210 protein-coding genes, 3 tRNA genes and 1 pseudogene (2 of these 214 cut by a window edge) are annotated in these 228,523 nt (G+C 66.4%); 102 read left to right on the plus strand and 112 right to left on the minus strand.

Translation table 11 applies throughout. The annotated features are described in order from the left end of the window. From cysS to J2W22_RS16000, 7 genes are all read left to right on the plus strand, one after another. Positions 1-523, plus strand: the 3' portion of a protein-coding gene (cysS, locus tag J2W22_RS15970) for a cysteine--tRNA ligase (protein WP_307119223.1). Its footprint begins 917 nt before the window's first position; only the last 523 of its 1,440 coding nucleotides appear in the window; its start codon lies off the left edge, out of view; its stop codon occupies positions 521-523. A gap of 71 nt (positions 524-594) precedes the next feature. Continuing rightward, entirely contained in the window at positions 595-1,317 is a 723-nt protein-coding gene (locus J2W22_RS15975; RefSeq protein ID WP_307119224.1) for a hypothetical protein, read from the plus strand. Positions 1,318-1,388: 71 nt separating this feature from the next. Beyond that, a complete protein-coding gene (locus J2W22_RS15980; RefSeq protein WP_307119225.1) occupies positions 1,389-2,324 on the plus strand; it encodes a D-2-hydroxyacid dehydrogenase in 936 nt (311 codons plus the stop codon). 181 nt (positions 2,325-2,505) lie between these two features. Then, positions 2,506-2,832 carry an ArsR/SmtB family transcription factor gene (locus J2W22_RS15985; protein ID WP_307119226.1) on the plus strand — a complete coding sequence of 109 codons (327 nt, stop codon included), beginning with the start codon at positions 2,506-2,508 and terminating at the stop codon, positions 2,830-2,832. Positions 2,833-2,834: 2 nt separating this feature from the next. Then, entirely contained in the window at positions 2,835-3,290 is a 456-nt protein-coding gene (locus J2W22_RS15990) for an SRPBCC family protein (RefSeq protein WP_307119227.1), read from the plus strand. Between the two features lie 287 nt (positions 3,291-3,577). Continuing rightward, on the plus strand, positions 3,578-4,951 hold the full coding sequence (locus J2W22_RS15995) for a class II 3-deoxy-7-phosphoheptulonate synthase (RefSeq protein ID WP_307119601.1): 1,374 nt from the start codon (positions 3,578-3,580) through the stop codon (positions 4,949-4,951). Positions 4,952-5,038: 87 nt separating this feature from the next. Then, the gene (locus J2W22_RS16000; protein WP_307119228.1) at positions 5,039-7,801 is read left to right on the plus strand and encodes a PAS domain S-box protein; all 2,763 of its coding nucleotides are present in this window, start codon (positions 5,039-5,041) and stop codon (positions 7,799-7,801) included. A 140-nt stretch (positions 7,802-7,941) separates the two neighbouring features. Here the strand turns inward: J2W22_RS16000 and J2W22_RS16005 are convergent, their stop codons facing one another. Together J2W22_RS16005 and J2W22_RS16010 are read right to left on the minus strand one after the other, a co-directional pair. Next, the gene (locus J2W22_RS16005) at positions 7,942-8,373 is read right to left on the minus strand and encodes a DUF488 domain-containing protein (RefSeq protein WP_307119229.1); all 432 of its coding nucleotides are present in this window, start codon (positions 8,371-8,373) and stop codon (positions 7,942-7,944) included. Next, positions 8,370-9,014, minus strand: a complete 645-nt coding sequence (locus J2W22_RS16010; protein ID WP_307119230.1) for a lysoplasmalogenase family protein — start codon at positions 9,012-9,014, stop codon at positions 8,370-8,372. Before J2W22_RS16010 ends, J2W22_RS16005 begins: the two co-directional genes overlap by 4 nt. 56 nt (positions 9,015-9,070) lie before the next feature. On the opposite strand from J2W22_RS16010, the gene trmFO reads away from it, so the two are divergent. Further along, a complete protein-coding gene (trmFO, locus tag J2W22_RS16015; protein ID WP_307119231.1) occupies positions 9,071-10,420 on the plus strand; it encodes a methylenetetrahydrofolate--tRNA-(uracil(54)-C(5))-methyltransferase (FADH(2)-oxidizing) TrmFO in 1,350 nt (449 codons plus the stop codon). On the opposite strand, the gene J2W22_RS16020 is transcribed toward trmFO, so the two are convergent. Next, positions 10,387-10,893 (minus strand): histidine kinase, encoded by a 507-nt coding sequence (locus J2W22_RS16020; RefSeq protein WP_307119232.1) that lies wholly within the window; start codon positions 10,891-10,893, stop codon positions 10,387-10,389. The two genes, trmFO and J2W22_RS16020, sit on opposite strands and share 34 nt — an antisense overlap. Before the next feature lie 46 nt (positions 10,894-10,939). Then, entirely contained in the window at positions 10,940-11,599 is a 660-nt protein-coding gene (locus J2W22_RS16025) for a squalene/phytoene synthase family protein (RefSeq protein ID WP_307119233.1), read from the minus strand. A gap of 108 nt (positions 11,600-11,707) precedes the next feature. Between J2W22_RS16025 and J2W22_RS16030 the strand changes: the two genes are divergently transcribed. From J2W22_RS16030 to J2W22_RS16040, 3 genes are read left to right on the plus strand one after another with little or no spacing between them, the layout of a single operon-like run. Then, positions 11,708-13,729: a TadE/TadG family type IV pilus assembly protein gene (locus J2W22_RS16030; protein ID WP_307119234.1), complete on the plus strand. Its 2,022-nt coding sequence runs from the start codon at positions 11,708-11,710 to the stop codon at positions 13,727-13,729. Continuing rightward, a complete protein-coding gene (locus J2W22_RS16035; protein WP_307119235.1) occupies positions 13,726-14,346 on the plus strand; it encodes a TadE family protein in 621 nt (206 codons plus the stop codon). Before J2W22_RS16030 ends, J2W22_RS16035 begins: the two co-directional genes overlap by 4 nt. Further along, complete coding sequence (locus J2W22_RS16040) at positions 14,343-15,059, plus strand: TadE/TadG family type IV pilus assembly protein (RefSeq protein ID WP_307119236.1); 717 nt, start codon at positions 14,343-14,345, stop codon at positions 15,057-15,059. Before J2W22_RS16035 ends, J2W22_RS16040 begins: the two co-directional genes overlap by 4 nt. Positions 15,060-15,134: 75 nt before the next feature. Here J2W22_RS16040 and J2W22_RS16045 read toward each other — a convergent pair whose 3' ends face one another. The 3 genes from J2W22_RS16045 to J2W22_RS16055 all read right to left on the minus strand — a co-directional run bounded on the left by J2W22_RS16045 (position 15,135) and on the right by J2W22_RS16055 (position 18,666). Then, complete coding sequence (locus J2W22_RS16045) at positions 15,135-16,547, minus strand: pyruvate dehydrogenase complex E1 component subunit beta (protein ID WP_307119237.1); 1,413 nt, start codon at positions 16,545-16,547, stop codon at positions 15,135-15,137. A 1-nt stretch (position 16,548) separates the two neighbouring features. Then, a complete protein-coding gene (gene pdhA / locus J2W22_RS16050; protein ID WP_307119238.1) occupies positions 16,549-17,595 on the minus strand; it encodes a pyruvate dehydrogenase (acetyl-transferring) E1 component subunit alpha in 1,047 nt (348 codons plus the stop codon). 165 nt (positions 17,596-17,760) lie between these two features. Next, a complete protein-coding gene (locus J2W22_RS16055) occupies positions 17,761-18,666 on the minus strand; it encodes a LysR family transcriptional regulator (RefSeq protein WP_307119239.1) in 906 nt (301 codons plus the stop codon). Between the two features lie 100 nt (positions 18,667-18,766). Here J2W22_RS16055 and J2W22_RS16060 point away from each other — a divergent pair, with 100 nt between their 5' ends. Then, positions 18,767-19,642, plus strand: a complete 876-nt coding sequence (locus J2W22_RS16060) for an NAD(P)H-binding protein (protein WP_307119240.1) — start codon at positions 18,767-18,769, stop codon at positions 19,640-19,642. Here J2W22_RS16060 and J2W22_RS16065 read toward each other — a convergent pair. Beyond that, positions 19,599-21,371 (minus strand): septum formation initiator family protein, encoded by a 1,773-nt coding sequence (locus J2W22_RS16065; protein ID WP_307119241.1) that lies wholly within the window; start codon positions 21,369-21,371, stop codon positions 19,599-19,601. The two genes, J2W22_RS16060 and J2W22_RS16065, sit on opposite strands and share 44 nt — an antisense overlap. Before the next feature lie 239 nt (positions 21,372-21,610). Beyond that, positions 21,611-22,888: a phosphopyruvate hydratase gene (eno, locus tag J2W22_RS16070; protein WP_307119242.1), complete on the minus strand. Its 1,278-nt coding sequence runs from the start codon at positions 22,886-22,888 to the stop codon at positions 21,611-21,613. Between the two features lie 116 nt (positions 22,889-23,004). Between eno and J2W22_RS16075 the strand changes: the two genes are divergently transcribed. From J2W22_RS16075 to J2W22_RS16095, 5 genes are read left to right on the plus strand one after another with little or no spacing between them, the layout of a single operon-like run. Beyond that, complete coding sequence (locus J2W22_RS16075) at positions 23,005-23,466, plus strand: hypothetical protein (protein WP_307119243.1); 462 nt, start codon at positions 23,005-23,007, stop codon at positions 23,464-23,466. Between the two features lie 15 nt (positions 23,467-23,481). After that, positions 23,482-23,823: a phage holin family protein gene (locus J2W22_RS16080; RefSeq protein WP_307119244.1), complete on the plus strand. Its 342-nt coding sequence runs from the start codon at positions 23,482-23,484 to the stop codon at positions 23,821-23,823. After that, a complete protein-coding gene (locus tag J2W22_RS16085) occupies positions 23,820-24,152 on the plus strand; it encodes a DUF3618 domain-containing protein (protein WP_307119245.1) in 333 nt (110 codons plus the stop codon). Before J2W22_RS16080 ends, J2W22_RS16085 begins: the two co-directional genes overlap by 4 nt. After that, entirely contained in the window at positions 24,152-24,475 is a 324-nt protein-coding gene (locus tag J2W22_RS16090; RefSeq protein WP_307119246.1) for a hypothetical protein, read from the plus strand. The genes J2W22_RS16085 and J2W22_RS16090 overlap by 1 nt, the downstream gene beginning before the upstream one ends. A 60-nt stretch (positions 24,476-24,535) precedes the next feature. Continuing rightward, positions 24,536-24,751 (plus strand): DUF4170 domain-containing protein, encoded by a 216-nt coding sequence (locus J2W22_RS16095; protein ID WP_307119247.1) that lies wholly within the window; start codon positions 24,536-24,538, stop codon positions 24,749-24,751. A 58-nt stretch (positions 24,752-24,809) separates the two neighbouring features. Here the strand turns inward: J2W22_RS16095 and J2W22_RS16100 are convergent, their stop codons facing one another. The 5 genes from J2W22_RS16100 to carA form a co-directional block, all read right to left on the minus strand. Then, positions 24,810-25,466, minus strand: coding sequence for a rhomboid family intramembrane serine protease (locus J2W22_RS16100; protein WP_307119248.1), 657 nt, complete (start codon positions 25,464-25,466; stop codon positions 24,810-24,812). Positions 25,467-25,468: 2 nt separating this feature from the next. Continuing rightward, positions 25,469-25,945 (minus strand): transcription elongation factor GreA, encoded by a 477-nt coding sequence (greA, locus tag J2W22_RS16105; RefSeq protein ID WP_307119249.1) that lies wholly within the window; start codon positions 25,943-25,945, stop codon positions 25,469-25,471. A gap of 191 nt (positions 25,946-26,136) precedes the next feature. Then, positions 26,137-29,466 carry a carbamoyl-phosphate synthase large subunit gene (carB, locus tag J2W22_RS16110; protein WP_307119250.1) on the minus strand — a complete coding sequence of 1,110 codons (3,330 nt, stop codon included), beginning with the start codon at positions 29,464-29,466 and terminating at the stop codon, positions 26,137-26,139. Continuing rightward, the gene (locus J2W22_RS16115; protein WP_307119251.1) at positions 29,466-29,858 is read right to left on the minus strand and encodes a hypothetical protein; all 393 of its coding nucleotides are present in this window, start codon (positions 29,856-29,858) and stop codon (positions 29,466-29,468) included. Before J2W22_RS16115 ends, carB begins: the two co-directional genes overlap by 1 nt. Further along, on the minus strand, positions 29,855-31,021 hold the full coding sequence (carA, locus tag J2W22_RS16120; protein ID WP_307119252.1) for a glutamine-hydrolyzing carbamoyl-phosphate synthase small subunit: 1,167 nt from the start codon (positions 31,019-31,021) through the stop codon (positions 29,855-29,857). The genes J2W22_RS16115 and carA overlap by 4 nt, the downstream gene beginning before the upstream one ends. A 127-nt stretch (positions 31,022-31,148) precedes the next feature. Between carA and J2W22_RS16125 the strand changes: the two genes are divergently transcribed. The 10 genes from J2W22_RS16125 (at position 31,149) to J2W22_RS16170 (ending at position 41,856) form a co-directional block, all read left to right on the plus strand. Then, positions 31,149-31,601, plus strand: a complete 453-nt coding sequence (locus tag J2W22_RS16125; protein ID WP_307119253.1) for a GatB/YqeY domain-containing protein — start codon at positions 31,149-31,151, stop codon at positions 31,599-31,601. A 133-nt stretch (positions 31,602-31,734) separates the two neighbouring features. After that, on the plus strand, positions 31,735-32,112 hold the full coding sequence (locus J2W22_RS16130; RefSeq protein WP_307119254.1) for an endonuclease domain-containing protein: 378 nt from the start codon (positions 31,735-31,737) through the stop codon (positions 32,110-32,112). Between the two features lie 112 nt (positions 32,113-32,224). Further along, complete coding sequence (gene dnaG, locus J2W22_RS16135) at positions 32,225-34,108, plus strand: DNA primase (protein ID WP_307119255.1); 1,884 nt, start codon at positions 32,225-32,227, stop codon at positions 34,106-34,108. Positions 34,109-34,149: 41 nt separating this feature from the next. After that, complete coding sequence (gene rpoD, locus J2W22_RS16140; RefSeq protein ID WP_307119256.1) at positions 34,150-36,180, plus strand: RNA polymerase sigma factor RpoD; 2,031 nt, start codon at positions 34,150-34,152, stop codon at positions 36,178-36,180. A 252-nt stretch (positions 36,181-36,432) separates the two neighbouring features. Then, entirely contained in the window at positions 36,433-37,047 is a 615-nt protein-coding gene (locus J2W22_RS16145) for a DUF6975 family protein (RefSeq protein ID WP_307119257.1), read from the plus strand. Positions 37,048-37,211: 164 nt separating this feature from the next. After that, on the plus strand, positions 37,212-38,063 hold the full coding sequence (locus tag J2W22_RS16150; protein WP_307119258.1) for an AAA family ATPase: 852 nt from the start codon (positions 37,212-37,214) through the stop codon (positions 38,061-38,063). Next, the gene (locus J2W22_RS16155) at positions 38,063-38,485 is read left to right on the plus strand and encodes a GFA family protein (protein ID WP_307119259.1); all 423 of its coding nucleotides are present in this window, start codon (positions 38,063-38,065) and stop codon (positions 38,483-38,485) included. The genes J2W22_RS16150 and J2W22_RS16155 overlap by 1 nt, the downstream gene beginning before the upstream one ends. Before the next feature lie 169 nt (positions 38,486-38,654). Beyond that, positions 38,655-39,233 (plus strand): CHAP domain-containing protein, encoded by a 579-nt coding sequence (locus J2W22_RS16160; RefSeq protein WP_307119260.1) that lies wholly within the window; start codon positions 38,655-38,657, stop codon positions 39,231-39,233. Positions 39,234-39,270: 37 nt separating this feature from the next. After that, positions 39,271-40,668, plus strand: a complete 1,398-nt coding sequence (locus tag J2W22_RS16165) for a hypothetical protein (RefSeq protein WP_307119261.1) — start codon at positions 39,271-39,273, stop codon at positions 40,666-40,668. A 9-nt stretch (positions 40,669-40,677) separates the two neighbouring features. Beyond that, entirely contained in the window at positions 40,678-41,856 is a 1,179-nt protein-coding gene (locus J2W22_RS16170) for a vWA domain-containing protein (protein WP_307119262.1), read from the plus strand. Between the two features lie 43 nt (positions 41,857-41,899). Here J2W22_RS16170 and J2W22_RS16175 read toward each other — a convergent pair whose 3' ends face one another. Both J2W22_RS16175 and J2W22_RS16180 read right to left on the minus strand, forming a co-directional pair. Continuing rightward, positions 41,900-42,763 (minus strand): hypothetical protein, encoded by an 864-nt coding sequence (locus tag J2W22_RS16175; protein WP_307119263.1) that lies wholly within the window; start codon positions 42,761-42,763, stop codon positions 41,900-41,902. 48 nt (positions 42,764-42,811) lie between these two features. Then, positions 42,812-43,105: an Hpt domain-containing protein gene (locus tag J2W22_RS16180; RefSeq protein WP_307119264.1), complete on the minus strand. Its 294-nt coding sequence runs from the start codon at positions 43,103-43,105 to the stop codon at positions 42,812-42,814. Positions 43,106-43,199: 94 nt separating this feature from the next. Here J2W22_RS16180 and J2W22_RS16185 point away from each other — a divergent pair, with 94 nt between their 5' ends. Both J2W22_RS16185 and J2W22_RS16190 read left to right on the plus strand, forming a co-directional pair. Then, positions 43,200-45,497 (plus strand): hypothetical protein, encoded by a 2,298-nt coding sequence (locus J2W22_RS16185; protein WP_307119265.1) that lies wholly within the window; start codon positions 43,200-43,202, stop codon positions 45,495-45,497. Positions 45,498-45,631: 134 nt separating this feature from the next. Then, a complete protein-coding gene (locus J2W22_RS16190) occupies positions 45,632-45,793 on the plus strand; it encodes a hypothetical protein (protein ID WP_307119266.1) in 162 nt (53 codons plus the stop codon). A gap of 285 nt (positions 45,794-46,078) precedes the next feature. Here J2W22_RS16190 and J2W22_RS16195 read toward each other — a convergent pair whose 3' ends face one another. The 26 genes from J2W22_RS16195 to thiE all read right to left on the minus strand — a co-directional run bounded on the left by J2W22_RS16195 (position 46,079) and on the right by thiE (position 70,080). Beyond that, on the minus strand, positions 46,079-46,363 hold the full coding sequence (locus tag J2W22_RS16195) for a DUF1467 family protein (protein WP_307119267.1): 285 nt from the start codon (positions 46,361-46,363) through the stop codon (positions 46,079-46,081). Positions 46,364-46,467: 104 nt separating this feature from the next. Beyond that, positions 46,468-48,105, minus strand: a complete 1,638-nt coding sequence (locus J2W22_RS16200; RefSeq protein ID WP_307119268.1) for a ribonuclease J — start codon at positions 48,103-48,105, stop codon at positions 46,468-46,470. Between the two features lie 13 nt (positions 48,106-48,118). Then, a complete protein-coding gene (locus tag J2W22_RS16205; protein WP_307119269.1) occupies positions 48,119-48,892 on the minus strand; it encodes a type III pantothenate kinase in 774 nt (257 codons plus the stop codon). 11 nt (positions 48,893-48,903) lie between these two features. Next, the gene (locus tag J2W22_RS16210; RefSeq protein ID WP_307119270.1) at positions 48,904-49,623 is read right to left on the minus strand and encodes a biotin--[acetyl-CoA-carboxylase] ligase; all 720 of its coding nucleotides are present in this window, start codon (positions 49,621-49,623) and stop codon (positions 48,904-48,906) included. 47 nt (positions 49,624-49,670) lie between these two features. Next, on the minus strand, positions 49,671-51,119 hold the full coding sequence (gene nuoN, locus J2W22_RS16215; RefSeq protein ID WP_307119271.1) for an NADH-quinone oxidoreductase subunit NuoN: 1,449 nt from the start codon (positions 51,117-51,119) through the stop codon (positions 49,671-49,673). Further along, positions 51,119-52,681 carry an NADH-quinone oxidoreductase subunit M gene (locus J2W22_RS16220; protein ID WP_307119272.1) on the minus strand — a complete coding sequence of 521 codons (1,563 nt, stop codon included), beginning with the start codon at positions 52,679-52,681 and terminating at the stop codon, positions 51,119-51,121. The genes nuoN and J2W22_RS16220 overlap by 1 nt, the downstream gene beginning before the upstream one ends. Further along, a complete protein-coding gene (gene nuoL / locus J2W22_RS16225; RefSeq protein WP_307119273.1) occupies positions 52,678-54,771 on the minus strand; it encodes an NADH-quinone oxidoreductase subunit L in 2,094 nt (697 codons plus the stop codon). The genes J2W22_RS16220 and nuoL overlap by 4 nt, the downstream gene beginning before the upstream one ends. A gap of 109 nt (positions 54,772-54,880) precedes the next feature. Further along, positions 54,881-55,186, minus strand: a complete 306-nt coding sequence (gene nuoK / locus J2W22_RS16230) for an NADH-quinone oxidoreductase subunit NuoK (protein ID WP_307119274.1) — start codon at positions 55,184-55,186, stop codon at positions 54,881-54,883. Beyond that, positions 55,183-55,794 (minus strand): NADH-quinone oxidoreductase subunit J, encoded by a 612-nt coding sequence (locus J2W22_RS16235; protein WP_307119275.1) that lies wholly within the window; start codon positions 55,792-55,794, stop codon positions 55,183-55,185. Before J2W22_RS16235 ends, nuoK begins: the two co-directional genes overlap by 4 nt. A 33-nt stretch (positions 55,795-55,827) precedes the next feature. Continuing rightward, positions 55,828-56,316 carry an NADH-quinone oxidoreductase subunit NuoI gene (gene nuoI, locus J2W22_RS16240; RefSeq protein WP_307119276.1) on the minus strand — a complete coding sequence of 163 codons (489 nt, stop codon included), beginning with the start codon at positions 56,314-56,316 and terminating at the stop codon, positions 55,828-55,830. Then, a complete protein-coding gene (nuoH, locus tag J2W22_RS16245) occupies positions 56,313-57,368 on the minus strand; it encodes an NADH-quinone oxidoreductase subunit NuoH (protein ID WP_307119277.1) in 1,056 nt (351 codons plus the stop codon). Before nuoH ends, nuoI begins: the two co-directional genes overlap by 4 nt. Continuing rightward, positions 57,365-59,365, minus strand: coding sequence for an NADH-quinone oxidoreductase subunit NuoG (gene nuoG, locus J2W22_RS16250; RefSeq protein ID WP_307119278.1), 2,001 nt, complete (start codon positions 59,363-59,365; stop codon positions 57,365-57,367). Before nuoG ends, nuoH begins: the two co-directional genes overlap by 4 nt. Continuing rightward, positions 59,365-60,663, minus strand: coding sequence for an NADH-quinone oxidoreductase subunit NuoF (gene nuoF / locus J2W22_RS16255; RefSeq protein ID WP_307119279.1), 1,299 nt, complete (start codon positions 60,661-60,663; stop codon positions 59,365-59,367). Before nuoF ends, nuoG begins: the two co-directional genes overlap by 1 nt. Next, positions 60,663-60,836 carry a hypothetical protein gene (locus J2W22_RS16260; RefSeq protein ID WP_307119280.1) on the minus strand — a complete coding sequence of 58 codons (174 nt, stop codon included), beginning with the start codon at positions 60,834-60,836 and terminating at the stop codon, positions 60,663-60,665. The genes nuoF and J2W22_RS16260 overlap by 1 nt, the downstream gene beginning before the upstream one ends. Beyond that, entirely contained in the window at positions 60,836-61,504 is a 669-nt protein-coding gene (locus tag J2W22_RS16265; protein ID WP_307119281.1) for a complex I 24 kDa subunit family protein, read from the minus strand. The genes J2W22_RS16260 and J2W22_RS16265 overlap by 1 nt, the downstream gene beginning before the upstream one ends. After that, positions 61,504-61,842, minus strand: coding sequence for a nuclear transport factor 2 family protein (locus tag J2W22_RS16270; RefSeq protein ID WP_307119282.1), 339 nt, complete (start codon positions 61,840-61,842; stop codon positions 61,504-61,506). The genes J2W22_RS16265 and J2W22_RS16270 overlap by 1 nt, the downstream gene beginning before the upstream one ends. Further along, positions 61,839-63,074 carry an NADH-quinone oxidoreductase subunit D gene (locus J2W22_RS16275; RefSeq protein ID WP_307119283.1) on the minus strand — a complete coding sequence of 412 codons (1,236 nt, stop codon included), beginning with the start codon at positions 63,072-63,074 and terminating at the stop codon, positions 61,839-61,841. Before J2W22_RS16275 ends, J2W22_RS16270 begins: the two co-directional genes overlap by 4 nt. After that, entirely contained in the window at positions 63,074-63,976 is a 903-nt protein-coding gene (locus J2W22_RS16280) for an NADH-quinone oxidoreductase subunit C (protein ID WP_307119602.1), read from the minus strand. Before J2W22_RS16280 ends, J2W22_RS16275 begins: the two co-directional genes overlap by 1 nt. A 5-nt stretch (positions 63,977-63,981) precedes the next feature. Continuing rightward, the gene (locus tag J2W22_RS16285) at positions 63,982-64,554 is read right to left on the minus strand and encodes a NuoB/complex I 20 kDa subunit family protein (protein WP_183995643.1); all 573 of its coding nucleotides are present in this window, start codon (positions 64,552-64,554) and stop codon (positions 63,982-63,984) included. Then, complete coding sequence (gene ndhC, locus J2W22_RS16290; protein WP_307119284.1) at positions 64,545-64,934, minus strand: NADH-quinone oxidoreductase subunit A; 390 nt, start codon at positions 64,932-64,934, stop codon at positions 64,545-64,547. Before ndhC ends, J2W22_RS16285 begins: the two co-directional genes overlap by 10 nt. Before the next feature lie 106 nt (positions 64,935-65,040). Continuing rightward, on the minus strand, positions 65,041-65,943 hold the full coding sequence (locus J2W22_RS16295) for a hypothetical protein (RefSeq protein ID WP_307119285.1): 903 nt from the start codon (positions 65,941-65,943) through the stop codon (positions 65,041-65,043). Beyond that, positions 65,940-66,755 carry an inositol monophosphatase family protein gene (locus J2W22_RS16300; RefSeq protein WP_307119286.1) on the minus strand — a complete coding sequence of 272 codons (816 nt, stop codon included), beginning with the start codon at positions 66,753-66,755 and terminating at the stop codon, positions 65,940-65,942. Before J2W22_RS16300 ends, J2W22_RS16295 begins: the two co-directional genes overlap by 4 nt. Positions 66,756-66,883: 128 nt before the next feature. Further along, positions 66,884-67,447: an elongation factor P gene (gene efp / locus J2W22_RS16305; RefSeq protein WP_307119287.1), complete on the minus strand. Its 564-nt coding sequence runs from the start codon at positions 67,445-67,447 to the stop codon at positions 66,884-66,886. Between the two features lie 156 nt (positions 67,448-67,603). Further along, positions 67,604-68,203 carry a M23 family metallopeptidase gene (locus J2W22_RS16310; protein ID WP_307119288.1) on the minus strand — a complete coding sequence of 200 codons (600 nt, stop codon included), beginning with the start codon at positions 68,201-68,203 and terminating at the stop codon, positions 67,604-67,606. Between the two features lie 5 nt (positions 68,204-68,208). Next, the gene (locus J2W22_RS16315) at positions 68,209-69,216 is read right to left on the minus strand and encodes a L,D-transpeptidase family protein (protein ID WP_373422984.1); all 1,008 of its coding nucleotides are present in this window, start codon (positions 69,214-69,216) and stop codon (positions 68,209-68,211) included. Positions 69,217-69,390: 174 nt separating this feature from the next. Next, positions 69,391-70,080, minus strand: a complete 690-nt coding sequence (gene thiE, locus J2W22_RS16320) for a thiamine phosphate synthase (protein ID WP_307119289.1) — start codon at positions 70,078-70,080, stop codon at positions 69,391-69,393. Between the two features lie 117 nt (positions 70,081-70,197). Between thiE and J2W22_RS16325 the strand changes: the two genes are divergently transcribed. Continuing rightward, a complete protein-coding gene (locus J2W22_RS16325; RefSeq protein ID WP_307119290.1) occupies positions 70,198-70,686 on the plus strand; it encodes a DUF805 domain-containing protein in 489 nt (162 codons plus the stop codon). Here J2W22_RS16325 and J2W22_RS16330 read toward each other — a convergent pair. The 6 genes from J2W22_RS16330 to tkt form a co-directional block, all read right to left on the minus strand. Further along, a complete protein-coding gene (locus J2W22_RS16330; protein ID WP_307119291.1) occupies positions 70,683-71,351 on the minus strand; it encodes an O-methyltransferase in 669 nt (222 codons plus the stop codon). The two genes, J2W22_RS16325 and J2W22_RS16330, sit on opposite strands and share 4 nt — an antisense overlap. Further along, on the minus strand, positions 71,348-71,737 hold the full coding sequence (locus tag J2W22_RS16335; protein WP_307119292.1) for a putative quinol monooxygenase: 390 nt from the start codon (positions 71,735-71,737) through the stop codon (positions 71,348-71,350). The genes J2W22_RS16330 and J2W22_RS16335 overlap by 4 nt, the downstream gene beginning before the upstream one ends. After that, the gene (locus J2W22_RS16340) at positions 71,734-72,648 is read right to left on the minus strand and encodes a class I fructose-bisphosphate aldolase (RefSeq protein WP_307119293.1); all 915 of its coding nucleotides are present in this window, start codon (positions 72,646-72,648) and stop codon (positions 71,734-71,736) included. Before J2W22_RS16340 ends, J2W22_RS16335 begins: the two co-directional genes overlap by 4 nt. 183 nt (positions 72,649-72,831) lie before the next feature. Continuing rightward, positions 72,832-74,025: a phosphoglycerate kinase gene (locus J2W22_RS16345; protein WP_307119294.1), complete on the minus strand. Its 1,194-nt coding sequence runs from the start codon at positions 74,023-74,025 to the stop codon at positions 72,832-72,834. Positions 74,026-74,143: 118 nt separating this feature from the next. Then, positions 74,144-75,154: a type I glyceraldehyde-3-phosphate dehydrogenase gene (gap, locus tag J2W22_RS16350; RefSeq protein ID WP_307119295.1), complete on the minus strand. Its 1,011-nt coding sequence runs from the start codon at positions 75,152-75,154 to the stop codon at positions 74,144-74,146. Beyond that, the gene (gene tkt, locus J2W22_RS16355) at positions 75,151-77,127 is read right to left on the minus strand and encodes a transketolase (RefSeq protein WP_307119296.1); all 1,977 of its coding nucleotides are present in this window, start codon (positions 77,125-77,127) and stop codon (positions 75,151-75,153) included. Before tkt ends, gap begins: the two co-directional genes overlap by 4 nt. A gap of 174 nt (positions 77,128-77,301) precedes the next feature. Here tkt and J2W22_RS16360 point away from each other — a divergent pair, with 174 nt between their 5' ends. The 4 genes from J2W22_RS16360 (at position 77,302) to J2W22_RS16375 (ending at position 78,886) form a co-directional block, all read left to right on the plus strand. Beyond that, positions 77,302-77,487: a hypothetical protein gene (locus J2W22_RS16360; RefSeq protein ID WP_307119297.1), complete on the plus strand. Its 186-nt coding sequence runs from the start codon at positions 77,302-77,304 to the stop codon at positions 77,485-77,487. After that, positions 77,487-77,789 (plus strand): cell division protein ZapA, encoded by a 303-nt coding sequence (locus J2W22_RS16365; protein WP_307119298.1) that lies wholly within the window; start codon positions 77,487-77,489, stop codon positions 77,787-77,789. The genes J2W22_RS16360 and J2W22_RS16365 overlap by 1 nt, the downstream gene beginning before the upstream one ends. Positions 77,790-78,125: 336 nt before the next feature. Further along, complete coding sequence (locus J2W22_RS16370) at positions 78,126-78,677, plus strand: 5-formyltetrahydrofolate cyclo-ligase (protein ID WP_307119299.1); 552 nt, start codon at positions 78,126-78,128, stop codon at positions 78,675-78,677. Next, positions 78,659-78,886, plus strand: a complete 228-nt coding sequence (locus tag J2W22_RS16375; RefSeq protein ID WP_307119300.1) for a DUF2842 domain-containing protein — start codon at positions 78,659-78,661, stop codon at positions 78,884-78,886. Before J2W22_RS16370 ends, J2W22_RS16375 begins: the two co-directional genes overlap by 19 nt. A 10-nt stretch (positions 78,887-78,896) precedes the next feature. Here the strand turns inward: J2W22_RS16375 and J2W22_RS16380 are convergent, their stop codons facing one another. From J2W22_RS16380 to J2W22_RS16395, 4 genes are all read right to left on the minus strand, one after another. Continuing rightward, positions 78,897-79,259, minus strand: coding sequence for a PRC-barrel domain-containing protein (locus J2W22_RS16380; RefSeq protein ID WP_373422985.1), 363 nt, complete (start codon positions 79,257-79,259; stop codon positions 78,897-78,899). Positions 79,260-79,528: 269 nt separating this feature from the next. Then, positions 79,529-79,605, minus strand: a tRNA-Asp gene (locus J2W22_RS16385). Between the two features lie 89 nt (positions 79,606-79,694). Beyond that, positions 79,695-79,771 (minus strand) — tRNA-Asp (locus J2W22_RS16390). 46 nt (positions 79,772-79,817) lie between these two features. Beyond that, a complete protein-coding gene (locus J2W22_RS16395; protein WP_373422995.1) occupies positions 79,818-81,011 on the minus strand; it encodes an AI-2E family transporter in 1,194 nt (397 codons plus the stop codon). A 110-nt stretch (positions 81,012-81,121) separates the two neighbouring features. Between J2W22_RS16395 and J2W22_RS16400 the strand changes: the two genes are divergently transcribed. Together J2W22_RS16400 and J2W22_RS16405 are read left to right on the plus strand one after the other, a co-directional pair. After that, positions 81,122-82,612: a glycerol kinase gene (locus tag J2W22_RS16400; protein WP_307119302.1), complete on the plus strand. Its 1,491-nt coding sequence runs from the start codon at positions 81,122-81,124 to the stop codon at positions 82,610-82,612. Positions 82,613-82,632: 20 nt separating this feature from the next. Beyond that, positions 82,633-82,920 (plus strand): GIY-YIG nuclease family protein, encoded by a 288-nt coding sequence (locus tag J2W22_RS16405; protein ID WP_307119303.1) that lies wholly within the window; start codon positions 82,633-82,635, stop codon positions 82,918-82,920. Between the two features lie 147 nt (positions 82,921-83,067). On the opposite strand, the gene J2W22_RS16410 is transcribed toward J2W22_RS16405, so the two are convergent. Together J2W22_RS16410 and J2W22_RS16415 are read right to left on the minus strand one after the other, a co-directional pair. Then, positions 83,068-84,195, minus strand: a complete 1,128-nt coding sequence (locus J2W22_RS16410; RefSeq protein WP_307119304.1) for a threonine aldolase family protein — start codon at positions 84,193-84,195, stop codon at positions 83,068-83,070. Positions 84,196-84,260: 65 nt separating this feature from the next. Beyond that, the gene (locus J2W22_RS16415) at positions 84,261-85,964 is read right to left on the minus strand and encodes a class I adenylate-forming enzyme family protein (RefSeq protein WP_307119605.1); all 1,704 of its coding nucleotides are present in this window, start codon (positions 85,962-85,964) and stop codon (positions 84,261-84,263) included. Positions 85,965-86,181: 217 nt separating this feature from the next. On the opposite strand from J2W22_RS16415, the gene J2W22_RS16420 reads away from it, so the two are divergent. The 5 genes from J2W22_RS16420 to J2W22_RS16440 all read left to right on the plus strand — a co-directional run bounded on the left by J2W22_RS16420 (position 86,182) and on the right by J2W22_RS16440 (position 93,589). Beyond that, positions 86,182-87,405 carry a serine hydrolase domain-containing protein gene (locus J2W22_RS16420; RefSeq protein WP_307119305.1) on the plus strand — a complete coding sequence of 408 codons (1,224 nt, stop codon included), beginning with the start codon at positions 86,182-86,184 and terminating at the stop codon, positions 87,403-87,405. A gap of 260 nt (positions 87,406-87,665) precedes the next feature. Next, positions 87,666-89,693: a 3-hydroxyacyl-CoA dehydrogenase NAD-binding domain-containing protein gene (locus J2W22_RS16425; RefSeq protein WP_307119306.1), complete on the plus strand. Its 2,028-nt coding sequence runs from the start codon at positions 87,666-87,668 to the stop codon at positions 89,691-89,693. A gap of 451 nt (positions 89,694-90,144) precedes the next feature. Further along, positions 90,145-91,302 carry an acyl-CoA dehydrogenase family protein gene (locus J2W22_RS16430; protein ID WP_307119307.1) on the plus strand — a complete coding sequence of 386 codons (1,158 nt, stop codon included), beginning with the start codon at positions 90,145-90,147 and terminating at the stop codon, positions 91,300-91,302. 142 nt (positions 91,303-91,444) lie between these two features. Next, entirely contained in the window at positions 91,445-92,551 is a 1,107-nt protein-coding gene (locus tag J2W22_RS16435) for an acyl-CoA dehydrogenase family protein (protein WP_307119308.1), read from the plus strand. A 147-nt stretch (positions 92,552-92,698) separates the two neighbouring features. Next, positions 92,699-93,589 carry an acyl-CoA thioesterase gene (locus J2W22_RS16440; RefSeq protein ID WP_307119309.1) on the plus strand — a complete coding sequence of 297 codons (891 nt, stop codon included), beginning with the start codon at positions 92,699-92,701 and terminating at the stop codon, positions 93,587-93,589. Here J2W22_RS16440 and J2W22_RS16445 read toward each other — a convergent pair. From J2W22_RS16445 to J2W22_RS16475, 7 genes are all read right to left on the minus strand, one after another. Further along, positions 93,586-94,302 (minus strand): TonB-dependent receptor, encoded by a 717-nt coding sequence (locus tag J2W22_RS16445; protein WP_307119310.1) that lies wholly within the window; start codon positions 94,300-94,302, stop codon positions 93,586-93,588. The genes J2W22_RS16440 and J2W22_RS16445 overlap by 4 nt on opposite strands. A gap of 15 nt (positions 94,303-94,317) precedes the next feature. Further along, the gene (locus J2W22_RS16450; RefSeq protein ID WP_307119311.1) at positions 94,318-95,076 is read right to left on the minus strand and encodes a TonB-dependent receptor; all 759 of its coding nucleotides are present in this window, start codon (positions 95,074-95,076) and stop codon (positions 94,318-94,320) included. A 92-nt stretch (positions 95,077-95,168) separates the two neighbouring features. Then, positions 95,169-95,954, minus strand: a complete 786-nt coding sequence (locus J2W22_RS16455; protein WP_307119312.1) for an SDR family NAD(P)-dependent oxidoreductase — start codon at positions 95,952-95,954, stop codon at positions 95,169-95,171. A gap of 100 nt (positions 95,955-96,054) precedes the next feature. Then, positions 96,055-96,825, minus strand: a complete 771-nt coding sequence (locus tag J2W22_RS16460) for an SDR family oxidoreductase (RefSeq protein ID WP_307119313.1) — start codon at positions 96,823-96,825, stop codon at positions 96,055-96,057. A 137-nt stretch (positions 96,826-96,962) separates the two neighbouring features. Beyond that, entirely contained in the window at positions 96,963-97,979 is a 1,017-nt protein-coding gene (locus J2W22_RS16465) for a phosphotransferase family protein (RefSeq protein WP_307119314.1), read from the minus strand. Next, the gene (locus J2W22_RS16470; protein WP_307119315.1) at positions 97,976-99,061 is read right to left on the minus strand and encodes a Zn-dependent alcohol dehydrogenase; all 1,086 of its coding nucleotides are present in this window, start codon (positions 99,059-99,061) and stop codon (positions 97,976-97,978) included. The genes J2W22_RS16465 and J2W22_RS16470 overlap by 4 nt, the downstream gene beginning before the upstream one ends. Before the next feature lie 139 nt (positions 99,062-99,200). Then, positions 99,201-100,484 (minus strand): acyl-CoA dehydrogenase family protein, encoded by a 1,284-nt coding sequence (locus J2W22_RS16475; RefSeq protein WP_307119316.1) that lies wholly within the window; start codon positions 100,482-100,484, stop codon positions 99,201-99,203. 143 nt (positions 100,485-100,627) lie between these two features. On the opposite strand from J2W22_RS16475, the gene J2W22_RS16480 reads away from it, so the two are divergent. Further along, positions 100,628-101,866, plus strand: coding sequence for a TetR/AcrR family transcriptional regulator (locus J2W22_RS16480; RefSeq protein WP_307119317.1), 1,239 nt, complete (start codon positions 100,628-100,630; stop codon positions 101,864-101,866). Here the strand turns inward: J2W22_RS16480 and J2W22_RS16485 are convergent. Then, positions 101,863-102,759 carry an AraC family transcriptional regulator gene (locus J2W22_RS16485; RefSeq protein WP_307119318.1) on the minus strand — a complete coding sequence of 299 codons (897 nt, stop codon included), beginning with the start codon at positions 102,757-102,759 and terminating at the stop codon, positions 101,863-101,865. The two genes, J2W22_RS16480 and J2W22_RS16485, sit on opposite strands and share 4 nt — an antisense overlap. Positions 102,760-102,909: 150 nt before the next feature. On the opposite strand from J2W22_RS16485, the gene J2W22_RS16490 reads away from it, so the two are divergent. From J2W22_RS16490 to prfH, 3 genes are all read left to right on the plus strand, one after another. After that, the gene (locus J2W22_RS16490; RefSeq protein WP_307119319.1) at positions 102,910-103,635 is read left to right on the plus strand and encodes an SDR family oxidoreductase; all 726 of its coding nucleotides are present in this window, start codon (positions 102,910-102,912) and stop codon (positions 103,633-103,635) included. A 301-nt stretch (positions 103,636-103,936) separates the two neighbouring features. Continuing rightward, positions 103,937-105,043, plus strand: a complete 1,107-nt coding sequence (locus J2W22_RS16495; RefSeq protein ID WP_307119320.1) for an RNA ligase RtcB family protein — start codon at positions 103,937-103,939, stop codon at positions 105,041-105,043. Next, complete coding sequence (gene prfH, locus J2W22_RS16500) at positions 105,040-105,657, plus strand: peptide chain release factor H (RefSeq protein ID WP_307119321.1); 618 nt, start codon at positions 105,040-105,042, stop codon at positions 105,655-105,657. The genes J2W22_RS16495 and prfH overlap by 4 nt, the downstream gene beginning before the upstream one ends. Here prfH and J2W22_RS16505 read toward each other — a convergent pair. The 8 genes from J2W22_RS16505 to J2W22_RS16540 all read right to left on the minus strand — a co-directional run bounded on the left by J2W22_RS16505 (position 105,654) and on the right by J2W22_RS16540 (position 116,530). Beyond that, a complete protein-coding gene (locus tag J2W22_RS16505; protein ID WP_307119606.1) occupies positions 105,654-106,733 on the minus strand; it encodes a PepSY-associated TM helix domain-containing protein in 1,080 nt (359 codons plus the stop codon). The two genes, prfH and J2W22_RS16505, sit on opposite strands and share 4 nt — an antisense overlap. A 14-nt stretch (positions 106,734-106,747) precedes the next feature. After that, positions 106,748-108,979, minus strand: a complete 2,232-nt coding sequence (locus tag J2W22_RS16510) for a TonB-dependent receptor (RefSeq protein WP_307119322.1) — start codon at positions 108,977-108,979, stop codon at positions 106,748-106,750. Between the two features lie 104 nt (positions 108,980-109,083). Beyond that, the gene (locus J2W22_RS16515; protein ID WP_307119323.1) at positions 109,084-110,172 is read right to left on the minus strand and encodes a DUF5694 domain-containing protein; all 1,089 of its coding nucleotides are present in this window, start codon (positions 110,170-110,172) and stop codon (positions 109,084-109,086) included. Between the two features lie 167 nt (positions 110,173-110,339). Further along, positions 110,340-110,708 carry a hypothetical protein gene (locus J2W22_RS16520; RefSeq protein ID WP_307119324.1) on the minus strand — a complete coding sequence of 123 codons (369 nt, stop codon included), beginning with the start codon at positions 110,706-110,708 and terminating at the stop codon, positions 110,340-110,342. A gap of 115 nt (positions 110,709-110,823) precedes the next feature. Next, positions 110,824-113,580 carry a TonB-dependent receptor gene (locus J2W22_RS16525; RefSeq protein ID WP_373422986.1) on the minus strand — a complete coding sequence of 919 codons (2,757 nt, stop codon included), beginning with the start codon at positions 113,578-113,580 and terminating at the stop codon, positions 110,824-110,826. A 168-nt stretch (positions 113,581-113,748) separates the two neighbouring features. Continuing rightward, positions 113,749-113,922 (minus strand): hypothetical protein, encoded by a 174-nt coding sequence (locus J2W22_RS16530; RefSeq protein WP_307119326.1) that lies wholly within the window; start codon positions 113,920-113,922, stop codon positions 113,749-113,751. Positions 113,923-114,072: 150 nt separating this feature from the next. Beyond that, a complete protein-coding gene (locus J2W22_RS16535) occupies positions 114,073-115,143 on the minus strand; it encodes an acyl-CoA dehydrogenase family protein (protein ID WP_307119327.1) in 1,071 nt (356 codons plus the stop codon). A gap of 166 nt (positions 115,144-115,309) precedes the next feature. Next, positions 115,310-116,530 carry an acyl-CoA dehydrogenase family protein gene (locus J2W22_RS16540; RefSeq protein WP_307119328.1) on the minus strand — a complete coding sequence of 407 codons (1,221 nt, stop codon included), beginning with the start codon at positions 116,528-116,530 and terminating at the stop codon, positions 115,310-115,312. A 253-nt stretch (positions 116,531-116,783) separates the two neighbouring features. Between J2W22_RS16540 and J2W22_RS16545 the strand changes: the two genes are divergently transcribed. The 6 genes from J2W22_RS16545 to J2W22_RS16570 all read left to right on the plus strand — a co-directional run bounded on the left by J2W22_RS16545 (position 116,784) and on the right by J2W22_RS16570 (position 123,281). Beyond that, positions 116,784-118,001, plus strand: a complete 1,218-nt coding sequence (locus J2W22_RS16545; protein ID WP_307119329.1) for a TCR/Tet family MFS transporter — start codon at positions 116,784-116,786, stop codon at positions 117,999-118,001. A gap of 67 nt (positions 118,002-118,068) precedes the next feature. Further along, positions 118,069-119,574, plus strand: coding sequence for a class I adenylate-forming enzyme family protein (locus J2W22_RS16550; RefSeq protein ID WP_307119330.1), 1,506 nt, complete (start codon positions 118,069-118,071; stop codon positions 119,572-119,574). Continuing rightward, the gene (locus J2W22_RS16555) at positions 119,571-120,344 is read left to right on the plus strand and encodes a thioesterase family protein (RefSeq protein ID WP_307119331.1); all 774 of its coding nucleotides are present in this window, start codon (positions 119,571-119,573) and stop codon (positions 120,342-120,344) included. Before J2W22_RS16550 ends, J2W22_RS16555 begins: the two co-directional genes overlap by 4 nt. A gap of 113 nt (positions 120,345-120,457) precedes the next feature. Beyond that, positions 120,458-120,874, plus strand: coding sequence for an EF-hand domain-containing protein (locus tag J2W22_RS16560; protein WP_307119332.1), 417 nt, complete (start codon positions 120,458-120,460; stop codon positions 120,872-120,874). Positions 120,875-120,970: 96 nt separating this feature from the next. Then, positions 120,971-121,690 carry a response regulator gene (locus J2W22_RS16565; protein WP_183996815.1) on the plus strand — a complete coding sequence of 240 codons (720 nt, stop codon included), beginning with the start codon at positions 120,971-120,973 and terminating at the stop codon, positions 121,688-121,690. A 181-nt stretch (positions 121,691-121,871) separates the two neighbouring features. Next, entirely contained in the window at positions 121,872-123,281 is a 1,410-nt protein-coding gene (locus J2W22_RS16570; protein WP_307119333.1) for a sensor histidine kinase, read from the plus strand. Between the two features lie 226 nt (positions 123,282-123,507). Here J2W22_RS16570 and J2W22_RS16575 read toward each other — a convergent pair whose 3' ends face one another. From J2W22_RS16575 to J2W22_RS16585, 3 genes are all read right to left on the minus strand, one after another. Next, positions 123,508-124,230: a DUF6683 family protein gene (locus J2W22_RS16575; RefSeq protein ID WP_307119334.1), complete on the minus strand. Its 723-nt coding sequence runs from the start codon at positions 124,228-124,230 to the stop codon at positions 123,508-123,510. Between the two features lie 176 nt (positions 124,231-124,406). Beyond that, positions 124,407-124,829: a nucleoside-diphosphate kinase gene (gene ndk / locus J2W22_RS16580; RefSeq protein WP_183995534.1), complete on the minus strand. Its 423-nt coding sequence runs from the start codon at positions 124,827-124,829 to the stop codon at positions 124,407-124,409. A 404-nt stretch (positions 124,830-125,233) separates the two neighbouring features. Continuing rightward, positions 125,234-125,680 carry a DNA polymerase III subunit chi gene (locus J2W22_RS16585; protein WP_307119335.1) on the minus strand — a complete coding sequence of 149 codons (447 nt, stop codon included), beginning with the start codon at positions 125,678-125,680 and terminating at the stop codon, positions 125,234-125,236. A gap of 121 nt (positions 125,681-125,801) precedes the next feature. Between J2W22_RS16585 and J2W22_RS16590 the strand changes: the two genes are divergently transcribed. The 4 genes from J2W22_RS16590 to rsmA all read left to right on the plus strand — a co-directional run bounded on the left by J2W22_RS16590 (position 125,802) and on the right by rsmA (position 131,413). After that, complete coding sequence (locus J2W22_RS16590; protein WP_307119336.1) at positions 125,802-128,102, plus strand: LPS-assembly protein LptD; 2,301 nt, start codon at positions 125,802-125,804, stop codon at positions 128,100-128,102. Positions 128,103-128,197: 95 nt separating this feature from the next. Continuing rightward, positions 128,198-129,604, plus strand: a complete 1,407-nt coding sequence (locus J2W22_RS16595; protein ID WP_307119337.1) for a peptidylprolyl isomerase — start codon at positions 128,198-128,200, stop codon at positions 129,602-129,604. A 1-nt stretch (position 129,605) separates the two neighbouring features. Beyond that, entirely contained in the window at positions 129,606-130,601 is a 996-nt protein-coding gene (gene pdxA, locus J2W22_RS16600) for a 4-hydroxythreonine-4-phosphate dehydrogenase PdxA (RefSeq protein ID WP_307119338.1), read from the plus strand. Further along, positions 130,598-131,413, plus strand: coding sequence for a 16S rRNA (adenine(1518)-N(6)/adenine(1519)-N(6))-dimethyltransferase RsmA (rsmA, locus tag J2W22_RS16605; RefSeq protein WP_307119339.1), 816 nt, complete (start codon positions 130,598-130,600; stop codon positions 131,411-131,413). Before pdxA ends, rsmA begins: the two co-directional genes overlap by 4 nt. A 124-nt stretch (positions 131,414-131,537) precedes the next feature. Here the strand turns inward: rsmA and J2W22_RS16610 are convergent, their stop codons facing one another. Beyond that, complete coding sequence (locus tag J2W22_RS16610; RefSeq protein ID WP_307119340.1) at positions 131,538-132,086, minus strand: tetratricopeptide repeat protein; 549 nt, start codon at positions 132,084-132,086, stop codon at positions 131,538-131,540. Further along, complete coding sequence (locus tag J2W22_RS16615; RefSeq protein ID WP_307119341.1) at positions 132,083-133,267, minus strand: RsmB/NOP family class I SAM-dependent RNA methyltransferase; 1,185 nt, start codon at positions 133,265-133,267, stop codon at positions 132,083-132,085. Before J2W22_RS16615 ends, J2W22_RS16610 begins: the two co-directional genes overlap by 4 nt. 323 nt (positions 133,268-133,590) lie before the next feature. On the opposite strand from J2W22_RS16615, the gene purT reads away from it, so the two are divergent. Further along, entirely contained in the window at positions 133,591-134,760 is a 1,170-nt protein-coding gene (purT, locus tag J2W22_RS16620) for a formate-dependent phosphoribosylglycinamide formyltransferase (protein WP_307119342.1), read from the plus strand. A gap of 91 nt (positions 134,761-134,851) precedes the next feature. Then, a complete protein-coding gene (locus tag J2W22_RS16625) occupies positions 134,852-136,174 on the plus strand; it encodes an SAM-dependent methyltransferase (protein WP_307119343.1) in 1,323 nt (440 codons plus the stop codon). A 4-nt stretch (positions 136,175-136,178) separates the two neighbouring features. Here J2W22_RS16625 and J2W22_RS16630 read toward each other — a convergent pair whose 3' ends face one another. The 5 genes from J2W22_RS16630 to J2W22_RS16650 form a co-directional block, all read right to left on the minus strand. Further along, positions 136,179-136,601, minus strand: coding sequence for a hypothetical protein (locus tag J2W22_RS16630; protein ID WP_307119344.1), 423 nt, complete (start codon positions 136,599-136,601; stop codon positions 136,179-136,181). A 43-nt stretch (positions 136,602-136,644) separates the two neighbouring features. Further along, on the minus strand, positions 136,645-137,667 hold the full coding sequence (locus J2W22_RS16635; protein ID WP_307119345.1) for a phosphatase PAP2 family protein: 1,023 nt from the start codon (positions 137,665-137,667) through the stop codon (positions 136,645-136,647). Positions 137,668-137,755: 88 nt separating this feature from the next. Beyond that, the gene (gene guaB / locus J2W22_RS16640; RefSeq protein WP_307119346.1) at positions 137,756-139,213 is read right to left on the minus strand and encodes an IMP dehydrogenase; all 1,458 of its coding nucleotides are present in this window, start codon (positions 139,211-139,213) and stop codon (positions 137,756-137,758) included. Then, complete coding sequence (locus tag J2W22_RS16645) at positions 139,182-139,679, minus strand: hypothetical protein (protein WP_307119347.1); 498 nt, start codon at positions 139,677-139,679, stop codon at positions 139,182-139,184. The genes guaB and J2W22_RS16645 overlap by 32 nt, the downstream gene beginning before the upstream one ends. 39 nt (positions 139,680-139,718) lie before the next feature. After that, complete coding sequence (locus J2W22_RS16650; protein ID WP_307119348.1) at positions 139,719-140,558, minus strand: HpcH/HpaI aldolase/citrate lyase family protein; 840 nt, start codon at positions 140,556-140,558, stop codon at positions 139,719-139,721. A 48-nt stretch (positions 140,559-140,606) separates the two neighbouring features. Between J2W22_RS16650 and J2W22_RS16655 the strand changes: the two genes are divergently transcribed. The 5 genes from J2W22_RS16655 (at position 140,607) to J2W22_RS16675 (ending at position 144,654) form a co-directional block, all read left to right on the plus strand. Beyond that, positions 140,607-141,590, plus strand: a complete 984-nt coding sequence (locus J2W22_RS16655; RefSeq protein WP_307119349.1) for an SPFH domain-containing protein — start codon at positions 140,607-140,609, stop codon at positions 141,588-141,590. 1 nt (position 141,591) lies between these two features. Then, positions 141,592-142,041 (plus strand): NfeD family protein, encoded by a 450-nt coding sequence (locus tag J2W22_RS16660; RefSeq protein WP_307119350.1) that lies wholly within the window; start codon positions 141,592-141,594, stop codon positions 142,039-142,041. 113 nt (positions 142,042-142,154) lie between these two features. Next, positions 142,155-143,975: a DUF885 domain-containing protein gene (locus J2W22_RS16665; protein ID WP_307119351.1), complete on the plus strand. Its 1,821-nt coding sequence runs from the start codon at positions 142,155-142,157 to the stop codon at positions 143,973-143,975. Next, positions 143,972-144,295, plus strand: a complete 324-nt coding sequence (locus tag J2W22_RS16670) for a hypothetical protein (protein ID WP_307119352.1) — start codon at positions 143,972-143,974, stop codon at positions 144,293-144,295. Before J2W22_RS16665 ends, J2W22_RS16670 begins: the two co-directional genes overlap by 4 nt. After that, positions 144,292-144,654 (plus strand): ribosomal maturation YjgA family protein, encoded by a 363-nt coding sequence (locus J2W22_RS16675; RefSeq protein WP_307119353.1) that lies wholly within the window; start codon positions 144,292-144,294, stop codon positions 144,652-144,654. Before J2W22_RS16670 ends, J2W22_RS16675 begins: the two co-directional genes overlap by 4 nt. Before the next feature lie 92 nt (positions 144,655-144,746). On the opposite strand, the gene J2W22_RS16680 is transcribed toward J2W22_RS16675, so the two are convergent. The 3 genes from J2W22_RS16680 to J2W22_RS16690 are packed head-to-tail and all read right to left on the minus strand — an operon-like array spanning position 144,747 to position 147,216. Beyond that, entirely contained in the window at positions 144,747-145,067 is a 321-nt protein-coding gene (locus tag J2W22_RS16680) for a hypothetical protein (protein WP_307119354.1), read from the minus strand. A 59-nt stretch (positions 145,068-145,126) separates the two neighbouring features. Continuing rightward, positions 145,127-145,576 carry a hypothetical protein gene (locus J2W22_RS16685; protein ID WP_307119355.1) on the minus strand — a complete coding sequence of 150 codons (450 nt, stop codon included), beginning with the start codon at positions 145,574-145,576 and terminating at the stop codon, positions 145,127-145,129. Positions 145,577-145,614: 38 nt separating this feature from the next. After that, entirely contained in the window at positions 145,615-147,216 is a 1,602-nt protein-coding gene (locus J2W22_RS16690) for a phosphoenolpyruvate carboxykinase (RefSeq protein ID WP_373422996.1), read from the minus strand. A gap of 202 nt (positions 147,217-147,418) precedes the next feature. On the opposite strand from J2W22_RS16690, the gene J2W22_RS16695 reads away from it, so the two are divergent. The 8 genes from J2W22_RS16695 to J2W22_RS16730 all read left to right on the plus strand — a co-directional run bounded on the left by J2W22_RS16695 (position 147,419) and on the right by J2W22_RS16730 (position 153,399). After that, positions 147,419-148,126: a response regulator transcription factor gene (locus tag J2W22_RS16695; protein ID WP_307119357.1), complete on the plus strand. Its 708-nt coding sequence runs from the start codon at positions 147,419-147,421 to the stop codon at positions 148,124-148,126. Further along, complete coding sequence (locus J2W22_RS16700) at positions 148,095-149,675, plus strand: sensor histidine kinase (protein WP_307119358.1); 1,581 nt, start codon at positions 148,095-148,097, stop codon at positions 149,673-149,675. Before J2W22_RS16695 ends, J2W22_RS16700 begins: the two co-directional genes overlap by 32 nt. Next, a complete protein-coding gene (locus J2W22_RS16705; protein ID WP_307119359.1) occupies positions 149,676-150,104 on the plus strand; it encodes an aldolase in 429 nt (142 codons plus the stop codon). Next, complete coding sequence (gene rapZ, locus J2W22_RS16710; protein ID WP_307119360.1) at positions 150,101-151,039, plus strand: RNase adapter RapZ; 939 nt, start codon at positions 150,101-150,103, stop codon at positions 151,037-151,039. Before J2W22_RS16705 ends, rapZ begins: the two co-directional genes overlap by 4 nt. A 1-nt stretch (position 151,040) precedes the next feature. Continuing rightward, positions 151,041-151,448 carry a PTS sugar transporter subunit IIA gene (locus J2W22_RS16715; RefSeq protein ID WP_180140673.1) on the plus strand — a complete coding sequence of 136 codons (408 nt, stop codon included), beginning with the start codon at positions 151,041-151,043 and terminating at the stop codon, positions 151,446-151,448. Continuing rightward, positions 151,445-151,717, plus strand: a complete 273-nt coding sequence (locus J2W22_RS16720) for an HPr family phosphocarrier protein (protein WP_183995472.1) — start codon at positions 151,445-151,447, stop codon at positions 151,715-151,717. The genes J2W22_RS16715 and J2W22_RS16720 overlap by 4 nt, the downstream gene beginning before the upstream one ends. A gap of 103 nt (positions 151,718-151,820) precedes the next feature. Further along, positions 151,821-152,621, plus strand: coding sequence for a TrmH family RNA methyltransferase (locus J2W22_RS16725; RefSeq protein ID WP_307119361.1), 801 nt, complete (start codon positions 151,821-151,823; stop codon positions 152,619-152,621). A 76-nt stretch (positions 152,622-152,697) separates the two neighbouring features. Further along, positions 152,698-153,399, plus strand: a complete 702-nt coding sequence (locus J2W22_RS16730; protein ID WP_307119362.1) for an META domain-containing protein — start codon at positions 152,698-152,700, stop codon at positions 153,397-153,399. Positions 153,400-153,861: 462 nt separating this feature from the next. On the opposite strand, the gene J2W22_RS16735 is transcribed toward J2W22_RS16730, so the two are convergent. Both J2W22_RS16735 and rmuC read right to left on the minus strand, forming a co-directional pair. Then, positions 153,862-154,530, minus strand: a complete 669-nt coding sequence (locus tag J2W22_RS16735; protein WP_307119363.1) for a tetratricopeptide repeat protein — start codon at positions 154,528-154,530, stop codon at positions 153,862-153,864. Between the two features lie 67 nt (positions 154,531-154,597). Then, positions 154,598-155,914: a DNA recombination protein RmuC gene (gene rmuC, locus J2W22_RS16740; RefSeq protein ID WP_307119607.1), complete on the minus strand. Its 1,317-nt coding sequence runs from the start codon at positions 155,912-155,914 to the stop codon at positions 154,598-154,600. Between the two features lie 331 nt (positions 155,915-156,245). Between rmuC and J2W22_RS16745 the strand changes: the two genes are divergently transcribed. Continuing rightward, positions 156,246-156,611, plus strand: coding sequence for a hypothetical protein (locus J2W22_RS16745; protein WP_307119364.1), 366 nt, complete (start codon positions 156,246-156,248; stop codon positions 156,609-156,611). 30 nt (positions 156,612-156,641) lie between these two features. Here J2W22_RS16745 and def read toward each other — a convergent pair whose 3' ends face one another. Together def and recR are read right to left on the minus strand one after the other, a co-directional pair. Beyond that, on the minus strand, positions 156,642-157,169 hold the full coding sequence (gene def, locus J2W22_RS16750; RefSeq protein ID WP_307119365.1) for a peptide deformylase: 528 nt from the start codon (positions 157,167-157,169) through the stop codon (positions 156,642-156,644). A gap of 255 nt (positions 157,170-157,424) precedes the next feature. Further along, a complete protein-coding gene (recR, locus tag J2W22_RS16755; protein ID WP_307119366.1) occupies positions 157,425-158,021 on the minus strand; it encodes a recombination mediator RecR in 597 nt (198 codons plus the stop codon). A gap of 111 nt (positions 158,022-158,132) precedes the next feature. Here recR and fmt point away from each other — a divergent pair, with 111 nt between their 5' ends. Further along, complete coding sequence (gene fmt / locus J2W22_RS16760; protein WP_307119367.1) at positions 158,133-159,071, plus strand: methionyl-tRNA formyltransferase; 939 nt, start codon at positions 158,133-158,135, stop codon at positions 159,069-159,071. Beyond that, a complete protein-coding gene (gene truA, locus J2W22_RS16765; protein WP_307119368.1) occupies positions 159,068-159,808 on the plus strand; it encodes a tRNA pseudouridine(38-40) synthase TruA in 741 nt (246 codons plus the stop codon). Before fmt ends, truA begins: the two co-directional genes overlap by 4 nt. A gap of 132 nt (positions 159,809-159,940) precedes the next feature. Here truA and J2W22_RS16770 read toward each other — a convergent pair whose 3' ends face one another. From J2W22_RS16770 to J2W22_RS16810, 9 genes are all read right to left on the minus strand, one after another. After that, entirely contained in the window at positions 159,941-161,131 is a 1,191-nt protein-coding gene (locus tag J2W22_RS16770; protein WP_307119369.1) for a class I SAM-dependent RNA methyltransferase, read from the minus strand. Continuing rightward, positions 161,122-162,516 carry an NAD(P)H-hydrate dehydratase gene (locus J2W22_RS16775; protein WP_307119370.1) on the minus strand — a complete coding sequence of 465 codons (1,395 nt, stop codon included), beginning with the start codon at positions 162,514-162,516 and terminating at the stop codon, positions 161,122-161,124. Before J2W22_RS16775 ends, J2W22_RS16770 begins: the two co-directional genes overlap by 10 nt. Further along, positions 162,513-162,806: a hypothetical protein gene (locus J2W22_RS16780; protein WP_307119371.1), complete on the minus strand. Its 294-nt coding sequence runs from the start codon at positions 162,804-162,806 to the stop codon at positions 162,513-162,515. The genes J2W22_RS16775 and J2W22_RS16780 overlap by 4 nt, the downstream gene beginning before the upstream one ends. 151 nt (positions 162,807-162,957) lie before the next feature. Then, positions 162,958-164,679, minus strand: coding sequence for a dihydroxy-acid dehydratase (ilvD, locus tag J2W22_RS16785; RefSeq protein ID WP_307119372.1), 1,722 nt, complete (start codon positions 164,677-164,679; stop codon positions 162,958-162,960). A 193-nt stretch (positions 164,680-164,872) separates the two neighbouring features. Further along, entirely contained in the window at positions 164,873-165,574 is a 702-nt protein-coding gene (locus J2W22_RS16790) for an N-formylglutamate amidohydrolase (protein WP_307119373.1), read from the minus strand. After that, a complete protein-coding gene (locus J2W22_RS16795; RefSeq protein ID WP_307119374.1) occupies positions 165,571-166,293 on the minus strand; it encodes an enoyl-CoA hydratase/isomerase family protein in 723 nt (240 codons plus the stop codon). Before J2W22_RS16795 ends, J2W22_RS16790 begins: the two co-directional genes overlap by 4 nt. A gap of 290 nt (positions 166,294-166,583) precedes the next feature. Continuing rightward, positions 166,584-167,384 carry a 4-(cytidine 5'-diphospho)-2-C-methyl-D-erythritol kinase gene (locus tag J2W22_RS16800; RefSeq protein ID WP_307119375.1) on the minus strand — a complete coding sequence of 267 codons (801 nt, stop codon included), beginning with the start codon at positions 167,382-167,384 and terminating at the stop codon, positions 166,584-166,586. Beyond that, positions 167,384-168,961 carry a tetratricopeptide repeat protein gene (locus tag J2W22_RS16805; protein ID WP_307119376.1) on the minus strand — a complete coding sequence of 526 codons (1,578 nt, stop codon included), beginning with the start codon at positions 168,959-168,961 and terminating at the stop codon, positions 167,384-167,386. The genes J2W22_RS16800 and J2W22_RS16805 overlap by 1 nt, the downstream gene beginning before the upstream one ends. A 1-nt stretch (position 168,962) precedes the next feature. After that, complete coding sequence (locus J2W22_RS16810) at positions 168,963-170,615, minus strand: electron transfer flavoprotein-ubiquinone oxidoreductase (protein ID WP_307119377.1); 1,653 nt, start codon at positions 170,613-170,615, stop codon at positions 168,963-168,965. Between the two features lie 124 nt (positions 170,616-170,739). Between J2W22_RS16810 and J2W22_RS16815 the strand changes: the two genes are divergently transcribed. The 3 genes from J2W22_RS16815 to moaB are packed head-to-tail and all read left to right on the plus strand — an operon-like array spanning position 170,740 to position 173,778. Further along, positions 170,740-171,459 (plus strand): uracil-DNA glycosylase family protein, encoded by a 720-nt coding sequence (locus J2W22_RS16815; protein WP_307119378.1) that lies wholly within the window; start codon positions 170,740-170,742, stop codon positions 171,457-171,459. A 2-nt stretch (positions 171,460-171,461) separates the two neighbouring features. Further along, positions 171,462-173,264 carry a lytic transglycosylase domain-containing protein gene (locus tag J2W22_RS16820; protein WP_307119608.1) on the plus strand — a complete coding sequence of 601 codons (1,803 nt, stop codon included), beginning with the start codon at positions 171,462-171,464 and terminating at the stop codon, positions 173,262-173,264. Beyond that, positions 173,251-173,778, plus strand: coding sequence for a molybdenum cofactor biosynthesis protein B (gene moaB, locus J2W22_RS16825; RefSeq protein ID WP_307119379.1), 528 nt, complete (start codon positions 173,251-173,253; stop codon positions 173,776-173,778). The genes J2W22_RS16820 and moaB overlap by 14 nt, the downstream gene beginning before the upstream one ends. 152 nt (positions 173,779-173,930) lie before the next feature. Here the strand turns inward: moaB and J2W22_RS16830 are convergent, their stop codons facing one another. Then, the gene (locus J2W22_RS16830) at positions 173,931-174,446 is read right to left on the minus strand and encodes a YbjN domain-containing protein (RefSeq protein ID WP_307119380.1); all 516 of its coding nucleotides are present in this window, start codon (positions 174,444-174,446) and stop codon (positions 173,931-173,933) included. Positions 174,447-174,545: 99 nt separating this feature from the next. After that, the gene (locus J2W22_RS16835) at positions 174,546-174,887 is read right to left on the minus strand and encodes a VOC family protein (RefSeq protein WP_307119381.1); all 342 of its coding nucleotides are present in this window, start codon (positions 174,885-174,887) and stop codon (positions 174,546-174,548) included. A 52-nt stretch (positions 174,888-174,939) separates the two neighbouring features. Between J2W22_RS16835 and J2W22_RS16840 the strand changes: the two genes are divergently transcribed. Further along, entirely contained in the window at positions 174,940-176,010 is a 1,071-nt protein-coding gene (locus J2W22_RS16840) for a PA0069 family radical SAM protein (RefSeq protein ID WP_307119382.1), read from the plus strand. A gap of 108 nt (positions 176,011-176,118) precedes the next feature. Here J2W22_RS16840 and J2W22_RS16845 read toward each other — a convergent pair whose 3' ends face one another. Beyond that, positions 176,119-178,218 (minus strand): GDSL-type esterase/lipase family protein, encoded by a 2,100-nt coding sequence (locus J2W22_RS16845; protein ID WP_307119383.1) that lies wholly within the window; start codon positions 178,216-178,218, stop codon positions 176,119-176,121. A gap of 305 nt (positions 178,219-178,523) precedes the next feature. Here J2W22_RS16845 and J2W22_RS16850 point away from each other — a divergent pair, with 305 nt between their 5' ends. Beyond that, positions 178,524-181,133: a M1 family metallopeptidase gene (locus tag J2W22_RS16850; RefSeq protein ID WP_307119384.1), complete on the plus strand. Its 2,610-nt coding sequence runs from the start codon at positions 178,524-178,526 to the stop codon at positions 181,131-181,133. A gap of 163 nt (positions 181,134-181,296) precedes the next feature. Here J2W22_RS16850 and J2W22_RS16855 read toward each other — a convergent pair whose 3' ends face one another. Together J2W22_RS16855 and dnaE are read right to left on the minus strand one after the other, a co-directional pair. Further along, positions 181,297-182,889: a long-chain fatty acid--CoA ligase gene (locus J2W22_RS16855; RefSeq protein ID WP_307119385.1), complete on the minus strand. Its 1,593-nt coding sequence runs from the start codon at positions 182,887-182,889 to the stop codon at positions 181,297-181,299. Positions 182,890-183,124: 235 nt separating this feature from the next. Further along, complete coding sequence (gene dnaE / locus J2W22_RS16860) at positions 183,125-186,598, minus strand: DNA polymerase III subunit alpha (protein WP_307119386.1); 3,474 nt, start codon at positions 186,596-186,598, stop codon at positions 183,125-183,127. A 309-nt stretch (positions 186,599-186,907) separates the two neighbouring features. On the opposite strand from dnaE, the gene J2W22_RS16865 reads away from it, so the two are divergent. From J2W22_RS16865 to J2W22_RS16900, 8 genes are all read left to right on the plus strand, one after another. Next, positions 186,908-187,396 carry a hypothetical protein gene (locus tag J2W22_RS16865; protein ID WP_307119387.1) on the plus strand — a complete coding sequence of 163 codons (489 nt, stop codon included), beginning with the start codon at positions 186,908-186,910 and terminating at the stop codon, positions 187,394-187,396. Between the two features lies 1 nt (position 187,397). After that, entirely contained in the window at positions 187,398-187,826 is a 429-nt protein-coding gene (locus J2W22_RS16870; RefSeq protein ID WP_307119388.1) for a hypothetical protein, read from the plus strand. 144 nt (positions 187,827-187,970) lie between these two features. Further along, a complete protein-coding gene (locus tag J2W22_RS16875) occupies positions 187,971-188,582 on the plus strand; it encodes a hypothetical protein (RefSeq protein ID WP_307119389.1) in 612 nt (203 codons plus the stop codon). 112 nt (positions 188,583-188,694) lie between these two features. Next, positions 188,695-191,457 carry a DNA gyrase subunit A gene (gyrA, locus tag J2W22_RS16880; RefSeq protein WP_307119609.1) on the plus strand — a complete coding sequence of 921 codons (2,763 nt, stop codon included), beginning with the start codon at positions 188,695-188,697 and terminating at the stop codon, positions 191,455-191,457. 169 nt (positions 191,458-191,626) lie between these two features. Next, positions 191,627-191,974, plus strand: a complete 348-nt coding sequence (locus J2W22_RS16885; protein ID WP_307119390.1) for a DUF952 domain-containing protein — start codon at positions 191,627-191,629, stop codon at positions 191,972-191,974. An 89-nt stretch (positions 191,975-192,063) separates the two neighbouring features. Further along, positions 192,064-192,138, plus strand: a tRNA-Glu gene (locus J2W22_RS16890). Between the two features lie 424 nt (positions 192,139-192,562). Further along, the gene (locus tag J2W22_RS16895) at positions 192,563-194,476 is read left to right on the plus strand and encodes an ATP-dependent nuclease (RefSeq protein ID WP_307119391.1); all 1,914 of its coding nucleotides are present in this window, start codon (positions 192,563-192,565) and stop codon (positions 194,474-194,476) included. Further along, positions 194,473-196,380, plus strand: a complete 1,908-nt coding sequence (locus J2W22_RS16900; protein ID WP_307119392.1) for an ATP-dependent helicase — start codon at positions 194,473-194,475, stop codon at positions 196,378-196,380. The genes J2W22_RS16895 and J2W22_RS16900 overlap by 4 nt, the downstream gene beginning before the upstream one ends. 231 nt (positions 196,381-196,611) lie before the next feature. Here the strand turns inward: J2W22_RS16900 and J2W22_RS16905 are convergent, their stop codons facing one another. Continuing rightward, positions 196,612-197,541 carry a LysR substrate-binding domain-containing protein gene (locus J2W22_RS16905; protein WP_183995141.1) on the minus strand — a complete coding sequence of 310 codons (930 nt, stop codon included), beginning with the start codon at positions 197,539-197,541 and terminating at the stop codon, positions 196,612-196,614. A gap of 101 nt (positions 197,542-197,642) precedes the next feature. Between J2W22_RS16905 and fdxA the strand changes: the two genes are divergently transcribed. Then, entirely contained in the window at positions 197,643-197,981 is a 339-nt protein-coding gene (gene fdxA / locus J2W22_RS16910) for a ferredoxin FdxA (RefSeq protein WP_307119393.1), read from the plus strand. Between the two features lie 172 nt (positions 197,982-198,153). On the opposite strand, the gene traA is transcribed toward fdxA, so the two are convergent. Then, positions 198,154-200,967 (minus strand): Ti-type conjugative transfer relaxase TraA, encoded by a 2,814-nt coding sequence (gene traA / locus J2W22_RS16915; RefSeq protein WP_307119394.1) that lies wholly within the window; start codon positions 200,965-200,967, stop codon positions 198,154-198,156. 172 nt (positions 200,968-201,139) lie between these two features. Between traA and J2W22_RS16920 the strand changes: the two genes are divergently transcribed. The 4 genes from J2W22_RS16920 to J2W22_RS16935 all read left to right on the plus strand — a co-directional run bounded on the left by J2W22_RS16920 (position 201,140) and on the right by J2W22_RS16935 (position 203,019). Then, on the plus strand, positions 201,140-201,469 hold the full coding sequence (locus J2W22_RS16920; protein WP_307119395.1) for a conjugal transfer protein TraD: 330 nt from the start codon (positions 201,140-201,142) through the stop codon (positions 201,467-201,469). A gap of 13 nt (positions 201,470-201,482) precedes the next feature. Further along, complete coding sequence (locus J2W22_RS16925; protein ID WP_307119396.1) at positions 201,483-201,695, plus strand: conjugal transfer protein TraD; 213 nt, start codon at positions 201,483-201,485, stop codon at positions 201,693-201,695. Positions 201,696-201,817: 122 nt separating this feature from the next. Next, positions 201,818-202,309: a MucR family transcriptional regulator gene (locus J2W22_RS16930; RefSeq protein ID WP_307119397.1), complete on the plus strand. Its 492-nt coding sequence runs from the start codon at positions 201,818-201,820 to the stop codon at positions 202,307-202,309. 149 nt (positions 202,310-202,458) lie between these two features. Beyond that, a complete protein-coding gene (locus J2W22_RS16935; RefSeq protein WP_307119398.1) occupies positions 202,459-203,019 on the plus strand; it encodes a thermonuclease family protein in 561 nt (186 codons plus the stop codon). 41 nt (positions 203,020-203,060) lie between these two features. Here J2W22_RS16935 and J2W22_RS16940 read toward each other — a convergent pair whose 3' ends face one another. Together J2W22_RS16940 and J2W22_RS16945 are read right to left on the minus strand one after the other, a co-directional pair. After that, the gene (locus tag J2W22_RS16940; RefSeq protein WP_307119399.1) at positions 203,061-203,954 is read right to left on the minus strand and encodes a HEPN domain-containing protein; all 894 of its coding nucleotides are present in this window, start codon (positions 203,952-203,954) and stop codon (positions 203,061-203,063) included. Positions 203,955-204,067: 113 nt separating this feature from the next. Beyond that, positions 204,068-205,804 carry a ParB/RepB/Spo0J family partition protein gene (locus J2W22_RS16945; RefSeq protein WP_307119400.1) on the minus strand — a complete coding sequence of 579 codons (1,737 nt, stop codon included), beginning with the start codon at positions 205,802-205,804 and terminating at the stop codon, positions 204,068-204,070. A 769-nt stretch (positions 205,805-206,573) separates the two neighbouring features. Here J2W22_RS16945 and J2W22_RS16950 point away from each other — a divergent pair. From J2W22_RS16950 to J2W22_RS16970, 5 genes are all read left to right on the plus strand, one after another. Further along, positions 206,574-206,783 carry a helix-turn-helix transcriptional regulator gene (locus tag J2W22_RS16950; RefSeq protein WP_307119401.1) on the plus strand — a complete coding sequence of 70 codons (210 nt, stop codon included), beginning with the start codon at positions 206,574-206,576 and terminating at the stop codon, positions 206,781-206,783. Positions 206,784-207,003: 220 nt separating this feature from the next. After that, entirely contained in the window at positions 207,004-207,153 is a 150-nt protein-coding gene (locus J2W22_RS16955; protein WP_307119402.1) for a hypothetical protein, read from the plus strand. 217 nt (positions 207,154-207,370) lie between these two features. Beyond that, positions 207,371-209,359 carry a hypothetical protein gene (locus tag J2W22_RS16960; RefSeq protein WP_307119403.1) on the plus strand — a complete coding sequence of 663 codons (1,989 nt, stop codon included), beginning with the start codon at positions 207,371-207,373 and terminating at the stop codon, positions 209,357-209,359. Positions 209,360-209,370: 11 nt separating this feature from the next. Further along, positions 209,371-212,016, plus strand: coding sequence for an RHS repeat-associated core domain-containing protein (locus tag J2W22_RS16965; RefSeq protein WP_307119404.1), 2,646 nt, complete (start codon positions 209,371-209,373; stop codon positions 212,014-212,016). A gap of 13 nt (positions 212,017-212,029) precedes the next feature. Continuing rightward, positions 212,030-212,521 carry a hypothetical protein gene (locus tag J2W22_RS16970; RefSeq protein WP_307119405.1) on the plus strand — a complete coding sequence of 164 codons (492 nt, stop codon included), beginning with the start codon at positions 212,030-212,032 and terminating at the stop codon, positions 212,519-212,521. A 547-nt stretch (positions 212,522-213,068) separates the two neighbouring features. Here the strand turns inward: J2W22_RS16970 and J2W22_RS16975 are convergent. The 7 genes and pseudogenes from J2W22_RS16975 to J2W22_RS17005 all read right to left on the minus strand — a co-directional run bounded on the left by J2W22_RS16975 (position 213,069) and on the right by J2W22_RS17005 (position 223,838). After that, positions 213,069-214,232 carry a tyrosine-type recombinase/integrase gene (locus J2W22_RS16975; RefSeq protein ID WP_307119406.1) on the minus strand — a complete coding sequence of 388 codons (1,164 nt, stop codon included), beginning with the start codon at positions 214,230-214,232 and terminating at the stop codon, positions 213,069-213,071. Positions 214,233-214,794: 562 nt separating this feature from the next. Beyond that, positions 214,795-219,456, minus strand: coding sequence for an autotransporter domain-containing protein (locus J2W22_RS16980; RefSeq protein ID WP_307119407.1), 4,662 nt, complete (start codon positions 219,454-219,456; stop codon positions 214,795-214,797). A gap of 313 nt (positions 219,457-219,769) precedes the next feature. After that, positions 219,770-220,693, minus strand: coding sequence for an AraC family transcriptional regulator (locus J2W22_RS16985; protein ID WP_307119408.1), 924 nt, complete (start codon positions 220,691-220,693; stop codon positions 219,770-219,772). A 91-nt stretch (positions 220,694-220,784) separates the two neighbouring features. Continuing rightward, positions 220,785-221,018 (minus strand): annotated as a pseudogene (locus J2W22_RS16990) (FCD domain-containing protein); the annotation flags it as partial. 59 nt (positions 221,019-221,077) lie between these two features. Continuing rightward, positions 221,078-222,676 (minus strand): alpha-N-arabinofuranosidase, encoded by a 1,599-nt coding sequence (locus J2W22_RS16995; protein WP_307119409.1) that lies wholly within the window; start codon positions 222,674-222,676, stop codon positions 221,078-221,080. A gap of 372 nt (positions 222,677-223,048) precedes the next feature. Next, entirely contained in the window at positions 223,049-223,501 is a 453-nt protein-coding gene (locus tag J2W22_RS17000; protein ID WP_307119410.1) for a DoxX family protein, read from the minus strand. A gap of 58 nt (positions 223,502-223,559) precedes the next feature. After that, on the minus strand, positions 223,560-223,838 hold the full coding sequence (locus J2W22_RS17005; protein WP_307119411.1) for a BufA1 family periplasmic bufferin-type metallophore: 279 nt from the start codon (positions 223,836-223,838) through the stop codon (positions 223,560-223,562). A gap of 211 nt (positions 223,839-224,049) precedes the next feature. Here J2W22_RS17005 and J2W22_RS17010 point away from each other — a divergent pair, with 211 nt between their 5' ends. The 6 genes from J2W22_RS17010 to J2W22_RS17035 form a co-directional block, all read left to right on the plus strand. Further along, the gene (locus tag J2W22_RS17010; RefSeq protein WP_307119412.1) at positions 224,050-224,589 is read left to right on the plus strand and encodes a sigma-70 family RNA polymerase sigma factor; all 540 of its coding nucleotides are present in this window, start codon (positions 224,050-224,052) and stop codon (positions 224,587-224,589) included. Beyond that, positions 224,586-225,227 (plus strand): DUF1109 domain-containing protein, encoded by a 642-nt coding sequence (locus J2W22_RS17015; RefSeq protein ID WP_307119413.1) that lies wholly within the window; start codon positions 224,586-224,588, stop codon positions 225,225-225,227. Before J2W22_RS17010 ends, J2W22_RS17015 begins: the two co-directional genes overlap by 4 nt. An 84-nt stretch (positions 225,228-225,311) precedes the next feature. Further along, complete coding sequence (bufA2, locus tag J2W22_RS17020; protein ID WP_307119414.1) at positions 225,312-225,590, plus strand: BufA2 family periplasmic bufferin-type metallophore; 279 nt, start codon at positions 225,312-225,314, stop codon at positions 225,588-225,590. A gap of 64 nt (positions 225,591-225,654) precedes the next feature. Further along, positions 225,655-226,485 (plus strand): MNIO family bufferin maturase, encoded by an 831-nt coding sequence (bufB, locus tag J2W22_RS17025; RefSeq protein WP_307119415.1) that lies wholly within the window; start codon positions 225,655-225,657, stop codon positions 226,483-226,485. Then, positions 226,482-227,285, plus strand: coding sequence for an HvfC/BufC N-terminal domain-containing protein (locus tag J2W22_RS17030; RefSeq protein WP_307119416.1), 804 nt, complete (start codon positions 226,482-226,484; stop codon positions 227,283-227,285). Before bufB ends, J2W22_RS17030 begins: the two co-directional genes overlap by 4 nt. Positions 227,286-227,717: 432 nt before the next feature. Continuing rightward, positions 227,718-228,523, plus strand: partial view of a TonB-dependent receptor domain-containing protein gene (locus tag J2W22_RS17035; protein ID WP_307119417.1) — the start only. The gene runs 2,215 nt beyond the window's last position; 806 of the gene's 3,021 nt are visible here — the first part of the coding sequence; it begins with the start codon at positions 227,718-227,720; its stop codon lies beyond the right edge, outside the window.

The raw sequence follows: 228,523 nt of genomic DNA on the forward strand, positions 1-228,523 counted from the left end.
CCTGCTCTGCCTGCAGGCGCAGTATCGCAGCGAACTGGAATTCTCGGCCGAGAACCTGGCGGCCGCGCTGACCCGGCTCAAGCGGCTGGTGATGACGGTGACGGCGCTCAAGGCGAAGGACGAAGTCGACAACCAGTCGCTGATCGGGGCTGCCTATATCGAGCGCCTTGACCAAGCGGCTTCCGACGATCTCAACACGCCCAAGGTGCTGCCGGTGCTGGACGAGATGCTCGCCGACAAGCGACTGACCGCCTACGAACGTGTTGATCTGCTTCGCCAGTTCGACGCGGTGCTGGGCCTCAGACTGCTGGAGCTCAGTCGCGAGGACCTGCGCGTGCGCCCGGCCGCCGCGACGATCACCGCGCAGGAGATCGAGGACCGGCTGGTCGAGCGCAAGGAAGCGCGGCTGGTGAAGGACTTCCAGCGCTCGGACACGATCCGCGACGAACTCGCCGCCGCCGGCGTCGAGGTGATGGATGGCGATCCGATGGGCTGGGACTGGAAGCCGCTGCTCGGCGGATAATCACGGCCGCCAGGGCGTTGCACTCCGTGCTGCGCCTCTCGGGAAGAGGGGCGACAACGGAGTATCTGCGTATGCTGAAGTCCCTGCCCCTCACCGCCCTGGTCGCCGCGCTGGCGCTGGGTGCCTGCAACCAGGCGCCCAGGACCACCGACAATGCCGTGGTCGATGTCGACAATGCGGTCGCCCCCAATGATGCGACGCTGAACGATGTTCCGGTGGTCGAGGATTCCGACGATGCGACGGCGGTGACGGTCGCCGCGGTGCCCAAGGCGGCCGCCGGCACCAGCGCCGCCGATGCCGCGCCGCTCCACGACGCCGGCACGATCGAGGACGAGATCCGCGCGGGCAGGAACGTCCAGCGCATCCGCTATGGCGAGGGCTGGGCCTGGACCCGCGGCGGCAGGATCGTCCGCACCTCGGACCGCGACGGCAAGGAAGTCGCCTATTTCCGCTCCGGCGAGAGCAAGCCCTTCTTCGTCCAGCGCGGCGAGCGCAGCTATGCTTTCCGCGAGGGCAAGCCCGTCCGCGAGTTCGACGACGACGGCAAGGCCCGCGCGCCCGAGGCGAACCGTATCCGCGAAGCCGACGAAGCAGCAAAGGCGGCGCTTGATCGCCGCGAACAGGCCGAAAAGGCGCGCGACCATGCCCGCGACAACCCGCGCGGGGATCGCGATCGCGGCGATCGTCGTCCGGACGGCTCGCCCTCGCCTACGCCTTCGCCTTCGCCGACCGCTACCTCCGATCATGGCCGCGACCGGGATCGGGATCGCAACCCCGAGCATCACCAGAACTGAACGGATCCCCGGCGAAAGCCGGGGAACCGAATGGGCTTGAACCGCCCTGAACCCGCGCTAGCCTCCCGCCCATGAAGGCCGTGCTCCCCGCCCTTGCCCGCCCGCTCGTGGAGCCGCAGCTCCCCGCCGGGCTCGACGTCCACTGGTTCGCCTCCGCCGACGAAGCCGTCGCGCTCGTCGGCGATGCGGACATCGGCTGGCTCGACAACAACAACCCGCGCGAATGGGCGCGCACCGTCGCCGCGGCGGGCAGGCTGCAATGGCTCTCGACCATCTATGCCGGGCTCGACGCGCTCGACACCGGGTTGCTGCGCGAGCGCGGTACGCGGGTGACCAATGGCTGCGGCGTCAATGCGCACACGGTGGCGGAATATGCGGTGATGGGGGCACTGGTCGCCGCCAAGCGCTTCGACCAGGTCGTCCGCGCCGCCGACCGTCACGAATGGCCGGTCGACGCGCCGGGCAAGCTCGAGCTGTTCGAGAGCAAGGCGCTGGTGATCGGCTATGGCACGATCGGCAGGCTGATCGGCGAGCGGCTGAAGGGCTTCGGCGTGGAGGTGACCGGCGTCACCCGCTCCGGCGCCGAGGGCACGGTTGGGCCGGACGCATGGCGCGCCCTGCTGCCCGAGACCGACTGGGTGTTCCTCGCCGCCCCCTCGACGGACGAAAGCCGCGCGATGATCGGCGCCGAGGAGTTGGCGGCGATGAAGCCCAGTGCCTGGATCGTCAATGTCGGCCGCGGCGAGCTGATCGACCAGGACGCGCTGATCGAGGCCTGCACAAGGCGGCGCATCGCCGGGGCGTTCCTCGACACGGTCACCCCCGAGCCGCTGCCGCCCGAGCATACGCTCTGGACTACCCCGAACGTGATCCACTCGATGCACCTCTCCGGCCGCAGCCAGACCCGCATGTTCCTGCGCGCGGCGGCACTGTTCGTGGAGAACATCAACGCGTTCGTGGAGGGGCGGCCACTGAAGAATGAGGTCGATCTGGCCGCAGGGTACTAGCCCCCTCCTTTGTCACCCCGGCCTTGTGCCGCGGTCCACCGGGAGGCAGGCGCAGGGCTAGGGACTCATGCGACGAAGCGTGAGGCATGGTGGACCCCGACACAAGGCCGGGGTGACGGTTTGTTTTGCAAAAACCTAAGTTTCCCTTGCATCTTGCCGGCAAAGGATATTACTTAGCCTCATGCCTAACCAAATCGACGCCGCCTTCGCTGCGCTTGCCGATCCCACCCGTCGCGCGGTGATCGAGCGGCTGGGCGACGGTCCCGCCAGCGTCAGCGCGCTGGCCGGTGGCTTCAGCATGGCGATGCCCAGCTTCCTCCAGCACATCCGGCTGCTCGAGGGCGCCGGGCTGGTGCGGACCGAGAAGCAGGGCCGCGTGCGTACCTGCACGCTCGAGCCGCTGGCGCTAGCCGCGGTGGAGCAATGGATCGCCGAGCGCCGCCGCGCGACCGAGGCGCGCTACGACCGCCTCGCCAAATTCCTCGACGCCCAAGATCAGGAGAATTGAACATGGCCGAGGCCGTCCACGACAAGTTCGTCATCGATCGCCGCTTCCGGCAGAGCCCTGCCAGGGTCTTCGCCGCCTTCGCCACCGAGGAAGGCAAGGCCCGCTGGTTCTCCGGCCCGAACGAGACCTGGGACATGGTTGACCGGCATTTCGACTTCCGCGTCGGCGGGACCGAGCATCTCGAAGGCAAGTGGAAGAGCGGCACGGTGACCCGCTTCGACTGCTCCTATCACGACATCGTGCCTGACAGCCGCATCGTCTACGCTTATCGGATGAAGCTCAACGGCAAGCCGATCTCGGTGAACCTCTGCTCGATCGAGCTGCTGCCCGATGGCGAAGGCACAAGGCTGCTCCACACCGAGCACGGCATCTATCTCGACGGTTATGAGGATAACGGCTCCCGCCTCCACGGGATCGGCCTGCAATATGACAAGCTGGCCGAGACGCTGCCGGATTAGCGATTTACCCCAGCAGGGAAATTTTTCACTTGCACGATTTTACCCAGCAAGGGTAAGTCGCTCCCATCATGACGACACTAGCAGGCACCAAGATCCGTCGCTTCCGCGAGGAACGCTCCCTCACCCGCGCCGCATTCGGTGCGTGGTTCGACATTCCTGGCTCCACCGTCCAGGGCTGGGAGAAGGACGGCAAGCGCGCGAACGCCAAGGTGATGAACCTGATTGCTGCGCACGGCATCGCCGGTGCCGCCGACTGGAACGTCACCGTGCGCGATGCGGAGAACGACATGCATGCAAGCTGGAGCCCCTCGAGCTGGAAGGCCGCCGAGGCGCGCCAGCTGCCCAATTACCCCGATCAGGGCGCACTCGACGCCGCGACGACCCAGCTGACCTCCTTCCCGCCCCTCGTCTTCGCCGGCGAGGCCCGCGAGCTGACCAGCGAGCTGGCCAAGGTGTCGCGCGGCGAGGCGTTCCTGCTCCAGGGCGGCGACTGCGCCGAGAGTTTCGCCGAGTTCCACCCGAACAACATCCGCGACACCTTCCGCGTGCTGCTCCAGATGGCGGTGGTGCTCACCTTCGCCTCGAAGCTGCCGACGGTGAAGCTTGGCCGCATGGCCGGCCAGTTCGCCAAGCCGCGCTCGGCCGATACCGAGACGATCAACGGCGTCGAGCTGCCCAGCTACCGCGGCGACAATGTCAACGACATCGCCTTCACCCCCGAGGCGCGCATTCCCGATCCGCAGCGCATGCTGCAGGGCTATTCGCAGTCGGCGGCGACGCTCAACCTGCTCCGCGCCTTCGCGCAGGGCGGCTATGCCAACCTGCACCAGGTCCATAAATGGACGCACGACTTCATGGGCCGCAGCCCTTGGGCGAAGAAATACGCGGACGTCGCCGACCGGATCGGCGAGGCGCTCGACTTCATGGCCGCCTGCGGCATCGATGCGGACAGCGTGCCGCAATTGAAGGCGACCAGCTTCTACACCAGCCACGAGGCGCTGCTGCTTCCCTATGAGGAAGCGATGACCCGCCAGGATTCGCTGACCGGCGACTGGTACGACACCTCGGCGCACTTCCTGTGGATCGGAGACCGCACGCGTTTCGAGGGTTCGGCGCATGTCGAGTTCCTGCGCGGCATCGGCAATCCGATCGGCATGAAGTGCGGGCCGAGCCTCGAGCCGGACGCCCTGCTGCGTCTGCTCGACACGCTCAACCCCAGCCGCACGCCGGGCCGGATGACGCTGATCACCCGCTATGGGCACGACAAGATCGAGGCCGGCCTGCCCAAGCTCGTCCGCGCGGTGAAGCGCGAGGGGCATCCGGTGGTGTGGAGCTGCGACCCGATGCACGGAAACGTCATCAAGGCAGCAAATGGCTACAAGACGCGTCCGTTCGACCGCATTCTCGCCGAGGTGCGCGGCTTCTTCGCCGTGCACCGCGCCGAAGGCACCTTTGCGGGCGGCATCCACGCCGAGATGACCGGGCAGAACGTCACCGAATGCACCGGCGGCGCCATCGACATCACCGAGCAGGGGCTGGCCGATCGCTACCACACGCATTGCGACCCGCGCCTTAATGCAGGACAGAGCCTGGAACTCGCATTCCTGCTCGCTGAAATGCTCAACGAGGAAATGGCGGAACGTAGAAAAGCCGCAGCTTGATAAATTATTGCGCAACCATTCCGTAAATTAGCGGATTTACATCGCTGTCAGTATTTCCGATGGGCTTCCCCCGAGAACGGAGATCGGATGGCAACGGTGAGGGAGCGTCTGCCGGAAGACTGGGTTGCGGCGGTGCGTCCGGCGCTGATGTTGTTCGTCGGTGCTCTGGCCGGCTGCATCGCCTGGGCCTATTGGTACCAGTTCACCGGCCATAATCCCCCGCTGGGCCTTGCCATCGGCGTCTCGGTGGGCGGGCTGATGTTGACCAGCACGCGGCTCTGGCCGCTGCTCGCACTGGCGGTGCTGGTCACTTACTGGCTGTTCCAATCCGCCTTCCCGCTGGTCGAGCAGGGCTTCCGCGCGGTGGGGCTGGCGCTTGGCGCGCTGCTCACCGCGACACTGATCCAGCGCCGCGGCATCGACGCGAACGAACTGCTCGATCCGCGTTCGGTCCTATGGATCTTTATAGCCGCGGTGGCCGGATCGCTCGTCGCCGCCGGGATCGTCGCGCTCGGCGGGATCACGGCGGGGCACCCGTTCAGCTTTGTCGACAAGTTCGCCCAGCAAGGGATCGGCATGATCCTGGTGGCGCCGCTGGTGCTCGTCTGGGCGACGCCCCCGCGCGAGCGCTGGTCGCCATTGCGCTGGATTGGCTTCATCGCCGTCATGCTGTTCTGCGGCGCCATCGCCGCTCATGCCTTCCTGACGACCACCGGCAGCCCGATGAGCTGGGCGATCTTCCCGCCGCTGGTGCTCGCCGCGCTCGGCTGGCACCTTCGCGGCGCCACGACCTCGGTAGCGATCAGCGCGGTGATCGTGCTGTGGAGCACCGAGATCGACACCGGCCCCTTCTCCACTGCGGAGGCGGTGCATCGCCAGCTCCTGGCGCAGATCTTCGTCGCCGTGACCTGCGTGACGATATTCCTGCTCGCCGCCTATGCCGATGAACGCCATGCGGAAGACAAGCTAAGCCTCGCCGCACGCCGTCTCGAGATGGCGCGGCGCAACCTGACCAACATGGCACGCGATGCGACATCGGCCGTGGCGATCCTCGATCGGGACCTCCACTTCGTCGCCGCGTCGAAGCGCTTCCTCACGGATTTCCGCCTGCCCGAGGATGTTTCGGTGGAAGGGCGCAGCCATTTCGAGGTCTTCCCGGTCTGCGCGCCCGAGCGCCGTGACCAATATGCCCGCGTGCTGGCGGGCGAGGCGCTTTCGGGCAACGCCGATGCCCTGCGCCATCCGGACGGCACCGTCGACTATGTCCGCTGGAGTTTCCGCCCCTGGCGCGACGAGGACGACCAGGTCGCCGGCGTGGTGATCACCAGCGAATTCGTCACTGCCGAGATGGAAGACCGGCGCAGGCTCGAGGAAGCCGAGCGCCGCTATCGCGCGGTGTTCGAGCAGGCCGGCGTCGGCGTCGGCCGCCTGTCCACCGACGGCGTGTTCCTCGAGGTGAACGACCGGATCTGCGAGCTGACCGGCTATCCGCGCGAGGCGCTGATCGGGGCGAGCTGCCGGATGATCAGCTCTCCGGAAGAATGGCAGTCGAGCCTCGACGGGATCCAGGCGCTCGCGAGCGGCGAAGTCCCCTTCTATTCCGACGATCGCATCATCGTACTGCCCGATGGCAGCCGGCGCCCGGTGCATTGCACCGCCAATCTCGTCCGTTCGGGCGACGGCACGGGGGATTATCTCGCGATTGTCATCCTCGACATCTCGCGGCGCGTCGATGCACAGCGCGCGATGGAGGAGAGCGAGAAGCTTCTTCGCCTGGCCCAGGAAGCTGCGGGCGTCGGCGTCTGGGAGATCAACCTGATCCGTGGCGGCTCGCGCCATTCGCCGCAGAGCGCGCGCCTGTTCGGCCTCGAATGGCACGAAGGCGAATATCGCATGGCCGATGTCGCCGACCGGCTCGGCGTCGATCAGGTCATCGAGCTGCGCAAGGCGATCGTGCATGCCCGGAAGACCCAAGGGCCGCTCGACATGACGCTGCAGCTTACCATGCCCGACGGCGAGAGCCGCTGGGTGACGCTGCAGGGCCGCTATGACCCGCATGACGGCCAGCCGCGCCTGCTTGGGCTGGTGATCGATATCACCCGCGACATGGAAGCCGACGCCCAGCTGCGCGAGGTGCACGAGAAGCTGCTCCGCCTAGCCCGGCTGAACGCCATGGGTGCGATGGCCTCGACCCTGGCGCACGAGCTCAACCAGCCGCTTGCCGCGATCACCAATTATCTCGAAGCCTGCCGCTACCTCACCCGCTCGCGCGGCGATCCCGATCACGACATCCTCGACGCACTCGATCGCGCCCGGGTTCAGGCGTTGCGGGCCGGGGATATCATCCGCAAGATCCGCTCCTTCACGGTGAGCGGCGAGATCACCCAGGTGAACCTCGATCTCAACGCGGTCATCAAATCGGCCTGCACCGCGGTACGCCAGCTCAAGGGATCGCGCGAGGCCAAGATCGAATGCGAGTTCGATTTCCTTCCCGCCAATCTGATCGGAGACACGCTCCAGATCGAGCAGGTGCTGACCAACCTGATCCGCAACGGCGTGGAGGCCACTGCCGGGCGCGAGCGGCGCGAAGTGACGGTGACCACGCGAATCGAGCCTGAGGAAGTGGTGGTCAGCATCGCCGATACCGGTCCGGGCTTGAGCGAGGCGATGCTCGACAATCTCTTCGAGCCGTTCCGCACCACCAAGGAGAGCGGCACCGGGCTCGGGCTGCCGATCTGCCGGACCATCGTCGAGGCGCATGGCGGGCGGCTCTGGGCGGAAAATGGCCCCGACGGCGGTGCGATCTTCAGCTTCGCGCTGCCGATCGTGCGGGCCGGCGAGACGGTCTGACCGATCACGCAACAATCTGAAACACCACAGCAAGACCTGACCGCCAGAGCGTTCTGGGCCGGCGCCTTGCCCCTCTGTGTCGCCGGCCCCCCAAACCTACGGGGCGGCCGAATTCCTTATTCCGGCCGCCCCGGCCTTTATCAGGGGTAGAGGTCCACCACTTCGGCACCCTCGCCTTCCGCGGCGAGCAGCAGCGTGCGGTGGCAATGTTCGGGATTGCGCTCGAAGCACAGCAGCGCGCTCGGCTTCTCTTCCGCCAGCGCGCGCATCTGCGCCGCCTCGGCCTGGGCCTCGGGCAGATGGAGCTGCCCGTCATAGACGGCGCGCAGCGTCTTCACGTCGCCCTTCTTGGCGGCATCGCGCCCCAGCTTGGGCGTGCCGAGATTCTTCAGCAGCACATAATCGATCCCCGCCTCCTTAAGGCTGGCGGCGAGGATGTTCTTGGAAAAGCCCGGGCGCCGAGACAGCGGCACCGCGCGCACGTCGATCACGCGCTCCACCCCGGCCTTGCGCAGCGCCGCGATGAACTCGTCCATCGTCGTCGCCTCATAGCCGATGGTGAAGATCTTCATGCCGCCGCCTTTTCTCCGCGAAGCGCATGGACCGCGCCCCAGGCGATCAACGCCTGACCGATGAAATAGGTCGGCCACACCAGCAGCTGCGCGATCTGCGGCGCGATCATGCGCCCCTCGCGCAGGAAGATCAGCCAGTCGGAGACGAAGAACAGCAGCGCGCCGGCGGCGACCAGTGTGCCCAGCCGGCTGAGCATCGCCGATGCGGTCATCAGCGAGAGGCCGAACACGTAGAAGGCGAGCAGCTCGACCTGATAGCCGCCCTTGAACACCCACCAGGCGAGCAGCGCCACGCCCATCGCGACCGGCGGCGCGATCCACTGCGCGGCGGGGACGCGCTTGTTGCGCAGATAGAGATAGCTGGCGAGGAAATGCCCCGCGAGGAAGGCAAGCCCGCCCGCCGCCATGCCCTGCAGCTCGAGCAGCACGTCGCCCAGCGCGCCGAGCGCCAGCACCGCGCCGATCATCCGCCCGTCGCCATTCACCGCCTTGTTGCGCGCCCAGAGCGCGAGCAGGCCGACGCCCGCCCCCTTCCACACCACAGCGGCAGTGCCGCCCGCCTCGAGCCAGTAATTGGCGAAATAGCTGGCGCCGGCGATCAGCGCGGCGGTGAAGAGCGGTTCGGTACGGAGACGGTCCATTTCCCCTTGATGCCGCGTGACTGGCGCAATGCCAAGCATCGCTCTATCGGGGGCGCATGCACGACATTCATATCATCGGCGGCGGCCTGGCCGGCTCAGAAGCCGCGTGGCAGCTCGCGAACAAGGGTTTCAAGGTCCGCCTCTCCGAAATGCGCGGCAGCGGCACCATGACGCCGGCGCACCAGACCGAGGGGCTGGCCGAGCTGGTCTGCTCGAACAGCTTCCGCTCGGACGACGCTCAGAACAATGCCGTCGGCCTGCTCCACCAGGAGATGCGCGACCTCGGCTCGCTGATCATGGCCCAGGGCGACCTGCACAAGGTGCCCGCCGGCTCGGCGCTGGCGGTGGATCGCGACCGTTTCTCCGACGGGGTGACCGCGGCGCTGATGGCGCATCCCAACATCGAGATCGTCCGCGAGCGGGTGGACAGGCTGCCCGAGAGCGGACTCACCATCGTCGCCACCGGCCCGCTGACCGCGCCAGGCCTGGCCGAAAGCATCGGCACCGCCACCGGCAAGGACCAGCTCGCCTTCTTCGACGCGATCGCCCCGATCGTGCACCGCGAGAGCATCGACATGGACGTCGCCTGGTTCCAGTCGCGCTGGAACAAGGTCGGCCCCGGCGGCACGGGCAAGGATTACATCAACTGCCCGATGACCAAGGAGCAATATTACGCCTTCCACGCCGCATTGCTCGCCGGCGAGAAGACCGAGTTCCGCGAATGGGAAGACGTTCCGTACTTCGAAGGGTGCATGCCGATCGAAGTGATGGCGGAGCGCGGGGTCGAGACGCTCCGCTTCGGGCCGATGAAGGGCGTCGGCCTCGACGATCCGAAGACCGGGCGCTGGCCCTATGCCGTGGTCCAGCTGCGCCAGGACAACGCCTCGGCGACCTTGTGGAACATGGTCGGCTTCCAGACCAAGCTCAAATATGCCGAGCAAGTCGCTCTTTTCCGGACGATTCCTGGGCTGGAGAATGCCGAGTTCGCGCGGCTGGGCGGTTTGCACCGCAACACCTTCATCAAGTCGCCCGAACTACTCGACGCTCAACTTCGGCTCCGCAACGCTCCACATATCCGTTTCGCCGGGCAGATCACCGGCTGCGAGGGTTATGTCGAAAGCTCGGCCATCGGCCTCCTGGCAGGCCGCTTCGCCGCGGCCGAGCTGGCGGGCGAGACGCTGTCGTCCCCGCCCCGCGAAATGGCCCTGGGGGCGCTACTTTCGCACATAACCGGGGAGGCAGAGGCCGAGACCTATCAGCCGATGAACGTCAATTTCGGCCTGTTCCCGCCGATCCCGGGCAAGACCAAGAAAGCCGATCGCAAGCTGATGTACACCGATCGCGCCCGCAAGGCGAAGCAGGGCTGGATGGCTCAGTCCTCGCTGTCGTCGGCCGACGCTTCCTGAGCCGTTGCCGGCGCCTTCGCCGCAGTCGCGGCGGGGGCGCAGGCACAGCGCGGCTTGGCCGGCTTGCGCTTGACCGCGGTGGTGGCGAACTCGGCGCGGCTGAGCGTGCCCGACTTGTCCTTGTCGGCACCGGCAAAGCGTTCCACCGCCTTCACCGACCATTCCTCGAAGCCCAGCTTGCCGTCATGATCGGTATCGAGCCGGGCGAACAGCTTGCGGCGCAGCGCGAAGAATTCCTCCTTGGCGATGCTGTCGTTCTTGTCCTTGTCGATCCGGTCGAAGCGCTTCTGCTCGCGCGTCTTCGCGGCAGCGCTGGGCGGCTCGGCGGGAAGATCCTGCTCCGTTTCGGACGCAACTCCCGCCGCGGGGGCCGCAGGCAGCCTGGTTTCGGTGCTCGCGGCGCCGCGGAACAGGAATAATCCGGCAACGACCAGCAGCAGAGTCGCTCCCGCACCCACCAGATAGCGCCACATTCGCCCCTCTCCCCCTTGCATGGGCGAGGCTAACCCGGCCGCGCGGTCAGCGTCCAGTGAGGCGGTGCCAGAGCAGCCGCCCGACCCGGGAGGGCGCACCGGCCGCCTTGGGCGCCTCGGCAAGGTCGAGCCGCGCGCGATGGGCGAGCGCCCCCAATGCGCGTGCTGGCCTGCTCCAGCGCATCCCGGCCGCGCCCTCCAGCAGCGGGCGCGCGAGATCGCGGGCGATCACCCGCTCCTCCTCGGCTTCCAGATTGCCCGCTAGGTCGGCCAGCGCCCAGCCCTGCCCGGCAAGGGCGAGCGGGTCGCCCTTGCTGCCGAGCAGCGCGCCGGCGGCGGTGAACAGCTGCCCCCGCCCCTCGCCGAAGCGGCGCATGGCATCGGCGTCGAGCCGCTCTTCTTCGATCAGCACTTCCCAGCCATGGACGATCGGCACCAGTGCGGCACCCGTGATGCCGTGGCGCAGCACCTCGGCCTCCAGCGCCTTGAGCACCGGTTCGGCAGGCGCCGGCGCATGATCGAGCTTCTCCAGCGCTTCGCGCCACCACGCCAGCCGCATCTGGCCGAGCGCCGGCTCGCGCGTGGTCCGCAACAGCTTGGCCAGCGCATCGTCGAGCGCCAGCAGCGCCACCAGCCCGGGCCGGCGGTCGGCGCGCGCATAGGTGAGGACGAGATCTCGTTCCGGATCCTCCACGAGCCCCGTCACGCCGCGAGTCCCAACAGTCTTAAGGCCGGCGTTAACCATCCGGATTTATACGTATTTAGCGACAATGGATCCAAAGAACCTCGTTGAACGGGGATTAGGGGCCCTTCTATGATCGAAGGACGGGGGAATACAGCGTCGGCGCGCGCCTTTCTGGGTGCGCTCGGGGGCGATACGCGCGCCAACACGCTGGCCATCATGGCGATAGCGCTGATCCCCCTTGCGGGCATGGTGGGCGGCGGCGTCGACATCAGCCGCATGTACATCGTCAAGACGCGTCTGCAACATGCATGCGACGCCGCGGCGCTCGCGGGCCGCAAGACGATGGGCGGCGGCACCTGGGGCGACACGCCGCGCCAGACGGCCGAGAAGTATTTCGACGCCAATTACGACAAGAATGCCTATGGCATCGATCCGGCGACCGTGGCGAAGACCTTCACCGAGAAGGCAGGCAAGGTCTCCGGCACCGCCTCCGCGACCGTGCCCATGACGCTGATGCGCATCTTCGGCAAAACCAATGAGCAGCTCTCGGTCGCCTGCGACGCCGAAATGCGCCTGCCGAACACCGACGTGATGTTCGTCCTCGATACCACCGGCTCGATGAATTACTGCCCGAACGGCGATTCGAGCTGCAACGGCAATTCCAATTCGCGCATCGCGGCGCTTCGCAAGGCAGTGAAGTGCTTCTACCAGATCGTCGCGCGGACCGACATTCCCGACGTCGATTGCGACGGCGACGAGCCCAGCGGCGGCACCGGCGATCAGGTGCAGATCCGCTTCGGCTTCGTGCCCTATTCGACCAACGTCAACGTCGGCAAGCTGCTGCCCAACGACTATATCGCCGACAAATGGTTCTATCAGACGCGCCAGGCCAATATGGCGGTGCCGCCCCAGAGCACGACCACCTATTGGGAAAGCTATGGCGGCGGCTCGATCAGCCAGGCCAATTGCCTGAAGTTCATGGGCAATACGAGCTTCGGCAGCTTCACGCCCTCCCCCACCACCTCCGGCGGCCCGCCGCCGACGGCTACCGTTGCGACGAGCTTCCCCAGCGACGGCTTCGCGAACGATGGCGGCAACAGTGGCGAATGGGGATGGAACGGCGCGCCCGATACCCAGGGCAGCGACAAGAGCTGCCGGCGCAAGCGCACCGACACGACGACCTTCTATCAGGAGAAGTTCGCCAGCTGGACCTACAACAGCATCGAAGTGGATGTCAGCGGGCTCAAGGCCGGCGGCAGCAACTGGAACAGCTCCTTCACCGCGCTCGTCGGCGACACGACGCCCGGTAACGACGTCACCCCGGCCACCATCACCTGGTCGGGCTGCATCGAGGAGCGCGCCACCGACAAGACCACCGATTACGATCCGATCCCGTCCGAGGCGACGGACCTCGACATCGATATGGTGCCGACCAATGACGAAACGCGCTGGAAGCCCGCGCTCCCCCGCCTGATCTTCACGCGCAGGTCCGGGAACGGCGTGAACTACAACGCCACCAGCTGGCCCAGCAGCGGCTGGGACCCCACCAGCGGGTGGAATGCCGATCCGGCACCGAACACGACCGCCGACTACAACAACAACGCGACCTTCTATTGCCCGACCGAGGCGCGGAAGCTGCAGACCTGGACCGACGCGACTGTCTTCCAGAACTATGTCAACTCGCTCACCCCCAACGGCAACACCTATCACGATATCGGCATGATCTGGGGGGCGCGGTTCATGTCGCCCACCGGCATCTTCAAGACCGAGAATGCCTATACTCCCAAGGGTGGCGAGATCGAGCGGCACATGATCTTCATGACCGACGGCGATACCAACGCGCAGACCTATGACTATGCCGCTTATGGCCTGCCCTTCTTCGATAGCCGCCAGACCGACGAGAGTCCGACCAAGGCGCAGCTCGACGAGCAGGTGAACCTGCGGTTCCTGGCGATCTGCGACTGGGTGAAGAAGAAGAACATCACCCTGTGGGTGATCAACTTCGGCGAGGGTCAGAGCCAGGACACCAAGGATCGCCTGAAGAAATGCGCGACTTCGGAGCGCTTCTTCGACGCGACCGATGCGGCTGCGCTGCAGAAGACCTTCAAGTCGATCGCCGACCAGATTTCGCAGCTGAGGCTGACCAAGTGACCCGCCGGGCGCTGCGCCGCCTCGCCCGCGACGATCGCGGCGCGACGATCGTCGAATTCGCGATCGTCTCGCCGGTGATGGCCATGCTGCTGCTCGGCGCCTTCGACATCGCGCACACGCTCTACATGCGCGCGGTGCTGCAGGGCGTGGTGCAAAAGGTCGGGCGCGATGCGACGCTGGAAAGCGGGCTCGCCGCCAATACCCAGAGCGGCCTCGATGCCAAGGTGTCGCAGCAGGCCAAGCTGCTGGCGAACAACGCCACGGTGGCGATCACGCGGAAGTGGTACCGCACCTTCGCCAACGCCGCCGCGGCGAAGTTCGAGCCGTTCACCGATACCAATGGCAACGGCACCTGCGACGGCCCGGTGGGCGGCACTCCGGGCGAGCCCTATGAGGACAATAACGGCAACCAGAAATGGGATTCCACCGGCGGCAACGAGGGCCAGGGCGGCGCCAAGGACGCCGTGGTCTACACCGTGACCGTCAGCTATCCGCGCTTCTTCCCGATCTACCGGATCATCGGCGGGTCGAACACCACCACGGTGAGCGCGTCGACGATATTGCGCAACCAGCCCTATGGCGACCAGGGGGCCCCGACCGTGAGGAACTGCCCGTGACGCGCGCCCGACGCTATCTGCCCCGGTTGATCGACCGCCTGCGCCGGAACGAGAGCGGCGTGGCGCTGCTCGAATTCTCCTTCTCGCTGCCCATCGTGCTCACGCTCAGCCTCGCCGGTGCGGAGCTGACCAACTATGTGATCACCAAGATGCGGATCGGCCAGATCGCGCTGCACCTGGCCGACAACGCTGCGCGCATCGGCTCCGGCAGCCAGCTCCAGGCCAAGACGATCTCGGAGGCCGACATCAGCGACCTGCTGGTCGGCGCCGACCTGCAATCGGGCGAGCTCAAGCTGCTCACCAACGGCCGCGTGATCCTCTCGAGCGTCGAGCCGGACCCTACCAATTCGGGCAAGTCGCGGATCCGCTGGCAGCGCTGCAAGGGTGCGAAGACAGCACTCAATTCGACCTATGGCGCACAGGGTGACAAGAATCTGGCTGGTATCGGCCCCACCAATCGCCAGGTGGCGGCGCCGGACAGCGGCGTCACCATGTTCGTCCAGGTGCGCTACCAATATACCCCGCTGATCCAGACCTCGCTGTCGCCGAGCACCGAGTTCAACGAGGTCGCCTCGATGATGGTCCGCGACCGGCGTGACACCAGCGACGACAGCGCGCTCGGCAACACCAACGCGAAGCACCCCAGGGGAATCTACCGGGTGACCGGCGTCACGCCTTCGCTATGCCCCGGACAGCAGGAACTGGAGACCTAAGCGTCTCCCTGGCCGGCAAAAGAAAAAGGCCGGGGTCTCCCCCGGCCTTTTCCGTGTTCGGTATCCGGCCGAAGATCAGGCCTTGTAGGTGACCTTCTTCACCGCTGCTACCACCTTGTCCGCGGTGATCAGCGCCAGCTTCTCGAGGTTCGCCGCATAAGGCAGCGGAACGTCCTCATTGGTCACGCGCAGCACCGGCGCGTCGAGATCATCGAAGCCCTGCTCCATCACAACCGCCGCGATCTCCGACGCGATCGAGCAGGTCGGCCAGCCTTCCTCGACCACGACCAGGCGGTTGGTCTTCTTCAGGCTCTCCAGTACGGTAGCCGTGTCGAGCGGGCGCAGCGTGCGCAGATCGACCACCTCGGCATCCACGCCCTCGGCAGCCAGCTTGTCGGCTGCTTCGAGCGCCACGCCCACGCCGATCGAGTAGCTGACGATCGTGACGTCCTTGCCCTCGCGGACGATGCGCGCCTTGCCGATCGGCAGGACATAATCGTCGAGCTTGGGGATCTCGAAGTGACGACCGTACATCAGCTCGTTCTCGAGGAACACGACCGGGTCTTCCGAGCGGATCGCCGCCTTGAGCAGGCCCTTGGCGTCCTGCGCATCATAGGGTGCGATCACGATCAGGCCGGGAACGCTGGCGTACCACGGGCCATAGTTCTGCGAGTGCTGCGCACCGACGCGCGAAGCCGCGCCGTTGGGGCCGCGGAACACGATCGGGCAGCGCATCTGGCCGCCGGACATGTAGTTGGTCTTGGCCGCCGAGTTCACGATGTGGTCGATCGCCTGCATCGCGAAGTTGAAGGTCATGAACTCGACGATCGGCTTGAGGCCGCCCATCGCCGCGCCCGAGCCGAGGCCGGCAAAGCCATACTCGGTGATCGGCGTGTCGATCACGCGCTTCGGGCCGAACTCCTCGAGCAGGCCCTGGGTCACCTTGTAGGCGCCCTGATACTCGGCAACTTCCTCGCCCATCACGAAGACGCGCGGATCCTTGCGCATCTCCTCGGCCATCGCGTCGCGCAGCGCCTCGCGGACGGTCACCTTGACCATCTCGGTGCCCTCGGGGATCGCGGGATCCTTGACCGTGGCGGCCTTCTCGCTGGCGAGCTGCTTGGTGCCACTGTCGGCCTTCTTCGGACCACCGTCCTCGCCGGCAGCCGGCTCGGCCGCAGCGGGAGCAGGTGTCGGTGCCGGAGCCGCGGCAGGTGCCGGGGCCGGAGCCGCGGTGGCATCCTCACCCTCACCCGCGATCGTCGCGATCACAGTGCCGACCTTCACATTATCGGTACCCTCGGCGACCAGGATCTTCGAGATCGTGCCCTCGTCGACCGCCTCGAACTCCATCGTCGCCTTGTCGGTCTCGATCTCAGCCAGGATGTCGCCCGACTTGACCGTGTCGCCTTCCTTGACGAGCCACTTGGCGAGCGTGCCCTCTTCCATGGTGGGCGAGAGCGCCGGCATCTTCAGTTCGATCGCCATCTCAGTAGGACTCCACCAGCACGTCGGTATACAGTTCGGAAGGATCGGGTTCGGGGGTCTGCTCGGCGAAGTCGGCGGACTCGTTCACGATCTTGCGGATCTCGGCCTCGATCGCCTTCAGATCTGCCTCGGAGACCTTCATCTCCTCAAGCTCGCGCTTGACCTGCTCGATCGGATCCGACTTGTCGCGGACCGACTGGACTTCCTCGCGCGAACGATACTTTGCCGGGTCGGACATCGAGTGGCCACGGTAGCGATAGGTCTTCATCTCGAGGATGATCGGACCCTTGCCCGAGCGGACCCAGGCCAGCGCCTCCTCTGCGGCACCGCGGCAGGCGAGCACGTCCATGCCGTCCACCTGGATGCCGGGGATGCGGAAGCTCTCGCCGCGCTTGTAGAGCTGGTCTTCGGCCGACGATCGGTTGACCGAGGTGCCCATGGCATACTGGTTGTTCTCGATCACATAGATGATCGGGAGCTTCCACAGCTCGGCCATGTTGAAGCTCTCATACACCTGGCCCTGGTTCGCGGCGCCGTCGCCGAAATAGGCCATGGCGACGCCGCCATCCTCGTTATACTTGTGGGCGAAGGCGAGACCCGTGCCGAGCGCGACCTGCGCGCCGACGATGCCGTGGCCGCCGTAGAACTTCTTCTCGGTCGAGAACATGTGCATCGAGCCGCCCTTGCCGCGGCTGATGCCAGCAGCGCGACCGGTCAGCTCGGCCATGATCACCTTGGGATCGATGCCATAGGCGAGCATGTGGCCATGGTCGCGATAGCCGGTGATCACCGAGTCCTTCTCGCCGTCGAGCGCGGACTGCAGGCCGACCGCAACGGCTTCCTGGCCGATATACAGGTGGCAGAAGCCGCCGATGAAGCCGAGGCCATAGAGCTGGCCGGCCTTCTCCTCGAAGCGGCGGATCAGCAGCATCTGCTTGTAGAATTCGAGCAGCTGCTCCTTGGAAGCCTCATACCGCTTCGGCTCGTCGGGCCGCTCGCGGTTGGTCTTTGCGGGTTCAGTCGTTTTGCGTGCCGGTGCTTTGGCCACAGGAAATCCTCGTCCGGGGAGGGGGAAGGCGGGTGCCTATAAGCGCGTTTTCGCCCGCCGCGCAACTAACGCGGGAATGCGCGTGCCGTTCACGTGCCGCTACGGCAATTGCAGTCTCTGCAACCAGAAATGCGGTTTCCGCACGTTGCATTGCAACAAACGCAATCAGACCGGGCGTGCGAGCAATCCCGTGCAGAAATCGAGGAAAGCCCGCACCTTGGCAGGCACGTGGCGGCCCGACGGATAGAGCGCGTGCAGGGGGAAGCGCTCGTCGGGCCAATCGGGAAACAACTCGACCAGCGCACCGCTGGCGAGGAGCGGCGCCACCCCGATCGCGAGCGTCTGCGCGACCCCGGCACCGGCGACGCAGGCGGCGATCATCGTGGCGCCGTCGGCGGTGATCAGCCCCCTGCCCGCCGCGACTTCGACCAATTCGCCGCCGCGGCGGAACTCCCAGTCGAAGGGACGCCCCGTGCGCGGGTCGTTGAAGTGGATGCAGCGATGCGCCGCAAGCTCCCCGGGATGGCCAAGCCGGCCATGGCGCGCGATCCAGGCCGGCGCGGCGACGGTCAGCACGCGAGTCTCGGCGAGCGTGCGCGTCACCAGCGAGCGGGATTCGGGCGGCCCGAAGCGAATCGCCACGTCGATCCCCTCGCGCACCAGGTCGTCGGGCCGGCCCCGTGCGAGCAGTTCGAGTTCAAGTTCGGGATGCGCGTCGAGGAATTCGGGCAGGCGCGGCGCGAGCACGGTGCTGGCGAAATGGGAATCGACATCGGCGCGCAACCGCCCCGTGATCCGGCGCGTGCTGCCGCCAAGCGCCTCGGCCGCCTCGGCGATCCCGTCGAGCAGCGGCGCGACCGAGGCGTGGAACCGGGCACCGGCCTCGGTCAGCCGGAGCGACCGGGTGGTCCGATCGAACAGCCGCGCCCCGACCCGTGTCTCGAGCCGGCCGATCGCCCGCGACACCGCCGAGTCGGTCAGTCCCAGCATGGGGGCGGCACCAGTGAAGCTCCCCGCCTCCACCACCGCCACCAGCACGCGGACGCCTGCGAGCAATCGATCGTCGAACACTGCGGAACCCCTGCATTGCCGTCATGAATGATCTGACAGATCGGCGTTACAGTCAAAGAGCGCCCGCGCCTATCTCGCTCGCGAGACAAGGAGATCGACAATGTACGCAATGACGGGACTGACCGGACAGGTGGGCGGCGCGCTCGCCGAAGCGCTGATGGCAGAGGATGTGGAACTGCGCGCCCTGGTACGCGATCCTGCGCGCGCGACGCGCTGGCAAGGGAAGGTCGAACTGGTGACGGGCGAGATCGCTGATGTCGCCGCGCTCACCCAGACGATGCGCGGTGTCGAGGCCGTGTTCGTGATGCTGCCCCCGGCCTTCGATCCGCGCCCGGGCTTCCCCGATGCCCGCGCGATGATCGAGTCGGTGCGAGAGGCGCTGCTGGCAGCTAGGCCGGCGCGCGTCGTGGCGCTGTCCACGATCGGTGCCCGGGCGGTGCAACCGAACCTGCTCAACCAGCTCGGCCTGTTCGAGGACGCGCTGCGCGACCTGCCGATGCCCGTCACCTTCCTGCGCGCCGCCTGGTTCATGGAGAATGCCGCCTGGGACGTGGCGCCGGCACGCGAGGGACGGATCACCTCCTTCCTGCAGCCGGTCAGCCACGCGATCCCGATGGTCTCGGCGGGCGATGTCGGGCGCGCCGCGGCGTCGCTGATGCGACAGAACTGGCGCGGCCTGCGCATGGTCGAGCTCGAAGGGCCGGCCCCGGTCTCGCCCGAGGCGATCGCCGGCACCTTCGCGGCGCTGATCGGCCACCCGGTCGATGTGCAGCCGGTACCCCGCGACAGCTGGGAGACGCTGTTCCGCGATCAGGGCATGGCCAATCCCCTGCCCCGCATCCAGATGCTCGACGGGTTCAACCAGGGCTGGATCGCGTTCGGCGATCCTTCGGCGGAAAGGATGAAGGGGGCGACGACGCTCGCCCAGGCACTTAGCGCCCTGTTGGCGCGGGACCGTGCTTCTGCAGCGGAATGACCACTTCGTCCGGGCGGACGACGTTGAGCTGCTTGCGCGCCAGCTCGTCCGCCAGGTCGGGATCGACGCCGCGCTTCTGGTCGAGCAGGTCGACGCGGTTCTTCAGCGCCGCGCGCTGCTTGTCGAGCGCGGCATAATCGGACTGCTTCTGCTGGTACTCGGCCTTGATCAGCTTGGTCTGCATCACACCGGTGGGCCCGAGCACGGCATTATAGGCGAAAAAGCCGATGGCGATCAGCGTCACCGCGGGCAGCCCGGCCCGGCGCAAAAGGGTCTGGAAGGGAGAAGCAGTACGCGATCGCATATGGTGTTTTTCGCTTAACCACGCCTCGCGCGCAAGGCCCGTATTGGTGCGGAGGGGCCTGGGAGGGCTGCGTCGCGCGCGCATCCGTGAAAGGATTGCGCTGGGATCATAGGTTCGCATGGAAACGATATCGGCACGCCCCGCGGCATCGGCGTAGGCTATCGGGCCTTCCCTGATGAATTGACCGCTGTCGACCTCGTCATCGTCGGCCAGGACGACGATGTCGATTCCCTTCTCGCGCGCAGCCTTGTCGCTTGCGATGTGCCAGCCAAACAGCCCCAGTTCCGTCCAGCCGCTCGCGCCGCTCGCAACGACGATCACCGCGTTGCACTGAGAAGCAATAAAATCCAATTCCCTTCCGAGGACATTATCATTCTTGCCCAGCCGAGGGTTGGCCATGCCTCGCGCCTGCCCGAACACGACGTCGAAACCGTCGCTGAGGAGCAGGTCGCCGATCCTTGTGCAGAGTGCAGCGCCTGGTACAGGCGGATCCAACGCCGGCGGGCCACAAAGCAGGATGGTAAACGGCCTCTGCTCGGCGGCTTCGATCAACGATTTTCTGTGGGCGTCCATACGCGAGCCGATCCCGCGCTGGCGGCGTTGCGTTCTTTCGGCTGGATCCCTGCCCAGGCTGACTGGATCTTGAAGCACCGGCGAAAGACTATCCGACAAAGCATCCTTAACCGCATCGAGGATGACCTTGTAGATCTCGCTATCGCGGCTCGATGGCTTGCTGATCCGGATATGCGTCGAATCGATCGGGATTGGGACTACGCTCGATAGTCCCGGATCGGAACTTGACGGCGACACAATGGTAACGCCACCAGTGCGCTGCGCCTCCACCAGAACCAGATGCTTAGCCGCCTCCGGAGCATTTGAGCGATACCATTGATTCAAATCTCGAAGCGTCGTGGAATCTGCGTCCAGTTCCCGAACAAGTTTGGTGTAGCGAAGCCCAGCTTGTACGAGACCAGGAAGCGATCTTTGAGCCCGAGACCCAGCATGCGGGGTGCCGAGAAATATCACCAACCTTATGTTGTTGAGTAATATTCTATATTTCTCGTTCACTGACTGATGGTCGCTAAGGTGCCGAATCAATGCTTTAATGATATTCCCGCCAAGACTGTGGCCAACCAAGGCCAGCGGCATATCAAGCATGCCTTCCGACGCCAGCTGCGCAGCAATATTTGCAGCCCGATCCGCGATCGGCATTCCAGCCGAAAACCAATGACTTGGGGATGCATCATATTGCACCGTCGTCACTCGCGTGCCGGGGGCATCTTCAAGAAGCCAATCGGGCCAAAAGACCCCGCCCCGGCCGAAGCTCGTCCAAGTCTTGGTATAGTGGCCGTTCAAGCCATGAAAAAAGATGATGCGGAGACGCTCTTCGCCACTGCCGCCTTCCGAATTATGCAAAGTCGACATTTGCTTGTGGGCCGCTCCGGCAAGATAACGTGGCTGGCCGGCTAGCAAGTGCGATGGCCAAGTTCACATAACGATATCTTGGCCCGCGGGACAATGCCCAGACGGCGGCACAAATAGTGTCCGCGCACATCATTTGCACAATATCGGCGGCATTGCCCGGGGCAGGAGGTCCCACCCCTGGCGCCACCACCAATTCGCCCTGCCCCTCCCGCATCAGCAGGAGGGGCAGTGCCCAAACCTTACTTCTTCAGCACACTCCGCCCGGCATAAACCGCCGCATCCCCCAGCTCTTCCTCGATGCGGATCAGCTGGTTGTACTTGGCAAGCCGGTCAGACCGCGCCAGCGAGCCCGTCTTGATCTGGCCGCAGTTGGTGGCGACCGCCAGATCGGCGATCGTCGCGTCCTCGGTCTCGCCCGAGCGGTGCGACATCACCGCGGTGTAGGACGAGCGCTGCGCCAGGCTCACCGCTTCCAGCGTCTCGGTCAGCGTGCCGATCTGGTTGACCTTCACGAGCAGCGAGTTGGCATAGCCGCCCTCGATGCCGCGCAGCAGGCGCTTCGGATTGGTCACGAACAGGTCGTCGCCGACCAGCTGGACCTTGCCGCCCAGCTTCTCGGTCAGCGCCTTCCAGCCTTCCCAGTCGTCCTCGGCCATGCCGTCCTCGATCGAGAAGATCGGATACTTGGCGGCCAGCTCGGCGAGGAAGTCCGCGTTCTCTTGGCTCGAGAAGGTCTTGCCCTCGCCCACCATCTTGTAGGCGCCGTCCTTGTAGTACTCGGTGGCGGCGCAGTCGAGCGCGAGCATCACGTCGTCGCCCGGCTTGTAGCCGGCGGCCTCGATCGAGCTCATGATGAAGTCCAGCGCCTCGGTGGTGCTGGCGATGTTCGGCGCGAAGCCGCCCTCGTCGCCCACGCCGGTGGCCAGGCCCTTCTCGTGCAGCTTCTTCTTGAGCGTGTGGAAGATCTCCGAGCCGCAGCGCACCGCCTCGACGATGTTCTCCGCGCCGACCGGCACGATCATGAATTCCTGGAAGTCGATCGGGTTGTCGGCATGCTCGCCGCCATTGATGATGTTCATCATCGGCACCGGCAGGACATGCGCGTTGACGCCGCCGACATAGCGATAGAGCGGCAGGCCGCGCGCGTCGGCAGCGGCCTTGGCGGCGGCGAGGCTCACGCCCAGGATGGCGTTGGCGCCCAGGCGGCCCTTGTTCTCGGTGCCGTCGAGTTCGATCATCGCGGTGTCGAGATCGGCCTGGTCCTCGGCTTCCATGCCGACGACTTCCTCGAAGATCTCGCTGTTGACGGCCTCGACCGCCTTGTCGACACCCTTGCCGAGCCAGCGCGACTTGTCGCCGTCGCGCATTTCCACGGCCTCATGCGCGCCGGTCGAGGCGCCCGAGGGCACCGCGGCGCGGCCGAAGCTGCCGTCCTCGAGCATCACGTCGACCTCGACGGTGGGGTTGCCCCGGCTGTCGAGGATTTGGCGAGCATGGACGTCGATGATTGCGGTCACGAAACGGTCTCCCTAGATATGGGGTATTGAGGGCGCGACGCGGCCTCTAACGGCTCCGGATGGAACTCGCAAACGTGGCCGTTGTTGTTTCGCGAAAGGCATGGAGGGTTTTTGGCATGGCTGACGAAACGACGGGCGAAACGATCGACGGGGCGGCGGAGACCACTGCCGAGACCACGAAGCGTTCCGCGGCGGACACGATCCGCGAAAAGGCCGGCGAGATCGGCAGCGACGCGGCGGACCGCGCCCGCGCCTTTGCCAGCGAAGGCAAGGAGAAGGCGACCGGCGCGCTCGATGAGGTCGCCAAGATGATGCAGTCGGCGGCGCTCGACGTCGATGCGCGGCTGGGCGAGCAGTACGGCAAATATGCCCGCTCCGCAGCGGACGGCATCGCCAATTTCTCGGAGAGCCTGCGCGGCAAGGAAGTCGACGACCTGCTCGAGGACGTCACGGCGTTCGTCCGCAAGAGCCCCGCGATCGCGGTCGGCGTCGCGGCGGGCCTGGGCTTCGTGCTCGCGCGGCTGATCAAGTCGGGCATCGATGCCGCCTCGGATGCGGCGGACACCGACAAGTCGTAAGCGGCGAAACGGGGGGTGGACGCGCCGCAGCCTGAAGAGAAGTCCATCGGCGACCTGCTCCAGCAGCTCGTCGAGGATGGCAGGGCCTATGCCGATGCCGAGATCGGCTATTACCGCACGCTGCTGCGCTCGAAGCTGCGCGATGCCCGGGCGATGCTCTGGATGGGCGCGGTGGCGCTCGTCCTCGCCCAGGCCGCCGCGGTGGCGCTGGTCATCGGGCTGGTGTTCACCCTCTCCCCGCTCGTCGGGCCCGGCTTCGCCACCCTGATTGTCGTGCTGGCGTTCCTCGCCATCGCCGGACTGATGGGCTGGCTCGCCTGGACGCACGTAAAGCGTATCTTCAAGGAAAAGCCATGAGCGACAATCCACACGACGTGGATGCTGCCAGGGCAAGGATCGATGCGGCCAGGACACGGCTGTTCGGCACGCTGGGCCAGGTGCAGGAGCGGCTCAGCCCTTCCAACCTCGCGCAGGACGCGGTCGAGACCGCCGCCCACGGCGTCGCCACCGTCGCGCGCAAGGGTGCCGAGGCGGTGCGCAGCCGTCCCCTCGCCGCTGCCGGCATCGCCGCCACGGTGGGCCTGGTCATGGCCCGGGGCTGGATCGGCGACATCCTCGGCAAGCGGCATGAAACTCGCGACCCGGCCACGGGTTTGAAGCGTAAAGGCAAGAAAGGATTCTCGTGATGAGCACCAATCCCTCGAACGGCCCCGCGACCGCGCAGGGCGAGAGCCTGACCGAGAACCCCTATGTGCTGGTCGCCGGCGGCGTCGCACTGGGCGTGCTGATCGGCATGCTGATCCCGCGCAGCCAGAAGGAGCGCGAGCTGCTCGACGCGACGGGGCGCCAGATCGCCGACAAGGTCACCGGCACCGTCCAGGCGGTGAAGGATGCCGGCAAGGCGGAGTTCGACGCGCTGCTCCCCAGCCGCGACGATGCCAAGGAGCGCGTGGGCGCGCTGTTCGGCAATCTGGTCGATGCGGCGAAGGGTGCGACGCAAAAGGCTTGAGGCCGGCGCGCCTGCTTCCTAGAGGCCTCTATAAAACCAGAAAGTGTTTTCGGAGGCCCAATGAGCAAACTGCACCTCGTCTTCGGCGGTCGCGTGACCGATCCGCAGACGCTCGACTTTGTTGACCCGTCCAAGCTCGACGTCGTCGGCATCTTCCCGGACTATGCCAGCGCGGAGAATGCGTGGCGCGGCGCTGCCCAGCGCACCGTGGACGATGCCGAGATGCGCTATGTGGTGGTGCACCTGCACCGCCTGCTCGAGCCCGACCTGGCCTGAGCGACGCGGAACTGATCCCCGGCCCAGCGGCCGGGGGGCAGTCAGGCAGGACCGGCCTTCAGGCCTTCCGCCAGTGCCACATGAAGAGCGGCCGGGCGACGCCCAGGCCCGCGAGGAATCCCCCGATCGGGGCAGCAGCGCCCCAGGCCAGCACCATAGTGCGCGAAACGCCCTCCGGGGGCGTCTGCAGCAGCGCCGTCACCAGGCTGATCGCCGCCCAGGCAGCGGCTAGCCAAAACACGTGCACGGTCCGCGCCGAAAAGGGACCGATAGGCGGATTGCGCGGCTGGCCATAGAGCAGCGAATAGGCGCCGATCACCGCCGACAGCGCACCGCTCATGCCGAGCATCGGCCACATTGCCATGGGCGCGATCAGCGCATAGGCGGCGGACGCCGCGAAGGCGCCGATCACATAGAGCAGCACGAATTGCGGCCAGCCGATCGCCTGCTCGGTCCTCTGCCCGGTGATCACCAACATCAGCACGTTGAAGAAGATCTGCAGCGCGCTGGCATGGATGAACAGCGTGGTGAGTGGCGTCAGCCATGCCGGCACCGCCCAGATATCGGGCGCGAGCAACTCCTGCTGCAGGCGCGCCGGAATGAAGCCGGCGAGCACTGCGGCGGTGGGAAGCTGGTTGGCGATCAGGATCAGGGCGCTGACCAGCGCCGTGACCGCCGAGATCGTGATCGTCGCCGGGAAGTCGCGGAACCTCACGCTCAGATGAATTCGATCTGCGACACCAGATAATAGCGGTCACCGGCGGGCACCGAGACCTCGACCTCTTCGTCCACCTTGCGCCCGATCAGCGCGCGGCCGATCGGCGAGTTGTACGAGATGCGGCCACGGCTGACGTCCGCCTCGGTCTCGCCGACGATCTGGTACTTGATCGGCTTGTCGTCCTCGTCGAGCAGCGTCACCGTCGCGCCGAACACGACCCGATCACCCGAAAGCTCGCGCGGGTCGATGATCTGGGCGCGGCTGAGCTTGCCCTCGATATCGGCGATCGTCGCCTCGTTCTGGCCCTGCTGCTCCTTGGCGGCGTGATATTCGGCATTTTCCGAAAGGTCGCCATGCGCGCGCGCCTCTTCGATCGCATCCACGATCAGCGGGCGCTCGATTTTCAGGCGCTTCAGCTCCGCAACGAGCTTGTCATAGCCTTCCTGAAGCATCGGCATCTTATCGACCGTAGCCATCCACCAAGTCCTTCAAAACGCCCCGTCCCACAAGCGCCCCCAGGGGGAACGCCCGCACATGGATACTGATGGGGGAGATCAATTGTGCGAACGCGAATAATAAGCCCGCGGCGTCCGCTCCGCAAGGCTAGGAAAGTTATGGTGCGGGACAAGCCGCTCTTACCCCCTCCCGCGTGCGGGAGGGGAGAAGCTCACCCCCGGCTCGCGTAGAATTCCTGCAGCGGCCGCACGTCCAGGCTGTGCTTCGACAGCGCCTCGATCGCCCGCGCCGCCGCGACGCTTGCCTGCGCCGTGGTGAAGTACGGGATCTTGAGGTTGAGCGCCGAACGGCGGATGTCCGACGAGTCCTTGAGCGACTGCCAGCCTTCCGTCGTGTTGAAGATCAGCGCGATGTCGCCGTCCAGGATACGATCGACGATGTGCGGGCGGCCCTGGGCCACCTTGTTCACCCGCTCGACCTCGATGCCCTCGGCCTCGAGGTAATCGGCGGTGCCACCGGTCGCCACGATCGAGAAGCCCAGCTCGGTGAGCAGGCGCACGCCCGGCAGGATCACCGGCTTGTCGGTGTCCTTGACGCTGACGAACAGGCGGCCCGAACTCGGCAAGGTCGTCCCCGCCCCCAGCTGCGCCTTGGCGAAGCTGGTCGCGAAGTCCAGGTCGATGCCCATCACTTCGCCCGTCGACTTCATCTCGGGGCTCAGCACCGGATCGACGCCCGGGAACTTGTTGAACGGGAACACCGCTTCCTTGACCGCGATATAGTCGATGTCGCGGTCGATCTTAGGCAGGTCGGCCAGCTTCTCGCCCGCCATCACGCGGCTGGCGATCTTCGCCACCGGAATGCCGATCGCCTTGGCCACGAACGGCACGGTGCGCGAGGCACGCGGATTCACCTCGATCAGGTAGACCTCGCCGTCCTTCACCGCGAACTGGATGTTCATCAAGCCCTTGACCTTGAGCGCGCGCGCCAGGGCTTCGGTTTGCCGCTCGATCTCGGCGATGATCTCGGCAGGCAGGCTGTAGGGCGGGATCGAGCAGGCGCTGTCGCCCGAATGGACGCCGGCTTCCTCGATATGCTGGAGCACACCCGCGACCACCACATCGGTGCCGTCGGAAATGGCGTCCACGTCCACCTCTACGGCGTCGCGCAGATACTGGTCGATCAGCACGGGGCTGTCGCCGGACACCTGCACCGCGGTCTGGATATAGTCGTCGAGCTGCTGGGTGGAGTCGACGATCTCCATCGCGCGGCCGCCAAGAACGTAGGACGGGCGCATCAGCACCGGATAGCCGATCCGCTCGGCGATCTTCACCGCCTCGTCGCGAGTACGCGCCAGGCCATTGGCCGGCTGCTTGAGACCCAGCTTCTCGACCAGGTCGGCGAAGCGCTCGCGGTCCTCGGCCAGGTCGATCGCGTCCGGCGAGGTGCCCAGGATCGGGATCCCGGCATCCTCCAGCGCCTTGGCGAGGTTGAGCGGGGTCTGGCCGCCGAACTGGACGATCACGCCGACCAGCTCGCCCTTTTGCTGCTCGACGTGCAGGATCTCCAGCACGTCCTCGGCGGTCAGCGGCTCGAAATAGAGGCGGTCCGACGTGTCATAGTCGGTGCTCACCGTCTCCGGGTTGCAATTGACCATGATCGTCTCATAGCCCGCATCCGCCAGCGCGAAGCAGGCATGACAGCAGCAATAGTCGAACTCGATGCCCTGGCCGATGCGGTTGGGACCGCCGCCCAGGATCACGATCTTCTTGCGATCGCTCGGGGCCGCCTCGTTCTCGGGCTCGCCGAAGCTCGGCGCTTCGTAGGTCGAGTACATGTACGGCGTCTTCGCCTCGAACTCGGCGGCGCAGGTGTCGATCCGCTTGAACACCGGGCGCACGCCCAGCTTGTGGCGGTGCGCGCGCACGTCATTCTCGGTCACGCCGCCGGTCATCGCCTTGACGACTTCGCCGATCAGGCCCGACGACTTGGCCATCGCATCGCTGCCCTCGCGCAGGTTCGCCGACTTGAGCGCGAGGAAGGCCAGGCGCTTGTCGCTGAAGCCCATCGCCTTGAGGCGGCGCATGCCGGCAGCATCCTGGGGCAGCCCCTTGCTGGCGACTTCGTTCTCGGCCGCGATGATCTCGGCCAGGCGCTCCATGAACCAGGGGTCATACTGACCGATCGCGCAGACCTCGCGCACGGTGAAGCCCTCACGCAGCGCCTGGGCGGCGATCAGCAGCCGGTCGGGCGAGCGCACGGCCAGCGCCGCCTCGATCTCGTCGCGCGGCGCGCCGGCGAGCTTGTCGACATTGTTGAAGCCCGAGAGGCCGGTTTCGAGACCGCGCAGCGCCTTCTGCATCGATTCGTGGATGTTCCGGCCGATCGCCATCACTTCGCCGACCGACTTCATCGCAGTGCCGAGGGTCGCTTCGGCGCCCTTGAACTTCTCGAAGGCGAAGCGCGGGATCTTGGTGACCACGTAATCGATGGTCGGCTCGAACGACGCCGGCGTAGCGCCGGTGATGTCGTTGTCGATCTCGTCGAGCGTGTAGCCGACCGCCAGCTTGGCCGCGACCTTGGCGATCGGGAAGCCGGTCGCCTTCGAAGCCAGCGCCGACGAACGCGACACGCGCGGGTTCATCTCGATGACGATCAGGCGGCCGTCCTTCGGATTTACTGCGAACTGCACGTTCGAACCGCCGGTTTCCACGCCGATTTCCCGGAGCACCGCGATCGATGCATTGCGCATGATCTGGTATTCCTTGTCGGTCAGCGTCAGCGCCGGGGCGACGGTGATCGAGTCACCGGTGTGGGTGCCCATCGCATCGACATTCTCGATGCTGCACACGATGATGGCGTTGTCCTTGCGATCGCGGACAACCTCCATCTCATATTCCTTCCAACCGAGGAGCGACTCCTCGATCAGCACCTCGGTCGTCGGCGACAGGTCGAGGCCCGTCCGCACGATGGCGATGAATTCCTCGCGGTTATAGGCGATGCCGCCGCCCGAGCCGCCCATGGTGAAGCTGGGGCGGATGATCGCCGGCAGGCCGACATGCTCGAGCCCGGCCAGCGCCTCTGCCTCGGTATGCGCAATCGCCGAGCGGGCGCTTTCGAGCCCGATCTTGGTCATCGCGTCCTTGAACTTCAGCCGATCCTCGGCCTTGTCGATCGCCTCAGCGTCGGCGCCGATCATGATGCAGCCGAACTTCTCCAGCGTGCCGTCATTGGCGAGCGCCAGCGCGGTGTTGAGCGCGGTCTGTCCGCCCATCGTCGGCAGCACCGCATCGGGGCGCTCCTTCTCGATGATCTTGGCGACGATCGCCGGCGTGATCGGCTCGACATAGGTCGCATCGGCCAACTCAGGATCGGTCATGATCGTCGCCGGGTTCGAATTGACCAGGACGATGCGATAGCCCTCTTCCTTGAGCGCCTTGATCGCCTGCGTGCCCGAATAGTCGAACTCGCAAGCCTGGCCGATCACGATCGGACCGGCGCCAATGACGAGGATGGAGGAGATGTCGGTGCGTTTTGGCATTATCTTTTCGTCGCCTCAACTAGGCTTTTGATTTCTACAGGACCTTCGATTTTTGCCTCCGGCGGCAATCGGTCCTTCACACACGCCAGAACTTCTTTGCGGGTGCTTGCGGGTAATAACAGCACAACCGTCGCGCCGTGAATGTTGCCCGGATCGAGAGTTAAGACACGAACATCGGATATTGTGCAGATGGCCGCATCTTCCACGGCGTTACCGTGCAAATCTTGGTCCGGCTTCTCACCGCTCGCCATGCGAAGATATGATCCACCGAGTGAAAATTGCTCATATCTCACAACAAAAGCGCGTTCCGGCAGGGCGGAAAGCGGGGGCGCTGAAGCCTGACAACCGGCGAGGGGCATCCCAAAGAGTGCAATTAAGGCTTTCGCCATCACTTGCCCATCATCCCCACGAACCGTTCGAACAGATACAGGCTGTCCTGCGGGCCCGGGCTGGCCTCGGGATGATACTGGACCGAGAACGCCGAGCGATCGGTCAGCTCGATGCCGGCGTTCGAGCCGTCGAATAGCGACACATGCGTCTCGCGGGCATTCTCGGGGAGCGTCTCGCGCTCGACCGCGAAGCCGTGGTTCATGCTGGTGATCTCCACCGCGCCGTCTTCCAGCCGCTTGACCGGATGGTTGGCGCCGCGATGGCCCTGGAACATCTTGGTGGTCTCGGCGCCCACGGCGAGGCCCAGCAGCTGGTGGCCGAGGCAGATGCCGAACAGCGGCTTGCCGGTCTCGAGCAGCTGGCGGATCACCGGCACGGCATATTCGCCGGTCGCCGCGGGATCGCCCGGGCCGTTCGACAGGAAAAAGCCGTCCGGGTTGAACGCCATGATCTGCTCGAACGTCGCCTGTGCCGGCAGCACGGTCACCTTGGCGCCGGCCTGGACCAGGTTGCGGAAGATGTTGCGCTTCGAGCCGTAGTCGAGAGCGACGACATGCGGGCGCGAGTCCTCCTGGCCGCCATCATCATAGCCGAAGCCCAGGCGCCAGACACCGCCTTCCCAGCCATAGTGCGTCTCGGCGGTCACGGTGATCGCCAGGTCCATGCCCTCCAGGCCCGGCCAGGCGCGCGCCATCTCAAGCAGCAGCGGGATGTCGAACTTGCCCTCGGCCGAATGCGCGATCACGCCATTGGGCGCGCCGGCAAGGCGGATGCGGCGGGTCAACGCGCGCGTGTCGATGCCCGACAGGCCGATACGCGCATGCTTCTTCATCCAGGCATCGAGAGGCTCGGTCGAACGGAAGTTGCTCGGCTCGGTCACGTCCTCGCGCACGATCATGCCCAGCGCATGGGGATCGTCCGCCTCGATATCGTCGGGATTGGCCCCGACGTTACCAATGTGCGGGAAGGTGAAATTGATGATCTGCCCGGCGAAGCTCGGGTCGGTCATGATTTCCTGGTAGCCGGTCATCGCGGTGTGGAAGCACACCTCGCCGACTGCCTGGCCTTCGGCACCGAAGCCACGGCCCCAAATCACGTCCCCCGACGCCAAAACCAGAACACCGGTAGCTCCGGCAGGCATGGGCGTAGGCGTGGCGTCGGCCATTGAGGGGTGGCTCTCCATTTGAGGTGCAGCAATGTCGCTAAGTGCCGCCCGCTAGACCCCTACCCCCCTCGCGTCAACCGGTTCGCGGGTCTATTGCGGGGTCAATTCCCGATTCACGAGAGACGAAATGATCCGAGACGATATCAAGGCCGCCCAGATCACCGCCATGAAAGCCGGCGACAAGGAGGCCCGCGGCGCCATCAGCCTGATCCAGAGCGCGATCAAGAACCGCGACATCGAGGAGCGCACCAAGTCGGTCCAGATGGACGACGACGCGCTGGTGATCGAGGTGCTGCAGAAGATGGTCAAGCAGCGCCGCGAATCGATCGAGATGTTCGAAAAGGGCGGCCGCCAGGAACTCGCCGACGCCGAGAAGGCCGAGGTCGCGGTGATCGAGCGCTTCCTGCCCGCTCAGATGAGCGACGCGGAGACCATGGCAGCGATCGAGGCGATCAAGGCCGAGCTGGGCGCAAGCGGCATGAAGGACATGGGCCGCGTGATGGCTGAGCTGAAGGCCCGCCACGCGACCACGCTCGACATGAGCAAGGCCAGCGGACTGGTGAAGGCGGCGCTTTTGTGAATTTCCCCTCCTTCTTGCCTCCCTTCCCGCTCGCGGGAGGGGAATGATTGATCCAAAGCGGAGCAGCTAACGCTCCCCTTCCGTTTACGGGAGGGGTCGGGGGAGGGCATGAAAATCCACGGGAGGAGAACCCGTGGAAGATGCCACTCGCGCCCGCCAGCTTCGCAACAATCCAACCGACGCGGAAACCGCACTCTGGCAGGCCCTGAGCGCCCGCAAGATCGCAGGCGTCCGCTTCAACCGCCAGGTCCGGATCAAGCCATATTTCTGCGACCTCGTCGCCCGGACGCCCAGGCTGGTCATCGAGATCGACGGCGGCCAGCATGCCGAATCCGAGCGGGATGCCGTCCGAACCCGCTATCTACAGACCAGAGGCTACCGGGTAATCCGCTTCTGGAACAACGAAGTGCTGGGCAATCTCGACGGGGTGGTGGCGGAAATCGAGCGCGTCCTAGCAACCATCCCCTCCCCTAGCCCCTCCCGCAAGCGGAAGGGGAACGAGCCGGGATAGCGCCAGCCACAATCGCTCCCCTTCCGCTTGCGGGAGGGGTCGGGGGAGGGCCTGAAACCAATGCCTCAACCCAAAGCTTGCTGACTCACCCCGGCGAGCGCATGGAAACCAAGTGTCCCTCACCCCCGCCTTCCTCGACGAACTCCGCGCCCGCACCCTGCTGTCCGGGCTGATCGCCAAGACGACCAAGCTCCAGAAGGCCGGCCGCGAGTTCCGCGCCTGCTGCCCCTTCCACAACGAGAAGACACCAAGCTTCTACGTCAACGACGACAAGGGCTTCTACCATTGCTTCGGCTGCGGTGCGCATGGCGATGCGATCCGCTGGATGACCGACCAGCGCGGCCTGCCCTTCATCGATGCGGTGAAGGAGCTGGTCCAGGCCGCCGGCATGGAGATGCCCGAGCAGGACCGCCGCAGCGCCGAGAAGGCCGAGCGCGCCAAGGGCCTGCACGAGGCGATGGAGGACGCCGCCAAGTTCTTCGTCGACAAGCTGAACGGCATCGAAGGCGCCGAGGCGCGTGCCGTGCTCAAGAAGCGCGGCATCTCCGAGGAGACCGCCCGGGCCTTCGGCATGGGCTATTCCCCCGATTCGCGCGGCAAGCTCAAGGACGCCCTCAAAAGCTACGGCGACCCGATGCTGGTCGAGGCAGGCCTGCTGATCTCGGTGGAGAAGAAGGACCCCTACGACCGCTTCCGCGGCCGGCTGATGATCCCGATCCGCGACGTCCGCGGCCGCGCCATTGCCTTTGGCGGGCGCATCATCGGCGAGGGCGAGCCCAAATATCTCAACTCCCCCGAGACCCCGCTCTTCGACAAGGGCCGCACCCTCTACAATCTCGATCGCGCCCAGGCCGCCGCCCGCAAGTCCGGCCGGATCATCGCGGTCGAGGGCTATATGGACGTGATCGCGCTCGCCCAGGCCGGCTTTGCCGAAGCGGTCGCCCCGCTGGGCACCGCGATGACCGAGCATCAGCTCGAGCGGCTGTGGCGAATCGCCGACGTCCCCCTGCTCTGCTTCGACGGCGACTCGGCCGGGCAGAAGGCCGCGATCCGCGCCGCCCATCGCGCCATGCCTATGCTCGAGCCGGGCCGCAGCCTCGCCTTCGTCACCCTGCCCGACGGGCTCGACCCGGACGACCTCGTCCGCGCCCAGGGGCCCGCCGCCTTCGAGGCCCTGCTCGCCAAGGCCCAGCCGCTGGTCGACCGGTTGTGGGAAAGCGAGATCGCCGCAGAGCCGCTCGACACGCCCGAGCAGCGCGCCGGCCTCAAGCGCCGCCTCGCCGCGCTTGCCGACAGCATCGGCGACTCGAACGTGAAGCACGAATATCTCGCCGAGTTCCGCGCCCGCGCCGACCAGCATTTCGGCCGAGGCCCTCGCAATTTCGAGCGCGGTCCCCAGCGCAGCGCCGGCCCTGCCCCGGCCCGGGGAAAGCGCGACAAGCGCGGCAACTGGCTCCCGCCCGAGCCGCCGCTCACCCAGCAGACCCGCTCGCTCCAGGCTGGCGGGCTCGATCCGATCCTCGCCAAGGCCGTGCTTTCCGGCCTGATCCGCCACCCCGCAGAAATCGCCCGCCACATGGAAGTCCTCGGCAGTCTTCGCGGCGCCTCCGGCGCGCTCGGCAAATTGTTCGAAGCGGTGGTCGATGTCGCGCTGGAGGATCGGCAGCTTGATCGAACCAAGGTACTCACCATATTGGCGAAGTCCGGTTTCGATCAGATGGCGAGCGAGCTGCTCCGGGCCGATACCCTGCCCTTCTCCTTTACCCGGCCCGAAGCCGAGGAAAAGAAGGCGCGCGAAGACCTGAACGAGGCGATCGCAGTGATGGTGGCGCGCCCCGCGGTGGACGCGGCGCTGGCAGAGGCAACGGCTGTGATGCTCGAGCGTTTCGACGACGAGGCGTTCGCCCGGCAAACGGCCCTGCTCAGGCAGCGCCAGGAGCTGGAAACGCGCCTCGCGAATCTGATGCTTGCGGACGACGAGAATTTCGAGGATTAGGGCGGCGTATAATTGCCGCCATCCAAGTTTCGAGGATTTGAATGGCCAAGGCGAACATGGCGGACGTCACCGAGGGCAATGAGGCGGGTGACGCGCCGCTGATCGATCTGAACGAAGGTTCGATCAAGAAGCTCGTCGCGCGGGCGAAGAAGCGCGGCTACATCACTGTCGACCAGCTCAACGAGATGCTTCCGCAGGACCAGATGTCCTCGGAGCAGATCGAGGACGTGATGGCGGCGCTCAACGACATGGGCGTCAACGTGGTCGAGAATGAGGAAGCCGGCGAGGACGCCGAGCCCGAGGACGACAGCCAGGACGAAGCCGAGTCGAGCGACAGCGGCGACGATTCGGCGCCTGCCTTCGAGACCAAGAAGAAGGAAACCGTCGATCGTACCGACGATCCGGTGCGCATGTACCTGCGCGAGATGGGCGCCGTTGAGCTGCTCAGCCGCGAAGGCGAGATCGCGATCGCGAAGCGCATCGAGGCCGGCCGTGACACGATGATCCTCGGCCTGTGCGAATCGCCGATCACCTTCAACGCGATCATCGGCTGGTCGAATGCCCTCAACGAAGGCACGATGCAGCTGCGCGAGATCCTTGATCTCGACGCCATGCTCTCCAAGGGTCCGTCGGCCGAGCAGGTCGAAGGCGCCGAGGAAGACGATAACGGCGAGATCAGCGAGAAGACCGCCGGCGCCTCCTACAAGGAGGAAGAGGAAGTCGAGGAAGTCCAGGACGACGAGGACGAGGACTCGATGACCGAGCGCCGCACCCCGCGGCCGTCGGACGACGAGGAGGAGGACAACACCCTCAGCCTCGCCCAGATGGAGGAGACGCTCAAGCCGCAGGCGCTCGAGAAGTTCGCCAACATCACGTCGATCTACAAGAAATTCTCCAAGATGCAGCTCCAGCGCCTCGATGCGATGGCTGCTGGCGGCGAGCTCGTCGCTTCGGAGGAGAAGAAGTATCAGAAGCTGCGCGAGGAGCTGACGGCCGAGGTCGAATCGGTCCAGTTCCACCAGCAGAAGATCGAATATCTCGTCGACCAGCTCTACAGCTTCAACCGGCGCCTCACCGCGCTGGGTGGCCAGATGCTGCGCCTTGCCGAGCGCCACAAGGTCAGCCGCAAGGACTTCCTCGATCGCTATGTCGATCACGAGCTTGACGAGCAGTGGCTGCAGTCGGTCCAGGGCCTCGACAAGAAGTGGGCGGCGTTTGCCGCGAACGAGGCCGCCGCTGTCGATCGCATCCGCATCGAGATCTCCGAGATCTCGCAGTCGACGGGCATGGCGCTGGCCGAGTTCCGCCGCATCGTCAACATGGTGCAGAAGGGCGAGCGCGAGGCGCGCATCGCGAAGAAGGAGATGGTCGAGGCCAATCTCCGCCTCGTGATCTCGATCGCCAAGAAATACACCAATCGCGGCCTGCAGTTCCTGGATCTCATCCAGGAGGGCAATATCGGCCTGATGAAGGCGGTCGATAAGTTCGAATATCGCCGCGGCTACAAGTTCTCGACCTACGCCACCTGGTGGATCCGCCAGGCGATCACCCGCTCGATCGCCGATCAGGCGCGCACGATCCGTATCCCGGTCCACATGATCGAGACGATCAACAAGCTGGTCCGCACCAGCCGTCAGTTCCTCCACGAGCAGGGCCGCGAGCCCACGCCGGAGGAAATGGCCGAGCGCCTGAGCATGCCGCTCGAGAAGGTGCGCAAGGTGATGAAGATCGCCAAGGAGCCGATCTCCCTCGAAACGCCGATCGGCGACGAGGAGGATTCGCACCTGGGCGACTTCATCGAGGACAAGAACGCCGTCATCCCGGTGGACGCCGCGATCCAGGCGAACCTCAAGGAAACGGTCACCCGCGTCCTTGCCTCGCTCACCCCGCGCGAGGAGCGCGTGCTGCGCATGCGCTTCGGCATCGGCATGAACACCGATCACACGCTCGAGGAAGTCGGCCAGCAGTTCTCGGTCACCCGCGAGCGCATCCGCCAGATCGAGGCGAAGGCGCTGCGCAAGCTCAAGCATCCCTCGCGCAGCCGGAAGATGCGGTCGTTCCTCGACCAGTAACTTCGGAAATCTTCGCGGATACTATCGGAACGCCTCGGAACTTGTTTCCGGGGCGTTTTCGTTTTCTCCCCGGAACGGCGCGGGAACACGTGGTTTATCCACAGTAAATTCCGCATTCACCGCGTCTTTACGTGCTTCGGTATATCCCCGGGTTGCAGAACCTGCCCGCCGGCATGGGGCCGCAGGAGGACGTAGGGGCTTATGCCGTTTGATTCCGTACAAGTTGCGCGATTGGGCGGTGCCTGGGGCTCGATGGGGGCGCTCATCGCCTCCGATGGCAGCGCCAATCATCCCTATCTCCAGCGCCTCGCCCGCAACGAGGAGCCGCTGCGCGACCTGTCGGACGCGGTCCACCATATCTGCCTGCTCCACGGCCGCCATCCCGGCGTGATCGATCATGCGCTGGGCCACGCCCGGCTCGGCATCGAGCGCGACTGGCTGGAGGCTGCAGCCGACGCCTTCGTGATCGAGCGTGCCTATCTGGTCCGCATCGTCGCGGCCGCCGGCCCGCTGCCCAGCACGCCCGGCCATGCCGAGAGCGAAGCGGCCACCGCCGCGCAGCGCCATGCCATCGACATGCTCGCCCAGTCGGACCGCGCAGGCTGCGCCACCGGCGCGGCGATCGCGCTGGCGATGGACTGGGCAGTGATCCGCGAGACGCTCGACGCCGCCGCCGAACGGCTGGGCCTGGCGCCCCCGCCCTCGCAGCTGCCGCTCGCCGAGGAGACGGTGACGGTGGTCGACACTTTGGTCCGCGAGGGCATGCTTGAGCGCGCCATGCTGTTCGGCGCGCAGCAGCTCTTCGCCCAGCACCGCGGCCTCTGGGACCTGCTGGAAGCCCGCGCCTCGGCCCGCGACAAGCAGTAGCCTCCTTCTACTCCCCTTCCGCTTGCGGGAGGGGCCGGGGGAGGGCCTGAACTGGCCGCGAGCACCCATTTAGAGATTTACACCCCCTCCCCTAACCCCTCCCGCAAGCGGAAGGGGGAACATAGTGGTTGCCTCCCCGCCCCGCCGCCCTTTACGAATACGTCATGCGTTTCGAAGGCACCCAAAGCTATGTCGCGACCGAGGACCTGAAGGTCGCGGTCAATGCCGCCGTCACTCTGCGGCGCCCCCTGCTCGTCAAGGGCGAGCCCGGCACCGGCAAGACCGTGCTGGCCTATGAGATCGCCAAGGCCGTCGGTGCGCCGCTGATCGAGTGGAACGTCAAGTCGACCACCAAGGCGCAGCAGGGCCTGTACGAATATGACGCGGTCGCCCGTCTCCGCGACGGCCAGCTCGGCGATCCGCGCGTCCACGAGATCTCCAACTATATCCGCAAGGGCAAGCTGTGGGAGGCGTTCACCGCACCGCAGCTCCCCGTCCTGCTGATCGACGAGATCGACAAGGCCGATATCGAATTCCCCAACGATCTCCTCCAGGAGCTCGATCGGATGGAATTCCATGTCTACGAGACCCACGAGACCGTCCGCGCCGCCGAGCGCCCGATCGTGGTGATCACCTCGAACAACGAGAAGGAACTGCCCGACGCCTTCCTGCGCCGCTGCTTCTTCCATTACATCAAGTTCCCGGACCGCGAGACGATGCAGGCGATCGTCGACGTCCATTTCCCCGGCATCCAGAAGATCCTGGTCTCCAGGGCGATGGACATCTTCTACGAGATCCGCGAGGTCCCCGGGCTCAAGAAGAAGCCGTCGACCTCCGAGCTGCTCGACTGGCTCAAACTGCTCCTCCACGAGGAAATGCCGCTCGAGGTGCTGCAGAACAAGGACCCGACCAAGGCGATCCCGCCGCTCCACGGCGCGCTGCTCAAGAACGAGCAGGACGTGATGTTGTTCGAACGCCTCGCCTTCATGGCCCGCCGCCAGCAGGGCAAGGCCTGATGTCCTATACCGGCAGCTGCGCCTGCGGCGGGGTCACCGCCACGATTGCCGGCGAGCCCGTCGCGGTCCGCCAGTGCTGGTGCCGCCAGTGCCAGCGCCTGGCCGCCGGCTCGCCGACCACCAACGCGATCTTCGCCACCGACGACCTCGAGCTGAGCGGCACGCTGACCACCACCAGCTATGTCGCCGACAGCGGCAACACGCTGACCCAGAGCTTCTGCGGCCTGTGCGGCACGCCGGTGATGGCGCAGAGCTCGGCCCGCCCGCAATTCCGCACCATGCGCCTCGGCTTCCTCGATGCGCCGCACGGCCTGGCGCCGCAGGTCGCGATCTGGACCGACGACGCCCCCGCCTGGGCGCATATCGATCCGGCGCTGGAGACCTTCTCCCGCCAGCCCCCGGCGCCGGTGGTGAAAGCCTGACAAACAGATCGTCATCCCGGCGAAAGCCGGGATCTCGTGCGGCTCCTTCCCCGCGCCTTCGCCTGAGATCCCGGCTTTCGCCGGGATGACGTGGGGAATCGCAGTTAACCCCTTTTAAACCACCCCCGGATACCGTCTGCTTGGGGGGGACCTCATATGGGTCCCGAGTATGCGTAAGCGTGTTGCGTTCTCCGTGCTGCTTGCCGCCGCGTTGTCCGCCGCGGCGCCTGCCGGTGCACAATCCCTTCTCGAATATGTCGGCGAGTGCGTGCCCTTCGCGAGGGCTGCCTCTGGCATCCAGATCTATGGCGATGCCTGGACTTGGTGGGACCAGGCCAGGGACCGCTACCAGCGCGGCCAGACGCCGAAGGTCGGCGCCGTCCTTGCCTTCTCCAAGAGCGCCCGCCTGCCGCTTGGCCATGTCGCGGTGGTCAGCCGCATCGTCGAGAAGCGCGTGCTGATGATCACCCATGCCAACTGGTCGCGCGTGGATGGCCAGCGCGGCCATGCCGAGCAGGACGTCACTCTGTTCGACGTGTCCGAGCGCGGCGACTGGAGCCTGGTCAAGGTCTGGTACCGCGACCGGAACGGCCTAGGCAGCTCGATCTACCCCGCGCACGGCTTCATCTACGGCACGCCGGACCGCAACGCCCCCGGCACCGTGCGCAAGGCCCGCCCCTCGGCCGAGCTGACCGCGCGTCAGCCCGATTATGTCGGCTCGCTGATCGACGCCTACGTCACCCGCTGAGCTTGCCGCCGATCCTGCGCTGCCGCATGAAGGCCGCATGGGGGAAGATATCGCACGGCGCCGCGCCCAATGGCTGTTTGCCGCCATCATCCTGCTCGGCCTGGCCCTGCGCGTCGCCGCCGCCAGGGGCGCGCTATGGCTCGACGAGGCCTGGTCCGCGGTCCTCGCGCACGAGGCCGGCACGCCGATCGGCGTGTTCGTCCAGATCAACCACGACAACAACCACCATCTCAACTCGCTCTGGCTCCAGCTGGTCGGGCTGGGCGCCGATCCGCTGCTCGCCCGCGCCCCGGCGATCCTAGCCGGCACCGCCACCATTTATGTGGCCGGGCTGATCGGCTGGCGGCGCAGCGCGCTGTTTGGCCTGGTGACCGCCGCGCTGTTCGCCGTCTCGCCGATGCTGGTGACCTTGGGATCGGAGGCGCGCGGCTATGCGCCGATGGCCCTGGCCTTCCTCGTCGCGATCCTGCTGACCGATCGCTGGCTCGCCGGCGAGGCCGAGCGCAGCCCGGCGACCGCGCTGGCGCTCTGCTTCTTCCTCGGCGCGCTGTCGCAGCTCACCATCGTCTTCGGCTTCTGCGCACTGGCCGGCTGGATCGGTTTCGCGCTGTGGCAGCGTGAGGGTTTCGCGAAGGCGCTCAAGCAGAGCCTCGCCCTGCTCTGGCCCTCGATCCTGGCGCTGGTGCTGGTCGTCGCGATCGTGCTGGGCGCGGCGGCGGCGAGCCGCACCGGCTTCCAGTTCGGCCGCTATGATCCCTTTGCCTGGCTGCCCTTCCTCCACGCACTCGTCCTCGGCTTCGGCAGCACGCTCGGCTGGCCGGTGATCACCCCCTGGTGGCTCGCGCTGGTGCCGACGCTGGTCCTGCTTGCCCCGGGCATGGGCGTGCGGCGCACCGCGTTCAGCCGGCTCGCCATCCTCGCCTTCCCGCTTGCTCTGGCGCTGCTCCACGCCGGCAATACCGGCTTCCCGCGCTATTATCTCGTCGCCTGCCTCGCGCTGCTGCTGATGCTCGGCGAGATGATCGCGATCGCGCTGCCCCTGCCGGGCTGGCGGCGCTGGCTGGCCGGTGCCGGACTGGCCGCGATCCTGATCGGCAGCCTGGTCGAGGATGCCCGGATCATCCATGCCCGGCGCGGCGATCCCGGCGGCGCGATCCGGGCGATGGCGGCGCGCGCCCCCGCCGGCACCCGGGTGATCCTCGACCGCCCCACCGGCAAGGCGATCCTCCAGGTCGCCTCGGCCGAGCAGGGCTACCCGCTCGTCATCGTCGAGAAGCCCTGCGGCCCCGCGCCTTTCCTGTTCCTCGACCGGCCCGATGGCGAGGCCTTCCCCGCCGCCTCGCGGCGCTGCGGGCGCCTCTACCGCCCGATCGCCCGCGCCCAGTCCCACGGCCTGTCCGGCAGCCACTGGACGCTGTATGCGCTCCAGCCCTAGAAGAAGGCCATGTTCCTCTCCTTCCTCGACGAGCTGCGCGCCGCGGGCATTCCCGCCAGCCTCAAGGAGCATCTCATCCTGCTCGAGGCGCTCGACCGCGGCGTGATCGAGCAGACACCCGAGGCCTTCTACTATCTCGCCCGCGCCACCTATGTGAAGGACGAGGGCCTGCTCGACCGGTTCGACCAGGTCTTCGCCAAGGTGTTTCGCGGCATCACCACCAGCTACGGCGTCGCTCCCGCCGAGATTCCCGAGGAATGGCTGCGCGCCATCGCCGAGAAATATCTGACGCCTGAGGAAATGGCCCAGATCCAGTCGCTCGGCTCCTGGGAAGAGATCATGGAGACGCTCAAGAAGCGGCTCGAGGAGCAGCATGCGCGCCACCAGGGCGGCAGCAAGTGGATCGGCACCGGCGGCACCTCTCCCTACGGCAATAGCGGCTATAACCCCGAGGGTGTCCGCATCGGCGGCGAGAGCAAGCACAAGCGCGCGCTCAAGGTCTGGGACCAGCGCGAGTTCCGCAACCTCGATTCCACCCGCGAGCTCGGCACCCGCAACATCAAGGTCGCGCTCCGCCGCCTGCGCCGCTTCGCCCGCGAAGGCGCCGCCGACGAGCTCGACATCGACGCGACGATCGAGGGTACCGCCAAGCAGGGCTGGCTAGACGTCCATATGCGCCCCGAGCGGCACAACGCCGTGAAGCTGCTGCTCTTCCTCGATGTCGGCGGATCGATGGACCCGTTCATCAAGCTCTGCGAGGAGCTGTTCTCCGCCGCGACCAGCGAGTTCAAGAACCTCGAATTCTTCTATTTCCACAACTGCCTGTACGAAGGCGTATGGAAGGACAATCGCCGCCGCTTCCAGGAGCGCACGCCGACCTGGGACATCCTCCACAAATACGGCCACGACTATAAGCTGGTCTTCGTCGGCGACGCCTCGATGAGCGCATACGAGATCACCCATCCCGGCGGCTCGGTCGAGCATTTCAACGAGGAAGCCGGCGCCGTCTGGATGCAGCGTGCCCTCAACACCTATCCCGCTGCCGTCTGGCTCAACCCGATCCCGCGCGAGCAATGGGGCTATACCCAGTCGGTGAAGATCCTGCGCGAGCTGCTGGGCGACCGCATGTACCCGCTCACTTTGGCCGGCCTCGACGAAGCGATGCGCGAGCTCAGCCGCAAGCGCTGAACACCCTATTCAATCCTCCCCCTCTGGTGGAGGATTTCCGTCCCTACCGCTGCTTCCCCGAAACCATGCCCCGCGAGATCCGCCAGGCCTGGTCCCCTCCCTGCTCATAGGGATTGCGCAGCTTGTAGAGCCCGGCGAGCAGCCCGATGTCCATGTCGGTGATCTCGCCCGGCACCGGCGTCACGGCGGGATCGAACAGTGACAGGATCGAAGGCGCCGCGATCGATCCCTTCGCCGGCGGCCGCGCCCCCACCAGGGTGCGCATCACCACATAATCGGCAAGCTGACGCACCGATTTGCCCAGCGCCACCTTGCGATCCATCACCACCACCGCATTGATCGTGATCGCCTGGGTATCGCCTTCCATCACCGGCATGTTGTCCGGATCCATGTCGGTGCTCGAATTGGTCACATTGCCCGCCTCGTCGCGCGTCACGACCAGGCGCCAGGCATGAATCGGCCCCGCCTTGAACGCATCGGCCAGCGCCCCGTCGTCCAGATTGGCGAACACCGGATTGCGCCGCTTGCGCATCGTCGCGATCAGCGCATCGGCATTGTCGGCGAAGACGATCATCAGGTTCGACTTGCACGGGTCCGGCGCGAGGCGAACCGAGGCGGCCCCGGCGACGATGCGGAAACGGTTCTCGATCGGCGCCTTGAACCGATCGGGCAGGCCGATCACCTCGGGACAGACCGGCTCGATGAAGCGCGCCAGCTGGCCATCATCGACGTCCAGCACCTGGCGGATATAGCGCTGGGCACGCTTGATCGGCTTGGGCCCCTGCCCCGTGACGACGATGCTGCCGTCCTGCGCGGGCACGGGCTTGCCCGCCTCCTGCGCATGCGCGCCCGAAGCGGTCAGGACGGAAAACAGGAAAAGGCCGGTCAGGCCAAGGCGCGTGCGCATGCGTGTTCGATCCCTTGTTGGATCGGGACTCCGCATGCGCCGGTTTCTTTAGAGCCGGTCGACTGCCCGATGGAGACGACGGAGTATCGCACCGTCATGCGCCTGTCCATTGGCGGCTTCATTGGCCAGCGCCATCAGCCGGACCGCGCCAAAGCTGGCGGAAAGGCCCTTGAGGCGCAGCGCCGCGGCGGCCCAGCCATCGGGATTGTCGGCGGACTTCATCGTCTCGATGCAGCGTTGCACGCTTTCAAGAAACGCCTCGCGCAGCTCGGCGATCAGCGCGGGTTCGTCACCCACCGCCGCCGCCAGCGTCGCATCGATTGCACCCGGATCGTACGCCATTCGCATAGCCTAACGCGCCCACCGTTAACGCCGCGTTTCCATCCGTAAGTCGCGCAAATGTTGGAGCCACGGCGAAATGTGGTAAATGCATCCCATGATTGGGGGAAAACCTGCCGAGCCGCTGGCCGCGAACGAAGACGCGGAAGAGCTGGCCCTGTCCGAAACCAGCGCCCCCGTGGCGGTGGAGCCGCTGGCCTATGACGATGCCGAGGAAGCGGAGGAAGCGCCGCGCCGCAGCGCCGGCTGGATCCTCCCTGCCCTCGCCATCCTCGCCGTGCTGGGCTGGTTCGGTGCGATGGGCTGGCTGCTGCGCGCCAGCTTCGGTGCCGCGATCGAGCCGATCCGGCTGGTCGAGCTGATCGCCGCGCTCTGCGTCCCGCCCGCCCTGATCGGCATCCTCTACCTCCTCGCACTCCGCACGAGCCGCGCCGAGGCGCAGCGTTTCGGCGCCACCGCCCGGGCGATGCGCGCCGAGGCGGCGAGCCTGGAGCGCGTCGTCGCCACCCTCTCGCGCAAGATCGAGGAGAATCGCGCCTCGCTCGCCGAGCAGACCAACATCCTGATCGCGATGGGTGAGCGCGCCTCGGAGCGGCTCGAAAGCGCCTCGAACAGCGCCGCCCAGCACGCCCGCTCGATCGACGCCAGCACCCGCCATTTCAGCGAAGCCACCGCCGATGCCGAGCATCGCGTCTCGGTCGTCCTCTCTTCGCTGCCCAAGGCGCATGAGGAGATGCGCGGCCTGTCCGACCGGGTTGACGCCGCCGGGCTTCTCGCCAGCGAGCGCGCCGCCGCGCTCGACACCCAGCTTTCCGCGCTTTCCGAGCGTGGGCGCGAAGCCGACCAGATCGCCGGCGGCGCCGCCGACCGGCTCGCCGCGCATATCGCCCGGATGGAGGCCACCAGCGAGACCGCCAGCGCCCGGCTTGAACGGGTCACCGGCGAGATGTCGACCGAAGTCGATGCCGTGCTCGATCGCGCCGCCCATGCCGTGGACGAGGCGCGCAAGGGCATCACCACCCAGGGCGAGGCGATCCTCGCCATGCTTTCCGCCAACCAGGCCGCGCTCGACCGCGCCGGGCGCGACAGCATCGAGGCGATGGGCACGCGCATGGCCGCGATCGAGGAAGCGATCGGCCGCATCGGCAGCCGCATCGCCGAGGAGCAGGGCCGCGGCGACGCGCTGTTCGAAGGGTTGGCGACCGGCGTCGACCGGCTCGACCGCGCGATGGACGACCTCCATGTCGCCGGCACCGAGCGCACCCGCAACCTCGCCGCCTCGATGAGCGCGCTGCACGGCTCGGTCGAGGCGATGACGATCGCCCTCACCGTCGGCGACGAGACGGCGCAGAAGGTGATCGGCACCTCCGAGGAGCTGCTGACGGCGCTCGACGCCTCGGCCCGCGAGATCGACGAGACGCTGCCGGAGGCGCTGGCCCGGCTCGACGCGCGGATCAATGCGAGCCGCCAGGTCGTCGCCGCCTCCAAGCCCGAGCTGCTCGCTTTGGTCACTGCCGCCGAGAGCACCCACGACGCGATCGAGGCGATCGCCGACGTGGTCGGCCAGCAGCGCGACACGCTCGCCAAGACCCAGGCCTCGCTGCTCGAGACGTTGGCGACCGGCGGCGAGCAGGCCCAGCAGCTCGGCGCGATCGTCGACGAGACCATCGCCACCACCCGCCGCTTCGCCGAGAGCGCCGCCCCGCAGCTGGTCGAGGCGCTGCTCAGCGTCCGCGAGACCTCCAGCGCCGCCGCCAACCATGCCCGCGAGACGCTGGCCGGCATCGTCCCCCATGCCGAGCGCGCGATCGAGGAAGCCGCCGGCGACGCGCTGCGCCGCGCAGTCGATGCCTCGATCCGCCGCCAGCTCACCGATCTCGCCGAGACGACCGAGGCCGCAGTCAACGCCGCGACTCGCGCCTCCGAGCGGCTCACCCAGCAGATGGTCTCGCTCGCCGACACCACCGCCCAGGTCGAGGCCCGGATCGCGGAAGGCCGCAAGGAGCGCGAGGAGTCGGACAGCGACAATTTCGCCCGCAAGGTCTCGCTGCTGATCGAAGCGCTCAACTCGGCCTCGATCGACATCACCAAGGCCTTTTCGGCGGACGTGACCGACAGCGCCTGGGCCGCCTATCTCAAGGGCGACCGCGGCGTCTTCACGCGCCGCGCGGTGCGCCTGCTCGATCCCTCGGACACGCGCGAAATCCACCGTCTCTACGAGAACGACGACGATTTCCGCGACAATGTGAACCGCTACATCCACGATTTCGAGGCGATGCTGCGGCAGATCCTGGCATTGCGCGACGGCTCGCCGATGGGCGTGACCCTGCTCTCCTCGGACATGGGCAAGCTCTACGTCGCCCTCGCCCAGGCAATCGAACGCCTGCGGACCTAGGTTCCCGTGCTGGCGCTCGACGATCCCGGCTGGGGAAGCCTCCGGCATGCCTATGGCGCAGCCAGCGACATCCCCGCGCTGCTGCGCGCGCTGGCGGCAGCGCCGGAGCCGCAGGAGGCCCCGGAGGCCGAGCCTTGGTGGGTCCGCTGGGCTACAGCTTCCTGCTGCTGCCCACCGCGATCGAAGTAGCCCGCGGGACCGGGCGCGGCCCCGAGCTTCCGACGGCGTTCGCCGATGCGCTGATGAACCTCGACGAATATTGGATCGACCGGATCACCCACGGTGAGGCCGAGTAGGCCATCAAGCTCCCCTCCCTTCCAAGGAGGGGAACGGACGGCTTGGGCGCCGACACCTTGCAAAATAGGATTCCCCCTGTTTCCCTGTCGCGGCCCGGCACCTGTCCGGCCGCTCTTTGACCCGTAGGAAAAATAGGACTCCACCGGCGCAACGATATTGCGCGGCATCGATGCCACGAACCGCCCTGTGCACGATGTTCGCAATCCTGGCGCCGCGAAAACCCGGCTTTGGCATGTACTTCGTGTACTTTGCCGAGTCGGCGCAGAACCCCCACGTAGGAAGCGCTACGCAGCGTTCCCCGGCTGCACCTGCGACCACCAGTCGAGCATGTCGCTGGTCACCCAGCCATTGACGTAGTTGAGGTAGAAGAGCGCGAACAGGATCGTCGCCACGATCGTGGTGCGCCTGGCGATCCGCCCGGCGTTGAATTCGTGCGGCGCGCTCGGCGCCTGGCCCGGCACCAGCGCCACGCCCGCCTCCTCGCTCGTCCGCACGCCGAACGGCAGGACGAGGAACACCGAGAAGGCCCAGAACAGGAAATAGATGGCGAGCGCGGACTTCCAGGGCATGACGCGGTGATAGAGCGGGTTCGAGCCGCACGCCAGCCTTCCGTCATCCCGGTGAAACTCCCGTCATCCCTACGAAAGTCGGGATGACGATGTTGGCTCGACGGCTATTGCTCGATGATCAGCACGTCCACCACGGGCTTCTTGCCCGTGTAGCGCACTGCGGCCCGGCGCACCGCCAGGCGGATCGACTCGCGCAGCCGCTCGATATCGCCCTTGCCGTCCTTCTTCACGGCTTCGCGCGCGGCGTCGGACGCCTCGGCGATGAAGTCCTCGCGGTCCTCCTCGACGGGAATGCCCTGCAGGCGGATCTGCGGCTCGCCGGCGAGCTTGCCATTGCGGATCACCACCGCCGCACTGATCTGGCCGTAGAGCGCCACGCGCCGCCGCTCGGTGATCGTCGTGCCGTCGGCCGGCAAGATGATGTCACCGTCGAGCACGAGCCGCCCCACCGGCGCCTCGCCGATCTTGGACGGGCCGTCGGGCGCGAGACGGATGATGTCGCCATTCACCTGGCGGATCGCCCTCGGCACGCCCTGCTCCAGTGCGAAGCGGGCCTGCTCGTACATGTGGCGGACCTCGCCGTGCACCGGCACGACGATCTCGGGCCGGATCCACTTGTACATCTCGGCCAGCTCGGGGCGGCCCGGATGGCCGGAGACATGGATGAAGGCCTGGCGGTCGGTGATCAACTCGACGCCCTTGCTCGCCAGCGTGTTCATGATCCGCCCGATCGCGATCTCGTTGCCCGGGATCTGGCGCGAGGAGAACACCACCGTGTCGCCCTCATGCACCTTGAGGACGTGGCTGCCTTCGGCGATGCGGTTGAGCGCGGCGCGCGGCTCGCCCTGGCCGCCGGTGGCGACGATCAGCACCTTGTTCGCCGGCAGCGCCATCGCCGCCTCGAAGTCCACCGTCTCGGGGAAGTCGCGCAGATAGCCGGTCTGCTTGGCGACGCGGATGATCCGGTCGAGCGAGCGCCCGGCGACGCACAGCTCGCGCCCGGTGTCGCGGGCAACCTCGCCCAAAGTCTGCAGCCGCGCGGCGTTGGACGCGAAGGTGGTGACCAGCACACGCCCCCTGGCGGCGCCGATGACCTGGTCGAGCCCCTCACGGACCGCCGCCTCCGATCCCGAGGCCTCGGGGTTGAAGACATTGGTCGAGTCGCAGACCAAAGCGAGCACGCCCTTGTCGCCGATCGCGGTCAGCTCCTCGGCCGTCGAGGCGCCGCCCAGCGCCGGGGCGTCGTCGAGCTTCCAGTCGCCGGTGTGGAAGACGCTGCCGTACGGCGTCTCGATCAGCACGGCATTGCCCTCGGGGATCGAATGGGCGAGCGGCGTATAGGTGATGCGGAACGGCCCGAGGTTGAACGGCCCCTCCTCATCGACCACGTTGAGCTCGACCTTCTCCTCAAGGCCCTCTTCCTCGAGCTTGCCGCGGATCAGGCCGGCGGTGAACGGAGTGGCATAGAGCGGCACGTCGAGCTCGCCCGCCAGATAGGGCAGCGCGCCGATATGGTCTTCATGGCCGTGGGTCAGCACGATGCCGAGCAGGTCGTCGATCCGCTCCTCGATGAACTGCAGGTCGGGCAGGATCACGTCGATGCCCGGATATTCCGGGGTGCCGAAGGTGATGCCGCAATCGACCATCAGCCACTTGCCCTGGCAGCCATAGAGATTGACGTTCATGCCGATCTCGCCCGAGCCGCCGAGCGCGAGGAACAGGAGTTCTTTTTCAGGGGTCACTTGGTTTCCTCGGTCAACGGCTGCGTTCCCACAGCATCGCCAACCCTTGAATGGTCAGATCGGGTTCGATCACGTCGAATATGGGGGTGCGCTTCTCGAAAAGCACGGCCAGGCCGCCGGTGGCGATGACTTTGACCGGACGGCCGATCTCCGCCTTCATCCGAGCGACCAGCCCCTCGATCATCGCGACATAGCCCCAATAGATGCCGATATGCATCTGGTCGACGGTGTTGCGGCCCACCACGCTGGTCGTGGCCGGCGCAGTGATCGCTATGCGTGGCAGCTTGGCGGCGGCAGTCACCAGCGCGTCGAGGGAGAGGTTGATGCCCGGTGCGATGATCCCGCCCTTGTAGGCGCCGCGATAGTCGACCACCTCGAAGGTGGTGGCGGTGCCGAAATCGATGATGATCAGGTCGCCCGGATGCCGGAAATGGCCGGCGATCATGTTCAGCGCCCGGTCGGCGCCAAGCCCCTGCGGCTCCTCGACGTCGAGCGGGAAGCCCCATTCGGCCTTGCCCTGCCCGGCGATCACCGCCTCGGTCTTGAAATACTTGCTGGCGAGCACCTGCAGGTTGTGCAGCGCCCGCGGCACCACCGTGCCGATGATCACGCCGGTCACATCGGCGCGGTCATAGCCTTCAAGGTTGAGCAGCTGGCTCAGCCACACCGCATATTCGTCCGCAGTGCGCCGGGGATCGGTGGCGATCCGCCAGCGCGCGCGGACTTCCTGCCCCTCCAGCAGGGCGAAGACGACATTGGTGTTGCCGGCATCGATGGCGAGCAGCATTTCCGGGCCTCTCAGAGCAGGAACACGTCTGCGGCGTGAATGACACGGCTGGTGCCGTCGGCCAAGCGCAGGATGAGCGCACCTTCGCTGTCGAGCCCGCCGAACAACCCGTCGATGCTGCTCCCATCGGCCAGGCGAGCGGTGAGCGCAGTGCCGATCGGGTGAGCCCGGACAAGCCAGCGCTCGCGCACCGGCGCGATCCCGTCCCGCCAGCGCGACACCCAGCGGGCAAAGCTCTCGGCAAGCGTCTCGGCGAAAAGCTGCGGATCGGGCGTGACGCCGTGGGTCGCTAGGCTCGTCGCCTTGCGATCCAGGTCTTCGGGGTGATGGGCCAGATTGACGCCAAAGCCGAGGATGACGGCATCCCCTACCCGCTCGAGCAGGATACCTGAGAGCTTCGCACCGTCGATGAGAACATCGTTCGGCCATTTCAGCATGGGTTCTCCCCGGCGAAGGCCGGGGCCCAGACTTGCAGTCTGGAATGCTGAGACTGGGCCCCGGCCTTCGCCGGGGAAAAGGAAGGTCGAGACAGTCTCTTCAAGCGCCACTGCAGCCACGAGCGCGAGCGTCGCTGGCGATGGTTCACCCTGGCGCGTCCGCACCAGCGTCGAGACATAGAGATTGCCGAGCGGCGACTGCCAGGCACGGCCCTGTCGGCCCTTGCCCGCGGTCTGCCGCTCGGCTCTCAGCCACAGACCCTCGCCCGCCCCGTTCCGGGCGAGCTCGGCCATGTCGGCATTGGTCGATCCCGTCTCGGCGACGGTCCGAACGGTCGCGGTCAGAACAGCGCCTTCGCGGCTGCGCCGGTCCAGACTTCGAGGAAGCCCAGCAGCGGCCAGCCCAGCGGCGAGATCACCACCGCGGAGATCACCAGCAACAGGCCCTCGACGGGATCCGTGCGGCCACCAAAGGCAGGCGCCGGCTCGTCGAAGTACATCACCTTGACGATCTTGAGGTAGTAGTAGGCACCAATCGTCGAGGCGGCCGCAGCCACTGCGGCGAAGACGAACAGGCCCGCATGGACCGCCGCCAGGAACACCTGCAACTTCGAGAAGAAGCCGAGCAGCGGCGGGATGCCGGCGAGGCTGAACATGAAGATCGCCATCGCCACCGCGAGCCCCGGGCGGGTACGCGACATGCCGGCCAGGCTCGCGATCGTCTCGACCGGGCGGCCCTCCGCATCGCGCATCTGCAGCACGACCAGGAAGCTGCCCAGCGTCATCACGACGTAGATCGCGACATAGTAGAGCACGCTCGACACGCCCGCTTCGCCGCCTGCGGCCAGGCCGACCAGCGCGAAGCCGACATTGGCGATCGAGGAGTAGGCAAGCAGGCGCTTGATGTTGTCCTGACGGATCGCCGCAACCGAGCCGAAGATGATCGAAGCCAGCGAGGCGAAGATCACGATCTGGCGCCAGTCGGCGATCGCCGGGCCCATCGCATCGATGGCGACGCGGGTCGCGAGCGCGATCGCGGCGACCTTCGGGGCCGAGGCGAAGAACGCCGTCACCGGGGTCGGCGCGCCTTCGTACACGTCGGGCGTCCACATGTGGAACGGCACGGCCGACATCTTGAAGGCAAGACCCGAGAAGACGAACACCAGGCCGAACAGCAGCCCGGTCTTCTGCTCGCCAGAGGCATAGGCGTCGGCGATGCCCGAGAAGAGCGTGGTGCCCGAGAAGCCGTAGACCAGCGAGATGCCGTAGAGCAGGATGCCCGAGGCCAGCGCGCCGAGGACGAAATACTTCAGGCCCGCTTCGGCCGAGCGCGTGTCGCGACGCATGAAGCTGGCGAGGATGTAGGCCGAGAGGCTCTGCAGCTCGAGGCCGACATAGAGGCTCATCAGGTCGCCCGCCGAGACCATCATACCCATGCCGGCTGCCGAGAGCAGGATCAGCACCGGATATTCAGGCCGCAGGTCGTCGCCCGAGGTTTCCGCAAAGAAGCGCGGCGCGATCAGGATCGAGACGCCGGCAGCGAGGAAGATCAGCGCCTTGGCGAAGGCGGCGAACATGTCAGGGCGATAGAGCCCGCCAAAGGCCTCGCCACCCGCCGAAGCGGGGCCGGCGAGCGAGATGCCAGCGCCGATCAGCACGGCGATTGCAGTCCAGCTTACCAGCCTGGTCGATTGGGCACCGCCCCAAGCGGCGACGAGCATGAGGAGGATGGCGCCCACAGCGAGCACCAGCTCGGGCAGCGCCATCATCAATTGCAGCGAATAGTTCATCAGTGCGCCTCCCCGTGCGCAGCAGGGGCAGCTTCGTGATGGGCGGCAGGCGCAGGCTTGCCGACGGTCGGGGCCGAGTCACCGGCAGGCGCGGCACGCTCGAGGCGGGCGACCAGCTTCTCCACGTCGCCGCGCATCGGCTTCATGAAGCTCTCCGGATAGACGCCCATCCAGAGGGTAACCGCAGCCAGCGCGCCGAGCATGGCGAACTCGCGCAGGTCGAGATCCGGCATCGCCTTCACATCGTCCTTGGTCAGGTCGCCAAAGGCGACGCGACGGTAGAGGTACAGCATGTATGCCGCGCCCAGGATGATGCCGGTGGTGCCGAGCAGCGCGTAGAGCGTCGAGACCTGGTACAGGCCGGCAAGGCTCAGGAACTCGCCGATGAAGTTGCTGGTGCCCGGCAGGCCGACAGAGGCCATGGTGAACAGCAGGAACAGCACGGCATAGCGCGGCATGTTGATCGCAAGGCCGCCGTAGCGGTCGATCTCGCGGGTGTGCAGGCGATCATAGATCACGCCGACGCAGAGGAAGAGCGCGCCCGAGACCACGCCGTGGCCGAGCATCACCATCATCGCGCCCTCGATGCCCTGCGCATTGAGCGCGAACAGGCCGAAGGTCACGATCGCCATGTGGGCGACCGACGAATAGGCGATCAGCTTCTTCATGTCGCTCTGCACCAGGGCGACGAGCGAGGTGTAGACCACCGCTACGGCCGAGAGCAGGAACACGAGCCAGATGAACTGAGCCGAGGCTTCCGGGAACATCGGCAGCGAGAAGCGCAGGAAGCCATAGCCGCCCAGCTTCAGCAGCACGCCCGCCAGGATGACCGAACCGGCGGTCGGCGCCTGCACGTGCGCGTCGGGAAGCCAGGTGTGGACCGGCCACATCGGCATCTTCACCGCGAACGAGGCGAAGAAGGCCAGCCACAGCCATGTCTGCACATGCGCCGGGAAGTCGTGCTGCATCAGCACCGGGATCGAGGTCGTGCCGGTGGTCAGGATCATGTAGATGATCGCGATCAGCATCAGCAGCGAGCCGAGCAGCGTGTACAGGAAGAACTTGTACGACGCGTAGATGCGGTTGGCGCCGCCCCAGATGCCGATGATCAGGAACATCGGGATCAGTCCGCCTTCGAAGAAGACGTAGAACAGCATCAGGTCCTGCGCGGCGAAGGTGCCGATCATCAGCACTTCGGTGGCGAGGAACGCAGCCATGTATTCCGGCACGCGCTTCTCGATCGAGAGCCAGCTCGCCCCGATGCAGATCGGCATCAGGAAGACCGACAGGGCGATCAGCAGCAGCGCGAAACCGTCGATGCCCAGCGCCCAGGCGAACTCGGCGCCGCCGATGCCGAACAGGCGGACATGCTCGACGAACTGCCATTGGGCAGCGCCGTCGCCGGTCTGGAAGTTCGCCCAGAGCAGGATGCCGAGCGCCAGATCGACGAAGGTGGCGGCGAGCGCGAGCCAGCGCGCGCCCTGCGCGTTGAGGAACAGGCAGGCGACCGCGGCAATCGCGGGCACCGCCAGCATGACGGTGAGGATCGGGAAGCCGCTCATCGCGCGATCACCCAGGTCAGCGCGGCAGTGAGGCCGATCAGCATGATGAAGGCATAGGCGTAGACATATCCGGATTGCAGCTTGGCAGTGACCCCACCGCCGAGCTGGACGACCTTGGCGACACCATTCGGGCCGAACCGGTCGATCGTGGCTTCGTCACCCTGCTTCCAGAACAGGCGGCCGATCGCGAAGGCGGGGCGCACGAACAGGAAGTTGTAGAGCTCGTCGAAATACCACTTGTTGAGCGAGAAGAGGTACAGCGGGCGGAACGCCTCGGCGAACTTCGCGGGGAAGCTCGGCGACACGATGTACGCGCCATACGCAATGGCCAGGCCGCTCAGCATCGCGATCGTCGCGCTGAGCTTCACCCACACCGGCACCTCGTGCATCGCGTGCATCAGATGCTCGTTGAAGGCGACGGCGCCGTGCCAATAGGTCTCGCCAGCGCTCGGCTCGATGAAGAAGCCGTGGAAGACGAAGCCGGCGAAGATCGCGCCCAGCGTGAGGACGATCAGCGGGATCAGCATCACGATCGGGCTCTCGTGCGGGTGATAGCCCGCCGTGCCCTCATGGCCGTGATCGTGCAGGATCTCGTCGGCGGTCGGCGTGTGGCCGGCACCTTCGTCCTCAGCAGCTTCTTGACCGTGCGCATGATCGTCATGGCCGTGGCCATGGTGATCGTGGACCGCATGCTGGATGTGCTCCGAGCCCGCCCAGCGCGGCTTGCCGTGGAAGGTCAGGAACACCAGGCGCCAGCTGTAGAAGCTGGTGAGCAGCGCGACGAACACGCCGACCCAGAAGGCGCTGGTCTGGCCAGCGGCATAGCTCGCCTCGATGATCGCGTCCTTCGAGTGGAAGCCGGCGAAGCCGAAGGCGGTGTTGCCGAAGATGCCGGGGATGCCCACGCCGGTGATGGCGAGCGTGCCGAACATCATCGTCCAGTAGGTGACCGGGATCTTCTTCCACAGGCCGCCATAGTAGCGCATGTCCTGCTCGTGGTGCATCGCGTGGATCACCGAGCCGGCCCCCAGGAACAGCAGCGCCTTGAAGAAGGCGTGCGTGAACAGGTGGAACATCGCCGCGCCATAGGCGCCGACGCCGGCGGCGAAGAACATGTAGCCGAGCTGCGAGCAGGTCGAATAGGCGATCACGCGCTTGATGTCGGTCTGCGTCGTGCCGACGGTCGCGGCGAAGAAGCAGGTCGCGGCGCCGACAAAGGTCACCACGCCGAGCGCGACGGCGCTCTGCTCGAACATCGGCGACATGCGGCAGACCATGAACACGCCGGCGGTCACCATGGTCGCGGCGTGGATCAGCGCCGACACCGGGGTCGGGCCTTCCATCGCGTCGGGAAGCCAGGTGTGCAGGCCGAGCTGCGCCGACTTGCCCATCGCGCCGACGAACAGCAGCAGGCAGAGCACCGTCATCGTGTCGAAGCGGGCGCCGAGGAAGCCGATGGTCGAGCCGTGCATGTTCGGCGCAGCGGCGAGGATCGTCGGGATGTCGATCGTGCCGAACACCAGGAAGGTGCCGAAGATGCCGAGCATGAAGCCCAGGTCACCGACGCGGTTCACCACGAAGGCCTTGATCGCGGCGGCGTTGGCCGAAGGCTTGCGGAACCAGAAGCCGATCAGCAGGTACGACGCGAGGCCCACGCCTTCCCAGCCGAAGAACATCTGGACGAGGTTGTTGGCCGTCACAAGCATCAGCATCGCGAAGGTGAACAGCGAGAGATAGGCGAAGAAGCGCGGCTGATCCGGCTCCTCCGACATATAGCCCCAGCTATAGAGGTGCACGAGGAAGGAGACGCTGGTCACCACCACGAGCATCACCGCGGTCAGGCTGTCGACACGCAGCGCCCAGTCGACCTGCATCGAGCCGCTCAGCATCCAGGTGAACACCGGCGAGATCGTCGGCTCGGCATGGCCGCCGAGATACTGGAGGAAGATCGGCCACGACAGGGCGCACGCCGCGAACAGCGAAACCGTGGTGACGAGCTTCGGGAAGGTGCTGCCGAACGCCTTGTTGGAAAGGCCGGCAACGGCTGCCGCGATCAGCGGCAGGAATACGATGAAATAGATCGGCGACATCAGATGAACCTCGTCACCCCGGCGAAAGCCGGGGTCTCAGGCGAGAGCGCGGGACAGGAGCCGCACGAGATCCCGGCTTTCGCCGGGATGACGGAATTGGGCACGCGCATCATCCCTTCATCCGATTGACGTCTTCGACCGAGATCGTGCCGCGGCCGCGGAAGTAGATTACGAGGATTGCGAGACCGATCGCCGCTTCGCCAGCAGCAACGGTGAGCACGAACATCGCGAACACCTGGCCGACCAGGTCATGCAGCGCGTTCGAGAACGCAACGAGGTTCAGGTTCACGGACAGCAGGATCAACTCGATCGCCATCAGGATGACGATGAGGTTCTTGCGGTTCATGAAGATGCCCAGCACGCCGAGCGTGAACAGGATCGCGCTGACGACGAGATAGTGCGTAAGGGTGATCACAGCTCGACCCCCTGCCCCACGGGATGGTTCACGTTGCGGGTCGCGTCCTTGGCGCGGCGTTGGACCTGCCGGCTGATCTTCTGCGGCTTGACGTCGGTGCGCGGACGCAGCGTCAGCACGATCGCGCCGATCATCGCGACGAGCAGCACCAGGCCGGCGCCCTCGAACACGAACAGGTAGCGGGAATAGAGAAGCTGGCCGATCGCCTCGATGTTGTTCACCTTGGCGTCGATCGGCGCGATGCGGCGGCCGAGCTGCAGCGTGCCGGCGCTATAGGCGCCAACCGCGATCAGGATCTCGGCGACCAGCGCAACAGCAAGCGCGAAGCCCACCGCGGCGTACTTCATCACGCCCGCGCGCAGCTCTGCGAAGTCGATGTTGAGCATCATGACTACGAACAGGAACAGCACGGCGACGGCGCCGACATAGACGATGACGAGCAGCATCGCGATGAACTCGGCATTGGCGAGCACCATCAGACCCGCGGCGTTGAAGAACGCCAGGATGAGCCACAGGACGGAATGGACCGGGTTGCGGGACAGTATGGTGAAGGCGCCGGAGACGCACACCACTGCCGCAAACAGGTAAAAGGCGAGAAGCTGGATCACGGAATCGGATGGCCCCTGTAGATTGGCGTGCGCTTAACGGTACGGTGCATCGGCGGCAAGGTTCGCGGCGATCGCGCGCTCCCAGCGGTCACCGTTCGCGAGCAGCTTCTCCTTCTGGTAGATCAGCTCCTCACGGGTCTCGGTGGCGAACTCGAAGTTCGGGCCTTCGACGATGGCATCCACGGGGCAAGCCTCCTGGCAAAGCCCGCAATAGATGCACTTGGTCATGTCGATGTCGTAGCGCGTGGTGCGGCGGCTACCGTCCTCGCGCGGTTCGGCCTCGATGGTGATCGCCAGCGCCGGACACACCGCCTCGCACAGCTTGCACGCGATGCAGCGCTCTTCGCCGTTCGGATAACGGCGCAGCGCATGCTCGCCGCGGAAGCGGGGCGAGATCGGGTTCTTCTCATAGGGATAGTTGATCGTCGCCTTGGGCTTGAAGAAATACTTCAAGGTCAAGGCGTGCGCCTTCACGAACTCCCAGAGGGTCCAGGTCTTGATGAAATGGGCGACGGTGCTCATGCGGGCACTCCAACCCGGGCCAGCATGAGGTACCCGGAAACGAGGAAGACGAAGAGAAGCGACAGCGGCAGGAAGATCTTCCAGCCCAGGCGCATCAGCTGGTCGTAGCGGTACCTGGGCACCGTGGCCTTCACCCAGCTGAAGCAGAAGAAGAAGAAGCACATCTTGGCGAGCAGCCAGATGATGCCCGGCACGTAATAGAGCGGCGCCCAGTCGATCGGCGGCAGGTAGCCGCCCCAGAACAGCGTCGCGTTCAGCGCGCACATCAGGATGACATTGGCATACTCGCCCAGCCAGTAGAGCGCGAAGGCCATCGACGAATATTCGGTCTGATAGCCCGCGACGAGCTCGCTCTCGGCCTCGGTGAGGTCGAACGGCGCACGCTGCGTCTCGGCCAGCGACGAGATGAAGAACACGATCGCCATCGGGAAGAGCAGCGGGTTGGCGAAATAGCCGTTCACCCAGCCGAAGATCGCCGAGCCCTTCTGCGCCTCGACGATATCGCCCAGGTTGAAGGTGCCGGCCCACAGCACGACCGAGATCAGCACGAAGCCGATCGAGACTTCATAGCTCACCATCTGCGCCGCAGCGCGGATCGCCGAGTAGAACGGGTATTTCGAGTTCGAGGCCCAGCCCGCCAGGATGATACCATAGACGCCGAGCGACGACGCGGCGAGCACGTAGAGCAGGCCGACATTGATGTGCGACAGCGCGACGTTCGCCTGGAACGGCACCACCGCCCACACAATCAGCGCCACCGTGAAGGTGATGATCGGCGCGAGCAGGAACAGCGTCTTGTTGGCGCCCGACGGGATGATGGTTTCCTGCAGGAAGACCTTGAGGCCGTCCGCGAACGACTGGAGCAGACCGAGCGGACCGACCACGTTCGGGCCGCGACGCAGCGCCATCGCCGCCCAGATCTTGCGGTCGACATAGATGATCATCGCCACCGCCAGCATCAGCGGCAGGGAGATCAGCAGGATGCCGGCGATCGTGGCCACGAACCATGCCCATTCGAAGGGCAGGCCGAGCCATTGGAAAAACGGGGTCATTCTGCGGCCTCTGCGAAGTCTTCGCCGTGGATCAGCTCGGCCGAGCAGCGCTGCATCGTCGGCGACGCACGGCAGATGGCGTTGGTGAGATAGAAGTCGGCGATCGGATAGCCGAGCGCGCCGCTGGCCTTGGCGGCCAGCTTGGGCGGCGAGAACTCGTAGCCGGCCATGCCTTCACGGCCGAGCGCCGGCACTTCGTTCGCCATCTCGGCACGCAGCTGCTCGAAATTGTCGAACGGCAGAGTGTGACCGAGGCGATCGGAGAGCGCGCGCAGGATCGTCCAGTCCTCACGGGCGTCGCCGGGAGCGAACACCGCGCGGTCAGCGCGCTGCACGCGGCCTTCCAGGTTCACATAGGTGCCCGGCTTCTCGGCATAGGTCGCGCCCGGCAGGATCACGTCCGCATGGTGCGCGCCGTTGTCGCCATGGTGGCCGACATAGACCTTGAAGCTGTCCTTGAAGCTCTCGAAGTTCACTTCGTCGGCGCCGAGGAAGAAGGTGAGCTTCGGCGCAGCGGCGACGATGTCGGCGATGCCGCCCTTCTGGGCATAGCCGAGCATCAGTCCGCCCATGCGCGCCGCGGCAGTGTGGACGACGTTGAAACCGTTCCACCCGTCGCGCTGGAAAGCCTCGGCCATGGCGAGCGTGGCGCCCTGCCCGTCCTTCAGCGCCCCCGGGCCGACGATCAGCACCGGCTTCTTCGCCGCGTCGAGCGCCTCGGCCGCACGATCCGGCAGCTTGCCGAGGATCGACAGGTCGTTGCCCAACCACTCGACCTTGTAGGTCAGGTCGGTCTCGGGCCCGATCGCGAAGACCTTGGCGCCCTTCTTGATCGCCTTGCGCACGCGGGTGTTGATCAGCGGCGCTTCGAAACGCAGATTCGAGCCGACGAGCAGGATCGCATCGGCATCCTCGACGCCGGCGATGGTGGTGTTGAACGCCACCGAACCGAGGTTCGACACGTCATAGGCGAGTCCAGTCTGGCGGCCTTCGAGCAGGTCCGAGCCGAGCGCCTTCACCAGCGCCTTGGCGGCGTACATCGTCTCGCAATCGACCAGGTCGCCGGCAATCGCCGCGACGCTCGAGCCGGCGGCCTTGGCAGCGCCCGCAATCGCGTCAAACGCTTCATCCCAGCTCGCTTCGACCAGCTTGCCGTCCTTGCGGACATAGGGCTTGTCGAGACGGCGACGGACCAGCGCGTCAACATGATAGCGGGTCTTGTCGTGCGCCCACTCCTCATTCACGTCTTCGTTGATCCGCGGAAGCACGCGCATCACCTGGCGGCCGCGGCTGTCGAGGCGGATATTGGTGCCGACCGCGTCCATCACGTCGATCGACAGATTCTTCTTCAGCTCCCACGAGCGATACTCGAAGGCGACCGGCTTGTGGGTCAACGCGCCCACCGGGCAAAGGTCGACGGCGTTGCCCGAAAGCTCGCTCTTGAACGCCTTTTCCAGATAGGTAGTGATCTGCATGTTCTCGCCGCGATAGATCGCGCCGATATCCTCCACGCCGGCCACTTCCTCGCCGAAGCGGACGCAGCGGGTGCACTGGATGCAGCGGGTCATGATCGTCTTGATGATCGGACCCATGTACTTCTCGGTCACCGCGCGCTTGTTCTCGGTGTAGCGCGAGTGGCCGCGACCATAGGCGATCGACTGGTCCTGCAGGTCGCACTCGCCGCCCTGATCGCAGATCGGGCAGTCGAGCGGGTGGTTGATCAGCAGGAACTCCATCACGCCTTCGCGTGCGGCCTTCACCATCGGCGAGTCCGTGCGGATCTCCTGGTTGTCGGCGGCGGGCAGCGCGCACGAAGCCTGGGGCTTGGGCGGCCCCGGCTTCACCTCGACGAGGCACATGCGGCAATTGCCGGCGATCGACAGGCGCTCATGATAGCAGAAGCGCGGGATTTCCTTGCCGGCGGCTTCGCAGGCCTGAAGCACGGTGGCGCCTGCCGGCACCTCCACTTCAATTCCATCGACGGTAAGCTTGGGCATTACTCTGCGGCCTCTTGCATGCCGTTGCCGGCCTGGCGTTCGTTGATCCGCCGCTCGAGCTCGGGGCGGAAGTGGCGGATCAGGCCCTGGATCGGCCACGCGGCGGCATCGCCGAGCGCACAGATCGTGTGGCCTTCCACCTGCTTGGTGACCTGCTGCAGCGTGTCGATCTCGCTGATGTCGGCGTCGCCGGTGCGCAGACGCTCCATCACGCGCCACATCCAGCCGGTGCCTTCGCGGCACGGCGTGCACTGGCCGCAGCTCTCATGCTTGTAGAAGTACGACAGGCGGCTGATCGCGCGGACCACGTCGGTCGACTTGTCCATGACGATGATCGCCGCGGTGCCCAGGCCCGAGCCGAGCGCGCGCAGCCCGTCAAAGTCCATCGGGCAGTCCATGATCTGCGCCGCCGGCACCAGCGGCACCGACGAGCCGCCCGGAATCACCGCGAGGAGGTTGTCCCACCCGCCGCGGATTCCACCGCAATGCTTCTCGATCAGCTCGCGGAACGGGATCGACATGGCCTCTTCGACCACGCACGGCTTGTTCACATGGCCCGAGATCTGGAAGAGCTTGGTGCCCTTGTTGTTCTCGTTGCCGAAGCTCGAGAACCATTCCGGACCGCGACGCAGGATCGTCGGGACGACCGCGATCGATTCGACGTTGTTCACGGTGGTCGGGCAGCCATAGAGACCCGCGCCCGCCGGGAACGGCGGCTTCAGGCGAGGCTGGCCCTTCTTGCCCTCGAGGCTCTCGAGCATCGCGGTCTCTTCGCCGCAGATGTACGCGCCCGCGCCGCGATGGACGAACACGTCGAAGTCGTAGCCCGACTTGCACGCGTTCTTGCCGAGCAGGCCGGCGTCATACGCCTCCTTCACGGCCGCGAAGAGCGTCTCGGCCTCGCGGATATATTCGCCGCGGATGTAGATATATGCCGCACGCGCACGCATCGCGAAGCCCGCGACCAGCGCACCTTCGATCAGCTTGTGCGGATCGTGGCGGATGATCTCGCGATCCTTGCACGAGCCCGGCTCGGACTCGTCGGCGTTGATCACCAGGAAGTTCGGCCGATCCGGGCGCGGTTCCTTGGGCATGAAGCTCCACTTCATGCCGGTCGGGAAGCCGGCGCCGCCGCGGCCGCGCAGGCCCGACGCCTTGATCTTGTCGATGATGACGTCGTTGCCGAGCGCCAGCAGATCCTTGGTCTTGTCCCAATCGCCGCGCTTCTGGGCAGCCGGCAGGTTCCACGGCTGGAAGCCGTAGACATTGGTGAAGATGCGGTCCTTATCCGCGAGCATTAGCGGCCCTTCCCCACCATGTTCTGAATGAAGATGTACGCGAGCACTGCGAGCCCGAGCACGATTACGATGCCGATCAGCTTGAAGGCGAGCTTGAGCGCCCAGCCGAGCACGACGATCCCGCCGACGATCGCGAGGATGACGAAGATGAGGTTCTTGGTCTCGGGCTTCATCACCACTCACCCCGATAATCGTGGTTCTCGGTTTCCATCGCCGCCAGGTTGGTCGGCTCGCCGAGCGGTTCCACGGTGTGGCGGCCAGGCTCCTGCGTGCCGGTCTTGGGGCTCTCGCCCCGGGCCAGCGCGTCGAGGATCACGAGCGTCCGGTCATAGTCCAGATCCTCGAAATTATCGTCGTTGATCTGCACCATCGGCGCCGACGAGCAATTGCCCATGCACTCGACTTCGGTGAGCGTGAACAGGCCGTCCTCGGTGGTGTGGCCCTTCTTCATGCCGCGCGCCTTGCAGGCGGCCATCACGTCGTCCGAGCCGCGCAGCATGCACGGCGTCGTGCCGCAGACCTGCACGTGATAGCGGCCGACCGGCACCAGGTTGAACATGGTGTAGAAGGTCGCGACCTCGAAGATGCGGATGTAGGGCACGCCGAGCTCGCGCGCGACGAACTCGATCACCGGAATCGGCAGCCAGCCCTGCGTGTTGGTCTCCGCACCCACCTGGCGCTGGGCCAGGTCGAGATAGGGGATGCTGCACGAGAGCTGCCGGCCCGCCGGGTAGCGGCCCATGATTTCCTGTGCCTTGACGGCGTTCTCCGGCGTCCAGGCAAAATTGCCCCAGCGCGCGCGGGTCTCCGCTTCATCAGGGAGTTGGGGTGCGTCAGCCATTAACGAATGAACTCCACGCGATCGACCAGGTCGTCGGCGAAAGAATAGATGGACATAACCTCGAACGGCTCGCTCTCCGGCGAGCGCGCGACCTTCTCGTGGAGCACCACGGTGTCGCCCAGCTTGTAGCTGCTCAGGATCTCGGCGCGGTTCTGCGGGAACTCGGCGAACATCGCCTTCAGGCCCGAGCGGACGCCTTCCTTACCTTCACGCAGTACCGCCCCACGATAGCCCGCCTCGCAGGCACCGTCGGTCATCAGCGTGACATAGGCATCGGCATCCTGCGCATTGTAGTGCGCGATCATCTCGTGCGCGATGGCGATGCGGTCGGCGCTCACCGGTCGCACTCCCCGAACACGATGTCGAGCGCACCCAGGATGGCGGTGATGTCGGCGAGCATGTGCCCGCGCGACATGAAGTCCATCGCCTGGAGGTGGCTGAACGCAGTCGGGCGGATCTTGCAGCGATACGGTTTGTTGCTGCCGTCCGAGACCAGATAGACGCCGAACTCGCCTTTCGGGCTCTCCGTCGCGACATACACGTCGCCCGCGGGGACGTGATAGCCTTCGCTGAACAGCTTGAAGTGGTGGATCAGCGCTTCCATCGACTGCTTCATCTCGCCGCGGCGGGGCGGCGCGACCTTGCGATCGAGGGTGAGCACCGGGCCCTCCGGCATCTGCTGGAGGCACTGCTTCATGATGCGCGCGGACTGGTAGACTTCCTCGACGCGGACCATGAACCGGTCATAGCAGTCGCCGCGGGTGCCGACCGGGATGTCGAACTCGACCCGGTCGTACACGTCATAGGGCTGCGACTTGCGGATGTCCCAGGGGATGCCCGCGCCACGGATCATCGGGCCCGAGAAGCCCCAGGCCACGGCGTCCTCGCGGCTCACCACCGCGATGTCGACGTTGCGCTGCAGGAAGATGCGGTTCTCGGCGACCAGGCTGATCGCGTCGCCGAACAGGCGCGGCAGGCGCGTGTCGAGCCATTCGGCGATGTCGGTCAGCAGCTTGAGCGGCACGTCCTGGCGGACGCCGCCGACGCGGAACCAGTTCGAGTGCATGCGCGCACCGGAGGCACGCTCCAGGAAGTTCATGCAGTCTTCGCGGATCTCGAACATCCACAGGTTCGGCGTCATCGCGCCGACGTCCATCACGTGCGAACCGAGGTTCAGCATGTGATTGCAGATGCGGGTCAGCTCGGCGAAGAACACGCGCAGATACTGGCCGCGCAGCGGAACCTCGAGGTCGAGCAGCTTCTCGACCGCCAGCACATAGCTGTATTCCATGCCCAGCGGCGAGCAATAGTCGAGCCGGTCGAAATACGGCAGCGCCTGGGTGTAGGTCTTGTACTCGATCAGCTTCTCGGTGCCGCGGTGGAGCAGGCCGACGTGCGGATCGATACGCTCGATGATCTCGCCGTCCAGCTCGGTCACCAGGCGCAGCACGCCGTGCGCCGCCGGGTGCTGCGGGCCGAAGTTGATCGTGTAGTTCGCGATCTCGGTGTCACCCTTTTCCGGCTTGCCGCCGTCGATGACGCCTTCGATCTCGTCGAGATATTCAGCCATTACGCTTCACCCTCCGGCGCCTTCTTGGCGCGCGGCTTGCGGGGTTTCTTGACCACATCCGGATCGGCAGGCGCCGGGCCGGCTTCGGGACCCGACTTGCCGGCGCCGGTATCGGCGGTGCTGTCGCTGGTCTTGGGCTTGGTCACCTTCGCCATGGCCGGCTTGGCCGCCGGTGCGGGCTTCAGCGTCTCGTCCGCAGTCAGCGGAGTCGGCGCGCCCTTTGCCTCGGGCTGCGGCGCGGGGGCCGGAGCCGGTGCGGGCGCCGGGGCTGGAGCCGGTGCAGGCGCCGCCGCCTTCTCGTCGCCCGGCAGCACGTACTTGGCGCCTTCCCACGGGCTCATGAAATCGAAGTTGCGGAAGTCCTGGGCCAGGCTGACCGGCTCATAGACAACGCGCTTCGCCTCTTCCGAGTAGCGCAGCTCGACATAGCCCGTCAGCGGGAAGTCCTTGCGCTGCGGATGGCCGACAAAACCATAGTCCGTCAGGATGCGGCGCAGGTCGGTGTTGCCCGCGAAGAGCACGCCGTACATGTCGTACACTTCGCGCTCGAGCCAGCCCGCGACCGGCCAGACGCCGGTGACGCTGGGGACGGGCTTTTCCTCGTCGGTGGTCACCTTCACCTTGATGCGGTGGTTCCGCGTCAGGCTGAGCAGGCAATAGACCACTTCGAACCGCTCCTCGCGGTCGAGATAGTCGACGCCGGCGATCTCCATGAGCTGCTGGTACTCGAGGCCCGGCGTGTCACGTAGGCGCGTGAGCCCCTCGACGACGCGGGCGCGGTCGAGCACCAGGTTCACTTCGCCGACGCTGTCTTCCGAGAAGAGCAGGATATCGCCGAGCGCGGCCTTGGCCGCGTCGATCACGCCCTCGTTCGAGGCGAAACGCGGAGCAGAGGTCTTCACCGCGCTCATCGCTCGATCGTCCCGACGCGGCGGATCTTACGCTGGAGCTGCATCACGCCGTAGAGCAGCGCCTCGGCGGTCGGCGGGCAGCCTGGGACATAGATGTCCACCGGCACGATCCGGTCGCAGCCGCGCACGACACTGTAGCTGTAATGGTAATAGCCGCCGCCATTGGCGCAGCTGCCCATCGAGATGACGTATTTCGGCTCCGACATCTGGTCATAGACCTTGCGGAGTGCCGGGGCCATCTTGTTGCACAGCGTGCCGGCGACGATCATCACGTCCGACTGGCGCGGCGATGCGCGCGGCGCGGCGCCGAAGCGCTCCATGTCGTAGCGCGGCATGTTGACGTGGATCATCTCGACCGCGCAGCAGGCCAGGCCGAAGGTCATCCACCACAGCGAACCGGTGCGGGCCCACTGGAACAGCTCCTCGGTCGAGGTGACCAGGAAGCCCTTGTCGCCGATCTCGGCATTGATGTCGTTCAGGAAGCCGACGTCGGGCAGGGTTCCCGGCGGCGGCGCACCGATCAGGCCGCTGCCCGGCAAGGGCGACGACTGGGTGAGTTCTACTCCCATTCGAGCGCTCCCTTCTTCCAGGCGTAAACAAGGCCGAGCAAGAGCTCGCCGATAAAGACCATCATCGAGATCCAGGCGGTCCAGCTGGCGGCGACGGTGCCCATCTTGAACACCGAGACGGCCCAGGGATACAGGAACGCCGCTTCGAGATCGAAGACGATGAACAGGATGGCGACGAGGTAGAAACGCACGTCGAACTGGCTGCGCGAATCCTCGAACGCGGGGAAGCCGCACTCATATTCGCTGAGCTTGGCTTCCGTCGGCTTGTGCGAACCCGTCAGCCGGCTGACCAGCATGGGCAGGAACACGAAGGCGCTGGAAAGCGCGAGGGCGACCCCGAGGAACAACAGGATCGGCAGATATTGTGACAGGTCGACCAATGGCCTTCTCTTCTCGCGGATGCGGAATCTGACGGGGGCTTTAGGACGATGAAAGGAGTGCGGCAAGGGCGGAAACCCTTGAGAATCATTCGCAATAATTTGGCGTTTACCGCGCCGGGATCGCCACGACGGGCGTAGGCCGCTGCGCGCCGGAAATACGTCCCGCCTTGTCAGGCAGATGGACGCTCCATTGGGAGTCGCCGACGATCAGGATCCGCTTGCCGACACGGGCGATCTGGGTGGGATCGACGATCGCCCCGCCCTGCGCCGCAACCTCCGGCTCGACGATCTTCCCGTCCACGATCCGGAATCGCCAGACCTTGCCCGGCACAGTGGCATTGCGCACGCCCAGGAAGGAGTCGCCGTCCGCGACGAGACCATCGACTCCGCGCAGCCTGTTGCCGTCGGCAAGCAGGACCGGCGTCTCGGCGCCGCTGGCCAGGTCGACGCTGATCAGCCCGAGTCCATAGTCGGCGACGAGCAGCTTCCGGCCCTGGTCATAGACCGCACTGCCCTGCGCACTCCCCTTCTCGCGCGGCGCAATCACCGGCGTGAGCGCGGCACACTTGCCCTCGCAGCGATAGACCGCGCCGTTCTTGCTGTCGCTGACGAAGACCCGGTCCTGCCACACCGAGACATCGCCCGGTGTGAAGGCTCCCTTGGGTGCGAGCCGGGCACGCAACCGGCCCTTGCGGTCCATCGCAAGCAGCGCGGCACCGCTGCAGTCGGGAATCCTGAGGTCGGCAGGGCAATTGGCGGCGATCCAGAGCCATTTGCGGCGCGGATCCCAGGCGATGCCGAGCGGCGCGCCATCTCCGTTGGGGAGCTTGTGTGCAGTAAACCGCCCATTCCGGTGCGCGACGATGCTCCGGTCGAGCACACTGCTCACCCAGATTGTCTCGCCATCCGAGGCCACGCCCTCGATCAGGCGGTATTCGGCGGGGATGGTGAGGAAGGCGGCGGGCGGCGCGTCCTGGGCGAGAAGCCCGATCAGCGCCGCGGCGATCACCGCAGCGAGTTCGCGACGAGCTTGTGCAGCTTGGAGTGCAGCACGTCGTTGGCCGCGAGATACTGGTTGCGCTCGCGCGCCAAGTCCTGGCCGCGATAGTCGGTCACGAAGCCGCCCGCTTCCTTGACCAGCAGCATGCCGGCAGCGACGTCCCAAGGCTTGAGATCGCTTTCCCAGAAGCCGTCGAAGCGGCCCGCGGCGACCCAGGCGAGGTCGAGCGCAGCCGAGCCGAGGCGGCGGATGCCGGCGACTTCAGGCGCGACGGCGCCGAAGATGCGGCTCCACTCGGCGAAATTGCCATGGCCGAGGAACGGGATGCCCGTCGCGATCAGCGCCTCGTCGAGGTGCCGGCGCGCCGAGACCCGCAGGCGCTGGTCCTGCAGCCAGGCGCCGCGGCCTTTTTCCGACCAGAAGCTCTCGTCGGTCAGCGGCTGGTAGATATAGGCGTGCGTCACCTCGGGCTTGCCCTGGGCGCCGCGCGGATCCTCGACTGCGATCGAGATGCAGAAATGCGGGATGCCGTGGAGGAAGTTGCTGGTGCCGTCGAGCGGATCGATGATCCAGCGCGGCTTGTCCGGATCGCCGGCGATCTCGCCGCGCTCCTCGACCAGGAAGCCCCAGTCCGGACGCGCCTTCTGGAGCTCCTCGATCAGCGTGTCCTCGGCGCGCTTGTCGGCCAGGCTGACAAAGTCCGCCGGCCCCTTGCGGCTGACCTGGAGGTGCGAGACCTCGTTGAAGTCGCGACGCAGGCGCGGGCCGGCCTTGCGGCAGGCGCGCTCCATGACGGTGATGAGGCCGGAATGCGAAACCAAGTCAAATGCTCCAAAACCCCTCTCCCATTGGGAGAGGGAGGGGCCCATCGCGTCAGCGATGGGAGGGTGAGGGTCGAGGGCAGTCCGATACCGCCCTCACCCAACCCTCTCCCAAAGGGAGAGGGCTTTTAGTCCGCGCGGCGGACGTAGGTCTGCTCGTACACGTCGACGACGATGCGGGTGCCCGAGGCGATGTGCGGCGGCACCAGGATGCGCACGCCATTGTCGAGCACGGCCGGCTTGTACGACGACGAGGCCGTCTGGCCCTTCACCACCGCATCGGCCTCGATGATCGTCGCTTCGATCGTGTCGGGCAGCTGCACGCTGATCGGCTCTTCGTCATAGAGCTCCATCACCACGTCCATGCCGTCCTGCAGGAAGGCAGCCGCGTCGCCGAGCAGGTCGCGCGGCAGCGTGGTCTGGTCGTAGGTTTCCTTGTCCATGAAGGTGAGCACGTCACCCTCGGCGAACAGGAACTGGAAGTCCTTGGTGTCGAGGCGCACGCGCTCGACCGTCTCCGCCGAGCGGAAACGGACGTTGTTCTTGCGGCCGTCGCGCAGGTTCTTGAGCTCGACCTGCATGTACGCACCGCCCTTGCCGGGCTGCGTGTGCTGGATCTTCACGGCACGCCAGATGCCGTTTTCATATTCGATGATGTTGCCGGGACGGATGTCCACGCCGCTGATCTTCATGGTCGAGACCTATGGAACTGAGAAAGAGCTGAGCCGGCGCCTTTAGCCGCGCACGGCCTTCACCGCAACTCCTTCGTCACCCGGTGGAAGCCGGGGTCTCGTGCCGCACGCTGTCCCTTTGCGGTGCGAGATCCCGGCTTCCACCGGAATGACGGACTATCGGTCGATATCCCGCAGCAGCGGATAGGGGTTGATGTTCTGCCCCTGCCACCAGCCCTCGCCCGGCTGCATCAGCTTGATCTCGAAATGCAGATGCGGGGCGCCACCCGAGGCGCTGCCGGTATTGCCGACCGTGGCGATCGGCTCGCCCTGCCGCACCACTGCCTTCTCCGCGACCAGATAGCTGTCGAGATGGGCGTAATAGTGGATCGTGACGCCGTCCCGGGTGCGGACATACAGCGTGTGCCCGCCATTCACGCTTTCGAAGACCTTCTCGACTGTCCCCGATGCCGCGGCGAGCACCGGCGTTCCACGGGCCGCCATGATGTCGATCGCGTGATGCTCGCGCGTGCCATTGCCTCTGCTCTGCCCCCAGGTATCGCTGAGCTGACGGGCGGCGACGCCCTCGACGGGGATGATCAGCGGCACCGGATCGCCGATGCCGGGCGGTGCGGCCTGGGGATCGAGCGCCGCCTGCTGGGGAAGCGCCGGCGTGGCGGGCTGCACGGTGATCCGCACCAGCGACAGGAACCCCGCCGCGAGCAGCACCAGCAGCAGGCCCAGCCCCCAGCCGATTCGCTTCGCCCAGAGCAGCATGCGCCCTACTCCTGGAATACCGCCTCGGTACCAGGCTTGACCATCAGCGCGAGCCGCGCGGCGTCCCAGTTGGTGAGGCGGATGCAGCCATGGCTCTCGGTGCGCCCGATCGTCTGCGGCTCGGGCGTGCCATGGATGCCGTAATGCTCCTTGGAGAGATCGAGCCACACCACCCCCACCGGACCGTTCGGCCCCGGCGGCAGCATCGCCGGGTCACTGCCCTTCTTCGCGTCCCAGAACAGCTTGGGGTTGTAGTGGAACTTCGGGTTGGTGTCCGCCCCGTTGATCTTCCAGGTGCCGATCGGCAGCGGATCATGCTCGCTGCCCATGGTCGCGCTGAACTGGGCGACCAGGCGGTTCTGCTTGTCGAACACCTTGAGCACCTTCTCGCTCTTGTCGACGACGACATGATCCGCCTCGGGCACCTTAGCCTCGACGTTCAGGTCGTTCAGCGTCTGGCGCCACTCGGGCTTGATGTCGGCCGGATAGTCACGGGAGGCGGGAAGCGCATTGGGAAAGACGAATTCGGCGCCCGGCCGGATCGCCCTGCTGCCGGGGTTGAGCTCCACCAGTATCTCGGGCGTGGTGTGGAACATCTCGGCCAGCTTCTCGAGCGGTCTCGTATAGGCGAGCGAGGGCAGCTTCGCCTGTTTCTCGGGGTCCCTGGGGATCGGATTGACGTACGGCCCCTTCAGCGTGTCCGCATCGAGCGTCAGCTTGCGTACCGGACGCAGCGAGGCATAGGGCGCCAGCGCACGCAGCGTGGCGGGGTCGAGCTTGCCACTGGCCGGCATGCCCCGCGAAATCTGGAAGCCCTTGAGCGCCGCGGTCAGCGACTGACCCTCGCGCCCGTCGAGGATGCCGGGCGAAAAGCCGAGATGATCGAGGATCACCTGGGCATGCAGGATCGAATAGTCGATCGGCGGGCGGCCGGAAGTTCCCGCCTGCCCGCTGGCTGCGGGACCGAGCGAGGCACAGGCGAGACAAGCCGCAAATCCGAGAAATTTCCGCACCGAATCAAGCTCCTGCAGATCATGTTCCGCAAGAACAACGGGTGGAACTCAGGGTTTGTTTCGCGCACACCACACCGTCATCCCGCCCCGGACCTGATCCGGGGCGGGATCTCATGCGGCTCTTTTCCCGCCATCGCCTGAGATCCCGGCTTCCGCCGGGATGACAGAGTAAGGTCAGCCGCCCAGCAGCTCCGCGAACGCCTTCACCGCCGCTTCCTCGTCCCCGCCCCACACGGCGCTGGACACCGCCAGGAAGTCCGCCCCGGCCTTGACCAGCGGCGCGGCATTGTCCGGCGTGATCCCGCCGATCGCCACGCAGGGCAGCTCGAACAGCGCTGACCACCAGCTGAGGATCACCGGCTCGGGCCGGTGCCGGGTTTCCTTGGTCGCTGTCGGATAGAAAGCGCCGAACGCGACATAGTCCGCCCCCGCCTCGCCCGCTTCCATCGCCTGGTGCCGGCTGTCATGGCAGGTCACGCCGATCTGCACCTGGGGCCCCAGCTCGGCTCTCGCCTCGCGCGGATCGCCATCGTCCTGGCCCAGATGCACACCGTCCGCACCAAGCCGCTTGGCGAGACTCACATCGTCATTGACGATGAACGCCACGTCCGCATCGGCGCAGATCTTCTGCAGCGGCTCGGCCAGGCGGGCCGCCTCATGCTGGTCGACGCCCTTCACGCGGAACTGGAAGGCGGCGACCGGGCCGGCGCCCAGCGCGCGCTTCAGTCGCTCGGGGAAGGCACCGGTCACGTCGAGCGGCGAGATCAGGTAGAGCTGGCACGGCGGCCGGCGCATGTCGCGCACGAACTGGTCGGCGAAATTGGGGTCGAGCGGCGGCAGGCCATCATCATCAAGTTCGATCATCGGGCGAGCCTTAGCGAAAGCCGGTTCGCTTCACCACACTCGATCGAAAGGGAGTGGTAGCACGGCTCCAGCCAAGGCAGGATCGCCGCGGGATGACACGCGAAAAGGGGGATTCGCATGTTCAGCATGTTCAAATGGCCGATCGGACGCGCGGGCCGCGGCACGATGTTCTTGTGGCTCCTGCTCGGCAGCCTGGGCTTTTCGGCGATCAAGTTCCTTGTTTTCCACCGGATCGACATCGGCGCCATCCAGCTTGGCCTTCGTTCCGAGGCGATCGCGCATCCGACGGCCTTCCCGCTATGGTATGTCGCGCTGGAAGCCGCATTCGACCTCGCACTGCTCGTCGTCGCCATTGCGCGCCTGCACGACATCGGCAAGCCGGGCTGGTGGCTGTTCGGTTTCGTCGCGCTGGCCGCCCTCTCGGCTCTGCCCGGGCTCGGCTTCCTCATCCTCGTGGGGTTGATCCTCTGGCTCGCGCTGCTGTTCTGGCCCGGCACCTTCGGGCCCAATGCCTATGGCCCGCACCCGCTCGGCTGGGAATCGCGCGAGCAGTATGAGCAGCAGATGCGCGAACTCCGCGAGCACGTCCCGCCGGGCAAGGCCTAGGCGGGACGCACCACTGCCAGCAGAAACCCGTCCCAGCCCTTGTCGCCCACTGTCTGGATTGCAGTGGCATCGAGACGTGACTCAGCGGCGACCGCGTCGAACAACGCCCGCGTGCCGATCACCCGCGGATCGGGGTCGTCCGGATCGGTCACAGCGCCCTCCCGTACGACATTGTCGACGATGATCACGCTGCCCGGCCGGGTGAGCTTCAGCGCTGCATCGAGATAGGCGGTATTGCTCGGCTTGTCGGCATCGATGAAAACCATGTCGAACGGCCCCTCGCCCGCGGCGATCATCGCCGCCAGGCTCTCCACCGCCAGCCCGGTCCGCACCTCGCAGCGGTCGGCGAGCCCAGCCCGGGCGAGATTGGCCCGCGCCACCGCGGCATGATGCGGCTCGAGCTCCAGCGTCACCAGCCGCCCATCCTCGGGCAGCGCCCGGGCGAGCCAGATGGTCGAATAACCGCCCAGCGTGCCGACCTCGAGGATTCGCCGCGCGCCACACATCCATGCGAGCAGCTCGAGCATTCTGCCCTGCGTCGCCGAGACGTCGATCGCCGGCAGCCCGCCCGCCGCATTGGCCGCCAGCGCCCCGTCAAGCGCGGGATCGGCGCAGATCAGCTTGCCGCTGATATAGCTATCGACCGCGCGCCAGGCGTCGCTCACCCCCCGGTCCCCACGCCCGCCACCGGCCGCGTCTCGACATGCGTCTCGAACCCGGCGATCAGCGGCCGCCCCTTGGCGATCGCCGCCTGCACGGCGGGCAGCTTGAGCGAGTCGGCATGGTGCTGCTTGCTCTGCCAGATCTCGGTGATCCAGATGCCCTCGGCATCCTTCACATCCTCGGCGATCAGATAGGCGATGCAGCCCGGCATATCGCCGGTGCCGCCGGAAAGCAGCGCGATCAGTTCGGCGCGCTTGCCCGGCTGGGCCTTGATCTTGCCGATCGTGCCGTAGAGCTCGGCTTCTTCCATGCGGAATTCCTTGGCAAGGGCCGGCCCGCCCAGCATCGCGAGCGCGAGCCCTGCCAGTACGGGCCGGCGACCGATCATTCTTCGTTCTTGTAGATGCGGACCAGCTTGTCGAGCATCGCCAACGCCTCGTCGCGCGGGCGCTGGAAGGTGTTGCGGCCGATGATCGAGCCGTTGCCGCCGCCGTCGCGGATGTCGCGCGCGTCCTGGTAGACCGCGTCGGAGCCCTTGGCCGCGCCGCCCGAGAAGACGACGATGCGGCGGCCGTTGAAGCAGCTCTTCACGACATGGCCGACCCGGGTCGACTGGGCCGACCAGTCGGTGCCCTCATAGGCCTTCTTCGCCTCTTCCTGCTCGATATGGTCGCTGGGCAGCTTCACCTTGATGATGTGCGCGCCGAGCAGGGCGGCCATGTGCGCGGCATAGGCGCCGACGTCCAGGGCGAGCTCGCCCGACTTGGGCAGCTTGCCGCCGCGCGGGTAGGACCACAGCACCGTGGCGATGCCCACCGACTTGGCCTCGGCCGACAGTTCCTTGATCTCTTCCATCATCTCGAACACGTCGTCCGAGCCCGGATAGATGGTGAAGCCGATCGCGGCGCAGCCCAGGCGCAGCGCGTCGTCCACCCCCGCGGTCACCGCCTGGTTGGCGCTGGTCGCCCAGCTGTTCGAGCTGTTGCACTTCAGGATCGTCGGGATCTGGCCGGCAAAGGTGTCGGCGCCCGCCTCCAGCATGCCGAGCGGCGCGGCATAGGCGCTCAGGCCCGCATCGATCGCCAGCTGATAGTGGTAATGGGGATCATAGGCGTCCGGGTTCACCGCGAAGCTGCGCGCCGGGCCATGTTCGAAGCCCTGGTCGACCGGCAGGATGATCAGCTTGCCCGTGCCGCCCAGCTTGCCCTGCATCAGGATGCGGGCGAGGTTGGCCTTCACGCCGGGATTGTCGGACTCGTAGTTCGCGAGAATGGCTTTGACGGCCGGCGTGATCGACATCTTTGTCCCCTTGAATATGTATCGCTGGGGAGCCCCTATCGCCCGGATTTGCAGGGGAAAAGCCTGACAACGCTGCCACCGGAGTCGCTTTTCTTCGCACTGCGGCAAACCGGTCGAATCAAAAGGGGGAAGGCGGCACCTGCCCCCTTCCCCCTCTCCGATTTCACTGACTTGAAGGCGCGATCAGCGCGTGAGCGCCGCGACGCCGGGCAGCTCCTTGCCTTCCATCCACTCCAGGAACGCGCCGCCCGCGGTCGAGACGAAGGTGAAGTCGCTCGAGACGCCGGCCTGGTTGAGCGCCGCCACCGTGTCGCCGCCGCCGGCGACCGAGACGAGCTGGCCTTCCTTGGTCAGCGCCGCCGCGGTCTTGGCCAGGCTGATCGTCGCCGTGTCGAAGGGCGGCGTCTCGAACGCGCCGAGCGGACCGTTCCACACCAGGGTGCGGCAGGTCTTGAGCACGTCCGCAAGCGCCTCGGTCGCCGCCGGGCCGATGTCGAGGATCATCTCGTCGGCCGCGACTTCGTGGACGTTGACGGTACGCAGGCTCGGCGGGTTGGCCGCGAATTCCTTCGCCACCACCACGTCGTACGGCAGGTGGACGGTGCAGTTCGCCTTGTCGGCCGCGTCGAGGATCTCCTCGGCGGTGCCGGTCAGGTCATGCTCGCAGAGCGACTTGCCCACATCGACGCCGCGCGCGGCGAGGAAGGTGTTGGCCATCCCGCCACCGATGATCAGGTGATCGACCTTGTCGACCAGATGCTTGAGCACGTCGAGCTTGGTCGAGACCTTGGCGCCGCCCACGACAGCCGCGACCGGCTGCTGCGGGGTGCCCAGCGCCTTCTCCAGCGCATCGAGCTCGGCTTCCATCTGGCGGCCGGCAAAGGCGGGCAGCTTGTGCGCCAGCCCCTCGGTCGAGGCATGGGCGCGGTGCGCGGCCGAGAAGGCGTCGTTGACATAGAGGTCGCCCAGCGCGGCGAGCGCGGCGACGGTCTCGGGCGCGTTCTTCTCTTCGCCGGCGTCGAAGCGGGTGTTCTCGAGCAGCGCGATATCGCCCTCGCCCATCGCCTCGATCGCTTCCGCTGCGCCATCGGTGTCGATGAAGCGCACTTCGCGGCCCAGCACATGGCTGAACGGCTGGGTGACGAGCGACAGGCTCATCTCGGGGTTACGCTGGCCCTTGGGCCGCCCGAAATGCGCGAGGACCACGACCTTGGCGCCCTTGTCCGCCAGCTCGGCGACGGTCTGCACCGCGGCGCGCAGCCGGGTGTCGTCGGTCACGGCACCATCGGCCATCGGTACGTTCAGGTCCTCGCGGACCAGCACGCGCTTGCCGGCGATGTCGCCCATGTCGTCGAGCGTCTTGAAGGGGCGGGTCATGTGCTTCCTCAAAATATTCCGCCCGCCCCAACTCCGTCATCCCGGCGAAAGCCGGGATCTCAGGAGATAGAGCGAGCAGTATGCCTCACGAGATCCCGACTTTCGTCGGGATGACGGCTCAGGCCGTCAGCTTCGCCATCGCGCTGGCGGTGTCCACCATGCGGTTCGAGAAGCCCCATTCATTGTCGTACCAGCTGACGACGCGCACCAGCTTGCCGTCGATCACCGCGGTCTCCAGGCTGTCGACGGTCGACGAGGCCGAGGTGTGGACGATGTCGATCGAGACCAAAGGCTCGTCCGAATACCAGAGGATGCCCTTGAGCGGACCGCTCTCCGAGGCCGCCTTCAGTACCGCGTTGACTTCCTCGACGGTGACGTCACGCGACGGGGTGAAGGTCAGGTCGACAAGGCTGCCGTCCGGAACCGGAACGCGGATCGCCGAGCCGTCCAGCTTGCCCTTCAGCTCGGGCAGCACCTCGGCCACGGCGCGGGCAGCGCCGGTGGTGGTCGGGATGATGCTCATCGCGGCAGCGCGCGCACGACGCAGGTCCGGGTGGATCTGGTCGAGGATCTTCTGGTCGTTGGTATAGGCGTGGACCGTGGTCATCAGGCCGCGCTCGATGCCGATCGCGTCGTTCAGGACCTTGGCGACCGGCGCCAGGCAGTTGGTGGTGCACGACGCGTTCGAGACGATCGTGTGGCCGGCCTCGAGCTTGTCGTTGTTCACGCCGAACACGACGGTCAGGTCGACATTCTTGCCCGGGGCCGAGATCAGCACCTTCTTGGCGCCGGCATCGATGTGCTTCTGGGCCGAGGCGCGGTCGGTGAAGAAGCCGGTGCACTCCAGAACCAGCTCCACGCCATTCTCGGCGTGCGGCAGGTTGGCGGGATCGCGCTCCTTGGTCACCTTGATGCGCTTGCCGTCGATGACCAGGTCATCGCCGTCCGCCGAGACGGTGCCCGGATACTTGCCGTGCACGCTGTCGCGCGAGAACAGCCAGGCGTTCGACTTGGCGTCCGCGAGATCGTTGATCGTGACCAGCTCGAGCCCGCTGTCGGGGCGCTCGAGGATCGCGCGCGCCACCAGTCGACCGATGCGCCCGAACCCGTTGATCGCAACCTTCGTCATGCCTGTTCTCCGTTCAACTTTTCGACGATCTGCGGAACGATGGCTCCCGCAGTGAGCCCGAAATGCTCGTAGAGCTTCAGATAGGGACCCGAGGCGCCAAATCCATCGACGCCAAAGTTTAGTCCATCCAAGCCAGTGTATCGCTCCCAGCCCAGCGTGGTGCCGGCCTCGATCGAGACCTTGAGCGCATGCGCCGGCAGCAGGTCACGCTTGTACTGCGCATCCTGCGCGTCGAAGCGCTCCCAGCACGGCATCGAGACGACGTCCGCGCCGATGCCCTGGGCTTCCAGCTCGTCCCGCACGGCGACGGCGATCTCGACTTCCGAGCCGCTGGCGATCAGCACCACCTGGCGCGGCGCCTCGGCCTCGCGGATCGCATAGCCACCCCGTGCCGAGCGGTTCTCGCCGGCTTCGCTGCGCAGCTGCGGCAGGTTCTGGCGGCTCAGCGCGAGCAGGCCCGGGCCGTCCGCCTTCTGCAGCGCCAGTTCCCAGCACTCCGCAGTCTCGACCACGTCGCACGGGCGATAGACGTCGAGGTTGGGGATAAGGCGCAGGCTGGTCAGATGCTCCACCGGCTGGTGGGTCGGGCCGTCTTCGCCCAGGCCGATTGAGTCGTGGGTCATCACATAGATGACACGCGCCTGCTGCAGCGCCGAGAGGCGGATCGCCGCGCGGGCATAGTCCGCGAACACCAGGAAGGTGCCGCCATAGGGGATCACGCCGCCATGCAGCGCCATGCCGTTCATCGCCGCCGACATGCCGAACTCGCGGATGCCATAATAGACGTAGCGGCTGGCATAATTGTCGGCGTTGAACGCGCCCAGGCCCTTGGTCAGCGTGTTGTTCGAGCCGGTCAGGTCGGCCGAGCCGCCGACGGTGTCGGGGATCTGCGCGTTGATCGCCTCGAGCGCCATTTCGCTCGCCTTGCGGGTCGCGACCTTCTGCGGCGCGTCGATCAGGCCCTGGATATGATCCTGCATCGAGAACCAGGCCGGCAGCTCGCCGCGCATCCGGCGCTCGAACTCGGCACGATCCTCATGCGCCTCCAGGCGCTTCTTCCACTCGGCATGCGGGGCAGCGCCGCGCTTGCCGGCCTCGAGCCAGGCCTCGCGGATGTCGCCCGGGATCTCGAAGGCCGGGTGGTTCCAGCCCAGCGCGGCGCGCGCGGCGGCGACTTCGTCCGCGCCCAGCGGCGAACCATGGACCTTGGACGAGCCCTGCTTGTTCGGCGCGCCCTTCCCGATGATCGTGTGGCACTGGACGAGCGACGGCAGCTCGCTGGCGAGCGCCTCGTCGATCGCGCGGGCGATATCGGCCTGATCATGGCCGTCGCACGCGACGACCTGCCAGCCCGAGGCGCGGTAGCGCGCCGGAATGTCCTCGCTCGACGAGAGCGACACCGCGCCGTCGATCGTGATCTTGTTGTCGTCCCACAGCACGATCAGCTTGCCGAGCTTCAGATGCCCGGCCAGGCCGACCGCCTCATGGTTGATGCCTTCCATCAGGCAGCCGTCGCCGGCGATCACCCAGGTGCGGTGGTCGACCAGCTCGTCGCCATAGACCGCGTTCAGGTGACGCTCGGCGGCGGCGAAGCCCACCGCCATCGCGAAGCCCTGGCCGAGCGGGCCGGTGGTGCACTCGACACCCGCCAGCTCGAAATTCTCGGGGTGGCCGGCGCAGGGGCTGCCGATCTGGCGGAAGTCCTGGATGTCCTTCAGCGTCGGGCGGGCATAGCCGGTCAGGTGCAGCAGCGAATATTGCAGCATCGAGCCGTGGCCGGCCGACAGGATGAAGCGATCGCGGTCCGCCCATTTGGGATCGGCCGGATCAAACTTCAGATAATTCTGGAACAGCACGGTGGCGACGTCGGCCATGCCCATCGGCATGCCCGGATGCCCCGAATTGGCCGCCTCCACGGCGTCCATCGACAATGCCCGGATGGCATTGGCGCAGTCGGTGAAGCTTGCGGTCACTTGAGAGTCCCCATGATGCTGGCGCGGACGCCTTTGGTGCCCTTGCGGGCCTACGTCAACCGGCTCGCGCCCGGACTCGAACCGGCGCTGCAATGATCCGCTCTGTCGAAGCCGCGATGAAACCGGTGCCATTCGGGGGTTGATAGCTTCGGTGGGGGTGCGTAACGCTTGGATATGGCAAGTACGCCCGCCGATCGTATCGAACTGGCCCTCGTCCGCATCGAGAAGGCCGCAGCCGCGCGGGCCTATGCCCATGACCGCATCACCCAGCGCCACGCCAAGCTGCGCGCGCGCATCGAGGACGCGGTGTCGTCGCTCGACGCGCTGATCGCCCGCGAAGCGAAGGGCGAGGAAGACTGATGGCCGATATCGATATCACCGTCGCCGGCCGCAGCTATTCGGTCGCCGCACGCGAAGGCGACGAAACACATATCCGCCATCTGGAATCGATCCTCCAGCGCCACGCCGACACGGCCTTGCGCGCTTCGGGCGGCCTCAATGCCGAGCGCACGCTCGTCTATCTCGCGCTGATCCTCGCCGACCTGCTCGACGAGACCGAGCGCAATCCGCCAGAAGGCGTGTCGCCGGTGCTGCTGGAACGCATCGCCGACCGGCTGGAAGCGGTGGCCGCAGCGCTCGAAGAGGATGCCGCGGAAGCCTGACCCGAGGTCTCACCCTGGCTGTTCCCCGGCGAAAGCCGGGGCCCAGGGTTTCTCTGCCGTGTCGCTTGTGACCCTGGGCCCCGGCCTCCGCCGGGGAACAAGAAGTGTGGGCCAAGCCGTTGCGAACCGGGCGTTCACCGCCTAAATAGGATTTGGCGGAACTGCCCGGCACGAGCCGTTGCAATTATCCCTGAGGCTATTCATCATCCATGGGGGCTGTCCCTGTGCGGATCCTGGTCCGCGGCACATGGTCCCCACCTGACGTAACGGGCGTCAGAGGATACTTCAGGCAAACGACCCATGGTGGTTCCGCCACCGCTCCCGTAAAGGCGAAGCATGATCGACAAGCTAGCCCTGCGGGCGCAGCTCCGTGCCGAGCGCGACGCCTTCGCCATCGAAGCGAGCGAGGCGATCCTCGCGCCCGAAGCGTTCGTCGAGCGGCTGCGGCCCGAGATGATCGTCGCCACCTATGTCGCGATCGGCAGCGAGGCCGACCCCACCCAGCTCGCCGCCGCCGCGGCCGAGAAGGGCTGCGCCCTCGCCCTCCCCTTCGTCGTCGATCGCGCCGCCCCGATCCGCTTCCTCGCCTGGCAGATGGGCGAACCGCTGGTCAAAGGCCCGTTCAGCCTGCGCCAACCGCACGAGAACAGCCCCGAAGTGGCGCCCGACGTGATCCTCACCCCGCTGGTCGGCTTCGACGCGCGGCTCAACCGGCTCGGCCAGGGCGCCGCCCATTATGATCGCGCCTTCGCACGCTATCCCGATGCCTGGCGCGTCGGCGTCGCCTGGGCGATGCAGCAGGTGCCGGCGATCCCGTCGGAAATCTGGGACGTGCCGCTCCAGGCGGTGATCACCGAGGAGGGCATGACATGGCACGCGGAAGCGTAGCGCCGAGCTGGCGCAAGCCGGCGGGGGCGTTGGCCATCGTCGCCTGGATCTTCGTCTGGATCATCCTGGTCGCCAGTTTCTCGCACTGGATCGGCCAGCTGCACGTCCTCGCCCAGCTGCCGATCTATGTCGTGACCGGCATCGTCTGGATCCTGCCCCTGGGCGGCGCCCTGCGCTGGATGGAAACCGGCCGCTGGCGCCGCGCCTGAGGGGCGCTGCTCAATAGGTCATGCCGTAATAGCCATAGAGGCGCTCGCCATATTCGCGGTCATAGGCCGGCCGGTCGCTGCCTTCCTCGTCATAGCTCGGCGCGCCTTCCAGCTGCTCCTTGGTCAGGTCGACCACATAGCCGCCCTTGTCGGTGTCGTAGGTGAGTTTCTGCCAGGGCAGCGGATAATGGCGGTTGCCCAGCCCGAACAGGCCGCCGAACGACAGCACCGCATATTCGGCCTGGCCCGATACCTTGTCGACCATGAAGCGGTGGACTGTGCCCAGCCGCTCGCCTTCCCGGTTGTAGACCGCAGTGCCCTCGACCCGGTCGGAGGCAATCATGTCATGCGTTTCGCGCGTCTCGAGTTCCATCGCCATCGCTCCTCAAATGCCCCAAGGCATCAACGGGCCAGACACCGGCGATGTCCGCGCATTTGCGGCGAAGCGAGGCCGGCAAGGGCCGCCGTTCTTTGACCCTGTAGGAAAGATAGGATTCCGCCCGCGCAACAAAGTTGCGAGATGCGACGAACCTCAGGCCGGCATGCCGGATCCGGCACCGCGAAAACCCGCTTTTGGCGTGTACTTCGTGTCCTTTGCCGAGTCGGACGGGCCAGCGATGTAGGAGATGGCCACGTAGTGCGTGGCGCGAGTGACGGGGCTCGAACCCGCGACCTCCGGCGTGACAGGCCGGCGCTCTAACCAACTGAGCTACACCCGCATTACGCGTTTCGAGAAGCGACCAGCCCCGGAATGACATCCTCGGTCGGGCCGCCCATGGGGCGCCTTCCCGTGCGATGATCTGGGGAATGGCGCGAGTGACGGGGCTCGAACCCGCGACCTCCGGCGTGACAGGCCGGCGCTCTAACCAACTGAGCTACACCCGCTCTCTCGAAGCGAGGAGGCGGGCACTAGACGCGACTTTTGGGGGTGTCAACCGGATTGGTCGCGACTTTTTCGCCGGAGCGGTCGATTATCCACAGGATCGTTCACCAAGGTCCCGTGTTCGAACAGGAAACCGGCGATGTCCGGCTTGCCTGCGGCGTTGAGCACGGTCTGGATGATGATCAGCAGCGGCACCGCCAGCAGCGCGCCGGTGGTGCCCCACACCCAGCCCCAGAAGCTCAGCGAGATCAGGATCATGATCGGACTGATCGTCAGCCGGTGCCCGACCACCAGCGGCGTGACGACGTTTGCCTCCACCAGGTGGCAGGCGATCATCACGATCGGCGGCACGAAGGCCCAGCCCAGGTCCGGGAAGGTCATCAGCCCGCCCATGGCGAGCAGCAGCGCGGCGAAGACCGGCCCGAAATAGGGGATGTAGTTGAGCAGGGTGACGATGCCGCCCCACATCAGCGGGGTCGGCATGCCGATCGCCCACAGCACGCCCGCCACGATCAGCCCCAAGGTCAGGTTAATCAGCGTGATCGTGCCCAGATAGGCGGAGGTGTCGTCCACCACGTCCTGGATCACCCGCGCGGTCGCCATCGCCCCGCCGAAGCTCGACCGCGAAGTGATCGCGTTGCGCCGCAGCCGCGTCCAGCCCGAGAGGAAGAAGTAGATGACCAGGATGGCGAAGAACATCTCGAGCAGCGCCGACGGCGCCGAGGTCGCGAACAGGTCGATCAGCGAGCGCGGCGGCGTCGCGGCCATCACCTCGGGCTGCTTCATCGGCGCCGAGGCGAAGTTCATCACCGTCTTGTTCACGAAGCTGTCCAGGTTCGCGTAGAACTCGATCAGCGGCTTTAGATTCTCCTGGATCTGCGGGATCTTGGCAGGAAGGTCGCGGATCCACTGCCAGGCCGGCACGACGATCGAGGCCAGCGCGACATTGGCCGCGATCAGGAACAGCAGCACGCAGATGAACGCCGCGATCGGCGCCGGCAGCCGGTGGCGCTCCAGCCATTCGAGCAGCGGCACGAGGGCAATGGCGATGACCAGCGCCGTGGTCAGCGGCAGGAAGAACACCGCCCCCGCCTGCAGCGCGAAGGGCAATGCGAGCAGCAGGCCGACGCCGGCGATCAGCGTCGTCGCGGCCATCAGCCGGTCGCGCTTCTGGCCGTCGCCCATATTCTCCTGGCCGACCAGCGGCCCCGGCGCCGCGCCCGAGGGCCCGCCGTCGTCCATGGGTTCGCCACCGATGCTGTCGGGTCGATCGTTCACTTCTGCCCTTCCCTTTCGCTTCGGTAACCCTAGCGTGGATTGCAACGGATGTAATCCCGGCTAGCTTGGGGATCATGGGCGAGAACATCCTGGTCCTCGACGAGGGCACCACTTCCACCCGCGCGATGCTCTTCGCGCCCTCGGGCAAGTGCCTGGCCACGCACAGCGCCGAGTTGACCCAGCATTATCCCGGTCCCGGCCTGGTCGAGCATGACGCGAACGAGATCTGGCGCCGCACCCTCGAATGCGCCCATGCCATGGTCCGCGAGGCCGGCGGCGCGGACCGGATCGCCGCGATCGGCATCACCAACCAGCGCGAGACGATCGTCTTCTGGGACAAGACGACCGGCGAGCCCCTCGCCCCCGCCATCGTCTGGCAAGACCGGCGCAGCGCCGCCCTGTGCCGAGCCTGGCGCGACGCAGGCGAGGAGCCCGGTGTCCAGGCCCGCACCGGCCTGCTTCTCGATCCCTATTTCTCGGGCACCAAGATCGCCTGGGCGATGCGCAACTGGCCGCAGCTCAAGGGCGTGGGCGACCGGCTGGCGATCGGCACGATCGAGAGCTGGCTGGTCTGGAAGCTCACCGGCGGCCTCCATGTCACCGACGCCACGAACGCCTCGCGCACCCAGCTGATGGGCCTCGGCTCGGGCGGCTGGAGCGACGGGCTGCTCGACATGTTCTCGGCGCCCCGCGAAGCCCTGCCCGAGATCGTCGACTGCGCGGGGAAGTTCGGCACGACGAAGCTGTTCGGCGGCGAGATCCCGATCTGCGGCCTCGCCGGCGACCAGCAGGCCGCGACGATCGGCCAGGCCTGCCTGGAGAAGGGCGACACCAAGGCGACCTATGGCACCGGCGCCTTCGTCCTCACCAATGCCGGCAGCGCCCCGCCCTCGTCCAAGAACCGCCTGCTCGCCACGGTCCTGTGGCAGCTGGGTGGCCGGCGCACCTATGCCATCGAAGGCTCGGTGTTCGTCGCCGGCAGCCTCGTCCAGTGGCTGCGCGACTCCGTGAAGCTGATCGAGACCGCGCAGGAGACCGAGGCGCTGGCCCGCTCGGTGAAGGACAATGGCGGCGTCTATCTGGTCCCGGCTCTGTCCGGCCTCGGCGCCCCTTGGTGGGAGCCCGAAGCGCGCGCCGCAATCTCCGGCCTCAGCTTCGCCGCCACCCGCGCCCATATCGTCCGCGCCGCGCTGGAGGCGATGGCACACCAAAGCCACGACCTGAAGGCCGCCTTCGCCGCCGATGGCGCCGACTGGTCGCGCCTCCGCATCGACGGCGGCATGGTCACCAACGACTGGATTGCCCAGGACCTCGCCGACATCCTCGCCATCCCCGTCGACCGTCCCGACTTCGCCGAGACGACGGCGCTGGGCGCCGCGATGCTGGCGGGCATGGGCTGCGGGATGTTCCGAGACCTGGAGGAAGCCTCGAAGATGCGCGGCGCCGGGCTGACGTTCGAGCCCAAGCTTGCGGAGGAAAGCCGAAAGGCTCGTCTTGGAGGCTGGCGCGACGCCGTTCTCTCAGTCGTCACCCCCGCGAAAGCGGGGGCCCATCTCCCGGACTAGCAACAGGCGGAACGGGTGAAATGGCAGGCTATACCTACATCATCACCAACCGAAAGAACGGCGCCCTCTACACCGGCGTAACCGCTGAGATGTCCCGCCGCGCCCTGGAACATCGCGATGGCGCCGGAAGCAAGTTCGCCGCGAAATACGGCATCTACCGCCTCGTTTACGTCGAATTCCATGACGAGATCGACACCGCCATCCTGCGCGAGAAACGGATCAAGAAATGGCGACGGGCGTGGAAGATCGCGCTGATCGAGGAGTCCAACCCAGACTGGCGGGATCTATTCCACGAGCTGAACTGCTGACACCCCCTCCGTCACCCCCGCGAAAGCGGGGGCCCATCTCCCAGACTATCCCCGAACGCGACCGTTGTATTTGCGGCACCGGCACGAGATGGGTCCCCGCTTTCGCGGGGATGACGATAGAAGCGCGGGGATGACGATATTTGGCGCTTAGCCGAGGATCAGCTTCACATATTCCTCCACCGGCCGCCGCAGCAGCGTCTCGTTGACGTAGAACGGGATCGATCCCTTCTCCCACCGCCCGAGCCGCACCCCGGCGGCACGGCAGCGCTCGAACGCCGCTTCCGCCAATGCCTGCGACATTTCCAGCCGATGGATGTTCGACGCGAAGGGATCGAGCCGCCACTTCACCTTGCCGCTGCCCTGCAGCTCGACGAACAACCTGTCGGCCATGCCATGCGCCTCGGAGATGTTCTTCAGGAAGCGCGGCAGTGCGTCGAGCGCGAGCAGGGCCGGCGCCCAGCCCTGATAGATCAGCCCGCCATAGATATGCCGCCACTCGCGCGCCTTGGCGATCGTCGCCATCGGCCCGGCCAGCACCGCCCCGAACGGCGCGCCGAGATATTTGTAGAGCGAGACATAGACCGTCTCGAACGGCGCGACATAGGCCGTGCGGTCGAGCACCGGCGGCGCGAGCAGCAGCCGGGCGGCGTCGAGGTGCATCCGCGTGCCGTGCGCCGATGCCAGTGCGGCAATCTCGGCGACGCGTCGCGGCGGGATCAGCTGGCCCTCGAGCCGCCGCACCGGGCTCTCCAGCGAGATCGCGCCGACCTTGAGCGCGTACGGCCCCTTCTCTGCCGCATCGAACGCCGCGACCAGTTCCTCCTGGGTCGGCGTCACGCGCCCGGCCCCGAGCGACACCAGGTTTATCCCCGCGAGCCGCTGCGCCATGTTGCTCTCGTCGCGGTAGAGATGGCTGTCATACTGGCAGAGCGCATGCGGCGCATCGCCGCACAGCACCCGTAGCGCGACATTGTTGGCCAGCGTGCCGGTCGGGAAGAAGGCGCAGGCCTCCTTGCCCAGAAGCGTCGCAAAGGCCTTTTCCAGCGCCTCGACCGCCCCGCCGTTCAGATAACCATCGCGCACCGATCCGGCCCCGGCGAGTTCCGCCAGCCGCGCCGACATTGCCGTTGGATCCGGCGGCGCCGAATCACCGACCAGCCACACGCTGCGCGCATCGACCGGTGGAAAGGCCGGCGCGGACTGGGCCCGCACCAACCCCGGCAATGCCAGTGAAGCAGCCGTGGCGCCGAGGAACACCCTGCGATCGATATGCATCCGGAGGTCTCCCTTCGGATATGGAGCCTAGCGCAGCCTGCTTCCCCGGCCAGCGAAAATGCGGCTCAGGCCGCCGCTTCCCCCACGAACAGCGCCCGCAGGTCCTTCTTCAGGATCTTGCCATTGGCGTTCCGGGGCAGCGTATCCGCCGCGAAGCGCACCTGCACCGGCACCTTGAACCCCGCCAGCCGCTCGCGGACGAAGTCCTGCAACTGTTCCTGCGTCGCGCTGGTGCCCGGCGCGAGGTGGACCACCGCCACCGGCTCCTCGCCCAACGTCTTGTGCGGCACCCCGATCAGCGCCGCGTCCATCACCCCGGGATAGGCGTAGAGCACGTCCTCGACTTCGCTCGAATAGATGTTCTCGCCGCCGCGGATGATGATGTCCTTGGCGCGATCGACGATGTAGAGGAACCCCTCCTCATCCAGCTTGGCGAGGTCGCCGGTGCGCACCCAGCCGTCGACAAAGGTCTCCGCCGTCGCCTCGGGCTTGTTCCAATAGCCCTTCACGATCATCGGCCCCTTGGCCCAGAGCTCGCCCACCTCGCCGACGGGCAACTCGCGATCACCCTCGACGGTCATGATCTTGAGGTCCGCGGTCGCCACCGGCTGCCCCGCGCTGGTCGGCCGGGTCAGGTAATCCTCGCCGCTATGCTGGGTCACCGTCGCCATCGTCTCGGTCATGCCCCAGCCATTGCCGGGCAGCGCACCGAACTCCTCATGGATCCGCTTGACCAGCTCGGGCGCCGAGGGCGCGCCGCCATAGGAGATCACTTCCAGGCTGGAGAGGTCGTATTTCTCGCGCTCGGGATGCTCGAGCAGCTGCCAGGCGATGGTCGGCACGCCGCCGGTGGCGTTGACCTTCTCGCGCTGGATGATCTCCATCGCCTTCACCGGATCCCAGCGGCGCATGAACACGATCGTCTGGCCGCTGGCGATCCCGCCCATCAGCGCCGCGCTGCACGCCGTGACGTGGAACAGCGGGATGACCAGCAGGCCCACCTTGTGCGGGATCGCCGCCGGCGGGATCTCGCCCCGGCGCAGCATCGCCCGCCCGGCGCTATACCCGCTCGACAGGATGTTGGTGCAGATGTTGCGATGCGTGCCGAGCGCGCCCTTGGGATTGCCGGTGGTGCCGCTGGTGTAGAAGATCGTCGCGTCGTCCTCGGGCGCCACCGCCACCTGCGGGAACGGAATGTCGGGCAGGCTCGCCCAGTCGCTCCGCGTGCCGATCAACACCTCGAGCCGGCTGACGTTTCCGCCCAGTTCCTCGTCGCAGCGGCTCACCACCACCCGCTCCAGGTCGGGCAGCGCGTCATAGCATTGCTTCAGCCGTGCATGCCGCTCGGCATCGACGAACAGCACCTTGGAGCCCGAGTCCTTCAGCCCATATTCGAGCTCGCCGCCGGTCCACCAAGCATTGAGCGGCACGATGATCGCGCCCAGGCTGGTCGCCGCGAAGAAGATCGTCGGCCATTCGGGCAGGTTGCGCATCGCCAGCGCGACCCGGTCACCCTTCTGCACCCCCATCTCGGTCAGCTTCTGGGCGAGATGGACGACGGCGCGGTAATTCGCGTCATAGGTGACGCGCTCGTCCTCATAGATGGTGAAGACGCGGTCGCCATAGAGCCGGGCCAGCTGCGCCAGCACGCCCAGCGTCGGCGGTGCGTTCTTCCACACCCGGGTCGGCACCCCGCGGATCTCGATCTCCTCCATCTCGAAACGCGATCCGGGCGCGGTGAGCGCCCCCTTCACCTGCTCCAGCGACATGGCGGGCCATTTGGGGTCGAGCGGCACGATGGGTTCGGGGGCCAAGGCGATTCTCTCCAGCTTGTGCGGTTTATGTTTCTAGAATGTTGGGTTTGGCATCGGATGCCGTACCGTAAACAACGTTAGTGTTGATTCATCGCGCGCTCAAGGCAATAGGGGGAACGCGTCCCGTAGAAGATGCGAGTCACCGGTTTCGAATGAGAGGTATGCCAGCCGCATGAAGATTGCCAAGCCCGAAAGTCAGGGTTTCGATGCGGCGCGGCTGGCCCGGATCGATCCGTATCTGAAGACCCGCTACCTCGACTCGGGCAAGCTGCCCCATGCCCAGCTGCTGATCGCCCGGAATGGCGAGATCGTGCATTTCTCGCACCAGGGCGCCGCCCGCGAAGGGGGCGCGCCGGTCGACGAGACTACCATCTTCCGCATCGCCTCGATGACCAAGCCGGTCACCAGCCTCGCCTTCATGATGCTGCTCGAAGAGGGCAAGGTCGCGCTCGACACGCCCGTCCACCATGTCCTGCCCGAGCTCAAGGGCCTGGGCGTGTTCAAGGCGGGGGGTGTCGGCGTACCCTTCCAGACCATTCCCACCGACGAGCTCATGCGGATGGTGGACCTGCTCCGCCACACTTCCGGCCTGACCTACAGCTTCCAGAACCGCACCAATGTCGATGCCGCCTATCGCGAGGGCAGGATCGAGAACTGGCACGGCAATTTGACGCTCGACGAATTCATCGCCGCGCTCGGCAAGATCCCGCTCGAATTCTCCCCGGGCACCGAGTGGAACTACTCGGTCTCCACCGACGTGCTCGGCGCGGTGGTCGAGCGCGTCTCGGGCATGGGCCTCGCCGACTTCTTCGGGCAGCGCATCTTCGCCCCGCTCGGCATGCACGACACCGGCTTCACCGTGCCCGCCGACAAGACCGATCGCCTCGCCGATTGCTGGTCGCTCGTCCAGGGCAAGGGCCGGGTGATGTATGATCGCGGCGCCGAGAGCGCCTGGTCGCGCGAGCCGCGCCTCGTCTCGGGCGGCGGCGGGCTGGTCTCGACCGCGCTCGACTATCACCGCTTCTGCACCTTCTTCCTGAACAAGGGTGAACTCGACGGCACCCGGCTGGTCAGTCGCAAGACGGTCGACCTGATGACCGCCAACCACCTGCCCGGCGGCTCGGACCTGCACGCCATGTCCCAGTCGCTGTTCAGCGAGACCACCAATGCCGGCACCGGCTTCGGCCTGGGCTTCGCCATCACCATGGATCCCGCCCGGTCGATGATGCCGGGCTCCCCGGGTGAATATTATTGGGGCGGCATGTTCTCGACCGCCTTCTTCATCGATCCCGTCGAGCGCATCTCGATGGTCTTCATGACGCAATTCTCGCCGTCCATGCTCTACCCGATCCGGCGCGAGCTGAAGACGCTGATCTATTCGGCACTGGCGGACTGATGGGACAGATAAGAAAATTGTTCACGCGGAGGCGCGGAGACGCGGAGGCGATCAGCCCGCCGCGACTGCGGCCCCAAAATCGCAACCGTTCAACAAGCGCTGTCGCTGACGCGGCACAATCCATCGCCACAAGCGCGACATCTCCGCGTCTCCGCGCCTCCGCGCGAACCAATAACTTCTTCTTCGTGTCTTCGCGCCTTCGCGTGAATCAAACTCACTCTCGCCACGCCGCCGCGTGAATCAATAAACTGGAGACGAACATGACCTCCCCCATCACCACCACCCGCCAGGGCGACGTCCTGATCATCACCTCGGACAATCCCCCGGTGAACGCGCTCGGCGCCGCGGTCCGCCAGGGCATCCAGGCCGGCATCGAGGAAGCCAAGGGCGACGACAGCATCAAGGCCGTCGTCATCACCTGCGCGGGCAAGACCTTCTTCGCCGGCGCCGACATCACCGAGTTCGGCAAGCCGATGCAGGAGCCCTCGCTCCCCGTGCTGGTCGATGCGATCGAAGCGCTCGACAAGCCGGTGATCGCCGCCGTCCACGGCACCGCGCTCGGCGGCGGCTGCGAAGTCGCCCTCGCCTCGCACTATCGCATCGCCGTCCCATCGGCGAAGTTCGGCCTGCCCGAAGTCAAGCTCGGCATCCTGCCCGGCGCCGGCGGCACCCAGCGCATGCCGCGCGTCGCAGGCGTCGAAGTCGCGCTCGAAATGGCGACCAAGGGCGATCCGGTCTCGGCCGAGCAGGCCAAGGCCGCCGGCCTGGTCGACCGCCTCGCGACCGAGGGCAACCTCGTCGCCGACGCCGTCGCCTTCGCCCAGGAAGTGATCGGCCAGCCGGTATCGCGCTCGTCCGAGCGCCCCGTCACCGTCGATCCCGCGGTGTTCGAGGCGTTCCGCGCCAAGAACGCCAAGCGCTTCCGCGGCATGGACGCGCCGAACACGATCCTCGACCTGATCGAGCAGACCGCCGGCAAGCCCTATGCCGAGGGCGTCCAGGCCGAGCGCATGGGCTTCATGAAGCTCATCATGGGCACCCAGTCCGCGGCGCTCCGCCACATCTTCTTCGCCGAGCGCAAGGCCGCGAAGATCGACGGCATCGCCGAAGACATCGCGCTGCGCGACATCAAGCGCGTCGGCGTGATCGGCGCCGGCACGATGGGCGGCGGCATCTCGATGAACTTCCTGTCGGCCGGCGTGCCGGTGACCATCGTCGAGATGGCGCAGGAAGCGCTCGATCGCGGCACCGGCGTCATCCGCAAGAATTACGAGGCGACCGCCGCCAAGGGCCGCATGACCGCCGAGCAGGTGGAAGGCGCGATGGGCCTGCTCAACCCCACGCTCGATTTCGACGCGCTCGGCGAGTGCGACCTGATCATCGAGGCCGTCTATGAGAATATGGACGTCAAGAAGGACATCTTCGGCAAGCTGGACAAGATCGCCAAGCCAGGTGCCATCCTCGCCTCGAACACCAGCTACCTCAACATCGACGAGATCGCCGCGGCCACCTCGCGTCCGCAGGATGTGCTCGGCCTGCACTTCTTCTCGCCGGCGAACGTGATGAAGCTGCTCGAGATCGTCCGCGGCGCCAAGACCGCCGACGACGTGCTCGCCACCGCCATGGCCGTGTCGAAGAAGATCAAGAAGGTCGCCGTCATCGCCGGCGTCTGCTACGGCTTCATCGGCAATCGCATGCTGATGCCGCGCCAGGTCGAGGCCAACAAGATGCTGCTCGAAGGCGCCACGCCCGAGCAGATCGACAAGGTCCATGTCGCCTTCGGCATGCCGATGGGCCCGTTCCAGATGGCCGATCTCGCCGGTATCGACATTGGCTGGCACCGCGACCCGAACCGGATCGAGAACATCCGCGACGCGCTCGCCGCCGAAGGCCGCTGGGGCCAGAAGAAGAGCGCCGGCTTCTATGATTATGACGAGAAGCGCACCCCCTCGAACTCGCCGCGCGTCGCCGAACTGATCGCCGAGTGGCGCGAGAAGCTGGGCGTGCCGCAGCACGAGATCACCGAGGAGGAGATCGTCGTCCGCACGCTGTACACCATGGTCAACGAAGGCGCGCTGATCCTCGCCGAGAAGATGGCCCAGCGCGCGTCGGACATCGATGTCGTCTGGGTGTACGGCTATGGCTGGCCCCCGTACCGCGGCGGTCCGATGTTCTGGGCCGACACCGAAGGTCTCAAGAAGATCGTCGAAGGCCTCGAGAAGTACGGCTTCGAAGTCGCCCCCCTGCTCCGCGAAAAGGCGGAAAAGGGCGAGAAGTTCAACAAGTAAGAGAAACACCGTCACCCCGGCGAAAGCCGGGGTCTCAGGCCTCAAGTGCAAAGCGCGTGGCACGAGATTCCGCCTTTTTCGGGGATGACAAGGAGAGGATGGAGGGACCAGAAATGGTTCACGCGAAGGCGCGAAGGCACAAAGAGGGAGTTCGCGCGACGACGCGACGACGCAACGATGTCGGTTCACGCGGAGACGCGGAGGCGCGGAGAGGAAGCCCGCCGTGCAGCGGCTTGCACATCAGCGCCATCCCCGCCTGCCCTGATATCACGATGATGGAGAGGCTGCGCCGCGAAACCCACTCCGCGTCTCCGCGCCTCCGCGTGAGCCAATTTTCCTTCCTCGTCGCGCCGTCGCGTCGTCGCGCGAACCTGAATCTTCTTCGCGCCTTCGCGCCTTCGCGTGACCCCAATCTCCTCCGCGCCTCCGCGCCTTCGCGTGAGAAAATCCAATGACCGAAGCACTCGACCAATTCCGCGCCGAAACCCGCGCCTGGCTGGAGGAAAACTGCCCAGCCGAGATGCGCACCCCGCCCAAATCGGAAAAGGAAACCACCTGGGGCGGCCGCAACCCGGAATATGCGCATCCGGACCAGAAGGTCTGGCTCGATCGCATGGCGTCGCGCGGCTGGACCGTGCCCGACTGGCCCAGCGCCTATGGCGGCGGCGGGCTCTCGCCGGCCGAGACCAAGATCCTCCGCGAGGAGCTGAAGGCGATCAAGGCCCGCAACCCGCTCAACAGCTTCGGCATCTCGATGCTCGGCCCGGCGCTGCTCAAATACGGCACCGAGGAGCAGAAGCTCGAACATCTGCCCAAGATCGCCCGCGGCGAGATCCGCTGGTGCCAAGGCTATTCCGAGCCGAACGCCGGCTCGGACCTTGCCGGCCTGCAGACCAGCGCGGAGGACAAGGGCGATCATTTCCTGGTCAACGGCCAGAAGGTGTGGACCAGCTATGCCGACAAGGCCGACTGGATCTTCTGCCTCGTCCGCACCGACAAGACCGTCAAGCAGGCCGGCATCAGCTTCCTGCTATTCGACATGGCCTCGCCGGGCGTCTCCACCAAGCCGATCCTGCTGATCAGCGGCAACTCGCCCTTCTGCGAGACTTTCTTCGACAATGTCGAAGTGCCCAAGGGCAATCTGCTCGGCACGCTCAACAAGGGCTGGGACGTCGCGAAGTATCTGCTCGGCCATGAGCGCGAGATGATCTCGGGCTTCGGCCTTGGCGGCAGCGGCAAGGATCCGCTGGTCGAGGCCGCGCGCAAGGGCGTCGATCCGATCCTGCGCGCCCAGATTGCGCTGTTCCAGGTGCGCTCCAAGGCGTTCACCGCAATGTCGGAAAAGTTCATCGACGAATTGAAGGCCGGCCAGGCGCATCCCGCCCAGCCTTCAATGATGAAATATTACGGCACCGAGCTGAACAAGGCCCGCCACGAGCTCCAGATGACCGCCGGCGGCAGCGACGCGCTCGAATGGGAGAGCGAAGCCAGCCACCAGGGCGCCGCCGCGCGCACCTGGCTGCGCACCAAGGCGAACTCGATCGAAGGCGGCACCAGCGAGGTCCAGCTCAACATCATCGCCAAGCGGATCCTGGATCTGCCGAGCTGACCAAATTCCCTCTCCCTTTGGGAGAGGGAGGGAGCCGACGCAGTCGGCGGAAGGGTGAGGATAGTCACAAGCGACGCGCTCGCGGACAAGCCGCCCTCACCCAACCCTCTCCCAAAGGAGAGGGCTTAAGGAAGAGAAGAAGATGCCCCTCTACCTCAACGACGACCAGACCATGCTCCGCGACACCGCGAAGGACTTCGTCGCCTCGGAAGCCCCGGTCAGCCACATGCGCGCGCTGCGCGACGCGAACGACGCCACCGGCTTCTCGCGCCCGCTGTGGAAGCAGTTCGCCGAAATGGGCTTCACCGGCATCCTGATCCCGGAGGCCGAGGGCGGCCTCGGCCTCGGCCATGTCGAGGCGGGCGTGGTGCTCGAGGAGATCGGCCGCAACCTGTCGCCCTCGCCCTTCCTCGCCACCGCCGTCGCCGCGGTCGAGGCGCTGAAGGGCACCGCCGCCGCAGCCGTATGGTATCCCGGCATCCTGTCGGGCGAGACCGTCGCCGCGCTGGCGATCGACGAGGGTGCCAAGCACAACGGCAGGATCGCGATGCAGGCCCAGCGCGCGGGCAACGGCTTCCGCCTCACCGGCGCCAAGCAGTTCGTCACGCACGGCCATGTCGCCGACCTGCTGCTCGTCGCGGCGAAGACCGAGAACGGTACCACCTTGTTCGCCGTCCCCAATGACGCGGACCGCCTCACCGTCACGCCCGAGCGGCTGGCGGATTCCTCGATCGCCGCGCACCTGCAATTCGACGGCGTCGAGGTCGATGCCGATGCGGTGATCGGCGAGGTCGACCAGGGCGACGCGCCCCTCGCCCGCCTGCTCGCCGCGGGCCGCACCGGCGCCTCGGCCGAGATGGTCGGCGTCGGCGGCGGCGCGATGGACATGACCGTCTCCTATCTCAAGGAGCGCAAGCAGTTCGGCGTCGCCATCGGCAGCTTCCAGGCGCTGCAGCACCGCGCCGCGCATCTCTACAGCGAGATGGAAGTCGCCCGCGCCGCCGTGCTCAAGGCGCAGCAGCTGCTCGACGCCGGCCTGGACGCGGCGGAAGCCGTCGCCGTCGCCAAGGCGATGACCGGGCTTGCCACCACGCTTGCCGTGCAGGAGGGTGTGCAGATGCACGGGGGCATCGGCATGACCGACGAGTTCGACATCGGCTTCTTCATGAAGCGCGCCCGCGTGCTCGCCGAGATGTTCGGCGACACCAACTTCCACGCCAATGCCCTGGCGGAAGCGGCGGGATATTGATGCACCAGCCGGAGCCCCATTCCCAACAGCCGTCATCCCCGCGAAAGCGGGGACCCATCTCGTGCAGAAGCCGCGAGATACAACGGCAGTTTGGCGCGGGGACGGTTCAGGAGATGGGTCCCCGCTTTCGCGGGGATGACGCTTGATATGACTGACACCCCCGAACGCGCCGAAGACCCGCAAGGCCTGGTCGACCAGCTCACCCAGCTCCTCGATGTCGAGCGCATCGATACCGATCTCTATCGCGGCGCCCGCCAGCCCGGCGGCGTCGGCCGCGTGTTCGGCGGCCAGGTGGTCGCCCAGGCGCTCCAGGCCGCGCAGCGCTCGGTCGAGGACGGCAAGGTCGCCCATTCGCTCCACGCCTATTTCATGCGTCCGGGCGACGAGAACCATCCGATCATCTACCGGGTCGTGCGCGATTTCGACGGGCGCAGCTTCGCCAATCGCCGCGTCATCGCGATGCAGGGCGGCAAGCCGATCCTCAACATGACCGCGAGCTTCCAGGCGCCGGCCGAGGGTCTGCACCACCAGTTCGACATGCCCGACGTGCCCGATCCGGACAGCCTGGTCTCCGAGCGCGACCTGCGCGAGGCGATCCGCGACGAGGTGCCCGAGAAGTTCCGCCGCTTCTTCCTGCGCGCCCGCCCGATCGAGATCCGCCCGGTCAATCCGCGCAACTGGTTCAAGCCGGTGAAGAGCGAGCCCGTGCAGAGCAGCTGGTTCCGCGTCGTCGCCCCGCTGCCCGACGATCCCGCGCTCCACCGCGCGATGCTCACCTATGCCACCGACATGACCCTGCTCGGCACCTGCATGCTGCCACACGGGGTCAGCTGGATGACCGGCGGCGTGCAGACCGCCAGCCTCGATCACGCGGTCTGGCTGCATGAGCCCTTCCGCTTCGACGAGTGGCTGCTCTACACGACGGACAGCCCCTGGGCCGGCCATAGCCGCGGCTTCAACCGCGGCCGCATCTACAGCCGCGACGGTCGCTTGGTCGCCAGCGTCGCCCAGGAAGGGCTGGTCCGGGTCAAGGGCTAGCGCTTGCGGACGACATAGCTGGCGGGGAGGAACAGGAACACGTTGGTCTCCTCTGCGCGTGCCCATTCCACCGGCCGGTCGAGGCCGCTCACGTCCACGCCGCTGGTCCCGCCGAACTTGCCCGAAGCCATCGCCGCATCGGCTGCGATGAGCTCGATGATCGCGGCGCGATACTGGTCCGGATTGACCACGCTCAGCGTGAGCCTGCCGTCCGCCCGGATCACCGTCCGCCCTGCCTTGGGCACCGACTTGAAGAAGGCCGCGATCCGATCCGCCGCCACCCTCTCCGGCGTCCCCGGTGCCAGCTTCAGCTTGACCAGGAACTCGGCACGGTCGGTATCGGGGCGCCCGTCCCCGCTGAAATAGAGATTCTCGTAATTGGCGAGCGTCAGCGGCTGCAGCACATAGTCGCCGGTCGCCAGCTCAAAGCCCTGCTTGGCCGCTGCGGCGATCATCGCGCGGATCGTCGCCTTCAGGTCTGCCCGGCGCTTCTCCCTGTCGCGCTCGTCACCCGCGACATGGACCGATTGCACGCCGTAATCTGCGGTGCGCTTCAGCGCGACCACCGGCCGCGAGGTCGCGACGATGCCGCCATAATAGCCCGCATCGCCGCCGCGCCGCGACGCGGTCACGATCACTTCCTGCGCCAGCGCCGGTGCAGCCGCGCCGATCAGCCCCGCACCAATGGCCAGGATCTTGAGGATCTTGTTCATCGCTCCATCTCCCGATCAGTTGCGCGGCTGCACGGTGGCGGCGGAGGGCAGGAACAGCTGCACCTCGGTGAGCCCCGCCCGCTTCCACTGCACTGGCCGGTCGAGCCCGGTGACCTCGACGCCATAGCCCGCCCCGAAGCGCGCGCTGGTCGCCGCCGTATCCTTCGCCACCAGGTCGATGATCGCGCCCCGATACTGTTCGGGATTCACCACGCTCAGCGTCAGCTCGCTATAGGGCTTGATTTCCGCCCGCCCGACGGCGGGAACCGACTTCATGAACCGCTCGATCTTGGCCAGCGCCGCCTTGGCATCGATGCCCGGCGCCAGCGGTACCTTGACCAGGAACTTGACCAGCTCGCCGTCGAACTCGTCGTCATCGTCGATGAATACCAGTTCCTTGTAGTTGCCGGCAGTCAGCGGCTCGACCACCAGCTCGCCGGTTGCCAGCAACGTGCCCGCGCCGGCGGACAGATCGATCGCCTTGCGCGTCATCGCCAGCACTTCCGCGCGGGCCGGCTCCTCTCCCACCGTGTCGCTGACGATGACGACCTGCTGCACGGCAAAGTCCGCGGTGCGCCGCAGCGTCTGCACCGCCGCCGGCACGGGAATGGGCTTCACCGTCTTGTTGTCGTCATCGTCATCGGGATTGAGCCTGCGCAGGCCGGTGACGATGATCTCGCCAGCCCCGCCGCCATCATCCTCCTGGGCCATCGCCGGCGTTGCCACCGCGACGAGCAGCCCGGCCAGGATCGCGCCACGCACTATGCCCCACATGCAGTCCCCCTCTCCTGCTTTGCGCGGAGGCTGACCTGCGCGCGGACTCGAGTCAATCGCGCTTCGATCCGCTTCGGGAAGGTTCCTGCGCCCTAGAAGGCCGGCTTGCCGAATTCCTGCCGCGTCACCGGATGGCTCGACGACAGCCCGCCATCCACCACCCAGGCCTGGCCATTGACATAGCTCGCCGCGTCGCTGGCGAGGAACAGCGCAACCCGCGCGATCTCCTCGGGCTGGCCGGCACGGCGCAGCGGGTTGAGCCGGCCGAGCTTGTCCTCCTTGCCGTTCTCGCGGGCATAGGTGAAGGCGCGCTCGGTCATGCCGGTCTCGATCAGTCCCGGGCAGATCGCGTTCACCCGCACGCCCGATCCCGCGAACTGCTGCGCAGCGGTCTGGACCAGGTTGATCACCCCCGCCTTGCTCGCCGAGTAAGCCGGCCCGCCGGCGCCCGAGCGCAGCCCCGCCACGCTCGCGGTGCAGATAATGGCCCCGCCACCCCGCTCGACGATCTTCGGCCCGGCATGCTTGATCGCCAGCGCTGGCCCGATCAGGTTTACCCGCAACACTTCGGTCCAGAGCTCGGTCGGCGTATCGAAGATGCCGGTCGCGCCGCCCGAGATGCCGGCATTGGCGTAGAAGATGTCGAGCCCGCCGAACGTATCGACCGCCAGCGCAACCGTGCGCTCGACATCGGCCTCATCGCCCGCATCCATATGCACCGCGATCATGCCCTCGCGCCCGGCGACGGTCTCGTTCACCGCTTCGCTCAGATCGGCCGCGACCACCTTGGCGCCTGCCTCGGCAAACGCCCGCGCGGTCGCCCGCCCGATCCCCGAACCTGCGCCGGTAACGATTGCAACCTTGCCTGCGAACTGCATCGAAATCCCCTTCCACGTGCTCCTGCGGAAGCAGGAGCCCAGGGCCACAAACGTCGCCCCCTCCGCAACTCTGGGCTCCTGCTTTCGCAGGAGCACAAGTTTAGATCGTCACCCCGCCATCGATCACCATCGCCTGCCCGGTCATGAACGCGCTCGCCCGGCTGGCGAGATACACGACCGCCCCGGCAATCTCCTCCGGCTCGCCGATCCGCCGCAGCGGGGTGGTGGCGTTGGTCGCCTTGGCCCGCTCGGGATCCTCCCACAGCGCGCGGGCGAAATCGGTCCTGATCAGCCCCGGCGCGATGCAGTTGACCCGCACATTGTCCGGCCCGAACTCCACCGCATAGTTGCGCGCGAGCTGCAGGTCGGCCGCCTTGGAGACGTTATACGCCCCGATCACCGGCGATCCGCGCAAGCCCCCGATCGACGAGACGATCACGATCGAGCCGTCGCGGCGCTCGCGCATCTCGGGCGCCACCATCTGGATCAGCCAGTGGTTGGAGAGGATGTTGTTGTCGAGGATCTTGCGGAACTGGTCGTCGGCGATCCCCTCGAGCGGCCCGTAATAGGGGTTGGACGCCGCATTGCAGACCAGCACGTCCACCCGCCCGAACACCCGCCGCGTCTCCTCGACCAGGTGCTTCAGCGCTTCCTTGTCCGAGATGCTCGCCGCCACCGCCAGCGCGGTTCCCTCGCCATGCCTGGCATTGATCTCGGCGGCGACCTCGTCACAGGCATCCTGCTTTCGGCTGGAGATCACCACCTTCGCGCCGGCATCCGCCAGCGCTTCGGCCGAAGCCTTGCCGATCCCGCGCGAGGAACCGGTGACGATTGCCACCTTGCCGGTCAGGTCGAATAGTCCCGAAACCATGTTCCCTCCTTAGTCGTCACCCCGGCGAAAGCCGGGGCCCATCTCGTGCAGATGCCAGGAACAACCACCGCCGTGGCGCGCGCTGAAAGCGAAGGAGATGGGTCCCCGCTTTCGCGGGGATGACGGCTGTGAGCGCATCACGCCCCCGCCTCCCGCGCGAAATGCCAGGCCTGCGCCACCAGCCCGGGCAGCCGCTCCACCGTCGCCGCCGCGTTCGCGCTCGACGCATTGCCGTCGAGCATCCGCTTCTTGATCCCCTGCACGATCCCCGCCAGCCGGAAGAGATTGTACGCAAAGTACCAGTTGAGGTCGGGCACCCCCTCCCGCCCGGTCGCCGTGCAGTAGCGCGCCACGACATCCTCGATCGTCGGGATGCCCGTCTCCGGCCCCGTGAGCCCCTTTACCCCCGAGCGCCCCTCGGGCTCGGTCGCCCAGCTCATCAGGAAATAGGAGAAGTCCGCCAGCGGATCGCCGAGCGTCGACAGCTCCCAGTCGAGCACCGCCAGCACGCGCGGTTCGGCTGGCGCGAAGATCATGTTGTCGATGCGGAAATCGCCATGGACGATGCTGGTCCGCGTCTGCTCGGGCAGGGTGCGCGGCAGGAACTCGATCAGCCGCTCCATCTCGGGCAACTGATCGGTCTCGCTCATCCGGTACTGCTTGGTCCAGCGCTCGACCTGGCGGGCGAAATAGTTGCCCGGCTTGCCATAGCTGCCCAGCCCGACCGCTTCGTAGTCCACCGCGTGCAAGGCCGCGAGCGTGTCGACGATCGCATTATAGTGCACCGTCCGCTCGGCCGGGGTGAGACCGGGCAGCGATCCGTCCCACAGCGTCCGCCCCTCGACCATCTCCATGATGTAGAAGGGCGAACCCAGCACTTCCGGGTCCTCGCAAAGCCCATAGGGCCGCGCGACCGGGAAGCCGGTCGGGTGCAGGGCCGCGATCAGCGCATATTCGCGCTCCACCGCATGCGCCGAGGGCAGGATCGGCCCGAACGGCTTGCGCCGGAGCACATAAGAGCCGCTGCCCGCATCGATCCGATAGGTCGGGTTGCTCTGTCCGCCGGCGAACTTGGTCACCGCGATCGGCCCTGCGAAACCGCCCACATTGGCCGACAGCCAGTCCGCCAGCTTGGCTTCGTCCAGGTCGCTCATGCGAATTCGATCACCGAGCGCACGCTGTCGCCCTTGCGCAGCTTGGCGAGCGCGTCGTTGACGTCCTCGAGCCTGATCCGCTCGGCGACCATCGTGTCGAGATCGAGCAGCCCGTCGAGATACATCTGCACCAATCGCGGCATGTCGATCGGGAAGCGCGTGCTACCCAGCAGCGATCCCTGGATCTTCTTGCCGGTCAGGAAGGTCGGCCCGGGCAGGCTGACATTGCCCCCCGGCGCGATCATCCCCAGGATCGTCGCGGTGCCGCCGCGTCGCAGGATGTTCCAGGCGAGCTCGGCGGTGTTCGGCCGCCCGACCGCCTCGATCGCATAATGGACGCCGCCGCCGGTAAGCTTGAGCACATCCTTGGCCAGCCCCTCGGCCATCGCGTCCAGCGCATGGGTGGCGCCCAGCTTCAGCGCCAGCTCGCGTTTCTCCGGCACCGGGTCGACCGCCAGGATTGTGCCCGCCCCGGCGATCTTGGCGGCATTGATCGCGGCAAGCCCGATCCCGCCCGCACCGATCACCGCGACGCTCTCCCCGGGGCGCACCCGGCTGTCGTTGAAGATCGCCCCGGCGCCGGTGATCACCGCGCAGCCGAGCAGCGCCGCGCGATCCAGCGGCATCTCCTTCGAGATCGCCACACAGGCGTTTTCGTGCACCAGCATCATCTCGGCATAGGCCGAGAGGTTGAGGAACGGCGCGAGCGGCGTGCCGTCGCCTAGGCTCAGCCGCGGCTCGGCATCGGCCGGGCGCCGGGTCGAGGGATCGATGCAGAGCGACGGCCGCCCGGTCACGCACATCTCGCAGCTGCCGCAGAAGACGGTGAAGAAGGTGATGACATGGTCTCCCACCTTCAGATGCGCGACGTCCGATCCCACCGCCTCGATCACCCCCGCCGCCTCATGCCCCGGCACCGTCGGCACCGGATGCGGGAAGGCGCCGTCGACGAAGTGCAGGTCGGACCGGCACACCCCCACCGCCGCGGTACGGATCAGCACCTCGCGCGGGCCAGGCTTGGAAACCCGGATATCGGTGATCTCGAGCGGCTTGCCCGCTTCGTAGAGAACGGCTGCTTTCATCACTCTCCCTCTCGTCACCTTCTCTTCGTCACCCCCGCGAAAGCGGGGGCCCATCTCCCGGATTATCCCCGCCTGCACCGGCGCGTTTGCCGAGGGCGTGGGAGATGGGTCCCCGCTTTCGCGGGGATGACGGCGTGGCTTAGCGGCTGACCCCAACATCTCCCGAAGACGCCCGGTCCGCCTTGAAGTCCGCGTACTTCCCGAACTCGTTCCGCGCGATCGCCCGGGCATGCACCTCGTCCGGACCGTCCGCGAGCCGCAGCGTGCGGATGCCCGCCCAGTCATGCGCGAGGTGGAAGTCGCCCGAGACGCCCGCACCGCCATGCGCCTGGATCGCGTCGTCGATGATCTGCAGCGCCATCTGCGGCGCCTGCACCTTGATCATCGCGATCTCAAGCTGCGCCGCCCTGTTGCCCGCCTTGTCCATCATGTCCGCCGCCTTCAGGCAGAGCAGACGGGTCATCTCGATGTCGATCCGCGCGCGGGCGATGCGCTGCTCCCACACCGAATGGTCCGAGAGACGCTTGCCGAACGCGACGCGACTAACGAGCCGCTTGGACATCGCCTCGATCGCTTCCTCGGCGACCCCGATCGTCCGCATGCAGTGATGGATGCGGCCCGGCCCGAGCCGCCCCTGTGCGATCTCGAAGCCGCGCCCTTCGCCGAGCAGCATGTTCTCGACCGGCACGCGGACATTCTCGAGAACCACTTCGCCGTGCCCATGCGGCGCATGATCATACCCGAAAACCGAAAGCATCCGTTCGATCTTCACGCCGGGGGCGTCCATCGGCACCAGGATCATGCTCTGCTGGGCATGTTTGGCGGCGCCCGTATCGGTCTTGCCCATCACGATCGAGACCGCGCAGCGCGGGTCGCCCACACCGCTGCTCCACCATTTCCGCCCGTTGATCACATAATGATTGCCGTCGCGCACCATGCTGGTCTGGATATTGGTCGCGTCCGAGCTCGCCACCGCCGGCTCGGTCATCAGGAAGGCCGAGCGGATCTCGCCCTGCATCAGCGGCTTGAGCCACTGGTCCTTCTGCGCCCGGGTGCCGTAGCGGTGGAGCACCTCCATGTTGCCCGTGTCCGGTGCGGAGCAGTTGAAACACTCCGACGCCCAGCCGAGCCGCCCCATCTCCTCGGCGCACAGCGCATATTCGAGGTTGGTCAGTTGCGTGCCCTGGAACTCGAAACTGTCGTCGACATGCGCCTGGCCCGAATGCGGCGGCATGAAGAAGTTCCACAGGCCCGCAACCCTGGCCTCGGCCTTCACCTCCTCGATCACCGGCAGCACCTTCCAGCGCTCACCCTGCTTCTGCTGGGCATGATAGTCGCCGTCGCGAGGCCGGATCCTGGTGTCGATAAAGGCCTTCACGCGGTCGCGGAAATAGGTCTCGCGCTCGCTCAGCGTGAAATCCATGGCGCATCCTCTCCGTTTTCTGCTTCACGGATCGGCGTAGAGCATACCGGATATTCGGTAAAGTCGGGCCGGCGCGAAAATCGGCACAACCTCGATTCAAAAAACCGCTTTGGCTAGCCGTCAAATCCGCTAGACTGGTTGCAATGAATGCACCGGGGAAACTAGAAACCGCAAGCGCGACGAAACGCTTCCAGGCCAAGCGGGACGCGATCCTCGCCGCGGCGGCGGACGCGATCAACGAACAGAGCGCCAAGGGGATGACCTTTGCCGACGTGGCCCGCCGCGTCGGCCTCAACACCACGTCGGTCACCTATTATTTCAAGCGCAAGGAAGACCTTGCCGCCGCCGCCTTCGAGCAGACGCTCGACCGGCTCGAGGCGATGCTCGACGATGCCGGCAAGGAGTCGACGCCCGAAGCCCGGGTCGGCCGCTATCTCAACATCAACATGGAGCGGCTCGCCCGCATCCGCCGGGGCGAGGAGCGCGACTTCGCGATCCTCTCGGACCTGCGCGCCATGGAAGGCCCGATCAAGCGCGAGCTGCTCGATCGCTGGCGCGGCGTGTTCCGCAAGACCCGCGCGCTCTGGGGCACCCCCGCCAGCCGCGCCGAGACCGACCTCCATGGTGCTCGCGCGCACGTGCTGCTCGAGAACACCTTCTGGCTGACCGCCTGGCTGCCTCGTTACGAAGTCGATGAATATCCCCGCGTCGAGGCGCGCCTCATGGACGTGTTCCGCACGGGCATCGCCGCGCCCGGCCAGGCCTGGACCCCGCACATGCTCGACCTCGAGCATGACGAGCCCGAGCCAGGCCGCGAGGCCTTTCTCCTCGCCGCCACGCGGCTGATCAACGAGCTCGGCTATCGCGGCGCCTCGGTCCAGAAGATCGCCAGCGAGCTCAACGTCACCAAGGGCAGCTTCTACCACCATCTCGATGCCAAGGACGATCTGGTCATCGCCTGCTACAAGCGCAGCTTCGACATCATCGCCGATGCCCAGCGCCTGGCCGAGACCGCCGGCGGCACGCATTGGGAGCAGCTCGAAAGCACGATCGCCACGCTGCTCGACTATCAGTTCAGCGAACGCGGGCCCTTGCTGCGCACCACCGCGCTCTCCGGTCTGCCGCCCCAGGTCCGCTCGACGATGATCGACCGCTCGAACCGCATCGCCCGCCGCTTCGCCGGCCTGCTGTCCGACGGCATCGCCCAGGGCTCGATCCGCGCGATCGACCCGCTGGTCGCCTCGCAGACGCTGATGGCCCTTCAGAACGCCGCCTTCGACATGCGCAAATGGGCCAGCACCATGCCGCGCGACAAGGCGGTGGCCTATTACGCCTCGACCATCGCCTTCGGCCTGTTCGACGATCGGGTGCTGGCAGGCTAGAGCGCCTCCGCCAGCTCCCCCGCCGCTTGCAACCGCTCGATATCCTGCCGCGGCGGCGCGCCGAACAACCGGCGATATTCCCGGCTGAACTGCGACGGACTGTCATAGCCGACCGCGAACCCCGCCGAGCCCGCGCTCGCGCCCTCGGCCATCATCAGCCGGCGCGCTTCCTGCAGGCGGAGCTGCTTCTGATATTCGAGCGGCGTCATCCGGGTCACCGCCTTGAAATGGGCGTGCAGCGACGACGGGCTCATCCCCGCCGCATCGGCAATGTCCTCGATCCGCAGCTGCCGGTCATACCCGCTTCGGATCCGCGCGATCGCCCGGCTGATCTGGCCGAGATGGCTGTCGCCCTTCGCCATCCGCCGCAGCGTCCCGCCATGCGGCCCGGTGAGCAAGCGGTACAGGATCTCCCGCTCAATCAGCGGCGCCAGCGCCGCGATGCTCTCGGGCCGGTCGAGCAGCTTGACCAGCCGGCAGGCGGCATCGATCAGGTCGGCATCCCCCGGATAGACTGCCAGCGCCGGCAAGTCGCGCTGCGGCCCGGCCTCTCCCTCCGCGATCATCAGGTCGGCCAGCGCCGGCAGGTCCAGATCGATCTTGCAGCACAGATAGGGCGCGTCCGGGCTCGCCTCGAGCACAAGCCCGACCAGCGGCAGGTCGACCGAGACCAGCAGATAGCGTGACGCATCATAGACCACGTCATGGTCGCCGAGCGACACGCGCTTCGATCCCTGGGCGATCAGGCAAAGCGATGCCTCATAGACAGACGGGATCGGCAGACTCGGCTGGTCCGCCCGGATCAGCGACAGTCGCCCTATCGCAGTACCCGAAATCCCGGTTTCCGGCGTGTGCCGTTCGATCAGCGTGGCGAGGGCGGCGATATTGTGCATGCTGCCTGCTTCCCTCATGCGAGAGAAGCACGCAAGCGCATCCATCCACATTTGGAGGATCGTGCAATCCCTTCGGCCAATCGCTCTACCGCCCGAACCCTTCCCTGCCCCAAATCCTGCCTCGTCATTCCAGACGAGAAGGAACGAACCATGACGGGACTTAGCGACAAGGTCATCCTCATCACCGGCGCCTCCAGCGGCATCGGCGAAGCCACGGTCCGCGAGTTGGCGGCAACCGGCGCCAGGCTGTTCATCGGCGCCCGCCGCGGCGACCGGCTCCAGGCGCTGGCCGAGCAGCTCGGCCCCAACATCGCCTGGCGCGAGCTCGACGTCACCGATGCGGCGAACTTCAAGGCCTTTGCCGACGCCGCGGAAGCGAAGTTCGGCCGGGTCGACGTGCTGATCAACAATGCCGGCGTGATGCCGCTCTCGCCGCTCGCCGCGCTCAAGACCGACGAGTGGAAGCGGATGATCGATGTCAATATCCACGGCGTGCTCAACGGCATCGCCGCGGTGCTGCCGCGCTTCGTCGCCCAGCAGAACGGCCATGTCGTCAACGTCGCTTCGGTCGGCGCCCACCTCGTCCTGCCGACCGCCGCGGTCTATTGCGGCACCAAATACGCGGTCTGGGCGATCACCGAGGGCCTGCGCCAGGAGCATGACGATATCCGCGCGACGATCATCTCGCCGGGCGTCACCGCCACCGAACTGGGCGACGACATCAGCGATCCCCAGGTCGCCGCCGCGCTCAAGGACTGGCGCCAGAAGTCGCTGACCCCGGACGCGATCGCCCGTGCGATCCGCTATGCCCTCGAGCAGCCCGACGGCGTCGATGTCAACGAAGTGATCGTCCGCCCCACCGCCGCCAACATGTAAGCCGTAATTGCCGGGTCTTCGCGCGCCGGAGGCCCGGCATCTGTGCACCATTGATCCCCCGGAACAATTCGGCTAGTGGCGCCGCCGGTAACCCCAACTCAGGAAAGGAGTGAGCCCATGCAGACCATTACCGCTCTCATCGCCACTTCCATTTTCCGAGTTCGGGAACATTCCACATGGGCAAGTCCCTTGCAGGTGACTTTGATCGCCTGACCCTTTTCCGCGGCCATGACGCCGCGGCATCATTCGATACTGCAATCCGTCGCCTGCCGTCCTTCCTCGTTTCCGGGGAGGTCCAGCCATGACCACGGCAAGCATCCACATCGTCGCGTCGCCCGAAAGCTGGATCGAGCAGCTTGCGATCGAGCAGCTCCACCAGACCGCTGCGCTGCCTGGCATCGAAGCGGTCGTCGGCCTGCCCGATCTCCATGCGGGACGCGGCATCGCGGTCGGCGCGGCCTTCTGGTCTCGCGGACTGGTCTATCCGCATCTCGTCGGCAGCGACATCGGCTGCGGCATGGGGCTGTGGCGGACGGGCATGAAACTGCGCAAGTTCCGCCCCGACACCGCCGTCCGCAAGCTGCACGGGCTGGAGGAGGCCTGGGAGGGCGACGTCGCCGCGCGCCTTGCCGAGGCGGACCTCCCCGCTCTGCCCTGCGACGCGCTCGGCACGATCGGCGGCGGCAACCACTTCGCGGAGCTGCTGCGCTTCGAGGAAGTGTTCGACGCCGACCTGTTCGCAGAACTGGGCCTCGACGCACGGGCGGTGCACCTGATGGTGCATAGCGGCTCGCGCGGCCTCGGCCAGGCGATCCTCGACCGGCACCGCGCCCGCCATAATGTCGACGGCCTCGCCACCGGCACGTCCGATTGCGTGGCCTATCTCGCCGAGCATGACGCGGCGGTGCGCTGGGCGATGCTCAACCGCGTGGTGATCGCCGAGCGTTTCCTCGATCGCCTCGGCGCTGAGGGCGCGCGCCTGCTCGACATCTGCCACAACAGCGTCACGCCCCACCGGGACGGCTGGTTGCACCGCAAGGGCGCGGCACCGGCGGACAAGGGACTGGTCGTCATCCCCGGCTCGCGCGGCGACATGACCTATCTCGTACGGCCTCGCCCCGGCGCACCGGCCGACGCCGCCCTCGACTCGCTCGCGCATGGCGCCGGCCGCAAGTGGAGCCGCAGCGAGGCGCGCGACAAGCTCGGCCGCCGCTTCCGCATCGCCGATCTCGAACGCACCGCGCTCGGCAGCCGGGTGATCTGCGAGGATCGCGACCTGATCTTCGAGGAGGCGCCTCAGGCTTACAAGGACATCCACCAGGTCGTACACGATCTGGAGCAGCACGGTCTGGTCGATCTCGTGGCCACGCTCCGCCCGCTCGTCACCTACAAGACGAGGCGCGCATGACCGGGATCATTCTCCACTTGTCCTCGGGCCAGGGGCCGCGCGAATGCGAATGGGTGGTCGAGCGGCTCGTCTATGCCTGGGCACAGGAAGGCCAGGCGGCGGGCCTCACCTGCGAACCAGTCGAGCCTGTGGATAGCCCCACGGCATCGGTGCTGCTGCGGGTCTCCGGCGAAGGTGCGCAAGCCTTTGTCGATGCCCGCACCGGTACGATCCGGTGGATCGGCACCAGCCCGTTCCGTCCGCTGCACAAGCGCCGTAACTGGTTCGTTGGCGCCTCGCCCGCACCCTTGCCCGAGGACGTGCCCGAACTTCGCGATGCTGACATCCGCTACCAGACGATGCGCGCGTCGGGGCCAGGCGGACAGCATGTCAACAAGACCGACAGCGCCGTGCGCGCCACCCACCTGCCAACGGGCCTGACGACCTTCTCGCAAGACCAGCGCTCGCAACATGCCAACCGCAGCATCGCCCGCCTCAAGCTGGCGATGCTGCTCCAGGGACGACGCGAACGGGGCGCTGCCGCGGGCAAGCGCGAACTATGGGACCAGAACCACGCCCTCGAACGCGGCAATGCGGTCCGGACCTACCGGGGAGAGAAATTCTCCCCGGGCTAGGCCGGCTTGCGCGCCAGCTTCTTCGGCTTGGGCCGCCTGAACCAGAAGGTCCACACCGCCAGGCTGCCGAGCAGCATCATCGTCAGCCCCGAGGCGGTGAGCAGCAGCCGGTAGAGCAGCCCGCCGACCTTGGCGGCGTGCAGCGGATAGGCGCCGTTGAATATCTGCGCCCCCTTGGGCAGCGCCAGCGCATCGATCGATCCCAGCACATGACCGTCGGCAGCGTCGAACCACACATTCGAGCGGCCATTCGGCAGCCACTCCCCGGCACGCTTCATCCGCACCAGGATCGGGTCTCCAGCCTTGCGCGGCAGCGAGAGGATGCGGATCTGCGCGTCGGGGAAGCGGGCATGCGCCGCCAGCACGATCGCGCGCCAGTCCGGATGGGCGGCCAACGGCCCACTCTTCGCCTTGGGCGGCTTCATCGCCGCGGCATCGGCCGAAGGCGAGGAGAAAGGCGCGGTGATGATCGCCGCAAACGGCTTGAAGATCATCATCGTCCCCGTCACCGCCGAGAGCAGCAGCAGCGGCGCCATCACGATGCCCAGGTCGCGGTGCTGCATCACGATCATCGGCCGGCTCATTCGCTTGGGCCAGATCCGGAACTTGAACGTCTTGCGCGTGCGCCACCACAGGATCGATCCGGTGACCACGAACAGGATCGCCGCCAGCCCCGCGATGCCGATCACCGTCTCGCCGGTATCGCCGGTGAAGAGGTGATGGTGCAGGTCGAAGATCCATTGCTCGGGCCGGCTCCACTGGCTGCCCCAGCGCGTCACCACATTGCCCGCCTGGTCGGCATAGGCACCGGCGCCCTTGGCCATGCGAACCTGGTTGAGGCCGAACCGGTCGCTGGCATAGGTGATTCCCTGCGCCTTGGGCTCAGTCACCATCAGCTTGGCGGTGGTCTCCGCGATCGCGTTCGGGTTCGCCACGCGTACGTCCGCGGCATGAGGAAGCGTCAGCGACAGCCAACTCTCCTCATGGACGAGGATCGCGCCGGTCAGCCCCATGATCGCCAGCACCAGCCCCAGCACACCGCCGGTCCAGCGGTGGACCAGGTCGAGCCATCCCATCACCCCGCGCTGCATCAGAAACGATAGTCCCAGCTCAGCGTGAAGGTGCGCCCGCGCCCGGCATAGAAGACCGTGTTGTCGTTCGGCAGGCGGGTGTCCGACGCGTAGTCGATGTACATCCTGTCGAACAGGTTGGCGACGCTCAGGCTCAGGCCGCCCAGCTTCGTCTGGTAGCGGACATAGGCGTCAGTCAGCGCATAGCCGCCGAAATCGTTCATGAAGAGCTTCTGCGGGTGCAGCGGGTTGGCGTCGTCGATCGTCCGCGCCTTGCCGTCGAAATGGCGCGACAGATAGAATTGCGTCTGCACGCGCGCGCTGAACGGCCCGCTCGCATAGTCCACCGCAAGGTTGACGCGGTCCGGCGAGATGTTGGTGCCGTCGAGATCGGTGTCGACCTTGCCGTCGGGCACCGTGTCGGCGTCGTAGCGGCCGTTGAGCGTCGCATAGCCAACGCTGGCCTTCAGCCCCGGCACCGGCAGCTTCACCCCCAGATTGACCTCAAGGCCCTGGATCTCCACCCGCTGGCGCTGCACGTCGAAGATGCCGGCGGCGCGCGCGATCAGCAGTTGCCCCTTGTCGCTCGACGACCAGAAATAGGTGACCGAGCCGTCTAGCGGCCCGCGCTTCACTTCCACGCCGATCTCGCGGTTGTTCGAGACGATCGGCGAGATGTCGAGATAATTGTCCAGGTCGACGCCCGTCGCCTTGATCGCCCGGGTGATGCGGCCGATGTCGGGCACGGTGAAGCCTTCGGCATAGCTGGCATAGGCGCGGATGCCGGTCACCGGCTCGACGATCACGCCGCCGTTGAACAGCAGATCCTCGAACTTCGGCTTGCCGCCGGCCACCGCGACGCCGCCATAAGTCGCCTTGTTCGGCGCGACATAGGTGGTCGAGGCGAGCGTGTGGTAATCGTCGATCTTGATCGCGACATTCTCGTAGCGCAGGCCGCCGGCGAGGCGCAGCTTGCCGTCGAACAGCTTGAGGTTGGCTTGGGCGAACGGCGCCAGGCTGCGGAAGTCGCTGGGCGGCACCCAGATGCGGTTGGTGGCGATCAGCCGCTGCTCGGTCTTGTCGACCAGCGCGTCGAAGCCGATCGTCGCGGTCAGCGCCTCGAAGCCCGGCACCGCGCGCTCGTAGCTCAGCTTGGCGCCCAGCTTGCGCGAGCGGTTCTCGGACTGGTCGAACAGCCTCTCGGTCGGGTCGATCGTCGGGTCCTGGAAGGTCGCGATCGGCGCGATCTCGCCGCCGAACGTGTCGTGCGTGCGGTTGAAGAAGATCTGGCCGACGAAATTGCCGCCGCCCAGCGCAGTGTCGGTATAGGTGAGCGCCACGCTCTCGGTGCGGCTCGCCGCAGCCTTGCCCGGTGCGTCGCCACGCACCGCGCTGGTCGGCAGGCCCGTCGCGCGGTTGCCCGTCACTGCAATATAGTCGCCATCACCCTTCAGCTCGAAGCGGCTGGCAATCAGGTCGATCCGCCCGGTTTCGCCCACTTGATAGCCAAGTCGCGAGAACAGTGAGACGGTTTTCGAATCCTGCGTCTCGCCCTGCGTCAGGTTCAGCCCGACGCGGCGCCCGTCGCCGTCATAGAAGACACCGCGCTTCTCGAACGCCGCGCCGAAGGTCGCATCGAACCGGCCCGACTTCCACTGGACCAGCCCGGCAGCCTTGCCGCCCAGCCCGTCCTTGCTGAAATCATTGTCGGCGCTGCCCTGCAGCAGCACGCGCCCGCTGATCCCCTCGGTCTTCGGCGCACCTACCGTCACCTGGTTGACGATGCCGCCGGTGCCGCCGATCCCCTGCAGCGCGTTCGAGCCATAGATCAGCTCGACCCGGTCAACGAAGAAGCCGTCGATGGTGAAGCCGTCGCGGCTGCCGTCGCGCATCGGGGTCGATTGCGGGATGCCGTTGATCGCATAAAGCGGCGAGCGCCCCCGCAGGCTCTCGCCCGCGCCCGACAGCTTCTGCCGGGTCGGCGAGAAGGACGGGGTGAGGTTCGCCACCGCATCGGTCACCGATCCGGAGATCGCGATCTGCTGGTCGAGCCGCTGCTTGTCGATCACGTCGATGGTCAGCGGCAGCGCGTTGGGCGGCAGCACCGTGCGCGCGGCGGTGACGACGATCGCCTCGTCGGCCTCGCCATCCTTTTGCGGCTCGGCCTGCTGGGCATGCGCAACCTGGGGCATCGCCGCGGAGAGCGCCAGAAACGGCAGGGAAAGCAGCGAAAGTCGCGCACGCACGGACATGATGTTGGGAACCCCTGAATTGGAGCCGCTCTCAGGCGGAGCGGCTTGATCGGGGTGCGGCTAGCAGCGCGGAGCTACTAATGCAAGTTAGTCGCAATAACCTTTCAACGCAGCACTACGAGCGCATCGACCAGCCGCACATCGTGCATCTGGTTCAGATAGGCCTCGTAATAGCCCTTGTGCGAGGCGCCGACGATGGCGAGCAGCCGCGTACCCGGCGCGCGACCGATCACGTCGCGGATATTCGCCACCATGCGCAGGTTGCGCGTCTCCCAATAGGCCAGATAGGCCCGGCCATAGCCCTGGGGCGAAGGCTCGAGGAACGCCGCACCGAAATCGGATCGATAGGTCCGCATCGGCTGCCCGGGCGCGTTATAGGCCCGGTACAGGTCGAGCAGCCCGTCCGGCTGACCCAGGCCGGCAGCCAGCGCCTTGTCTTCTTCCTCCCGCGCTGCCGTGTCGGGATTGTCCCACGCCTTCATCACTGCCTCGCCGGCGGCCTTGGCGTCCGCACCGTCCTCACGGTCCGCCGAATGGTCGTCGACGCTCCACACCCTTTCCAGGCCCAGCCGCGCGGCAAGCGGCGCGGCGATCATGTTGGTCTCGTTCCGCCGTCCCTTGATCCTGTCCAGCATCGCGGTGAGTTCGGCATTCAGCCCGTCGCCGACGCGCCGTTCCGCCGGATCGAGCCGCAGCCATTGCACCAATGCCGAGCCATTCTCGCCCGCCGCCAGGAAAAGTGCCGCCAGATGCCGCCGCTGCGCCGGGCTGGGCGCCGCCGGCCACTCCGCGAGCACCCGCTCCGCCTCGGCATTGGCCGCCGGCACGTCGAGCCCGGTCGCCTGCGCGGCAGCCTTGTTGTCGTAGCAATAGTCCTTGATCGTCGAAGCATAGCGTACCGGATAGCGGCGCAGGCTGTCGCACTGCAGGCCGGACATGTCCTCGGTGGCGATCGCCGTCGGCCGCCAAGCCTCGAGCCGGGCGAGCAGCGGCGCCACCATCTCCGGGCGAAGCGCCTTCAGTCCGCTCAGATGGGCCGTGCCCAGTACCAGCACTTCGTTCGGCTTGCCTGCGGGCGGCCCCTTGAGCTGGTCGGGATGGAAGGCCGGGCGATAATCCTGCGCCTGGGCGGCGGACACCGCCCCGGCCATGGCAAGGACAAGAAGCAGGTATCGATTGGCCAGTTGGATCACGGAATACCCCCGGGGTTCGGTCATACCCCTCGGAGTAACGGCATTGTGTTACTCACACAACACACATGCTTCAGAGGAAAGCGGTTCAGCTACGATTGCGCGATGCCGATCGGGTGAAGCTGCGGAAGCCCTTTGTCGCACCCAGAAGCGCCCGCTCAATCGCCACCTCACCGCGCCCGAGGCGCTGCAAACCGCAACCCGCCCCGCGCCTCTACCGTGATCGGCCCGCGCGGCTTCGCCGGCAGCGCCGCCTTCACCCGTCCGAACACCCGCCGCGCGTCGCCCGGCCGGCGCAGCTGGACGCAGAGACTGGTCTCGCCTTCCCGCCCCCAGCGCTGCACCTCCACGCCGCGCACGCCGCTGTCGCGCTTGAGCAGCGCCTGCACCCGGTCGAACGCCGCGCGATCGATCCCCATCGCATAGCTGGCGAATTCGACGCGCACCGCGCATCCCGGCGCGCTCGCCGCCTGCGCGAAGGCAGAGGCCGGCATGGCCAGCGCGACAAGGGCAACGACGGGCAGGGCGAACGAACGCATGGGGCATCTCCAGAGTTGATGCCCCCTTCTCCCGCCGCCGCCCTGAACGCCGTCTGAAAGCGAAACGGGCCCGCGGATTTCTCCGCGGACCCGTCCCACACCCTTCCCCGGGGATTCAGAAGCGCGAGCGCAGCGTGATGCCATAGGTCCGCGGTTCGGCCAGATAGGCCGAGAAGATCTGCGACCCGCCCGGATAGCCCGCCGTCGGCGTGGTGCTCACCGCCTGGAACGGCGAGCTGAAGCCGACCTGCATGTAATTGGCCTTGGTCGCGTTCTGGACCCAGAACTCGAGCGCCCAGAGCTGGTCCTCGCTGCCGATGCCGATACGGCCATTGACCACCACGAAGCTGTCCTGCGCCTTTTGCGGGAACAGGTCCGAGCCGGTGTTGTAGTTGTCGGCCACGCGGGTATCGACATAGAGCAGGCCGCGCAGCTTGCCGCCGAGCGACGGCGTCCAGGCCGCCGATCCGGTCGCCACCAGTTCCGGCGCATTGGAGAGCAACTGGCCCGGCAGCAGGCGCAGCGCCGGATCGAGCGGCGCGCCGCTCTTCGAACCGACCAGGTTGTTGGCATATTTGGTCTTGGCGTAGGTCAGGCCGAAGTTGAAGTTCAGGTCGCGCACCGGCGACAGGCCCATTTCGACTTCGAAGCCGGTCGACACCAGGCCCGGCTTGGTCTGGCCCGACGGGCACACGCCGGTCGCCGCGCTCAGGTCGCGGTCGCCGCCGCCCAAGCTCGTCTTGCAGCCATTGATGTTCTGGACGAGGTATACCGTGCCGTTGAAGGTGTTCAGCTGGAAGTTGCTGAACTCCTGGCGGAAGCCGGCGACGTTCAGGTTGAAGCCCTTGGTCGAGTACTTCATGCCCGCCTCATAGGCGTTCACCGTCTCTTCGTCGAACTGCAGCACATCGGCATAATAGCCGGCATTGGCGGTGCTGATCGGGAAGATCGGCAGCGGCTGGGCCGCGCTCGGGTTCTTGAAGGCGGAGCGGTCGAGGTTGAAGCCGCCCGCCTTGTAGCCGCGCGAGTAGCTCGCATAGATCATCACGTCATCGCTCGGCTTGTAGGACAGGATCGCCGTGCCGGTGAACTTGTCCTCCTTGCGCGTGTCGTTGAGCGTCAGCGCGTTGAGCGCCGAGGACGATCCGCCCTGGCAGCTCAGCGTGATGATGCCGCCGGCGAGCGGCGCCAGCGCGGGCACGCCCATGAAGGGCAGCAGCGCCGCCTGCTGGGCCGGGCAGATCGTGTTGGTATTGTTGAAGTTGGCGTTCAACTTCTTGGTTTCGTTGGTGTAGCGCAGGCCCAGCGTCAGATCGAGGCCCTTGGCCACGTGGAAGATGTTGTGCGTGAAGAAGGCGAAGTTCGAGCTGGTCTGGTCGAAGTTCGCCGTGTCGTCGCCGACGTTGCGCACCGTATCGAGCCGCTGCAGCCCGCCGACCATCGCCGCACCCGCCGCGCCCAGCGGCCCGGCCGCGTTGCTCAGCACCGCCGTACCGGTCGCCGACAGGCAGCCGACATTGTTCGGATTGTAGAAGGCGCTGAACGAGCCATAGACCACGCGGCAGGCGGCGAAGCGGCCATAGTCGTTGCCGAACTTGAGCTCGCTGGCGGTGTCGAGATCCTCATGCGCGTAATAGCCGCCGACCAGCCAGTCGAGCTTGCCGTCGAGCGCGTTGCCATGGAAGCGCAGTTCCTGGGTGAAGGTCTTGAAGCTGCGCCCGCTCTTCGGGCCGAAATAGAGGATGTCGGCCAGGCCGTAATCGGCGTCCGCCGCCTGGGTGTTGTCATAGTCGCGATAGGCGGTGATCGAGGTCAGCTCGACGCCGCCCAGGTTCCAGTTGATCTCGCCCGAGATACCCCAGTCCTTGGTCTTGCCGGTGTAGGAGCGGTTGGCGCTGGTCGCGATGCGGCGCGAATAGGCGTCGTTATAGGCCGGGAAATATTGCGCGAAGGTGGTGCCCGTGATGCCGGTCAGCACGGTCGCCACCGGCGTGCCCGGCGCGATCAGCCCGGGATTGGTCGGCGACAGATAGGCATTGGCCTGCGAGACGTCGGCGGTGGCATAGACGGCGGCGCAGCAATCCTCCTTGCGGTGGCTATAGTCCGCGATCAGGCGGACCGACAGGTCCGAGCTCGGCTGGAACAGCAGCTGGCCGCGCACCAGGTAGCGGTCGCGATTGTTGATGTCCCGCCCGGTGTTGACGTCGTGGTAGAAGCCGTCGCGCTTCGAATAGAGCCCGTCGAGGCGGAACGCGACCTGCTCGGAAAGCGGGCCGGTCACCGCGCCCTGCAGGCGCCACGCATCGTAATTGCCATAGGTCGCCTCGGCCATGCCGCCAAAGGTGAATTCGGGCCCCTTGGTGGTGACGCTCAGCATGCCGGCCGAGGCGTTGCGCCCGCCCAGTGTGCCCTGCGGACCGCGCAGCACTTCGATGCGCTCGATCTCGCCGAGATCGTTGAGGCCAAGGCCGGTGCGCGAGCGATAGACGCCGTCGATGAAGGTCGCGACCGAGCTCTCCAGGCCCGGATTGTCGCCCACCGTGCCGACGCCGCGGATGCGGGCCGAGGTGTTGGCGTCGCTGCCGGTCGACGAGACGAGCAGCGACGGCGCGACCTGGTTGAGCGCGCGGATGTCGTTGGCGCCGGTGCGCTCGAGCTGAGTGGCGGTCACCGCCGAGACGGCGAGCGGGACGTCGGCCAGCACCTGGGCGCGGCCCTGTGCGGTGACGACGATCTCGTTGGGATCGCTCGGGCCCTGATCCTGGGCAGTTGCGTCCGCCGGCGGTGTCTGGGTGTCCTGCGCAAAGGCAGGGGCTGCCAGCGCGATCGAAAGCGCAGGCACAGCAACGCACGACAAAAGGCGTAACCGCATCATCATCATCTCTCCCACCACGGGCCAGAGCACTTTGCCGGCTCCATACCCTATCCTCGAATACTGACAGGTCCCTGAGGGACGTCAAGCAGAACAAAGGTTGCAAAAGGGGACTAAACTAGCAGTGTTGCGCAAATGTCATATGTTGCTGGCGCGTGTCGGAGCCCCTCAGCCGAATCGATCTTCGAAAAATTCCGTCATCCGCGTAAATTTCTTGGGCAGGGCGGAAGTATCGGGTGGCAGCGACGCATCTCTGTTCGTCATCCTCTCATCCGCCATCCCAGCCTCCTTCATCGTCATCCCGGCGAAAGCCGGGATCTCAGGCGATGGCGCGATAACCATTCCCCCTCCCTGCAAGGGAGGGGCTAGGGGTGGGTTAGAAAAGAACGGGCTCGATGCCCGGTCTTTTCTTCCTACCCACCGGCTAGCCGGGCTCGCTGCGCTCGCAACCCACCCCCAACCCCTCCCTTGCAGGGAGGGGAGTTCAGCTCCTCAATACCCATTCAACCGCGCAAACCGCTCCCGGTGCCAGGCCGCATTCCCCCATTGCGCCTCCAGCACCCGTGCCCGCTTCAGATAGAAGCCCGCGTCATGCTCGTCGGTCATGCCGATGCCGCCGTGCAGCTGGATCATCTCGCGGCTGACCAGGTGCAGCGTCTCGTTCGCCACTGCCTTGGCCAGGCTGACTTCCTGCGCGACATTGGCCCGGCCGCTGTCGATCGCCTCCAGCGCGCCTTCCACTGCCGAGCGGCACAGCTCGAGCTCGGTGAACATCTTCGCCATCCGGTGCTGCAACGCCTGGAAGCTCGCCAGCACCTGGCCGAACTGGACACGCGTCTTGAGATAGTCGTTGGTCTGGGCAAAGGCGCTCTCGGCCATGCCGAGCATCTCCGCCGAAGCCGCCGCCGCCGCACGGTCGGCGACATGCGCGATCAACTCGACTCCGCCGCCCAGCGCCTCGGCCGGTACATTGTCGAAGCTAACCTGCGCATGGCTGCGGCTATCGGTGAGGTGGCGCGGCGCACGCGTCACGCCCGCATCGCCCGAGACGAGATAGAGCCCGTCGCTCGCGGCCACCACGAACAGCTGCGCGCTGTCGCCCTCGGGCACGAAGGCCTTCACGCCGCTCAGCTTGCCGCCTTCGACTTTCGTCGCGATCTTCGCCGGATCGAAGCGCGGCCCCTCGTCGATCGCCAGCGTGGCGACCACCTCGCCCGCCGCGATCTTCGGCAGCCACTCGGCCTTCTGCGCGTCCGAGCCGCCCATCAGGATCGCGCTGGTCGCCGCCGCGGTGCTGGCGAGCGGGGTCGCAACCAGGTTGCGGCCGAGCTGCTCGAGCACCAGGCCCAGCGAGACATAGCCCATGCCGGCGCCGCCCTGCGCCTCGGGCACCAGGATGCCGGTCCAGCCCATCTCGGCCTGCGCCGTCCAGGTCGCGGCGTCATAGCCCGCAGCCGGCGCCGCATCGCGCATCTTGCGGAAGGCGCTGACCGGCGCCTCGTTGTCCGCCCACTCCCGCGCCATGTCGCGCAGCATCGTCTGTTCTTCGGTCAGGATTGCCATAAAACTCCCTCTCCTCTCTCAACACCTCTCCCGCTTTCGCGGGAGAGGGAGGGGCCCGCCGCCGTAGGCGGTGGGAGGGTGAGGGTCTTCTTCTTGCCCGCGAGTGTCGCAGAAGAAGAAGGCCCTCACCCAACCCTCTCCCGCGAAAGCGGGAGAGGGCTCGTTGTCACTGATGATCCAGCATCCCCAGGATACGCTTGGCGATCACGTTGTTCTGGATCTCGGTCGACCCGCCATAGATCGACACCGCCTTGCCGAAGAGCCAGGTGCGCACATCCTTCAGTGCGTCCTCCTCGAAGCCCTCGCCCTCCCAGCCAAGGCCCGCGAACCCGCGGATCTCGATCAGCAGCTCGGAGCGCTCCTGCATGATCCGCGCGCCGACATTCTTCATGATCGACGTGGCGGCGCTCGGCCCCTGGTTCGACTTGGCCTCCAGCGCGGTGCGCCGCAGCGTCAGCATGAAGCTGCGCAGGTCCATCTCGTGCCGGGCGATCCGCGCGCGCAGGTCGGCGTCCGCGATCCGTCCCTCGCCATCGACGCCGACATATTTCTTGGCGATCTGGCCAAGCGACGCGCCCGAGAACATCCGCCCCGCGGTCGATCCGCCGCCCGAAAGGCTCGAGCGCTCGTGCTGGAGCAGCCGCTTGCCGATCGTCCAGCCTTCGCCTTCCTGGCCCACGCGGTTGCTCTTGGGCACTTTGACGTCGGTGAAGAAGGTCTCGCAAAAGGGCGAGCTACCCGAGATCAGCTGGATCGGCCGCACTTCCACGCCCGGTGCATCCATGTCGCACAGCACGAAGGTGATTCCCTCATGCTTCTTGGTCTTGTCGGTGCGGACCAGCATGAAGCATTTGTCCGCCCATTGGCCGCCGCTGGTCCAGGTCTTCTGGCCGTTGACGACATAATGGTCGCCATGGTCCTCGGCGAAGGTCTGGAGCGAAGCGAGGTCGGAGCCGGCGCCCGGCTCCGAATAGCCCTGGCACCAGCGCACCGTCCCCTTGGCGATCGCCGGGATATGCTCGCGCTTCTGCTCTTCCGAGCCATATTCGAGCAAAGTCGGGCCGAACATCATCACACCCATGCCGCCGATCGGGTTCCAGGCGCCGGCGCGCTGCATCTCTTCCTGCAGCACCCGCGCCTCGGCCCGGCTGAGCCCGCCGCCGCCATATTCCCTGGGCCAGGTCGGCACGCCCCAGCCCTTCTCGCCCATCGCCTTCTGCCAGGCATCCTCTTCGGGCGAGTTGGTGTGCGGCCCCTCGACCGCGGACATTGCATTGTCCTTTCCCTTCAGGCTGGGCGGGAAATTGGACGCAATCCATTCGCGCGCCTCAGCGCGGAAAATATCCAGGGGATTCGCCGAGGCGTCGATATCGGGGGCCGTGGCCATCGCTCTCTCCGGTGTTCTTGTTAGTTTCGAATTTGCGGTACGGAATGACAGGCGTCAAGCCACCTCATTCGGCATCCGGCCCCAATCGTCGCCCAGCCCCCAAACCGTCATCCCGGCGAAAGCCGGGATCTCAGGCGATGGCGCGGGACGCGGGTAAAGAGCCGCACGAGATCCCGGCTTTCGCCGGGATGACGGGAAAGCGGCTGTCCCTCTCCTCCACCTCTGCTAAGACGCACCCCAAGAGGGGATAAGAATGAAATTCGAACATCGCGCGGTGCCGATCGTGCTGATCGCCGTGCTCATCGACGTGATCGGCTTCGGCATCGTCATGCCGGTGCTGCCGGCGCTGGTCACCGAGCTCGGCCATGTCGGGCTGGACGAGGCCACCCGCATCGCCGGCTGGATGCTCGCCGCCTTCGCCATCGCCGGCTTCTTCGCCGGGCCGGTGCTCGGCAATCTCGGCGACCGCTATGGCCGCCGCCCGGTCCTCATCCTCTCGATGATCGCCTTCGCCATCGACTATGCGCTGATGGCCGCCGCGCCCAGCCTGTTGTGGCTGTTCGTCGGCCGCGTCATCGCCGGTATCGCGGGCGCCACCTTCGGCCCGGCCAGCGCGGTGATCGCCGACGTCACTCCGCCCGAGAAGCGCAGCGCGGTGTTCGGGATGATCGGCGCGGCGTTCGGCGTCGGCTTCATCCTCGGCCCGGCGCTGGGCGGGATCAGCGCGGGCCTGGGCCTGCGCGCGCCCTTCCTGATCGCCGCGATCTGCGCCGCACTGAACGCCGTGGTAATGTTCTTCCTGCTGCCCGAGACGCTGGCCAAGGAGAACCGCCGCCCGTTCCGCTGGTCCGACGCGCACATCATCGGCGCTTTCCGCCCGCTCTTCCATGCCGGCAATGCCGGGCCGCTGCTGCTCGCCTGGTTCTTCTGGCAGCTCGCCGGCACCGTCTATCCCTCGACCTGGTCCTTCTGGGCCGCGATCCGCTTCGGCTGGGACGCGACCGCGATCGGCTGGTCGCTCGCCTATGTCGGCTTCCTCACCGTGCTGGTCCAGGCGCTGCTCACCGGCCGGGTGATCAAGCGCTTCGGCGAGCGCGGCGCCGCGCTGATCGCGCTGAGCTGCGCGTCGTTTACCCTGCTGTCCTATGCCTTCATCCAGCAGGGCTGGCAGGTCTATGCCTTCTTCCTGGTCGGCGCGTTCGGGGCCTTCGCCTATCCGGCGCTCAACGGCACGCTGTCGAACATGGTCGACGCCTCGCACCAGGGCGCGCTGCAGGGCGGCGTGTCGAGCATGAACAACGTCGCGGCGATCCTCGGCCCGCTGATCGCCACCCAGGCGCTGGCGGCCGGCTCGCACCACGGCTTCGACGGCGCCGCCTTCCTCGTCGCCGGCACGCTGATGGCGCTGGCCGCGCTGATCATCGCGCTGTTCGTCCATATGCGTCGCACATCCGAACCCGCCCCCGAGTGATTTTTCGAAAATTGCGTATGGCGTTCGCGGCGGCGCTCTTCTAGCCTGTCCGCAACAGGGAGGGGTTATGCGTACCGACGAGATGCTGGCGAGCGAATTCGCTGCTCTGTCCGATCTGATCCGCGGCCATGCCGGGGAGCGGCCCGACAAGCCGGCGATGATCTTCGAGGACCGCGCGATCTCCTATGCCGGGCTCGACGCGCTGCTCGACCGTCTCGCCACGGCGCTCCAGCGCGAAGGCGTGGGCAAGGGCGACGCGGTCGCGATCCTCGCCGCTTCCTCGATCGAATATGGCGCGGCCTTCCTGGCGGCTCTCCGCGCCGGCGGCATCCCCGCCCCGCTCCAGCCTTCGGCCACCGCGGAGCAGCTCGCCGCGATGATCGCCGACAGCGGCGCCAAGATCCTGTTCCTCGACGACGCGGGCGCCAAGGCGCTCGGCGACACGCAGGTAGCCGCCAAGCCGGTGCGCCTCGAAGCCCTCGACGACTTCCTCGCCCCCGAAGGCGCCAGGCCCGAGCCGGTCGAGATCGGCCCCGACGATCCCTTCAACATCATCTACAGCTCCGGCACCACCGGCACGCCCAAGGGCATCGTCCAGCCCCAGGCGATGCGCTGGATCCACATCGCCCGCGCGCCCGGCGGCTTCGGCAGCGCGGTGACGATGATCGCCACCCCGCTCTATTCGAACACCACTTTGGTCAGCTTCATCCCGACCATCGCCTGGGGCGGCACCGCCGTGCTGCTCGGCAAGTTCGACGCGCATGCTTTCGTCAGCCAGGCGGCGAAGCACCGCGCCACCCACGCCATGCTTGTGCCCGTCCAGTATCAGCGGATCATGGCGCTGCCCGATTTCGACAGCTTCGACCTGTCGAGCTTCGCGCTCAAGACCTGCACCAGCGCGCCCTTCTCGCCGGCGCTGAAGGCAGACGTCCTCGCCCGCTGGCCCGGCCTGCTGGTCGAATATTACGGCATGACCGAGGGCGGCGGCACCACGGCGCTGGTCTGCAACATGCACCCCGCCAAGCTCCACACCGTCGGTACGCCGCTCCCCGGCCAGGACATCCGCCTGATCGACGAGGAGGGCAACGAGGTCCCCCAGGGCGAGATGGGCGAGGTCGTCGGCCGCTCGGGCGCGATGATGACCGGCTATCACGGCCGCGCCGAGGCCACTGCCGCGGCGACCTGGCACGATGCCGAGGGCAACCGCTACATCCGTCACGGCGATGTCGGCCGGTTCGACGAGGACGGCTTCCTGATCCTGATGGACCGCAAGAAGGACCTGATCATCTCGGGCGGGTTCAACATCTATCCCTCGGACCTCGAGGCGGTGCTGATCGGCCATGACGGCGTCAGCGACTGCGCCGTGGTCGGCATTCCCTCCGAGCAATGGGGCGAGACCCCTATCGGCTTCTACACCGGCCCCGGCGAACCGGCGGAAATCCTCACCTGGTTCAACGAGCGGGTCGGCAAGACCCAGCGCCTCGCCGACCTGGTCCGGGTCGACGAGCTGCCTCGCAGCGCCATCGGCAAGATTCTCAAGCGCGAGCTGCGCGACCAATACGCCGCCGCATGACTCCGCTCGCCACGATCCTCGCCGCCGCCACCCGCACTGAAACCGGCTTCACCACCACAGTCCCGACCGACTGGATGCAGGGCCGTACGGCCTATGGCGGCCTCTCCGCCGCGCTCGCGCTCCAGGCGGCGCTGGAGGTCGAGCCCGACCTGCCCCCGCTCCGCTCGGCCCAGGTCGCGTTCATCGGCCCGCTCGCCGGCGAGGTGACCGTCACCGCCACCAAGCTGCGCCGCGGCCGCAACGCCGCCTTCATCCAGTCCGACGTCACCTCCGACGCCGGGCTCGGCATGCGCGCCACCTTCGTGTTCATGGCCCCGCTCGCTTCGGCGCTCGACCATGACACCGCCCCGCGCGCCACCCAGGCGCCGCCCGCCCCCGATGCCGAACTCTACACCGGCCCCGAGGATTTCTTCACCGGCAACTTCAACTTCCACGATCGCAAGGAAGGCCTCGGCCCCGCCGAATGGCTCCGCTGGGCGCGCCTGCGCGACCATGCCGGCCTCCACCCGTTCGTCGAGATGATGGCGATCGGGGACGCACTCCCTCCGGCGGCGTTCAAGCTGCTCGAGGAGCGCCGCACCCCGCTCAGCTCGCTCAACTGGCAGATCAACTTCCAGACCGCCACGCCCGCGACCACCGATGGCTGGTGGCTGCTCCACGCCCATGCCGATACCGCGCATCACGGCTATTCCACCCAGCGCATGGCGATCTGGAACGCGGCGGGAGAACCCATTGCCGAGGCCATGCAGGGCGTCGCCATCTTCGGCTGACACAATTTGCGACAGTTTCCCGCCGGCCTGACAAACCATTGCGACAGCCACGGGCGAAAAGCCGAACCCTGACGGGGGGCCATAAACCTCCGCGACCAAGGAGTTCAGCCCCGATGAAGAAGTTCCTCCTCGCTGCCGCCTTCGCCGCGACCCTGAGTGCGGTTCCGGCCCTTGCCCAGGATGCCCCGCGCGGCGCCGGCATGTTCGGCCGCCTCGACGCCAACAAGGACGGCGTCATCACCAAGGAAGAATATGACGCCGACGTCGCCGCGCGCTTCGCCCGGCTCGATACCGACAAGGACGGCAAGGTCAGCCAGGCCGAGCGCGATGCCGCGGGCCGTGGCGGCGGCATGGGCATGCGCAACATGACCGGCGACGTCACCCTTGCCGACATGCAGGCCCAGGCCCAGCGCCGCTTCGACCGGCTCGATGCCAATCACGACGGCAAGATCGACCAGGCCGAGATCCAGGCGATGATGGACCGCATGCGCGATCGCCAGGGTTCCCCACCGGCCGACGGCAACAACTAAGTCGGCCGCTTCGGCCCGGGCGGGCTCTTGCCTCCTCGCCCGCCCGGGCACCCCTTCCCCTTGCCTTGCGCTGCGCCCATGACCTACGAACCCGACATGTCGGATACGCCGCACCTCCTGCTCGTCGAGGACGAGCGCTCGATCCGCGAGCCGCTCGCCCAGTATCTCACCAAGCAGGGGTTCCGGATCACCCAGGCCGGCGATGCCGAGGGCGCCCGCGCCCGCATGGCCGCCTATGCGATCGATCTGGTGGTGCTCGACATCATGATGCCCGGCGAGGACGGCCTGTCGCTCTGCCGCCACATCCGCGAGACCAGCGACACGCCGGTGATCCTGCTCACCGCGCGCGGCGAGGAGACCGACCGGATCGTCGGGCTCGAGATGGGCGCCGACGATTATGTCGTGAAGCCCTTCTCCCCGCGCGAGCTCGCCGCCCGGATCAAGGTGGTGCTGCGCCGCCTCCAGGCCGGCGGCACCCGCCAGCACGCTCCCGATGCGGGCAGCTTCGCCTTTGCTGGCTGGGTGCTCAAGACCGGCGAGCGCGCGCTGGTCGATCGCGAGGGCGTCTCGGTCCCGCTCTCGACCGGCGAGTACAATCTCCTCCACGCCCTGGTCACCCGCCCCCGCGCGGTGCTGACCCGCGACCAGCTGCTCGACCTGACCCAGGGCCGCGAAGCCGCCGCCTTCGATCGCGCGATCGACAACCAGGTCAGCCGGCTGCGCAAGAAGATCGAAATCGACGCGAAGAACCCCGCGATCATCAAGACGGTGTGGGGCGGCGGGTACACGCTTGCGGCGGAAGTGACCCGGCTTTGAGGCGGGGTTCGGCTCTGAGCCATCCTCCTTCCTTTTCCCCGGCGAAGGCCGGGGCCCAGACTAAGCGTGCCCGCGAAGACGCGCTCCCGCGCGTGTTTTCTGAGGGACTGGACCCCGGCCTTCGCCGGGGAGAGGCTTGTGGACGGTGGGGCGCCAACTCCCTGCCGCTTGAGCACTCGGAATGCTGATCACCCGCCTCTTCCCCCGCTCCCTCCCAGGCCAGATCGCGCTCCTCGTCGCGGTGGCGCTGTTCGTCGCCCAGGCGATCAATTTCGGCCTGCTCGTCCGCGAGCGGCAGAATGCCCGCTTCGCCCAGGTGATCGTCCCCTCGGTCACCCGGCTGATCGATGCCGCCGAGCGGCTCGGCACCCCGGTCAATCCGCGTCCCGACAGCCCCGCCGCCATGGATCGCCGTGAGGGCCGCGACGGTCGCGACCGCCGCCAGGGCCGCGGCGGTCGGGTCGAATTCGTCCCCGCCAACCCGATCCCCGCCGAGCTCAGCCGCCGGCCCGATATCGAGCGCGACCTGCGCCGCGGGCTCACCGATGGCGGGGTGCAGGTCGGCCAGGTGATCGCGGTGATCCGCCCGATCGACGCCAACCGCCCGCTGCTCAAGCGCATGGATCCCGCCCGCGCCGATCGCCTGCGCCGCCTCGGCGCCGAACTGATGGTCGGGGTCGAGCTGCCCGGCAAGGGCTGGCTGTCGCTCAGCTCGGCCTGGCCCCGCACCGAGCGCGCGCTGATCTGGCAGCTGCTCGCCCAGACGCTGATCCTCTACATCGTCGTGCTCGTCCCCGTGCTCTGGGCCGGCCACCGTATCGCCCGCCCGCTGCGCAAGCTCGCCACCGCCGCGCGCGACTTCCACCCCGGCGACGATGCCGATCCGGTCGAGGAGGCCGGCCCCAGCGACGTCCGCGCGGTGATCGCCGCGTACAACTCGCTGAGCACCCGCGTCACCGCGATGCTCGACGAGAAGGACCGCATGCTCGGCGCGATCGGCCACGACCTGCGCACGCCGCTCGCAGCCCTCCGCGTCCGCATCGAATCGGTCGAGGACGACGAGGACCGCGCGCGCATGGCGGACACGATCGACGAGATGAACCATACGCTCGACGACATCCTCAGCCTGGCAAGGCTCGGGCGCCCGAGCGAACCGCCCACCGATGTCGACCTGTCGGCGCTGATCGACGCGGTGGTCGAGGATTTCCGCGACCTCGACCAGGACGTGACCTTCGAGGAAGCCCCGCGCCTGCGCATGCATCTGCGCCCGTCGCTGATGCGCCGCGCGGTGCGCAACCTGATCGAGAACGCGATCAAATATGGCGGCGCCACCGAAGTGCGTCTCCGCTCGGACGACCGCAGCGTCCGCATCGAAGTGTGCGATCGCGGCCCCGGCATCCCGCCGGAGAAGCTCGAGAAGGTCTTCGATCCCTTCACGCGCCTGGAGGAATCCCGCAACCGCGAGACCGGCGGCGCCGGCCTCGGCCTTGCCCTGGCCCGCGCCATCGTCCGCGACGCCAGCGGCGAGATCAGCCTCGCCAACCGCGACGGCGGCGGGCTGGTCGCGACGATCACCCTGCCGCGGAGCTAGTTATATATTCCTGCCCGAGCTTGTCTCAGGGAGGGGGACCGCCGCCGAAGGCGGTGGTGGAGGGGCCGGCCTACCGTCATACACCCCAAACCGTCATAGGCCCCAAACCGTCATCCCGGCGAAAGCCGGGATCTCAGGCGAAGGCACGGGACAAGAGCCGCACGAGATCCCGACTTTCGCCGGGATGACGGAATTACTTCGCCGGGGAACTAACGGTCGGCCCGCATCACTGCGCCACGAACCCCTTCCCCGTCAGCGTCATCGCCGTGAAATCCATCCCCATCGGCGCCACCGTCCGCCGAACCAGCGCGGCGACCTGCGCCTTTTCGGACGGCGCCTTGGCCTGGTCGATCGCCGCTTCGACCAGCATCGCCTGGAGCAACAGCCCCTCTGCCAATCGCTGCTTGTCGGCATCGTCCAGCTTCGCCTGCCCCGGCAGCAGCGCCACCACCTGGTTCCGCACGGCAGTGCAAACAACCGGGTCCGGATCGGCGCTCTTCCCCTGCGATGCGTTCCACATCACGATCCACCACAGCGCATAGGCATCGGCGAGATTGTCGGTGCGCAGCTTCACCGGTGCGAGCAGCTGCCCCATCCGCTCGATAAGGTCGCCCTGCTCCATCAGCTGCTCGAGCGAGCGGGCGCCGGCGGGATCGCCCTTGCGCGCCTTGACGAGCATCGCATCGAGGCTGGCCTTTCGCACCGCTGCGGACGGCCTGTACGCGAAAGCGGAGACAGGCACTGCAACCGGCCGCGCTCGAGGGGTTGCCGCCTTGGCCGCCGCCCCGCCGCGCCGCTTCTCGAGATCGGCCAGATGCATGCCCAGAATGTCGGTCCGCGCGATCGACGGGGTGACGATCGTCCAGCCCCAGCCATCGACCACCTGCGCCTGCACCGGCGCGGCGCCCAGCAACGCGGCGCCGAGCGCCAGGCCCATGATATGCTTCATCCGCACACTCCCGACGCCGATATTGGCACAGGGCTATCGGCGCGCGGAAAGCCGGCAAGGTCGCGGCGGTGGACGGTGCGCATTTTCCGCCGTCTTGCGCCCGGATCCGCAAACGAAAAAGGCCGGGGCTTCCACCCCGGCCTTTCGCATCCAAATCGGTGTAGAAACCGCGGCGTTCAGCCGACGATCTCTTCCGGCTGGAAGAAGAAGGCGATCTCGATCGCGGCATTCTCTTCCGAGTCCGAACCATGGACCGAGTTCGCCTCGATCGATTCGGCCAGCTCCTTGCGGATCGTGCCGGGCTCGGCGTTTGCCGGGTTGGTGGCGCCCATGATGTCGCGGTTCGCCTGCACGGCGTTCTCGCCCTCGAGCACCTGCACGACGACCGGGCCCGAGATCATGAACTCGACCAGGTCGTTGAAGAAGGGGCGCTCGCGGTGGACGCCGTAGAAGCCCTCGGCCTGCTCGCGGCTCATCTGGATGCGCTTGGAAGCGACGACGCGCAGGCCGGCCTCCTCGAGCATCTTGGTGACCGCACCGGTCAGGTTGCGGCGGGTGGCATCGGGCTTGATGATCGAAAAGGTCCGGGTCGCGGCCATGGCCGTGCGGCTCCTGCTTTTGGGGTTGGGAAAAGTCGCGGCTCCCTAGTCCGCGGATGCGCAGGATGCAAGCGTCCCGGATTTCCTACAGGACGATGTTCTGCTATTGTTCCCGCCGGAGCTCTTTGAACCGTGAAGACGATGCGATGACGTGCGTGGCCCGTTCGGCGACGCGCGCCAACATTCGCGTGCAGACTGTCCGCTGCTGCACACCACCCGTCACCCCCGCGAAAGCGGGGGCCCATCTCCTGAAGTCGCCCGAAATACACCGGATGTGAGGAGGATAGCCCCGGCGATGGGTCCCCGCTTTCGCGGGGATGACGTATCAGAAACGGAACGAACCGCTGGTTTGACAACCACTTCCCCGCGCAACCCCAGCCAACTTCCGCGTCCGAAGCGTCCGCTCAGGCCGCCTTTTCCCAGCGCCCCTGCTCGTTCTGCTTCCAGTAATTGCGCTCCACCCCCTCGCGACCCGCCAGCCCCTTCCAGGCGGCCCGCGCCTCGGCGATGCGGTCCTCGTCGAAGAAGTGGAAAGCCCGGTCGAAGCCCAGCGCCTCGTCGCGCCATACCCCGTCGGCCAGCGCGATGTTCTTCGCGCCATTGGCCGGTGCCGCACCCGCCTCGCCGGCGATCAGGATCGGCTGGCGGTCGTCGTCCGGCCCGCCGGCCTGGCCGTGCGGCAGGAAGCTTTCCGGGCTATAGGTCCACAGCAGCTGGTCGAGCTTCGCCCGCTGGCTCGCCTCCCCGGCGACGATCAGCAGCCGCCCGCCGGTCTCGACCACGCGTTCGGCGATCCGCGGCAGCGCGCGTTCCAGGGGGAGCTGGGTGAGGTGGTAGAAATCGACCTGCATGGCTCCTGTTAGCGCTTCCGTGCGTTCGGGCCAACGCACGTGACGTTGCGGTGGCGCAACCGCTGCGATAGGGCGGGAACGGCCGCGTGCACGGGAGTGAGAAACAAAGGTGGGAATCGAAGTGACGCGCAAGGCCTTGCTGCTGTCGGCCGCGCTCGGCCTGTGCCTGGCAGCGGAGGCGCGCGCGCAGACACAGACCGAACCGACTCAGGAAGCGCCCGCGGCTGCGCCGGCCCCGTCGGCCGTGCCCGATCTCCAGACTCCGCCGGTCGCTCCGCCGCCGCCCTCGCCGACTGCGCTGCCCGAGGGCGAGGACCAGATCCAGTTCACCGCCGACCAGCTCGACTATGACAATGAGCAGGACGTGGTCACCGCCACCGGCGACGTCCGCCTCTATCGCCGCAGCGAGCGGCTGCGTGCCGACAAGGTGGTGTGGAACCGCAAGTCGGGCCAGGTGGTGGCCGAGGGCAATGTCGTCCTGGTCAATCCGCAGGGCGACAGCGCCTATGGCGACAAGATCGAGCTGACCGACAGCCTGAAGGACGGTGTCGTCCAGAACATGCTGGTCGTGCTCGACGCCGGCGGCCGCGTCGCCGCCCAGCGCGGCGAACGGCATGAGGATGGCAGCTTCACGGTCGAGAACGCCGCCTACACGCCCTGCTCGGTCAGCGATTCGGAAGGCTGCCCGAAGGAGCCGAGCTGGAAGATCACCGCGACCCGCGTGGTCTATGAGCCTGCCAAGAAGCGGCTGCGCTACACCGGCGCGCGCGTCTCGGTGTTCGGCTTCGCGACGATCCCGCTGCCGGTCTTCTCGCACCCGGTCGGCGGGGAGAGCGCCAGCGGCATCCTGGCGCCCGACCTGCGCTACAACCGCGCCAACGGCGTCCAGTTCGCGCTGCCCTATTATTTCAGCCTCGCGCCCAATCGTGACCTGACGATCACCCCGCGCATCTATTCGGGCGTGCTGCCGGTGCTGCAGGGCGAGTATCGCGAGCTCAATTCGCTCGGCGCCTTCCGCGTCACGGCCTATGGCACCTATAGCCGCCGCGCCGATGACCTCACCGTGCCGGTCACCCCGGCGACGTCGAAGAACGACTTCCGCGGCTATGTCGATGCGGTCGGCAACTTCCAGCTCGACCCGGCCTGGAGCGCCAGCGCCTCGTTCCGACTGACCACGGACCGCACCTTCCTGCGGCGCTACGACATCTCGCGCGACGACAGATTGCGTAACAATATTCGCGTGGAACGCATTGATCCGGATAGCTATTTCTCGATCAATGCCTGGGTTGTGCAGACGCTGCGCGTCGGCGAGCGCCAGGGCCTCCAGCCCTATGCCCTGCCCGAGATCGACTATCGCCGCCGGATGGACGACGGGCTGATCGGCGGACGATTCGAGTTCCAGCTCAACACGCTGGCGATCGGCCGGTCCGACGGTCAGGATTCGCAGCGCGCCTTCGCCAGCGCCCGCTGGGACCTGCGCCGCCTGACCAACTGGGGTCAGGAGATCACCTTCACCGCCTATGCCCGCGGCGACCTCTACAATGCCTCGGACACGATGCTGACCAGCATCGCCAGCTATCGCGGCGAGGACGGCTTCCACACCCGCGGCATCGCCGCCGGTGCGGTGGACGTGAAATGGCCGCTGGTCGGCTCGCTGTTCGGTGGCACGCAGCGGATCACGCCGCGCTTCCAAGTGGTTGCATCGCCCAAGATCGCCAATCTCGAGGTGCCGAACGAGGACGCGCGGGCGGTCGACCTCGAGGATTCGAACCTCTTCGCGCTCAATCGCTTCCCCGGCTATGACCGGTTTGAGGATTCGACCCGCTTCACCTGGGGCCTGGATTACGCGCTCTACCTGCCGGGCTTCTCGATCGACGCGAATGTCGGCCAGAGCTACCGCATCTCGTCGCGCCCGACGCTGTTCCCGGATGGGACAGGCCTGAACGACCGGGTGTCCGACATCGTCGGCCGCACCGTGATCCGCTTCCGCGACTTCGTCAGCTTCACCCACCGCTACCGGCTCGACAAGGACAGCCTCGCCTTCCGCCGCAACGAAGTCGACATGACGCTCGGCTCGCGCTCGACCTATGCCCAGATCGGCTATCTGCGCCTCAACCGCAACATCAACGCCTCGCTCGAGGACCTGCAGGACCGCGAGGAGCTTCGCCTCGGCGCCCGCATCCAGATCGCCCGCTTCTGGTCGCTCTCGGGCTCGACGCTGGTGGACCTTACCGATCGCAAGGAGGACCCGACCTCGCTCGCCGACGGGTTCGAGCCGGTGCGCCACCGCCTGGGCATCACCTATGAGGACGATTGCCTCCGCCTGGGCCTGACCTGGAAGCGCGACTACGCCACCACCGGCGACGCCTCGCGCGGCAATTCCTATTTGTTGTCGCTGGCGTTCAAGAACCTGGGGCGCTAGGCTCCGGGCGAGGGGAACGTCGGTAGTAAGCCTAAGTTCAGGCACAATTGGCCATTATGCGCCACTTTCCGGCAGATTTGAGGGTACGGAATCACGTGAACATTGGTGTTAGCAAGGCGATCCGCGCAGGCCGCTTGTCCGTTCTGGCGCTCGCGATCTCCAGCCTGGCGTCGGGGGCGATGGCGCAGACGGTGTCGGACACGCCGCCCGCTCAGCAGCAGCCGCAACAGCCCTCGCAGGAAGATGCCGCTGCGGCGCTCGCCGCGCAGCTCGATCTGCCGCGCGATATCAAGCTGTTCGGCAAGGCCGATCCCAATATCCGCAAGCCCACCGCGATCGTGAACGACACGGTGCTGACCGGCACCGATGTCGATCAGCGGCTCAACCTGATCATCGCGCTCAACAAGCTCAACCTGAAGCCGGACGAGCGCGACCAGTATCGCCTGATGATCCTGCGCCAGCTGATCGACGAGACGCTGCAGATCCAGGAAGCCAAGGCCAATGAGATCACCGTCGATCCCAAGGAGATCGATTCCAGCTTCGGCGCCGTCGCCCGGCGCCTGCAAAGGACGCCCGAGCAGATGCGCGCTTTCCTGCGCCAGGCGGGTGCCTCCGAGCGCACGATGCGCAAGCAGATCGAGGGCGAAGTCGCCTGGAGCCGCCTGCTCCGCCGCAAGGTCGACGTCAATGTGAGCGACGAGGAGGCCAATGCCATCCTCGCGCGCCTCAAGGCCGCGCAGGGCAGCGAGGAATATCACGTCTACGAAATCTACATGAACGCGACGGACGACCGGAAGCAGGAAGTCTATGCAGGCATGCAGCGCATCATCCAGCAGATGAAGGAAGGCGCGCCGTTCGACTATCTCGCCAAGACCTATTCGGAGAGCTCGACCAAGGGCCAGGGCGGCGACCTCGGCTGGATCCGTCTCGCCCCGGGCATCCTGCCCGACGAGATGGCCAAGGCCGTCGAGGAAATGCAGACGGGTCAGGTCGCCGGGCCGATCCCGCTCACGACCGGCTTTTCGATCGTGTACCTCGCCGACAAGCGCAAGATCGGCATGGCCGATCCGCGCGGCGCCAAGCTCTCGCTGCGGCAGATCACCATCACCTTCCCCAAGGGCACGACAGAGGCGCAGGCCTCGGCCCGCGCCAGCCAGTTCTCCCAGGCGACGCAGGCGATCAAGGGCTGTGGCGACGCGTCCAACGTCGCGGCTGCCCAGAATGCGGAAGTGGTGGAGAAGGACGGCGTGGTGATCGGCGACCTGCCGCCCGCACTGCAGCAGATCATCCTGCCGCTCCAGGTCGGCCAGGTGACCCAGCCCTTCGGCACCGTCGAGGACGGTGTGCGCGTACTGGTGGTCTGCGGCCGCGACGATCCGCCCCCTCCGGGCCAGCCCTCGATCGAGCAGATCCAGGACCAGGTCGCCGAGCAGCGCACCAACCTGCGCGCACAGCGCATGCTCCGCGACCTGCGGCGCGACGCGCTGATCGAATATCGCTGAGGTGATCCGGCCGCTCGCCATATCCATGGGCGATTCGGCCGGCGTCGGCCCCGAGATAACCGCCAAGGCATGGAAGGCGCGCGAGCTGCATTCGCTCGCGCCCTTCTTCGCCATTGGCTGCCCCGACGCGGTGGAGCGGGTCTGGGACGGCCCCATCGCCCGCATCACCAACCCCGACCAGGCGGAAGCTGCCTTTGCCGAGGCGCTGCCCGTGCTCGCGGTGGGCGACACCTGCCAGGTGACGCCGGGCAGCCCCGACGAGGCCAGCGCCAAGGCGGCGCTGCAGTCGCTCGAGCTGGCCGTGGGCCTGGCCAATGCCGGCGCCGCGGGCGGCGTGGTGACCGGGCCGGTCTCCAAGGTCCAGCTTTACAAGATCGGCTTCACCCATCCCGGCCAGACCGAGTTCGTCGCCGAGCGCTGCGGCATCTCGCCCGAGAACGCCGTGATGATGCTCGCCGGCCCTACGCTGCGGGTGGTGCCGATCACCGTGCACGTCTCCATCGCCAGCGTGCCGAGCCTGCTGACCACCGAGCTGATCCTCGCCAAGGCGCGGGTGACAGCACGGGGCCTGCTGCGCAACTTCGGGATCGAGCGCCCTCGCCTCGCCTTTGCCGGGCTCAACCCGCATGCAGGCGAGAGCGGCCAGATCGGGCGGGAGGAGATCGAAATCCTCCAGCCCGCCATCGCCCTGCTCCGCGAGGAAGGGATCGACGCCATCGGCCCCTTCGCCGCCGATGCGATGTTCTACCCCCGGGCCCGTGCCGGCTATGACGCCGCGCTCTGCCCGACGCACGACCAGGCGCTGATCCCGATCAAGACGCTCCATTTCGACGAAGGCGTGAACATCACCCTCGGCCTCCCCATCGTCCGCACCTCGCCCGACCATGGCACCGCCTTCGGCATCGCCGGCAAGGACGAGGCCAACCCCGGCGCGATGATCGCGGCGATCAAGATGGCGGCCAGCGCCGCCCAGCGCAGGGCCGAAGCCGCGGCGTGACCAGCCTTCCGCCTCTCCGGGACGTCATCAGCAAATATGGTCTCAGCGCGAGCAAGGCGCTGGGCCAGAATTTCCTGTTCGACCACCAGCTGCTCGCCCGCATCGCCAAGGTGCCGGGCCAGATCGACGGTGCCGAGGTGTTCGAGGTCGGCCCCGGCCCGGGCGGCCTGACCCGTGCGCTGCTCCAGGGCGGCGCCAGCGTGACCGCGGTGGAGCGCGACCGGCGCTGCATCCCGGCGCTGGAGGAGCTCGGCAGCTTCTTTCCCGGCAAGCTCAAGGTCATCGAGGGCGATGCGCTGGAAGTCGATGCACCGGCGCTGTTCCAGGGCAAGCCGCACGTCGTCGCCAACCTGCCCTATAATGTCGGCACCGCGCTGCTAGTCGGCTGGCTCTCGGCGGCGTGGGAGCCGTGGTGGGCGAGCCTGACGCTGATGTTCCAGAAGGAAGTCGCCGAGCGGATCGTCGCCGAGGCCGGCAGCGAGCATTATGGCCGGCTCGCCGTGCTGTCTCAGTGGCGATCGACCCCGAAGATCGCGATGAACGTCCACAGATCGGCCTTCACCCCGCCGCCCAAGGTAATGTCGGCGGTGGTTCACATCGTCCCCGCCGACGCGCCCGAGGGCGTGCGGCTGAAGACGCTGGAGAACCTTACCGCCGCCGCCTTCGGCCAGCGCCGCAAGATGCTGCGCCAGAGCCTGAAGGGCGTGCCGGGTGCAATCGAGGCGATGGAGACGCTCGGCATCGACTCCGCCAGGCGCGCCGAGACGGTGAGCGTTGCCGAGTTCGTCGCGCTCGCCCGAACGCTGGGCTGACTTCAAAGTACACGAAGTACACGCCAAAGACGCGTTTTCGCGCGCCATGCCGATTGTCAAAGAGCAGCCCGGCTTCCGCCGGACCGCCCTGCCCAATCAGACGAAATCCTATTTTACAAGCCGCTCAGGGCTTGGCCGTCGGGGTCGCGCTGGGCGCCGGGGCCGGGCCGGCCTGGGCCGTGGTGACCGGCGGGCCCTTGGCGATCACTGCCGAGAGCTGGGTCGCGTCGCCGCAGCCCTTGGCGCAGAGCTTCTCGATCTTGCCGAGATTCTCCTTGGCCCGCTCCATCGCGCCCTTGGCGACCATCGCCTCGCCCTGGCCGCGCAGTGCGGCGGTGTCGTTGGGCTCGAGGCTCAGCGCCTCGCGGTAGAGGCGGATCGCCTTGCCGGGCAGATTGTTCTTCCGGGCAAGGTCGGCGAGGACGAGATAGGCGTCGCGGTTGCGCGGATCGACGACCAGCGCGCTCTCCAGCGCGTCACCGGCACCCTGGAGGTTGCCGGCAGCCAGGGCCGCCCGACCCTGCTTGACCAGCTCGACCGAGCGTGGATCGATCTGATCATCCGCACGCTGCGCCATCAGCGAGGTGGAAACCGAGAGCAGCAGCAACGCACCAGCCGCCCCAATCGCAGTGAACCGCATCACATTCTCCGAAATCTTGCCGGTCGCTATCATGGCCGGCGCATCCTCGCGACAAAAAAGCCGTCGGTCGAGTCCCTTAGCGGGGTGAAGCGAAGGCCCGGCCCGCGCGGGCTGCCCGCACCGAGCGCCAGCGGTTCGACTTCCCAGCCGGGATGGCGGGCGAGGAACGCCTCGGCCTGCCCTGCCCCTTCGGCGTCGAGCAGCGAGCAGACGACATGGACCAGCACGCCGCCGGGCCGGACGAGATCGGCGGCGATATCGAGCAGCGCGGCTTGCATCCCGACATAGCGATCGAGCCGCTGCGGGTTGAGCCGCCAGCGCGCCTCGGGGTTGCGGCGCCAGGTGCCGGCGCCCGAACAGGGGGCATCGACCAGCACGACATCGGCGCGACCGGCCTGGTCGGCGAGCATGTTCGCTTCCTGGTTCGGGTTGAGCAAACGGGTCTCGACGATGCCCACCCCTGCCCGCTCGGCGCGCGGCATCAGGCGGGAGAGCCTGGGCCGATCGATGTCGCAGGCGAGGATCGCCCCGTGATTGGCCATCGCCGCCGCCAGCGCCAGCGTCTTGCCGCCGCCGCCGGCGCACAGGTCGATGACATGCTGGCCGCGCTCGACGCCCGCCGCGAGGCTGACGAACTGGCTGCCGGCGTCCTGCACCTCGAACTGGCCGTCCTTATAGGCGGGAAGCTGCTCGACCGGGCTGTCCGAAGGGACGCGCAGGCCGGCGGGCAGGCAAGGCAAGGGCACGGCGCCGCTGATCTCGGCCTGGATCACCGCCGGATCGGCCTTGAGCGTGTTGACCCGCAGATCGAGCGGCGCACGCTCCAACAACGCGGTCTGCTCGTCGGCATCGAGGCCGGAGGCAGCAAAGGCATCGGCCAGCCAGCGCGGCAGCACGCCGGCTTCGGCGACGGGCTCGCCGGGCAGGATCGGCGCGGGGCCATAGGGCGAGCCGTCGAAGAGCTCCACGAGCTCGGGCCGGCGCTCGACCAGCGCCAGCATCGCGGCGCGGCCGTTCTCCGGACGCTCGCCGAGCATGCGGATCGCGTCATAGACCAGCTCGCGGATCGCGCGGCGGTCCTTGGAACCGGCATAGCGGCGCTCGGCGAACCACTTCGCGATGATCGTGTCGGCCGACCCGCCCTGGTCGCGGGCGGCGGCGGTGATCTTGTCGAGCAGGTCGATCGCGGCCTGGAGACGGGCTGCGGGGTTCATGATCCGCCTACGGCGCGGGGCGAAAAATGTTGAATCCCTTGAATCCCCATGCGGGTGCGCGGGAGGGCAAGAGACGGGGAAATCGCGCTCGGCATGGCCAGAGCAGAAGCAGAAGATTTCCTATTTGGGTAGTGGAAACTGGCGTGCGGCATTTGCCGTATCTGTTCCCCGGCGAAAGCCGGGGCCCAGGGTTTCTCTGCCGTCTCGCTCTGTTACCCTGGGCCCCGGCTTTCGCCGGGGAACTGTTCGGGTGTGTTGAGCAATGGACAAGCTCGTCGCTTCCCGCCACTGACGCGCCCATCCTCAAGCGCAAAGGCAAGCACATGGCGTTCACGGCGAAGATCCTGCTTCTCGGCTCGGGCGAGCTTGGCCGCGAGTTCGTGATCTCGGCCAAGCGGCTGGGCGCTTATGTGATCGCTTGCGACGCATATGAGGGCGCGCCCGCAATGCAGGTGGCCGACGGCTTCGAAGTGTTCTCGATGCTCGACGGCGAGCTGCTGCGCGCCGCGGTGGAGAAGCACAAGCCCGACTATGTCGTGCCCGAAGTGGAAGCGATCCGCACCGAGGTGCTGGCCGAGCTGGAGGCGGAGGGCTTCACCATCGTCCCTTCGGCGCGCGCGACGCAGATGACGATGAACCGCGACGGGATCCGCGAGGTCGCCGCGGTCGAGCTGGGCCTGCGCACGTCGCGATACCGCTATGCCGAGAGCCTGGAGGAAGTGCTCAGCGGTGCCGAGCACACCGGCCTGCCCTGCGTGATCAAGCCGGTCATGTCCTCCTCGGGCAAGGGCCAGAGCACGGTGCGCGACGCGGGCGCGCTGGAGGGGGCCTGGGACTATGCCGTCGCCAACATGCGCGGCGACCGCAAGCGGGTGATCGTCGAGGAGTTCGTCGACTTCGATTACGAGATCACCCTGCTGACGATCCGCACCCGCGAGGGCGTGCTCTTCTGTCCGCCGATCGGCCACCGCCAGGAGCGCGGCGACTATCAGGAAAGCTGGCAGCCGGCGGCGATGTCGGCCTCTGCCATCGCAGACGCGCAAGACATGGCGCGCAAGGTGGTCGACGACCTGGGCGGCCATGGCATCTTCGGGGTCGAGTTCTTCGTGAAGGGCGAGGAAGTGATCTTCTCGGAGCTTTCGCCGCGCCCGCACGACACGGGCATGGTCACGCTGATCTCGCAGAACCTCAGCGAGTTCGACCTGCATGCGCGGGCGGTGATGGGGCTACCGATCCCTTCGATCGCGCTGCGGGGGCCCTCGGCGAGCGCGGTGATCCTCGCGGACCGGGCTTCGGAGAGCCTGTCCTATGCAGGGCTGGCCGAGGCGCTCGCGACCGAAGGCGGCGAAGTGGATGTGCGGATCTTCGGCAAGCCCAACTCGCGGCCGTACCGGCGGATGGGCGTGGCGCTGGCTTTGGCGGGGGATACCGATGCGGCACGGCGGATCGCGGCCGAGGCGGCCGGCAAGGTGCGCATCGGATATGGCGACTGAGGTCGCTCCGACGAAGCTAGGGTCTTCCGCAGCTATTGAAGCCAGCGTTTCGCGCTAAGCAAACCTCCGTCACCTTGGGGACGGAGGGCAGATGCGGGCGGATCAGCGGGGCGATCGTGCGGCGAATGCAGCGGAAGCGATCGCGCGGATCGTCGCCCAGCACTTGCAGGCCGATCTCTCGCTCAGGCTCTGGGACGGGCGGATCATCGCGCTGGGAAATGGCGCGCGCAGCGATATCCTGCTGACCATCGCCTCGCCGGGCGCGGTGCGGCGCCTGTTGCTCGCACCCCGGCTGAGGACCCTGTTCGAGCTCTACGCTGCCGGCGAACTGACCATCGAGGGCGGCTCGCCGCTTGAGGCGGTGCGGCGCTGGGACCATTTGCGTGCGCTGGCGCTGCCGCGTGCTCTCCCGCGCTGGCGCATCGCCCGGCACTTGCCGGCGCTGCTCGCCGCCCGAGCCGGCCCTGCTGCGTCCAAGGCCCTGGCCTATGGCCAAAGCGTCGCCACCGCGCCGGAAACGGGCCGCGACGACGGCGCGCTGATCCGCTTCCATTATGACGTGTCGAACGCCTTCTATGGGCTCTTCCTCGGCCCGGAGATGGTCTATTCCTCCGGCTATTTCCCGGAGGGCGTGACCGGGCTCGAAGCTGCCCAGCAGGCCAAGCTCGACATGATCTGCCGCAAGCTGCGGCTGGAGCCGGGCATGCACCTGCTCGACATCGGCTGCGGCTGGGGAGGCCTTGCCTGCCATGCCGCGCGGCATTTCGGGGTGACGGTGCACGGCGTCACGCTGTCGCAGGAGCAGTTCGACTTTGCCCGGGACAAGGTCGCGCGGCTCGGCCTGACGGACCGGGTCACGATCGAGCTGCGCGACTATCGCACGCTCGACGGCGCGCAATGCTATGACGCAATCGCCCAGATCGAGATGTTCGAGCATCTCGGCTTCGACAGCCATGACCGGCATTTCGCGTCGATGCACCGGCTGCTGCGACCCCGCGGCCGCTATCTGCATCAGGCGACCACGCGCCGCGCGACCCTCGATCCGGCACGGTTTCTCAGGCCGACCGCCTATCAGCGGGTGATCACGCGGTTCATCTTCCCCGGCGGCGCGCTCGATCACATCGGCATGACCGTGACCAATCTGGAGCGGCACGGCTTCGAGGTGCACGACGTGGAGAACTGGCGCGCGCATTACCGGCGCACGCTGGAAGCCTGGGCGGAGCGGCTGTGGAGCCATCGCGAACAGGCCGAGTGCGAGATCGGCCCGGGCAGGACCCGGCTGTGGCTGCTTTATTTCACGCTGTTCGCGCTGGCCTTCGAGCGCGGCACCTGCCTGGTGTTCCAGACGCTTGCGACGAAGCGGCAGGCGGGGCCATCGGGGCTGCCGCCGTCGCGGGCGGACCTCTACCGATAGGTGCTCAGGCCGCCTGCCCGTTCCAGCCCTTCCGCAGCTCGCAGACTTGGGCGATATGGTCGTTGACGTGCTTCATCATCACGTTCGCGCTCAGGCGGTATTCGGGCCAGTTCTCGAGGACGTTGCGCCGGGCCCAGCGCAGGCAGAAATCGTCATAGTCGCGCTGAAGCTGGATGCAGTCGATCTTCAGCGCCCGGGCATCGCGGCACGCCTCTTCCGAGCCGACGCCCTGCTGGGCGGGCTCGTAGATCTCTTCATGGACGAAGCGCTGATAGGCGGCCAGCGCCTCGACCATCTCGCGGCGGAGATGGCGCAGCGCGTCGAGATCGGCGTCCCTGACGGAATCGGTGATCTGTGTGCGGGCCGTGGCCATGATCTCGGTCAGGCGATCATGATGCCGGGTGAGGATATCGAGACGCCGGGACATCGTTACGCCGTAGCGCGAATTGCTTTCCAGACGTTTACCAGGGCTATGCCGCCGGCGCCGCGGTGCCGTACCGGCCGATCAGCTTCGATGCGGCGAGCACCGCGGCCAGGGCGACCGCCGCACCGATGATCATGTCGGCCAGATAGTGCGTGCCTTCGACGGGGATGGACACGAGCATGGCGAGGCTCAGGCCGATCAGCGGCCAGCGCAGCGGGCCGCTGCGCCAGGCGGCGGCGATGTAGAGGACGACGGACGCGGTGTGGAAGCTCGGCGCCGAGACCAGGCCGCGCAGCTGGTCGAGGTTGACCTGCCCCATGCGGTGCGCGCGCAGCACCGGGATGAGTTGCTCCTGCCAGATCGCGCTGCTCGGCATATAGGGGATCGGCCCTTTCCAGAGATAGGAGAGCGGGCCGACGGCCGGCATGAACAGATAGAGGGTCAGGGTGATCAGCGCGGCCAGCCAGAAGCTGGCGAGGAAATGGTGCGCATCGCGCCGCTGGCCCCGGATCGCGAAGCCGGCGAGCAGTGCGGCGGGGATCACATAGATGCACTGATAGGCGGCCGCGCCGAGAAGCTGGAGACTGGGGTGCGCCGCGACCATCTCGTACCAGGCGAGCCAGTGGAAGCGCAGCGCTTCATCGATCCGCTGGAGCGGGGCATCGGCAAAGCCGTGCGACAGTGCCGCGAGCGGATAGGTGCTCACTGCGCCGAGCAAGGCCATCGCCGTGAACAGGCCGACATATTCGGCGCCGTCGGAAAGCGGCTTCCTCCAGCGGAACGCGGTTCGGGCAAGCGCGGGCCGGACGGCAAAGGTGAGCGCGAGGCCGATGAAATAGGGGGCGTTGGCCGGCCGCAGCAGGTCCACCCGCAACCCCGCCTTCCACAGCAGCATCGTGCAGACCGCGACGCTCAGCCCGAGCGCTCCCCACAACTGCGTTGCGGAGAAGCCGGTCGGGAAAGGCAGGCGATGCTCCGGAACGGGGTTGGCGGGAATCTCGGGCGCTGCACGGCGCGGGCGAAACAGGGCATTGCCCGGCACCGGCCGGGCGCGATCAAGACTTGGCACTATCCGTCATGGATAGCGGATTGCCGGGCACGCGCAATCGCTTAGGGTGGGTCCGCCTGCCCGCCCGTCCTCGATCGGGACCCGGTGCTCAGCGCGTCGGGTAGTTCGGCGCCTCGCGGGTGATCGTCACGTCATGGACGTGGCTCTCGCGCAGGCCGGCATTGGTGATGCGGACGAAGCGGGCCTTCTTCTGGAAGTCGGCGATGGTCGCGGCACCGACATAGCCCATCGACGCCTTCACGCCGCCGACCAGCTGGTGGATCACGTCCTTGGCCGGGCCCTTGAATGCCACCTGGCCCTCGATGCCCTCCGGCACGAGCTTGAGCTGGTCCTTGACGTCCTGCTGGAAATAGCGGTCCGCCGAGCCGCGCGCCATCGCGCCGACCGAGCCCATGCCGCGATACGACTTGTAGGCGCGGCCCTGGTAGAGGAAGGTCTCGCCCGGGGCTTCTTCGGTGCCCGCCAGCAGCGAGCCGATCATCGCGGTCGACGCACCGGCGGCGATCGCCTTGGCGACGTCGCCCGAGGTGCGGATGCCGCCATCGGCGACCACCGGCACGTCATGCTTGGCGGCTTCGCTGGCGGCTTCCATCACCGCGGTGAGCTGCGGCACGCCGACGCCGGCGACGACGCGGGTGGTGCAGATCGAGCCCGGGCCGATGCCGACCTTGATGCCGTCCGCGCCCGCATCGATCAGCGCCTTGGCGGCTTCGGCGGTGGCGATGTTGCCGGCGATCACCTGGACGCGATTGGAGAGCTTCTTCACCCGCTCGACGGCGCGGCTGACCTCGACATTATGGCCGTGCGCGGTGTCGATCACGATCAGGTCGACCTCGGCGTCGACCAGCGCCTCGGTACGCGCGAAGCCCTTGTCGCCGACGGTGGTGGCGGCGGCGACGCAGAGGCGGCCGGCGGCGTCCTTGGTGGCGTTCGGGTAGTTCACCGCCTTCTCGATGTCCTTCACCGTGATCAGGCCGACGCAGCGATAGGCATCGTCGACGACCAGCAGCTTCTCGATGCGGCGCGAATGGAGCAGGCGGCGCGCCTCTTCCGAGCTGACCCCAGCGCGGACGGTGGCGAGATTGTCGTGCGTCATCAGCTCGGCGACGGGCTGGTCGAGCCGCTCGGCGAAGCGGACGTCGCGGTTGGTGAGGATGCCGGCGAGCTTGCCCGACGCCTCGACGATCGGGATGCCGCTGATCCGGTGCTGGGCCATCAGCGCACGGGCCTCGGCCAGGGTGCCGGTGGGCGCCATGGTGATCGGATTGACGACCATGCCGCTCTCGAAGCGCTTGACTGCGCGGACCGCCTCGACCTGCTCCTCGATGTCGAGATTGCGGTGGAGGACGCCGATGCCGCCGAGCTGCGCCATGACGATCGCCATGTCGGCTTCGGTGACGGTGTCCATCGCCGAGGAGAGGATCGGAATGTTGAGCGAGAGGCCGCGGGTTACCCGCGTGCGGGTGTCGGCCATGCTCGGCAGGACTTCGGATTCCCCCGGATAGAGGAGAACGTCATCGAAGGTGAGGCCGAGAGGGATGTCCATGGGGTGCGCCAATGTCCTGATTCGGAAGTTGGCGGCCCATGTAACCGCGAGGGTCGGAAAGCGCTAGGGGGTCGGCGCTTTCGGATGTCATGCAGAGCAGTGCCTGCTCGATCGCGATCTGCTCGCGGATGCTGCGGGCGAGCGTCACCGAGGCGCGGCAATAGCCCGGCCAGTCGGCAGCAACCTCGCGCGGGCCCCAGGTGCCGACATGCACGGTATATTCGATGCGCTTCTCGATGTTTGACTGGCGGAGCGCCGCCAGCTGCTCGGCGAATATGCCGGTCGCCTGGCGCGAGAGTTCCTCGCACAGCGCATCGACCTTGTTGCGGCGCTCGCCATTCACCTTGGAGATGTAGAGGCGGACGCGCGAGAGGCGAAGCTGGTCGAGTTCTGGCTCCGCGATCAACGCCTCGATCTCGTCGAGCGCGGCAGTCAGGTCGCGGTGCAGGATGGGGAGTCCGGGCATGTTCCTATCATAGGATAGGCCCGACCTAAGGGGTCGCCCTTAGGCTCCGAAATGTTCCGTAACGGGGCTATCGGAGGCGCGGGCGAGCAATGCGCGGGCCTGGTCGACGTGCATCGTCTCGATCATCCGGCCTTCGTAGCGCTCGGCACCGCCGGTCGCCGCCGCGATCAGGGCGCGGGCCTCGGCGAGCTCCTGTTCGGTCGGGCCGAAGGCGCGGGCAGCGATCTCGATCTGGTTGGGATGGATCAGCGACTTGCCGTCATAGCCGAGCGCCCTGCCCTCGCGGCACTCGGCGGCCAGCGCTTCGGGATCGTCGAGCCGGTTGAACACGCCGTCGAGCGCCCAGACCGCATTGGCGCGGGCGGCGAGCACGATGGTCTGGAGCGCTACGCCCATCTGCCCGCGGCCGCTCGATGGCGGCAGGCGGAGCGAGGCAGCGAGATCGTTGGTGCCGGCGATCAGGCCCGACACGCCGGGCACCGCGGCGATCTCGGCAGCGGCGAGCACCCCGAGCGGCGTCTCGATCATCGCCAGCAGCGGCTTGCCGAGCGCCTTTGCGACCTGGGCGACATCGGCGGCGCTCTCGGCCTTGGGCAGCACGGCGAAGTCCGCGTGCGAGGCAGCGACGGCGGCGACGTCCTCCAGATGCTCGCCCGACTCGATGCCGTTGAGCCGGATCGCGGCGAGGCGCGGGCCGAAGCCCTGGACCATGGCTTCCACCGCAGCGGTGCGGGCAGTCGCCTTGTCCGCGTCCTTCACCGCATCTTCCAGGTCGAGGATCACCAGGTCGGCGGAGAGCCCCCGCGCCTTCTCGATCGCACGGCGGTTGGACGCCGGCAGGAACAGGGCGGTGCGCGGTGCGAGACGGGCTGTGGTCATGGCCCCTCTCTATGCTAGCAAGAAGCAAATCGTGAAGGGGGAGTCGGAATGCTCGTACTCAATGTTTTCCTGGGCGCGGTGGCCGTGGTCGTCGTGCTCTACCTCTTCTCCAGCGTGACGATCGTCCGCCAGGGCTATCAATACACGATCGAGCATTTCGGCCGCTTCACCAGCGTCGCCGGACCGGGCTTCAACTTCTACCCCGCCTTCTTCTACCGGGTTGGCCGGCGGGTGAACATGATGGAGCAGGTGATCGACATCCCCGGCCAGGAGATCATCACCAAGGACAATGCGATGATCTCCACCGACGGCGTGGTGTTCTTCCAGGTCCTCGACGCGGCCAAGGCGGCCTATGAGGTGAGCGACCTCTATATCGCGCTGCTCCAGCTCACCACGACCAACCTGCGCACGGTGATGGGCTCGATGGACCTGGACGAAACGCTGTCGAAGCGCGACGAGATCAACGCGCGGCTGCTCTCGGTGGTCGATCACGCGACCACGCCCTGGGGCGTGAAGATCACCCGCGTCGAGATCAAGGACATCCGCCCGCCCGCCGACATCGTCAACGCGATGGGCCGCCAGATGAAGGCCGAACGCGAGAAGCGCGCCAACATCCTCGAGGCCGAGGGTACCCGCGCTTCGGAGATCCTGCGCGCCGAGGGCCAGAAGCAGTCGAAGATCCTCGAGGCCGAAGGCCGGCGCGAAGCCGCCTTCCGCGACGCCGAGGCGCGCGAGCGCTCGGCCGAGGCGGAAGCCAAGGCGACCCAGCTGGTATCGGACGCGATCGAGGCGGGATCGAGCCAGTCGCTCAACTACTTCATCGCGCAGAAATATGTCGAGGCGGTCGGCAAGTTCGCGACCTCGCCCAACGCCAAGACGATCCTGTTCCCGGTCGAGGCGACGCAGCTGATCGGCACGCTGGGCGGCATCGGCGAGCTGGCCAAGGAGGCTCTGGGCAATGGCGGCGCACCGCGTCCGCCGGCGCCCCCTGCCCCGCCGCGCCCGCGGCCATTCGAACCCAAGGAGGGGTGAGATGGACTTCAACCAACTGCTCGCCGTGCCGGGCCTCGCCTGGCTTATCCTTGCCGCGGTGCTGGCGATCGCCGAGCTGCTGGCGCCGGGCATCTTCCTGGTGTTCATCGCTGCCGGCGCGGCGGTGACCGGCGTGGTCACGCTGCTGGTGCCGGCATTCGACCTGGTGTTCGAGGTGTTCCTGTTCGCGGCGGCATCGGCGGCGGCGGTGGCGGTCGGGCGGCGCTGGTATCGCCAGAACCCGGTGCCGAGCGCGGACCCGCTGCTCAACGACCGCGTCGCCCGGCTGATCGGCCAGGTGGTCACCGTGGTCGAGCCGATCACCGCCGGCCGGGGCCGGGTGAAGGTGGGCGACGGCGAATGGCCGGCGAGCGGCCCCGACACCCCCGCCGGCGCGCATGTCCGCATCACCGGCGCACGCGGCGGCTCGCTCGACGTCGAGCCCGCCTGATGTTTCTTTCTTCGTCATCCCCGCGAAGGCGGGGATCCAGGGTTACAAGCGACACCGCTCTTGGCTCTGGATCCCCGCCTTCGCGGGGATGACGATTACTCCGAGGATTTCGTATGGACACCACTCGCCGTCAGTTGCTGCTCGGCGCCGGCTCGACGCTCGCGCTCGCCGGTACCCCCGCCACGGCCCGCGCGTTGCTCGCGCAGAACGACGCGCCCGCCCAGGCGCTGATCGACCGGGTCGCCGAGCAAATGCTGCGCGACTATCCGGAGACGTCGACCACGCTCGGCATCGACAAGGACAAGCGCGCGAACCTCAAGCACCAGCTGATGGACCGATCGCTGAAGGGCCAGGCAAAGATCGCCGCCAACCTGAAACAGACGCTGGCCGATATCGCAAAGCTCGACCTGAACGCGCTGAGCCCGGCGATGCGCACCCATATCGATGTGATCCAGGCGAGCTTCTCCAACGCGTTGAAGGGCTTCGCCTTCGGCTATGGCGACGTCCCGACCGGCGGCTGGCGCAACACGCCCTATGTGGTGGTGCAGAATGTCGGCGCGTTCCTCGATACGCCGCGCATGCTTGACAGCGACCACCAGATCGCGACGCCGGAGGATGGCGAGGCCTATCTCGACCGGCTGGAAAGCTATGCCGAGCAGGTGGACGGCGAGACCGAGCGGCTGAAGATCGCGGCGCGCAAGGGCGTGATCGCCCCTGACTTCCTGCTCGACAAGTGCCTGAAGCAGATCAGGCTCGCCCGCAGCGGCAATCCGGCCGGCTGGGGCGTGGTGACCTCGGTCGCCAACCGCACCGCCGGAATGAACGGCGATTTCGGCGAGCGCGCCTGGTTGCTCGCCAAGGACAAGCTCACCCCTGCCCTGGACCGCCAGATCGCCGAGCTGGAGAAGCACCGCGCCCGCGCGACCAGCGATGCCGGCGTGTGGAAGTTCAAGGATGGCGATGCCTATTACGCCTGGGCGCTGAGCGCGGGCACGACGACGACGATGACGCCTGACGAGGTCCACAAGATGGGCCTCGATCAGCTGGCCAGGATCCAGTCCGAGATGGACGCGATCCTCAAGAAGGAAGGCTATTCGCAGGGCTCGGTCGGCGCGCGGATGGAAGCGCTGGCCAAGGACCCGCGCTTCGCCTTCGCCGAGAGCGATGCGGGCCGCGCCGAGATCATCAAGTTCATGCAGGACCGCATCGCCGACATCCGCGGGCGGATGCCGCAGGCGTTCCACACGCTGGTGAAGGGCAATGTCGAGGTACGCCGCCTGCCGCTTGAGGAGGAGCCGGGGGCACCCGGCGCCTATGGCGGCGCGGGATCGATCGACGGAACGGTGCCGGGCAAGGTCTGGCTCAACCTGCGCACCACCAGCCTGCACACCCGCTTCAGCGTGCCCGACCTCGCCTATCACGAGGGCATTCCGGGCCATGTCTGGCAGGGCGAATATGCCAACCGCATGCCGCTGATCCGCAGCATCCTGGCGTTCAACGCCTATTCGGAAGGCTGGGCGCTCTATGCCGAGCAGCTGGCCGACGACCTGGGCGTCTATGCCGAGAACCCGGCGGAGAAGCTCGGCTATCTCCAGTCGCTGGGCTTCCGCGCCTGCCGGCTGGTGGTCGATACCGGGCTGCACGCCAAGCGCTGGACACGCCAGCAGGCGATCGAGTGGTTCGTCACCGCCAACGGCTCCTCGGTCGAGGAAGTCTCGGGCGAGGTCGACCGCTATTGCTCCTGGCCGGGCCAGGCCTGCGGCTACAAGGTGGGGCATAGCGAGATCAACCGGCTGCGCGACCACGCCAAAGCGGCGCTGGGCGACCGCTATGACTTCCGCGCGTTCAATGACGCGGTGGTGCTGGGCGGCAATGTGCCGATGACCGTGCTGGGGCATGTGATCGACCGGCACATCGCGGAGCGCAAGGCGTGATCCTGCGGCGCTGGCGCGGCGTGATCCGCACCGCGGAGCGCGATGCCTATCGCGACTATATCGCGGCGACCGGCGGCACCGACTATACCGCGACGCCGGGCAATCTCGGATTCCAGATGCTGTTCCGCGACCTGGGCGACGGCACCACCGAAGTGACGACGCTGAGCTGGTGGAAGAGCCTGGACGACATTCGCGGCTTTGCCGGGGACGATATCGCGATCGCGCGCTACTATCCGGAGGACGATCGCTACCTGCTCGAACGGCCGCTGCACGTCGAGCATCACGACGTGGTGGCGGACAGTATCCTCTCGTCCGAATGACCTGGCGCCCGCGTTACGCACTGGCCGCCGCCTTGCTGTTGGCGGTGGAGGTGGCGATCGCGCTGTTCGTGCGCGATCGTTTCGTCCGGCCCTATCTGGGCGACGTGCTGGCGGTGATGCTGGTCTATTGCGGGCTGCGCGCGGTGCTGCCGTTTCGGGCGCTGCCGGCGGCGTTGCTGGCCTTCGCGATCGGGGCGGTGATCGAGTTCGGCCAGGCGATCCATGTGCTCGACCTGCTCGGTGTGCACAATCGGGTGGCACGCGTGGTGCTGGGCGGGAGCTTCGAATGGCTCGACTTCGTCGCCTATGCGGCGGGGGCTGTGGCGGCGCTGATAGTTGAGCGGTTCATTCAACCATAATCGTCACCCCCGCGAAGGCGGGGATCCAGAGCCACGGACACTGACGCCTGCAACCCTGGATCCCCGCCTGCGCGGGGATGACGGAAAATGGCTTACTGTTTCCCGCCGAGCAGGCCCGAGGCGAGGCCGCCGATCTGGCCAAGCACGCCCGCGCCATCGCCCTTGAGCAGATCGGCGAAATGACCGAGCGAGCCTTCGCCGCCGATATGGCCGATGATCTCCTGGAGCTTGTCCACCGGCAGGCCGGTCGCCGAGGACGCGCCTTCGGCGGTGTCGACGTCCATCGGGTGGAACTTGGCGAGCGCCTGCACGGCCTGCTCGACATGCTCGGGCGAGAGACCGACCTTGGCCGCGAGATTGGCGATGTCCGCGTTCTGCGTGACCTGGCCGAGGATACCGTCGAGAATGCTCATGAATCTGCTCCTGTTACGATGGGTTCGGAACGGGAGCGTATCTAGCACATCCGCATGGCTCAGCCCAACGGCAACGGTGCCCGGTCCGGCGGAACGAAGCCCCGGCGCGCCGGGACGGAGAAGAGCCGCTCGCGGCTGTAGAAACCGAGCGGCCAGTCGCGCCGGCCCATGGGCGATGCGAGCAACGCGTTGACGCGCTGGGTGAGCCCGGTTTCCTCGGTCTGCGACAGGAACAGGCGCACGCCGGCGACATAGGCCCGCGTGATCGTGTCGTGATAGCCGCCCTTGTCGTCGTTCACCCCGCCGACGCTTTCGTTGAAACGGGAGATCAGGCCGGCGATCTCGGCGTCGACATCCACATCGGGCCGCTCGGCGAGCAGATAGAGGCAGGCGGCGAGATGCGCCTCGTGGGTCCACTCCTCCCTGGCGAGCGAACAGGCGAGCAGGCCTTCGCCGAGATGGACGATCTCGGCGTCGGTAGCGAACAGTCTTGGCGAGAACTCGGTCATCGATCGGGCTCCTGTCGCCCGATCGATGACCGGGCCGGTTAGGCGGTAGCTGTCACTTGCGGTGCGGCCTCGCGGACGCCTTGATCCACATGATCCGCGAATTGGGCGAAGTTCTCGACGAACTGGTCGACCAGGCGGCCGGCAGTCGCGTCGTAATCCGCCTTGTTGTTCCAGGTCGCGCGCGGATCGAGGATCGCGCTGTCGACGCCGTTGACCGCGACGGGGACCATGAAGCCGAAATTCGGATCCTTGCGGAACTCGGCCTGGGCCAGGCTGCCGTCGAGCGCGGCGTTGAGCAGCGCGCGCGTCACCCGGATCGGCATGCGCTTGATGCCGGGATCGGTGGCGCGGCCGCCGCTCCAGCCCGTGTTGACCAGCCAGCAATCCACTCCGCCCTTCGCGATCCGCTCCTTGAGCAGATTGCCGTACACCGCCGGATGACGCGGCATGAAGGCGGCGCCGAAGCAGGTGGAGAAGGTCGCCTCGGGCTCGGTCACGCCGATCTCGGTGCCGGCCACCTTGGCGGTGTAGCCCGAGAGGAAGTGGTACATCGCCTGGTCCGGCGTCAGCTTGGCGATCGGCGGCATCACCCCGAAGGCGTCCGCGGTCAGGAAGATGATGTTGCGCGGGACCGGGCCGAGGTTGCGCTCGGAGGTGTTGGGGATGAAGTCGATCGGATAGGCACCGCGGCTATTCTCGGCCAGGCTGTTGTCCGCCAGGTCGAGCGTGCGGCTCTCCTCGTCCATCACGACATTCTCGAGCACCGTGCCGAAGCGCCTGGTGGTCGCGAAGATCTCCGGCTCGGCCTCGGCCGACAGGTTGATCATCTTGGCGTAGCAGCCGCCCTCGAAATTGAAGACGGCGGTGTCCGACCAGCCATGCTCGTCATCGCCGATCAGCGTGCGGCTGGCATCGGCCGAGAGCGTGGTCTTGCCGGTGCCCGACAGGCCGAAGAACACCGCGGTGTCGCCTTCGGGACCGATATTGGCCGAGCAGTGCATCGGCATAATGCCGTCGACCGGCAGCAGATAGTTGAGCAGCCCGAAGACGCTCTTCTTCATCTCGCCGGCATAGGCGGTGCCGCCGATCAGGATCAGCTTCTCGGTGAAGCTGACCGCGATCACCGTCTCGCTGCGGCAGCCATGGCGCTCGGGATCGGCGCGGAAGCTCGGCAGGTCGATGATCGTGTATTCGGGCACGAAGCCGGCCAGCTCGGCACCCTCGGGGCGGACGAGCATCGTGCGGATGAACAGGTTGTGCCAGGCCAGCTCGTTGATCACGCGGACGTTCACGCGGTGCTCGGGCTGCGAGCCGCCGTACAGGTCCTGCACGAACAGCGTGTCGCGGTTCGCCAGCTCGGCGAGGAAATCGGCCTTGAGCGCCGCGAAATGCGCCGGGCTTATCTCCTTGTTGACCTTGCCCCACCAGACGCTGTCCTCGGTCGTCGCGTCGCGGACGATGAACTTGTCCTTGGCGCTGCGGCCGGTGTGCTTGCCGGTGGTGACGACCAGCGGGCCGTCCTTGGCCAGCTTGCCCTCGCCGCGGGTCACGGCCTGCTCGACGAGCTGGGCGGTTTCGAGGTTCCAGAAAATATCGGCGCCCGTCCCGATGCCCATCGCATCGAGACCATGGCGCGGCATGCGCTCGGTCAAATTAGCCTCCGTCTCCACACACCCTTTGGGGTGTCCTTGCCCGGGCTGTTCTCGCCCAGTGCAATATTATTGCGTGGCCATAGGCCCGCGCCGGAAACAGGGTCAACCCGAGTAAACGTTGTCAGCCGATTGAGCGGCAAAGAAGTTTCGGTTACGCCGTCCAATCAATGGTTCCGAGTGCCCCAAACGCATGACCGCTACGATCGCGCTGGTCGATGACGACCGCAATATCCTGACCTCCGTCTCGATCGCCCTGCAGACCGAGGGTTTCCTGACGCGAGTCTATTCCGATGGCGAAAGCGCGCTGAAGGCGCTGATCGACAATCCGCCCGACCTGGCGGTGCTCGACATCAAGATGCCGAAGATGGACGGGCTCGAACTGCTGCGGAAGCTGCGGGAGAAGAGCACGATCCCGGTGATCTTCCTGACCAGCAAGGACGACGAGCTGGACGAGGCGCTGGGCCTGGCGATGGGCGCGGACGATTATATCGCCAAGCCCTTCTCTCAGCGTCTTCTCATCGCCCGCATCCGCGCGATCCTGCGCCGTACCGAGGCGGCCCAGCCCAGCACCGAGGGCGGCGAGGAAGTCACTGCCGAAGCGCTGGAGCGCGGCCGGCTGACCATGGACCCGGCGCGCCATCGCGTGACCTGGAACGGCACCAACGTGACGCTCACCGTCACCGAGTTCCTGATCCTCGAGACGCTGGCGCAGCGCCCGGGGATCGTGAAGACCCGCAACCAGCTGATGGATGCCGCCTATCAGGACGACATCTATGTCGACGACCGAACGATCGACAGCCACATCAAGCGCGTCCGCCGCAAATTCCGGCAAGTCGATTCGGAATTCGATGCTATCGAGACGCTCTATGGCGCGGGCTACCGGTTCTCGGACGAGTAAGGACGAGCGCGACCTCGCGCTCAAATGGTCCAATCGCGTCAGCCTGACGCCGCGAATCCTCGCGGTGAACATCGTCGCGCTCGCCTTGCTGGGCGGCGGCTTCTCCTATCTCGACTCGTTCCGCAGCCGGATCGTCGACAGCCGGGTGGAGCAGGCGAGCCGCGAAGTGCGGCTGATCGCCCAGGCGCTAGCCTCGACCAAGGACGAGAAGCGCCGCGACCTGCTGGTGCTCAGCCTGGCGCGCGACACCGGCACGCGGATCCGGCTGTTCGACGAGAAGGGCAAGCTGCTCGCCGACAGCAAGGTGCTGGGCCTGCGCAACGTGGTGTTGCGCGATCCGGACAAGGATCCCTGGGGGATCGAGGCGGCGCGCATCCTCGATGCGGTGATCGACACCGTGGCGGGCGCCGACCGCGCCCCGCTCTACCGCGAGCGGGCCGCCGACCAGGGACTCGACTGGCCCGATGTGCGCACCGCCGTCTCGGCGCACGGCACGCCGGCGACGGTGTGGCGCGCGCCCGATCGCACCCCGGTGATCACCGCCGCCGCGCCGATCACCGAGCTGGGCGTGGTGATGACCACGGTCAACGCCCGCGACATCACCCAGACGGTGCGCGCCGAGCGCTTCCGGCTGGGCATGGTGCTGCTGTTCGTCTCGGTCTTCTCGATCCTGCTCTCGCTGTTCCTCGCCCGGACGATCGTGCGGCCGCTGCGCCTGCTCGCCCGCGCGGCGATCCGGGTGCGGCTGGGCCGTGCCCGCGAAGTGGTGGTCCCGCGCCTGCCCGACCGCAGCGACGAGATCGGCCTGCTCGCCCGCGCGCTCTCCGACATGACCCAGGCGCTGCGCGCGCGGATCGACGCGACCGAGGCCTTTGCTGCGGACGTGACCCACGAGCTGAAGAACCCTCTCGCCTCGCTCCGCTCCGCCGTCGATGGGATGGCGGCGGTGAAGAAGAAGGAACACCGCGACCAGCTGCTCGAGATCGTCCGCGACGACGTGCTGCGGCTCGACCGGCTGATCACCGACATCTCCGAGGCCTCGCGCCTCGACGCGCAGCTGAGCCGCGCCACCTTCGAGCCGGTCGATATCGGGGCGATGATCCAGGCGCTGCTCGACCAGCGCGAGGCGCGCGGCATTTCGAACGGCATCCGCATCGCCTTCGATCGCAGCGCCCATGTCGAACTCACTGTCCTGGGCGAAGGCGCGCGGCTGGAGCGGGTGTTCGAGAACCTTATCGAGAACGCCATCTCCTTCTCGCCGCCCAAGGGGCTGATCGCGATCTCGGCGGCCAGCGACGAGGAATATCTGACGATCCGCGTCGAGGACGAGGGCCCCGGCGTGCCCGAGGAGGCGCGCGAGAACATCTTCCGCCGCTTCCACTCGGTGCGCCCACAGGACGAGGCGTTCGGCCAGCACTCCGGCCTGGGGCTTGCCATCGCCCGCACGATCGTTGAGGGCCACCAGGGGAGCATTTCAGTCGAATCGCGGGAGGATCGATTGAGCGGGGCACGATTCGTCGTTCGTCTGCCACTGGCGGGACGCAACTAAATGGCTGAGCTGTCTTCGGAATCCATTCTGGCCGCCTGTGTGGCGATCGATGGGAAAGGCGTGTTGATCGAGGCGCGCGACGATGCGCAGCGCACCGATCTGCTGCTCCGGCTGCTCGATCGCGGCGCCACCCTGGTGGTCGATGCCCGCACCGTCTGCGTGCGGCGGAGCAAGACGCTGTGCGCCACGGTGCCGGCGGGCACCGGCGGGCGGGTCGATGTCCGAGGTATCGGCGCGGTGGAGATGCCCAACCTCGACGAGGCGCCCGTCGCGCTGGCCGTGGTGGTGCTGGACGACGTGCCGCGCCTGCCCGAGGACCGCCGTACGCGCCGCATCGCGGGTGTCGAAATCCCGGTGCTGGCGCTCGGCCCCTCCGAGCCCGCCGCTCCCATCAAGGTCGAATATGCGCTAAAGGCCTTCGCACGATGAGCAAGGCGCGGCCCAAGCAGATCCTGCTCGTCACCGGCATGTCCGGCGCGGGCAAGTCCACGGTCCTTCGAACGCTCGAGGATTTGGGCTGGGAAGTCGTCGACAACCTGCCGCTGCTGCTGCTCAACCGCCTGCTCGACACCGCGCCCTCCGAGGGGCTGGACGTGGATGACGACCGGCCGCTGGCGATCGGCATCGGCACCCTGACGCGCGGCTTCGACCCCGAAAGCATCGTCCGCCGCATCAAGAAGCTGCGCGAGGATCATGGCCATGACGTCGGCACACTGTTCCTCGAATGCTCGGGCGCCGAGCTGGAGCGCCGCTATTCGGAGACGCGCCGCCGCCATCCGCTCGCCCAGGATCGTCCGGCATGGGACGGGATCGCCCATGAACGCGAGCTGCTGACTCCGCTGCGCCGCTGGGCGAATCGGCTGATCGACACGACGGACCTGAGCTCGAACGAGCTGGCCCAGCAGATTCGCGCGACCTTCTCGGGCGAAGGCCTGGGCGAGACGGTGATCTCGGTGGTCTCCTTCGGCTTCGCCCGCGGGCTGCCGCGCGACGCCGACCTGGTGTTCGACATGCGGTTCCTGCGCAACCCGCACTGGGTGCCGGAACTGCGGCCGGGGACCGGCAAGGACGCCGATGTCTCCGCCTATATCGCCGCGGACCCTGCCTATCCCGAGGCGATGGCGCAGATCGAGTCGCTGCTGCTGCTGCTGCTCCCGCGCTACCAGGCGGAGGGGAAGGCCTATGTTACGATAGCGTTCGGATGCACCGGAGGCCGCCACCGGTCGGTTCATGTCGCCGAACGGATGGCCGCCCGGTTGCGCGCCGCGGGTTTTTCGCCCACGGTGGCGCATCGTGATACCAAGACCGCGCCGCAGGACTCGCTGGAGGGGGCCCCGGTGACCACGGCAGGGGGCGGAGTTTGAGATGATCGGTTTGGTGCTCGTGACGCACGGACGACTCGCAGAGGAGTTCGTAGTCGCGATGGAGCATGTAGTGGGCAAGCAGGAGCAGATCGCCTCGATCTGCATCGGGCCCGAGGACGATATGGAAGGTCGCCGCGCGGACATCGCCGAGGCGATCAAGAGTGTCGATTCGGGCCGCGGGGTGATCGTGCTGAGCGATCTGTTCGGCGGCACGCCGTCGAACCTCGCCATCTCGCTGATGGAGGCCGGCCGGGTCGAGGTGATCGCGGGCATCAACCTGCCGATGCTGATCCGCCTGGGCAGCGCCCGCAAGACGATGAAGGTCACCGAAGCGGTGGCCGCCGCCCGCGACGCGGGCCGGAAATACATCACCGTAGCATCCGAAGTATTGGGAGAGGCTGCCGCTTGAGTCGCACGATCCGAAACGTCACGATCTCAAACAAGCGCGGCCTGCACGCGCGTGCCAGCATGGCCTTCGTGACGCTCGCCACCGCCCAGCCGGTCGAACTCACCGTCGAGAAGGACGGCAACACCGCCTCGGGCACGTCGATCCTCGACCTGATGATGCTCGGCGCCGCCAAGGGCGACACCATCTCGATCAGCGCGGAAGGCGCCGGCGCGGACGGCGCGGTGCAGGCGCTGGTCGAGCTGGTCGAGGCGCGGTTCAACGAGGAGTGATCCATGCGCTCCTGCCGACGCAGGAGCCCAGGATTGCAAGCTCCGTCGCCCGTGACTCTAGGCTCCTGCTTTCGCAGGAGCACGAGAGAAGCTAGGGGAACTGATGCCTCGCGAAATCACTGCCTTTTCCAATCCGCTCATCAAGCGCGTCCGCAACCTGCGCGACAAGAAGCATCGCCGCGAGGAAGGCCTGTTCCTCGCCGAGGGGCTGCGCATCCTGACCGAGGCGCACGAGGCCGGGCGGGTACCGGAATATCTGTTCTACGCCAGGGACATGGCCGGCCATGCGCTGGTCCGCGCGCTGGTCGACGCGACCGAAGCCAAAGGCGGATGGGCGGTCGAGACCAATGCCGACATCCTCTCCAAGCTCTCGGGCAAGGACAATCCGGGCGCCGTGGTCGGCGTCTATCCCGACTTCGCCGTCACCCTGGCCGATCTCGACCGGAGCAGCTCGGGCATCTGGCTGGTCGCCGAGCGGCTGCGCGATCCGGGCAATCTGGGCACCATCCTGCGCACTGCCGATGCCGTGGGCGCGGGCGGGCTGATCCTGATCGACGACTGCGTCGATCCCTTCTCGGTCGAGGCCGTACGTGCCAGCATGGGGGCGCTGTTCACCGTGCCGGTGGCGCGGTCGAGCTGGGGCGACTTCCTGGTCTGGCTGCGCAAGGGGCCGGGCCAGTTGGTCGGACTCAGCCTCGACACCGAGCATGACTATCGCGCGCCGCTCTACGCAGCGCCGACCTTCCTGCTGACCGGCAACGAGGCGCAGGGCATGCCGGGCTTCATGGCCGAGGCCTGCGACCTGCTGGTCAAGATCCCGATGCTCGGCAAGGCGGACAGCCTCAACGCGGCGATCGCCACCGCCGTGATGGCCTATCAGGTGCTGGGCCAGCAGCGAAGCTGAACGCCAGCTAATCGTTACGGCCATGGGCCATTCAGACCGTCCCACGCATTGTGTTCCGCATAGAGGGAGTGAACCAATGCGACTTTCGACCATCGCCGCCGCCAGCCTGATCGCGCTGACCGCCCTGCCCGCCGCGGCACAGGGCCAGGCCGATTATCGCGCCAGCGGCACCGAGCCGTTCTGGAGCCTGACCATCGGCGCGCGGACGATGCGCTTCGAGGCGCCGGGCCGCCAGCCGGTGAGCGTGCCGACGCCCAAGGTGATCCACGGCTTTGCCGGCGAGATGTGGCAGACGCGCCGGATCAACGTGAACACCAACCATCGCCCGTGCAGCGACGGGATGAGCGACCGCAGCTATCCCGACACGGTGACCGTCACCGTCGACGGCCGCACCTATCAGGGCTGCGGCGGCGAGCCGCGGGTCGAGGCCGGCAGCGGCCTGATCGACGGCAGCTGGCAGATCAGCGCGCTCAACGGCCGTCCGGTGGTGCGCGGCACCCGCCCCTCGGTCTCGTTCGACAAGGGCCGCGTCTCCGGTAACTCGGGCTGCAACCGCTTCACCGGCAGCTACAGCTTCACCCGCGGCCGGCTGACCACCGGCGGGGTGGCGAGCACCCGGATGGCCTGCCTCGACCGGGCCCGGAACCTGCAGGAACAGGCGATCCTGGGCCTGCTCGGCGAGCGGCTGACCGTCTCGTCGGGCAATCGCGGCGGAGACAGGCTGGTGCTGACCGGCGCCCGTGGCCGCACGATGACGCTGGTCCGCGGCCGACCCTGACCGGGTTTCCAGGGCGCGCGGCGGTGGCGAGGCCATCGCCGCGCGTTCCTACACCGTACCTCGCGGCGACTCGGCAAAGTCCACGAAGTTCACGCCCGGAGCGGGTTTTCCCGGCGCCTAAGTTGACACAGTTCCCGTGAACGCGACGCATCTCGCAACATCCTTGCGTGCGCGTGATCCTATCTTTCCAACCGTGCAAAGAGCGGCCCGGTCAAAGAACCCGGCCGCGGGAGCCAAGCAGGCGAAATCCTACATTGCAAGGATGCCGTGAGGGCCTTGATTGGCGTTGAGCCCAAAAAGCCCTCCCCCTTGATGGGGGAGGGTTGGGTGGGGGTGACCTCTCCACAAGCGAGACAGTCTGGGGAGAGGTCACCCTCACCCTCCCACCGCCTCCGGCGGCGGCCCCCTCCCTCTCCCATCAAGGGAGAGGGGTATGAGCGCCAGTCTACCGGCGTGTAGCCCCTAGCCCGTCTTCTTCTTCGCCTTCTGCTCCTCGATATATTGCAGCTCGTCCTTCACCTTCTGGTCGTTCGGCGAGACCTCCAGGCATTTGCGGAACAGCGCCGCGGCCTCGTCGAGCCGGCCCATCTCGATCATGTCATAGGCCATGCCGAACCAGGCGCGGCGCAGCGATTTGTTCCGCCGGTCGCCTTCCTGGCGCAGCGCCGAATCCGCGGCGCGGGCGTAGAAATCATAGGAGCGCTGCCAGTTCCTCTGCGCCTGATAGGCATAGCCGAGCTCGGACAGATAATGCGGATGGAACGGCGCCAGCGCCACCGAGCGCTCGAGGAAGGGCACCGCCGCATCGAGCTGCTTCAGGTCGATCAGCGCGAAGCCCTTGGCCCATAAAGCGATGCACCAGCCGCCTTCCGCCAGCGTGTAATCCTTGCCGGCGACCCCGGCATAGGCCTTGGTCTCGGCCGGCTCGACATCGCACAAGGGCTTGGGCTTGCCGGCATAGCGGCGCTCATAGTCGGCGAGCAGCGGGTTGAGCTTGTCCACCGCCAGCTGCGGCTGGCCGCCCTGGATCAGCTGGACGATCTCGCCGAGCCTGGCATCGGTCGTCGCTTCCTGGGCGACAGCGGTGCCGAGCGGTGCCGAGGCAAGCAGGAGCGCAAGAACAAGCTTCATCGAATTCCCCTCCATCCGATTCGGACCCGAAACCTAGCGGCAAACGCCCCGGCCGCCATAGCGCAGGTTATTCCGCCGCTTCCGCCTCCGGCTCGCCGGCATGGCTGGCGAGCAGCTCGACGGGGGGCACCGCCTCGATCTCGCGCGCGCCGGTCTCGACGTTCAGCTCCTTGAGCTTGCGCGCCGAGACCAGGGCGCGGGTCTCGAGGCTGGAAGCGAAGGTGTTGAAATTCTTGACCGCGGTGTTGAGCCCCGAGCCGACCACGCGCAGATCGCCCAGCGCCTTGGCGAGCCGGTCGTACAGCTCCTTGCCGAGCTCGCCGATCTGGCGGGCTTCCTTGGCGAGCTTTTCCTGGCGCCACACCGCCGCGACGGTGCGCGCGATCGCGATCAGGTTGGTCGGGGTGGCGAGCAGCACGCGCTTCTCGAAGGCGAAATCCCACAGGGTGGGATCGAATTCGAGGGCGGCGGAGAGGAAATGCTCGCCCGGCACGAACATGATCACATAGTCAGGCGCCTCGGCGAACTGGCTCCAATAGGCCTTGTTGCCCAGCCCGTTGATATGCGCCTTCATCGAAGCGGCGTGCGCGGCGAGGCCGATGCGGCGCTCGTCCTCGTCCACCGCGCCGAACGCGTCCTGATAGGCGTTGAGCGAGACCTTGGCGTCGATCACCAGCGCGCGGCCACCGGGCACATGGACGATCGCATCGGGCCGCAGCCGCCCGCCATCCTCGCCGGCGACGTTCACTTCGGTATCGAAATCGGTGTGTTCGGAGAGGCCGCAGGTCTCCAGCACGTTGCGCAGCTGCTGCTCGCCCCAGCGGCCGCGCGCCTTGGGCGCGTTGCGCAGCGAATTGACCAGCTTGGCCGCCTCGGCGCTCACCCGCTCCTGGCCGATCCGCATCTGCTCGATCTGGCCCTTGAGATCGCCGAACGCATCGCGGCGCTCGGCCTCGACCTTGGCGACGCCCTCCTCATAGCGCTGGAGCCGCTCGTTGACCGGCTGGAGCAGCGCCTTGAGGTTCTGGCCCGAAGTCTGCTCGGATTCCTTGAACCGCTCCTCGGCACGCTTGAGGAACGCCTCCTGCGTCTCGGTGAGCATCGTGCCGGCAAGCTCGCGGAACTGGCCGGCCATCGCGTCGCGCGCGCCCTTGAACTCGGCGAGCCGCTCCTCGAACGCCTCCGCCTTGGCGCGCAGCTCGGTGAGCTGGAGGCGCGCATCGTCGCGATCATCGCGCAGAAGCTCGACCTGGGCGCGCAGCGCCTCGGCATGGCTGGCGCGCTCCTCGGCCGCCGCCAGATCGGTGATCGCCGCCTTGAACTGCGCCTCGCGCGCATCGCGCTCGGCCCGCATCTGCGCTGCCGGGCGACCGCCAAGGAACATGCCCAGGCCGAGCCCTATGACGAGCGCGGCGACCGCAACCCCTAGCGCCAGCAAATCCAACACGAGCCTCCCGGAAGTTCACCAAGTTCACGACATGCACGCGCGGGAGACGCCCGATCGGGCCCGCACCCCGCGCGAAGGTGCCGATGCCCGGGAACATAACTCGAACGATCCGTGTAGGACAGGGTTAATTTAGGGTCCGGTTTCGACCCATCTTCACTTGTCTGCATATGTCCGATCCCCGACCATATGGCACCGCCCGAAATCGGGGGAATCGAGGGTCGCGCGTTCGCATTCGTCCCATCGCAACCAGCGAAAAAGGAACACGCACATGGCCCTCACCTACCATATGACCCGTGGATGCCTGAACAATGTCGATGACGCCGCCGGCCGCTTCCAGATCGAAGGCGGCAAGCTCAGCGACGCCAAGAAACAGCCCGTCGGCACCTATTCGATCGTGCGGCGGATCAGCTGCGGCACCGAGGCGTTCAACACCGCCCAGGTCTGGATCACGCTGTTCTTCGGCAAGCTGCCGGATACGAAGATTCCGCCCGAGAACATGACGCTGCACGGCTCGCACGACTTCAACAGCGGCGACGGCGTGGGCAGCGTCAGCGCGGCATCGAGCAGCTTCGCCGCGCAGATCGGCAAGCAGTACAAGTCCGCATCGTCGAGCGGAACGATCGTGATCGGCTGACGCGGTACCCAAGGGGCCGCGCGCCGGAGATCAGGCCGCGGCCCTGCGGGCCTTGTTGAGCTTCTTGAGGATCATGTCGCGCTTCAGGCGCGAAAGATGGTCGATGAAGACGATCCCCTGCAGGTGATCCATCTCGTGCTGGATGCAGGTGGCGAGCAGGCCCTCGAACAGCTCGTCATGCGCGGCGCCATTCTCGTCGAGCCAGCGCACGCGGCAGCGCGCGGGACGCTCGACATCGGCGAACTGCTCGGGGATCGACAGGCAGCCTTCGGTATAGACCGACTGCTCCTCGGCCGGATCGAGGATCTCGGGGTTGATGAAGACGCGCGGCTCGCGGATCGGCTTGCCGTCCTCGTCCTGGTTCTCCTGGAGATCCATGACGATCAGGCGTTTGGGCACGCCGACCTGGATCGCGGCGAGGCCGATGCCGGGCGCGTCGTACATCGTGTCGAACATGTCCGCGATCAGGTCGCGCAGTTCGTCGGTCACCTCCGCGACGGGTTCGGAGATGAGACGCAGACGCGGATCGGGTACTTCGACGATAGGTAGAATGGCCATGCGGGTAATTTAGGCCAGTGGGGCGCGTGTCGCAAGTTTGAGATTGGTTCACGCGGAGGCGCGGAGAAGAAAGGTGATTTTCGCGCAGAGGCGCAGAGAACGCGGAGATACATCGCTTCTCAGCGACTTCAGCCGCTACTTCGGCACTGCGTTCCGTGGGACAGGGCCGCTGACGCGGCGAAACAGAGTCTCTGCGTCCTCTGCGCCTCTGCGCGAACAAAAAGGCTCCGCGCCTCCGCGTCTCCGCGTGAAAAATCAGGCCACCGGCCGCCGGGCGCGCAGGGCCTGGGCGAGCGTGCCTTCGTCGAGATAGTCGAGCTCGCCGCCCACCGGCAGGCCGTGCGCGAGCTGGGTGACGCGGACGGGATAGGTCTCGATCCGCTCGGCGATGTAATGCGCGGTGGTCTGGCCCTCGAGCGTGGCGTTCATCGCCAGCACCACTTCGTCGATCCCGCCGGCGGCGATGCGGGCGACCAGCCGGTCGATGCGCAGATCCTCGGGCCGCACGCCCTCCAGCGCCGAGAGGCGGCCGCCGAGCACATGGAAGCGGCCCGGGAAGAGCCGCGAGCGATCGAGCGCCCAGAGGTCGGCCACTTCCTCGACCACGCAGAGCGAGCGCACGTCGCGGCGGGGATCGGCGCAGATCTGGCAGGGGTCGCTGGTGTCGACATTGCCGCAGGTGCCGCAGGTGGCGAGGTTGCGGCTGACCGCGCCCAGTGCGGCGAGCAACGGATCGAGCGCGGTCTCGCGCTTCTTGAGCAGATGGAGCACCGCGCGGCGCGCCGAGCGCGGGCCGAGGCCGGGCAGTCGCGACAGGGCCTGGGTGAGCGCTTCGATCTCGGGAGATGCCATGAAGAGTGAGATAAGCGAGGCGGAACGGAAAGAAAACACCCTGGCCCCGCTCGCGCCTTCGCCTGAGATCCCGGCTTTCGCCGGGATGACGAGTAAGGCTAAGGGCACCGCATGCGAGTGATATTCATGGGAACGCCCGAATTCGCCGTGCCGGTGCTCGATGCGCTGGTCGACGCCGGGCACGACGTCGTGGCGGCGTACAGCCAGCCGCCCCGGGCAGGTGGACGGCGCGGCAAGGCGCTCACCCCCTCCCCGGTGCAGGCACGGGCCGAGGCGCTGGGGATCGCGGTGCGCACGCCCCTTTCCTTCCGCAAGGATCCCGATGCGCTGCCGGCGTTCCAGGCGCTGGAGGCCGATGTGGCGGTGGTCGCGGCCTATGGCCTGATCCTGCCCCAGGCAGTGCTCGATGCGCCGAGACATGGCTGCCTCAACGTCCATGGCTCGCTGCTGCCGAGGTGGCGCGGCGCCGCGCCGGTCCAGCGGGCGATCCTTGCTGGAGACACGGAGACGGGCATCGGCATCATGCAGATGGAAGCCGGGCTCGATACCGGGCCGGTGCGGCTCGAGGAACGGATTCCGATCGGTCCTTCCGATACCAGCGGCGTGCTTTCCCAGCGGCTCTCGCTGCTCGGCGCCAAGCTGATGGTGGAGGTGCTCGGCGACCTGGCCGGCTATCCTCCGCAGCCGCAGCCCGAGGACGGCGTGACCTATGCCGCCAAGATCGACAAGGCCGAGGCGCGGATCGACTGGAGCGTCGGTGCGCAACAGGTCGATCGCCAGGTCCGTGCCTTCAACCCCGCGCCCGGGGCGTGGTTCGAACATGAAGGCGAGCGCATCAAGCTACTGACCGCCCATGTCCAGAGCGCGTCCGACAATCCGGGCGACGTGCATTACCGCACCACGCCGGGGCTGGTGCTCGACGCGCAGCTGACGATCGGCTGCGGCGACGGCGCGATCCGGCCGGACACCGTCCAGCGTGCAGGACGTGGCGTCATGACGGTGACCGAGCTGCTGCGGGGCTTTCCGATCCCGCCGGGAATCCGGCTTTGACGCGGTTCGCGCTGACGGTGGAGTTTGACGGCCGGCCCTTCATGGGCTGGCAGCGGCAGGACCATGGCCCGAGCGTGCAGCAGGCGATCGAGGATGCCGCCTTTGCGGTGACCGGCGAGCGGGCATCGGTACAGGCGGCGGGGCGCACCGATGCCGGCGTGCACGGCCTGGGCATGCGCGCGCACATCGATATCGAGAAGCCGATCACCGCTTTCCGGCTGATGGAAGCCCTGAACGCACGCGTGCGGCCGCATCCGGTGGCGATCCTCGATTGCGTCGAGGTGGCGGACGACTGGCATGCGCGTTTCTCGTGCGTTGCACGCCATTATGAATATAGAATCTCAACAAGGCGGGCGCCGCTGACCTGGGAGAAGGGGCTGGCCTGGCGAGTGATACCGCCGCTCGATGCCGGACTGATGGCCGAGGGCGCGGCGCGGCTGCTGGGGCGGCACGACTTCACCACCTTCCGCTCGGCGCATTGCCAGGCGGACAGCCCGCTGCGCACGCTCGACCGGCTCGAAGTGGTGGCGGACGGCGAGCGGATCAGCGTGTTCGCCTCGGCGCGCTCGTTCCTGCATCACCAGGTGCGCTCGATGGTCGGCTGCATCGTGCTGGTCGGCCAGGGCCGCTGGACGCCCGACGACATGACCGCGGCGCTGGAAGCCCGCGACCGCGCAGCGCTCGGGCTCAACGCGCCGTCGGACGGGCTGTTTTTCCTGCGGGCGGACTATCCCTAAATCCCTCTCCCTTTGGGAGAGGGAGGGAGCGCCGAAGGCGCGGAAGGGTGAGGGTCGAAAGTCGAGGCTACCCTCACCTTCCCACTCGGCTTCGCCTCGCGGGCCCCTTCCTCTCCCAAAGGGAGAGGCGTTTTATCGGCTGAACCGCGCCGCCAGCTCGACATGGGTCGACCAGCGGAACTGGCCGACCGGCTGGATCCAGTCGAGGCGGTAGCCGCCCTGACACAGAATCTCCGCATCCCGTGCGAAGGTATTGGGATTACAGGAAACATGCGCCACCAGAGGTGTCCGCGCCCTGGCGATCTCGGCGGCCTGCTCGCGGGCGCCGGCACGGGGCGGATCGATCACCGCGGCTTCGAACTTGTCGAGATCGCCCGCCGTCACCGGGCGGCGGAACAGGTCGCGATGGTCGGCGAAGACCATGCGCCGCGCCTGCGCCGCCGCTGCCTTGAGCGACAGGATCGAATTCCGCGCGGCCTCGGCCGCATAGACCTTGGCGTTGGGGAAGGCGAAGGTGAAGGTGCCCAGGCCTGCGAAGAGGTCCGCGACGGTGCCGGCATCGCCGACGATCTCGCGGACCGCGGCAACCAGGGCCGCCTCGCCCTCGGGCGTCGCCTGGAGGAAATTGCCCTGGGGGAACGGCACGGGCACGCCGCCGAGCGTGATCGTCACCGGATCGGGCTCCCAGCGCGCCGTCGGCCCGAGGCCCTCGTCGATCGAGAAGCGGGCGAGCTGATGGCGATGCGCGAAGGCTATGATCGCCTCGGCGGCGGCGAGGCCCTCGGCCTCCAGCCCGTCGAGCAGGACGTCCACGCCCTGATCGGCCCGGGCGAGATGGACGTTGATCCGGCGCGAGGTCGGCAGCAGCGCGGCGAGCAGGCCGCGGAGCGGCGCCAGCAGCGCGAACAGCGCGGGATCGAGGACGTGGCATTCCTGCAGGTCGATCAGGGTGTGGCTGCCCTGGCCGGTGAAGCCGAGCAGCACCTGGCGCCCGCGGCGCTCGGCATGGAGCGTGGCGCGGCGGCGGGTGCGCGGCGGCGAGAGCAAGGGAGCGCGGATCTCGGTCTCCAGCTTGTGCTGGGCGAGCGCGCCGGCGATCCGGTCAACGATGAAAGCACTCCAGCTGGCATCGTCGAGATGCTGGAGCTGGCAGCCGCCGCATTCGGGGAAGTGCCGGCAGGGCGGCGCCTGGTGATGGGGGCCGCGGGTGATCGCGCCGTGCGCGTCGACCTGGTCGCCGGGGGCGGTGAAGGGGATGTAGCGGCCATCGTCGGTGATGCCCTCACCACGGCCGGCGACTTTCAGGACGGTGCTCAGAGACATTCGGAGATCGCTTGGGGGAGATGCATGGGCAGCGCATCGGCGATGAAGGCCGGCCCTGCAAGAGCGGCGGCGCGGGCATGGAGCCAGACCGCTGTTTCCGCGGCATTTTTATCGCCCGAGGCAACCTGGGCGGCGAGCGTGCCGGCAAGGACGTCGCCGGTGCCGGCGGTGGAGAGCCAGGACGAGGCCTGGGCCAGCACGCGCACCTCGCCGCGAGGGCTGGCGATCACCGTGTCGGCACCCTTGTGGATCACCGTCGCACGGGTTTCCGATGCCGCTGCAAGGGTTTGTGCGATCTTGTCGCCATCGCCTTCGAACATCCGCCCGAACTCGCCGGCATGCGGCGTGAGCCAGGTGGCGGCATTGCGGCGCTTGAGCCAGGCGGCGGCGGACTTGCCGAGCAGGGTCAGCGCATCGCCGTCAAGGATGAGGGGAAGATCGGCACCGAGCGCGGCCTTGAGCAGGCCCTCGGCGCGACGATCGCGGCCCAGGCCGGGGCCTATGACGACAGCCCCGATACGGTTCTCGGTGAGGAAATCCGCCAGATCGTCGCCATTCGCGATCCTGTGGCGCACCAAGGCGTCGGGTCCGCCGCTGCCGTCGCCGGCACCGGCGAGGATCGTGTAGCCCGCGCCGGCTGCCATCGCGGCATGGGCTGCGAGGCGCGCGGCGCCGGGCATGTCGCCCTCGACCACCACGACCAGCCCGCGGCTGTATTTATGCGCGCGCGGTCCCGGCGCGGCGAGCTTCGGACGGGTGACGGTGCGCCAGCTGGTATCGACGGGGATATCGATATCGGCGAGCAGGACATGGCCGCAGCATTCGAGCCCGGCACCGAGGACATGGGCGGGCTTGAGCGCGCCGAGCGCCAGCGTCGCGCTGATGCCGCGGGGGACGCCGAGATCGGCGCCGCTGTCGGTGGCGAGGCCCGAAGGCAGGTCGATCGCCAGGCTGAAGCGGGCAGCATGGACCAGTTCGGCGAAGACCGGGGCGATGCCGCGCTCCAGCGGGCGCGTGAGGCCGGTGCCGAACAGGCCATCGACCAGCACCGGGCGCGGCCGGGCGCGATAGAGCGAGTCCACCTCCCCGCCCCAGCGCTCCAGCATCGTGCGCGCCGCAGGCGTGCCCGGCTCGCCCGAGGCGGCGATGGCGACGTCATGGCCGGCTGCCTTCAGCAGGCGCGCGGCGACATAGGCGTCCCCGCCATTGTTGCCGGGGCCGGCAAGGACGAGGATCGGAGCGCCATGGGCGAAACGCGCGGCCTCGCGTGCCACCGCGGCGCCGGCCCGCTCCATCACGTCTAGCTGGGGTTCGCGCCGGAACACCGCCTCCTCGGCGGCGCGCATCTGGGCAGCGGTGACGATCGGTGCGCCGGGCGGGATCATTTGCCCGGTTTGGCCCCGCGCACGGTCGCAGGCAAGCGATAGCGCGCACCGCCGATCGCGACTTCGATCTGGTCGGGTGCGAGGATGGTGACCTTGGCCTTTTCGGCGCCGTCCGCCGCGATCACGCCGCGACCGTCGGTGGTGACGAGCAGGCGGCGGAAACCGCCGTCCGGATGGCGCAGGGTCAGGAACAGGCCGTCCTGCGACTGGGTGCGGTCGATCGTGCAGGCAAAGGCGAAGGTTTCGGCGCCGGGCGGGGCGCATTCGACGCGGCCCTCGGCCTTCTCCATCTTCTCGGCATGGACGGTGTTGCGGGCCTCGGCAGCCTTGTCGCGGACCTGGGTGTTGCAGGCGGTGAGGGAAAGAAGGGCCGCGAGCGTTAGTGCCCCGCGTGCCCTTCCCCTCTCCCCAGCCCTCTCCCCGGAGGGGAGAGGGAGAATATCAGATATCGGCAAAGACATGGGTTTCGGCGCTGGCTCCCGGGTGCGTGACAGCCCCCTTATAAGCCGGACCGACATTTTGCGAGAAGCGCCAGAGCGCGCCGGCCTGATAGTCGTTCATCCGCGGCTGCCACTTCGCCCGGCGCTCCGCCAGCACGTCCTCGGGCACGTTGAGATCGACGGTGCCAGCCTCGGCATCGATGCTGATCTCGTCGCCGTCCTCGACCAGCGCGATCGGGCCGCCCTCGGCCGCCTCGGGGCCGACATGGCCGATGCAGAAACCGCGGGTGCCGCCCGAGAAACGGCCATCGGTGATCAGCGCGACCTTCTCGCCCAGGCCCTGGCCATAGAGCGCCGCGGTGGTCGACAGCATCTCGCGCATGCCGGGTCCGCCCTTCGGCCCTTCATAGCGGATGACGACGACCGTTCCTTCCTTGATCGCATTGGCCTCGACCGCGGCAAAGGCATCTTCCTCGCGCTCGAACACCTTGGCGGTGCCTGTGAACTGGAGGCGGTGCATGCCCGCGACCTTCACGATCGCGCCTTCAGGGGCCAGCGAGCCGCGCAGGCCGACCACGCCGCCGGTGGGGGTGATCGGGGTCTTCGCGTCGTAGATGACCTTCTGGTCGGGGTTCCAGGTAACCTCGTCGATATTCTCGCCGAGCGTCTTGCCGGTCACCGTCATGCAATCGAGGTGGAGCAGGCCGGTCTGGGCAAGCGACTTCATCAGCATGTAGATGCCGCCGGCCTCGTGCATGTCCTTGGCGACATAGCGGCCGCCGGGCTTGAGATCGGCCATGTACGGCGTCGACTTGAAGATCTCGGCGACGTCGAACAGGTCGAAATCGATGCCGCACTCGTTCGCCATGGCGGGCAGGTGCAGCGCGCCATTGGTCGAGCCGCCGGTCGCCGCGACGATACGGGCGGCATTCTCGAAGGCTTCGCGGGTGCAGATGTCACGCGGGCGGATCTGCTTCTCGATCAGCGTCATCACCTGGCGGCCCGCGGCAACCGCGATCTCTTCACGCGACTTGTACGGAGCCGGCGCCATGTTGCTGTTCGGCAAGGACAAACCGATCGCCTCGGCGACGCAGGCCATGGTGTTGGCGGTGTACTGGCCGCCGCATGCGCCGTGACCCGGGCATGCCGCCTTCTCGATCGCGGTGACCTCGGAGAGCGGGCATTTGCCGGCGGCATAGCGGCCGACCACCTCGAACACGTCGATGACGGTGAGGTCGCGCTCCTGGTAGCGGCCGGGCAGGATCGAGCCGCCATAGACGAAGATCGACGGCACGTTAAGGCGGAGCATCGCCATCATCATGCCCGGCAGCGACTTGTCGCAGCCGGCAAAGGTGACGAGCGCGTCATAGCAATGCCCGCGGACCGAAAGCTCGACCGAGTCGGCGATGACCTCGCGGCTGACCAGAGAGGACTTCATGCCCTGGTGCCCCATGGCGATGCCGTCGGTCACGGTGATCGTGTTGAAGCGGCGCGGCATGCCGCCCGCCTCGTTCACGCCGGTGCGGCACCAGTCGGCCTGCTGATCGAGCGTCGTGTTGCACGGCGCGCTGTCGTTGCCCGCGGAAGCGATGCCGACGAACGGCCGGGCAATCTCCTCCTCGGTGAGGCCCATGGCGTAATAATAGCTGCGGTGCGGGGCGCTCTCGACGCCGACGGAAACGTAGCGGCTGGGGAGCTTGGACTTGTCGAATCGGTTGGTCATGATGCGCAAGCCTATGTCGCGCGGAGGGGGTTTTGCGCAATAGTCTTGCGCAAAGAAATTCTCGGGGGAGGGAAATATAGCCGTCATCCCGGCGGAAGCCGGGATCTCAGGCGATGGCGCGGAAGGAGCCGCACGAGATCCCGACTTTCGTCGGGATGACGGTTTTGGGGTTCGGGCAAAGGCACGCTTCCTGTTAGCGGAGAAGATGCCCGGCCAAGTCCGCCAAAATATCGGCCCACTCCCGCGCCCCCGCATCCTCCCGGATCAGGTCGTTGCGGATCTCGATCGCGACCGAGGGTCTCCCCTGCCCTTCGGCATGGCGGTTGAGCGTCGCGTTGAGCAGGCGGCCCGAATAGGGCTCGTTGTCGCCGGTGACGAAGCCGCGATCCCGGAAGAACTTCACCGTAGGATGCGCGGCACGAGTGTCGCGGTTGTAGAGCACGCCGACCTGCCAGGGGCGATCGGTGCCGCCATGTTCGAGGCACGGCGTGAAGCTGTGGATCGACAGGATCAGCCGGGGCCGCCGGGCGCGAACCTGGTCGCGCAGCACGCGGTGATAGGGCGTGTGGAAGCGGGCGATGCGCGCGGGCTTGTCGACGCTCTCGTTGCCCGGGATCAGATGGCCGTCGCTGCGGTGCGGGATCAGGCCGATATGATCGGGCTCGCGGTGGAGATCGATCACCAGCCGCGAGACGGTGGCGAGGATCGCCGGGCAGTCAAGCTTCGCCGCCAGCGCGCGGGTGACCGCGGCGGCACCGATGTCGATCGCGATATGGTTGTCGAGCAGGGCCGGATCGATGCCCAGGTCGATATCGGCTGGCACGGCGTTGGAGGCGTGGTCGCAGAGCAGCAGCACGTCCTGTGCGCCGCCCTCGAGGATCTCGGCGGCGCTCACCAGGCGGGGTTCCGGCGGGCGCGGAAGGCGGCAAGTCCCTCGGCGAATTCGGCGCCGCCGAACGCATCCTCGAAGCCCTGGTCGGTCTGCTCGCCGCGCAGGGTGCGCTTGAGCAGTTGGACGGCCTGGGGGGCGTTGCCGGCGATGGCGTTCGCCATGGCGGTGGCGGTGTCGATCGCCTTGGCGGTCTTCAGCTCGACCAGACCGATCTTGTGGACCTCGTCGGGGCGGAGCTTGTCGCCGGTGAAGAGGAGGAGCGAGGCCATGCCCCTCCCGACCTGCGCCTCCAGCCGGGCGACGTCCTCGCGGGGATAGCCGAGGCCCAGCCGCGCCGGGGTGACGGCGAATTCGGAGAGCTTGCCGGCGATGCGGATATCGGCGGCGAGGATCAGCGCCACCGCCGCGCCGAAACAGCCGCCGTCGATCGCAGCGATCACCGGCATGGGGAGCGCGGCGACCGCCTCGATCCCCTCGCGCATCGCCTCGCGGAATTGGGTGCGGAGCGAGGGATCGGCCTGGAGCTGCTCGAACTCGCGGACATCGGCGCCGGCGGAGAAGATGCCGGGCACGTCGGAGCGGAGGATCACGGCGCGGGCATCGCCGACATCGCGCGCGGCGGCGGCGAGCGCCTGCCAGGCGGCGGTGGGAAGCGCGTTCTTCGCCTCGGGCCGGGCGAGCGCGATGGTGGCGACATTGCCGGTGCGGGTGAGATGGATCATGGCGCGGATCGGCCCGAATGGCGGCGCGCTGTCAAGGGGTGGATGGGGCGGGACTTGGAGACTCTCCGCGCCCGCGCCACCGACGGACGTTCTGCTCCCGGCAGTCGATCCGCTGGGGACGGTATGCGCCTGGAGCCACCAACATCCTGCTAAATGGACTGGTTAACTGCTTCTCCCTTTTCCCCGGCGAAGGCCGGGGCCCAGTCTAAGCGTGCGCGGCGAAGACGCGCCAGGGCGCGTGACTTTCAAGTCTGGGCCCCGGCCTTCGCCGGGGAAAGCAGAAGGGGAAATCAGGTGAGCCGGCTGGGCAGCACCCACCAGCCCTGCTCGGCCAGCACCTCGGCGGCCGCGTCCCGGCGCGCATCATCGTCGAACAGCGCGAAGCAGGTGGCGCCCGAGCCGGACATGCGGGTTAGCCCGGCGCCCGGCTGGGCGGCGAGCAGCGCCAGCACCTCGTCGATCACCGGGGCGATGGCGCGGGCGGGCGGCTCCAGGTCGTTGCGGCCCTGGCGCGGGTCGGCCGGCAGCGGGCCGCGGTCGATACCGTCCCAGCGGCGGAACACTTCGGCGGTGGAGACCGCCACGCCCGGATTGACCAGCAGCACCGGCGCGCCGGGAAGGCCGGGGACCGGTTCGAGCTGCTCGCCCCTGCCCCGGCCGATCGCGGTGCGGCCGAACAGGCAGGCTGGCACGTCCGAGCCCAGCGCGTCGGCGATGGCGAACATGTCCTCGATGGCGACACCGTGCAGCCGGCCCAGCGCGCGCAGCGTCGCCGCGGCATCGGCCGAGCCGCCGCCGATGCCCGAGGCGACCGGCAGGTGCTTGTCGAGGGTGATCGCATGGGCGCCGTGGCCGAACTGCTCCCGGAACGCACGGGCCGCGCGGGTGACGAGATTGTCGCCTTCCCCGCGCAGCACCGCGGCGAAGGGACCGGCCAGGGTGAAGCTGTCGGCCTCGGCCGGCTCGACCTGCACGATATCGCCATGCTCGACGAACGCGAACAGCGTCTCCAGCTCGTGATAGCCATCGGAGCGGCGCGCGCGGACGTGCAGCGCCAGGTTGAGCTTGGCCCTGGCAATCTCGGTAACCATCAGTTCAGCCCGTTCGCCAGCTTGGCCTGGAGCCGCGTGGCATCGGCGGGGCCGGCGCCGACCTCGGCGGCGCGCCAAGCGTAGCGTGCCTCGAACCGGCGGCCGAGCTTCCAATAAGTGTCGCCGAGATGCTCGTTGGGCCGCGAGCCGCCCGGATCGGCGCGGACCGCCTGCTCCAGCAGGGGCAGCGCCCGGGTGAACTGGCCATCGGCATAGTAAGCCCGGCCGAGCGAGTCGGTGATCGCCGGATCATTGGGCTTGAGCTTGCGCGCCCGCTCGAGCAGCGCCTGGGCGGCCGGGAGATCGACGCCGCGCTCGACCTGGGCATTGCCGAGCCAGGTCAGCGCCTCGGGCTCCTCCGGAGCGAGCTGGACCGCGCGCTGGAGGACGGGGAGCGCCTCTTCCCAGCGGCCGGCACGATCGAGCGCCGCGCCGCGGAGATAGTAGAATTCCCAGCCGCTCTCGTCGCCGGCGCGGACTTGGGCATGGGCATAGGCTTCGGCGGCATCGGCATAGCTGCCGGTCCGGAAGAGCAGCTCGCCATAGGTGCGGATCTCCTGCGGGCTGGCCTTCTCGGCAGCGGCGAGCGCCTTCGCATCGGCCAGCGCCTCGGGGAGGCGGCCAGCCTTGCGGAGCGCGGCGACCCGGCCCGAAGCGGCACCGCGGACGAAGGGGCCGTCGGTGCGGATCTCCGCGAGCGTGCGCAGCGCGAGATCGGTGGCGTCGCTGCGCGACAGCGCGTCGGCGAGGAGCAGCCGGGCGCGGTCCTCCTGCGGATCGAGCAGCAGCGCGGCGCGGGTGAGCAGGATCGAGAGCGGCGCCAGTTCCTCGCCGCCCAGGTCCGAAGCGAGGCTGAGAAAGGCATGGGCGGCGCCGAAGGCGGCATCGGGCCGGCCGCCCTTCGCCTCGCGCTTGCGCCAGGCCTTGCTCGCGCCGGCAAGGTCGCCGAGGAGCTGCTCGGCCTTGTCGGCGCGGCCGGTGCGGAGCAGCGCGATGCCGGCATCGATGCGCGCGTCCGGCGCATCGTCGGTGCCGCCGAACGCGGCGAGCGAGAACAGGCCCTGGTCGGTCTTGCCCGCGGCGATCAGCAGCAGCGCCCGGTGGCGGCCGGTGAAGCGCGAGGCGAGTGCGTTGCCGCGCGCGGTGTCGAGCAGGGGCAGCGGATCCTCGCCGCGATCGAGCGCAAGCCAGGCGCCGAGCACGGGCACCATGAAATCGAGCTGCGCCTTGGACATACGCTCCAGCGCCTTCTCGGCGCCGAGCCGGTCCCTGCCCTTCAGCGCGACGGCGAAGGCGAGCAGATCGGTGTCAGGCGGAGCGATGCGCGCGGCGACCAGCGAGGCGGCGGCGCGGGTAGCGAGCGCATAGTCGCCCGCCGCCAGCCCCTGGCGATAGGCACGCATCGCCAGCACCTGATCGCCGGGCACCGCGGTGAGCGCGCGGGCATAGCCGGCCGCGGCACGATCGGGCTCCCCCGCCGCATCGGCGGCGCGGGCGCGGGCATAGTCGCGCAGGTCGAGCGGGGGCTCGGCCCGCTGCGCCGCCGCCGGCAAGGCCAGCAGCAGCGCAAGCGTCAAACTACATGTTCGGATAATTGGGGCCGCCGCCCCCTTCGGGGACCACCCAGTTGATGTTCTGGGTAGGATCCTTGATGTCGCACGTCTTGCAATGGACGCAATTCTGCGCGTTGATCTGGAAGCGCAGATCGTCGCCTTCGCCGACAACTTCGTAGACACCCGCGGGACAGTAGCGCTGCGCCGGCTCGGCGTACACCGGAAGATTGTAGTTAATCGGGATTTCCGGGTCCTTCAGCGTCAGATGGACCGGCTGGTCCTCCTCGTGATTGGTGTTCGAGATGAACACCGAAGAGAGGCGATCGAAGGTCAGCACGCCGTCGGGCTTGGGATAGTCGATCTTCGGCGCGACCGAGGCGTGCCACATGCCTTCATTGTCGGGCTTGTGCTTCATGGTGAAGGGCCAGCGCAGGCCGAGCAGCTCGCTCCACATCGCCGCACCGGCGAGCAAGGTGCCCCAGGTGTCGCCGAACTTCTTGACCAACGGCGCGACGTTGCGGACGCCGCGCAGCTCCTTGTAGACCCAGCTCTTCTCGTACGCCTCGGGATAGGCGGCCAGCTCGTCCGCCTCGCGGCCCGCGCCGACCGCGGCGAACGCCGCCTCGGCCGCCATCATGCCGCTCTTCATCGAGGTGTGGGTGCCCTTGATCCGCGGCACGTTGAGGAAGCCCGCCGCGTCGCCGATCAGCGCGGCACCGGGCGCGACCAGCTTCGGCACCGACTGCCAGCCGCCGTCCGAGATGGCGCGGGCGCCATAGGAAACGCGCTTGGCCCCCTTGAGGATCGCCGCGATCTCCGGATGGGTCTTCCAGCGCTGCATCTCCTGGAAGGGCGAGAGATAGGGGTTCTTGTAGTTGAGCCAGGTCACGAAGCCGAGCGCGACCTGCCCGTCGGCCTGGTGATAGAGGAAGCCGCCGCCATTGGCGCCGTCGGTAAGCGGCCAGCCCTGGGTGTGGATCACCCGGCCCGGCACGTGGTTGGCCGGATCGATGTCCCACAGCTCCTTGATGCCGATGCCGTAGATCTGCGGCTGGCTGTCCTTGTCGAGCTCGAAATTGCGGATCAGCTGCTTGGTGAGGTGGCCGCGGCAGCCCTCGGCGAAGAAGGTGTACTTGGCGTGGAGCTCTAGGCCGGGCTGGTAATCCGGCTTGTGCTCGCCGTCGCGGGCCACGCCCATGTCGCCGGTGGCGACGCCCTTCACGCTGCCATTGTCGTGGTAGAGGATCTCGGCGGCGGAGAAGCCCGGGAAGATCTCGACGCCCAGCTCCTCGGCCTTGCCGGCCAGCCAGCGGCAGAGATTGCCCAGCGAGCCGGTATAGGTGCCCTTGTTGTGGAGGAACGGCGGGGTGATGAACTCGGGGAAGCCCGACTTGCCCTTCGCGCTCAGCACCCAGTGATGGTTCTCGGTCACCGGCGTGCTGGCCAGCGGACAGCCATCCTCGCGCCACGTCGGCAGCAGCTCGTCGAGCGCCTTGGGATCGATCACCGCGCCGGAAAGGATATGCGCGCCGACCTCGGAGCCCTTCTCCAGGATGCACACCGAAAGCTCGCTGCCCGCTTCGCTGGCCAGCTGCTTCAGCCGGATCGCCGCCGAAAGGCCCGCGGGGCCCGCGCCGACGATCACGACGTCATAGGGCATCGACTCCCGTTCGCTCATCATCGCATCCTTCATAGTCTTGGCCTGAAACGCGCCGCACCGCTTGTCGTCGCATGCTGGCAACGTCCTGTCCCTTGGTCGATGAAGGCAGATTGACCCGCCCGTCAAGCCGTGACTCTGTGCAGTGGTGGGAGGCGAATACACAGCGGATTGGGGGCGTACCCTTGCGAGCGCACTCGAATGGTGGCGCGATGCGGGTGTCGAAACCCTTCAGGAGGATGAGGCTCGCGACTGGCTCGCGCGGCCGGCGCCCGTGCAGGTGGCGCAGGCTGCCGTAACGTCGCCCCAGCCGGAGGTCCTGCCCGATACGCTTGCCGCCTTCACCGCCTGGCGCACCGGCGAGACCGTGCCCGAGGCCGGCTGGATGACCCCCAGGATCGCCCCGAGCGGCCCCGCGAATGCCCAGATCGTCGTGCTGACCGACATGCCGGAAAGCGACGACCAGAGCGAAATTCTCGCCGACAGCGCCGCCGGAAAGCTGTTCGCGCGCATGCTGACCGCCGCCGGGATCGCGCGTGATTCGGTATATTTCCTGCCGCTCGCCGTCGCCCGCCCGCTCGCCGGCCGGATCCCGCCCGACCAGGAGGGCCGGCTGATCGAGATCACCAAGCATCACCTCAAGCTGCTCCAGCCGGCTAAGCTGTTGATTTTGGGACAAACGGCGAGCCGTGTCCTGGCTGAGACGAATGACGGAGGCGCAGCAAATGGTTTAGTTGATGTTAACCACTTCGGTGGCAAAACCGCAGCCGTAGCGAGCCTGCACCCGCGCTTCCTGTTGGAGCGCCCGGCCGCCAAGAGCGAAGCCTGGAAGCATCTGCTGCAGTTGACCCGGGGGACCCTGTGACCATGCGTATCCTGCTTGCCGCCGCGTTGATCGCGTCACCGGCGCTGGCCCATGCCGCCGATCTGCCGGCCGGCACCACCAATTCCAACGCTGCCGAAGACGGCGCCGCCGCCCCGGCCCCGCGTGAAGGCGACGGCATCCCCGAGCAGCTCGATTCGGACCAGAAGGCCGGATACCGCAAGGTGTTCGCCGCGATCCGCGCACAGCGCTGGCAGGATGCCCAGCTCCAGCTCGATTCGATGAAGCCGGGCCCGCTCCATTCGATCGCCCGCGCCGAGCTCTACACTGCCAAGAACTCGCCCAAGGTCGAGCTCGCCCCGATCCTCCAGCTGATCGGCGACGCGCCCGAGCTGCCCCAGGCCGACCAGCTCAGCCGCATGGCCCGGACCCGCGGCGCGGTCTCCACCCCCGCCATCCCGGCCGCCGCGCGCCTCGTCTGGTATGACGGTGCCCCGGTCCGCCAGCGTGCCCGCTCGATCAAGAGCGACACCGCCGCCACCGAGATCGCGCTCGCCATCCAGCCCTATGTGAAGGCCGACCAGGGCCTCGAGGCCGAGGGCGTGGTGAGCAAGTTCGAAGCCGACCTGACGCCCGAGGCGAAGACCGAGTGGCAGCAGAAGGTCGCCTGGATCTACTATGTCGCAGGCGATGACGAGAATGCCCGCCGCGTCGCCGCCAAGGCGCAGGACGGATCGGGCGACTGGGCCCCGCAGGCCGACTGGGTCGCCGGGCTCGCCGCCTGGCGCGAGCAGGATTGCGCCGGTGCCACCGCCGCCTTCGAGCGCGTCGCCACCCGCGCCGCCGATACCGAGCTGCGCTCCGCCGGCCTTTACTGGGGCTCGCGCGCCGAGATGGCGTGCGGCCATCCCGACAAGGTCGAAGTGAAGCTGCGCGCCGCCACGCAATATGGCGAGACCTTTTACGGCCTGCTCGCCAAGTCGGCGCTCGGCATCGAGGACAAGCCCGGCAAGGGCGAGAGGTTCGTCGCCGAGGACTGGCGCGCGCTGGAGCGCCGTCCGAACGTCCGCGTCGCCGCTGCCCTGGTCGAGATCGACGAGGACGGGCTGGCCGACGAGGTGCTGCGCTACCAGGCGAAGATCGGCTCGGCATCCGAGCATCTCGCGCTGACCCGCCTGGCGGGCCGGCTGAGCCTGCCCTCCACCCAGCTCTGGCTCACCCACAACTGCCCGCAGGGTACTCAACCGCTGACCGCCGCGCGCTATCCGGCGCCGAACTGGACCCCGGCGGGCGGCTGGCGCGTCGACAAGGCGCTGGTGTTCGCCCACACGCTGCAGGAATCGCGCTTCAACTCGGAGATCCGCAGTGCCGCCGGCGCGATGGGCCTGATGCAGGTGAAGACCGGCGCGGCGATCGACATCGGCCGGCGCAACGGCATGAACTATGCCGCCAGCGACCTGACCAAGCCCTCGGTCAACATGGAGATCGGCCAGTCCTATCTCGAGCAGCTGCGCGACCAGCCTTTCACCGGCGGCCTGCTGCCCAAGGTTATCGCGTCCTACAATGCCGGCCCCACCCCGGTCGCCAACTGGAATGCGATGATCAAGGATGGCGGCGATCCGCTGCTCTATATCGAGAGCATCCCCTATTGGGAGACGCGCGGTTACGTGATGACCGTGCTGCGCAACTACTGGATGTACGAGAACCAGGAGGGCCGCAAGTCGAGCAGCCGCGAGGCGCTGGCCCAGGGCATGTGGCCAAAATTCCCCGGCATGCAGGGCCCGGCCGCGGTGCGGCTCAGCGCGCGCAAGCTCGCCTTCCACCAGGATGGCAATGCCAATCGATAACAGCATCGCCTTCCGCCCGGTGCGGATCGCGGTGCTCACGGTCTCCGACACGCGGACCTTGGCCGACGACCGATCGGGCGACCGGCTGGTCGAGCGGCTGACGGCGGCGGGGCATGTGCTGGCCGCGCGCGCGATCATCGAGGACGATGCAGACGCGATCGTGGCCCAGCTGGAACGCTGGATCGGCGATCCGCAGGTCGAGGTGGTGCTGACCACCGGCGGCACCGGCGTGACCGGGCGCGACGTGACGCCCGAGGCGCTGACGCGGGTGCAGGAAAAGGAGATCCCCGGCTTCGGCGAGCTGTTCCGTTGGCTCAGCTACCAGTCGATCGGCACCTCGACGATCCAGTCGCGCGCGACCGCGGGCGTGGCGCGCGGCACCTATATCTTCGCCCTGCCCGGCTCGACCGGCGCGGTCACCGACGCCTGGGACGGCATCCTGGCGAGCCAGCTCGATATCCGGCACAAGCCGTGCAACTTCGTGGAATTGCTGCCGCGGCTGGGGGAGCGCTGAAGCCCCATTGTCCTACCCGTCACCCCGGCCTGGTGCCGGGGTCCACCGGGAGGCACGCGTCGGACAAGAGGCTCTTGCTCAGGACGGGAGGCCTGGTGGCCCCCGGCACAAGGCCGGGGTGACGAAGGTAATGACCGAGGCGCCCCGAACCCCTATTTATTCCCGCCAGCCGCCTTCTCTTCCTCGTCCATGAAGGTGAACAGGTCGGCCGTCATCGACTGCCACCAGTCGACCGTATCGGAGAAATTGGCGAAGCTGACCTTGCCGATCGTGGTGACGTCCATCCAGGTGGAAAGGTCGCCATCCTTGTCGATCACGATACGCAGGAAGCGCTTCTTGGCGTTCCAGCGATTGGCCATCTCGACCGAGAAATAGGGCTCCTTCTTGTACCAGGAGAAGAACTGCATCGAGGTGCAGCCCTTGGCCGCGCTGCAATCGTAGAACTCGATGGTGAACGCCGAGCCGTTGGCGGCGCTGGAGATATAGGGATCGCCGTTCGAATCGTGCTTCAGCAGTTCGGCCTTGTAGCCCGCCTCCTGGAGAAGCTTGGCCACCTGCTCGGGCCGCGACAGATCGACCATCCGGGCTGGATCGGCGCCCTGCGCCATCGCCGGCATCGCCCAGATGCCTGCCGCCAGCGCGACTGCCATCATTGCACCCCGCATCATTCCCCCTCCTGCATTTGCGGTGCGGGATTCCCGGCCATGCCCAGGCACGCCGGAAATCCCTGTTCGGCCAACCCTATCCCCGCCACCCCGGCGCGGCAATCATTCCGGTTCGTTGACGAACACGCCGAGGCCGTTCCCCGCCGGATCGCGGAAATGGAAGCGCCGTCCGCCGGGAAAGCTGAAGATCGGCACGACGATCTCGCCGCCCGCGGCCTTCACCGCCTCGAACGCCGCCTCGAGATCCTGCACCTCGATGATCGGCAGCAGCTGCTCGATCACATGATCGGTGCTGCCGTTGATGCCGAGATCGGTGTCGCCGGTGGTGGTCGCCGCATAGTCCGGGCCGAAATCGGTGAACTTCCAGTCGAATGCCTTCGCATAGAAGTCGCGGGTGCCTCCCACATCCTTCGAGGGCAGTTCGAGATAGCTGATCCGTGCCATGTCCGTCTCCAATGTTCTTGCTATGTTCTAGATGCGCGCCTAGGCTTTGGCAATGGCAAAGAGTCGGCCGGTGCGCGGCGCCACCCTCAACGAGGCGAGCAGCCGCTTCAACCTTCCCGCGCGCGAGGCGGACGGGGAATGGCTCGACATGCGCGCGGCGCTGGACGACGCCCCGCCCCCGCTGCGCACCTCGGTCACGATCGAACGGGCGCGGACGATCATCACCCGCAACCAGTCGCCCGACATCGCCTTCGATCGCTCGATCAACCCCTATCGCGGCTGCGAGCATGGCTGCATCTATTGCTTCGCCCGGCCGACACACGCCTATCTCGACCTGTCGCCGGGGTTGGATTTCGAGAGCAAGTTGTTCGCCAAGCCCGATGCGCCCGAGCTGCTCCGCGCCGAGCTGGGCAAGCGCGGCTATATCTGCCGGCCGATCGCCTTTGGCACCAACACCGATCCCTATCAGCCGATCGAGGCGGAGTGGCGGATCACGCGGGGCTGCATCGAGGTGCTGGCGGAGCATGACCACCCGCTGACCATCACCACCAAGTCCAACCGGGTGACGCGCGACCTCGATATCCTTGCGCCGATGGCGAGGAAGGGACTGGCGGCGGTGATGCTCTCGATCACCTCGCTCGATCCGAAGATCGCAATGACGGTGGAGCCGCGCGCGCCGCATCCGGAGAAGCGCCTGCAGGCGGTGCGGCAGCTTGCCGATGCGGGCGTGCCGGTGTTCGTCTCGCTGGCGCCGGTGATCCCGCAGGTGACCGATCACGAGATCGAGCATATCCTCGAGCGCGCGGCGGAGGCGGGCGCGCGGACGGCGTTCTTCCTGCCGGTGCGGCTGCCGCACGAAGTCGCTCCGCTGTTCCGCGCCTGGCTCGACACCCATTTCCCCGATCGCGCCGGCAAGGTGATGGCAACGATCCAGTCGATCCGCGGCGGCAAGGACAACGACCCCAATTTCCACACTCGCTTCCGGGGGCACGGCCCATGGGCGGAGCTGTTGCGGACGCGGTTCAAGATGGCGGCGAAACGCTATGGGCTGGACCAGGAGGTGCTGCGGCTCCGGACCGACCTGTTCCGGCCGCCAAGGGGCGCGCAGGGGGAGTTGTTCTGATTTCTCCCTCTCCCCGCTTGCGGGGAGAGGGTTGGGGAGAGGGGCAATTGAGGTCAGCTATCGACAGGCCCCTCTCCCCGGCCCTCTCCCCTGGAGGGGAGAGGGAGATCAGGTGCACATCGTATCCAGCGGCAGCAACGCGGGTGCCAGGGGCTCCTTCAGTCCCTTTGCCGCCATCGCGCCGTTCAGCCCCTGGGGCTGCGGCGGCAGCGCCGGGTTCGTCTCGGGCGCATAATAGGCGTCGCGCTCCGCTTCCTCGATCGAGACGAACCGGTAGCCCTTCTCGCGGTACAGCGCGATCAGCCGGGGCATCATGTGCGCGTCGAAGGCGCCGAGGTGCATCAGCAGCACATAGGGGATGTCGCGACCGTAGAGCGCCTTGGCCATCTCGCGGGACCGGTCGGCCTGGACCGCGGCGTTGCCCAGCCAGCTATGCTCCATCCTGAGGATCGCATCGGCATCCCCCTTGGCGACACAGCGGGCATAGGTGTTGTTGAACGCCCAGTCGGAGAAATCCATCGTCACCGTGGCGACCTTGTAGCCGCGTTCTGCCAGCAGCTTGCGGATGCGGGCGCGCTTCGCCGGGTCGGCCGAGGCTTCGGACAGGAACGGATAGCGGAACCAGCGCCAGTCGGCCGTGCCCATCTTCGCCTTGAGGATCGGCTCGTTCTTTTCCAGCTCGGACAGGAATTGCGCGTCGCTCAGGTCGTTGAGGTTGGCGTGGCTCCAGCCATGATTGCCGAGCGGCAGCCCCGCCGCGCGCCATTTGTCGAGCACGGGGGCGGAGGCCGGCTCGCGCTCGAGCTGGACGCCGTTGATGAAGCCCATCACCGGCGCATTGCCTGCCTTCAGCGCCGCGATGATCTGCTCGGCGATACCGGTACGGGTATAGCCCGCAGGCAGCGGCGCATGGGCCGTGAGGTCATCGAAGGTGAAGGCGATCATCGGCGCGGGCGCGGCCGGTGCCGCGGCCACCCTGCCCTTGTCCTTCACTTTGTCCGAGAAGAGCGACAGCGGCACCGCATCCGCCATCGCCTGGTAGCCGGCGACCGAGGGGTGGAGCCCGTCATTGTCGTACGCCTTCAGCAGCTTCGTCGGCGCGGCAGGATCGCGCATCGCGGCATCGAGATCGATCACCCCGTCGAAATTGCCGGGCGTGCGGATCCAGGCGTTGACCGCGGCGCGATCTGCCTCGTTCTGCGCGTCCGGGTGGTAATAGGCCGAGCCGCCATAGGGCGTGATCGTCGCGCCGATCACCTTGATCCCGTGTGCGCGGGCGCGGGCGACCATCTGGCGATAGGCGCCGATCATCCCCTCCACGAGCGCGGCATGCGCCTCGGGCGTCGCCGGGGCATCGCGGGTGAGCGTGCCGAGATCGTTGACGCCTTCGAAGATCACGAGATGGGTGACGCCCGGATAGCTCAGCACTTCGCGATCGAAGCGCGCCATCGCATTGGGGCCGAGCCCGTCGTTGAGCAGCCGGTTGCCGCCGATCCCGGCGTTGAGCACCGCCATGTCGGCAAGCTCGGGCGTGGCGAGCAGGCGGCGCTGGAGCGCGTCGGTCCAGCGCATATTGGTATTGGGCTGGACGCCGTACCCGTCGGTGATCGAGTCGCCGAGGATCACCACCGCCGATGCCCTGGTCGAGACCGTCTCGATCGCGCCGATCTGCACCCAGCGATCGGCGGTTTTGGCGCCGGGCAGGTCGGCATCGCCGCTATGGTCGCCGTGCAACATGTAGCTGGTCGCGCGCGAGCCCGGATGGCCGGTCTGCTGTGCCGGTGCGTCGGGCAGATAGAGGGTGATCGCCAGGTCCGCGCCCGCCTTTACCGGAAGCGTGATCGGATCGGACCAATAGTCGGCGCCCGCCGGAATGGTGACGCTCTTCGCGCCGCCGAAGCGCAGGCCGGTCAGGCTGGCCGCGTCGATCCGCGCCGAGGCGGGATCGACCGAACGCGCGATCGTCACCGCACCGATGCGCAGCGGCTGGGTGCCATAGGCATTGGTGAGGCGCACCCGCAGCTTGGTGCCGGCGATCTGGATGCGGACGATCTGGCGGATCGTCGCATCCTTCAGATCCTCGACCGGCAGTGCATTGTTGCCGGGGATCATCTGCGATGTCGCCCAGGCCGTCACCCAGCGCTCGCCCGGCGCCGCCGCGGCGCCCAGCAGCAGGACCAGCGCCAGCAGGCGCGCGATCAGCCCCATATCCCTCTCCCGTATAGTCTTATGATAGCGCTACCAATAGCCAAGCCATGTTTCGGCGCAATGGCCAAGTGTTTCGCGGGTAGCGGGGAAAGGGTGGCCACCGCGTGGGTGCGGTGGCCTGGAAAGGTGGGGCGGCGGAAAGAGGGATCAAAACGCCGCCCGGGTCCGAGGACCTGATACCTCTTTAGCTGTATGGCCGATTCGGACATAATCAGGAAACATACGGTAAGCGGAACGAAACAGTTCGCGGATTGCGCGCGCATCGCGGCGGGCCTAGGCCCTGCGGCAGACCATAAGGATGCCTCATGCGCGCGCTTGCCTTTGCTTTCGCTCTCACCCTTCCCGCCCTCGCCCAAGCCCAGGATGCCCAGCCGACCGGCAAGCTGCCGGACACGGTGACGCCCCTCGCCTATCGGCTCGACCTGACGATCGTGCCGGAGAAGCCGCGCTTCAGTGGCCATGCCGAGATCGACGTGCGGCTGAACAAGGCAGCGCAGGCGGTGTGGATGCACGGCCGCAACCTCAACGTCACCAAGGCGGTGGCGATCGTCGGCGGCAAGGAAGTGCCGCTGACCTTCACCCAGAAGAGCCCGCACGGTCTCGCCCAGATCGATTTCGGCAAGACGGTGCAGCCGGGCAAGGTCACGCTGAAGTTCGACTATGACGCGGCCTTCGGCGGCGGCGCCTCCGGGCCATATCGCATCAACGTGGCGGGCGACTGGTACAGCTGGACCCAGTTCGAATCGATCGATGCGCGCGCCGCCTTCCCGGGCTTCGACGAGCCGGGGTTCAAGACACCCTTCACCGTCTCGCTCACCACCAAGCCGGGCTTCGTCGCGCTGAGCAACGCGCCCGAGACGGGCAAGGCCACCAAGGTCGGCGAGCTGGTCAGGCACCGCTTCATCGCCACCAAGCCGCTGCCGACCTATCTGGTCGCCTTTGTCGTCGGTCCGTTCCAGACCCTCGCCGGCAAGGTTCCCGCCACCGCGCAGCGCAAGGCTCCGCTGCCGCTGCGCATCGTCGGTACCAAGCCGTACAAGGACGAGATGCAGTTCGCGCTGGACAATTCCGGCCCGATCGTCGCGCTGCTCGAGAAATATTTCGGCCAGCCCTTCCCCTTCCCCAAGCTCGACCAGATCGGCTCGCCGGTGATGCCGGGCGCGATGGAGAATGCGGGCGCCGACATCTATGGCGACGGCATCCTGTTCGTCGACGAGAGCGACGCGACGTCGCGCAAGCAGACCTTCGGCATGGTGGTGGCGCACGAGCTTTCGCACCAGTGGTTCGGCGACCTCGTCACCCCGGCCTGGTGGGACGACATCTGGCTGAACGAGAGCTTCGCCAACTGGATGGGGTACCGGATCGGCAATGAATGGCGTCCCGATCTCGACATCGGCGTGGATGCGATCGGGGAAGGCTTCGAGGCGATGGACCTCGATGCGCTGGTCGCCGGCCGGCCGATCCACCAGAAGATCACCAACGATGCCGATATCGATGCGGCGTTCGACCAGATCACCTATGGCAAGGGCGGCCAGGTCGTCGGGATGATCGCCGCCTATATGGGCGACGAGAAGTTCCGCGACGGCGTGCGCCTGCACATGAAGCGCCATGAATATGGCAACGCGTCCACCGAGCAGTTCTTCGGCTCGCTTGCCGACGCCGCGCACGATCCGCGCGTGCTCGAATCACTGCGCAGCTTCGTCGACCAGCAGGGCGTGCCGGTCGTGACCTTCCACCGCCAGAACGGCATCACCACCGCCAGCCAGCAGCGCTTCGCCTATTTCGGCACCAATGCGCCGGCGCAGCAGTGGATCGTCCCGCTCTGCACCCGCCAAGGCGAGACCAAGAACTGCATGCTGCTCGACAAGCCGAGCGCGCCGATCGTCTCGAACGGCACCGGCACGCTCGTACCCAATGCGGGCGGCTGGGGCTATTATCGCTTCGACCTCGATCCCACCGACTGGGACGCGCTGATCGCCGCCGCCCCGACGCTGCCGACCGGCGAGGCGCTGGCGGTGGACGACAGCCTGTGGGCGAGCTTCTATGCCGGCAAGGCCAGGACCCAGCAGCTCGTCGCGCTGGCCCGTTCGATGGCGCAGCATCCCAAGACCAAGATGCAGCTCGACAATGGCGAACGGCTGGCCGGCCTGCGCCAGCGCGGGCTGATCGGCGAGGCCGCCCTGCCCGCCTATCGCAAGCTGTTCGTCGATATCTATGGCCCGATGCTCGACAAGATCGGCTTTGATCCCAAGGCCGGCGCGCATGAAAAGGACAATGCCGACACCGCCGAGCTGCGCGAGCAGCTTGTCGGTTTCGTCGCCGACAATGGCCATGACGCGGCACTTCGCGCCAAGCTGAGCGCGGCGGCAGATGCCTGGCTGGCCGGCGACACCAAGGCGCTGGACAACGACTTCGCGTCGCTGGCGCTGACCGTCACGGTCGAGGATCGCGGCGTGCCTTTCGCCAAGACGCTTGCCGAGGCTGCGCTGGCGGGCAAGACGCCGGGCCTGCGCCAGGCGGCGTTCCGCGCCATCGCCGGCTCGGGCAATGCCGATGTCGCCAAATGGTATTTCACCGAGTTCAACGACGCCCGCTACACCCCGCGCGAGCGACTGTTCGCCTCGGCGATCTTCATGAACGACGCCAGCACCCGCGACTCGGCGCTCGACTATATGCTCGCCCATTTCGACGAGTTCTCGAAGGCCAGCGGTGGCGGCGGCATCTTCTCGGGCCGCTCGGCGCAGATGTTCAAGTCGCAATGCTCGCTGGCGGCCGCCGACACGGTCGACGCCAAGCTGCGCGCCGAAGGCGGCAGCACGCTGTCGCTCGATCGCGCGGTGGAAGGCATCCGCAACTGCGCCCGGTTCAAGGACGCCAAGGCGGATGAAGTGACGGCGGCTTTCGCGGGGATGTGACCTTCAATTCCTCCCCGAGCTTGTCTCGGGGAGGGGGACCGTTCGCGTAGCGAATGGTGGAGGGGCAATGGTGGGACGCCGCCTTCGTCGGCGGCCCCTCCACCACGCGACTGCGTCGCGCGGTCCCCCTCCCCCAGCAAGCTGGGGGAGGAATTTGAAAGGCCTAGGCCGCCGCCAGCTTGAAGTCCTTGTACTGCGCGCGGATCGCGGTCTTGAGCAGCTTGCCGGTGGCGGTGTGGGGCAGGCTCTCGACGAAATGCACCTCGTCGGGCAGCCACCATTTGGCGACATGCTGGGCGAGATGCGCCTGCACTTCCTCCGCCGTCACGTCGCTGCCGGGCTTGCGGATCACCAGCAGGATCGGGCGCTCCTCCCATTTCGGGTGATGGACCCCGATCGCCGCCGCCTCGGCGACGCCGGCGCAGCCGACCGCGGCGTTCTCCAGTTCGACCGAGCTGATCCACTCGCCGCCCGACTTGATCACGTCCTTGGCGCGATCGGTGATCTGCATCGTGCCGTCCGGGTGGAGCAGCGCGACGTCGCCGGTGTCGAACCAGTTGTCGGCATCGACCGCGGGCTCGTCCGCCTTGAAATAGCTCTGCACGATCCAGGGGCCGCGTACCTGCAGCCGGCCCGAGCTCTTGCCGTCGCGCGGCTGGACCACGCCTTCGTCATCGACCACGCGCAGCTCGACACCGTAGGGCACCTTGCCCTGCTTGCAGACCTGGTCGACCTGCGCCTCGAAGCTCAGATCGTCCCAGTCCCAGGAGGGCGCGCCCATCGTGCCGATCGGTGAGGTCTCGGTCATGCCCCAGGCGTGGTTGACGCGGATGCCCATCTTCATCAGCCGCTCGATCATCGCGCGCGGCGCGGCCGAACCGCCAATGGTGACGATCTTGAGATGCTCGGGCTTCGCACCGGTCGCGTCCATATACTGGAACATCGCGAACCAGACGGTGGGCACGCCGGCGGTGTGGGTCACCTTCTCGCGGTTCATCAGTTCGCACAGCACCAGCGGATCGTTGACCGCCGAGAAGACGAACTTGATCCCCGCCGCGGCGCCCGCCCAGGGCAGGCCCCAGCCGACCGCATGGAACATCGGCACGATCGGCATCGCCACCGCACGCGCCGACAGGTCGAACACATCGGGCTGCATCTCGGCGATCGCGTGGATCACGCTGGAGCGGTGGGTGTAGATCACGCCCTTGGGATTGCCGGTGGTGCCGCTGGTATAGCAGATCATGCAGGGCTCGCGCTCGTCGCCCTTCACCCACTCGTAATTGCCGTCCTCGGCGGCGAGCAACACCTCGAACCCGTCGGGGCCGTCGCTGTCGAAGCAGAAATAATGCTCGATCGTCGTCCATTGCGGCTTCAACCGCTCGACGATCGGCGCGAAGGCGCGGTCGTAGAACAGGACCTTGTCCTCGGCATGGTTGGCGATGAAGGCGAGTTGATCGTCGAACAGGCGCGGGTTGATCGTGTGGACCAGCCCGCCCATGCCGGCGGTGCCGTACCAGGCGACGAGGTGGCGGCTATGGTTCATCGCCAGCGTGCCGACCCGGTCACCCTTCTTCACCCCGAGCCGCTCGAGCGCCTGGGCGAGCTTGCGGCTGTCGCGGGCGATCCCGGCCCAGGTGGTGCGCGTCTCGCTGCCATCGGCCCAGCGCGTGACGAGCTCCCGTCCCCAATGCTCGCGCGCCGCGTGATCGAGCAGCGTGGTCACGCGCAGCTCGAAATCCTGCATTCCACCCAGCATCCTCGCTCTCCATACCGCTTTTTCGAGGAGCGTAACCTGCGGATGGCGCAGGTGTCGAGAGTGGGCTGTGTAAGGAAGGATTTCGGGAGCGAATCAAAAGCCCTCTCCCTTTGGGAGAGGGTTGGGTGAGGGCAGGCTTCGGCAGGCACACCGCGTGAGGCGCGCTCGCCCTCATCCCTCCCACCGCCTTCGGCGGCGGGCCCCTCCCTTCTCCCAAAGGGAGAAGGGGTATTGCCTATGCCGCTTCGGCCAGCTTCGCCGCGGCGCTCTTCAGCACAGCCCAGCGGATGCCGGGGACATTCTCGATTTTCTGGCGCAGTTCCCCGTCCAGCCGGAAGTCGCGGCCCAGCACGATCTCGGCGACGCCGCCCGCGATGCCGACATGGACCAGCACTTCGCCGCGCCCGCCGCGCTGGTCGCCGATGATGCCGGCGAGGATCGGGATCGCCGCGACATCGTCGATCGTCACGTCGAGCACCAGCCGCGCGGTATTGGCCAGGCTCTCGAAGCTCTGGACGCGCTTGATCGAGACGCGCGGCGTATCCTCGCCGGCGCGCTTGTCGAGCTCGACGGTCAGCACCGCGCAGCCGCCTTCGCGGGCGCAGCGCTCGAGATCGGGGACGGCGCTGTCCTCGAAGCAGGTGGCGATGGTCTGGGCCGATTTGTCCGAGATCGTCGCCATCATGTACTTGTTGCCGCGCGCCGAGGTACGCGGGCGGCAATCCTCGACCAGCGCCGCGAGCGTCGCGCCGACGCGGGTGCCGGGCGGGATGTCGACCTCACCCAGCGAGACGATGTCGCGCGCGCCGAAGCTCCTGGCGAGATGCTGGAAGCGGTCGAGCGGGTGCGCCTGGAAATAGAAGCCGAAGGCTTCGCGCTCGTGCCCGGTCCGGTCGGCGGTCGACCAATAGACGTCCTCGGACAGGCGGATCTCGTCACCCGCGGGCTTGGTGAGCATGTCGAACGACGCCTGGAAGCTGTTCCGCTCACCATGCGCGCGCTGGCACACCGCCATGATCCGCTCGGCCGCGCCGTACACACCAGCGCGATTGTCGTTGATCGAGTCGAAGGCGCCGGCAGCCGCCAGCGTTTCCAGCTGACGCTTGTTGATCAGCTGGGGATTGGTGCGCAGCGCGAAATCGTCGAGCGACTTGAAGACGCCGCGCTCCTCGCGGTCGCGGACCAGCTCTTCCATCGCGCCCTCGCCCACGCCCTTGAGCGCGCCCAGCGCATAGCGGACCGCGAGGCCCTCCTCGGTCTTCTCTACGAAGAAATCGGCCTGGCTGCGATTGATGTCGGGTGACAAATAGCGGATCCCGAGCCGCTTCATGTCGTCGACGAAGATCGCCAGCTTGTCGGTCTGGTGGATGTCGTACGCCATCGACGCGGCGAAGAACTCGTGCGGATGATGCGCCTTCAGCCACGCCGTCTGGTAGGCGAGCAGCGCATAGGCAGCGGCGTGCGACTTGTTGAAGCCATAGCCGGCGAACTTGTCGATCAAGTCGAACAGCTCGTTCGCCTTGGCCGGCTTGATGTTGTTGTGCTCGGCGCAGCCCTTGACGAAGGTCTCGCGCTGGGCGTCCATCTCCGCCTTGATCTTCTTGCCCATCGCGCGGCGGAGCATGTCCGCGCCGCCGAGCGAATAGCCGGCCAGGATCTGGGCGGCCTGCATCACCTGCTCCTGATAGACGAAGATCCCGTAGGTCTCCTTCAGGATCGGCTCGAGCAGGTCGTGCGGATAGATGATCTCCTCGCGCCCGCCCTTGCGGTGGCCGAAGCTCGGGATGTTGTCCATCGGGCCGGGACGATAGAGCGAGACGAGCGCGATGATGTCGCCGAAATTGGTCGGACGGACGGCCGTGAGCGTGCGCCGCATGCCTTCCGATTCCAGCTGGAACACGCCGACCGTGTCGCCGCGCTGGAGCAGGTCATAGACTTCGGTATCGTCCCAGGCGAGCGCATCGAGATCGACGTCGAGCCCGCGATCGGCGAGCAGCTCGACCGCCTTCTTCAGCACCGACAGCGTCTTCAGGCCGAGAAAGTCGAACTTCACCAGCCCCGCGCCTTCGACATATTTCATGTCGAACTGGGTGACCGGCATGTCCGAGCGCGGATCGCGGTAGAGCGGGACGAGCTGCGATAGCGGGCGATCGCCGATCACCACGCCGGCGGCGTGGGTCGACGAGTGGCTCGGCAGGCCCTCGAGCCGCATCGAGAGATCGACGAGGTTCTTGATCTCCTTGTGCGCGTTATACTCGGCGAGGAACTCGCTCACGCCGTTCAGCGTGCGCTCGAGCGTCCAGGGATCGGTCGGGTGGTTCGGGATCTGCTTGGCGAGGCGATCGACCTGGCCATAGCTCATCTGGAGCACACGGCCGACGTTCTTGACCACCGCGCGCGCCTTCATCGTACCAAAGGTGATGATCTGCGCGACGTGGTCGCTGCCGTATTTCTGCTGGACGTAGCGTATCACCTCGCCACGCCGGGTTTCGCAGAAGTCGATGTCGAAGTCGGGCATCGAGACGCGTTCCGGGTTGAGGAAGCGTTCGAACAGCAGGCCCAGCTTGAGCGGATCGAGATCGGTGATGGTCAGCGCCCAGGCGACTGCGGAGCCTGCACCCGAGCCGCGACCCGGGCCGACGGGAATGTCGTGCGCCTTCGCCCATTGGATGAAGTCGGCAACGATCAGGAAATAGCCCGGGAAGCCCATCTGGATGATGATGTCGAGCTCGAACTGGAGCCGTTCCTCATAGACCTTGCGCTCGGCGGCATCGGTGATCCCGGCCTTTTCCAGCCGCTTCTCCAGCCCCTCCCAGGAGAGATCGCGCAGCATCTTCGCCTCGCCCTCGCGGTCGCCGGCGAGGCTGGGGAGGATCGGCTTGCGCTTGGGCGCGGCATAGGCGCAGCGCTGGGCGACGACGAGCGTGTTGGCGATGCCCTCGGGCAGGTCCGAGAACAGGCTCTTCATCTCGGTTGCCGGCTTCATCCACGCATCGGGCGACGAACGCGGGCGATCGTCCGAGGCGACATAGGAGCTGTTGGCGATGCACAGCATCGCGTCATGCGCCTCGTGGAAGGTCGGCTCGGCGAAGCAGCTCGGATTGGTCGCGACCAGCGGCAGGCCCCGGTCATAGGCGAGGTCGAGCAGCTTCGGCTCGGCCCTGCCCTCGACCTCGTCGAGCCGGCGGACGATCTCGATATAGAGCCGGTCGGGGAACAGCGCCTCGAGCCGAGTCGCATAATGGGCGGCCGCCGAATCCTGCTGCTCGGCATAGAGCCGTGCCAGCGCGCCCTCGGCCCCGGCGGTAAGGCAGAGCAACCCGTCGGTGCGCCCCTCCAGCGCGTCGAAGGGGATGTGCGCATCCTCTTCGAGCGGGCGGTCGAGATGCGCCATCGAGACGAGGTCGCACAGGTTGAGATAGCCTTTCTCGTCCTGCGCGTAGAGCGCCAACCAGTCGATCGGCGCGGTCACGCCGTCCGGCATGTCGGGCCGCTTGACCGCCAGCAGCGTGCCGATGATCGGCTGGACGCCCGCCTTCATGCAGGCGTCGCCAAAGCTCATCGAGGCATAAAGGCCGTTGCGATCGACCACCGCGACCGCCGGAAAACCCAGCTCCTTCGCGCGCTTGGCGATCGTCTTCGGCTCGATCGCGCCCTCCAGCATGGTGAAGGACGAGAAGACCCGAAGCGGAACGAAGCCGGAATGCATCCGCCGATAGTAGGGTCCCGCTCTCCGTGGCGCTACCCGTGGGGAGCGTTGTCCACAATTTTCAAGCGTTTGGGCTCAGGATTCTTCCCTACGCACGGACTCGGACGGGTGGTCTCCTGAATGGAAGCCCGCGCCGGGCTGGTTCAGAACATAGTTAATGGCAGTAAACATTTCGGCGATGGAACGGAACGGTTCATCGCGGGATCAGAATTGGGCGTTATTATGGCAAATATAAGGCAAGCAGAGAAACCCAATGAGGTTTCAGTGACTTACCAGCGAAGCACCAACCTTTTCTGACGAGTCGAACCCATGAACGCCCTTTACCATGGTAGCGAGCTTTGCGAGGTCGATGCGGACGGCAACGTCGCCGTCCCGGCCTTTCTCGAAGCAGCGCTTTCCCCCGAGACCAATCCCGAGATCATCGTCGCCAAGCATCAGGGCGACACCTGCCTGATCGGCTATGGCCGCGAGCATCTCTCCACCCTCGCCGAGCGCGCCGAGCGCCGCCGGATCGCGGAGGAAGCGCGCGGCGAGGAAGCCCGCAGCCACTATCACCGCATGCGCGGCACCTTCGGCCTCTCCGAGCGGATGAAGCGCGAAGGCAAGGGCCTGCGCATCCCCGCGGCGATGCGCCATCTCGGCCGCATCGACGACCTCGCGCTGTTCGTCGGCACCGGCGACAGCTTCGAAATCTGGAACCCCGTGCTCGCGCTCGAAAGCGACGACGAGCATTTCCGCGCGCTGGCCGAGTTCCGGCTGCGGTCGCGCGGCAGCAAGACGACCAAGGGAGTGCATTGAGATGAGTATCCGCTGCAACATGATGGGCCACACCGCCGGCACCACCCATCATCACAACCAGGGTCTCGACTTCGCGGTCTGCCACCATTGCGGCTGCGACCTGATCCGCCCCGAAGGCGGCGAGTGGAGCGAAGTGCCCGAGGGTTTCCAGGTCGTGTGGCGTGAGTTCGGCCGCACCGGCGACGCGGCCTCGGTCGCCGAGCGAATGGCGCGCATGGCGCCCCCGCCCCGCCGCCGCGAGCCGCGGAATGCCCGTCCCAAGCCCCGCCGCGACGCGCGCGGCCGCCCGTTCTCGGCAGGATTCGGCATGGTCGGCGCGCTCGCCAATCTCGGCAAGCTGGTCGGTAGCGAGGTCGAGGACGACACCAGCGGGATCGAGGCCAGCGGCCAGTATGTCATTCGCCTGCCGCACACCGGCACGACCCATTAAGGACCGCGCATCCGCATAGCGTACCGGCAGTACGCGGTCCCGGACCCGGTGGCGGGGTGCACCTCCTCCCGCCCCGTCACCGGCCACCTTCCTTCCCCGCGCCCGCCCGGCTAGGTTCCAGTGCGAATCCAAGGGGGTGGATCGATGTTCTTCCTGTCGCTCGCGCTGCTCGGGCAGTCCGTCACGCTCGATGCCGATACCGGCAAGGCCGCACGCCAGTGCGTCGCCGCCTTCACCCGCGCGGAGCGCGCCAAGGGCTCGATCCGCAGCATTTCCCGAAGGGTCTATCTCGGCCAGGTCTATGCGAGGGCGGAAGGCGCGGATGACGCCCATTTTTTCGACAGCGTGTTGAGCGGATACCGCAAGGGACAGATGCAGGCCGAGCGCGGCGTGGATTCGCCCTCACTCGCGGCATGCGACAAGCGCTTCCCCAAGGCGCGCGCAGCCGCTCCGGTTTCGCTGCCGGCCGATCCGGAAACGAGAGATGCGATTTGCGGCGCGACTTTCCTGCTCCTCTATCTCGCCAGCGCGATGGGGCTGGATGACGAGGAAAGCAGCTGGTGGCAGCAGGAAGGCTCGCGCGACTATGGCCGGGCAATGAAGCGTCTTCGCGAGGTTTCGCGCAAGCGCGGCCTAGCCGATTTTGATTTCAATCGCGCCAAGCCGCTGCTCGGCGAGGCGCTGCGCAGTGCGGGCGATATCGGCAACCCGGAAGCGATCCAGGAAAGCTGCAGCAAATTGCTCACCCAACCCTAGTTATCCACCGGTTTCCCTCGCGTACGCGCACGCGCGCGGGCGGGGTTGGCAGGATGCATCGGCAGCGTTAGAGCCGTAAGACACACTCAAGAACCCGAAAGCGGTGAACACTTTGACCGACGAGACCATCCTCGCCGACGACCCCTCCGACATTACGCCGATCTCGATCGTCGACGAGATGAAGACGAGCTACCTCGATTACGCGATGAGCGTGATCGTGGCGCGCGCGCTCCCCGACGTTCGCGACGGCCTGAAGCCCGTCCACCGCCGCATCCTCTACGCCGCGCAGGAAGGCGGCTATGTCGCCGGCCGCGCCTATCGCAAGTCGGCCCGCCTCGTCGGTGACGTGATGGGTAAGTATCACCCGCACGGCGACAGCTCGATCTACGACGCGATGGCGCGCATGGCCCAGGACTGGGCGATGCGGGTGCCGCTGATCGACGGCCAGGGCAATTTCGGCTCGATGGACCCCGATCCGCCCGCCGCGATGCGCTACACCGAAGCGCGCCTCGCCAAGGTCGCCTCGGCACTGCTCGACGACATCGAGAAGGACACGGTCGACTTCGTACCGAACTATGACGGGTCGGAGAGCGAGCCTTCGGTCCTCCCCGCCCGCTTCCCCAACCTGCTGGTCAACGGCGCCGGCGGCATCGCGGTCGGCATGGCGACCAACATCCCGCCGCACAACCTCGGCGAAGTGATCGACGCCTGCCTGGCGCATATCGACGGCATGCTCGGCAAGCGCGAGGCGCTGACGCTCGAGGAGCTGATGGAGATCGTCCCCGGTCCGGACTTCCCGACCGGCGCGCTCATCCTCGGCCGCACCGGCTGCCGCAACGCCTATTCGACCGGCCGCGGCTCGATCATCGTCCGCTCGCGCCACGAGTTCGAGCAGCGCGGCGATCGCCGCTCGATCGTGCTCACCGAGATCCCGTACCAGCAGGGCAAGAACGCGCTGGTCGAGAAGATCGCCGAAGCGGCGAAGGACAAGCGCATCGAAGGCGTCAGCGACATCCGCGACGAATCGTCGCGCGAGGGCGTCCGCATCGTCATCGACCTCAAGCGCGACGCGACCCCCGAGGTCGTGCTCAATCAGGTCTGGCGGAACACCCCTGCCCAGTCGAGCTTCCCGGCCAACATGCTCGCGATCCGCGGCGGCCGCCCGGAACTGCTCAACCTGCAGGACATCATCCAGGCCTTCGTCAAGTTCCGCGAGGAGGTCATCACCCGCCGCTCGAAGTTCGAGCTGGCCAAGGCCCGCGAGCGCGCACACATCTTGCTCGGCCTGGTGATCGCAGTCACCAACCTCGACGAAGTGGTCCGCATCATCCGTGGCTCGTCGAGCCCGGCGGACGCCCGTGACAAGCTGCTTTCGCGCGAATGGCCGATCGCGGAGATCGCCCAGTACATCAAGCTGGTCGAAGCGGTCGAAACCGAAGTCACCGGCGACGTCTATCGCCTGTCGGACGCCCAAGTCCGCGCCATCCTCGACCTGCGCCTGCACCGCCTCACCGCGCTCGGCCGCGACGAGATCGGCGACGAGCTGAAGGAACTGGCCGACTCGATCGCCGAGCTGCTCGAGATCCTCGGCAATCGTTCCAAGCTCTATGAAGTGATGGTGGAGGAGCTGACCACGGTCCGCGCCCTCTATGCCACCCCCCGCCGCACCGAGATCGCCGCCGCTGCCGATGGCATCGAGGACGAGGACCTGATCGAGCGCGAGGACATGGTCGTCACCGTGACCATGGAAGGCTATATCAAGCGCACCCCGCTCGATACCTTCCGCGCCCAGGCCAAGGGCGGCAAGGGCCGCGCCGGCATGGCGACGAAGGACGAGGACGCGGTCACGCATCTCTTCGTCACTTCGACGCACACGCCGGTGCTGTTCTTCTCCACCGAGGGCAAGGTCTATCGCATGAAGGTGTGGCGCCTGCCCGAGGGTGGGCCGGCAACGCGCGGTCGGCCGATGATCAACCTGCTGCCGCTTGCCAGCAACGAGACGATCTCCACCGTACTGCCGCTGCCGGAGGACGAGAATGAGTGGGGCAACCTCCACGTCATGTTCGCCACCGCCAAGGGCAATGTCCGCCGCAATTCGATGGATGCATTCGCCAACATCCGCACGAACGGCAAGATCGCCATGAAGTTCGAGGAAGGCAGCGAGGATCGCTTGATCGGCGTTTCGCTGCTCACCGAGGGCGACGACGTGCTGCTCGCCACCAAGGGTGGCCGCGCGATCCGCTTCGCCTCGACCGACGTGCGCGAGTTCCAGAGCCGCGATTCGACGGGCGTGCGTGGCGCGCGCCTGGCCGATGGCGACGAAGTCATCTCGATGTCGGTGCTGCGCGGCTTCGACGCCACGCCGCAGGAGCGCGAGGACTATCTCAAGGCCGCCCCCTGGAAGGAAGGGGACCGCGAGATCACCCTCTCGCCCGAGCGCATGGCCGAATTCGAGGCGTCGGAGGAGTTCATCCTCACCGTCACCGCCAACGGCTATGGCAAGCGCACCTCGGCCTATGAGTATCGCCGCACCAATCGCGGTGGCCAGGGCATCACCAACATCGTCAGCTCGGATCGCAACGGTCCGGTGGTGGCCAGCTTCCCGACGCATAGCGGCGAGCAGCTGATGCTCGTCACCGACCAGGCCAAGCTGATCCGCACCACGGTCGGCTCGGTCCGGGTCACCGGCCGCAACACGCAGGGCGTGATCCTCTTCCGCGTCGCCAAGGACGAGCATGTCGTCTCGGCCGCGCGGATCGAGGAAAGCGAAGGCGATGCCGAGGCGGAGCTGGGTGACGGCCCGACCGTCGGCGAACCGACCCCTGACGGCACCACGAGCGAGGACCTCGCGCGGGGTCCGGAGGACGGGCAGTAAGGCTCTCTAACCGCCAATATCAACGTCGTCCCCGCGAAAGCGGGGACCCATCTCCTGCGCTATCCCGTTTCACCACAGCTGTTATGCCCGTGGCACCTTCAGGAGATGGACCCCCGCTTTCGCGTGGGTGACGACAAGGATAGCTGCAAGGCGACCGCCGGAGGAATCCATGCCCGACAACACCGCCTACAAGATTCTCACCGCCGAGCAGATGCACCTCCTCGAGCATGAAGGCGTGTTCAAGGGCGCGCCGGTCGACCTCCAGGACGGCTATATCCACCTCTCCACCGCCGCGCAGGTCGAGGAGACGCTGGACAGGCATTTCGCCGGCCAGACCGGCCTGTGGCTCGCTGCGGTGGATCTGGAGGCGATGGGTGACGCGGTGCAATGGGAGCCGTCACGCGGCGGCCAGCTCTTCCCCCATCTCTATGCCGACCTGCCGCTCGACGCGGTGACGGCGTACAGCCCGGTCCACTACGAGCCCGACGGCTCGCTCCGCCTGCCCGTCACCGGCTGAAAAAGCGGCATCGCAATAAAATTGCCAAACCTTCCGGAAGGCGCTTGACGGGGAGAGATGCTACCCGTAATTGCCCGCTTCCGCTGCACGGCCCCTTCGTCTAGCGGTCAGGACGTCGCCCTCTCACGGCGAAAACACGAGTTCGATTCTCGTAGGGGTCACCATCGTCAAGCGGAAAATGGCAAAAATCCGCCGTTTCGGTCGATTTGACAAAAGTCGCCCCCACTTTTCGTCCCACATTTTTTCGCGGCTTGATTGGCATGAATTGACATGCCCTCGGACGGGGTTTGCGGTTCTTTTCCCGGAAGCTCGATCATTTTCGACTGCTTTTGGGCCGGAAGCCGACTGGCCGCTCCGCCACCGAGCAGACCCACGAGCCGCCATTCGGAGCGTCTCACCGGCTCCTCAATTTGGTCGTTCGTTCATGTGAGTTTGTCGCGCGGCTCAAGCCGTGAGCTGGCGGTGGCGGCGATCGAGGTTGCGGCTCCGACAGCGAGCTGAGCGTTGACTGGCGGATCGGATCAAACGCCTGTTGCCGCCTCCAGTTCGGAAGAGATACGATTGCTCCAGAGAGAGGGGCACGTTTCTTTGCAGATCAAACGCGTTACCATAGAGAATTTCCGGTCGATTAAACGGGCCGAGATAGAGCTTAGCGCGACGACCGTGCTGATCGGCCCAAACAACGCCGGCAAAACGGCCATTCTCGAGGCCATCCGCATTGCGCTGACGCGCCGGTGGGGACAGCGCGGCACCGGGTTTACCGAGTATGACGTGCATCTGAGCGCGGCACGCACTGACCCCAAGGTCGGCGACCCGGTCGTCATAGAAATCGAGATTCAAGAGTCGGCGGTCAGCGAGTGGCCCGAGGAGCTGCACGAAACACTGGCCGACATCATCCAGCTCAATCCCATGTCCGGACAGGCTTCGATCATCATGCGCGTGAGTTGCGCATGGGACGACGGGGAACAAAGCTATATTCCCAAATGGGAATTTCTCAACACTGACCGCAACCCGCTCGCCGGAAAGGGCGCACGGGCTACGAACTTCCAGGAGTTTTTCTCCTTTCTGCCCGTCTTCTATCTCGACGCGCTGCGCGACGCCGGCGACGAATTTACCGCGCGCAGCCAGTTCTGGGGACGATTGCTCCGGACCGTTCAAATCCCCGACCCGCTTGAGCAAAAGTCGGTTCGCATTTTCAATCTCTTGAATGCGAAGCTGCTCGCCGCCGACCCGCTGCTGGGCGATCTGGCAACCTCACTCTCCGACATTAGCCGCGTCGCGACGACAGGCACACCCGGACAGGCGAACCTTCGCGTGCTGCCGTTGAACACATGGGATTTATTATCGAAGGCCGAGGTCATTTATCAAAATGACGGGACAAAGCCATGGCTGCCGCTCACGCGGCACGGGCAAGGCGTACAAAGTCTATCCGTGATGTTCCTGTTCCGCTCGTTCGTCGAGCTGTTGCTTGGCGAGCTTTATCGCGCCGAGAGCACCCCGGTTCTGGCGTTGGAGGAACCGGAAACTCACCTGCATCCGCAAGCCGCCCGCACGCTTTTTGGACACGTCGCGCAGCTTCAGGGTCAGAAGATCGTCTCGACGCATTCCCCCTATTTCCTCCAGTATGTACCCTTTCGCGACCTACGCGTGGTCCGCGCTGGCCCGGATGGCACGATCATCAAGTCGCTGCCGCGCGAGTTTCGCTGTCGGGTGCCGAACCTGCCCGCTTTCGCACCCGTCATGGCCGCATCCGGAGGGCTCCTTGAATACGACGGCGGCCTCTCCGAGCTGGTCATTAAGGGCAGTCTACCGATCGGAACCTACCAGAATTTGCTTGTCGCTTGTAACGGCCATGCCGACATGGCGGCGCTGCACGCCCGATTGAGGGCAGCGCGAGACGCATCGCTCGAATTCATATCCGATGAGGATTTGCAGAAGCTCGAAACGTTTGCCCGCAGAATCCGGGGAGAGATATTCTTCGCCAACAAGTGGCTATTGGTCGAGGGTCAATCCGAGTATCATTTGGTTCACGGCATGGCCAAAGCAATGAATTTTGATCTGGACGAGCATGGCGTTGCCGTGATTGATTTTGCTAACAACGGCAATTGTGGCATGTTTACTGCGCTGGCGCGCGCGCTCGGTTATGCTTGGACCATGGTCGTTGACGGCGACTTGGCCGGCAACCAGTATATTGCATCTGTCCAAGCCCGCAATTTCTCGCCTGCCGAAGTCGCGCAGCTCGTCCGTCAGATCGCCGGGCAGACTCTGGAGCATCAGCTCGTTGCCGATGGCCTGCAAGTGGAGCTGAAAGCCATCCTGACTACTCAAGGTGTGCCGGGGGTCGCCGCGATGGACGACGCGGCGCTGATTGCCACATTGTCGGGCGACAAGTGTGGCTACGCCGCCGAGCTGGCGGCGCAATGCGCGGCCAGCTTACCGCTGACGCAGCGGATGCCGTTGGCTATCAGGGAAGCGATCGAAACGCTCCGAGGACTGCCATGACCGAACTGGAAAAGGCGCTGAGCGAGCTGACGCCCGCGCAAGCCGCAGCGACAAACTGGGTAGATGGCCCGCTCTTCGTGCTGGCCGGTCCTGGATCAGGCAAAACGCGCGTCCTGACAACGCGCGTCGCAAAGCTCCTCGCCGAAACGCCGGACAAGTCGTTCCGCGTCATGGCACTTACGTTCACCAACAAGGCGGCGGACGAAATGGCCAGCCGCATCGAGGCGGTCGTGCCCGACCAGCAGCAACGGGCGACCATCGGTACGTTCCACTCTTTCTGCATGCAGATGTTGCAGCAGCACGGCTCGCATATCGGCATAAATCCGAACTTCGCCATCTACTCGCTGGAGTCGGATCGGGCCGACCTTCTCAAGGAAGCGATCCGGGCGAACGGGCTCGACAGCGACGACGAGCGGTTCCTGGGCACGATCGACAAACTGAAGGCGCGGTTGATCCAGCCGGAAGGCTGCGCGAAGCTGTTCAGGGACAGTGGCGTCGGGCAGCGCGTCGAGCTAGTCTATGGCGCGTATGAAGCGGCTCTCCGGTCGGCCAACGCGCTCGACTTCGGGTCGCTCATCGCGCAGGCCTACCGCCTTATTTCCACGTTCCCGGGCGTGGCGCTGCACTATCGCCGCGCTTACGCCTATTGGATGTTTGACGAATTTCAGGACACGACGGACGGACAATATCGGCTCATCAAAGCCCTCGCCGGAGACAGCTTTCGCAATGTGTTTGCTGTCGCAGACGACGACCAGATCATCTATCAGTGGAACGGCGCGAGTTACAAGCAAATCCAGCGGTTTCGGGCCGACTTCAGCCCGACTGAAATCCAGCTCCCCACCAACTATCGGTGCCCGCCGAGCATCGTCGCTGCCGCCAATCGGCTAGTCGTTCACAACACGCAGCGCACGGCTGCCAAGCAGCCGCTGGAAGCAGGGAAGACGACGCTGCTCTATCCGGACGGACAGCATATCAACCTCTTGCGCTATTCGACTGAAGAAGCAGAGGCGACGGCGATAGCGGCTGGTATCGCCGGGATACCCGAAGGTAAGCGTGGCCAGATCGCAGTGCTCGCTCGGACGCGGGCGCTGCTCGAGCGAATGAACACCGCGCTCGCGAATGCCGGGGTCTCTGCCGCCATCGCGCAACGCCGGGACGACTTCCGGTCCGCCCAATTTTTGTGGCTTGCCGCAGCCCTGAGGCTGGCGGCTCGCCCCGCCGATCGGCGAGCCCTCGATACGCTGACCGGCGCGTTTAATCGCTGGTTTGACCTTGGCGCCTCGTCCGACGACATCGCCGCAGGCGCAGAAATCAGCGGCCGTTCGCTGCTCGCCGAATGGGCCGGGGCCGTTGGATTTGGAGAAAACGACCAAGCAAACGCCCTTACCGCCCTGGCGACAGCGCTTAGCGCCCAGCCGACGACGTTTCGAGCGTTCATCGACCAAGTTCTCGAGAAACTGCCGGCAGAGGGAAGCGAGGACGCGACCGACATCGATGAGGACCGGACGGCGTGGGTGTCACTCGTTCGGAGCATTGGTCAAGCCATCGGGCGAGACGCGGGACTCGATCAATTTCTACAGGAATTGGCGCTGCGGTCCAAAGAACCGCCGGTTCCTGACAACGCCGTCACGCTCATGACCATTCACAGCGCCAAAGGAAAGGAATTCGACCACGTCTATGTGATCGGCCTTGCCGAAGACGTTCTACCCAGTTTTCAGAGCGTGAAGGCCGGGGAGCAAAGCGCCGAAATGGAGGAAGAGCGCCGCAACTGCTTTGTCGCGATCACGCGGGCGCGGGAATGGCTTTGCCTCTCCTATGCCGATCGCTACCGGGGCTGGGCAAAACAGCCCTCGCGCTTCCTGCTGGAAATGGGATTGAACCTGCCGCAAGCCGTCAGCGCGTGAAGCCGAAAATCGACCTCACTGCGACCGCGAGAGGCAGCGTTCGGTAGCTGCCGTCGCGCTATAACTCAGGGCGTCCACGTACGCAGGATGATCGCCTGAAAGCAGCTGTTCCGCTCTCCTCCAAGCCTGTCGATGGCTGCGGGATGTATGAACGACCGCCTTCAGGCTCTATGAATAGAAGAGTGAACGACCGCAATTGGAGCGCAAAACAGTCCCTCCGGGCCGCCGCTCTCACCGCCGCGCCGGCACCCAGTTCTTCGCCGGACGCCGCAAGGCATCGACCCGGATGCCCGTGCAGATGTCGATAAAGGCGCGGATGCTGGCGCTGCGGTATTTCTCCGCATGCATCACCAGATAGGAGCGGCGGCAAAGATCGAGGTCGGGGGCGTGCAGGCGGACGACGCGGCCCTGTTGCAGTGGCGCATAGGCCGCGAGTTCGGATACGCAGCCGATCATGCCGCTGACGGCGACGGTTTCGACGATGGCTTCCAGCTGCTGCAGCTCCATGCCGATCCGCCATTTGCTCCGCCAGGCGCGCATCGCATGGTCGAGCGTCTGGCGGGTGCCCGATCCGGCTTCGCGCACCACCCAGCGCTCGGCGAGCAGCGCGTCGATCGGGCAGGGATTGCGTGTGGCGAGCGGGTGCGCGGGGTTGCAGATCAGCACCAGCCGGTCCTCGATCCAGTCGGTCAGGGTCAGGCCGGACTGCGCGCATTCGCCCTCCACCAGCGCGAGATCGAGCGAGAAGTCGGCGACCCTGGCGGCGATGCCTGCGGTATTGCCTATTTCCAGTGCGACGGCGCTTTCCGGATAGCGCCGCGCATAGATTTCGATCAGCCGCGGCATGACGTGATTGCCGATGGTCTGCGTGGCGCCCAGCCGGATCGATCCCGGCCCCTTCCGTCCGGCGAGCAGCGCGTCGACTTCCTTCGCCCGGTCGAGCAGGTCGCGCGCCGCGGGCAGCAGGGCGCGGCCGGTTTCATTGATGCGCAGCCGCTTGCCGGCGCGATCGAACAGCGGCCGGCCATAGCGCCGCTCGAGTTCGAGCAGCGCCGCGCTCGCGGCCGATTGCGACATCGCCAGATCGGCCGCCGCCGCCGAGACATTCCCGTCGCGCGCCACTGCGGCGAAGACCTGAAGATGACGGAGGCTGAATCGCATAACCCGGTTTATCAATGATTAGTGCCCAAAATTCCAGTTTTTCCGGTTGAATGGCATGGCCTATCCGGGGCGCCCCTTCTAGAAGGATGGAGCATTTTGCCATGACCTATGTCGTCACCGACGCCTGCATCCGGTGCAAATTCATGGATTGCGTCGAAATATGCCCGGTCGAGGCGTTTCACGAAGGCGCGAACATGCTGGTGATCAATCCGGACGTATGCATCGATTGCGGCGCATGCGTTCCCGAATGCCCCGCCGATGCGATCGTGCCGGATATCGATCGCGAAGCGGCGCCGTGGATGGAAGTGAACAAGCGCTGGTCCGCGGCGTGGCCGGTCATCTCACTGCGCGGGGAAACCCCGGCGGAAGCGGACGCGCATCGCGGCGAGGCGGGGAAATATGAGAAATATTTCTCGGCAGAGCCGGGGGCGGGCGGATAAGCGAGGCGCCCGGAGCCGAGGGAGCAAGCGATCGTCAACCTTCGTACCGCCCGCAAGGCGCGCGTGCGGTCCGTCGCAAACCGCGTGGCGTTCGGCCGGACGAAGGGCCGCTTTCGGGATCATCCAGCATCAGCTTGAATGACCGCTTTTGGAGCGCAAAGCCGACACCGCTCTAGCGTCCAAGTCCGCGTCCTCGACCGAAGTCGATCCCGTGATTGAACGCCAGCTCCGCCCCCAAGCGGCGGCCGGTGTCGATCGTGATCCCGAGTTGCGCTTTGCGAACCGCGAGTATCGACTCCATCTGCGGGTCTCGCTCCAGGCTCTTCGCCATGCCCGCCATCTCGTTCCGAATGGCTTTGTGGCTCGTCATATCGCCCACCACATACGCCCGCTGGGACTGCTTCCGCAGTTTCTCCCAGCGCGCGACGAACCGATCGGCCCGACTGGCTGGATCGGCCCGCATCTCGGCTTCCAAAGCCATCGCCCGGATAGACCTTTGCGGTCGCCCGTTTGCCGCTTCATCGATCATGGTGCGATCGGCATTGAAGACGTTCTGGAGGTCGCCTTTCACGCCGGGGCGTAACGCCTCCATTTCAGTGACGGCCTTGTCGAGAGCGACACGCTGATGCGGAAGTTCCGCGGAACCACCGGCCCGCACCCGCACGATGTCCGCAACCGCCCGGGCAACGCGTACCACGGCTCGTTCGAACGGAGACAACTCCGGCACATCCGGCGTGACGCGAAGCTTCAGCCCGGCAAAGCGGTTATGCCCCGGCTGCACCTGCGCGCGTTCGGGCGACGAATAGTCCGCAGCCATGTCCTTGCCGCGTTCCCGCGACAGCGCTCGAGCTAACGCCTGCTGATCTGCGAAATCGTCGCGACCATAATGTAGGTCGACACTGTCGCGGTGACGAGACAGCGCGACATAGGCGGCATGCCGGTCGAGCCCGGGTGTGGCCAGCGCATGCACGCGATCGACTGTCACACCCTGCGCCTTGTGCACCGTCGCGGCATAGCCGTGATCGAGGTTCGCATAGTCCTTCACATCGAAGGCAATCGACCGCCCGTCGTCGAGCAGCACCGCCATCCGCGCCTGGGTGACGGACTGCACCTGCCCAAGCGTGCCGTTCTTCACGCCCAGACTGCGCTCGTTGCGCAGGAACATGATCCGATCTCCGGGTGCGAATTCACGCCGCCCGCGCTCGGTCGGGATCATGACATCTTCGCCAAGTTCGCCTGTGGCGCGCAGCCTGTCGCGCGCGGCGGTATTGAGCTCGCGCACCTCGTCATTGGTATGGGTAAGGATGATCCGCGAAGCGCCCGGCGCTTCGGAACGATCCCGATCCCATCGATCGATCAGATCGGCGCGTGCTTCTTCTCGCGTTTCGGCGTCATGGATGCGGTCGTGTCGACTGTAGGCGCTGATTGCCTCCGCGGTTCGCTCGGTCGCGAGGTAGCGCGTGGCATCGCGCTGCCAGTCCTCGCGCTGGCGACGGATCTCGGTGATCTCGACATTGCCGTGCCGCTCGGTGGTCGCGCGAAACGCGGCGCCCGCCTCAATCGCCTGGAGCTGTTCAGGATCGCCGACCAGTACGACCTTGGCGCCGCGTTTCTCGGCTTCGGTAAGCACGCGTTCCATCTGGCGCGTACCGATCATCCCGGCCTCGTCGATCACCAGCACATCGCGGCTGGTCAGCAATTCACGGCCATCGGCCCATTGATGCTCCATGCTGGCGATGGTGCGCGAGGCGATGCCCGAACCGCTCTCCAGATTCTCGGCGGCAATGCCGGAAAGCGCTACGCCGCGCACCGAATAGCCGGCGCTCTCCCAAGCCTCGCGTGCGACGCCGAGCATCGCGGACTTGCCGGTGCCGGCATAGCCGACGACTACGCCCAACCCCTGACTCTTGGTGACATGGTCGAAGGCGCTGCGCTGCTCGCTTGACAGCACCAGTCCGCGCATCTCCGCACGCACCAATGCGAGCTTGCGATGCTGCTCGTCCATTCCATGCCGCCGCCCCGCCTCCAGTCGGACAGTGGCGCGCTCGAGCCGCTTCTCGGTCTCGATCATTTCGCGGCTGGTGAAACGGTCCTGGCCACGTCCGTCCTTGCCGAGCATGACCAATTCCGGCGATGCGCGCACGGCCGCCATCACCTGGTCGAACTGGTCCTTCCCCTCGCTATGCCGGTGCACGAACATCGCCAGGTCGCGCGTGGTGAAGGTCGCCTGTGTGCGAGTGATCGCATCGAGTGCCAGCGCCGGGTTCGCCAGCAGCTTCTCGCCGTTGGCGTGCGCGAGGGCGTGGTGTTCCTCCAGTCGTTCAGAGGTGAGCCCCTGCTCGGCCATCCGGGCAGCAGCCGGGCCAATCTTGTGCTGCGGCTCAAGATCGATGCCCTGCGCTTCAAGGCTGCGGTGATCGACACGCGTGTCGATATCCAGTTCAGCCAGTCGGGTATTGACGTGCTCGGCCCAGCGCTCGCGCCATTTCTCCAGAAAATCGGTGCGGTTCCAGTCTCGGTTCTTCTTGCCAAATCCGTTCTCGTCGACGTCGCGCAGGGTGAGCATCACATGCGCATGCGGCTTGGGCTCACCGTCGGCGCCGATATCCCAGTGCACATTGAGATCGGCGATCATGCCTTGCGCGACGAACTCCCGTTCGACGAACTCGCGTGCCAATCGGATGCCTTCGGCCTGGTCCAGCTCGCGCGGAATTGCGAACTCCACCTCGCGCGAAAGCTGCGCGTCCTTACGCAGCTCGGCTGCCTCGACCGCATTCCAGAGCTTCTCGCGGTCGGCTAGGTGCTCAGGCGCGCCTTCCGGCAACAGCACCTCGGAGCGGACGACTCCGGCCTTGTTCGAAAAGTCGTGATGGCGATCCAGTCGCTGGTCATGGAGGCGCGAAGCAGAGCGATAGGCCGCAGACGCGAGCGCCGACGATCCGTTGGCGCGGGAAATGATTTTGGCCGAGAAGTGGTAGATCGCCATGGCGGCAATCCACTTACACTATACAAGCGACGTCGGCACGACGTATAAGCGCGCCCTCAAAAGAATTCATCTTTCTCGGGACTGCGCGATCCCAAGAAGTTTCAGGGTGTTGTCGCTGATCGAAGACAGCGATAACTGGTTCGTCCTTGCCGCACAACGCAGAGGATGAACGATGCGCAAACCCCGGGATTTCGATACCGAGCTGAAGGCACTGGCCGACAAGGCCAGGAACCTTCAGCAGCAAAAGCTCCACCAGCTTGGCGATCTGGTGACCGCCACCGGTGCGGCCGCGCTGTCGCCCGAACATCTGGCCGGCGCGCTGCTCGCGGCGGCCGAGATGAAGGACGACGCGACCAAGGAGGCGTGGCGCAAGCGCGGCGCGGCGTTCTTTCAGAGCCGGACCCGCAAGAATTCCGGAGCGAATGCGCAGGAATCAGGCGGCACTTCGGCACGCGCTGGCGGCGCGGCATCGCCTGCAAGCGCGGATGGCGCGTCAGGATAAGCGAGCCTGGGTCGTGAAGCGGCGCGAGCGCACGCGGCAGCTGATCGAGCTCGGCGGCCTGGTAGCCAAAGCCGGCCTCGTTGAACTGACCGATGATGATCGCGCGGTGATCTTCGGATTGCTGACAAGCGCGGCGGCGACCTTGCAGAGCGAAGCGCGAGAGAGGGCAATCATTATCTGGCGGCGTCGAGGTAAGCGAGCGTTCGAACAGGCATCTCATGATTAATGGCCAGTAGGTTGCTTGGCGCCTTAACATACGACAGAGACGACAGCGGCTACGCAGCTATCACGCTAGTATGTAGCGCAACGCCGATCGAGAAAGGGCCGCCCGTGTCGGAAGAAAATTCCTTGAACGCCGTCGAACTTGCTACCGAGCTTACGGTTGCCTGGCTTGGCAATCAGAATAATCGAGTCAACGCCGAGGAAGTGCCTGCTTTTCTGCGCACCATGCACGCGACCATTACGGAGTTGGCGGGCGGCAATGCTCCGGAAGTTGCAGCGGCTGATCCGGCCACCTCGGAAGCGGAGTTCACGCCGGCGGTGTCGGTGCGCAAATCGCTCGGGTCCAAGGATCACATCATCTCGTTGATTGATGGCAAGCCGTACAAGACGCTGCGTCGCCATCTCTCCAGCCATGGCCTGACACCGGAAGAGTATCGCGAGCGCTACAATCTTCGCCCGGACTATCCGATGGTTGCCCCGAACTATTCGGAAGCGCGTCGGCAGATGGCGCACAAGATCGGCCTCGGGGCCAAGGGCCGCGCGGCCAAGTCGGATGCGGCCGCAACGCCGGCCCCATCTCCGGCCCGCAAGCCGCGTGCGAAAGCGAGCGCCTCGTAACAACCATCTACGCGCCGGGGGCTATGCGCCCGGCGCGCTAGCCGCGTGAGGCGAACCCGCGCTGCGAGATTTCGGCCAGCGTCCGGCGAGCAAGCATCGGCCACGCGTGCGACAACGCGATTTTAACGCGGCTGCGCAAGGTTGATCGCATGTCTTTCCTTGTCCTCGCCTGCGTGTTGATCGCCGTGGACGGCGATACGCTCCGCTGCGACCAGGAACTCATTCGCCTGATAGGAATCGATGCGCCGGAGTTGCCGGGGCATTGCCAGGACAGGCGCGACTGCGCTCCTGGTGATCCGTTGGAATCAAAGCGGGCGCTGGAAGTTCTATCTCGCGGGACTGCGTCGATCGACCGCCAGGGCCGTGATGTATATGGCCGAACGCTGGCTCGAGTGCAGGTCAACGGGGTCGATTTGTCATGCGCGCAGCTTGCGGGCAGGCACGCAATCTACCGAGCAGATTGGGATCAGTTCGGTTTGATCGGCACAGATTGTGGCGTAGCGAAGCCACCCCAGGCCGTTTGGGATTCGGCGTCAGCTCGGCGCGCTCGACCGGCTCCAGCACCGAAAGCTGTTACCGGCTGGAGTTATCGCAATTGCGCGGAGGCTCGTCGTGCGGGCGCGGCCCAGCTGCACCGCGGACAGCCCGGCTATGGTGCTCACATGGACGGTGACGGTGATGGCATCGCTTGCGAGCCGTTCAGGAGATAGTGTCGTTCGACAGGCGGCGGCTTCGTGTAGCCCAATGAGCATCAGGCGAGCCGCTCCTCGCATTCCGCGCGAACCAGATCGCGCAACACCGCCACGCGTTCGCCGAGCCAGGTCAGCTCTTCGGCGGTGATCTTGTAGTGCGGTGAATAGCGCGCATTCACATAGGCTTGGCGCAGCAGCTCAAATCGCCTGCGGCTATCCTTGTCGTCGCGCGGCCATGCCTCGATCAGCGACGGTGCGATGTTCTCAGCACGCGACCGGAGGAAGTTCAGCTTGTGTGACTTCGGGCTGTAGAGATTCAGGACCAGCAGGATGCAATGGTAGAACCGCTCGGCCGCTTGGTGCAGCATGAACGCGGCATCTCTGAAAACTTCATTCTCAATGCTGGCTTGAGCTAGCTTGATTGCGTGCTCACCCAGCGGAAACCAGTAATCGAAGTGCTCTTGAGCCTCGGCGCGTGCTTCATCCGACGGCAAGTTTTGCGGCGCCGCAAACCCAAACCCCTCAGCTTCGTACAGCGCGATGCCCTGCTTGAGGATATCGACGAAGAAAGGCCGCCCGCGCTCGAGCTGCTTGTTCACGTCGGTGAGCGTGTGGACGATGAAATTGACCGGGGCGCTCAACGTCTGGGCGATGGTCACTTCGCGCATCAGCCGGTCATCGGCCGCGCCCCAATATTCGGTGACATCGGTCAGCCGCTCGTCATTGACGACGACGAGAATGTCATAGTCGGAATGATAGCCGCCGATCGGATCGTCGACCCAGTCGCCCCGCGCGTAGGAACCGAACAGCACCAGCTTGAGGATCCGCGCCGCCTTCTTCCTGGGATCGGTGGTGCGCGCGGTGATCTCGGCAAATTCCTCGAACAGGATGCGCACGACATGGGCCAGTTCGCGCTGCTTGGCTTGTGGCAGATGATCGAGATCGGTTCGCATACGGATACTCCTAACCGGTGCCAGCCAATGCGCAAAACCTCACCGGGAACGCCGCCATGGAAAACGGGGTCCGAAGCGAAGGAAGCTGGCGGCCCGAAGGCCGCCAGCAACGATCACGCGGCTGAACGCAGCGGCAGCGGTTCGGGGGCGATGGCGAGGCCCGCCACCTTCTCGGCCTGGGCAACGGTCGGCACCCCGCCGCGCGCGGTGTAGGCGACAGGCGGGAAGGCCATCCATTTCGGCACCCAGCCTTCGACCTTGGCGCGTCCGTTCTCGCCGGTCAGGCAATCACGCACGATCCCGCGCTTGACCTTGCCGGTTGCGGCCTCGTTCGAGCTGGCGACGGCATCGCCCGCGACATCCGCCAGCACGCAGCCGATCACCTCGCGGTCCCGGATCAGGTCGAGCAAGGCGTCGTCAGGCTGCCAGACCTTGGCCATGTCGGTGCCGAGCAGCGGCCCCAGCACTTCGATCAGCGCACTCCCGGCCTCCAGCGTCTCGCCCATGACGATCGCCGCGACGTCGAGCAGCGCCGGATCGGGAAGCTGCAATAGCCGGACGAACAGCCCGGCAATGCCATGCTCGCCCTCATAGCCGCGCGTCACGGTCGGGCCCTCGGGATCGAAGCCGAGCAGCGCCAGCACCGCCCCCCGCTTCTCGTCGAACCGCGCTTCCGAGGCACAGTTCTCGACGCTCTCGGCAATCGCATCGCTCGATGCGCGCTGGTCCTCGATCCGGACATTCCAGAGCGAAGAGCCGACAATGGCATGCGCCACCATCAGCCGCAGCGCGACCGAGGGCTGGCCGATCAGATCGGCACGCACGGCGGCATGCCGGTGCAGATCGACATAGTTCTGGATCGGGGCGCTTACCTCGGGCCGCACCAGCTTCTCGTCCTGGCTGGCCTCGCCGCGCTCGCGTCGCCGCGCCTCTTTGGTCGAGATATAGCCCTCATGGAAGGTCACCTCGCCGCGCGCGCTGACCGCGAGGAACACCTTGCCGCCCTTGCGCTTGGCGCAACGCTCATGCTCCCAGCTATGGAACGTCTCGCCGGTCGGCAGGATCACCACCTCCGGCCACCCGGCCTCGCGATAGCCCTCTGCCTTGGCCTCGATGGCAGGCGTCTGCGCCGCCCAGAAGCTGGCCGTGTCGGCGAAGAAGCGCTCCTCACCGAACAGGTCCGACACCACCTCGCCGGAATAGTCGGCCATGTCGAACAGTGCCGCGCCCACCGGCACCGACGCACCACCGAACAGCCATGCCTTGAGCTGATGTCCGGTCGGGCAATGCGTGTCGGGATCATCGAACAGCCTCAGCCAGTCGCGCTGGCGGGTCTTGGAGGCGAGGGTAAGCTGCCGCACCGTCGCCGCGTCGATATCGCCCTTGCGGTACAGCCCCCGGATACGCGGCAACAGGTTGCCCAGCGCCAGCGTCCGTTTCACCTGCAATTCGGTCAGTCCGAAAGTGAGCGCGATGTCCTCGGGCGAGCGCCCCTCGCGGACCAGTCGCGTAAAGCTCTCCCACAAGGTCACCTCGTCGGGGTCCAGCCGCGCGACATTCTCGATCAGCGAGGCTTCCAGCGCCGCCGCATCGTCCCCCGGTGCCATGATCGCGCACGGCAGCGGTTCTACCTCGCCCCTCTCCTCCGCGACGGCCAGCGCCGCATGATAGCGCCGCTTGCCCGCCACGATCTCGAACCAGTCTTCGTCCGCAGGCCGCACGATCAGCGGCACCAGCACGCCCCGCGCCCGGATCGACGGCAGGATGTGCGACAGGTCCGCCTTCCCCTTGGCCCGCATGTTCACAGCGGAGATGCAGAGCTTGGCGGTATCGATATGCTTGAGTTCCATAGGTCCTACTCCTTTTCAAACACCGCACCGGCCCCGGAAAAGGGGGGTGGGCGGCAAGGAGCGGACCGGCAGTCCCGCTTGAGCGGCGGGCAGCACCCCCGGGGTCCCCATTGCGCCTGCGCAATGGGGTGGCTTGCAGGGCCGAAACGCAGTGGAGGACCCGGCGCAGCCGGGTTGCGGCACGCCGCGGCGAGACTAGAGGGAGCGACGCCCACCCCCCTTGGCCGCGGCCGGCAGGCAAACGCCGGCGCGCACGCGCCGTCCGTAAATCTTGAGCAGCGCAGCGCCTGGCGCCAGAGGCGCCCATCAAAGCAGCACTCTCGAATCCGGTCGGCCGTCGCGGCGGCGTGCGCACGCGACCGTGCGCCAGCCGCCGCCGCGCCTTCCGGCCGGATCGAGTGTGCCACGCGGAAAACAAAAGGCGCCGCGGACCCTGGCGGCTGCGCAGCAGTCCGTCAGAGAACGCCCATCAGACATCGCGTTCCGCAGAACGGCAACGCCGTCAAACGTCAGCGATCGTCACCCGAATGGGCCGGGACGCGCAGCGACTCGGGGCCGAGCAAGCGGCGTAGAGCGCGGCCACGCGCGGCGTGGGACGCCCTGACACTTCCTCTCCGAAATATCGAATCTACGCTCCAGCTACGTTTGCGCACGCTGACGTACGCTGGGCCCTTCCTGACACCAGAGAGGCCCTTTTCACCTGCCTGGATTCCTGCCCAACTTACCCCGGGGCGCACCACTCCACGGCACCAAGTGCAAGGTGATATCAATGCAGACCGATACCCCCGACCGCATCCTCCGGATCAAGACCGTCCTCGAGCGCACCGGCCTCAGCCGTTCGACCATGTACCGCAAGATGCAGAACGGCACCTTTCCCCGAAACGTTCAGATCAGCACCCGGTGCGCCGGCTGGCGCGAGTCCGCGATCAACGCCTGGCTTCGTAATCCGATGTTCTACCAGGCGACCGACGCACCATGAGGAAGCTCTGAACGGTTCCCTTCCGGCAGAATCCCTCCGTTTGAATGTGGACCAACCGGGTTTGACCGGATAGTTGCTTTCCGAAGGCGCGATGCGGGGCAACGCAGCAGATTCGCGCCCGTAGGGGGTAGGTTTGCGTTATCTGAAGCAGCTGGCTCTGCCGATCACCTTCGCCGTGCTCGGTATTACGATCTTGTCGGCGACGGCGTCATCGCCGCCCATGAACGAGCCGGTCAACTACAGCTACGACGAACTCGGCCGGCTGGTGAAGGTCGAGAGCAGCGGCAGCGTGAACAACAACGTCATCTCGAACTACGCCTATGACAAGGCGGGTAACCGGACCAACGTGAAGGTGACGGGCGCACCCTGATTGGGGTCGCCGCCGTCTTTCCGCTGGACGGGAGTCCACGCGAAGTCAGGGCGCGCCTGCGCGCTGGGTAATTCATCACTCCGCTCCGTGACGAACTACTCCCATTGGGCGGATTTCGCCCCCGATGGCATAGGGGATCAGCTGGACGGGGCCGGATCGCCTAGAAGCTTACATCCAACGAGGACGGGCTGTGGGAAGCAATTTTGAGGGGGTATTGGTGCGCGTTTCGTTCTGGAAATCCGTGACAGCTACGGTGCTCGGCCTGCTTGCGAGCCTGACCTTTGCTGCGCCGGGATGGGCGCAGGGTCCCACGCAGCTTCTGAGCGCCCCTCCTGCCGAGAAATACGCGGTCAGCCCCGGCGGGGTTGATATGAGAACCGGCACCTACGCTTCCCAGTCGGACGATCTGTCGATCGGGTCCGCCGCCGGGGATTCCGTTCTGAAACTGACGAGAATTCTTGGCTATCTGGTCGTCGGACACAACAACCCGTTCGGGAATTTCTCCAGCAACTGGGACATCATGCTGACCCAGAAGCGGATCAACATCGACCAGGGCACGACAGACGATCACAGCGGCGTCGACTATCAGGTCAGTGTTCGTTTCGGGGGGCGGTCACAGACCTTCAGGGCCTATTCGACCATCGGCTTTACGGTCTCTTCCCTGGCTGGTTACGCCGACCTCGCCTATACCGGCGACCGCGACGCTGGTTCCGCCATTTACACCTATACGGCCGGCGACGGTACCAAAGTCGTATTTCGAGCCCCCAATGGATACGACTGCTCCGCACAGGTTCTGTGTGCCTATGCGTCCTACGTTCTGATGCCCGATGGCACCAAGTACACGCTCAACTATGAGAACCCGAGCCCAGGGACGCTTAACGCCGTTCGTCTCAAAAGCGTGGCCAGCAATCGCGGGTACGCCTTGCTCTTCGAATATGGCGGGGGCGGCAACACCGTCACCAAGGCCTGCGCGCTCAACCTTGCGCGGGCGCAGGTGTCGTTGAGCGGCTCATGCCCCAGCGGCGTTCCGGCCAGCTCGTATAGCTATACGAGCCTGAACGGTACTCGCCTTTCGTCCGTCACCGACGCAGCTAACGGCATATGGTCCTTCTCCTATGCCGGGGGCGGCTCGAGCATGACGATGGGTTTCATCAAGCCCGGAGCAAGCGCGCCGTGGCTCACCAACACCATCGGTTTCGGGTCGGATATCGATACCGTCCCCATCGAAGTCATTGGCGGCCAGAGCTTCGCGGACGGCCGCAGCTATTCCTATAGCTATGTCAACTCGCCCCAGACAAAGGCGAGCGAGCCACTGGTCATCGCGGGGGGAAGCTTTACCGACAATCTCGGCCGTACTTCGACGGTCGCCTATGACTTCCCGATTATGCCGGGCACAGGCTATCTAGAGAGATGCCATAGTCAGGGCTGTCCTTGGTACAACGTCCCCGACGATGGCTCCGCTCCCAACTATTACCAGCAGACATCCGATCCGGCGACGATCACCGACCCGCTGGGCCGCACGACGATCAACAACTTCTGCGATCCCAATGCGGCAGCCGGCTATCCCGTCACCTGGCAAAACCGTTGCCTTGTATCGCTCCTGCAATGGACGCAGGATCCGGAAGGCGGAAAGACCTACTTTACGTGGGATCTGGCTAATCGGAACGTCACGTCGATCCGCAAGGTCGCCAAACCGGGCTCTGGCCTCGCCGATATCACAACCTCTGCGACATATAGCTGCGCCTCTCGCCCGTCCTGTGCGAAGCCGACCTCGACTACCGACGCCCGTGGGAACGTGACAAACTATACCTATGATGCGACGCATGGCGGCGTTCTGTCGGAGATGGGCCCGGCACCTTCCACGGGAGCCGCGCGACCGCTGAAGCTGTACACCTATGTCCAGAAATACGCATATCTCTTGAGCGGCGGATCGCTGGTTCCCGCCGCGTCGCCGGTCTGGTTGCCGGCCAGTATGACCGAATGCCAGACGGCGGCGGGGTCCAGTACGGCAGCGTGCGACGGAGCGGCTCCACAGCGGATCACGGCATATGAGTACGGCGCCGATGGAACCGCAGACAATCTCCTGCCGCGAGGCCAGACGATCACCGCAGACGGCACCACGCTCCGCAGTTGCTACGGGTACGACGCGCTTGGGAACAAGATCTGGGAAACGAGCCCGCGAGCCGGGCTGACGGCGTGCAACTGAAGGGGGACGGCATGAACCGCATTCTGCTGGGGCTGCTGGCCTCATCGACATTTGTGCCGGCGGCGGCTTTTGCCCAGGCGGCACCGTCCGACTTCACCAGCGCGACGCGCTATGACGTCGAACGAAGGGTCACTGGCGCGATCGGCCCAGATCCGGATGGGTCTGGGCCGCTGCACCACATGGCGGTACGGAACAGCTATGATAGTGCCGGCCGGTTAGTAAAAGTTGAGAAGGGCCAGCTTTTAAATTGGCAATCCGAAGACGTCGCCCCTGCCTCTTGGTCCGACTTCACCGTTTATCAATCGATTGAGACGACCTATGACGCAATGGACCGCAAGCTGGTCGAACAGGTTCGCGAAGGCGCTGCCGGCACCATCTATCAGCTGACCCAGTACAGCTATGACGCATCAGGTAGGCTGGAATGCACCGCGGTGCGGATGAATCCAACGGTCTATGGTTCGCTGCCCGCCAGCGCCTGCACTCTGGGAACAGCTGGAACCCAAGGTAATGACCGGATTACCAAGAACATATACGACGCAGCGGGCCAGTTGCTGCAAGTGCGTAAGGCCGTGGGGACGGGCCGCGAGCAGGCCTATGTCACCTATGGCTACACGACGAACGGCAAGCAGGAATATGTGGTCGACGCCAACGGCAACAAGGCGAGGCTGGTTTACGACGGGCATGACCGCCAGGTGCAGTGGCAGTTTCCCTCAGCGGGCACGCCCAGTGCCTATGACGGCTCGACACCGGCCAATGCGCTGGCGACCGCAGGGTCGGTCAACACCAATGACTATGAAGCCTATGGTTATGACGCCAATGGCAACCGCACTTCCTTGAGGAAGCGGGACGGGCGCAGCTTCACCTATGGCTATGACGCGCTCAACCGGATGACGTCGAAGATCGTGCCGGATGCGTGCGTGGCGGGCTATGCCTGTACCAATGTGCCCGCCGCAATGACACGCGACGTCTATTACAGCTATGATCTGCGGGGCATGCAAACGGCGGCGCGGTTCGACAGCGTCAGCGGCGTCGACGCAGTGACTAACGCCTATGATGGTTTTGGCCGCCTTGGCTCCAGCACCATCAGCATGGGCGGCTTCAGTGCGAGCGTGGGATATGCCTATGACGCCGATGGAAATCGCACGCGCCTGACTTATCCCGACGGGCAGTTTGCCGGCTATCACTATGACGGTCTGGGGCGCCTGGACACGGCGGGGGTGAACGCTGCGTCAGGCCTTGTAGCGCGCTATTACAATGCCGAGGGTCAACTGGCGCTTGGCCTCTCCGGCAGTTGGACCAATTATTTCTACGATGGCGTTGGGCGTCTCACCGCGCTGAATGAAACGCTGGTAGGTGGTACTGGAAGTGTAAACTCGGGTCTGGCCTACAGCCCAGCGGGGCAGATTATCAGGAGGACACGCTCAAATGACGCCTATGCCTATGCAGGGTATGCGAGCGTGGATCGCGCCTATACGGTCAACGGACTCAATCAATATGGTTCGGCGGGCGCGGTCGTCTTCGGCTATGATTCGAACGGCAACCTGGCGGCGAGTGGCAGTACAGCATATACCTATGACGCCGAGAACCGGCTGGTCGCAGCCTCTTCGGGGGCCAATCTGATCTACGATCCGCTCGGACGGCTGTTCCAGACCTCCACAGGAGGAGCCGGGGTTACCCGTTTCCTCTATGCCGGCGACGAACTGGTCGCGGAGTATGACGGCTCGAATACTATGCTCCGTCGCCATATCCACGGACCAGGCGAAGACGATCCGCTGGCATCATTCGACGGTCCTGCGCTGGGTGGGACCTGGTCGAATGCCCGCCTGCCCAAGCCCGATCACCAAGGCTCGATCGTACTATGGACCAATTGGAACGGGGCGCTGGCGGCGATCAACAGCTACGATGAGTACGGCGTTCCCGCGACAGGAAATACGGGGCGCTTTCAATATACCGGCCAGGCATGGATCCCCGAGCTTGGCATGTACTACTACAAGGCTCGCATCTACTCTCCTACGCTCGGACGCTTCCTGCAAACCGATCCCGTCGGATACAAAGATCAGACGAACCTGTATGCATATGTTGGAAACGACCCATTAAATCGGAATGACCCAACAGGCCTTTCTGATGTGCAACTTTTTGGCACAGGCGACGAAGAGAGTAGAACTTGGAAGTATATTACGGACCATATTTGGGTGAAGAATTTCTACGTCATCTCTGGGCACGGTCTTTCCCATAAAGGAATTTTTGATCAACCCAATACAGAATTCCTTACCCCTGAAGCACTTCATCAAAAAGTTTTATCTAAGGATGATTATACGCCTGGTAGAACAATAATTCTTATTTCATGCTCACTTGGTGCTAAATCCAGAACTGCAAGCCCGTATTCTCAAGTAAGCTTCGCTGCCCAAACAGCGAAAGCTTTTAAAGCGACAGTCATTGCCGCAAATAATGATGTCAAAAGCAGCCTGAGGGGGAATATTATCACCGCCAGAGTTGAGGCAGACGGAGGTGGATTTTTTGCATTTCACAAAGACGGCTCTGTGACTGCCCTTGGAAACAGGATGAGAATTGATAATAAAAAAGGAGAAGTTTCATTTTATTCTGAGGCCCCAACGGGAACAAGAATTCGCCAGATTGTAACGAAAAAGATTGAATAATAGGAGGACCAAAATGAAAATATTATTTGGTCGCTTAGCCTTAATAGCTTTTGGCGCGCTTACAGGGTGGACAATTGCTTTCCTATTAATTGTGCAACAGGCGCCTAACAATAAGACTACGGCGGAACACTCCTATTTGAAAAAAAATATTATACACAATAATATTTCTATCGATGAACAAATGGCTTTGCGAGGCGACATGGCACGTTCAACAAAAATAGTTGAGCGACTAATTTTGTGCCAACGGTCTAGTCGAAATAGCGCTGAAGATTGCATTAGAGAGATGGATTATTGGAGCCATATCGATGGCGAAAACGGTTCCGCTGCGGGCGCATCTGCGCTGTATCAAAGTTTGTTGGGCTCCAATGACTGCAGAGATATAAATAGATCAATATTTTGGTGGAAAAATATAATAAAAACCAGCTCCCAGCCCAATATATGGAATGGCGAAATTGATAAGATAAACAATCTCTTAAAGAAATGCGGGAGCATTCCATTAGATTAATTTTGCAACTCAATCCCCTTCGGCGTCTATCAGAAAAAATTCTGATCGGCGATTGGGCGATTGCGTTGTGACCGTAAGCAACCGGCAGTTATATGTGAAACGTCCGGGCGAGACCGAGACTCTGGGCGGCGGCGTCGAACGACATGTGGCATCTGGACTCGACACTGCGACGCTCGACCGCCTTGCACGTCAGATCGCCACCCTCTCATGTCAGGGAATCAGCCGCGAGCATCCACCGGTCCGACAGCCTGCCCGACGGCTCGCGCATCCGGATTGCCGCCGCCGGCAACACACGGACCGATGGCGCTGGCGGTCGGCGTGCACATCTCGTCGGACCTGCGGTTGGAAGACTTAGGCATGAATGCTCCCGATTGAGATCGCATTGTTTTGGCTTCCAAAGCAACGGGTTCACTGATTCAGCGTCGGCATGAGCCGATATGATCTCCGCAATTTGGGCGAAAGCGATCTTCCATACAGACCGGACTGAGTGGCCGTTATCGGGGTTCTCGGGCCAAAAGCTGACTGCCCGCGGTCGGCCGAAGAGCGGTCATACCTTCTTCGCGAGATACTCGGCCCATTTTGCCATCAGTGTTCGGCGCTTCTCGAAAAAGTCCGTCCGACGGTATGCCGCTTCGACGGCGTTCGGCACGCGATGCGCCAAGGCCTTCTCGGCGATTTCCTTAGGAAAACGGGTGCACTCCGCCGCCCAGTCGGCAAAGCTGCTCCGGAAGCCGTGTACTGTGATCGTCTCAATATTCATGTCGCGGATAGCCTTGAGCATAGTCGTGTCGCTGATCGGTTTCGTTCCGCTCTGCGTGAACAGCATCCTTCCCGCGGAGATTTGACCGTCCAAGGCTTCGTGCTCCGCACGGAGGCGCTTCAGCAACACCAACGCGGGCGGGGAAAGCGGCACTACATGGGGCTGCTTCATCTTCATTCGTCCCGCCGGGATCGCCCATGTCGCGGCGGCCAGGTCGAACTCCTCCCACGTCGCATATCGCGTCTCGTTCGATCGCACCGCGGTCAATATGGTCAATTGCAAGGCATCCCGCCCGATGCTGCGGTCCTGACGGGCCAACTTCTGCAAGAACGCCGGCACGTCGGCGTAGGGCATCGCCGCGCGGTGTTCGACCTGTCGGTTCTGGCGAGGTAAACCCCGCGTGACTGAGCGTAGCGGAATCTCGTTCGGGATCACGCCCTTGATATGTGCGTAATCGAGAACTGCTCCGATCCTTTGCAGAAGGCGCCGTGCCGTATCCGGTTTGGCAAGCCAGATGGGCTCCAACACCTTGAGCACCTGGACACTATCGATGGTCTCTATTCGCTTGGTGCCGATCTCTCCGAAGACATGGTTTTCAAAGCTGGAGATCCAGGACACGTTTCGCCGATCCTTCCAGCCGCCTTTCATGGCCTCATAGCAGCGCCGCGTGACCATCTCGAAGGTGGGAGAACTTGCGCGGCGCAAGCCGCGCTCCTTGACCGGGTCCTTGCCGCTTCGGACCATCCTGCGAAGTTCGATGGCCAGACAACGCGCATCCGACAGGGACACGTCATGGACCGGCCCCAAACCGAAATCACGCCGCTTGCCTTTGAACTGCATTCTCAGAATCCAGGCGCGAGAGCTTGGCGGGCGAACCACCAAATACAGGCCATGGCCATCCGAATGCCGCCCGGGACCCGCGGTACGAACCTTGAGAGCTGTGAGTGCCAAGTCAGGATTCCCTCATTTTCCTGTACCCCGCCCTGCCCCACGAAGAGTCCGCGATTTCGCGAGACAAAGTGGAATCACGGGGTACACATCCAGCAACACTTCCTAAGTATTCTCAATAGGTTGAGATGCATTGGAATGTCCTGCAATGAGGGTATTCTGCTCGTAGGGGTCACCATTCTTTCGAGCATCTGCCTTGAGAGAGTTGCAGGACGCAGCCCACCGATAAGGCGCAGTCCGATATTCCCAGATCCCGTCGGACTGAAGCGATCGTCACCGACGGCCGCTGCCAACCGTCCGCGGATAGCCGGCATTTCTCCCTGTTCCCGATTCAATGCCCAGATAGCGCGATAACGCGAGTGTGCCGCTGCCTTCTCCCGCCCATCGCCATCGTGGCCATTTTTGTGTCGGGGCCCGGCGAGCGCGGACATGCGCAGGCAGTCCATCGCCCCCAGGGCCATGGAGGGGAGGCGGTGCGGGCCGAGGACGCCGGGATTTGCCCCAGCGCGCCCTCCCCTTTCCCTACAGGAGCTGGCGGCCAGGCGCTCAGGCCCGGCCGCAGGTTTCAAAGCCTCAGGCTGAAGCTGGCGCGGACCGACTGGTCGGAGGCACCCGAGCCGAACTGGCCGCCATAGACGATGCCAAGCATTGCCCTGGAGGTCAGCGCGACATCGATCCCGGCGTCGAGCGCGGCCGCATTTTCCGCGATCGGAGTGCCGGCGATCCGGAAGCTGTCGCCACCGCTCACGAACTGCATCGCGGATAGCGGCGTCACGTCGCCGAACGCGTGGCGCCAGCCAAGCCTGCCCCGTGCTGTGAGCTTCGCGCCGCCGAGCGAGAAGGAAGGCGCAGCACGCAGGCCCAGCGTCGAGAAGCTGGTGCCGCTGTCCGCCGAAGCGAGTCTCAACGCGGCCGCCCCGCCCTTCTCGGTGATGCCGTCGGTGCTCAACCGGACGTGGGCGAAATCGGCGAAGGGCTCGACGCGGGTAGCACCCAGCTCGATGCGATAGGCGAGTTCGCCGAAGAGCTGGGTGGTGCGGGCATCCTGCTCGCCCTTGAGACTGTCCGCGAAGCCCGGGAAGGCGACCAATCGCGTCGTATCGAGCTGGTGCCAGCCATGGGACGCGCCGATCCGCACGGCCGCGGCGCCCAGGTCTGCGCCGCCATAGATACCGAACGCATAGCTATTGCGCGTGCCCGACGAACTATGCGCCCGCGTATCGAAGCTGGCGCGGCCATAGCTTCCCACCAGGCCGAGCCGCGCCTTGCCGAGGACCGAGGCGTCGGCGCCGAGAACGAAGCCGTTGACCGAGCGGTTGAGACGTGCGGCATTGCCGTCGCTCGCCCAATGGCCCCAGGAACCGAAACCATTGCCCCAGATGGCGAAGCCGGTGTCGGCGTTGCGCAGGCGGTCGGTAACGGCGTCGCGCAGGAACCGGCTGTCCTCGATCAGCGCGGTGCGGGCGGAGGCATGGATCTCGCCCGAAAGCTGATCGAACGCAGCGCGCGCCTGCTCGGCCGAGAGATTGACCGCTGCTGCGAAGACCGCGCTGTTCCAGCCCAGTGCCTGGGTGGCGGTGCCGGTCGCACGCTGGTTCGGTGTGGCGCCGATGCTGGCGAAGCTGATGTCGTTGCGCCGCAGCCGCAGATAGACGTTGTTGCCATCATAGCTGAGCGACGGATCGAGGAAGGCGAGGTTCGACGTCACGCCGGCGAACCGGCCCGTGCCCGTGATGCCGCCATCGGCATGGAGGATCAGGTAATTGGTCTCGGGCCGGTAATTGCCCGCGCCGGCCAGCACCGAGACGGTGCCGCCGTTGATCGTGGCGGTGCCCGAGGCGGCGAGGCGGTCGGCCAGCCCCGCGGCATCGGCTTCGACCTCATAGGTCGAGCCGGTGTTGAACACGATGTTCCCCGCGACGTTGAGCATGCCGATCGAATTGCCCGGCGCGATCGTGCCGGAGACGATGGTGTTGCCCAGCGTACCGGTGCCCTGCAGGCGCCCTGCCGCCAGCACGGTCAGCGTGCCGCCGAGCTTGCCGTTCACTGCAAGCGTACCGCCTGCAACCGTGGTGGTGCCCGTATAGCCGCTCGAATCGCCGGTCAGCTCGGTCTTGCCCGAGCCCGCCTGGAGGAGGCTGCCGGCACCGCTGAGCACGCCGGCAAAGACGATATTGTTCGATCGGTTGAAGGCCAGCGTGCCGTTATTCGCGACATTGCCCGTGATACCACCGGTGGTGCCGCCGTTGCCGAGTTGCAGCGTGGCACCGGCCGCGATGCCGGTGCCGCCGGTATAGCCATTGTCTCCGGTCAGCGTGACATTGCCGCTCAGCACATGCACCGCACCGGTGCTCGAGATGGTGCCGCCAAAGCTGGTGGCATCCGAGCGGGCAAAGGCAAGCGTGCCGCTATTGGCGACGTTGCCGGCGATCGAGCCGGTCGTCCCGCCATTGCCGATCTGCAGCGTGCCGGCCTGGATCGTGGTGCCGCCCGAATAGCTGTTTGTACCGGTGAGGATCAGCGTTCCTGCCTCGGTCTTGACGATGCTGCCGGTCCCGGTGATCTCGCTCGCGATCTCGGCACTGTCGGCGAGCACGCGGATCTCGCTTCCTGCGGCATCGGTGACCAGCTGGCCGCTGCCCTGGAGGACATAGCCCTTGTCGACGAACTGGAGGCCGAGGAACGACTGCGCGCCCGCGACGGTGATCGTGCCGCCGACATAGCCGTTGTCGTCCTTGAACACGGCGTAGTTGCCCGCCCAGCTCGCCGGCGCGGTCCCGCCCTGGTTGAGCCACTGGGTGCTTGCCGCGTCCCAGGTGCCGTCGCCGCCCTGCCAGTGCTGCAGCGTATCGTCGCCGACGATCAGCGACGGGCTGATGAACAGGTCCACCGCGCCGCCATAGAACCGCAGCTCGTAGTTGACGTCGCTGAGCCCGGGCGTGGTGCCGATCACCGCAGTGTTGCTGGTGAGCGCGCCATAATAGCTGATCAGCCGGTAATAGCCGATCCCCGCCGCGCCATCGGCCGGGTCGCCGCTCTGGCTCAGGTTGATCGTGCCGTCGAGCGCGAGGTCGCCGCCCGAGACGATGATCCGGTCGCTGATGCTGAACGTGGCTCCGTTATTGTCGGGCCGGCCCAGCTCGAAGTCGAGATTGCCACCCGCGGCGACGGTGAGGCCACCGACGACGTTGAGCGTGCCGATCGAGTTGCCCGGGGCGAGATGGCCGCCGTTCTGCACGGTCGTGCGGCCGATGGTGCCGGAGCCGCCAACCGTGGCGCCGGACGCAATGGTAACGCTTGAGCCGAGTGCGCCGAGCCGGCCGTTCACCACGAGCGTGCCGGCATCGACAAAGGTCGCGCCGGCGAACAACGACGAATCGCCGGTCAGCGTGAGCCGTCCGCTGCCGGTCTTGTGCAGGTCGCCGGCGTCCAGGAGCGTGCCGGCATAGCTGGCGTCGCTGGCCTGGTTGAAGGTCAGCGATGCGCCGGCCAGGATCTTGGCGTTGCCGGTGAAGTGGTTCGCATCGGCGATCACGCCGCCCTGGTTGATTGCCCAGTCGACCGAGGAACTGCCGGTCAGGGTGATCGCGCCGCTGCCCATTTTGAGCATGGTGCCGGTGTCGGAGATCGTGCCGGCATAGCTGCCGTCGAAACTCTGATTGAACGCCACGACGCTGGTGAGCGGAGCGGAGGTGAAGGTCAGGTTGCCGCCCAGGCTGTTGGTGTCGCCGATCAGGTTGCCGCCGGTGATCCGCCAGTCCTGATTGCCGGTGCCGGTGAGCGTCCAGCTGCTCGTCCCCGATTTCTCGTAGGTGTCGAAGCCCTTGTAGTAGATGAAGATGACGGGCTCGCCGATCTGCGAGACGTCGAAGGTATCATCAATGCTGCCGCCCAGCGCGAATACATTGTTGACGCCGCCGGCCTGGACCACGACACCGCCGTCCATATAGGAGCCCGCCCGCAGCTCGAGCCGGTTGTTGTCGCCGAACAGGCCGATCGCGAGATTGCGCTGCGACGATGCGTTCACGCCGCCACGGATGATCCCCGAATTGATGATCGTCGAGCCGCCATGCTCGGCGCCCACCACGCCCATGCCGCCCGCGCCGACCCCGGTGCCGAACGCATAGCGTGGGCCACCCGCGCCGCCATTGATCTCGCCGGCATTGGTCAGCGTGGCGGCCTGGCCATCGAGGAGGCGCACGCCCGCTCCGCCGTTCCCGGTATAGTTGCTGCCCATGCTGCTGTTGTTGTAGCCGCCCCGGCCGCCGATGATGGTGCCGCTTGCGCTGTTCTCGACGGTGCCGCCCCAGGCCTGCACGCCGTCGCCGGCGCGCCCGCCACGGGAATAGCCATAACCGCCTTCGCCGCCGGCGATCGCCCCTTCGTTGACTACCGTGCCGAGGTTGCTGAGTACCGCGGTGCCACCGGTGCCACCGTCGGTGGTGAAGGTGCCGCCCTCGCCGCCCGTAACCTTGTTGCCGTTCCGGATCGTCAGCGTTCCGCCGTTATAGAGGAATATGCCGGCACCCGAGCCACCATATTCCTGCCCGATGCCGCCGGTGATCGTGCTGAATGCACCGCCCGTGCCGCCATCGACCGTGACGCTGCCACCGTTGAGCAACACCAGCGCTGCGCCGCCGCCGCCGCCGCTGCCCTGGCCTGAGCCGCGGCCGCCATTGCCGCCGGTCACGTCATAACCCTGTGTCGTGACCTGGACATTGGCGCCGGTCAGCACGAGCCCCGCGCCGCCGCCGCCCGCCGAAGCGCCGGAGCCGGAGCCGGCGCCGATGCCGCCGTCACCGCCCAGATAGTCGATCGAGAAGGCGAAATTGCCGGTGGCCGTGACCAGATTGCCGGCGCCGCCATCGCCGCCCGTCGCCCCGGCGCTACTGCCGCCCGTGCCCCCGCCGCCAGCCGCGATATCGTTGGGTGTGCCGGGCTGGCCGCCCGCTGCCCCGCCCGAGCTGATGCCGCCTGCTGACGCCGTGCCGTCCGGGGTCTGCGCCGCCGAACCACCGGTGCCCCTGCTGGCGCCGCCGCCGCCGCCGGCGATGCCGCCCTGTCCAATGGTTCGGCCGGTGATCCAGGCGCCGTTGCCGCCGCCCTGGGTGATCCGCTGGGCGTACGCCATCGACGGTATCAGGCTGATCGCCACGGCGAGCGCCGCCAGCGAAGTCGAACCGCGAACCAGACGCGCCGAACGCACCTTGAGAAACTGATGCTGCATAGCCCACCCCGATAGCGGCCCGTCTCGCCGGGCCGGAATTGCATGTTGAAAGTCGGAGCCGGGTCGCCGCGGTTCCCCGGACCGGCGGCGATGGCCCGGCCGGCGCTTGCCACGGGGGTGCGACGGCTCACTATGCGATTCCGGCATGAATGCGCGAGGGCTGGGAGATCGGCATTCCGCTTCTTCTGTTCCCCGGCGAAGGCCGGGGCCCAGTCTCGACGCAGCTGGTTAGGCGCGTGAACCTCTCGAACGACATCGCAACTGGGCCCCGGCCTTCGCCGGGGAACTTGCAGGGTCGAATGTCGATGCGATCCTAGTGCGCGCTCCTGCGCAGCGTATCGGAGGGGCGCTCGCCGAAGCGCAGGCGATAGGCCTGGGCGAAGCGGCCGAGCTCCCAGAAGCCGTAATGCATCGCGACGCTGGTGATCAGCGTGCTGGCCGGGTCCGACGCCAGCAGGGTCGCGCGCACCCGGTCGAGCCGGCGGTTGCGGGCATAGTGCATCGCGCTTTCGCCCAGGAACTCCTGGCAGGCGAGGTTGAGCGTGCGCTGCGGCACGCCCACCGCTGCGCAGATCGCGCCCAGCGAGAGCATCTCCTCCGGCCGCTCCTCCACCACGCGCTCGAACCGTGCGACGATGTCGCGGTGGCGGCCGAGCGCGGCGCGGTCGGCGCTCACCCGACCCTGGGCGAGGCAGGCGAGCAGGCTGTCGAGGATCGCACCGGAGAGCGCCCGCGCCGGGTGCGGCGCCTCGACGATCCACGGCGTATCGCGGATCACATTGGCGATGTCGCCCATAAGCCCGGTGAGCCGGGCCAGTGCCGCCTCTGGCGCGTGGAACATCCGGTCGTCATCGAGCGGCACGCCATGGTCGGTGCCGATCAGGTCCGGCGCATGGCCGGCGAGCAGGTCGAACGGCATGGCGACGATGCCGAACGCCCAGGGCATGCCGGCCGGCGAACCGGTCACGGTCCGCTCGTCCGGGCGGAAATGGAAGATGCGCCGGCCAAACAGCTTCCGGCCCGAGACCTGACGGACGATGCCGGGCTCGGTGGCGAACATGAAGGTATGGACATTCGGGATGGCCGCGGTCTGCGGAATGCCGCGGGCGAACTTGCCGATGCCGATATTGAGCCCGTCGAGAACCGCGCGGGCCAGCATCGCGTGGAAGTTCCTGCCGGCGCCGCCCAGCGGATTGGGACTGCTCCCCGAATTGATCCCGCCAATCGCCGATGCCATCGCGTCAGGGTCGGAGAAGGTGCCGAAATAGCTTCGGGAAACGGTCTCGGTTCGGGAATCGGACGACATCGTTACGGAGGTAGCTCTGACCGACAGCTCCGCCAATAGATGCGTGTTTCATCGAGGCGTGATAGACGCGCGGCAGGGCGGGGTCATAGAGCTTGCCGTCGGCGGCACGCCCGGCCTCGGTCGCGAGCGTATGCCGGCGCATCAACGCCAGCGCGTCCTTCATCGCCTTGATGTCTGCCTCGTCCCCGCGCTCCGCGGCCAGGCGCACCGCATTGGGTTCGACGATGGCGCGCAACTCGAACAGGTCCCGCACGAAGTTGCGTTTCATGCAGGTGCGGGCCGGGCGAGGACGCTGGTCCCCGCCCGGCTGCCCGTTCAGGGGTCAATCTGCACCACCGCCACGGACTTGCCCGGCAGCTCAAGCGCCACGCCGGCCTTGCCGGCCTTGCCCGTGAACGGCTTGGGCACCACGGCATTGGGCGCCTCGAAGCTGTTCACCGAGTCCACCCGCGGAGCAGTCAGAATCTCGCCCCGCGCGGCGCGTGGCTGTACGCCGGGGAAACGGGCAACGATCTTCGCGGGCCGGTTCGGATCGAGATTGGTCACCGCCAGCCAGAGCTTGCCCCCCGTGTCGCGCACCGCCACGGCATCGATCCGCGGCAGCTTGATGTCGCCCTGCGAGTACGTGCCCGCATCGAAGCGCACCGGCACATAAGTCGCGTCCTGGAACGGCAGGTACATCCGGTAGATGTGGTAGGTCGGCGTGAGGACCATCTTCTCCTTGTCGGTGAGGATCATCGCCTGAAGCACATTGATCATCTGGGCGATGTTGGTGATCCGCACCCGGTCCGCATGGCGCGCGAAGATGTTGAGGTTGAGCGCCGCCAGGATCGCGTCGCGCATCGAGTTCTGCTGCTGCAGGAAGCCCGGGTTGCTGCCCGGATTGGGAGCCAGCCAGGCACCCCATTCGTCGACCGCGATCGCCACCTTCTTCTCGGGATCATACTTGTCCATGATCGCGGCGTTCTTCGCGATGGTCTCGTCCATGCCCAGCGTTTCCTTGAGCATGCGCGCGTAGCGGCCCTCGTCGAAGCCGGTGCTCGGCTGGGTCACCGGCCAACCGCCGCCGGTGGTGTAGCGGTGGAGCGAGAGGCCCTCGATGCTCCACGCCCAGTCATGTGCCTTCCATGCCTTCATCACGCTTTCGGTGTAGGACAGGTTGTCGTCGCCCGGCCCCACGGCAATGCGCTGCATCGCGCCGGGGCTGTCGGCGGCCTGGGCCGGGTTGTAGTTGCGCACGAAGCGGGCGAAGGGCTTCATCACATCGGCATAATGGTCGGCGGTCATCGCGCCGCCGCACGACCAGCTCTCGTTGCCGATGCCGAGATATTTCACCTTGTACGGTGCCTTGTGCCCGTTCGCGGCACGCTCCCTGCCCGCCGTGGTCTCGGGATCGGCGGTCATGTATTCCAGCCACTCGGCGGCCTCCGCCACCGTACCCGAGCCGATATTGACCGAGACATAGGCGTCGCTGCCGATCTGGTCGACAAAGTCCATGAATTCGTCGGTTCCGAAGCTGTTTGGCTCCGTCGCACCACCCCAGTTGGAGTTGATCGCAACCCTGCGATCCTTCGCGGGGCCGATGCCATGGCGCCAGTGATATTCGTCGGCAAAGCAGCCGCCCGGCCAGCGCACGTTCGGCACGCGGATCGCGCGGAGCGCTGCGACCACGTCCTTGCGGATGCCGCGCACATTGGGGATCGCGGAGTCCTTGCCGACCCAGACGCCGCCATAGATGCCGGTGCCGAGATGCTCGGCGAACTGGCCGAAGATGTTGCGGTCGATCTTGCTGCCGGGCTTGGCGGTATCCACCACCATTTCCACCGGCGCGGACGCGTCGGTCTGCGCAAGCGCCGGCGACGCGGAGGCCAGCAGGAGCGCAACGGCGGCGCCCGGACGGACGAAGTCGATCATTAATCCTCCCTGTTCTGATCTGTTCTCAGGCGAAAGTGGACGCTGGACGAAGTGCTCAGCACACAGCCTCCTCAGAATCCTAGTCCGACAAAATCAGCGGTCAAGCCAGAGTCGCCATGAGCAGCGCCACTAAACACATGAGGAAACAGGGACGAAGGCCGCGCTTGAAACTAGTTTCAATAGTCCTACAATATAATCAACGGGGGTGATATCCGCCCTCCAACGGGGAAATGCGCGTTGAACCCGCTGGCCGGGACGGAAGAGACCGAACCAGCCTTCGCTTCGGTCACCCGTGACCTTGCGCGCTGCCCATCAGATAACCCGAGCCCGCCTGTCCCATCTGCGCCGGCGACCACGATATCCTGACCGCCCTCAGGCCATAGCTGCACGCCTGCCAAGCAGAGCATCGATCGACCACACTCCGCCACCCCGCGCCATCAGTGGTAACAGGATTGCCGCCCAGCTCAGATGCGTCGGCCAGGCATCGGGATAGACGAACACCTCGATCACCAGCGTCATCGTGAATAGTGCCAGTGCCGAGAAACGGGTAAAGAGCCCGAGCACGAGCAGGATCGAAAAGACATGCTCGGACCAGGTCGCCGCCACCGCCGCTATCTCCGGCGGAACCAGCGGCAACGCATATTCGGTGCGGAACAGTTCATAGGTGCTGTCCGTGATGTGGATCAGGCCATCGACCTTGGTCCGGCCCGACAGGAAAAAGACGCCGGCAATACCCAGCCGGGCGATGAGCAGCAGCAGGGCATCCGGCACAAGCGCCGAGACACGGCGGACGAGGCGCGCGTGAAGCGCGATCAGCGAGGTCATGGGAAATCTCCGAAAGCCGCGCTGGGGTGCGCGATTGCGCATCCCAGCGCGGGCGGGATCAGGCCTTGGGCGTCAGCGAACCATTGCCCTTGGGCGTCCTGATCGTCGTGCACGTGCCGGCCTTGACCAGCTTCCAGGCATTGCCCTGATAATTGACCTTCGAGGTGCCGGCGCAACTCGTGCCGGCACCGGCCTTGCAGTCATTCTTTCCGGCAAGCGCGACGCCATAGCATTTCTCCATCGCGGGCGCGGTCTGTGCGGAAGCGGCTGAACTGAGCGCAGCACCAGCAACGGCGATCGCGAGGCTGGCGGCGAGAGTGGCGTTGGTCGAACGCATATGTCTGTCCTTCATGATCCATGCCTCCGGCACGCGGCGCCGGCAGAGGGAAGCCGGGCCGCGCGAAGACCGGGGGAAGGAGGCGGAATTCCCGGTCACGCTGCCAATTCGCCGGGCAGCCTCGCGGCGTTACAAAAGCCACTCGAAAAAATTCCGCGGCACCGTGTAACCTTGCCGCCGGCTACGCCGAATTCTTCTGCAAGGAGGAGGAATGCGAGCGGACGAGGACGTGCTGCACGGACTGATGGTGGATGGGCTGGGCGGCGACGCCGCGGCGCATGCCGCATTGCTGCGACTGCTCGTGCCGGTACTGCGTGGCTTTTACCGGCGCCGCGCCAATGGCGCCGACGACGATATCGAGGATCTTGTGCAGGAAACGCTGATCGCGGTGCATGTCCGCCGCGCCACCTATGACCGCGAGCGCGCCTTCACCGCGTGGTTGTTCGCGATTGCCCGCTACAAGATGGTAGACCATTTCCGCCGCGTCCGCCGCCTGCACCCGATCGAAGGCCTGGAGGAGGTACTATTAGCCGAGGATTTCGAGCCCGCCGCCGCGGCACGGCTCGACGTCGAGGAACTGCTCGCGATACTGCCCACCAAGCAGGCGGACATGATCCGTGCGACACGGCTCAATGGCCTCAGCGTCGCAGAGGCAGCCAAGGCAGGCGGGATCGGCGAGTCCGATGTGAAGGTTTCGGTGCATCGGGGTTTGAAGGCGCTGATGGCGCGCATCCAGGGAGGCGCGCGATGAACACCGAAGACCTCATCGCCCAGCTTTCGCAAGACGTGCCGCCGGTCCGCCGCCGTGCGGTCGGACGGCGGCTTGCCATCGGCATCGCTCTGGGCAGCCTGGTATCTGCAGTACTGGTCGCACTCGTCCTTGGCATACGCCCGGATCTCGGTCTCGCCATGCGCGGCGCCACCTTCTGGATGAAATGGAGCTACACCTTCTCGCTCGCGATCGCGGCGGTGGTGATGGTCGTGCAGCTCGCCAGGCCGGACAGCGCCCGACTGCGCTGGACCTGGCTGCTGGCGATCCCCGTGACCTTGCTCGCCGTCCTTGGCATCGCCGAACTCGCCCGCACGCCCCCCGCCGAATGGCTGGCGATGTGGCTTGGAAACAGCTGGATGGTCTGTCCCTGGCTGGTGCTGGCGCTGGCCATGCCGATCTTCATCGGCCTGCTCTGGTCGTTCCGCCGGCTGGCACCGACCCGCCTGCGCGCCGCCGGTGCGGCTGCCGGGCTCGCGGCCGGAGCATTCGCCGCCATGGTCTATTGCATCCATTGCCCCGAGGTCTCGGCGATCTTCGTGCTGACCTGGTATTCGCTCGGCATCCTGCTTGCAGCCTCACTCGGCGCGCTCCTCGGGCCGCGGCTTTTGCGCTGGTAATTTCGCACCGCCTGTAACCGCGTGGCCCACCGCTCCGAATAGGGAATGCCAATCTGGCTGAACCCCTTTTCTGGAGTATCCCGAATGACCATCGTCCGCACCGGCGTCAGCCTCGCCGCTTCCGCCGCCGTCATCGCGATCAGCGCCGCGGCGCCGACCGCCGCCATCGCCAAGTCGGGCGCCGGCGCCGCGACCGCCAAGGTCGTCCATTGCTATGGCATCAACACCTGCAAGGGCACCTCGGACTGCAAGACCGCGAAGAACGACTGCCGTGGCCAGAACGACTGCAAGGGCCAGGGCTTCAAGGAAATCACCGCCAAGGCATGCAAGGCCGCCGGCGGCAGCCTGACCGCGCCGAAGTGAGCGCGCTCCGGCCCGGCGCGCCCCAGGCGCCGGGCCGGCTTTCCGCAAGCCCCGGAGACTATCGATGATCGCACCCTTTTCCGGCTTCGGCCTCGGCCTGCGCAAGCCGCATTATGCCGAATTCCTCGAGACGCGTGTCGCGGTCGACTTTGTCGAGGTGATCTCCGAGAATTTCATGGTCGAGGGCGGGCGCCCGCGCCGCATCCTGCGCGAGGTCCGCGAGCGCTATCCGGTGGCGCTGCACGGCGTCTCGATGTCCCTGGGTTCGGCCGACGGATTGGATGGCGCCTACCTCGCCCGACTGCGTGCTCTGGTCGACGAAGTCGATCCGCTCTTCGTCTCCGACCATCTGAGCTGGTCGCGGATAGAGGGCTTCAATTCGCACGACCTGCTACCCCTACCCTATACGAACGCGGCGCTCGATCTGGTCTGCGCGAACCTTGACCGCGCACAGGATGTCCTGGGCCGCGCGATGCTGATCGAGAACCCTTCGACCTATATCGACTTCGCGCCGGCCGACATGACCGAATGGGAATTCCTCGATCGCCTGTGTGCGCGCACCGGCTGCGGGCTGCTGCTCGACGTCAACAATGTCTTCGTGAGCGCGAGTAACCATGGCTTCGATCCGCTCGCCTATCTGGATGGCATCCCGCACGCACGGGTGCGCCAGATCCATCTTGCCGGGCACAGCCAGGGCAGCGAATTGCTGATCGACACCCACGACCAGCCGGTGCCTGCCCCTGTCTGGGAGCTGTATGCACATGTCCTGCCCCGGCTCGGGTCCGTCGCGACGATGATCGAACGCGACGATGCGATCCCGCCGCTGCACGAACTTCTTGCAGAGCTTGGCACCGCCCGCCACATTGCGGCGGGCTGTGTACGGGCAGCGGCATGAGCCTGCTCGACCTGCAACGCGACATGCGCGCCTGGCTGGTGGATGAGGACGCCGTGGCGGCCAATCGGCTCGGCGGCGGGGACGTCGCAGCGGGCCTACGGATCCACCTGAACAATTTTCGCGCCCAGCTCACGGCCTGTCTGGAAGAGAGCTTCGCGCACACACGTGCCTGGATCGGCGGCGATGCCTTCCACCACGCGGTGGTCACGCATGTCGAGCGTGTCCACCCTGGCAGCTGGACGCTCGATGCCTATTCTCGCGATTTTCCGGCGACGCTCAAACTGCTGTATCCCGCCGACCCCGAAATCGCCGAACTGGCCTGGATCGAGCAGGCGCTGGCCGAAGCCTTTGCCGGCCCCGATACCGAGGCGCTCACCGCGGCAGAGTTGCACGATGTCGATTGGGACAACGCCGTGCTCCGCTTCACGCCAACCCTGGATCTCACCGAACTGACAACCAATGCGCCCGCAATCTGGTCGGCCCTGGCCCAAGGCGCTGAGCCGCCCGCCGTCGCCATGCTATCGGAGACCGGGGCGATCCTCGCCTGGCGCGACGGCGAAATGCCGCGCTTCCGCGCGATTGACCAGATCGAGCACCAGGCATTGCTGCGTTTGCGAGCCTCCCTGCCTTTCGGCGGCCTATGTGCCGGGTTGGTCGAGCTGCTCGGCGAGGAGGCCGGCGTTGCCCGGGCCGGCGCAATGCTCGGCCAGTGGCTTGCGGATGCGTTGATAACTTCACTTGGGTCAGGCACCCGCCTCGACGCGCCGGAGCAGCCACTGCCCCCTGCACATGATGCTTGAACCGCCGCATGCGCCGCGGCCAAAGGCATCTGCTGAACGACGTCCGAATCGCACCAATGAGATACCGGGCGTCATGGGTTCCTCGCGACCCTGATCGTTTGCACCTGCCTCTCGGCGCAGGTGGCATCCGCGCTATGCATCATCTGGATTCGGCGCATGATACGCCGGATCTTGCTTATGCAGCGATCGTCCCGACCCCCGCGATCGTGGAGAATATAACAACCAATTTATTTTCTTTATTGCCAGAATAAAACCAGCATGGCACCTTCATAGAACCAAGTCCGGGAAGACTAATCGGGAGCGGAAACCGGCCAACAGCCGAACGCATCTCCTATGGGAGCGCGCCCCCGACGAACCAAATCCCGGGATGGATGGTCAACGATTGGGGGATCAATGATGATGTTGAAGGGCATTTGGGCTACGAGTTGCTGCGTGGCCGCATTGGTGGCCGCCCCGGCCGCCGCACAGACCAACGATAACCAACAGGAACAGGCTGCATCGATCGGCGATCCCGTCGCCTCCGCCAAGCTGGCGGATGAATCGACGCAGGACAGCGCCGATGGCAACCTCGTCGTAACGGGCACGCGCATCGTTCGCCCGAACAACCGTTCGGCTGCACCGATCGTCACCACCACCGCGGCTGAAATCGCCGCGCAGGGCGCCACGACGATCGAGGAGGTGGTCAACCGCCTGCCCCAGGTGCAGGTCAATTCGGAACAGAATTTCAGCGACTCCGAAGGCCGCCAGCGCATCAAGTTGCGCAGCCTGGGCTATGAGCGCACGCTGATGCTCATCGACGGGCTGCGTATCGGCCTGCCCAACACGGTCGATGTCGGCATCATCCCGAACGCCCTGGTTGAGCGGATCGACGTGCTGACCGGTGGCGCTTCCTCGGTCTATGGCTCGGACGCCGTCGCCGGCGTCGTCAACTTCATCCTGAAGAAGAACTTCAGCGGCGTCCGCGTCGACGGCAACTACAGCTTCTTCAACCACAACAACCGCTCCAGCGCGGTGACCGATGCCGCGAAGCGGGCCGGCTTCGATTCGGCCAGCGGCATGTCGAACGATGGTGGCCGTGCGGATATCAGCCTGGCCGCAGGCACCAACCTGTTCAACGATCGCGTCAACATCTCGGGGTTCGTCGACTACCGTCAGTCGAGCCTGGTTCGCCTGCGCGACCGCGCGAACGCGGTCTGCGAAGTGGTGACGACGAGCAACACCTCGCCGCTCTCCTGTTC

Source organism: Sphingomonas kyeonggiensis (genome assembly GCF_030812785.1).
In the GTDB taxonomy this organism is placed as follows: Bacteria; Pseudomonadota; Alphaproteobacteria; order Sphingomonadales; family Sphingomonadaceae; genus Sphingomonas; species Sphingomonas kyeonggiensis_B.

Excerpts from the sequence above, each read along its gene's own strand:
- J2W22_RS15975 (WP_307119224.1), top strand. The coding sequence starts at position 595 with ATGCTGAAGTCCCTGCCCCTCACCGCCCTGGTCGCCGCGCTGGCGCTG.
- J2W22_RS15980 (WP_307119225.1), top strand. The coding sequence starts at position 1,389 with ATGAAGGCCGTGCTCCCCGCCCTTGCCCGCCCGCTCGTGGAGCCGCAG.
- J2W22_RS15985 (WP_307119226.1), top strand. The coding sequence starts at position 2,506 with ATGCCTAACCAAATCGACGCCGCCTTCGCTGCGCTTGCCGATCCCACC.
- J2W22_RS15990 (WP_307119227.1), top strand. The coding sequence starts at position 2,835 with ATGGCCGAGGCCGTCCACGACAAGTTCGTCATCGATCGCCGCTTCCGG.
- J2W22_RS15995 (WP_307119601.1), top strand. The coding sequence starts at position 3,578 with ATGCATGCAAGCTGGAGCCCCTCGAGCTGGAAGGCCGCCGAGGCGCGC.
- J2W22_RS16000 (WP_307119228.1), top strand. The coding sequence starts at position 5,039 with ATGGCAACGGTGAGGGAGCGTCTGCCGGAAGACTGGGTTGCGGCGGTG.
- J2W22_RS16005 (WP_307119229.1), bottom strand. The coding sequence starts at position 8,373 with ATGAAGATCTTCACCATCGGCTATGAGGCGACGACGATGGACGAGTTC.
- J2W22_RS16010 (WP_307119230.1), bottom strand. The coding sequence starts at position 9,014 with ATGGACCGTCTCCGTACCGAACCGCTCTTCACCGCCGCGCTGATCGCC.
- trmFO (WP_307119231.1), top strand. The coding sequence starts at position 9,071 with ATGCACGACATTCATATCATCGGCGGCGGCCTGGCCGGCTCAGAAGCC.
- J2W22_RS16020 (WP_307119232.1), bottom strand. The coding sequence starts at position 10,893 with ATGTGGCGCTATCTGGTGGGTGCGGGAGCGACTCTGCTGCTGGTCGTT.
- J2W22_RS16030 (WP_307119234.1), top strand. The coding sequence starts at position 11,708 with ATGATCGAAGGACGGGGGAATACAGCGTCGGCGCGCGCCTTTCTGGGT.
- J2W22_RS16045 (WP_307119237.1), bottom strand. The coding sequence starts at position 16,547 with ATGGCGATCGAACTGAAGATGCCGGCGCTCTCGCCCACCATGGAAGAG.
- J2W22_RS16060 (WP_307119240.1), top strand. The coding sequence starts at position 18,767 with ATGTACGCAATGACGGGACTGACCGGACAGGTGGGCGGCGCGCTCGCC.
- J2W22_RS16065 (WP_307119241.1), bottom strand. The coding sequence starts at position 21,371 with ATGTCGACTTTGCATAATTCGGAAGGCGGCAGTGGCGAAGAGCGTCTC.
- J2W22_RS16075 (WP_307119243.1), top strand. The coding sequence starts at position 23,005 with ATGGCTGACGAAACGACGGGCGAAACGATCGACGGGGCGGCGGAGACC.
- J2W22_RS16085 (WP_307119245.1), top strand. The coding sequence starts at position 23,820 with ATGAGCGACAATCCACACGACGTGGATGCTGCCAGGGCAAGGATCGAT.
- J2W22_RS16090 (WP_307119246.1), top strand. The coding sequence starts at position 24,152 with ATGAGCACCAATCCCTCGAACGGCCCCGCGACCGCGCAGGGCGAGAGC.
- J2W22_RS16095 (WP_307119247.1), top strand. The coding sequence starts at position 24,536 with ATGAGCAAACTGCACCTCGTCTTCGGCGGTCGCGTGACCGATCCGCAG.
- greA (WP_307119249.1), bottom strand. The coding sequence starts at position 25,945 with ATGGCTACGGTCGATAAGATGCCGATGCTTCAGGAAGGCTATGACAAG.
- carB (WP_307119250.1), bottom strand. The coding sequence starts at position 29,466 with ATGCCAAAACGCACCGACATCTCCTCCATCCTCGTCATTGGCGCCGGT.
- carA (WP_307119252.1), bottom strand. The coding sequence starts at position 31,021 with ATGGCCGACGCCACGCCTACGCCCATGCCTGCCGGAGCTACCGGTGTT.
- J2W22_RS16125 (WP_307119253.1), top strand. The coding sequence starts at position 31,149 with ATGATCCGAGACGATATCAAGGCCGCCCAGATCACCGCCATGAAAGCC.
- rpoD (WP_307119256.1), top strand. The coding sequence starts at position 34,150 with ATGGCCAAGGCGAACATGGCGGACGTCACCGAGGGCAATGAGGCGGGT.
- J2W22_RS16145 (WP_307119257.1), top strand. The coding sequence starts at position 36,433 with ATGGGGGCGCTCATCGCCTCCGATGGCAGCGCCAATCATCCCTATCTC.
- J2W22_RS16150 (WP_307119258.1), top strand. The coding sequence starts at position 37,212 with ATGCGTTTCGAAGGCACCCAAAGCTATGTCGCGACCGAGGACCTGAAG.
- J2W22_RS16155 (WP_307119259.1), top strand. The coding sequence starts at position 38,063 with ATGTCCTATACCGGCAGCTGCGCCTGCGGCGGGGTCACCGCCACGATT.
- J2W22_RS16160 (WP_307119260.1), top strand. The coding sequence starts at position 38,655 with ATGCGTAAGCGTGTTGCGTTCTCCGTGCTGCTTGCCGCCGCGTTGTCC.
- J2W22_RS16165 (WP_307119261.1), top strand. The coding sequence starts at position 39,271 with ATGGGGGAAGATATCGCACGGCGCCGCGCCCAATGGCTGTTTGCCGCC.
- J2W22_RS16170 (WP_307119262.1), top strand. The coding sequence starts at position 40,678 with ATGTTCCTCTCCTTCCTCGACGAGCTGCGCGCCGCGGGCATTCCCGCC.
- J2W22_RS16175 (WP_307119263.1), bottom strand. The coding sequence starts at position 42,763 with ATGCGCACGCGCCTTGGCCTGACCGGCCTTTTCCTGTTTTCCGTCCTG.
- J2W22_RS16180 (WP_307119264.1), bottom strand. The coding sequence starts at position 43,105 with ATGGCGTACGATCCGGGTGCAATCGATGCGACGCTGGCGGCGGCGGTG.
- J2W22_RS16185 (WP_307119265.1), top strand. The coding sequence starts at position 43,200 with ATGATTGGGGGAAAACCTGCCGAGCCGCTGGCCGCGAACGAAGACGCG.
- J2W22_RS16195 (WP_307119267.1), bottom strand. The coding sequence starts at position 46,363 with ATGCCCTGGAAGTCCGCGCTCGCCATCTATTTCCTGTTCTGGGCCTTC.
- J2W22_RS16205 (WP_307119269.1), bottom strand. The coding sequence starts at position 48,892 with ATGCTGCTCGCCATCGATGCCGGCAACACCAATGTCGTCTTCGCCCTG.
- J2W22_RS16210 (WP_307119270.1), bottom strand. The coding sequence starts at position 49,623 with ATGGCCGAGCTCGCCCGGAACGGGGCGGGCGAGGGTCTGTGGCTGAGA.
- nuoN (WP_307119271.1), bottom strand. The coding sequence starts at position 51,119 with ATGAACTATTCGCTGCAATTGATGATGGCGCTGCCCGAGCTGGTGCTC.
- J2W22_RS16220 (WP_307119272.1), bottom strand. The coding sequence starts at position 52,681 with ATGAGCGGCTTCCCGATCCTCACCGTCATGCTGGCGGTGCCCGCGATT.
- nuoL (WP_307119273.1), bottom strand. The coding sequence starts at position 54,771 with ATGTCGCCGATCTATTTCATCGTATTCCTGCCGCTGATCGCGGCAGCC.
- nuoI (WP_307119276.1), bottom strand. The coding sequence starts at position 56,316 with ATGAGCACCGTCGCCCATTTCATCAAGACCTGGACCCTCTGGGAGTTC.
- nuoH (WP_307119277.1), bottom strand. The coding sequence starts at position 57,368 with ATGACCCCGTTTTTCCAATGGCTCGGCCTGCCCTTCGAATGGGCATGG.
- nuoG (WP_307119278.1), bottom strand. The coding sequence starts at position 59,365 with ATGCCCAAGCTTACCGTCGATGGAATTGAAGTGGAGGTGCCGGCAGGC.
- nuoF (WP_307119279.1), bottom strand. The coding sequence starts at position 60,663 with ATGCTCGCGGATAAGGACCGCATCTTCACCAATGTCTACGGCTTCCAG.
- J2W22_RS16260 (WP_307119280.1), bottom strand. The coding sequence starts at position 60,836 with ATGAAGCCCGAGACCAAGAACCTCATCTTCGTCATCCTCGCGATCGTC.
- J2W22_RS16265 (WP_307119281.1), bottom strand. The coding sequence starts at position 61,504 with ATGGCTGACGCACCCCAACTCCCTGATGAAGCGGAGACCCGCGCGCGC.
- J2W22_RS16275 (WP_307119283.1), bottom strand. The coding sequence starts at position 63,074 with ATGGCTGAATATCTCGACGAGATCGAAGGCGTCATCGACGGCGGCAAG.
- J2W22_RS16285 (WP_183995643.1), bottom strand. The coding sequence starts at position 64,554 with ATGGGAGTAGAACTCACCCAGTCGTCGCCCTTGCCGGGCAGCGGCCTG.
- efp (WP_307119287.1), bottom strand. The coding sequence starts at position 67,447 with ATGAAGATCAGCGGCGTGGACATCCGTCCCGGCAACATCATCGAATAT.
- J2W22_RS16310 (WP_307119288.1), bottom strand. The coding sequence starts at position 68,203 with ATGCTGCTCTGGGCGAAGCGAATCGGCTGGGGGCTGGGCCTGCTGCTG.
- thiE (WP_307119289.1), bottom strand. The coding sequence starts at position 70,080 with ATGATCGAACTTGATGATGATGGCCTGCCGCCGCTCGACCCCAATTTC.
- J2W22_RS16325 (WP_307119290.1), top strand. The coding sequence starts at position 70,198 with ATGTTCAGCATGTTCAAATGGCCGATCGGACGCGCGGGCCGCGGCACG.
- J2W22_RS16335 (WP_307119292.1), bottom strand. The coding sequence starts at position 71,737 with ATGATCGGTCGCCGGCCCGTACTGGCAGGGCTCGCGCTCGCGATGCTG.
- J2W22_RS16340 (WP_307119293.1), bottom strand. The coding sequence starts at position 72,648 with ATGTCGATCACGCCGGCCGTCAAAGCCATTCTCGCGAACTACGAGTCC.
- J2W22_RS16345 (WP_307119294.1), bottom strand. The coding sequence starts at position 74,025 with ATGACCCGCCCCTTCAAGACGCTCGACGACATGGGCGACATCGCCGGC.
- gap (WP_307119295.1), bottom strand. The coding sequence starts at position 75,154 with ATGACGAAGGTTGCGATCAACGGGTTCGGGCGCATCGGTCGACTGGTG.
- J2W22_RS16360 (WP_307119297.1), top strand. The coding sequence starts at position 77,302 with ATGGCAAGTACGCCCGCCGATCGTATCGAACTGGCCCTCGTCCGCATC.
- J2W22_RS16365 (WP_307119298.1), top strand. The coding sequence starts at position 77,487 with ATGGCCGATATCGATATCACCGTCGCCGGCCGCAGCTATTCGGTCGCC.
- J2W22_RS16370 (WP_307119299.1), top strand. The coding sequence starts at position 78,126 with ATGATCGACAAGCTAGCCCTGCGGGCGCAGCTCCGTGCCGAGCGCGAC.
- J2W22_RS16375 (WP_307119300.1), top strand. The coding sequence starts at position 78,659 with ATGGCACGCGGAAGCGTAGCGCCGAGCTGGCGCAAGCCGGCGGGGGCG.
- J2W22_RS16380 (WP_373422985.1), bottom strand. The coding sequence starts at position 79,259 with ATGGAACTCGAGACGCGCGAAACGCATGACATGATTGCCTCCGACCGG.
- J2W22_RS16395 (WP_373422995.1), bottom strand. The coding sequence starts at position 81,011 with ATGGACGACGGCGGGCCCTCGGGCGCGGCGCCGGGGCCGCTGGTCGGC.
- J2W22_RS16400 (WP_307119302.1), top strand. The coding sequence starts at position 81,122 with ATGGGCGAGAACATCCTGGTCCTCGACGAGGGCACCACTTCCACCCGC.
- J2W22_RS16405 (WP_307119303.1), top strand. The coding sequence starts at position 82,633 with ATGGCAGGCTATACCTACATCATCACCAACCGAAAGAACGGCGCCCTC.
- J2W22_RS16410 (WP_307119304.1), bottom strand. The coding sequence starts at position 84,195 with ATGCATATCGATCGCAGGGTGTTCCTCGGCGCCACGGCTGCTTCACTG.
- J2W22_RS16415 (WP_307119605.1), bottom strand. The coding sequence starts at position 85,964 with ATGTCGCTGGAGCAGGTGAAGGGGGCGCTCACCGCGCCCGGATCGCGT.
- J2W22_RS16420 (WP_307119305.1), top strand. The coding sequence starts at position 86,182 with ATGAAGATTGCCAAGCCCGAAAGTCAGGGTTTCGATGCGGCGCGGCTG.
- J2W22_RS16425 (WP_307119306.1), top strand. The coding sequence starts at position 87,666 with ATGACCTCCCCCATCACCACCACCCGCCAGGGCGACGTCCTGATCATC.
- J2W22_RS16430 (WP_307119307.1), top strand. The coding sequence starts at position 90,145 with ATGACCGAAGCACTCGACCAATTCCGCGCCGAAACCCGCGCCTGGCTG.
- J2W22_RS16435 (WP_307119308.1), top strand. The coding sequence starts at position 91,445 with ATGCCCCTCTACCTCAACGACGACCAGACCATGCTCCGCGACACCGCG.
- J2W22_RS16440 (WP_307119309.1), top strand. The coding sequence starts at position 92,699 with ATGACTGACACCCCCGAACGCGCCGAAGACCCGCAAGGCCTGGTCGAC.
- J2W22_RS16445 (WP_307119310.1), bottom strand. The coding sequence starts at position 94,302 with ATGAACAAGATCCTCAAGATCCTGGCCATTGGTGCGGGGCTGATCGGC.
- J2W22_RS16450 (WP_307119311.1), bottom strand. The coding sequence starts at position 95,076 with ATGTGGGGCATAGTGCGTGGCGCGATCCTGGCCGGGCTGCTCGTCGCG.
- J2W22_RS16455 (WP_307119312.1), bottom strand. The coding sequence starts at position 95,954 with ATGCAGTTCGCAGGCAAGGTTGCAATCGTTACCGGCGCAGGTTCGGGG.
- J2W22_RS16460 (WP_307119313.1), bottom strand. The coding sequence starts at position 96,825 with ATGGTTTCGGGACTATTCGACCTGACCGGCAAGGTGGCAATCGTCACC.
- J2W22_RS16465 (WP_307119314.1), bottom strand. The coding sequence starts at position 97,979 with ATGAGCGACCTGGACGAAGCCAAGCTGGCGGACTGGCTGTCGGCCAAT.
- J2W22_RS16470 (WP_307119315.1), bottom strand. The coding sequence starts at position 99,061 with ATGAAAGCAGCCGTTCTCTACGAAGCGGGCAAGCCGCTCGAGATCACC.
- J2W22_RS16475 (WP_307119316.1), bottom strand. The coding sequence starts at position 100,484 with ATGGATTTCACGCTGAGCGAGCGCGAGACCTATTTCCGCGACCGCGTG.
- J2W22_RS16480 (WP_307119317.1), top strand. The coding sequence starts at position 100,628 with ATGAATGCACCGGGGAAACTAGAAACCGCAAGCGCGACGAAACGCTTC.
- J2W22_RS16485 (WP_307119318.1), bottom strand. The coding sequence starts at position 102,759 with ATGCACAATATCGCCGCCCTCGCCACGCTGATCGAACGGCACACGCCG.
- J2W22_RS16490 (WP_307119319.1), top strand. The coding sequence starts at position 102,910 with ATGACGGGACTTAGCGACAAGGTCATCCTCATCACCGGCGCCTCCAGC.
- J2W22_RS16495 (WP_307119320.1), top strand. The coding sequence starts at position 103,937 with ATGACCACGGCAAGCATCCACATCGTCGCGTCGCCCGAAAGCTGGATC.
- prfH (WP_307119321.1), top strand. The coding sequence starts at position 105,040 with ATGACCGGGATCATTCTCCACTTGTCCTCGGGCCAGGGGCCGCGCGAA.
- J2W22_RS16505 (WP_307119606.1), bottom strand. The coding sequence starts at position 106,733 with ATGGGATGGCTCGACCTGGTCCACCGCTGGACCGGCGGTGTGCTGGGG.
- J2W22_RS16510 (WP_307119322.1), bottom strand. The coding sequence starts at position 108,979 with ATGTCCGTGCGTGCGCGACTTTCGCTGCTTTCCCTGCCGTTTCTGGCG.
- J2W22_RS16520 (WP_307119324.1), bottom strand. The coding sequence starts at position 110,708 with ATGCGTTCGTTCGCCCTGCCCGTCGTTGCCCTTGTCGCGCTGGCCATG.
- J2W22_RS16525 (WP_373422986.1), bottom strand. The coding sequence starts at position 113,580 with ATGCGGTTACGCCTTTTGTCGTGCGTTGCTGTGCCTGCGCTTTCGATC.
- J2W22_RS16530 (WP_307119326.1), bottom strand. The coding sequence starts at position 113,922 with ATGGTTATCGCGCCATCGCCTGAGATCCCGGCTTTCGCCGGGATGACG.
- J2W22_RS16535 (WP_307119327.1), bottom strand. The coding sequence starts at position 115,143 with ATGGCAATCCTGACCGAAGAACAGACGATGCTGCGCGACATGGCGCGG.
- J2W22_RS16540 (WP_307119328.1), bottom strand. The coding sequence starts at position 116,530 with ATGGCCACGGCCCCCGATATCGACGCCTCGGCGAATCCCCTGGATATT.
- J2W22_RS16545 (WP_307119329.1), top strand. The coding sequence starts at position 116,784 with ATGAAATTCGAACATCGCGCGGTGCCGATCGTGCTGATCGCCGTGCTC.
- J2W22_RS16550 (WP_307119330.1), top strand. The coding sequence starts at position 118,069 with ATGCGTACCGACGAGATGCTGGCGAGCGAATTCGCTGCTCTGTCCGAT.
- J2W22_RS16555 (WP_307119331.1), top strand. The coding sequence starts at position 119,571 with ATGACTCCGCTCGCCACGATCCTCGCCGCCGCCACCCGCACTGAAACC.
- J2W22_RS16560 (WP_307119332.1), top strand. The coding sequence starts at position 120,458 with ATGAAGAAGTTCCTCCTCGCTGCCGCCTTCGCCGCGACCCTGAGTGCG.
- J2W22_RS16565 (WP_183996815.1), top strand. The coding sequence starts at position 120,971 with ATGTCGGATACGCCGCACCTCCTGCTCGTCGAGGACGAGCGCTCGATC.
- J2W22_RS16570 (WP_307119333.1), top strand. The coding sequence starts at position 121,872 with ATGCTGATCACCCGCCTCTTCCCCCGCTCCCTCCCAGGCCAGATCGCG.
- J2W22_RS16575 (WP_307119334.1), bottom strand. The coding sequence starts at position 124,230 with ATGAAGCATATCATGGGCCTGGCGCTCGGCGCCGCGTTGCTGGGCGCC.
- ndk (WP_183995534.1), bottom strand. The coding sequence starts at position 124,829 with ATGGCCGCGACCCGGACCTTTTCGATCATCAAGCCCGATGCCACCCGC.
- J2W22_RS16585 (WP_307119335.1), bottom strand. The coding sequence starts at position 125,680 with ATGCAGGTCGATTTCTACCACCTCACCCAGCTCCCCCTGGAACGCGCG.
- J2W22_RS16610 (WP_307119340.1), bottom strand. The coding sequence starts at position 132,086 with ATGATAGCGACCGGCAAGATTTCGGAGAATGTGATGCGGTTCACTGCG.
- J2W22_RS16615 (WP_307119341.1), bottom strand. The coding sequence starts at position 133,267 with ATGAACCCCGCAGCCCGTCTCCAGGCCGCGATCGACCTGCTCGACAAG.
- purT (WP_307119342.1), top strand. The coding sequence starts at position 133,591 with ATGGCGTTCACGGCGAAGATCCTGCTTCTCGGCTCGGGCGAGCTTGGC.
- J2W22_RS16625 (WP_307119343.1), top strand. The coding sequence starts at position 134,852 with ATGCGGGCGGATCAGCGGGGCGATCGTGCGGCGAATGCAGCGGAAGCG.
- J2W22_RS16630 (WP_307119344.1), bottom strand. The coding sequence starts at position 136,601 with ATGTCCCGGCGTCTCGATATCCTCACCCGGCATCATGATCGCCTGACC.
- guaB (WP_307119346.1), bottom strand. The coding sequence starts at position 139,213 with ATGGACATCCCTCTCGGCCTCACCTTCGATGACGTTCTCCTCTATCCG.
- J2W22_RS16645 (WP_307119347.1), bottom strand. The coding sequence starts at position 139,679 with ATGCCCGGACTCCCCATCCTGCACCGCGACCTGACTGCCGCGCTCGAC.
- J2W22_RS16650 (WP_307119348.1), bottom strand. The coding sequence starts at position 140,558 with ATGACCACAGCCCGTCTCGCACCGCGCACCGCCCTGTTCCTGCCGGCG.
- J2W22_RS16655 (WP_307119349.1), top strand. The coding sequence starts at position 140,607 with ATGCTCGTACTCAATGTTTTCCTGGGCGCGGTGGCCGTGGTCGTCGTG.
- J2W22_RS16660 (WP_307119350.1), top strand. The coding sequence starts at position 141,592 with ATGGACTTCAACCAACTGCTCGCCGTGCCGGGCCTCGCCTGGCTTATC.
- J2W22_RS16665 (WP_307119351.1), top strand. The coding sequence starts at position 142,155 with ATGGACACCACTCGCCGTCAGTTGCTGCTCGGCGCCGGCTCGACGCTC.
- J2W22_RS16675 (WP_307119353.1), top strand. The coding sequence starts at position 144,292 with ATGACCTGGCGCCCGCGTTACGCACTGGCCGCCGCCTTGCTGTTGGCG.
- J2W22_RS16680 (WP_307119354.1), bottom strand. The coding sequence starts at position 145,067 with ATGAGCATTCTCGACGGTATCCTCGGCCAGGTCACGCAGAACGCGGAC.
- J2W22_RS16685 (WP_307119355.1), bottom strand. The coding sequence starts at position 145,576 with ATGACCGAGTTCTCGCCAAGACTGTTCGCTACCGACGCCGAGATCGTC.
- J2W22_RS16690 (WP_373422996.1), bottom strand. The coding sequence starts at position 147,216 with ATGCCGCGCCATGGTCTCGATGCGATGGGCATCGGGACGGGCGCCGAT.
- J2W22_RS16695 (WP_307119357.1), top strand. The coding sequence starts at position 147,419 with ATGACCGCTACGATCGCGCTGGTCGATGACGACCGCAATATCCTGACC.
- J2W22_RS16700 (WP_307119358.1), top strand. The coding sequence starts at position 148,095 with ATGGCGCGGGCTACCGGTTCTCGGACGAGTAAGGACGAGCGCGACCTC.
- J2W22_RS16705 (WP_307119359.1), top strand. The coding sequence starts at position 149,676 with ATGGCTGAGCTGTCTTCGGAATCCATTCTGGCCGCCTGTGTGGCGATC.
- rapZ (WP_307119360.1), top strand. The coding sequence starts at position 150,101 with ATGAGCAAGGCGCGGCCCAAGCAGATCCTGCTCGTCACCGGCATGTCC.
- J2W22_RS16715 (WP_180140673.1), top strand. The coding sequence starts at position 151,041 with ATGATCGGTTTGGTGCTCGTGACGCACGGACGACTCGCAGAGGAGTTC.
- J2W22_RS16725 (WP_307119361.1), top strand. The coding sequence starts at position 151,821 with ATGCCTCGCGAAATCACTGCCTTTTCCAATCCGCTCATCAAGCGCGTC.
- J2W22_RS16730 (WP_307119362.1), top strand. The coding sequence starts at position 152,698 with ATGCGACTTTCGACCATCGCCGCCGCCAGCCTGATCGCGCTGACCGCC.
- J2W22_RS16735 (WP_307119363.1), bottom strand. The coding sequence starts at position 154,530 with ATGAAGCTTGTTCTTGCGCTCCTGCTTGCCTCGGCACCGCTCGGCACC.
- rmuC (WP_307119607.1), bottom strand. The coding sequence starts at position 155,914 with ATGTTCCTTGGCGGTCGCCCGGCAGCGCAGATGCGGGCCGAGCGCGAT.
- J2W22_RS16745 (WP_307119364.1), top strand. The coding sequence starts at position 156,246 with ATGGCCCTCACCTACCATATGACCCGTGGATGCCTGAACAATGTCGAT.
- def (WP_307119365.1), bottom strand. The coding sequence starts at position 157,169 with ATGGCCATTCTACCTATCGTCGAAGTACCCGATCCGCGTCTGCGTCTC.
- recR (WP_307119366.1), bottom strand. The coding sequence starts at position 158,021 with ATGGCATCTCCCGAGATCGAAGCGCTCACCCAGGCCCTGTCGCGACTG.
- fmt (WP_307119367.1), top strand. The coding sequence starts at position 158,133 with ATGCGAGTGATATTCATGGGAACGCCCGAATTCGCCGTGCCGGTGCTC.
- J2W22_RS16770 (WP_307119369.1), bottom strand. The coding sequence starts at position 161,131 with ATGTCTCTGAGCACCGTCCTGAAAGTCGCCGGCCGTGGTGAGGGCATC.
- J2W22_RS16775 (WP_307119370.1), bottom strand. The coding sequence starts at position 162,516 with ATGATCCCGCCCGGCGCACCGATCGTCACCGCTGCCCAGATGCGCGCC.
- J2W22_RS16780 (WP_307119371.1), bottom strand. The coding sequence starts at position 162,806 with ATGGAGAAGGCCGAGGGCCGCGTCGAATGCGCCCCGCCCGGCGCCGAA.
- ilvD (WP_307119372.1), bottom strand. The coding sequence starts at position 164,679 with ATGACCAACCGATTCGACAAGTCCAAGCTCCCCAGCCGCTACGTTTCC.
- J2W22_RS16795 (WP_307119374.1), bottom strand. The coding sequence starts at position 166,293 with ATGATCCATCTCACCCGCACCGGCAATGTCGCCACCATCGCGCTCGCC.
- J2W22_RS16800 (WP_307119375.1), bottom strand. The coding sequence starts at position 167,384 with ATGGTTACCGAGATTGCCAGGGCCAAGCTCAACCTGGCGCTGCACGTC.
- J2W22_RS16810 (WP_307119377.1), bottom strand. The coding sequence starts at position 170,615 with ATGAGCGAACGGGAGTCGATGCCCTATGACGTCGTGATCGTCGGCGCG.
- J2W22_RS16820 (WP_307119608.1), top strand. The coding sequence starts at position 171,462 with ATGCGTATCCTGCTTGCCGCCGCGTTGATCGCGTCACCGGCGCTGGCC.
- moaB (WP_307119379.1), top strand. The coding sequence starts at position 173,251 with ATGCCAATCGATAACAGCATCGCCTTCCGCCCGGTGCGGATCGCGGTG.
- J2W22_RS16830 (WP_307119380.1), bottom strand. The coding sequence starts at position 174,446 with ATGATGCGGGGTGCAATGATGGCAGTCGCGCTGGCGGCAGGCATCTGG.
- J2W22_RS16835 (WP_307119381.1), bottom strand. The coding sequence starts at position 174,887 with ATGGCACGGATCAGCTATCTCGAACTGCCCTCGAAGGATGTGGGAGGC.
- J2W22_RS16840 (WP_307119382.1), top strand. The coding sequence starts at position 174,940 with ATGGCAAAGAGTCGGCCGGTGCGCGGCGCCACCCTCAACGAGGCGAGC.
- J2W22_RS16845 (WP_307119383.1), bottom strand. The coding sequence starts at position 178,218 with ATGGGGCTGATCGCGCGCCTGCTGGCGCTGGTCCTGCTGCTGGGCGCC.
- J2W22_RS16850 (WP_307119384.1), top strand. The coding sequence starts at position 178,524 with ATGCGCGCGCTTGCCTTTGCTTTCGCTCTCACCCTTCCCGCCCTCGCC.
- J2W22_RS16855 (WP_307119385.1), bottom strand. The coding sequence starts at position 182,889 with ATGCTGGGTGGAATGCAGGATTTCGAGCTGCGCGTGACCACGCTGCTC.
- dnaE (WP_307119386.1), bottom strand. The coding sequence starts at position 186,598 with ATGCATTCCGGCTTCGTTCCGCTTCGGGTCTTCTCGTCCTTCACCATG.
- J2W22_RS16865 (WP_307119387.1), top strand. The coding sequence starts at position 186,908 with ATGAACGCCCTTTACCATGGTAGCGAGCTTTGCGAGGTCGATGCGGAC.
- J2W22_RS16870 (WP_307119388.1), top strand. The coding sequence starts at position 187,398 with ATGAGTATCCGCTGCAACATGATGGGCCACACCGCCGGCACCACCCAT.
- J2W22_RS16875 (WP_307119389.1), top strand. The coding sequence starts at position 187,971 with ATGTTCTTCCTGTCGCTCGCGCTGCTCGGGCAGTCCGTCACGCTCGAT.
- J2W22_RS16885 (WP_307119390.1), top strand. The coding sequence starts at position 191,627 with ATGCCCGACAACACCGCCTACAAGATTCTCACCGCCGAGCAGATGCAC.
- J2W22_RS16900 (WP_307119392.1), top strand. The coding sequence starts at position 194,473 with ATGACCGAACTGGAAAAGGCGCTGAGCGAGCTGACGCCCGCGCAAGCC.
- J2W22_RS16905 (WP_183995141.1), bottom strand. The coding sequence starts at position 197,541 with ATGCGATTCAGCCTCCGTCATCTTCAGGTCTTCGCCGCAGTGGCGCGC.
- fdxA (WP_307119393.1), top strand. The coding sequence starts at position 197,643 with ATGACCTATGTCGTCACCGACGCCTGCATCCGGTGCAAATTCATGGAT.
- traA (WP_307119394.1), bottom strand. The coding sequence starts at position 200,967 with ATGGCGATCTACCACTTCTCGGCCAAAATCATTTCCCGCGCCAACGGA.
- J2W22_RS16920 (WP_307119395.1), top strand. The coding sequence starts at position 201,140 with ATGCGCAAACCCCGGGATTTCGATACCGAGCTGAAGGCACTGGCCGAC.
- J2W22_RS16935 (WP_307119398.1), top strand. The coding sequence starts at position 202,459 with ATGTCTTTCCTTGTCCTCGCCTGCGTGTTGATCGCCGTGGACGGCGAT.
- J2W22_RS16940 (WP_307119399.1), bottom strand. The coding sequence starts at position 203,954 with ATGCGAACCGATCTCGATCATCTGCCACAAGCCAAGCAGCGCGAACTG.
- J2W22_RS16945 (WP_307119400.1), bottom strand. The coding sequence starts at position 205,804 with ATGGAACTCAAGCATATCGATACCGCCAAGCTCTGCATCTCCGCTGTG.
- J2W22_RS16950 (WP_307119401.1), top strand. The coding sequence starts at position 206,574 with ATGCAGACCGATACCCCCGACCGCATCCTCCGGATCAAGACCGTCCTC.
- J2W22_RS16955 (WP_307119402.1), top strand. The coding sequence starts at position 207,004 with ATGAACGAGCCGGTCAACTACAGCTACGACGAACTCGGCCGGCTGGTG.
- J2W22_RS16965 (WP_307119404.1), top strand. The coding sequence starts at position 209,371 with ATGAACCGCATTCTGCTGGGGCTGCTGGCCTCATCGACATTTGTGCCG.
- J2W22_RS16970 (WP_307119405.1), top strand. The coding sequence starts at position 212,030 with ATGAAAATATTATTTGGTCGCTTAGCCTTAATAGCTTTTGGCGCGCTT.
- J2W22_RS16980 (WP_307119407.1), bottom strand. The coding sequence starts at position 219,456 with ATGCAGCATCAGTTTCTCAAGGTGCGTTCGGCGCGTCTGGTTCGCGGT.
- J2W22_RS16985 (WP_307119408.1), bottom strand. The coding sequence starts at position 220,693 with ATGGCATCGGCGATTGGCGGGATCAATTCGGGGAGCAGTCCCAATCCG.
- J2W22_RS16995 (WP_307119409.1), bottom strand. The coding sequence starts at position 222,676 with ATGATCGACTTCGTCCGTCCGGGCGCCGCCGTTGCGCTCCTGCTGGCC.
- J2W22_RS17000 (WP_307119410.1), bottom strand. The coding sequence starts at position 223,501 with ATGACCTCGCTGATCGCGCTTCACGCGCGCCTCGTCCGCCGTGTCTCG.
- J2W22_RS17005 (WP_307119411.1), bottom strand. The coding sequence starts at position 223,838 with ATGCGTTCGACCAACGCCACTCTCGCCGCCAGCCTCGCGATCGCCGTT.
- J2W22_RS17010 (WP_307119412.1), top strand. The coding sequence starts at position 224,050 with ATGCGAGCGGACGAGGACGTGCTGCACGGACTGATGGTGGATGGGCTG.
- J2W22_RS17015 (WP_307119413.1), top strand. The coding sequence starts at position 224,586 with ATGAACACCGAAGACCTCATCGCCCAGCTTTCGCAAGACGTGCCGCCG.
- bufA2 (WP_307119414.1), top strand. The coding sequence starts at position 225,312 with ATGACCATCGTCCGCACCGGCGTCAGCCTCGCCGCTTCCGCCGCCGTC.
- bufB (WP_307119415.1), top strand. The coding sequence starts at position 225,655 with ATGATCGCACCCTTTTCCGGCTTCGGCCTCGGCCTGCGCAAGCCGCAT.
- J2W22_RS17030 (WP_307119416.1), top strand. The coding sequence starts at position 226,482 with ATGAGCCTGCTCGACCTGCAACGCGACATGCGCGCCTGGCTGGTGGAT.